The sequence below is a fragment of the Micromonospora sp. NPDC049151 genome, assembly GCF_040648395.1.
In the GTDB taxonomy this organism is placed as follows: domain Bacteria; phylum Actinomycetota; class Actinomycetes; order Mycobacteriales; family Micromonosporaceae; genus Micromonospora.
The window spans coordinates 337081-564462 of record NZ_JBEZDP010000001.1 but is presented as its reverse complement, the minus strand read 5'-3'; the positions used below and the strand labels follow the sequence as shown (position 1 = coordinate 564462).

Genomic DNA, 227382 nt, shown 5'->3' with positions numbered 1-227382 from the left:
GTCCGGGTTCGCCACCGGGCTGGGCGTGCCGACGCCGGTCAGCCCGTCGTACGAGCGGACCTGCACCTCCTCGCCGGTGCCGGAAGGCGGAGGGCCGGTCTTGACGATCTCGACGGCATCGACGAGCGGGTTCTCCTTGACATGGCGGAACTCGATGTCGACGGTGCCGTCGCTGGTGACGGTGAACTCCCGCATGGTGCCCACGTTGTGCCCGACGCTGGCGGACAGGTCCAGGTCGTCGAGGACGACGGTGCCGTCCAGCGCCACGTCGAAGACGCGGGTGTTCGGGGCGGAGGTGCCGTCGTACCGGTTGGCCAGGTAGAGCCGTACGTGCACCTCGGTGCCGGTGGGCACCGGGAACTGCCAGAGCATCTCCGCGCCGCCGGCCGGGTCGTAGCGCTCGTCGCTGTAGAGCGCGGCCGGGGTGCCGGCCGGCACGGTCGAGTCCAGGCTGCCGACCGTGTTGAAGCTGGAGGTCGAACTGCCGGTGTTGTGGTACGGGCTGGGGCTTGAGCTGGTGTCGGCCGCCCAGTCCGGTCCGCCGTCGGTGGCCGCCACCACCGGGCCACCGGCGTTCACCCGGTACAGCACGTTCGTCGGCTTCGGCAGGCCGGCCTGGTACACGTTGCCGGGCAACGTGGCCGTGGTGGTCGGGTGCGGCGCCTTGCCGCCGGCCAGCGGGAAGAACGCGATCCGCTCCCGGCGGTACTGGAAGTTGCCGATCCAGAGCGTGTCGCCGCCGACCCAGAGCCCGGACTCGGTGACGAGCATCTCGGACGCGCCGATGCCACGCGGGTGCCGGCCCGGGTTCCAGGACAGCGGCAGGCCGTTTACCGGGTCGAGCGCGGCGATGCTGGCCCGGCCGACCGCGCCGGCCCGGGCGTTGTCGGTGCCGGCGGTGTTGTTGAGCCAGCGGAGGTGCCCGCCGACGTAGACGGCCTGCTCGCTGATGCCGACGGACAGGAACGTGTCGCCGCCGCTGTAGTCGACCCAGGTCGGCTGGAGGTTGGCGCCGGTCGCGCCGGCCTCCCAGCGGGCCGCGGTGTCGCAGAGCGTCCCGCCGTACGGGGCGCCGGTGGTGACCACCACGAAGTAGCTGTTGTCCGGGGAGAACGCGACGTCGCGGACGTACGAGTCGAACGACTGCCACTTGCAGCGCGGCGTGTAACGGGCCGTGTTCCAGTCCGCGACGGTGGCGGCGGTGGCACCCAGGTCGATCTTGACGATCTGGTCGTGCAGCACCCCGTCGGCCTTCTTGAAGTTGCCGATGACGACGAGCTGTGTGCCGTCCGGGGAGACGGCGAGCTTCTCCGCGCCCACGCCGGCCTTGGCGCCGCTGACGCCGTCCCAGTTGTGGTTCTCGGTCAACGTCGTGGTGAGGTAGCCGTCGACCGCCCCGGTGGTGGCGTTGAGCGACGCGAGCCCGCCGCGCGGGTTGGGGTTGCCGGCCGTGGTGAAGATGCCGCCGACCAGCAGCCGGTTGCCGACCAGCGCGATGTCCTTGACCAGCCCGTTGAACGCCGGCGGCGCGAAGCTGGTGACGACCGCCCCGGTGGCGACGTCGAGCAGGGCCACCTTGCGCCGGGTCACGCCGTTGACGGTGTTGAACTTGCCGGCCACGAAGACCGTGCCCGCCGTGGGACCGGCGACGACCGCCGTCACCTCGTTGTCGAGCGTGGGCGCGAACGCGGTGTCCACCTGACCGGTGGCCTTGTCGAAGGCGAGCAGGTAGTCGCGGGGGATGTCGACGTCGGAGTTGCGGTTCTGCACCCGGGTGAAGGAGCCACCCGCGATGATCTTCGTACCGGCGTCGTGGATCGCGTCGACCGAGCCGTCCTGGACGTCGGGCGAGGCGGCGGAGGGGACGGTGTGGACCACTGTGTCGTGGCCGGGCGCGGCGGCGGCCGCGGGCGTGGCCGGAGAGAGACCGGCTACGGTGAGGGCGCCGGCGGTGAGGACCGCGAGGAGACGGCGGCGGCGCGAGGCCGAGTGGTGGGTCACGGGCAGCTCCGGTGGGTGAGCAGGGTGAGGCGTCGCTGCGCTTACTCTCCGTTGATCAGCGGCTCCGCGTCCAGCGCGGGCGGCGCATTCTGCCCGACCACCGCGCCGCCGGAGCCGACCACCGTCCGGTCCGGCCAGGACAGCCGAGGCCGTCCGCACGAAAAGGTGAGGTGGCCTCACCGGCCGGGCGGGCCGGATCGGCGGTCAGGTGGCCGCCGCCGGGTCGGCCGACGGAAGCGTGACTGTCACCTCCAGGCCGCCGCCGGGCTGGGCGACCGCCTTGACCGTGCCGCCGTGCGCGTCGCTGACCGCCCGGACGATCGACAGGCCGAGACCGGAGCCGCGCGCGCCGGTGCGTTCCTGGCCGCCGCGCCGGAACGGCTCGAACAGCCCGGGTACGTCGGCCGGGGCGACCTCGAAGCCGGTGTTGCCCACCACCAGCCAGGACCGTTCCCCGTCGGTGCCGGTGCGGATCCAGATCCGGCCGTGCAGGTGGTTGTAGCGGACCGCGTTCTCCACCAGGTTGCCGGCGAGCCGGTCGAGCAGGCCGGGATCGCCGACCACCGGTGCCGGGCGCAGCGAGGTGTGCACCTTCAGGCCGATGCGCTCGACCTCCCGGGAGACGGCGGACAGCGCGTTGGCGGTGCCGATGGCGAGGTCCGACTCGGTACGCCGGGCCAGCCGCCGCCCGGTCTGCGCCTCGCTGCGCGCCAGCACGAGCAGCGCGTCGACCAGGCCGTTCGCGCGTTCGGAGGCGTCGCGCACCACGCCCGCCATGCGGCGGTACTCGGCGAGGTCGGCGTCGTCGTCGCTGAGCGTCACGTCGATTTCGGTACGCATCACCGCCAGCGGCGTACGCAGCTCGTGCGAGGCGTTCGCGACGAACCGCTTCTGCGTCTCGAACGCGCCGCTGATCCGGTCGAGCATGGCGTCGAACGTCTCGGCCAGCTCGGCCACCTCGTCGTCGGCGCCGGACCAGCCGATCCGCTCGTCGAGCGTGGCCTCGCCGAGCCGGCGGGCGGTCGCGGTGACCTGGTGCAGCGGGCGCAGCGCCCGGCCGGCCACCAGGTACGCCCCGGCCACCCCGACCATGCTGATCGCGACCAGCGCGAGCAGCCCCTTGACCAGCAGTTCCTGCGACGCTGCGTCGACCAGTTGCCGCTGCCACTGCCCGGCGTCGAGGCTGCGCCCGTCGCTGAGCACCACCGTGGTGCCGGGTAGCAGCTCGTCGGTGGGGCGCAGCGCGTCGCGGACCAGCAGCCAGGCCAGCAACACCAGGATCGCCCCGGCGCCGACCAGCAGCACGCCGTTGAGCAGGGTCAGCCGCAGCCGCAGCGTGGGCCGCACCCGGCGCGCAGTCCGCGTGGTCACTGCTGAACCCCGCCGATGCGGTATCCCGCGCCCACGACTGTGTCGATCAGCGGCGGGTCGCCGAGCTTCTTGCGCAGGGTCATCACCGTCACCCGGACGATCGTGGTGAACGGGTCGGTGTTGGCGTCCCAGACCCGCTCCAGCAGCTCCTCGCTGGACACCACGGCGCCGCGCGCCTTGAGCAGCTCGGCGAGCACGCCGAACTCCTTGTTCGTGAGGTCGAGCGGCACACCGCGCCGGCTCACCGCCCGGCGGGCCGGGTCGAGCACCAGGTCGGCCACCTCCAGCACCGGCGGCGCCGCCGGGGTGGCGCGGCGGCCGAGCGCCTGCACGCGGGCCACCAGCTCGTCGAACGCGAACGGCTTGGCCAGGTAGTCGTCGGCGCCGAGCTGCAACCCCTCCACCCGGTCGGCGACGGTGCCGCTGGCGGTCAGCATCAGCACCCGGGTCAGCGCGCCGGAGGAGGCCAGGTCGGCGCAGATCCGGTCGCCGTGCACGCCGGGCAGGTCGCGGTCCAGGATCACCACGTCGTAGCGGGTGACGAATGCCGCCTCGTGCCCGGCGTCGCCGTCGTAGGCGACGTCCACGGCCATCCCACGCTTGCGCAGCCCGCGCGCGATCGCGTCGGCGAGGTTGCGCTCGTCCTCGACCACCAATACCCGCATCCCGGCCTCCCACCTCGTGACCCCTGACAACCTAGTGCGGCAGGCAAAACCGGACCGCCGGGGAGCGCGGTAGTCGCCCCGGACCGGCGCGCGCCGCGCTCCACCTGCTGCCACCGGCCCCGGGTGGTGACTGAACGTCACTCCGTCGCGCCCATCGACACGTCACGCACCGTGATGAGTGCTTGTGGGGGCCGGATGGAACGTCGGCGGAAGCAGAGCGCCGTGAGCAGCAGAAACAGCGAGTCGGCCGGCACCACCAGAGACACCCCAGCGCGCCCTTTGCTCTGCAGCCACCGGCGCAACCGTCGCCCACCGTTACCGCCGCGCATAAGGCTGCAGAGCAAAGGGCGCGCGGGTGATGGTGCCGGGGGCGAGCTCCGGCCACGTTGGGTGACGGCGCGGCGCGACGGTCGGCCGCGCCCGGCGGCACGCGCCGCCGTTGCAGAAAACCTTCGGGTACGCGATGCTCGGCGGCGATGATCGACATGCGCAGCAGCCACAGGTCACGTCCACGCCGGGCGGGTTCCCGGTGACCGGCCGCGACGTCGCGTACCACCGGTTCCGCTTCCCGGCGGACCGGGACCGTGGTCACGCGGACGGGCTGCGTGCCGGGCCGGACGGGCTGACGCTCGACGGCGCGGCGGGCCGGGTCACGCACACCGACCCGCACTCCGGGACCACGGCCGAGTACGCCGCCGGCACCTGGACCTCCCCGGTGGCACCCGCCGGTTTCGCCGTCACCGAGCTGGTGCCCTCCTGGACCGCCGACACCCCGCCCGGCTGCTGGCTGCGCGTCGAGCTGCGCGGCTGGGCCGGCGGCACGGCCGCCACCGGCTGGTACGACCTGGGCCACTGGGCCGCCGACGACAGCGCGGTGCACCGCGCCTCCGTACCCGGGCAGGAGGACGACCGGGCACGGGTCGCCGCCGACACGCTGCGGGTGACCGGCACGACGGTGACCGGCTGGCAGGCCCGCGTGACGATGCACCGCCGGCTCGACGCGCCCGCGGGCCCGGTGCTGCGCACGGTGGGCGTGGTCGCCTCGACCGACCCGCCCCGCGGCGCGGAGGCGGCCGGCGGCGGGGCGGACGGCGCGTGGGGACGGGTGCTGGACGTGCCGCGCTACGCGCAGCGGCTGCACGCCGCCGGAGAGACCCGCTGGGGTGGCGGCGGCGACTCCTGGTGCAGTCCCACCTGTGTGTCGATGGTGCTCGACTACTGGGGTGCCGGCCCCACCCCGGACCGGTACGCCTGGGTGGCGCCGCCCGGCCCCCGCCCGCAGGTGGTGCACGCCGCCCGGCACTGCTACGACCACGCCTTCGGCGGGCCGGGCAACTGGCCGTTCAACACGGCGTACGCGGCCACGCACGGGGTGGACGCCTTCGTCACCCGGCTGCGCTCGCTGGCCGAGGCGGAACGGTTCGTGGCCGCCGGCATCCCGCTGATCGTCTCGGCCGCGTTCACCGCCGGCCAGGTGCCCGGGCTGGACTACGACACCCGGGGACACCTCATGGTGCTGGCCGGCTTCACCGCCGACGGCGACCCGGTGCTCAACGACCCGTACGCGCCGGACGACGAGCGGGTCCGCCGCACCGTGCCGCGCGAACCGTTCGAGAGCGCCTGGCAGGCGGGCAGCGGCGGGGTCGCGTACGTGCTGCGGCCGGAGTCGACGCCGCTGCCGCCGCCACCGGCACAGGCCAACTGGTGATCAGCGGCCGACCGGCCAGATCACCATGCCACCGGTCGGTCGCAGGCACACCAGCGCGGTACCCGTGTCCGCGCACTCGGACCAGGCACCCGGCAGGATCCCCCGGATCCGCACCTGGCCGGCCGCCACGTCCAGCGCGCCGACGAGCGTCCGGTCCTCGGTGAGCGTGCGCAGTCCGATCAGCGGCGCGGACGGCAGGTCGTTGCCGGAGACGCGCCAGCGGCCCAGCCGGGCCAGCACCCGGCCGGTCGACGGGTCCAGCGCCGACAGTTCCAGCTCCTCCCCCACCCCGCGCTCGGCCGCGATCAGCCGGTCGCCGACCGGGCCCAGCCCGAGCCAGCGCTCGTCCGACCAGGCCGGGCGGCCGGTGGCCGGGTCGAGTGCCTGCGCACCGCCCACCTGGTTCCGCAGGCACACCATCCCGGCGCATTCGGCGAACCAGAGCCCGGCGCGGGAGCCGACCGGCACGCTCCACCGCTCGTCGAGCCGGTCCAGCCCGTACGCGGTGACCGAGCCCTGGGCGTCCTCGACCAGCAGGAGATCGGCCACCACCTGCGCGTACCGGTAGGCGGCGCGGTCGGCCACGGACGCCACCCGGCCGGTGTGCGCGACCGCGCCGGAGTCCGCGTCGTACACGGTCACCCGGCCCTGCGGGGTGACCAGGACGAGCTGCGTCACCCCGTGGTCGTCGCGGCGGTAACCCACCTCCTGGCCCGGCACGGGCAGCGTCCACCGCACCGCGCCGGAGGCCGGGTCCACGGCCCGCACGGTGCCCGCGCCCGGTGGGCGCGGATTCTCCAGCAGCAGCCCACCGGACGCGGTCCGCACCGGGTAGCCGGGATGCCGCCAGCGCAGCGTGCCGGTGGCCGGGTCGAGCATGGCCGACACCGAGTCGCCGTCCCCGGCCGGGCTGCTCGTCACCAGCAGCCCTCCGCCCACGGCGGTGAGCCCGAGCACGTGGTCCCCGGCGGTCAGCGCGAACCGCCAGACGGGTTCCCCGCTGGACAGCCGGTGCGCGACGACCACCCGTCCACCGGGGCCGATCGCGGCCGGGCCGTCGGCCACCACCACCCGGTCGGGCAGGATCACGAACGCGGCGCCCTGCGGGGCGGGCACCCGGATCGGCTCGGCCCGGCGCGGCGGCCCGGCGGCGGCGGTCACCACCAGCAGCACCAGGAAGCCGAGGAGCGCCACCCGCGCCGTGGGCCCCGGCGGCCGGCGCGGCGGCGCGACGACCGGCTCGTCGGCGGACTCCCCGTGCCGCATCTCCCCCAGTTCGATCACCGGGCTCACGTCAGCCGCCGCACCATGTAGTCGCCGCCGGGTCGGCGGCAGACAAGCAACGTGACGCCGGTGGTGCAGTCGGTGCCGGTGAACGTGCCCCGGATCGAGGGCGGATCGCCGGACAGGTCCACCTCGGCCAGGAGCTGGCGGCCGCCGCCCAGCGGCCGGGTGGCCAGCAGCGGGCCGCCGGCATCGTGCTGCGGGACCAGCGCCCAGCCGCCCAGGTCGGCGACCAGGTGCCCGTCGTCCTGGCCGAGCACGGCCAGGCCGTCGTCGATGCCGGTGTCGGGGACGCCGACGAGCAGCCGGCCGCCACGCGCAGCCACCACGCCCGCCCACCGCTCCACGCTCCAGCGCACGGCGCCGGTCGCCGGGTCGAGTGCGGTCATCCCGCCGGCCGGCCCGACGGTGCAGAGCAGGCTGCCGCAACTCTCGACGTGGCCGAAGAGCCTCCACGTGGCGGTCCAGCGCGGCCGGAGCGTGTCCAGGTCGTACGCCTCGATGGAACCGTCTCCGTCGCGGATCTCCAGCAGCAGGCCGGCGGCGATCTGCAACTGGCGCAGGGCGGGTGGTCGCACCGGGTACAGGTCCCGGGCCACGAGCCGCGCACCGGTGCGCGCGTCCACGACCACGGTCTGCCCGGACATCGGGGACAACACCATGCGTGCCGGCCCGGTCGGCTCGACGTCGAGACCCAGCATGCCCGTCATCGGCGCCATCCACAGTGCACGGCCGTCGGCCGGGTCCACCCGGGTGTACGACGGACTGGTGTCGGACTCCGCCGACTGCATCAGCAGCACCCGGCCCACCGCGAACGCGATTCCGGGCCGGCGCCAGGCGTCCGCGCCGCTCGCCGCGTCGTATGTCACCGTCTGCCAGTCCGTGTCGTCGACGCTCCGGCCGGCCACGATCACCCGGCCGTCCTGCTCCCACACCGACACGACGGCGCCCGCACCGGGCAGCGGACTGCGCCACCGCTCCCGGTCGCCCCGGTACGCGACGAGTTCCCGCCCGCCGCCGGCGCCTGCGCGGTCCGGCCGGACCACGTACACCACGTCGCCGGTGACGAACACGGCCGATCCCAGCCCGCCGGGCAGCGTCCACTCGACCGGACCTCGCGGCGGCCCCGCGGCGGTGAGCGTGAGCAGCGCCACCAGCAGCGCCACGAGAACGCGGAACGGACGCCCGACCGCTCGCGGCGGGCGCGGGGCCGGCCCGGGCGAGGCCTCGTCGCGCCACTCCCCCAGATCGATGACGGTCACGACCATCCTCTCCCGCGCGCCGGGCCGCCGCCCGGCCGTGACCGGACATGTGACGAACCGCCTGTACGATGGCGCGTCGTGGCCGTGCCCGTGGTGGACCCCTCGTTGAACCCCTCGTCCGTCGAGACGGACGCCGTCGTGGCCGATCCGCCGCGCCGCGCCCGTCGCCGGCCGGCCCGCGCCGACATACTGGCCATCGGAGCCTATGTGTTGCTCGGTGTCCTCGTCTGCCTCAACTATTGGGGCGACGTCGAGAACCGGGTCTCCTCGCACCTGCCCACCGACCACAGTTGGTTCGAGTGGCTGTTCGCGCACGGCGCGTACTCCGTGCAGCACCTTGAGAACCCGCTGTTCACCACCCGGCAGAACGCGCCGGACGGGGTGAACATGATGGCGAACACCTCGCTGCTCGGGGTGACGTTGCCGCTGGCGCCGCTGACGCTGCTGCTCGGCCCGCAGGTGATGTACGCGCTCTACCTGGGCGCGGCGCTGTCCGCGACCGCCGCCACGTCGTACTGGGTGCTGTCGCGGCACCTGGTCCGCTCCCGGGCCGGGGCGTTCGTCGGCGGCGCGTTCCTCGGTTTCGCGCCGGGCATCGTGCACCACGCCAACGGGCAGCCCAACTTCGTGTCGAACTTCCTGCTGCCGCTGATCGTGGCCCGGGTGCTGCGGCTGGGCGAGCCGGGCCGCTGGCGGCGCAACGGGCTCGCGCTCGGGCTGCTGGTCGCGTACCAGATCTTCATCAACGAGGAGATGCTGCTGCTCACCGCGCTGGCCTGCCTGGTCGTGGTGGTGGTGTACGCGGTGCAGCGGCCCCGCGCGGCCCGGGAGCGGGCCGGGTCGTTCCTGGCCGCACTCGGTCTCGGCGGCGGGCTGGCGCTGCTGCTGACGGCCTACCCGATCTGGTTCCAGTTCAACGGCCCGCAGTCCTACCGGGGGTTGCAGGGCGGTGTCTTCCACAACTGGGGCGAGGACCTGGTCGCGTTCGTCACATTCGCCCGGGACACGATCGCCGGCGACGAGGCGGTGGAGAAGACCATCGGCCTGACCGAGCAGAACACCTGGTTCGGCTGGCCGCTGGTGCTGGTGGCGCTGGCCGCGCTGGTGCTGCTGGTCCGCCGGTCGGTGCCGGCCCGGATCCTGGCCGTGCTGGTGGTGGTGTTCACGATCGCCTCGATCGGCCCGGTCGTACGGTTCAACGGCGCGGAGACCGACATCGACGGGCCGTGGGCGTACGTGCCGGACGACCTGCCGCTGGTCGAGATGATGATGCCTACCCGGTTGAGCCTGGTCGTGGTGGCCGCCGTTGGCGTGCTGCTCGCCCTGGCGTGGGACACGCTGGCCGGGGCCGGCCGCCCGCCGGTGCCCGCCCCCCGCGCCGCCGCCGACGACGCGGCCGACGGCGACGACGGGACGGCCGCGCGCGACAAGCGTCGCCGGGTGCTTCGCCTGGCCGGGCTCGTCGCCATCGCCGCCGCCGTGGTGCCGCTGATCCCGCGTCCGCTGCCGGCGGAGCGGATCGACCCGCCGCCGCACTTCATCACCGCGGGCGGATGGCGGCCGTACGTGCCGGAGGGCCGCACGCTGGTGCCGGTGCCGATCCCCAGCAACGTGCACGGGCTGCACACGCTGCGCTGGAGCGCGCTGACCGGGCACGAGTTCCCGATCCCGGGTGGCTACTTCATCGGCCCGAACGAACGTGGCGAGGGTGTCTTCGGTGCCCCGAACCGCCCCACCAGCACGCTCATCTACTCCACGATGGACGCCAACGAGGTGCCGGAGATCACCGAGGAGAACCGCCGCCAGGCCGTGGACGACCTGCGTTTCTGGCGTGCCTCGGTGGTGGTGCTCGGTGCCGGCCCGCGCGAGGCGGTGCTGCGTGACCTGATGGCCGAGCTGCTCGGCCCGCCGCAGCGGGTCGACGACGTGTGGATCTGGGACGTGCGCGACCGGTGGTGACCCCGCCGGTCAGCCGGCGAGCGGGCGGACGTCCCACAGGTGCCCGCCCGGCACGTCCCGGCCGGGGCCGACCAGCGCGTCCACAGTGGCGCGGACCGGGTCACCGGGTGTCGAGTCGGCCTGCACCAGCGCCGCCGCCCGCCAGTGCCGCAGGTCGTCGACCGCCTGCCGGCGTTCCGCCTCGCCGACCGGCGGCACCCGGCCGGTCTCGGCGGCCCGGCGCAGCAGCAGCGACGTGGGCCGGTCCGGCGCGCCCCAGCGGGCGCCCTCGTCGGTGGCCGAGCGCGGGCCGATGAAATAGCCTCCGGGCGCGTCGAACGCCAGCCCGGTGCGCGCCGACCAGAACATGGCGGGGCTGACCGCCGCACCGGTCACCGGCGGCACCGGCACCAGCGTCCGGCCCGGTGGCACGTACTCCCGCCAGCCGCCGCCGGACACCACAGCCGGGACCGGCGCGACCGGCACCGTGCGGATCGGCGTCGGCGCCAGCGGCAGCAGCGCGGCGGCGACCGCGCCGGCCCACGGCGCCCAGGTGCGCACGCCGCCACCCCGGACCCGCTCTACTGCGAGCGCCAGCAGCACCCCGAGCACCGGTACGCAGACCAGCGCGAACCGCGCCGGCACCACCAGGTCCAGCAGCGGCACCCCGGCGAGCAGGCGGTACGGGCCGGGCAGCCCGGTGTCGTGCCGGTTCACCACCACGCTCGTGCCGAGCGACAGCAGCGCGAACAGCAGGCCGCACACGGCGAGCGCGCGCACCAGCGGCCGTCGCCACAGCCGCACCACCACGAGTACGGCGAGCAGCGGCAGGAACGGCCCGAAGAACGAGTTCTGCTCGGTCGGGTTCGGCGACAGCAGCCCGGCCCGGTGGGCGTCCCCGGCGACCGTCTGCCGGGCGGTGGCGGCGAACGAGACCACGTCCAGCCGGTAGCCCTCGGTGTGGAACGGCATCCCCCGGTAGTGGCCCGGCCCGGCGAACTGGAACCACAGCGGGTACGCCAGCAGCACGCCCGCGACCAGCGCGCCGATGCCCAGCCGGCGGGCCACCACCGGCGCCAGCCGGCGCGCGGCGGCCCGGTCGGCGAGCGCGTACGCCCCGGCGAACACCCCGGCGGCCAGCGCCAGGAAGACCAGCACCTCCTCGCCGAGGAACACCTGGTACGCGACTGCGAGCCCGAGCAGCACGCCGTCGCGCCGGACCCGGCCGGTGGCGGGCCGGAACACCAGCGCGAGGATCACCGGCACCAGGAACTGTGCGGCCATGTGCAGGTGCGCCCCGGCCTGCGCCACCATGCCCGGGGCGAAGCCGCAGAACAGGCCGCCCACCGCGGCTGCGGCCCGGGAGCGGACCAGCCGGCGGGCGAGCAGCGCGTACCAGGCGGTGGCGGTGCCGGCGAGGCTGAGCGTCACGGCGACGAGGAAGGCCGCCTGGGAGCCGAAGACGACGGTGACCGGGGTGAGCGGCACGCCCAGCCCGAGCACCGAGGTGTTCGCCATCAGGTTCACGCCGTCCGGGGCGTTCAGCGCGCCGCTGGCGAGCGGGTTCTCGCCGCCGGTGACCGCGCGGGCGGCCCGGGCCAGCATCCACTCGAACAGCATCTGGTCGCCGGCCTGGTGGAACAGCCGTTCCGGCCGGCGCCACTGGCCGGTGGTGAGCAGCACGGCCAGACCGAGATAGCCGGCCACCACCAGCGCGTCGACCGGGCGGGGCCGGCGACGGCGGGGCGCGGGGGCGGGGACCGCCGGTTCGGTCAGGCGGACCGGCTGGTCAGTTTCCGCACGTCCCACAGCCACACGTCCAGCTCCTGCCGGCCGGGGCCGACCAACTGCTCCACGGTCCGGCGCAGCGGCTCGGCGTTCTGCTCGTCGCGCGGCAGCACCACCAGCGCCGCGTTCCAGTGCCGCAGCTCGTCCAGGTAGCGGCGGCGCTGCCGGTCGTCCAGCTTCGGCGTACGGCCGGTGGAGGACACCTCGCGCAGCATCTCGCCGATGCCGCTGGGCCGGCCGCCGAAGCGCCCGGGGTCGCCGGTGACGCCGTTACGCGGCGCGAGGAAGTAGCCGCCGGGGATCTTGAAGTCGAGGTTGGTGCTGGCCGCCCAGCGCATCGGGTCGGTGTTGCCCATCGCGGGCACCGGCACGGAGACGAGCGTCTGGTCGGGTCCGACGTACTTGCGCCACCTGTCGGCGGTGATGAACTCCGGCACCGGCTCCCGCGTGGTGACCCGCAACGGCATCGGCGCGATCGGCAGCAGCGCCAGGACCAGGCCGGCGACGGTGAGCTTGCGGGCGGTCCGCCGGTCCACGCCGCGCAGCGCCCACAGGCGCCGGACCGCGTACCCGAGCAGGATCGCCACCGTCACGCCGGTGATCAGGCCGAAGCGGGTCGGCACCACGGCGTCGAGCAGCGGCAGCCGCACCAGCAGCTCCCACGGGCCGGTGGCGATCTCCCGGTCCCACCAGGAGATCCGCTCGCCGAGGGAGAGCACGGCGAAGAACAGCCCGGTGGCGGCGAGCGCGCGGACGATCGCGTCCCGCCGCAGCCACACCACGATGCCCACGACGAGCAGCGACAGGCTCCAGCCGAAGAACGCGTTCTCCTCGGAGTAGTTCGGCGCGAGGTTGACGTTCGCGCGTTCGTTGCCGCCGAAGGTGGGCGAGCCGGGCGCGAAGAACGCGGCGATGTCGTTGCCGTAGTCGCGCACCGCGTCGCTGAGCCCGTGGTACGCCATCGGCCCGGCGAACTGCACCCACAGCGGGTACGCCAGCAGCGCCCCGGCCAGCGCCGCGCAGACCGCCAGCCCGGCGCCGAGCGGCCGCCACGCGGCGGCCCACCGTTCGCGCTGCTGCACCACCACGGCGATCAGGAACACGCCCAGGCCCATCGCGGTGAAGAGCAGGATCTCCTCGTTGATGAACGCCTGCACGGTGACCAGCAGCGCCAGCAGCACGCCGTCGCGGACCGGCCGGGCCGAGCGGGTCAGCACCAGCACCCGCCACACGATGAACGGCAGCAGGAACTGGCTGATGATGTTCGGGTGCCAGTTGGCGTGCGACAGCATGGCCGGGGAGAACCCGCAGAACCAGGCCGCCACGGCGGCGGCCGGGCGGTGCCGGATCAGGTGCCGGGACAGCACCCGGTACCAGGCGGCCGCGGTGCCGGCCAGGCCGAGCGTGACCAGCGTGACGAAGGAGACCGCCGGTCCGAACAGGAGGGTCACCGGCACCATCGGGATGCCCAGCGCCAGGATGGCGGTGTTCGCCATCAGGTTGACGCCGTCGGGGTAGTTGAACTGCTCGGTGAAGAACGGGAACTCGCCGTGCAGCACCACCCGCACCGAGTGGGCCAGGAAGAACTGCACCTGCGCCGGGTCGCTGCTGTAGAGCGCGGCGACCCGTCCGGCCGGGTCGACCCAGATGCCGCTGGTCACCCAGATCGCGGCGAGCAGGAATCCGCCGTACACGAGGAGGTCGATCCGGCGGCGCGTCCACCGCCACCGGCGCTCGCGCCGCGCGCCCGGCGTGGCCGGCGCCTCGGGCTCGGTCGCCGCCTCCGGCTCGGCCGGCGCGTCGGCGACGGTCACCGGGGGTGCTTCCAAAGTGACGGCACGGTGGCCCGTCGGGGCGGCGGCGTCCGGCGTCGAGGCGCCGCGGGTCTCGGCAGGCGTCACAGTCGGCGGAGTCTACCGGAGCCGGATATTGATACCCGAATCGCCCGTCACGTTCCGCAGTGGCCGATCGGCCGAAAGGGTGAGCCAGTCGCGGCCGGGTGACCGGCCGTCTCGTACCATGTGGGCTTCCGACCGACGACCGGCGAGGGGATCAGGGTGTTTTCAGCCCGCCGAGGCGCTACGACGGGCACCACGCTGGCAGCTCTGCTGCTGGTCACCGCCGGTTGCGGGCCGGTCGCCGAGCGGCGGCCGACGGACCTGCGGGTCGGCTACGACAGCCTGGACGGCACCCTCGCGGTCTGGCCGCCACGCGGCAGCCTGGCCGGCGACGCCGACGCCACCGCCGCGATCACCACAGCGGTACGTGACTGGCGCTCCCCCGTGGACGACCGGGTGCACGTGCCCACCTCCGGCATCCTCTTCTCCGGTCAGGTGGCCGGGTCGGCGCTCGCGCTGGTCGCCGCCGACGTGCCCGGCGAGGCCGCCTCCTGGCTGCTGCAACTCGACCGGGACGGGCAGCGCTGGCGGGTCGCCCACGCCACCGAGTACACCGACCGCGGCTACCTGGTCTACTCCGACGTGCTGCCGGTGCGGGAGCCGTCCGGCCGCCGTTACCTCACCTCGACCCGCGTCGAGCGCCTGGCCGGCCCGGACGGCAAGGTGCTCGGCAGCACCGACGGCGTCACCGACCCGGTCGCCGTACCGGAGTGCCGGGCCGTCGAGCTGACCGCGACGCTGCGACCCACGACGTCGCTGCCGCGCGGCCTGGCCGCGGACCGCGTCCTCGACCTGGGTACGGCCACCGAAGCGCCCCGCTACCCCCTGGTACGCGACGAGACGGGCGCCGGCAGGCGCGCGCTGACCGGGTTGGACACCTGCGTGCTCGCCGGCGAACGGGGACCGTTCGGCAGCGTGCCGCGGCGCATCGGCGACCGCGACGCGCCCCGATCCGCGCCGGAGTCCTGGCCGATGGCGAAGATCACCACGCGTTCACTCGGCTCGGTGGCTCTCGGTGAGGGCGAGCCGGGCGAGCTGGAGCAGCTCAGCTGGGAGACCTCGGGCGGGACCATGACGGCTGTGGTCTACCGCCCGGCCGACGGCGGCAGCCCGGTGGTCTCCCCCGCCGACCGGTCCACCACGCTTCAGGCGTACCACCTGCCGATGCCGGGCCGCCCGCTGGCGGTGCTGTCCTGGCGTACCCGGGACGCCTCGTTCTCCGCCCCGCCCGGCACGACGCGCCTGGTCGACCGTCCCGGCCTGGTGGTCGTCGAGCACACCGACGCCAGGCAGACGTTCAGCCTGGCCGGCACCGAGAAGACCTGGTACCGCTCCCTCCCCACCCCCTGACCCTCTCCCCCGCCCGCTCCGGTGATCAAGGAGTTCGTGTCCCCCGAAGGACTCCTTTCGTGTCCCCCGAAGGACTCCTCGAGCACCCAAACTCCTTGGTCAACAGCGCGAGGTCGACCGGTGCGGCGATCTTGCGGTTGCGGCCCTCCCTGATCGGGCGAAACCGACATCAGGAGGGCCGCAAGTGCAAGATCGACGAGGCGGGCTGGGCGGTGGGTCAGCTCTGGGCTCGGGCGCCGTTCGTGGCCGGGTCCACCGGGGCGGCGTCCAGGCCAGAGATCCAGCCGGTGACGTCGCGGGCCACGTCCTGCGCGGTCAGCCGCAGGTCGGCCAGGATCTGCGCGCGGCTGCCGTGCGGGTGCCAGTCGGCCGGTACGCCCAGGTCCTTGACCGGTACGCGGACGTCGGCGTCACGCATCGCCTGGGCCAGCGCGGAACCGACGCCGCCGATGCGCACGCCGTCCTCCACGGTGACCACGAGCCGGTGCCCGGCGGCCAGCTCGACCAGTTCGGCCGGCACCGGGCGCACCCAGCGCGGGTCGACCACGGTCACGCCGTAGCCCTGCTCGGCGACCCGGGTGGCGACCTCCACGCCGAGGCCGGCGAACGAGCCGACCGCGACCAGCAGCACGTCGGTACGCGCCGACTCGGCCAGTACGTCGACCGGGCCGACCCGGCGGACGGCCGGCAGGTCGGCGGCGACGGTGCCGGTCGGGAAGCGCAGGATGGTCGGGCCGTCGTCGACGGCGACCGCCTCGCGCAGCTCCTCGCGCAGCGTGGCCGAGTCGCGGGGCGCGGCGATGCGCAGGCCGGGCACCACGCCGAAGACCGACATGTCCCAGATGCCGTAGTGGCTGGGCCCGTCCGGGCCGGTGATGCCGGCCCGGTCCAGCACGAACGTGACGGGCAGCTTGTGCATGGCCACGTCCAGCAGGACCTGGTCGAAGGCGCGGTTGAGGAACGTGGCGTAGACCGCGACGACCGGGTGCAGCCCGCCCATCGCGAGGCCGGCGGCGGAGGTGGCCGCGTGCTGCTCGGCGATGCCCACGTCGTACACCCGCTCCGGGTACTTGCGGGCGAGCGTGGCGATGCCGGTGGGCTCGGCCATGGCGGCGGTGATGCCGACCACGTCGGGGCGCTCGTCGGCGATCGCGACCAGCTCGTCGGCGAAGACGTTCGTCCACTTCACCGACGGCACGGCGAGCAGCTTGCCGGTCTCGGCGTCGAACGCGCCGGGGCCGTGCAGGCAGTCGGCCTCGTCATCCTCGGCCGGGCGGTAGCCGTAGCCCTTGCGGGTGACCGCGTGCACGATCACCGGGCCGCCGAAGTTCTTCGCGGCGCGCAGCGCGGCCTCGACGGCCGGCACGTCGTGGCCGTCGACCGGGCCGACGTACTTGATGCCGAGGTCCTCGAACATGGCCTGCGGGGCGACCGCGTCCTTGATGCCCTTCTTGACCGCGTGCAGCACCTCGTACATCGGCTTGCCGACGAACGGGGTGTTGCCCAGCGCGTCCTTGACGGTGTCGAGCACCTTCTCGTAGCCGGGGTTGAGCCGCAGCGACGACAGGTGGTCGGCGAGGCCGCCGATGGTCGGCGAGTAGGACCGGCCGTTGTCGTTTACGACGATCACCAGCGGGTTGCCGGCGGTGGCGATGTTGTTCAGCGCCTCCCAGCACATGCCGCCGGTGAGCGCGCCGTCGCCGACCACGGCGACCACCGAGCGCTTCTCGCCGCGCAGCGCGTACGCCTTGGCGAGGCCGTCGGCGTACGACAGGGCGGTGGAGGCGTGCGAGTTCTCGATCAGGTCGTGCTCGCTCTCCGCCTGGCTGGGGTAGCCGGAGAGGCCACCGCGCTGGCGGAGCTTGTCGAAGCCCTCCTGCCGGCCGGTGAGGATCTTGTGCACGTAGGCCTGGTGGCCGGTGTCGAAGAGGAGCCGGTCGCGCGGGGAGTCGAAGACCCGGTGCATCGCCAGGGTCAGCTCGACCACACCGAGGTTGGGGCCGACGTGGCCGCCGGTGCGGGAGACCTTGGCGATCAGGAAGTCACGGATCTCGGCGGCGAGGATGTCCAGCTGCTCGGCGGTCATCCGCTTCACGTCCTGCGGGCCGTGGACGGTGCCCAGCAGCCGACCGTGGTTGGCCGTGCCCTCTTCAACACTCATGACCGGAGAGTCTATCGGCCGCTGAACAGTCCGCAGCTCGGCCGTGCATCGACCCAGGTCAGGCGTCCACCACCAGCCGCCGGGGCGCGGGTGGGCGCGGCGCGGCGGCGGACGGGCCCGCAGGGGTCCAGGAGCCCAGCACGGCGGCCCGGGACGCCCCGGTCACCGAGGGCACCGCGCCGGGTAGCCCGTGCCAGGACAGCCAGCCCAGCAGCGCGAACGCGTACGCCTCCTTGGCCTGCGCCGGCACGCCCAGCTCGTCGGTGGTGCGCAGCCGCCAGCGCCCCGCGCCCAGCGCGGCCAGCCGCGCCCGGAGTGTGGGATTACGCACTCCCCCGCCGGCAGCCACCACCTCGGTGACGCGGTGCCTGTCGCAGGCGTCGGCCACCGTCCGGGCGGTCAGTTCGGTGAGCGTGGCCAGCACGTCGTCGGCACCGACCGGCTCACCGAGCGCGGCCAGGGCGGTGTCCAGGTAGCCGCCGTGGAACAGCTCCTTGCCCGTCGACTTGGGCGGCGGCGCGGCGTAGTACGGCTCGGCGAGCAGCCGGCTCAGCAGCGCCTCGTGCACCCGACCGGCCGCGGCGCGGGCACCGTCGACGTCGCAGGGCCGGTCCAGGAAGCGCCGGGCGGCGGCGTCTAGCAGCGCGTTGGCCGGGCCCACGTCGTACCCGAGGACGGGTGCCCCGGGCGCGACCACAGTGAGGTTCGCGATGCCCCCGAGGTTCAACGCGGCCCTGGCACCGGCCTCCGGGTCGAGCAGCAGCGCGTCGAACGCCGGGACCAGCGGCGCGCCCTGGCCGCCCGCCGCGACGTCCGCCGAGCGCAGGTCGTGCAGCACCGGTACGCCCACCCGGGCGGCCACCCGGGCCGGCGCGCCGAGCTGGAGCGTGCCGCGCACCCGGCCGTCCTCGACCCAGTGGAAGACCGTCTGCCCGGGCGACACGACCGCGTCGGCCGCTCCCCCGGCCAGCTCGACGCCGAGGGCCGCCGCGTCCGCGAACACCTCGCCGAGCCGGTTGTCCAGCCGGCAGACCGCCTCGATGGTGGTGGCCGCCGGGGGCAGCAGCGCGCCGATCTCGGCCCGCAGGTCGTCCGGGTACGCCAGCTCCCGGTGCCCGAGCGGCCGCAGCCGCAGCGTGTCGCCGTCGGCGGTGAACTCGGCCGCGGCCACGTCCACGCCGTCGTAGGACGTGCCCGACATCAGCCCGACGATCTTCATCGGGTCAGGCTAGCCAGGCAGGAACAGCCCGACCAGCTCCACGTGCTGGGTCATCGGGAACAGGTCGAAGCCGCGCAGCGCGGCCAGCCGCCACCCCGCCTCGGTGAACGTGCGCACGTCCCGGGCGAACGCGGCCGGGTCGCAGGCCACGTAGGCGACCGCGCGGGGCCGGGCGGCCACCACACCGCGCACCACGGGCGCGCCCGCGCCGGAGCGCGGCGGGTCGAGCACCACCAGGTCGACCGGTCCGGTGATCCGGCGCCGGGACAGCGCGGCCTCCACCCGGGCCGCCACCACCTCGACGCCGGCCAGGTCGGCCAGGTTCTCCCGTGCCGCGGCCACCCCGTCCGGCGCCGACTCGACGAGCGTCACCCGGGCGCCGCCGACCCGCTCGGCGAGCGCGGCGGCGAACAGCCCGGCCCCGCCGTACAGGTCCCAGGCGGTCTCGCCGGGCCTCGGGTCGAGCAGGTCGAGCACCGCGCCGGTCAGCGCGTCCGCCGCCGCCGGGTGCACCTGCCAGAACCCGGAGGCGGGCAGCGTGAAGGACCGCCCGGCCGCCGTCTCCCGGACCCGCTCCGGCCCGCTCACCGCCGTCGGAACCCCGTCGGCGTACGCGACCACCGCGACGTCACCGCCGGTGCTGGCGACCGTCTCCACCGCGTCGGCGTCCGGCCAGCGGGCGCCGGTGGGCGGGAGCACCGGCAGCTCCTGGATCGCCGGGTGCGCGATCAGGCACCGCTCGATCGGCACGACCTCGTGCGAGCGGTGCTTGAGCAGCCCGGCCCGGCCGGCCGCGTCGACCGCGTAGCGGACCCGGGACCGCCAGCCCAGCTGCCCGCCGGGCAGTGCCTCGACGCGTACGCCGAGCGCGTCGATCTGCTCGGTGGTGAGTCCGCCCAGCCGGGTGAGCTGCTCGCGCACCACTGTGAGCTTCCAGTCGAGCTGGGCGACCGGGGCGACGTGCTGGAGGTCGCAGCCGCCGCACCGCCCCGGCCGGGCGTACGGACACGGCGGTGTCACCCGGTCCGGCGAGGCGTCCAGGATCTCCACCGCGTCGGCGCGGGCGAAACCCCGGTGCAGCTCGGTCACCTCGGCCACCACCCGCTCACCTGGCAGCGCGTGCCGGACGAAGACCACCTGCCCGCCGACCCGGGCCACGCAGTGCCCGCCCGGCGCGACCGCGTCGACGCTCAGCTCGACCCGCTCGGCCTCCTCCAGCCCGGGCCGCTCCGCCGCCGGCACGGAACCGGGTCGCTCCACCGCCGGCGCGGGATCGGCCGGTGCGGGACCGGAACGCTCGCCGTTGATCATGACAGCTCCTCGCGCTCGGCGGACGGCGTGGACGCCACCGGCGGTGGCAGCGTGCTCTGCGGCGCCACCCGGGGGCCGCGCGCCGGGCCCCGGCTGAGCGTCGCGTCCAACCGGTCCAGGTTCTTGCTCGCGGTGGACGCGAGCTGCCACGGCACGCTTGTCACCATCACGCCCGGCTCGAACAGCAGCCGCCCCTTGAGCCGCAGCGCGCTCTGGTTGTGCAGCAGGTTCTCCCACCAGCGGCCCACCACGTACTCGGGGATGAAGACGGTGACCACGTCGCGGGGCGACTCCCGGCGCACCGACGCGACGAAGTGGAGGATCGGGCGGGTGATCTCCCGGTACGGGGAGTCGATCACGGTGAGCGGCACCGGCAGCTCGCGGCGCTCCCAGTCGGCCTGGAGTTCGCGGGTGTCCTGCTCGTCCACGTTGACGGTGACGGCGGTGAGCGTGTCCGGCCGGGTGGCCCGGGCGTACGCGACCGCCCGCAGCGTCGGCTTGTGCAGCTTGCTGACCAGCACGATGGCGTGGTTGCGGGCGGGCAGCACGCCCCGCTGCTCGGTCGGCTCCAGTTCCTCGGCGATCCGGTCGTAGTGCCGGCGGATGCCGAGCATCACCACGTACATCATGGCCATCGCGACGATCGCGATCCACGCCCCGAGCAGGAACTTCGTGGCCAGCACGATGATCAGCACGACGCCGGTCATGACCATGCCGAACGTGTTGATCGCCCGGGAACGGACCATCCGCCGGCGCGCCTCCGGGTCCCGCTCGCGGCGCAGGTGCCGGTTCCAGTGCCGGATCATGCCGGCCTGGGAGAGCGTGAACGAGACGAACACCCCGACGATGTAGAGCTGGATGAGCTTGGTGACCTCGGCCTGGAACCCGATGATCAGCACTACCGCGAAGACGGCCAGGAACACGATGCCGTTGGAGAACGCCAGCCGGTCGCCCCGGGTGTGCAACTGGCGGGGCAGGTAGCGGTCCTGCGCCAGGATCGAGCCGAGCACCGGGAAGCCGTTGAAGGCGGTGTTGGCGGCCAGGAACAGGATCAGCGCGGTCATCCCGGCGACCACGTAGAGCAGGACCGAGCCGCCGCCGAACACCGTCTCGCCGAGCTGCACGGTCACGGTCTTCTGCACGTAGTCGACCGGGCCGGAGACGATCTGCGACCTCGGGTCCTCGACGAACTGGAGGCCGGTGAGCCGGGACAGCCAGATGATGCCGACCAGCATGGTCACCGCGATGCCGCCGAGCAACAGCAGCGTGGTCGCCGCGTTCTTCGACTTCGGGCTCTTGAACGCCGGTACGCCGTTGGAGATCGCCTCCACGCCGGTGAGCGCCGCGCAGCCGGAGGAGAACGTCCGCAGCAGCAGGAACACCAGCGCGAACCCGGTGACGCTGTGCTCGGCCTGGATCTCCAGGCCGGCGCTCGGCGCGCGCAGGTCGTCGCCGAGCACGAAGATGCGGATCAGCCCGGTCAGCAGCATGCCGCCGATGACGATCACGAAGCCGTAGGTGGGGATGGCGAAGGCGGTGCCCGACTCGCGCAGGCCGCGCAGGTTGATCGCGGTGAGCAGCACGACCGCGCTGACCGCGATGAGCACCTTGTGGGTGGCCACGAACGGCACCACCGAGCCGAGGTTGGCCACGCCGGAGGAGACCGACACGGCGACGGTCAGCACGTAGTCGACGAGCAGCGCGCTGGCCACGGCGAGGCCGGCCCGGGGACCGAGGTTGACGGTGGCGACCTCGTAGTCGCCGCCGCCGGAGGGGTAGGCGTGCACGTTCTGCCGGTAGCTCGCCACCACGGTGAGCATGACCACGACGACCGCGAGCGCGACCCACGGCGAGAAGAAGAACGCCGAGGCACCGGCGATGGACAGCGTCAGGAGGATCTCGTCCGGGGCGTACGCCACGCTGGAGAGCGCATCCGACGCGAAGACCGGCAGCGCGATGCGCTTCGGCAGCAGGGTGTGCTGGAGGCGGTCGGACCGGAACGGTCGACCGAGGAGGAGTCGCTTCAGCAGCGAGGTGGGTCGGGCCACAACCGCCAAGCGTACGACCACCGGGCGCGGGGCGCGGGGGTGGTCGATCACCGCCGGACGGGCCCGCGCGGTACGGTCGGTCCCCCTGTCCGGGGCGGGACGTGGCAGGCTCGCAGACGACGGGTCGGCGGGCGGCACCGTGGGAGGAGCGGACACCGTGCATGTGGTGATCATGGGCTGCGGCCGGGTCGGGTCGACCCTGGCCCACAGCCTGGAGTCCCGGGGGCACTCGGTGGCGGTGATCGACCAGGACGCGGACGCGTTCCGCCGTCTCGGGCCCGACTTCGCCGGCATCACGGTGACCGGCGCGGGCTTCGACGGCGAGGTGCTGCGTCAGGCCGGCATCGAGCGGGCCGACGCGTTCGCGGCGGTGTCCAGCGGCGACAACTCCAACATCATCTCGGCCCGGCTGGCCCGGGAGACGTTCGGCGTGTCCCGGGTCGCGGCCCGCATCTACGACCAGCGCCGCGCCCAGGTCTACGAGCGGCTCGGCATCCCCACCGTGGCGACCGTCCGGTGGACCGCCGACCGGATGCTGCGCCACCTGGTCCCCGAGGGCAACGTGGAGATCTTCCGCGACCCGACGAGCACGGTCTCGATCATCGAGGTGCCGGTGCACAAGGACTGGATCGGCCGGCCGCTGCGGCAGCTGGAGCAGGCGGTCGGCGCCCGGGTGGCCTACCTGAACCGCTTCGGGATCGGCACCCTGCCCACCGCCTCCACCGTGGTACAGGAGGGCGACCAGGTCTTCATGCTGGTGACCGACGACATCAACGGCCCGGTCACGTCGGTGGCGGCGGCGCCGCCGGAAGGGGGGCACTGAGCCATGCGGATCGCCATCGCCGGCGCCGGCAACGTGGGCCGCTCGATCGCTCAGGAGCTGATCGACAACGGCCACCAGGTGATGCTGATCGAGCGGCAGCCGAAGATGCTGCGGCCCGACCGGGTGCCGGCCGCCGACTGGGTGCTCGCGGACGCCTGCGAGCTGGCCAGCCTGGAGGAGGCCGACGTGGCCGGGTGCGACGTTGTGGTGGCCGCCACCGGCGACGACAAGGTCAACCTGGTGGTGTCGCTGCTGGCCAAGACCGAGTTCGCGGTGCCCCGCGTGGTGGCCCGGGTCAACCGGGCGGAGAACGAGTGGCTGTTCACCGAGCAGTGGGGCGTGGACGTCGCGGTGAGCAAGCCGAGGGTGATGGCGGCGCTCGTCGAGGAGGCGGTCACCGTCGGCGACCTGGTCCGGCTGATGACGTTCCGGCAGGGCGAGGCGAACCTGGTCGAGATCACCCTGCCGCCGACCGCGCCCTACCTGGGGCAGCCCATCCACGCGGTGCCGATCCCCCGGGACGCGGCGCTGGTGGCGATCGTGCGCGGCAAGCGGGTGCTGGTGCCCACCCCGGACGACCCGATCGAGGCCGGTGACGAGCTGGTCTTCGTCTGCACCGCGGCGGTCGAGGACGACGTGCGCGCGGTGATCCTCGGCCCGGCCCGCACGGACCGTGACCGGGAGCGGTCCTGAGGCGGGGGCCTCAGGCGCCGGGCAGCGGGGTGGGTGCGGTCTCCCGGGTGACCCGGCGCACCACCCAGACCGTGATCAGCAGCAGCAGCGCGTACGGCGGGTAGCCCAGGGCGAGCCGGGCCACGCCCAGCGCGGTGTCCTGGTGGGCCAGGTAAAGCCCGGCCTGCACGCCGACCTTGGCCAGCCACACCACGCCCCAGAGCACGGTGAGCTGGGTGAAGGTGCGTACCAGCCTGGGGTCGTCGCGCCACTCGGAGCGGCCCTTCGCGACCAGCACGGACCAGATCCAGCCGACCAGCGGCTGCCGGATCACGGCCGACAGCAGCAGCGCCAGGCCGTACCCGATGCCGTAGAGGATGCCGGGCAGGTAGAAGTCCCGCTCGTCGCCGGTGCGCAGGGCCAGCAGCGCGCCGATGCCGACGCCGAACAGCCCGTTGACCGCGTGCCGCACCGGCTTGCGCTGGGCCAGCCGCAGCCCGGCGATCAGCAGCGCCACCGCCACCGAGGCGTACACGGCGGGGCGCAGCTCGCCGATCACGTTGGCGATCACGAAGACCATCACCGGGATGCTCGACTCGACCAGGCCGCGCCATCCGCCGAGCTGGTCGGCCATCTGCTCGGCGAGGCTGGGCAGCCGCTCCTCGTCCTGCGGGCCGAGACCCGGCGGGGTGTGCTGTCCGGTCGTCACTTCGGCGACTCCAGCTCGTAGTACGGGTTGTAGATCACCTTGCGGTCGTCGCGCACCGCCACCCGGCCGCGCGCGGTCAGGTGCCGGCCCGGCTCGATCCCGGCGATGTGCCGGCGGCCCAGCCAGACCAGCGTGACGACGTCGGTGCCGTCGTAGAGGTCCGCCTCCAGGGTGGGCAGGTTCGTGCGGGGCGTGTAGACGACGGTACGCAACCGCCCGGCCACCGACACCACCTGACCCCTGTTGCACTGGTGGGCGGGCGTGCCGCCGGACTCGGCGCTCTCCCGGCGCAGCTCCTGCGCCTCGATCTCGGCCTCGCTCGCGGTGAGCCGGTGCAGGAGCCGCCGCAGCGACCCCCGGCTCTCGTCGGTCGTCATGACCTCCGCGTCACCCTCTCCACAGCGGGGCCCCGCATGCCCGGAACCGTCCCGCCAGCGTACGCGCAGTGGCGCGTCGACGGGAGCGCCGTGGCGCGTACCGCCGGCCGGGACCGGACACGCCGCGGGCCCGGCGCCGTGTCGCGCCGGGCCCGTGCACGTTCTGGATCAGACCTCCTGCGCGTCGGCGGCCTGCTGCTCGGCGACCTCGCGGGGCAGCCGCAGCGGCAGCGGCTCGCGCACCGGCTTGGCCTCCTGGCCCCGGTCGACGACCAGGCCGTCCAGGCAGGCCGCGAGCGGGCCGGCGGCGGCCGGGTCGGTGGCGGCCGCGCCCTGGAAGACACCGCGCACCATCCAGCGCGGGCCGTCGATGCCGACGAACCGCAGGTCGGTCGGACCGTCCGGGGTACGCACCCGGGCACGCAGCTCGGGCCCGTGCTCCCCCTCGACCTCCTGGGCGGTGGCGCCGTCGCCGACAAGCGACTGCCGGATCTCCTCGCGCACCTCGTCCCAGATGCCCTCGGAGCGGGGCGCGGCGAAGACGCCGAGCTGGAGGGCGTTCTGGCCGTGCACCAGCACGACCTGCTGGATCACGCCCTGCGGGTCGGCCTGGACCCGCACCTCCACGTCCGGCACCGCCGGGATCCGCAGGCTGCCGAGGTCGAGGCGAGGCGCGTCGGGTGCCTCGCTGACGTCGTACGGGCCGCGGTCCGGCGCCGACGGGGTCTCCTCGGCGTCGAGGACCCCATTGTCACGCGCCTCGTCGGCCCGCTTCCGGGAGAAGATCACTGCGCCCACCCTCCGCTGTTCACACTCACCCTGCCACCTCTTCGCTCTGCCCGCCGGACGGCGCCGGGACCAGCCCGGCGTGCCCGCCGGTGGATCCGTGCCCACCGGCGCCGCGCCGGGAGGCGGGCAGCTCGGCCACCGGCCGGAACTCGGCCCGGGCGACCCGCTGGACCACCAGTTGGGCGATCCGGTCACCCCGGCTGATCCTGGCCGGCGTGTCCCGATCGTGGTTGATCAGGTTGACCAGGATCTCACCCCGGTAGCCGGCGTCGACCGTACCGGGCGCGTTGAGCACCGTCACGCCGAGTCTGGCCGCGAGTCCGGATCGGGGGTGCACCAGCCCGACGTAGCCGTCCGGCAACGCCACCGCCACGCCGGTGGGCACCAGGGCCCGGCCGCCGGGGGGCAGCTCGACGTCCGCGGCGGCCACCAGGTCCGCCCCGGCGTCGCCGGGATGGGCGTACGCCGGCAGTGGCAGCTCCGGGTCGAGCAGCCGTACGGCCACGGGTACGACGTCTGTCACGGTCATCCTCTTCCGTCCGGTCCTGCGGGGTGCCCCTGCCATCCTGCCGGTTGCCGGGCCGCTCGCGCGCCGTACCCTCGTCTGTGTGCGTCAGTCGTCATCTCCCGCCGCCCCGCCGGCCACCGCCGCGTACGCGGAGCGCCTCGGGCTGCCCTGGTGGGCCTGGCCGGCCGGGCTGGCCGTGGCCGGCCTGCTCGCGGTCGAGCTCTGGATGGGTGCGACCGGGGTGCGCGCCTGGCTGCCGTTCGTGCTGCTGATCCCCGCCGCGGTGGCCGGCCTGTGGTGGCTGGGCCGGATCCGGGTCGAGGTGCGCGACGGCGAGCTGCGGGTGGACGACGCCCACCTGCCGGTGCGGTACGTCGCGGACGTGGTGCCGCTGGACGCGGCCGGCCGGCGCGAGGTGCTCGGCGTCGGCTCCGACCCGCTGGCCTTCGTGGTGCAGCGCCCGTGGATCGGCGGCGCGGTGCAGGTGGTGCTGGACGACCCGGCCGACCCGACCCCGTTCTGGGTGGTCAGCACCCGGCGCCCGGTCGAGCTGGCGGCCGTCCTGCTGGCCGCCCGCGACGCGGCCTGACGGTCCGCCCGCGCCGCCGGTCAGGACGGCTTGCCCGGCAGGGCACGCGCGGTACGCCGCAGGTCCTTGCGCAGTTGCTCGCCGAGCGCGCGGGTGGCCCGGCGGTTGAGGTAGCCGGCCACCGCGGCGCCGGTCAGGAACGGCCCGAGCGTGGTGAGGTTGCGCCCGAAACGGCGCATCAGGCTGTCCCGCAGCTCCCGGCGGGCGGCGGTGCCGAGCACCGCGCTCACGCCGACCCCCGGCATCATCGGGTTGACCCCCCGCTGGGTGGCCCAGGACTGCACGAGCGCCACGGCCCGGCCGGTGCCGCCGGCCGGCAGCGGCACCCGGTGGACCTCGTGCAGCTCGCCGATCAGCTTCAGCTCGATCGCCACCACCGCCACCGTCTCGGCGGCCAGCAGGACCGGAGCGGAGAGCAGGGTGGGCGTGACCGCCCACTCGACGGCGGCGACCCCGCCGCCCGCGGCGCCGACCCCGGCGGTGGCGCGGGACGCGTTGCGGACCAGCCGGTCGGCGAGCGCGTCGTCGTCCAGGCCGGGGAAGTGCCGTCGTAGCGTGGCGAGGTCGCGGATGGGCACGTGCGGGGCGACCTCGGCGACCGTGTCGGTCATCCAGCGCACCGCCGCGCGGGGCTTGAACAGGTCGGTGATGCCGCGGGAGCGGGCCTGGCCGACCAGCCGGGCCAGCAGTTGCCGCCGGCGGGCCGGCGCGATGTCGTCGGCGGTCAGTGCCGCGACGGTGGCGCCCAGCTCGGTGCTGTCCGCGCCGGACGCGCCGGACTCACCCGGCGTCGGGGCGGAACCGACAGGCTCGGGTGTCGCGGGTGTCGCGGCCGGGCCGCCCGGTGCCGGTGTCTCGGCCGGGCCGCTCGGTGCCGGTCTCGGTGCCGGTGCCGGGGTCCGGTCCGCGCCGGTCCCCTCGCTGCGCTCGCTCACCCGTCCGCCCTCCTGCTCCGCGCGGCGTGGCAGCCGCCCGTAACGAGTCAAGCAGCAACCGGCCGCCCCCGCACGGCGGCGGCGGCTCGAACAGCGGCGGCCACGTCGAGGCGGCCGCCGCTGGTGTCCCCGGTCGGGATCAGACGCACTCGCGGCAGATGAGGTCGCCGTTGCGCTCGACCGCAAGCTGGCTGCGGTGGTGGACCAGGAAGCAGCGGGCGCACCGGAACTCGTCCTGCTGCATCGGGAGGACCTTGACCGTGAGCTCCTCGTCGGCCAGATCGGCGCCGGGCAGCTCGAAGCTCTCGGCCACCTCGGCCTCGTCGACGTCCACGGCGCCCGACTGTGAGTCGACCCGCCGGGCCTTGAGCTCTTCCAGGCTGTCCTCGCCGAGGTCGACCTCGTCGCGACGCGGGGCGTCGTAGTCGGTGGCCATCGGTTTCACTCTCCAATATCGATATTGTCGCTGCCGGTTGTAACGCCGGACGACGCCGTTTCGGTTCCCCTGACCGGCCACCATCTCTGTCGGGCACCCGACCCGAGGAACGGTGGGCCGGGCTCGCCGGTGCGAAAGCCCCCGGTGAGCGCGGAACCTTACCCCCCTGTGGGCGAGGCATGTATACCGCCCTCGCGGGAGAGATGTACGCCTCCAGGCCCGAAGTTGTTCCCAATGTGACTCAGGCGACACGAAGATAGGGGTAGTCCTACCGGTTCACCGCGTGGCGCGCCGGTATGTCGGACTGTTTCCACGCCTGAGCCGGACAGGCGTTAACCTCAGCGGCGTACTGGACGGCCGACCGGTCGCGGCCCGACCGCGTCGCCCGCCACCACCCAATCACTGTCCGGGGAGCGCCCAGGATGAGTTTTGCGCGAGTGCGGGCACTCGTTGTCGTCGGACTGCTGGCGGTCGTCGCCTTGGTCTTCGTGGTCGTCGCCGTGCTGAAGGACAGTCAGGGCACAGCCGGCACGGCGGCCTCCTGCCCGGACGGCTGGCCGCTGGTCGACCTGCGGCTGCGGGAACAGAAGGACGTCAAGATCAACGTCTACAACGCCACCGACGAGGCCGGCCGGGCCGGCAGCGTCGCGGACGACTTCCGTAACCGCAAGTTCCAGGTCAAGAAGGTCGGCAACGAGAAGAAGGCGTTCGACGGCGTGGCCCAGCTCCGGTTCGGGCCCAAGGCCGTGGGCTCGGCGCACCTGCTGCGTGCGTACTTCCTGAACGAGGCCAACCAGGCCTTCGACGCGAACCGCAAGGACGACGTGGTCGACGTGGTCCTGGGCAACCAGTTCCAGCAGCTCGCCACCACCACCGAGGTCAACCAGTCGCTCGGCGACCTGGGCGCGCCACAGGCGCCGCCGGAGACCTGCCCGATGCCGGTCGAGAAGTAGGCGACAGGCGGCCCGACGACGCGGGGCGGTCTCCCTCGGGGAGGCCGCCCCGTCGCGTGCCCGGCACCCGGTCACGGCCCGCCGGAGGCGTCCAGGTCGACCAGCCGGTCGTGCAGCGGCCCGTGCAGCGCGGGCGGCGCGGCCAGCACCAGGTCCGGGCCGGCCGCCCGCCCGGACAGACCGGTCACCAGCAGCCCGGCCTCCCGGGCGACCAGCCCGCCGGCGGCCAGGTCCCAGTCGGCCAGCCCCTTCTCGAAGTACGCGTCCACCCGCCCCTCGGCGGCCAGGCAGAGGTCGAGCGCGGCGGCGCCCATCCGGCGGATGTCCCGGATGTGCGGGATCAGCTCGGTGACCACGCGCGCCTGGTGCGCCCGGCGGCGGGCGTCGTAGCCGAACCCGGTGGCCACGAGCGCCTGCCCGAGGTCGGTCGCGGTGGAGCCGCTCAGCCGCTGCCCGTCGCGCCAGGCGCCGCCGCCGAGCGTCGCGGTCCACTCCTCGCCGGTGACGACGTTGCGCACCACTCCCGCGACCACCTCACCGGCCACCTCGGCGCCCAGCGAGACGGCGTAGTAGGGCAGCCCGTAGAGGTAGTTCACGGTCCCGTCGATCGGGTCGAGGATCCAGCGCACGCCGTCGGCGCCGGCGGGGCCGGTATCGCCCGCGCCGTACTCCTCGCCCAGCACCGCGTCGCCGGGCCGTCGCGCCCGCAGCGCGGCGATCACCTGCCGCTCCACCGCCCGGTCTGCGGCGGTGACCACGTCGGTCACAGTGCTCTTGGTCGCGGCCACCGAGACGCCCTCGACCCGCATCCGGTACGCGGTGGCGGCGGCCTCCCGGGCCACATCGACAGCGATCGCGAGCAACTCCCCCGCCGTGGGCGTCGAGGTGATCATGTTTCTCCCCTTCCGGCGCGATCGGGACCGGCCGTCTCGTGCGCGGGTATCATCCTTACAAAGTCCACATCTGCGCCGAATCTGCGGTCCCGGACCGCAGGTCCGCCGTGCGGCGCGGGATGATCGCGGCAGACGGCGTTACAATTCACCCTGCCCACGCGCCACGGACCGCCAGCGACCGGACGGCCCGGGACACGGGGGTCCTCAACGACTCGCCCGGCGCGGCCGTCCCATGCTGCGCCGGACGACCCGGCCGTGCTCGCTCTTTCGCCTCCGGAAGGTCTTCGTGACAGATCCCCGCCAGACCGGCGCCGACGTTCGCTCGCTCACCGACACCCTGATCGCCCACGCGCAGAGCGCCGGCGGCCAGCTCACGTCGGCCCAGCTCGCGCGCACCGTCGAGTCCGCTGAGGTGACCCCGGCCCAGGCCAAGAAGATCCTCCGCGCGCTCTCCGAGGCGGGTGTGACGGTGGTGGTGGACGGCTCGGCGAGCACCCGCCGCCGCGTCGCCGCCGCCCGGTCCGCCACCCCGGCCTCCCGCGCGACCACCGCCAAGACCACGAAGAAGGCCGCCGCGCCCGCCCCGAAGCAGGCGCCGGCCGCCGAGGAGTCGCCCGCCCCGGCCCCCCGGAAGGCGACCGCGCGCAAGGCCACCACCGCCGACGTGGCGAAGGCCGCGGCCCCGGCGAAGGCCACCAAGGCGACCCGCGCCACCAAGGCCACCGTGGCGGCGAAGACCGCCGCGGCCAAGCCGGCCAAGGCCGGCGGCAAGGCCGAGGGCGCCGAGGGTGAGATCGACCCGGAGGAGCTGGCCGCCGAGATCGAGGACGTGGTGGTCGAGGAGCCGGCCGAGCTGACCCGGGCCGCCGAGGCCGACGCGGCCAGCTCCGCCACCGACAACGACTTCGAGTGGGACGACGAGGAGTCCGAGGCGCTCAAGCAGGCGCGCCGCGACGCCGAGCTGACCGCCTCCGCCGACTCCGTGCGGGCGTACCTGAAGCAGATCGGCAAGGTGCCGCTGCTCAACGCCGAGCAGGAGGTCGAGCTGGCCAAGCGGATCGAGGCCGGCCTCTACGCCGCCGAGCGGCTGCGCGCCGCCGACGAGGGCGAGGAGAAGCTGGTCCGCGACCTCCAGCGCGACCTGATGTGGATCTCCCGGGACGGCGAGCGCGCCAAGAACCACCTGCTGGAGGCCAACCTCCGCCTGGTGGTCTCGCTGGCCAAGCGCTACACCGGTCGCGGCATGGCCTTCCTCGACCTCATCCAGGAGGGCAACCTCGGCCTCATCCGCGCCGTCGAGAAGTTCGACTACACAAAGGGCTACAAGTTCTCCACCTACGCCACCTGGTGGATCCGCCAGGCCATCACCCGCGCCATGGCCGACCAGGCCCGCACCATCCGCATCCCCGTGCACATGGTCGAGGTGATCAACAAGCTCGGCCGGATCCAGCGCGAGCTGCTCCAGGACCTGGGCCGCGAGCCCACCCCGGAGGAGCTGGCAAAGGAGATGGACATCACACCGGAGAAAGTGCTGGAGATCCAGCAGTACGCCCGGGAGCCCATCTCGCTCGACCAGACCATCGGCGACGAGGGCGACAGCCAGCTCGGCGACTTCATCGAGGACTCCGAAGCTGTCGTCGCTGTCGACGCGGTGTCGTTCTCGCTGCTCCAGGACCAGCTCCAGCAGGTCCTCCAGACGTTGTCCGAGCGTGAGGCGGGCGTGGTGCGCCTGCGTTTCGGCCTCACCGACGGCCAGCCGCGCACCCTGGACGAGATCGGCCAGGTGTACGGCGTGACCCGGGAACGCATCCGGCAGATCGAATCCAAGACCATGTCCAAGTTGCGGCACCCCTCGCGTTCCCAGGTGCTCCGCGACTACCTGGACTGACCGCGTACGTCAACAAATCGTGCCGGTTTGATCACCAGCCGTAGAACATTGATCGATGATCGGTCGATTGCCTGTTTGTGATCGTTGACGTGGCACCCTTGGTGCACGGCACACTGTCCTCCACGCCAGGTGTGACCTCGGTCCCCCGCGGGCACACAGGGAAGGCAGGGCCCGAGATGGGTGTTGCACGATAGGTGAGCAACCGAAGAGAGTGTTCATCGGTGACGACCAGAGGAGGAAGGCGATGACCCCGACCCTCACGCCGCCGCCCGAGACGGTGAGCCCCCCGGCCGCCGATGAACGGTGCGACCGCTGCAATGCTGCCGGCAAGCTCCGGATCACCCTCTCGGGTGGGAGTGAGCTGGTGTTCTGTGGGCACCACGCGAACAAGTACGCAGAGGATCTCGTGAAGATCACCGTGCGTTTCGTGGCGGACCCGGAGTTCAGCTGGCGTGGCGCCGATCTGATGGCGAACTGAGGTCCGACAAGAAGTCCACAACCCGACATGACCGGCCGGAGGCACCCGCAAGGGGAGCCTCCGGCCGGTTTTTCGTGTCCGGTCGAGCCCGGTTGACCCGTCAGAGGGTCTGCACGGTGGCGATGCGCTCCTCGAGCTGCTCGATCGTGGCCTGCGCGCTGGGCGGGCCACCGCAGATCCGGCGCAGCTCCGCGTGGATCTTGCCGTGCGGCTGGCCGGTGTGGTGGTGCCGGGCGGCCACCAGAGCGTTCAGCTGCCGCCGTAGCGCCACCCGGCGCTGGGCGGCGCTCATCGGTGGGGGCACCGCCGCCGGGGCCGCAGCGGCCGGCTCAGCGGTCCGCTGGGCGGCCCGGCGCTTCTGCGCGGCGAGCTGCTCGGCCTGCCGCTTGGTCAACAGCAGCGAAACCTGGTCGGCGGTGAGCAGACCGGGCAGCCCGAGGTATTCCTCCTCCTCGGGCGTGCCGGCCTGGGCGGCGGTGCCGAACGAGGCCCCGTCGAAGATCACCTGGTCCAGCTCGGCGGTGGCGGAGAGCGCGGCGAAGCGCTTCTCCAGCTCCCCGCTGGCGCCGTCGTCGCGCTGGGCGCGCTCCAGCAGGTCGTCGTCGAAGCCCTCGCGGTCCTTCGGCTTGCCGAGCACGTGGTCCCGCTCGGCCTCCATCTCGCTGGCCAGCCCGAGCAGGTGCGGCACGCTGGGCAGGAACACCGACGCGGTCTCGCCGGAGCGGCGGGCCCGGACGAACCGGCCGATCGCCTGCGCGAAGTACAGCGGGGTGCTCGCGCTGGTGGCGTACACGCCGACGGCCAGGCGGGGGATGTCGACGCCCTCGGACACCATCCGCACCGCGACCAGCCACCGTTGCTGCGAGGCGGCGAACGTCGCGATCCGCGCGGACGCGCCCTGGTCGTCGGAGAGCACCACTGCGGCCTTCTCACCGGTCACCTGCTCCAGCAGCTTCGCGTACGAGCGTGCCACCTGCTGGTCGCTGGCGATGACCAGGCCGCCCGCGTCCGGCATGCCGTTGGCGCGCAGCACGCTCAGCCGGGCGTCGGCGGCGCGCAGCACCTGCGGCATCCAGTCGCCGGCCGGGTCCAGCGCGGTACGCCACGCCTGGGCGATCAGGTCCTGCGTCATCGGCTCGCCGAGGCGGGCGGCCAGCTCCTCGCCGGCGTTGGTGCGCCACCGGGTCTCCCCCGAGTACGCCAGGAACAGCACCGGCCGGACCACGCCTTCGCGCAGCGCGTCGGAGTAGCCGTAGACCGAGTCGGCGCGGGAGCGCAGCAGCCCGTCGCCGCCGCGCTCGTAGCTGACGAACGGGATCGGGTTGTCGTCGGAGCGGAACGGCGTACCGGTGAGCATCAGCCGGCGTACCGCGGGCTCGAACGCCGCCTTCACGCCGTCGCCCCAGGTACGCGAGTCGCCGGCGTGGTGGATCTCGTCGAGGATGACAAGCGTCCGGCGGGTCATGGTGCGCCGCCGGTGCACCTGCGGTGCCATGCCCACCTGGGCGTAGGTGACCACCGCGCCGTGGAAGTCGGCGGCGGAGTGCAGGTCGGCGTTGCGGAACGCGGCGTCGAGCTGGATGCCGACCCGGGCGGCGGCCTGCGCCCACTGGGTCTTGAGGTGCTCGGTCGGCGCGACCACGGTGACCGCCTCGACGGTGCCGTCGGCGAGCAGTTCGGCGGCGATGCGCAGGGCGAAGGTGGTCTTACCGGCGCCGGGGGTGGCGACAGCGGTGAAGTCCTCGGTCCGGCGGCGCAGGTATTCCACGAGCGCCTTGCGTTGCCAGGCGCGCAGGGGCGGGAACGTGTCGAGCGCCGGCATCCGCGGTGGCACGCGTAGCTCCTCTCCGCCGCGGACGGCGGCGGGCCCGACCGGGGCCACGGGAGCCGCCGCCCATGAAAACGCCCTCGCGCATCCGGTGCCGCGAAGGCCGGTTCAGCATAACCAGCGCCGGCCGTGCGCCCCACTCGACGCCACGCCTGTCACATCCGCCCACCCCGGCGCACGGCGGTCAGGGCAGTGGTCCCCGGGTGCCGGTGCGCGGGGGCCGCAGCGTCGCCACCGGTGCGGACCAGCGGCGGCGCAGCGCGATCAGGCGCAGCCCGAACACGAGCAGGGCGGCGGCGGTGAGCGGCACGGCGGTTGCCTGTCCGGACGCCGACAGCAGCGCCACCGCGACCGACCCGGCGAGTGCGGCGAGGGCGTAGATCTCGCGGCGCAGCACCACCGGGATCTCGCCGGTGAGCAGGTCCCGGCCGAGCCCGCCGCCGATCGCGGTGAGCATGCCGATCATGCAGGCGCCGACCGCCGGCACCGCGGCGTCGAGGGCCTTGAGCGTGCCGATGACGGTGAACAGGCCGAGGCCGGCGGCGTCGAGCACCAGCACCGTCGTACGCAGCCGGGCGAGCTGGGGGTGCAGCCAGAACACGGCGGCGGCGGTGACGGACGCGGTGGCCGTGTACCGCCAGTCGGCGAACGCCAGCGGCGGAACCTCGTCGATCACCAGGTCACGGGCGATTCCCCCGCCGAGCGCGGCGACCACACCGACGAAGACGACCCCGAACAGGTCGAGCCGTTTCGCCACCGCCGCGGAGGCGCCGGAGGCGGCGAAGACCGCCACGCCGGTCAGGTCGGCGAGAAGAAGGGCGGTGGAGGTGGTCACCGCCGCAGGTTACGTGCACGGGCGGCGACGCCGCCCGTGGTCACTCGCGGTACGAGTCGTAGATCTCCTTGCACTTCGGGCAGACCGGGGAGCCCGGCTTGGCCGCCTTGGTGACCGGGAACGTCTCACCGCAGAGCGCGACCACGTAGGTGCCCATGACGGCACTCTCGGCGATCTTCTCCTTGCGGACGTAGTGGAACATCTCCGGACCAGTGTCCGCGTCCTTCAGCTCGGGACGCTCGAGAACCTCTGTGCTCACGACTACACCTCCGGCGTTCCAGTTTTGCAGGTCGGTCCGCCCCGGTCCACCTGGGCCCCGGCCGGAAGCGGCCCGTACGGTAACCGACGTGACCAACTTTCACATCAGTCTCGGTAGTGAGGTGGCCGACGCCCTGCGGGACGGCCGCCCGGTCGTGGCGTTGGAGAGCACGATCGTCTCGCACGGGCTGCCCCGGCCGGACAACCTGCGCGTGGCGCGCGAGATCGAGCAGGCGGTACGGGACGCGGGGGCGGTGCCGGCCACCATCGGCATGGTCGCAGGCGAGCTGCGGGTGGGGCTGGACGACGCCCAGCTCACCCGGCTCGCCACTGTCGACGGCGTGAGCAAGCTCTCGGTCCGCGACCTGGCCCCGGCTGCGGCGACGGGCGCGGACGGCGCCACCACCGTGGCGGCCACCAGCGCGGTCGCGGCGGCGGCCGGGATCGGCGTGTTCGCCACCGGTGGGCTCGGCGGCGTGCACCGCGAGGCGGCGCAGACGTTCGACGAGTCGGCCGACCTGGTCACGCTGGCCCGCACGCCGATCGCCGTGGTCTGCGCCGGGGTGAAGTCGATCCTGGACGTGGGCGCCACGCTGGAGCGGCTGGAGACGCTCGGCGTGGGCGTGGTCGGCTACCGCACCCGCCGCTTCCCCGGCTTCTACCTCACCGACGCCGGCTTCGACCTGGACTGGTCGGTCGAGTCGCCGGAGCAGGTGGCGGACGTGCTGGCCGCCCGCGCGGCGCACGGCGTGCACCACAGCGGCCTGGTGGTGGCCAATCCGCTGCCCGCCGACGAGCAGCTCGACCCGGCGCTGCACGACCGCACGCTCGCCGAGGGACTCGCCGCGCTGGCCCGCGAGGGGATCACCGGCAAGGCGGTCACCCCGTTCCTGCTGTCGCACTTCCACTCCGCCACCGAGGGCGCCAGCCTGGCCGTGAACGTGCGGATCATCCTGCGCAACGCCGACCTCGCGGCCCGGATCGCCGTCGCCGCCGCGGCCCTCCCCGCGGCATGAGCACCAGGCCGCGCGTCGTCGTCGTCGGCGACATCATCACCGACGTGCTCGCGGTGCTGTCCGGGCCGCTGGCGACCGGTTCGGACACCGCGGCCGGGATCCGGTTCAGCGGCGGCGGGCAGGCGGCGAACACCGCCGCGTGGCTCGCCGGGCAGGGCACGGCGGTGACGCTGGTCGCCGCCGTCGGCGACGACGAGACCGGCCGGGAGCGGGTGGCCGAGCTGGCCCGGATCGGCGTCGACTGCGCGGTGGAGCGGCACGAGGGCTACCCGACCGGCACCGTCATCGTCCTCACCCACGACGGGGAGCGGACCATGGTCAGCCAGCGGGGCGCGAACCTGCGGCTGACCGCCGCGCACGTGGACGCGGCGCTGGCCGCCGCGCCCGACGCCGGGCATCTGCACCTGTCCGCGTACACCCTGTTGGACGTCGGGTCGCGCGGCGCCGGCCTGCGCGCGCTGGCCACCGCCCGCGAGCGTGGGCTGACCGTCAGCGTCGACGCGGCGTCCGCGGCGCCGTTGCGGCGCGTCGGCGGCGCGTTCCTGACCTGGGTACGCGACGTCGACCTGCTGCTCGTCAACACGGACGAGGCGACTGTGCTGGCCGGTGGGCTGGACCCGGCGGCGCAGGCGCGGGCGCTGACAGCCGTGGCGCACCGGGTGGTGGTCAAACGGGGCGCGGCCGGTGCGGTGTGGGTGGAGCGCGGCGGCGTGGTGGAGTTCGCCCCGGCACCCGGGGTGGACGTGGTGGACGTGACCGGCGCCGGGGACGCGTTCGCGGCCGGGCTGCTCACCGCGTGGCTGGACGGCGCCGATCCGCGCGCCGCGCTGGCCCGCGCGGGTGATCTGGGCGCGCTCGCCGTGACGACGGTGGGCGCCCGCCCGGCGCCCTGACGGCGGTGGCCGGTCCGGGCGGTGCTCCGCCCGGGCCGGTCAGGGCTCGGCGTCGATGATCTTGTGGGGGTTCTCCTCGGCGGTGACGGCCGTGGGCGCGGGCTCCTCGCGGTGCCGGTTGCGGAAGCGGTTCGCCAGCCGGTGCTCCTCCTTGGGCGGCCGGTCGTTGGCGAGCAGCACGGCGAGCCAGGGCACGAGCACCATGCCGAGCGCGCACAGCGGCAGCCAGAGCCAGAGCAGCGGGGCCTTGGCGCCGACCAGGATCGCGCCCGCCACCAGACACGCGACCCGGATGGCCATCATCAGCACGTATCGCTTCTGCCGGCTGTTGAGCTGGTCGTCCTGGCTGCGCGGGGCGTCGGTGATCAGGATCGGCTGGTACGCCTGACGCTTCACCACGGACCTCCTACGAGGGGATAGGGCCCATCCTGTCACTCCGGACGGATGATCGGCGAAATTCGTGACAGCCGGGTACGTGTTACGTGCGTGGTACGCTTCGCCGGTGGCCAACCGGTTCAGCTTCACCGACGAGGCGCTGGCGAACCTGCGGGTCTACGACGTCACACCCGGGGAAGTCTGGGAGGCCCTGCACAGCAGGCGCCGGGTCATCCGGCACCTCGGCGACGACGTCATGGTGGTCTACGCGACCGACCACCGGGGCCGGCGGCTCGCCGTGCTGCTGGCCGAGGCCGACGGCACCGACAACGATTGGGACATCCTCTCCGCCCGCGAGCTGAGCGACGTCGAGGCCAAGCGCTACGACGAGGCGGTGCGGAGAGCACGCCGACGAGGAGGCGGTCACGATGCACCGTGACGAGGCGACCAAGCGGTTCCACGCCGGAGGCGACGCGTTCGCCGATCTGATCGACGACACGTCACCGGCGCAGCTGCCCACCCCCGACACCGACGTGCCGATGGTCAGCCGGTCGGTGCGGCTGCCGCTGGAGACGTACGAGCGGGTCCGCGCCGCCGCCGACGCGCGCGGCATCGGGGTCACCACGCTGATGCGGCAGTGGATCGAGGCCGGCCTGGCCGACCTGGACGACTCGGCCACTGTCTCGCTGGCCGACGTGCGCCGCGCGCTGGCGTCGCTGTCCCGCCCGACCGCCGCCTGACGGCTCACGCCTCGGGGCCGGCCTCGCCGGGCGCCTCCCGTCCGATCGGTGAGGCGGAGGACTCCGGCGGGTGGTGCCAGGCCCGGCGGGCGTCGGCGAACGCGACGAGCGCCAGCACGACGGCCACCGCGCCCAGCGCCAGCATCGCCGGCAGGGTCGCCAGAGCGGGCACGAGCAGCACCAGGGCCAGCAGGCCGGCCAGCCGGGAGCGGGACACCCGGCCGAAGATCTCGTACTCGAACCGGGACCGGGCGGCCAGGAAGAGCGCCGGACCGCCCGCCACGAAGACCAGCCAGCTCGGCGGGGCCGGATCGTACGGGTGGGCGATGACCAGCTCGTAGCCGACCGCGGCGCTGAGCACGCCGAGCACCATGAACAGATGGGTCTGCGCCGCCGACTCGGCCAGCCGCCCCGGCGCGCCGGCCGTCCGCAACGCCTCCGCCAGCAGGTGACCGGCCCGGTAGAAGTAGATCCGCCACAGCAACGCGGTGATCACGAACGAGATCGCGAACGCCGCGGCCGCCTCGCCGGAGAACTCCTTCCCGCTGTAGGTCAACCCGATGACCAGGATCGACTCGCCGAGCGCGATGAGGAAGATCTGCTGGTAGCGCTCGGCCAGATGCTCCCCGATGATCAGCCACTTCCGGGTGCGCGACGCCCCGATCCGGGGCAGCGGCCAGCCCAGCAACACGCCCAGGTGGTCCACGGCCAGCGCGACCACCCACAGTGCCAGGCGCGGGCCGGGCAGCAGCGCGCCGGCGATCCAGAGCGGGGCGCTGAACCCCGCCCAGGCAGCCAGCCGCAGCGGGACCAGGCGGCGCGGGTGCCCACGCAACGCCACCCCGATCGCCAGCGGCCGGCCGACCATCACCACCACGTACGCGAGCGCGAACGGCAGCGCCCGCTCCTCCAGCGCGCGCGGCAGGGTCACGCCCAGCACCAGGCTGCCGAACATGGTGCCGACCACCACGGCCTGGATGACGGCGCGCTCCGGCTCGTAGCGGCTGGTGACCCAGGTGGTGATCGTCCAGACCTGCCAGAGCACCAGGAACAGCAGCAGCGTCTTGCCCACCTCGGCGGCGACCGCCAGGGCCGAGCCGTCGACGCCGTTGATCAGACGCTCGGAGACCCGGGTCAGCGCGAACACGAAGACCAGGTCGAAGAAGAGCTCCAGGAACGTGGCCCGCCCCGGGCTGGAGGCGCTCCGCAGCAGCGCCCCACCTCGCTGCTCGGTCATCGTCCGCCCCCGCCCCCGTCCTGGCGACCAACGACAAGGGCTGCGACCGGTTGCGGCGGCACGGGGGTCAGCCCTTCGCGGCCTTCGCCTCCGCCTTCATCCGCTGCTTGAACTCGCGTACGCGGCGCAGCGACTCCGGGTCGGTCACGTCGGCCACCGACCGGTGGGCGTCCGCGTCGCCGTAGTCGCCGGCGGCCTCGCGCCAGCCGTCCGGGGTGACGCCGAACCGCTTGCCGAGCAGCGCGACGAAGATCTGCGCCTTCTGCCGGCCGAACCCGGGCAGCTCACCCACCCGGCGCAGCAGTTCCCGGCCGTCGGTCACGTCGGACCAGAGCCGGGCCGGGTCGCCGTCGTAGCGTTCCACGAGCACGCGGCACACCTCCTGCACGCGGGCCGCCATCGCCTTCGGGAAGCGGTGCAGCGCGGGCGGCCGGGCGAAGACCTCCACCAGCGCCTCCGGGTCGTACCCGGCCAGTTCGGCGGCGTCAGGCTCGTGGCCGAGGCGCTGCGCCAGCACGTACGGGGAGGAGAACGCCTTCTCCATCGGCACCTGCTGGTCCAGCACCATGCCGAGGAGAAGGGCCAGCGGGCTGCGCCCCAGCAGCTCGTTGGCCTGCGGGTCGATGGGCAGTGACAGCGTCATGGGGCCATCCTGCCGCCGATCGGGCGGCTCCGTGCACATCCTTGCCGGACGGCGCGTGATGTCCACCGGCCGCGGCATCGAGATCCGGCTGCCAGTTCGGATCCGTGGGCACCAGGCGGATGTAGTCGTCGCTCACCCGGCTCAGTCTGCCCGGTGAACCGCGGACATCTCCGTGACGTGACGCGGCCCGGTGGATCCCTGGGAGGTCCACCGGGCCGCGGCCCACGGTGCGGTCAGGTCACCGTCGTCGTCAGTTGACGACGAAGAGCAGCCGGTTCGGCGAGCCCGTGCCCGGGCTGGTCACCTTGCCGGTGGTGGCGTTGCTGGTCAGGTAGCTGGCCACCTGAGCCGGGGTGTAGGAGGTGTTCGCGGAGAGCACGAGCGCCGCGGCGCCGGCCACGTGCGGGGACGCCATCGAGGTGCCGCTGATCGAGTTGGTGGCGGTGTCGCTGGTACGCCACGCCGAGGTGATCGACGAGCCCGGCGCGAAGATGTCCACGCAGGAGCCGTAGTTCGAGTACGAGGCACGGGCGTCGGTGCTGGTGGTGGCGCCGACGGTGATCGCCGAGGCGACCCGGGCCGGCGACGAGTTGCAGGCGTTGGCGCTGGAGTTGCCGGCCGCGAGCGCGTACGTGATGCCCGAGTTGATCGAGTTGGCCACCGCGTTGTCCAGCGTGGTGCTGGCGCCGCCGCCGAGGCTCATGTTCGCCACGGCCGGCTTCACCGCGTTCGAGGTGACCCAGTTGACGCCGCTGATCACGCCGGCGGTGGTGCCGCTGCCGGAGCAGTTGAGCACCTTGACGGCCACCAGGCGCACGCCCTTGGCCACGCCGTACTTGGTGCCGCCGACCGTGCCGGCGACGTGCGTGCCGTGGCCGTTGCAGTCGGTGTTGTTGGTGTCCACCGTGTTGGTGCCCCAGGTGGCCCGGCCGCCGAAGTCGCTGTGCGTGGTGCGGATGCCGGTGTCGATGATGTAGGCGCGCACGTTGGTGGCGGTGTTCGGGTAGGTGTAGGTGCTGTTCAGCGGCAGGTTCCGCTGGTCGATCCGGTCCAGGCCCCAGGTGGCCCCGGTCTGGGTGCCCTGGGTGGTCATGACGCGGTCCTGCTCGACGTACGCGACGGCCGGGTCGGCGGCCAGCCGGCGGGCCTGGGCGGGGGTCATCTTGGCGCTGTAGCCGGTGAGAGCGGAGCTCCACACCGTCCCGACGTTGCCGCCGTAGCGCTTGGCCAGGCCGGCGGCCCGGTCCGGCACGGCGGTACGGGCGGCGAGGGTGTTCGCGGTGCCGACCGCGTCGCCCTTGAGCACGACCACGTAGCTGCCGCTGACGGCGTCGGCGGCACCGGCGTACCGGATCTCCCCGGTGGGCGCGGCGAGAGCGGGCGTGGAGGCGGCGGCGGCGAAGGCCGCGGCGGCGGCCGTGACGGCGAGCGCACGCAGCGCGCGCCGCCGGGGAAGGGACACGTCGGGCATCGTCTGGCTCCCTACCGGGGCGGCCCGGTTTGTGTCCGGATCACCCCATCGACGGATGTTGGCAGGAATGCTAACCAGGGATCGACACACATGAAAGAGATAGTTGCCGATAGATACGGTTCACGTTATGGATCGGCGGGTGCGCGTCACGGCGGACGGCGTCCGAGGCAGGATGAGCACGTGGACCGTCACGACATGCTGCTCTCCCCCGCCGGGGTCGACGCGCTGCGCACCGCGCTGACGCTTGCCCGCTTCACCGCCAACGGGATCGCCGACCGCCTGGGCCCGCAGGGCACCGGCGCGGTGGCCCGCAACGACTACCGGGCCGCGCTGCGCGCCACCGAGGACCGGGACCGGCTGGCCACGCTGATCCGGGTCTTCATCTGCGACCAGACCGAGCCGGAGACGGTGGTGGCCGCCGCGCTGGCCCCGCTGACCGTGGACGAGGCGCTGGCCGGGGGCATCGTCGAACGGCACGGCGACGGCCTGCGCGCCGGGGTGGACCTGGAGCCGTACGGGGACGACTGGTGGGTGCTCGCCGACGTGCCCGCCAGCGCCCGGCCCGGACGGCCGCTGCACGCCGAGCACGTGCTGGGCATCGGCGGCGCCACCCAGACGCTGATCTCGGCCACCGTACGCCCGACCGTGGACACCGCGCTCGACCTCGGCACCGGCTCCGGCGTCCAGGCGCTCCACCTGGGCACCCACGCGCGCCGGGTCACCGCCACCGACGTCTCCGAGCGGGCACTGCGGTTCGCCGCGACCACCGCCGCCCTCAACGGGCAGGACTGGGAGCTGCTGCGCGGCGACATGGTCGCCCCGGTGGCCGGGCGCCGCTTCGACCTGGTGGTCAGCAACCCGCCGTTCGTGGTCGGCCCGGGCACCACCACGCACGTCTACCGCGACTCCGGCCGGGTCGGCGACGCGATCGGCGCGGAGCTGGCCGCTGCCGCGCCCGACCTGCTCACCGAGGGCGGCACCATGCAGTACCTGGCGAACTGGGTGCACGTCACCGGCGAGGACTGGGCCGAGCGGGTCACCGGCTGGTTCGCCGGCACCGGCCTGGACGCCTGGGTGATCCAGCGCGAGGTGGCCGACCCGATGGCGTACGTGAACCTCTGGCTCACCGACGTCGGCGAGAGCGCGGACCCGCAGCGGATGGCGGCGTGGCTGGACTGGTTCGACGCGCACAAGGTGGAGGCGATCGGCTTCGGCATCGTCTCGCTGCGCCGCTCCGGCCACGACCAGCCGATCGTCCGGGTGGAGGACCTGCGCCAGCGGGTCGAGCCGCCGCTCGGCGACCGGATCGGCGAGTGGTTCACCAGGCAGGACTGGCTGCGCGCCCAGGGCGCCCAGGGTCTGCTGGCCGCCCGTTACCGCGCTGCCGAAGGGCTCCAGCTGCGGCAGGAGGCCACCATGGGCGACGAGGGCTGGGCGGTCGACCGGCAGGTCCTCGCCATGCCGCGCGGGCTGCGCTGGTCGGAGGAGATCGACCCGCTGGTGCTCGCCCTGGTCGGCGGCGCCGACGGCCGGCTGCCGCTGCGCGACCAGCTCGCCCTGCTCGCCGCCGCGCACGACGTGACCCCGGACGAGCTGGCCGAGGCGGCCGGGCCCATCGTGGCGCACCTGGTCGAGCGCGGCATCGTCGAGCCGGTGACCGACTGATGCGGGCCGTGGTGCAGACCGTCGGCCGGGCCCGGGTGACTGTCGACGACGAGGTGACCGGCGAGATCGCCGACGGGCTGCTGGTGCTGCTCGGCGTCACCCACACCGACACCCCGCAGGTGGCCGCCACGATGGCCCGCAAGCTGCACGAGCTGCGCATCCTCGACGACGAGCGCAGCGCCGCCGACGTCGGGGCGCCGCTGCTCGTGGTCAGCCAGTTCACGCTCTACGGGGACGCCCGCAAGGGCCGGCGGCCGAGCTGGACCGCCGCCGCTCCCGCCGAGGTGGCCGAACCCCTGGTGGACGCCGTGGTCGAGCAGTTGCGCGCCCGGGGCGCGAAGGTGGAGACCGGCCGGTTCCGCGCCCACATGCTGGTGGAGAGCGTCAACGTCGGTCCCCGGACCCTCGTGCTCGACCTCTAGAAGAACAGGCCCCGGCGGGACAGCGACTGCCGCAGCCAGCCGTCGAGCTGGGCGGCCCAGTCCGTGTGGTCCGCGGTCGCGTGATCCACGGTGAACCGGCCGAACGCGTCGCGGCCCTCGGTGAACAGGCCGCCCCGCTTGTCCAGCTCCAGCACCACGTGGACCTGGCGCGGATCGGTCACGAAGGTGACCTCCAGCTGGTTCATCGCGCCCGCGTACTGCGGCGCCGGGTAGAACTCGATCTCCTGGTAGAACGGCAACTGCTGGTGCAGGCCGTAGATGTGTCCGCGCTCGACGTCGGCACGGGCGAAGCGGAAGCCCAGCCGCAGCAGCGCCTCCAGCAGCCGCTCGTGGGCCGGCAGCGGGTGCACCGCCACCGGGTCCAGGTCACCCTTGTCCATCGCCCGCGCCACCTCCAGCTCGGTACGCAGACCCATCGTCATGCCGTGCAGGTGCTGGCCGTACAGGTCGGTCAGCGGGGTCTCCCAGGGCACCTGGAAGCGGAACGGCACGTCGTGACGCTGCCCCGGCTCCAGCCGGAACGCGCCCGTCATCTGGGCCCGGCCGAACTCCTGGTTGACGTCGTACTCGCTGTCGGAGCTCTCCACCTCGACCCGCGTGACCAGGCCGAGTGCGATGTAGCTCACGTCCACCGGGTGGTCACCGCCGACCACCTGGATCCGGCCCTCCAGAACGCCGCCCGGGCGGCAGTTCGGGTTGGCCAGCACCGTCTCCACCGACGGTCCGCCCACACCCATCGCCTGCATGAGCCGCTTGAAGACCACCACGTTCTCCGATCGTCAGTGCCGGGCCGGCCCCGACGGCCGGTCGGTGGCACGGTAACCGCGCCGGGCAAGGGAATGCCGGATTCCCACGTGGATTCCTGTCGGGTCCCCGATCGCCTCACTCCCGTCTCACGCCCCGACCGCCAAGCTGTCTGTCATCGGCCACCACCGCGTGGGCGGCACGGGACCGGTAGGCACGTCGGACACGGGGAGAACAGAGATGACCCAGCAGATGATCGAGCACCAGGACATGGACGTCACCCTCACGGACCTCGACGCCACCGACGAGCGCGGCGTCTCCACCGACCTGGTCCGGGCGTACCTGAACGGCATCGGCCGCACCAAGCTGCTCACCGCGGCGCAGGAGGTCGAGCTGAGCAAGCGGATCGAGGCCGGCCTCTTCGCCGAGGAGAAGCTGGCCACCTGCACCCCCGTCTCCGCCGAGCTGCGCGCGGACCTGGCGCTGATCGCGGCCGAGGGCCGCGCCGCCAAGGACCACCTGCTGGAGGCCAACCTGCGGCTGGTGGTGAGCATCGCCAAGCGCTACACCGGTCGCGGCATGGCCTTCCTCGACCTCATCCAGGAAGGCAACCTCGGCCTCATCCGCGCCGTCGAGAAGTTCGACTACACAAAGGGCTACAAGTTCTCCACCTACGCCACCTGGTGGATCCGCCAGGCCATCACCCGCGCCATGGCCGACCAGGCCCGCACCATCCGCATCCCCGTGCACATGGTCGAGCAGGTCAACCGGATGGTCCGGGTACGCCGGGAGCTGTCGGTGTCGCTGGGCCGCGAGCCCACGGTCAGCGAGGTGGCCAAGGCGCTGGAGATCCCCGAGTTCCAGGTGATCGAACTGATCTCCTACGACCGGGAGCCGGTCAGCCTGGACCAGGCCGTCGGCGAGGACGGCGAGAGCGCGCTCGGTGACTTCGTCGCCGCCGTCGACCCGCGTACCGAGCCCGGTGACGCCGCCACCAACGGCGAGCTGCGCAACGAGGTCCGCATCGTGCTGGCCACGCTGTCCCAGCGGGAGCAGGCGGTGATCCGGCTGCGCTTCGGCCTGGACGACGGCCGGCAGCGCACGCTGGACGAGGTCGGCCGCGAGTTCGGCCTGTCCCGGGAGCGGATCCGGCAGATCGAGAAGGTGACGTTGCTGAAGCTGCGCGACCCGGAGCGGGCGAACCGGCTGGAGGCGTACGCCTGCTGAGCCACCCCTACCCCGACAGGCCCCGGCGGTTCGCCGGGGCCTGTCGCGCTTGATACGCCGGCCACGCCCCACCACCCTGAGACGATGAACTGGACGCTGGAAGTGGTGGTCGTACCGGTCTCCGACGTGGACCGGGCCAAGGAGTTCTACGCGCAACGGCTCGGCTTCGCCGTCGACCACGACACCGATCTCGGCGGAATGGGGCGGATCGTGCAACTCACTCCCCCGGGCTCCGGCTGCTCGATCGTCTTCGGCCGAGGCGTCGTACCGGAGATGCCGCCGGGCTCACTCAAGGGCCTGCAACTCGTCGTGGCCGACCTGGAGCAGGCGCGCGCCGAACTGGTCGAGCGGGGCGTCGAGGTGAGCGAGATCCAGGTGATGGGCCAGAACCCGCACCCGGTGCCGCACCCGTTGGACAACGTCGGCTTCGTCTTCTTCCGCGACCCCGACGGCAACGGGTGGTCGGTGCAGCAGATCTCCGCCCGCGGCTGAGCGCTGCGGCGCCCGCGGGCGGGCGCTGCGGGTCGCCCGGGCGGGCGCTGCGGGTCGCCCGGGCGGGCGCTGTTAAGAAGGGGCCCTTCCTCTACCGGAGGCGTTAATAAGGGGCCCTTCCTTACAAGCGGCGCGGGCCGGTGTCCGGGCGGGCGGCCTCCACGCCGGTGCGCACAGTGGCGTGCAGCACCGAGATGCCGTCCGGCCGGGCCAGCACCGGGTTGAGCGTGAGCGACCGTACCCGGGGCTGCTCGTCGGCGAGCCGGCCGACCCGCACCAGCAGGTCGACCAGGGCCGCCCGGTCCACCGGCGCCGCGCCCCGGTGCCCACGCAACAGCGGCGCCGCCCGGGGCTCGTCGACCAGCTCGGCGGCGTCCCGGTCGGTCAGCGGCACCGCACGCCACGCCCGGTCGCCGAGCAGCTCGGTCGCCACGCCACCCAGCCCGAACCCGACCACCGGCCCGAACGCCGGATCCTCCACCAGCTCCACCACGCACGCCACGCCCGGCGCGACCATCGGCTGCACCAGCACCTCCGCGCCGAACACCGGGGCCATCTCCGCGTACGCGCGGCGCAGCGCGGCGGCGTCGGCCAGGTCGAGGCGTACCGCGCCGAGGTCGAGGCGGTGCCGCAGCCCGGGGGCGGCGGCCTTGAGCGCCACCGGCCAGCCGAGCCGGTCCCCCACCGCCGCCGCCTCCTCGGCCGAGCGGGCCGGCACCGAGTCCACCACGTCGATCCCGTACGCGCGCAGTAACGCCGCCGAGTCGGCGCCGTCCGGGCGCAGCGCGGCGTGCCCGGCCGCCCGGTCCACGTCGGCCAGTTCCGGCAGCACACCGGGTGGCCGGCGCAGCCAGTCCGCGTACGCGGTGACCCGGCCCAGCGCGCGTACCGCCTCCTCCACGCTCGGGTACGCCGGCACGCCGGCCGGCACCAGCCCGGCCAGGAACGTCGCCACCACCGGTTTGCCGGTGACCCGCGCGTCGGGCAGCGCCGCCGCGAAGTCGGCCACCGGATCGGCGAGCTGGCCCGGCAGCGGCGGCGCGAACACGGCCACCACGGCGTCCACCCGCTCGTCGGCCACCGCGTCGCGGAGCGCGGCGGCGTACGCGGCGGCCCCGGCGCTCGGCCCCACGTCCCGCGGGTAGCCGTCGGCGACTGTCAGCCGCTGGGCGGCGCACGCGGTCGCGGCGAGCCCGGTCAGCGCCGACGAGTTGCCCACCACCGCCACCCGCCGCCCGGCCGGCAGCGGCTGGTGGGCCAGCAGCACGCCCACGTCGAGCAGCTCGGAGACGGTGTCCACCCGGATCACCCCGGACTGGGCGAACAGCGCGCTCACCGCCGCCGCGTCCAGCGCCGGCGCCTCCCCCACGCCCGGCGATCGGGCCAGCGAGGCGAGCGCCACCACCGGCTTGCGGCGGCCGATGCGCCGGGCCAGCCGGGCGAACTTGCGCGGGTTGCCGAACGTCTCCAGATAGAGCGTGATGACGTCGGTGGCCGGGTCGTCCTGCCAGTACTGGAGCAGGTCGTTGCCGGACACGTCGGCCCGGTTGCCGGCCGAGACGAAACTGGACAGCCCGAGCCCGCGCCGGGACGCCTCGGCGAGCAGCGCCACCCCGAACGCGCCGGACTGGCTGAACACGCCGACCCGGCCCGCCGCGGGCAGCACCGGCGCGAGCGTGGCGTTGAGGCGTACCGCCGGGTCGGTGTTGGCGACGCCGAGGCAGTTCGGGCCGACCACGCGCATGCCGGCCAGGTGCGCGGCGCGGACCAGCGCGCGCTGCGCCGCCGCGCCGGCCGGACCGGACTCGGCGAACCCGGCCGAGATCACCACGAGGCCGTGCGCGCCCGCGCGGGCGGCGTCGCGCACCACGTCGGTCACCGCGTCCGGCGGGACCGCCACCACGGCGAGGTCGACGTCCTGACCGGCGTCGGCCGCCGAGGGGTACGCGGGCAGCCCCGCCACCGTCGCCGCGCTCGGGTGCACCGGCACGATCGCCCCGGCGAAGCCGCCGTCGCGGAGGTGCCCGAGCAGCGCCGCGCCGACGCCCTGGCCGGTGGTGCTGGCGCCGTAGACGGCGATGCCGCGTGGCGCGAGCAGCCGGGCGATCGAGCGGGCCTCGGTGCGGTGCTCCCGGCCGCGCTGCACCTCGAGGGTCGCCTCGGTGGGCGCGATCGGGAAGCTCAGGTGCACCACGCCGTCGGCGTACTGGCGCTGTACCTGGTAGCCGAAGTCGGCGAAGACCCGCAGCATCGTCCCGTTGGCCGGGAGCACCTCGGCGACGAAGTGCACGATGCCGTGGCGCCCGGCCGCGTCGGCCAGATGTTCCAGCAGCACCGAGCCGATGCCCCGGCCCTGGTAGGCGTCCTCGACCACGAACGCCACCTCGGCCTCCGGCGAGGCGGGGCCGAGTCGCTCGTACCGGCCGACGGCGACGATCCGCTCGCCGGCGAGCACCACGAACGCCTCCCGGTCGCGGTGGTCGACGTTGACGAAACGCTTCAGGTCGCGTTCCGGGATTCGCGGGTACGGCGAGAAGTAGCGCAGGTATCGGGTGCGCTCCGAGAAGCGGCCGTGCATGGCCACGATCTCGGGTGCGTCCTCCGGTCGGATCGGTCGCAGCTGGACGGTCGTGCCGTCGCTGAGCAGCACGTCCACCGGTTGTTCGACGGTGGTCACCGGTCGGTCCTCCCCCTGCCGCCGGCTCAGTCGCGCGGGTCGTGCGGGTCGAGCCCGAGCAGCGGGAAGACGGCCTTGCGGGTGGCCGCGACGGCCCGGTCCACCGCGTTCGGCTCGCCGCTGGGCTGCCACGGCAGGTACGACGGGTCCACGTCGTCGGTCATCCGCAACGGCACCTCGTGCCCGGGACGCCGCCGCGCGGCCAGGTCCCGCCAGCCGGGCGGGGTCGGCGTGGCCGGGTCGACCGGCTCTCCGGTGGCCACCGCGAGCAGGTGCGTCCAGGCCCGGGGCACCACCTCGACCAGCGCGTACCCGCCGCCGCCGGTGGCGACCCAGCGGCCGTCGCACAGCTCGTCGGCGAGCGCCCGCAGCGTGCGGTACGTGGCCGCCTGCCCGTCCACGGAGAGGTGCAGGTCCGCGAGGGGGTCCTTGCGGTGCCCGTCGGCGCCGCACTGGGTGACGAGCACCTGCGGCCGGTACGCGCGCAGCACCGACGGCACGACCGCGTGGAACGCCCGCTGCCAGCCGGCGTCGCCGACCCCGGGCGGCAGCGGCACGTTGACGGCGGTGCCCTCGGCGCCCGGTCCGCCGGTCTCGTCCGGGAACCCGGTGCCGGGGAACAACGCGAGCGGCGTCTCGTGCAGGCTGATCGTGAGCACCCGCGGGTCGCGGTAGAAGATCTCCTGCACGCCGTCGCCGTGGTGCACGTCGACGTCCACGTACGCGATTCGCTGCGCGCCGAGGTCGAGCAGCCGGGCGATGGCCACCGCCGGGTCGTTGTAGACGCAGAACCCGGCGGCCCGGGCGGGCATCGCGTGGTGCAGGCCGCCTGCGACGCTCACCGCGCGCCGGGCCTCGCCGCGCCACACCGCCTCGACCGCGGCAGTGGTGGCGCCGGCGATCAGCGCGCTCGCCTCGTGCATCCCGTCGAAGACCGGATTGTCCGAAGTGCCGAGACCGAAGCCGGCGAACAGCGGGTCACGCGGCGCGGACCGGACCGCGTCCAGGTAGGCCGGATCGTGGACGCGGGTGAGCAGCGCGTCGTCGGCCGGCTCGGGCTTGACCAGCCGCACGCCGGGCCGGTCCAGCACACCCAGCTCGCGGGCGAGCGCCATGGTCAACTCGACCCGGACCGGGTCGAGGGGATGGTCGCCCATGTCGTAGGCGAGGAGCGCCTCGTCCCACACCACAACCGTGTCGTCGGCCATGCGGCCATCGTCGCACGTGGGCCCGGGTGCGCCCACCTGACGTGCGCTCACCGGCCGGACGTGCCACCGGTCGCGACCGGACGGTCCGGGTCGGCCACCCACTCGCTCCACGAGCCGACGTACAACGCGGCGTCCGGGCGACCGGCCAGGTGCAACGCGAGCACCGCCTGCGCGGCGGTCACCCCGGAGCCGCAGTACGCGCCGACCGGCGCGTCCGCGTCCACCCCGGCGGCGGCGAACCGTTCCCGCAGTTCCCCGGCGTCGGGGAAGCGGCCCTGCGTGACGTACTCCGGGGCGGGCACGTTGACAGCGCCCGGCACGTGCCCGGCGACCGGGTCGACCGGCTCGTGCTCGCCCCGGTAGCGCGGCGCGGCCCGTACGTCCAGCAGCACGCCGGGCTCGGCGGCGGCGAGCCGGGCGGCCTGTGCGGCGTCGAGCACCGGCAACGCGCCGGGTGCCACGGTCACGTCGCCGGGCGCCGGAGCGGGCACGCTCGTGTCGACCGGCAGCCCGGCGGCCGTCCAGGCGGGGAAGCCGCCGTGCAGCACCCGCACCTGCCGGTGCCCGGCCCAGCGCAGCGTCCACCAGGCGCGGGCGGCGGACATGCCGTCGCCGCCGTCGTACACCACCACCGGATGACCCGCGCGGACGCCCGCGGCCCGCAGCGCGGCCTGCAACGCCGCCGGGTCCGGAAGCGGGTGCCGCCCGGCGGCGCCGGGCGGCCCGCACAGCTCGGTGTCCAGGTCGATGAAGACGGCGCCGGGCAGGTGGCCGGCGGTGTAGTCGTCGCGCCCGGGCGGGCCGGCCAGCCGCCAGCGGACGTCGAGCAGGGTCGGCGGGTCGGCGTGATCGAGTTCGGCGACGAGCCGGTCGGGCTCGACCAGCAGGTCTGCGGTGGCGGACATACGGTCCAGTCAACACCATCCGGCGCATCACCTCCGGCTTCGCCTGCGTCGATGGTCGGTGGTAACGGGTACCATCGGAGCCCAGGAGGCCGCAGACGTGAAGCACGACCTTGTTGACACCACCGAGATGTACCTGCGCACCATCCTCGAACTCGAGGAGGAGGGGGTGCCGCCGCTTCGTGCCCGCATCGCCGAGCGGCTGAAGCAGAGTGGCCCGACCGTCAGCCAGACCGTCGCCCGCATGGAGCGCGACGGCCTGCTCACCGTCGAGGGCGACCGGCACCTGACCCTCACGCCGCAGGGCCGCAACACCGCCGTGTCCGTGATGCGCAAGCACCGGCTGGCCGAGCTGCTGCTGGTCAACGTGATCGGGATGCCCTACGAGGAGGCCCACGAGGAGGCCTGCCGGTGGGAGCACGTGATGAGCGACGCGGTGGAGAAGCGGGTTTTCGACCTGCTCAACCGCCCGACCCGCTCGCCGTACGGCAACCCGATCCCGGGCCTGGAGGAGCTGGGCGACCCCGGCCAGCCGCCGGTCGAGGCCGGCGAGAGCGAGCGCAACCTGGCCTTCCCCGGCCTGTCCGGCACCGTCGTGGTGCGGCGGATCTGCGAAAGCGTGCAGACCGACTCGGACGTGCTCCGGCAGTTGCACGCCGCCGGCGTCGACCCGGGCGCGACGGTGACTGTGGCGCAGGAACGCGACGCCGTCTCGATCGACCGCTCCGGTGACCGGGTCCGGCTGCCCCGCGAGGTGGCGTCCCGGGTGTTCGTCGCGGCCCACTGACCGTCCGGCGGCCCCGGCCTCGGTCAGAGCTGCCTTGACGACCCTCGGTCAGAGCTGCCTGGTGTCGATCACCTTGGCCAGCGTGACCAGCTTGCCCGCCGTCTTGTCCGCCTCGGCCTTCGCGGTGCCGGTCGGGGCGGTCCAGCGCAGGGTGGCGAGCCGGCCCTCGGTGGCCAGCCAGCCGACTTCGGCGACCGGGCCGGACTTCGCGGCCTTGGGCAGCGTGCGCCGGTAGGCGGCCTTGCCCAGCTTGCTGATCTTCGCCGCGCCGCTCGGCTGCACGTCGAGGGCGAACGTGGCCGCGTCGATCGACGTGTCGGTCACCGACAACGTCAGCTCCGGCAGCACCGCCCCGGCCGCGCGGACCACGCAGGTGTACGTGTCGCCCCGCTCGGTGGCCGCCGCCACGTCGAACGTGCCGCCGGTGTGCTCGGCGATCACCGCGAAGTCGAGCAGCCGGCACGCCCCGCCCGAGGACGCCGCCACGACGGCGACCGGCGGGGGCGGACCCGGCGGCCCGGCCACTGTCGGCGCCTCCTCGGAGCAGCCGGCGGCGAGCAGAACGGCCGGAACGGCCAGCCAGATTCGGGCACGCACGGGAGACCTCCGCGGTCGGCGGCGGGTCCGACCCGCCGGAGTTCCGTCGGACACCGTACGGCGTGCCCAGGCGGGGACGGAAGCCCCTAATCGGCCACGTACGGACAGTGCCGGCACCCTCGCCCGCAGCACGTGCCACGCCGGGCCAGGAACCCGGCGCTGAGCACGAACAGCCCGGTCTCCGGGTCCAGGTAACCGGCCTCCCCGGCGGCCAGGGCGGCCGCGTGCACGGCGAGGACGCGCTCCCGACCCGGGTGGTCCGGCGCCAGCCGCGACGGGTGGGGTTCGGTCAGGGGCCGGTCCGCCAGCTCGTCACGCACCGCTGAAGTGTAAGGAAGGGCCCCTTCTTAACGTCTACTGCATGGGAAGGGCCCCCTCTTAACACCCCGGCGCCCGTGGCGCGGAAACGCCGGTGTGCCGGCGCTCACGAGTGGTCAGACCGCCGGGCGCCGGGCCAGCAGGAACGCCTGGGGCTGGCGCTCGGCGCCAACCGGTTCGCGGACCATCGTGGCGGCGACTGTGAAACCGGCGGCGGTGAGCTGAACGGTCAGCCGCTGCGGCGACAGCCAGTGCACGTCGAGGGGGACGCGGTGCCCGTACGTCTGCTCCCGCCGGTCGAGCCGGTCGCCGGCCTTCACCGCGAGCAGCAGGTGACCGCCCGGAGCGAGCACCCGGTGGAAACCGGCGAACACCTCGGGCAGCAGCTCCGGTGGCAGGTGGATGACCGAGTACCAGGAGACCAGCCCGGCCAGCGACCCGTCGGGCGCGGTCAGCTCGGTGAGTGAGTCGAGCTCGAAGCGCAGATCCGGGTACGCGCGGCGGGCCACCGCCAGCATGCCGGGCGAGAGGTCGACGCCGCCGATGTCGAGGCCGAGCCGGTGCAGGTGGGCGGTGACGCGACCGGTGCCGCAGCCCACCTCCAGCACGGGCCGGCCCGGCCCGACCGTTTCGGCGAATACGGCCAGCAGCGCCCGGTCCAGCGGCGGCTCCACCACGTCGGGCAGCAGCCGCGCGTAGTCCTCGGCGACGGTGTCGTAGGCCGCCCGCGTCTCGACCAGCCACCGAGGTTCGCTCACACCCGCCGACCCTAGTCACCGCCCGCCCTGTCCCCGTCGATCATGAAGTTGGCGGCTGTCGCGTCGGTGTGTCGCGCCGTCAACTTCATGATCGCCGAGGATAAGGGCGGGCGGGGGTGGGTGGGGTCAGCGGAACCAGGTGAGGGACTGGCCGTGGCCTGTCGTCCAGGCCACGGGGTGGCCGTCGAGGGCCAGGACGTTGTGGAAGCCGTCGGCGGGTGGCTCGGGCAATGCCGCGTGGGGCAGCACCGACGGATCCTCGTTGGCGATCCAGTGGCCCGGCAGGCTCCGGACCAGCGCGGTGAACGCGTCCCGCCGTGGCGGCGGCACCTGGTAGAGCACCGAACTGTGGAACACCACGAGCGTCGCCCCGGCCGGGGCCTGCGCCGCCAGCGCCGGCAGGTCGTCGACCAGGTCACCGCGTACCAGCAGGGGCGGGTCGGCCGCCGCGATCGCCGCCGCGGCGCGCAGCCGCTCCCGGCGGTGCCGGTGTTCCGGCCAGATCAGCGCGTCCAGCCAGGCCACGTCGGCCGGGGCGGTGACGTCGAGCGGGTTCACGTCCAGCCCGGCCCGCCACACCACCTCCGGGCGCCGCCGCGGCGGCTCGACGCCGGTCAGGTCACAGTCGAGCACCGGCTCACCCCCGCCGAGATGCCGGTCGCCGTACCGGTAGGCGTACCGGTCCGGGTAGAGGCACAGCCCCGCGGACGCGCCGACCTCCAGCAACGCCAGCGGCTGCGGCAACGCGGCGAGCACCGGCAGCAGCACCGCGCAGCGCCCGGCCTCGTTCGTCTGCGTCGCCCGCACCCGCATCTGCGCCGCGACATCCGGCCAGTGCGCGATCACGTACGCGCGGAACGCCGCCGGGTCGTCCACCGGCCCGCCGCGCAACCGCACCACCCCGAACAGCAGGTTCGGCTGACGCTTGGCCGGCGGCAGCGTGTCGAGCAGGGCGAGCAGCTCCGGGTCACCGGCCACCGCCCGCGACAACCGCTCGTACGCCGGGGACACGCCGCGCGTCTCCCGCTCGGCGAAGACCCGATAGATGTCGGTCGTGCTCATCCCCCGAGCATTCCAGCTCGCGTACACGATGGGATGTGACAGTGGGCACCTACGGCCGTTTCGGCCGACGGGGACGAAGTCCCCGGGAGATCTCCTCCAGGTGCCGCTGTTGGTGCTCGCGCACCATGGCCTCCCAGATCTCCTGGTCGAAGTCAGGATCGAGCGGCACCCACCGGTGCGAGCCGTCGCAGTAGTGAAACCGTTCGTCGCCCGGCCGAATGACACTCATCGCACCCACCCGAGGAAGCGCTGATGCAACACCCCGGCCGGCATCCAGGTCAGATCCTCCGCCGCCCACACCAGATAAGACCCCATGTACAAGCCCAACGACACCGGCGCTCCGGCGAACTCGGCCCGCAGCTCACGACGCCGCGTCGGGCAGGGCCACGGAGCGCCACACCCACCGCAGCTCCACACCGGAAGAACCGGCCCGTGGGTGGTCACCGGAGGCCGTCCAGGAAGCGCCGGGTGGCGGTCCGCGCCTGCCGGCGGGCCGCCCATTCGACCTGCTGACAGGGGTACGGAGACAGGCGCGCCCACCATGCCCGACACCCCGTGCAGAAGCCGTCGAGGCCGGGTACGTGCACCGACAGGATCTGCCGGACCTGCGACTCCGTCACGTCTGCTCCTCTCCCGGCCAGTGGCCGCGACGGATCGGGATGCGATGGCGTGCGCGGCACGGCAGTTCCGCACCGCAGCGGCAGATCCGCCGCCACCGCCGCCAGGACCACACCGGCCGGTGCCGCCGAGCGAGGGTCAGCGCGACCGCCACCACGTACTCCTCGTACGACACACGAGTACGCATGCCGCCCTCCCAAATTTAGACTTCCATTTTGGAAGCCCAACTAGACTAAAAGTTGGACTCCTGTTTTGGAACCCTGCCGAGCGTGTCGCGTCATCTCGATGCGGAGGGCGATAATCAGCCGATGGTCAACCCGACAATCCAGCGCAGGCGGCTCGGACTCGCGCTCAAGCGGGCTCGGGAGCACGCCGGCAGGACGCAGGACGAGGCGGCAGCAGTCATCGATGCCGCAGCGAGCAAGATCAGCCGCATCGAGCTGGGCCAGTCGGGCATCAAGCTGACCGACCTGCATCTCCTGCTCGACCTGTACGGCGTTACGGGCGAGGAAGCCGAGCCGTTACGGGAACTCGCTCGTGCCGGGCGCCAGCGAGGGCGGTGGAGCACATACCGCAACGCCGTACCCGATTGGTTCCGCCAGTACCTCGACCTAGAGGGCGACGCGTCGGAGATTCGCTGGTACCAACCGGAGGTCGTTCCCGGCATCCTCCAGACCGAGCCCTACATCCGCGCGATGAACGCCACCGCCCACCCGCGCCCCAACGACGAGGATCTGGACCTGACGGTCGCCATCAGGCTTGAACGGCAGGCGATCTTGCGCCAGGAAAGCGGCCCAGAGCTGAGCTTCATCCTGAGCGAGTCCGCGCTCCGGCGGAACATCGGTGACGTCGACACCATGAGCGACCAACTCCGCCACCTCGTGGAGGTGAGCAACCAGCCGAACGTCTCGCTCCAGGTCTTCCCCTTCGACGCGCAGACCTACGAAACGGCGTCCTTCAACTTCATCATCCTGCGCTTCGGCGACGACGCCGGCTCGGATGTGATCTACGTAGAGACGTTCACGGACGCGGATTACCTCGACCGACCGGACGCGGTGCGGGCCTACACTCGGCTGTGGGACCGGCTCCGTGCCGCCGCGCTCGGGCCGGTAGAGTCGCGCAAGCTCATCCGGCAACTGGCGGATGAGCTGGCACGCTGACGGAACTGGAGGTGGCCGTGACAAGCCCGGATCGCCTCGGCCTCAAGTGGCGCAAGTCGAGTCGCAGCGACAACAACGGCGGCGCGTGCGTAGAGGTTGCCGCCGTCAGCGAGAACATCCTGATCCGCGACAGCAAGGATGCGGCCGGTCCCGTTCTACGCTTCGGGTGTCAGGCATGGCAGGCGTTCCTCCGCACTCTGCGCTAACCCGGACCTGCCGGTACATACACTTCATCGCTGGCCCTTAAGCCAGCCGCGAGGACGAATGATGGCAAGCGGGGCGCACGCCTTCGCGTACGCCCCGGCCCTCTAGTCAGCGTGAGTCACGGGGCGGATTCGGATCGTTCCCATAGCTGTCTCGCTCACGGATTTGACCGTTTCTGCCGTGAAGGTAGAACTCCGTCTGGTCCGCCCGGGCTACTGGCCGCCCAGCCCTCTCGGCTTCCGCCTGAGTCGGGTGCAGCGACGATGCCCGCTGATTTCCCTCCCGGACCACAGCCCACGCGCCGTCGCGAGGGACGACATGAACAGGTTTGGGCTTATCAGCCATGATTTTCTCCACTCCTACTCGATTAACTTGCTTGACCGAGCCGGGAGGAGCGAAGATCTGTCTCTGCAAGGAAACAGGTCGGGGCTCCGTCCCGGCTCACGAGCCCCGGGCGCGCCAACGCCCGGGGCTCGTTGCTTTCGTCAGCTGCAGCCGCTGGTGGAGCCGCAGCCCTCGCAGACGTAGCAGCTACCGGCGGGCCGCATCTTGGTGCCGCAGGTGAAGCAGAGCGGCGCGTCGGCGGCCTTGCCGATCACGGCCTCCAGCAGTTCGGTGCTGGAACCCACAGACGGCGCGGGCTTCACGGCCGCGGCGTCGGCCATCTCCTGCGCCGGCTGGGCGATCGGGCCGGTCTTCGGCTCGGGCGCCTCGACCGGGGCGGAGGCGGCCATCGCGGTGAGGTCCGCACCGCTCGCCTCCGCCTCCGCCTCGGCCGCGAGCTGGGCGGCCCGCTCCTTGGCGGTGAAGATGCCCAGCTCGGCGCGGCGGTCGTACGGCAGGAAGTCCAGCGCCAGGCGACGGAAGATGTAGTCCATCACCGAGGCGGCCATGCGCACGTCCGGGTCGTCGGTCATGCCGGCCGGCTCGAAGCGCATGTTGGTGAACTTGCTGACGTACGTCTCCAGCGGGACGCCGTACTGGAGACCGATGGAGATGGCCACCGAGAAGGCGTCCATCACGCCGGCCAGGGTCGAGCCCTGCTTCGACATCTTGAGGAAGACCTCGCCGAGGCCGTCGTCCGGGTAGGACGAGGCGGTGAGGTAGCCCTCCGCGCCGCCGACCGAGAACGAGATGGTCTCCGACGGGCGCTTCTTCGGCAGCCGCTTGCGCACCGGGCGGTACTCGACGACCTTCTCCACGACCTTCTCCGGCGCGGCGGCCGGGGCCTGGGCCTCGACGGCGCCCTTGCTCGGCTTGGCAGCCGACAGCGGCTGGCCGACCTTGCAGTTGTCCCGGTAGATCGCCAGCGCCTTCAGGCCGAGCTTCCAGCCCTCGAAGTAGATCTTCTCGACGTCCTCGACGGTGGCCTGCTCCGGCATGTTCACCGTCTTGGAGATGGCGCCGGAGATGAACGGCTGGACCGCCGCCATCATCCGCACGTGACCCATCGGCGCGATCGAGCGCTCGCCCATCGCGCAGTCGAAGACCGGGTAGTGCTCCGGCTTGAGGCCCGGGGCGTCCACCACGTGACCGTGGTCGGCGATGTGCTCGACGATCGCCTCGACCTGCTCCTCGGGGTAGCCGAGGCTGCGCAGGGCGCGCGGCACCGTCTGGTTCACGATCTGCATCGAGCCGCCGCCGACCAGCTTCTTGAACTTCACCAGGGCCAGGTCCGGCTCGACACCGGTGGTGTCGCAGTCCATCATCAGGCCGATGGTGCCGGTCGGGGCGAGCACGCTGGCCTGCGAGTTGCGCCAGCCGTGCTTGTCACCCAGCTTGTTGCCCAGCGTCCACTGCTTGGTCGCCTCGCGCTGCACGGCGGTCGCCACGGTGCCGGTCGGCTTGATCGCGTCGTTGGCGGCGGCGTGCTTGCGCATGACCCGCTTGTGCGGCTCGGCGTTGCGGGCGTAGCCGTCGTACGGGCCGACGATGCCGGCCAGCTCGGCGGACCGGCGGTAGGCGGTGCCGGTCATCAGCGAGGTGATCGCGGCGGACACCTCCCGGCCCTGCTCCGAGTCGTACGGCAGGCCGGAGGCCATCAGCAGCGCGCCCAGGTTGGCGTACCCGATGCCGAGCTGCCGGTAGGCGCGGGTGGTCTCACCGATCTTCTCGGTCGGGAAGTCGGCGAAGCAGATCGAGATGTCCATCGCGGTGATGACGAACTCGACCGACTTGACGAACTTCTCCACCTCGAAGCCGCCGTCGGCGCGGAGGAACTTCATCAGGTTCAGCGAGGCCAGGTTGCACGAGGAGTTGTCCAGGTGCAGGTACTCCGAGCACGGGTTCGACGCGGTGATCCGCCCGGTCTCCGGGCAGGTGTGCCAGTCGTTGATGGTGTCGTCGTACTGCAGGCCCGGGTCGGCGCACTCCCACGCGGCCTGGGAGATGGTGTGGAACAGCTTCTTGGCGTCGATCGTCTCGATGGTCTGCCCGTCGAGCCGGCCGCGCAGGTCGAAGCCGCCGCCGTTCTCCACAGCGGACATGAACTCGTCGGAGACGCGGACCGAGTTGTTGGCGTTCTGGTACTGCACGCTGACGATGTCGGCGCCGCCCAGGTCCATGTCGAACCCGGCGTCCCGCAGCGCGCGGATCTTGTCCTCCTCGCGCGCCTTGGTCGCCACGAACTCCTCGATGTCCGGGTGGTCCACGTCGAGGATGACCATCTTGGCCGCACGCCGGGTGGCGCCACCGGACTTGATGGTGCCGGCGGAGGCGTCCGCGCCGCGCATGAAGCTGACCGGGCCGGAGGCGGTGCCGCCGGAGGAGAGCAGTTCCTTCGAGGAACGGATGCGGGACAGGTTGACCCCGGCGCCCGAGCCGCCCTGGAAGATCCGGCCCTCCTCCTTGTACCAGTCGAGGATTGAGTCCATCGAGTCGTCGACGGAGAGGATGAAGCAGGCACTGACCTGCTGCGGCGACGGCGTACCGACGTTGAACCACACCGGCGAGTTGAAGCTGAACACCTGGTGCAGCAGCATCCAGGTCAGCTCGTGCGCGAACACCTCGGCGTCGGCCGGGGTGGCGAAGTAGCCGTACTCCTCACCGGCGGTGCGGTAGGTCTCGACCACCCGGTTGATCAGTTGCTTGAGCGACCACTCCCGCTCCGGGGTCCCCACCGCGCCCCGGAAGTACTTGGTGGTCACGATGTTCGCCGCGTTCACCGACCAGGACTCGGGGAACTCCACCCCGCGCTGCTCGAAGTTGATCGAGCCGTCCCGCCAGTTCGTCATGACGACGTCGCGGCGCTCCCAGGCGACCTCGTCGTAAGGATGCACCCCCTCGGTCGTCCAGACGCGCTCGATCTTCAGCCCCGCCCCGGCCTTGTTCCGTGACCTGCTGGTCGTCACGCCCTCGCCCCCCTCGTCGGCACGGTCACCCACCGCGCCTCGTGTACCTGTCAGAAACCCGAAAATGTCAGCTGATCGCGCCGGCGGCGTCCGCCGCACCGGCACCGGCGCCCTCCCGGGCGCGCGCGGCGGCCCGCAGCGACTCGATCTCGCGCTCGAAGTCGGCGAGCGAGTCGAAGGAGCGGTAGACGCTGGCGAACCGCATGTAGGCCACCTCGTCGAGGTCGCGCAGCGGGCCGAGGATGGCCAGGCCCACCTCGTGGCTGGGAATCTCGGCCGCCCCCTTGGCCCGCACGGTCTCCTCGACCTTCTGTGCCAGCAGCGCGATCGAGTCGTCGTCGACCGGCCGCCCCTGGCACGCCTTGCGCACCCCACCGATGATCTTCGTACGGCTGAACGGCTCGGTCACCCCGCTGCGCTTGACCACCGCGAGCACCGCCTCCTCGACGGTGGTGAACCGCTTGCCGCACTCCGGGCACGACCGTCGCCGCCGGATGAGCTGGCCGTCGTCGGCCTCCCGCGAGTCGACCACCCGGGAGTCGGCGTGCCGGCAGTACGGACACCGCATTCGCCCGACCTCCTGTCGTCGATCGCGGGCACACCTACCGGCTCGCGGGCACGCGTCGACACGGCGGAGCCATCGTCGGATGACCGTCGCCGAGTGCGCGGTGCGGGAGTGCGTTCGGTAGTGGAACCCAACCTGTGGGCAACTTACGCCCGTGTGACTACTACATCTAGGGGTCGACCGTATGCCGAACCCCAAGCGAGGTCAAGTTGGTCGGCGTGTCCGGCGCGTCATCCGCATCACGCCCGGCGCGCCGCCACCGAGGAGCCCAACGGACGGCCTCCCGTGCCGGTCACGGGCGGCCGCGATAGAACATCCGTTCGAGCGGCGTACCCTTCTATCAGAACACCAGTTCGGAAATCCAGGAATTCGGCGCGACACGCCGACAGCAGGTCGTACAGATGTTTGAAAATGGCCGATCTCACCTATACGGTCAGACCACACGCACCACGAGCCGACGAGGCACCCCAGCGCCGACCAGGGAGGGACGGACGTGACCGAGGACCGGGCCAGCCGGCAGAAGAACCCGCAGCCGAACGACGGGGCGGGTCCTCCGGCGACCCGTCGCCCCCGCACCGCCCGCAGCCGCACCGCCCCCGCGGCGGTGCGTCCGGTCACCCCGGTGGTGAGCAGCTTCCCCGACCCGGCGACCGTCGACCTGACCGCCCGGCAGCGGCGGATCCTGGAGTTCATCCGCACCTGGGTCGAGCGGCACGGCTACCCGCCGAGCGTGCGCGAGATCGGCGAGGCGGTCGGGCTGGTCTCCCCGTCCAGCGTCGCCTACCAGCTCAAGGAGCTGGAGAAGAAGGGCTACCTGCGCCGCGACCCGAACCGGCCGCGCGCCGTCGACGTCCGGGCCCCGGGCGAGGCCGACGACGAGGCCGCCCGCGCGCAGCGGCCCACCCCGGCGTACGTGCCGATGCTGGGTCGCATCGCCGCCGGTGGGCCGATCCTGGCTGAGCAGGCCGTGGAGGACATCTTCCCCCTCCCCCGCGAGCTGGTCGGCGAGGGCGAGGTCTTCATGCTCCAGGTCAAGGGCGACTCGATGCTCGACGCGGCGATCTGCGACGGCGACTGGGTGGTCGTCCGGCAGCAGCCCAACGCCGAGGTCGGCGACATCGTGGCCGCGATGCTCGACGGCGAGGCGACGGTGAAGACCTACCGGCGCCGCGACGGGCACGTCTGGCTGATGCCGCAGAACCCGGCCTTCGACCCGATCCCCGGCGACGACGCCACCATCATGGGCCGCGTGGTGGCGGTGCTGCGCCGCATCTGAGCGACAGCGACGCAGAAGGGGTGACCGGTCCGCCGGTCACCCCTTCTGCGTGTCGTCTCAGTAGCGGTCGCCGCGGTACTCCCGGCCGCCGGACACCGGGCCGTACCGGCCCCTGTCGTCGTAGCCGTCGTCGCGCCGCGCGCCACGCGGATCCGGTCCGCGACGCGGCGGTTCGGCCCGGCCGCCCTCGCCGCGCGGTCCGCCGCCGTTGGGCTGTCCGCGATGCCCGGCCCCGCCGGGACCGCCGCCGTAGGCGCCACCCGGACCGCCACGGCCCGGACTGCCCTGGCCGCCGCCACCCGGGCCGCCACGACCGGGACCGCCCTGGCCGGCACCCGGTCCGCCCTGGCCTCCTCCGCCGTAGACGCCGCCACCGCGCCCTCCACCGCCGGCCGGGGCTCCGCCGCCGCCGTACACGCCGCCGCCCGGCGGACGGGTACCGCTCGGAGGACGGCCGCCACCCTGGCCGCGACCGCCGTCCTGGGGGCCGCCGCCGTACACGCCGCCGCCGGGCCGGCCACCGCCGTAGACGCCGCCGGACGCCGGACGGTCGCCGTTGGGCGCGCCGCCGTAGACGCCGCCCTGACCACCGCCGTAGACCCCGCCGCGCGGCGCCTCCGGCCGTTCCGCCGACGGGAAGCCGTTGTTGACCGGGAACTCGCCGCTGCGCTCGGGCTCGTCGGCGGGCGCCCGGGGCGCCGGCTTGCGCCGCGCCCGCAGGATGCCGAAGACGCCCGCGCCGACCAGGAGCGCGCCGAGCACCCCGACCGCCGCGATCAGGTACGTGATCTCGTCGAGCGAGAGCCCTTCGAGCCACGACTGCTTGGCGGCCGGTTTGGTCGGGGCCTTGCCGCCGTTGGGAAGCGCCTCCGCGCCCGTGGTGGACGGGGTGTAGCTGAGGATGTCGATCGGGTCCGAGTCGTCGAGCGTGCCGCCGTCGGAGACGGTGACGAACGACTTCCCGTCCGGCGTGTAGGAGATCGCCTCGCCGAACGGGTCGGCGAGCGGCGTGACCCGGGGCTTGCCGGTGGTGATCGCCTTGACGATGTCGCCGCCGGTGACGTCGAACTCGAACGCGTCGGCGTACGTGCGCAGCACCACCTTGCCGCCGTCGGGCGAGCGGGCGGCGCCGGTGACCAGCACCCGCCCCGGCGAGCCGAGCTTGTTGTCGGTGCTGGTCTTCGGGAGCGTGACCTCGCCGACCTTCTTCATCGGGATCGGCTCGGGGTTGCCGCTCGTCTTCAGCTTCGCCGTCGGGGTGTAGATCTCCGCCTTGCCGGAGAGCTCCTTCGTGATCACCAACGGCAGGTTGTCGTCGCCGACGAGCAGTGCCTCCGCGTCGTGCGGCTCCTTGCCCGGATAGGTGAGCCGGTGCAGCACCGGCTGCTTCGAGCCGCTCAGCGGCATCGTCCACACCGCGACCCGCTCCCGGCGGGTCTTCTTGTCGATGTTGTCGCCGGTGTCGGCGATCCAGAGCGTCTTGCCGTCCGGCCCGAGCGCCAGGTCCTCGGTGTCGAGCGGGCCGTCACCGGAGTAACGGACCTCCTTGTCCACCTTGCACTTGGAGTCCAGGTAGAAGACCCGCTTGCGGGCGGGGTCGTCCGAGCTGTCGTTCACCACGACGTACCCGCCGTTGATGGCGACGAGCCCGGACAACTCGCGGAGGCGGCCGTCCTCGACAGTGCACTTCTTCTTGGGTGCCGCGGCCAGCACGGGGGCCGCGGCGGGGGCCGCCGGGGCCGGCCCGGCCGGCGCCACGACCGCGCCGACCAGGCCGAGCGCGAGCGTGACCGAGGAGACAACGTGCCGCATGACGCTCAGTGTCGCACGGAGCGGGTTTCCGGCGGGTGACGCCGGACGGCTCACCGCCCGGCGCCCACCCGCTCGTCGCTCGTCAGCCGGTCACCCGCCCGGTACGGCGCGAGCTCCGCGGCCAGCCCCTCGCTGACCCGTACGTGCAGCAGCGTGCCCTCGGGCAGGTGCGCGGTGCTGAGCACCTCACCCTGCCGGTGCGCCCGGGCGACCAGGTCACCCCGGTCGTACGGCAGCACCGCGCGCACCTCGACGGCCGGCCGCGGCAAGCGCCGCTCGACCACCTCGCGCAGCTCGTCGACGCCGCGCCCGCTGTGGGCGGAGACGAAGACCGCGTCCGGCCAGAGCCGCTTGAGCCGCAGCATCGTCTCCTCGTCGGTGGCGTCGGTCTTGTTCACCACCAGTAGTTCCGGCAGCCGGTCGGCGCCCACCTCGGTAAGCACCTCGCGGACCGCCCGGACCTGCTCCTCCGGGTCCGGGTGGGTGCCGTCGACCACGTGCACCACCAGGTCGGCGTCGGCGACCTCCTCCAGCGTCGAGCGGAACGCCTCGACGATCTGGTGCGGCAGGTGCCGGACGAACCCGACCGTGTCGGACAGCGTGTAGAGCCGCCCGTCGGACGTGGTGGCCCGGCGGGTGGTCGGGTCCAGCGTGGCGAACAACGCGTTCTCCACCAGCACGCCCGCCCCGGTCAGGCGGTTGAGCAGGCTGGACTTGCCGGCGTTCGTGTAGCCGGCGATGGCCACCGCGGGCACCGCGTTACGGGTGCGCCGGGCGCGCTTGGTCTGGCGTACCGTCGCCATGCTCTTGATCTCGCGGCGCAGCCGCGCGATGCGGTGGCGGATGCGCCGCCGGTCGGTCTCCAGCTTGGTCTCACCGGGACCGCGCAGGCCCACGCCGCCGCCGGCGCCACCGCCGCGGCCGCTACCACCGGTCTGCCGGGACAGCGTCTCGCCCCAACCGCGCAGGCGCGGCAGCAGGTATTCGAGCTGGGCCAGCTCGACCTGCGCCTTGCCCTCCTTGCTCTTGGCGTGCTGGGCGAAGATGTCCAGGATCAGGGCGGTCCGGTCGACCACCTTGACCTTGGTGCGCTGCTCCAGGTTGCGCAGCTGGGACGGCGACAGCTCACCGTCGCAGATGATCGTGTCGGCGCCGGTGGACAGCACCACCGCGCCCAGGTCGTCGACCTTGCCGCGGCCGATGTACGTGGCCGGGTCGGGCCGGTTCCGGCGCTGGATCAGCCCTTCGAGCACCTGCGAGCCGGCCGTCTCGGCCAGCGCCGCCAGCTCGGTGAGGCTGTTGTCGGCGTCGGTCTGGGTGCCCTCGGTCCAGACGCCCACCAGGACGACCCGCTCCAGCCGGAGCTGGCGGTACTCGACCTCGGTGACGTCGGTGAGTTCGGTGGAGAGGCCGGGGACCCGCCGCAGCGCCTGCCGCTCCGACAGCTCGTACTCGCCTGTGGTGGCGTCGAGCTCGTCGTCCTCGTAGGGATGGAAGGTCTCCTGCTCGCGCAAACCGCGTCTCCTGTCCGTTATGTGCCACGCCGAGAATTTTCGGCGCGTGACAGCAATCCTGACATGTGTCAACGCCGGGCGCACCTGTGTTATGCCCGTGACGCTACCGACGGGTAGCGGGGGCGGATGCCGGTCCACCAGGGCGGGCGAGTAGAAATGCGAGTCGAGCCGCTCAGCGCCGACGGAGGAGTTTCTCGTGGCAAACACACGACTGCCGAGTGCCGGATTCTCCATCACCATCCGGATCGCGGTACCCGCCGACGCCTCCTCCATCGGCCGGCTCACCACCGCCGCCGGCGAGGCCGGGGCCATCGTCACCGCGCTGGACGTGGTCGACTCCGACCCCACGAACGTGATCGTCGACCTCACCTGCGACACCGCCGACGCCGGCCACGCGGACCAGGTGGTCGACGCGCTCACCGCGCTCGACGGGGTGGACGTGCGCAAGGTCTCCGACCGGACGTTCCTGCTGCACCTCGGCGGCAAGATCGAGGTCACCCCGAAGGTCGCGCTGCGCACCCGTGACGAGCTGTCCCGCGCGTACACCCCGGGGGTGGCCCGGGTCTGCATGGCGATCGCGGAGAACCCGGCCGACGCCCGCCGGCTCACCATCAAGCGCAACACGGTCGCCGTGGTCAGCGACGGCACCGCGGTGCTCGGCCTCGGCAACCTCGGACCGGCCGCGTCGCTGCCGGTGATGGAGGGCAAGGCGGCCCTGTTCAAGCGCTTCGGCGGGGTGGACGCCTGGCCGGTGGTGCTCGACACCCAGGACACCGACGAGATCGTGGCGATCGTCAAGGCGATCGCGCCCGCGTACGGCGGGATCAACCTGGAGGACATCGCCGCGCCGCGCTGCTTCGAGATCGAGGCCCGGCTGCGCGAGGCCCTGGACATCCCGGTCTTCCACGACGACCAGCACGGCACCGCGATCTGCGTGCTGGCCGCGCTGACGAACGCGCTGCGCGTCGTGGGCAAGCAGCTCGCGGACGTCCGGGTCGTGGTCTCCGGCGCCGGCGCCGCCGGCACCGCGATCATGAAGCTGCTGCTGCGTCAGGGCGTGGGCGACATCATCGCGTACGACCGCAGGGGCGCCCTGCACCGCGACCTGCCGGACCTCAACCCGGCGTGGCAGTGGCTGGCCGAGAACACCAACAAGGAGAACTACTCCGGTGACCTGGCCGGGGCGGTACGCGGCGCGGACGTGTTCATCGGCGTGAGCGCGCCGAACCTGCTCACCGGCGACGACGTCGCCGCGATGGCGAAGGACTCGATCGTCTTCGCGCTCGCCAACCCCGACCCGGAGGTGGACCCGCGGGAGGCCCGCAAGTACGCCGCGGTGGTCGCCACCGGCCGCTCGGACCAGCCGAACCAGATCAACAACGTGCTCGCCTTCCCCGGCGTGTTCCGCGGCATGCTCGACGCGCACGCCGAGGAGTTCACCGAGGAGATGGCGATCGCCGCCGCGCGGGCCATCGCGGACGTCGTCGGCGAAGACAAGATCAACCCGACGGTGATCGTGCCGAGCGTCTTCGACTCCCGGGTCGCCCCGGCCGTGGCCGCGGCGGTACGGGCCGCCGCCCAGAACCCGGCCGCGACCCCCGCCCCGGCGGCCGACCCGGGCCCCGCCGACCTGCCCGAGATCGCCGCCAACGCCAGCGCCACCCCCTGACACCACCCGGCACCCGCTCCGACCTCCCAGCGCACGCGCACACCCTCCGGCCAAGCCCGCCACCACGCCCCGCGGATTCGCCCGAGATCTTGGAAGGAAACGGCCCTCATAGGGGCCCGAATCGTCCAAGATCTCCAGCATCAGCGGCTCGGCGACCCGGCGTGCGGCCAGCCCCACCCGTCACCGTGTTGATCAAGGAGTTTGTGTCATCCGGAGTGCCGGAATCCGCCGCAAACTCCTTGATCACCGGGGCGGGGGCGGGGAGGGGCGGGGGCGGGAGGGCGGGGGTGGGCTACGGGTGGAGGGCTGCGGGAGTCAGGGTGCCTGTGGCCACCAGGACGGCGGGGCCGGAGAGCCAGCAGGAGTCGGCCGTTACGGTGACAGTGAGGCGTCCGCCGGGTACGTCCACCGCCACCGTGCCGGTGTCCAGGCCGGCGTCGCGCAACGCCACCGCGCCGACCGCGCACGCGCCGGTGCCGCAGGAGAGCGTCTCGGCCGAGCCGCGTTCGTAGACCCGCATCAGCACGTGCCCGTCGGTGCCGGCGACCGGCTCGCCCGGCGTGGTGAACTCGACGTTCACCCCTGACGGGAACGTCGAGGCGTCCACCTCGGGCGCGCGGGTGAGGTCGAGCGCGGCCAGCTCCAGCGCGGCGGGCAGCGGGCACACCAGGTGCGGGTTGCCGACGTCCACGGCGGTGCCGGGCACCGTCAGCCCGCCGAGCGTGGCGGTGGCCGTGTCGTACAGCCGGGGGCGGCGCATCTCGACCGCGACGTCGGCGCCCTCGACGCGGGCCCGCACCAGGCCGGCGCGGGTGGCGATGGGCAGCGTCCCGCCCGGCGGGGCGACGGCCAGCGAACGGTCCAGCAGGTAGCGGACGAACACGCGGGCCCCGTTGCCGCACATCTCGGCGAACGAGCCGTCGGAGTTCCAGTAGTCCATGAACCACTCGGCCTCGCCCGCGAGCGCGACGCCCTCGGGGTGTTTGGCGGCCCGTAGGACGCGCAGCACGCCGTCGCCGCCCAGCCCGCGCCGCCTGTCGCAGAGCGCGGCGACCAGGCCGGGTGTCAGGTCGAGGGTGCCGTCCGGGTCGGGCAGGATGACGAAGTCGTTGCCGGTGCCGTGACCCTTTGTGAACTCCACGCCCCCATCATCGCCGATGCTCGGCGACCGCCCGCAGGGCAGTGTCGAGAAACCCGGGTGAGGCCGAGTCCAGCCAGTGCACGCGCGGGTCACGCCGGAACCAGGAGCGCTGCCGCCGGACGAACCGGCGGGTGGCGCGGATCGTCTCCTCGTGCGCTTCGGTCTCGGTCAGCTCGCCGGCCAGGAACCGCAGCACCTGCTGGTAGCCGAGCGCCCGGCTGGCCGTCCGCCCGTCGGGCAGCCCCTCGCCGACCAGCGCCCGCACCTCGTCGACCAGCCCGTCGGCCCACATCCGGTCCACCCGCAGCGCGATCCGCTCGTCCAGCAGCGCGGTGTCCAGGTCCACGCCGAGTTGCACCGACGGGTAGTACGGCGTGGGCGACGGCAGTGACGCGGTGAACGGGGCGCCGGTCAGCTCGATCACCTCCAGCGCCCTGACGATCCGCCGCCCGTTGGTGGGCAGGATGCTCGCCGCCGCGCCCGGGTCCGCCTCGGCCAGCCGCGCGTGCAGCGGCAGCGAGCCGACAGCCGCGAGTTCCGCCTCCAGCCGCTCCCGCAGCGCCGGGTCGGTGCCGGGGAACTCGAAGCGCTCCAGCACCGCCCGCACGTACAGCCCGGAGCCGCCCACCAGCAGCGGCACCCGGCCCCGGGCCAGGATGTCGTCGACCGCCGCGCGGGCCAGCGTCTGGTATTCGGCGACGCTGGCCGGCTCGGTCACCGGCCAGATGTCCAGCAGGTGGTGCGGCACGCCCTCGCGCTCGGCCGGTGTCAGCTTCGCGGTGCCGATGTCCATGCCCCGGTAGAGCTGCATCGAGTCGGCGTTCACCACCTCGCCGTCGAGCGCGTGCGCCAGCGCGATGCTCAGCGCCGACTTCCCGGCTGCCGTCGGCCCGACCACAGCGACGACTGTCATGCCCGCTCCCAGTTCGCCACGAAGTAGGCGACGCCGTAGGGCGCGCTGTGGTGGCTCAGCTCGCCGCGCCAGTCGCCGCCCGCCGCCCCGACCGCGCCGGCCAGCACCTGCCACGCCGCCCGCCCGGCGACCCGCAGCTCCGCCGACAGCCCCGGGTCCAGGCCGAGCAGGGCGTCGGCGTCCGCGCCGGCCAGCGCCGAGGCGACCCCCTCGTCGTACGCCTCGGCGCGCGGGTCGTCGTACCCCGGCGCCTTGACGCCCCGGCAGGCGGACCCGTCACCGAGCACGAGCAGCGCGACCCGCGGATCGTCGTCGTCGACCAGGCTCGCGCCGAACGCCGCGCACTCCGCCGGTGTGGCGTCGTGCGCCACCGACCGGGCCAGCCGGGGCAGTTCCGTGCCGGAGCGGTTCAGCAGCCAGGCGCCGACGGTCAGGCTCAGCGGAAGGCGGGTCCCACCAGCGCAGTTGACCTTCCAGAGCCGCACGTACCGGTCCAGCCCGAACGGGCGCAGCGAACCGTGCTCGGCGGTGGTGAAGCGGACGGTCTCGGGTCCGCCGCCGACCAGCAGAATCGCCTCGGGGCCGGCGGCGAGCAGCCGGGCGACCGCCGCGTCGGCAGCGGCGCGCAGGTCGTCCAGCTCGGGCGCGGCGGCGCCGGCCAGCTCGGGCACGATGAGCGGCGGGTGGGGGCAGACGGCGGCGGCGACCAGTGGCACGCCCCCAACCTATCGGGGTCCCCCGGTGCGTCCCCGCGCCGATCCGGTCATCGAGGGCGTACAACACCGTATGGTCACGGTCGGCGACAGGCGCTCGACACGGACGGGGGCGGACCTGTGACAATGCCGGGAGAAAGTTTGCTGCGCCGTGGCGGCGGCCGAGGGCTTTCCCCTCGACGCCGGGAGAACGAGGATGGGCACATGAGCGACTGGACTGCCTTCGGACGGGTCGACGAGGACGGCACCGTCTACGTCAAGACCGCCGAGGGCGAGCGGGTGGTCGGATCCTGGCAGGCAGGGGCACCGGAGGAAGGGCTCGCCCACTTCGCCCGGCGCTACGCCGACCTGGTGACCGAGGTCGATCTGACCGAGGCCCGGCTCAACTCGGGCGCGGCTGACGCCGGCCACTCCCTGACCACGATCCGCCGGATCCGTGGGTCACTGGCCGAGGCGCACGTGGTCGGTGACATCGACGCCCTCGCCGCCCGCCTGGACAAGCTGGCCGCCGTCGCCGAGGAGAAGGCCGGCGAGGCCAAGGCCGCCCGCGAGGCCGCCCGGGGTGAGGCGCTGGCGCGCAAGACCACCCTGGTCGAGGAGGCCGAGAAGCTGGCCGCCGAGTCGACCGGCTGGAAGACCGCCGGTGACCGGCTCAAGGAGATCCTCGACGAGTGGAAGACCATCCGCGGCGTCGACAAGAAGACCGACGGTGAGCTGTGGAAGCGGTTCGCCGCCGCGCGGGACGCCTTCACCCGCCGCCGGGGCGCCCACTTCGCCTCCCTCGACCAGCAGCGCAAGCAGGCGCAGACGGTCAAGGAGGAGCTGGTCGCCGAGGCGGAGAAGCTCAAGGAGTCCACCGACTGGGGTGTCACCGCCGGTCAGCTCAAGGACCTGATGGCCCAGTGGAAGGCCGCGCCGCGCGCCGCCAAGGAGGCCGAGCAGAAGCTCTGGGAACGGTTCCGCGCCGCGCAGGACGAGTTCTTCAGCCGCCGCAGCGAGGTCTTCTCGGCGCGCGACAACGAGCAGCGCGCCAACCTGGAGCGCAAGCAGGCCCTGCTGGCCGAGGCCGAGGCGCTGGACGTGGACGGCGACCCGAAGGGCGCCCAGGCGAAGCTGCGGGAGATCCAGGCGCAGTGGCACGAGGCCGGCCGGGTGCCCCGCGAGGCCGCCGCCGGGCTGGAGCGCCGGCTGCGGGCCGTGGACGACAAGGTCCGCGAGGTGATGGACTCGGCGTGGCGGCGCACCTCCAAGGAGGACAACCCGCTGCTGGCGCAGATGCGCGCCCAGGTCGCCGAGGCGGAGGACCGGCTGGCCCGGGCCCAGGCCGCCGGTGACGCCCGGCGGATCAAGGAGGCCGAGCAGGCGCTCGCCTCGAAGCGTCAGTTCCTCCAGCTCGCCGAGCAGGCCGGCTGACACGAGCGCCCCGGCCCGCGGGCCGGCGGACACACATCTCAGGGGAGCCCCCGGCCTGGTCGGCCGGGGGCTCTCCGGCTTTCCGCCGCCGGGTTGACGCATCGAGGCGCGCTGATCAGAATGAGCGGCGGAGCCAGGTTCCGGCACCGGCACGAGGGCATCGACGGCTGACAGACGCCGTCGACGATCGCCGGTGCGCATTTCCGCGAGTGGCCGTCCACGTGACCGGCCCGGCGCGCGCTGTCGCGCGTACTCGATGAGGAGCGGGCCGATCCTCCTGGTCCTGCCGCCCGCGGCGCCTGCGCGGCGCGGGCATCCGAAGTGGAGCTTCCATGCACCGACGCACCGCCCTCGGCGGCGCCCTGACGGCGCTCGCCACCGCGGCAGCAGGCGTTCTCGTCGCCGCCGCCGTCTCCACCGCACCGGCCGCCGCGGCGGCCGGTGGCACCGGCACCGGTTACCTGCACACCAGCGGCAACAAGATCGTCGACAGTACGGGCACGACAGTCCGGCTGACCGGCATCAACTGGTTCGGGATGGAGACCGACAACAAGACGTTCCACGGCCTGTGGTCGAGCAACCCGTGGCGTTCCCAGCTCGACACCATGGCCCGGCTGGGCTACAACACGCTGCGCATCCCGTACTCGAACGACGCGCTCAAGCCCGGCGCGACAGCGACCGGCATCAACGACTTCGTCAACCCGGACCTGATCGGGCTCTCCCCGCTGCAGATCCTCGACAAGGTCATCGACTACGCGGGCAGCAAGGGGATGCGGGTCATCCTGGACCGGCACCGGCCGACGTCGGCCGGGCAGTCGCCGCTCTGGTACACCTCGACGGTCTCCGAGGCGACCTGGATCAACGACTGGAAGACGCTGGCCCAGCGGTACGCCGGCAACACCACTGTGATCGGCGCGGACCTGCACAACGAGCCGCACGCCGAAGGCACCAACCCGGCCGCCACCGGCGCCTGCTGGGGCTGCGGCGACACCGCCCGGGACTGGCGGCTGGCCGCCGAGCGGGCCGGCAACGCGATCCTCGGCATGCAGCCGAACTGGCTGATCTTCGTGGAGGGGGTGAGCTGCCCGAGCGGCGGCCTGTCGAACGTCTGGGACAACGACCCCAGCAACGACGAGGACTGCGGCTGGTGGGGCGGCAACCTGTCCAAGGCCGGGCAGTTCCCGGTCCGGCTGAACGTGGCCAACCGGCTGGTCTACTCGCCGCACGAGTACGCCACCTCGGTCTACCGCCAGGCGTGGTTCGACGACCCGTCGTACCCGGCGAACATGCCGGCCATCTGGGACAAGTACTGGGGCTACCTCTACAAGCAGAACATCGCGCCGATCATGATGGGCGAGTTCGGCACCACGCTCCAGGACCCCAAGGACAAGATCTGGCTCCAGAACCTGATGGCGTACACCGGCACCGGCGTCAACGGCATGTCGTTCACGTACTGGTCGTGGAACCCGAACTCAGGTGACACCGGCGGCATCGCCAACGACGACTGGACCACTGTCAACCAGCCGAAGCAGGACATCCTCACGCCGTACCTGATCCCGCCGACCGGCGGTGGCGGCACCACCAGCCCGTCCCCCACCGGCACCCCGAACACCTCGCCGGCGCCCACCACCCCGCCGCCTCCGGTGACCGGCGGCTGCACCGCCACCTACAAGCAGATCAACTCCTGGGCGGGTGGCTTCCAGGGCGAACTGACGGTGAAGAACACCGGCACCGCCGCGGTGAACCCGTGGTCGGCCACCTGGACCTGGCCGTCCGGGGTGACGCTCGCCAGTGGCTGGAACGCCACTGTCACGCAGTCCGGCACCACTGTGACCGCCGCCGCGCCGGCCTGGGCGTCGTCGCTGGCGCCGGGCGCGTCGGTCACCGTCGGCTTCACCGCCAACGGCACCGCCGCCGCCCCCGCCACGGTCAGGCTCAACGGCACCGCTTGCTGACCGTGCAAGGAAGGGCCCCTTATTAACGCCTGTGGTAGAGGAAGGGCCCCCTTTTAACACTGAGTGTTAAGAGGGGGCCCTTCCTTACGCGGGGGCGGTCAGTGGGCGGCGCAGCCGCCGGTGGGGGCCGGTGACGGGGCCGGCGCGCCGATCGTCGGCAGTCCGAGCAGCACCCCGGGCGTACGCGGGACCTGTCCCGCCTCGGCCGCGTCCCCGGCCGGGGTACGCCGGTGCGCCAGCGGGGCTCCGTCGGCGTTGAGGTGGTGCGGGGCGGCGTACGTGACAGTGGTGTGCACGACGTCGCCGGGGCGGATCCGGCCGGCCAGCTCACCTGTGGCGAAGTGCACGAGCCGGCCGTCGCGGGCCCGGCCGGACATCCGGCCGGTGCGCTCGTCCTTGCGGCCCTCGCCGACCGCCACCAGGACCTCGACGGTCTCCCCGACCAGCTTCTTGTTCTCCGCCCAGGTGATCTCCTCGACGCAGGCGATCAGCCGCTCGTAACGCTCCTGCACGACCTGCTTGGGCAGCTGCCCGTCCATCGTGGCGGCCGGGGTGCCGGGTCGCTTGGAGTACTGGAACGTGAACGCCGAGGAGAACCGCGCCTCCCGGACCACGTCGAGGGTGCGGACGAAGTCGGCCTCGGTCTCGCCCGGGAAGCCGACGATGATGTCGGTGGTGATCGCCGCGTCCGGCATCGCCGCCCGCACCTTCTCGATGATCCCCAGGTAACGCTCCGAGCGGTACGAGCGGCGCATCGCCCGCAGCACGTCGTCCGAGCCGGACTGCAACGGCATGTGCAGCGAGTGGCAGACGTTGGGCGTCTCGGCCATCGCGGCGATCACGTCGTCGGTGAAGTCCTTCGGGTGCGGGCTGGTGAACCGCACCCGCTCCAGACCGTCGATGTCGCCGCAGGCGCGCAGCAGCTTGCCGAACGCGTACCGGTCGCCGAACTCGACGCCGTAGGAGTTGACGTTCTGCCCGAGCAGCGTCACCTCCAGCACGCCGGAGTCGACCAGCGCGCGGACCTCGGAGAGGATGTCGCCGGGGCGGCGGTCCTTCTCCTTGCCGCGCAGGGACGGCACGATGCAGAACGTGCACGTGTTGTTGCAGCCGACGGAGATGGAGACCCATCCGGCGTACGTCGACTCGCGCCGGGTCGGCAGCGTGGAGGGGAAGACCTCCAGCGCCTCCAGGATCTCCACCTCGGCGGCGGCGTTGTGCCGCGCCCGGTCCAGCAGCGCCGGCAGCGAGCCGATGTTGTGCGTGCCGAAGACGACGTCCACCCAGGGGGCCTTGCGGACGATGTCGCCGCGGTCCTTCTGTGCCAGGCAGCCGCCGACCGCGATCTGCATCCCGGGGTGCTTCGCCTTCACGGGGCGCAGATGGCCCAGGTTGCCGTAGAGCCGGTTGTCGGCGTTCTCCCGGACCGCGCAGGTGTTGAACACCACCACGTCGGGCTGATCGTCGGCCTCGGCGGCGCGCACGTACCCGGCGTCTTCGAGGAGGCCGGAGATGCGCTCGGAGTCGTGCACGTTCATCTGGCAGCCGTACGTACGCACCTGGTAGGTGCGCGGGCTGCCCGCGGCTGCGGTAGTCATGACCCGGACAGCGTATCCGGGTGGTGCCGGTCTGCTCGAACGAGGCGGAGCCGGGTACGTCCGGAAGATCTCCGGGTTCCACACCCCAGCGGCGGCACGACACCGCCGCGTTCGACGTGGACGCCGTGGCCGCCGCCACCGCGACGCCGCCTCGTGGTGCGCGACCGCAGCCGGCGGCCCGGGGCTGAGCCGGGCCGCCGCCCGCTCGCCGCCGGCCGGGCACGGCGGGCCCGGCCTTCACCCGGCGGCGTGGCCGCGCTCAGGCGGCGGCGAGCGCCGGGGCGACCGAGTCGGGGGCCCAGCGGGAGCGGTGGCACTGCGACCAGCCCCGGCAGCGCGGGTCGGCCTGTGTGCAGAGCCGGTGGTGGCTGAGCACCTCGCCGTCGTCGGTGTCGGCCACGTCGAAGTGCACCGGGCGGATCGTGCCGTCCGGCGCGACAAGCAGGTGCCGGCCGGCGTCTAGCGTGTCGTCACGCATCAGGCAGTTGCGGCCCATCAGCCGGGCCAGCGCCGCGAGCGCGGGCAGCTCGGCCAGGCTCTCGGGCACGCCGTAACAGTCGACCACGGTGCCGTACAGCCCGGGCGCCTCCCACACGTCGCAGACCACCGCGTACGCGGGGAGCCGGACCGGGTCGGCGACGGCCATGGGCATCACCACCCGGCCGAGCGCCTCGGCCAGCGCCGGGTAGACCTCCACCGGCTCGCCGCCGTCGATTCTCCAGTTCCACAGCTCGGTCATGCCGCCTCCTCGCTGCGCTCGTTCCACCGGCCTCCGGATCGGGCCTTACTGACGATGGTGGAGGGCATTTGCCCTCAGCCGGGCGCAAGTTACCGGTCTGTGACCATTCCGGGCAAAATTCCCTCGGGCGACGTTGCCCAGAGTAGCTGGAAGATGACAGTTTATCGGGTACGGTGCCGCGCCGGCGGCCCGGCCACGCCGCGAGTCGCGGCTCTAGCGGACCCGGATCCGGTGCTCCGAGGCCGGCAGCAGCTCACCGATCACCGTGCCGCCCGGCACCTCACCGGCGACCAGCAGGCCACCGGAGGTCTGCGCGTCGGCCAGCAACAGCCGCTCCCCCTCGTCGGCGCCGCCGAAGTCGGTCCACGGGGTGACCCATTCCAGGTTGCGCCGGGTGCCGCCGCTGACGAACCCGTCGCGCAGCGCCTCCCGCGCACCCGGCAGGTACGGCACCGCCGCCGCGTCGATCGCCACCGTCAGACGGCTCGCGCGGGCCAGCTTCGAGGCGTGCCCGAGCAGGCCGAAGCCGGTCACGTCGGTGCCGCAGCGGATGCCCGCGGCGATCGCCGCGCGGGCCGCGTCCCGGTTGAGGCTGGCCATCGAATCGACCGCCTCCGGGAAGCGCTGCCCGGTCTGCTTGTGCCGGGTGTTGAGCACGCCCACCCCGAGGGGCTTGGTCAGCGACAGCGGCAGGCCGGCCCGCCCGGCGTCGAGCGTGATCAGCTCGTCCGGCCGGACCACGCCGGTGACCGCCAGTCCGTACTTCGGGCCGTCGTCGTCCACGCTGTGCCCGCCGGCCAGGTGGCAGTCCGCCTCCCGGGCCACGTCCAGACCGCCGCGCAGCACCTCGCGGGCCATCTCCGGCGGCAGTACGCCGCGCGGCCAGCAGAGCAGGTTGAGCGCGACAAGCGGGGTGCCGCCCATCGCGTACACGTCGGAGAGCGCGTTCGCGGCGGCGATGCGCCCCCAGTCGTAGGCGTCGTCGACCACCGGGGTGAAGAAGTCGGCGGTGCTGACCAGGCCGGTCCGCTCGTCCAGCCGGACCACCGCGGCGTCGTCGCCGTTCTCCAGGCCGACCAGCAGGTCGGCCGAGCCGCCGGTGGCGCCGAGACCGGCGACCATCGCCTCCAGTTCGCCCGGTGGGATCTTGCAGGCGCAGCCGCCACCGCGGGCGTAGTCGGTCAGCCGGATCGCGTCGGTCATCGCCTCATGATCTCCCGCCTGCGGCGACGGCGCCAGTCGGCCCACCCGACGGTGACGAAATTCGGACGGGCCGGTACGCCGGTGATCGGTGTTACCGCTCCGTGACCATCTGAGTTGCGTTCTGCCACATCACGCCGCCTACAGTTGCCCAACCGGGGGTCGACCGACACCCGAATTCCGCCATGGACGACAGGGACGGTGGACGACGTGACGACGGGCGACCCGCTGATCGTGCTCGACGGGGTCAACAAGTGGTTCGGGCCGCTGCACGTGCTCGACGACGTGTCCCTCTCCGTCGAACGGGGCGAGGTGGTCGTGGTCATCGGCCCGTCCGGCTCGGGGAAGTCGACGCTTTGCCGCACCATCAACCGGCTGGAGCCGATCGACAACGGCACCATCACCTTCGACGGCCAGCCGCTGCCGGCCGAGGGCAAGCCCCTGGCCAAGCTGCGCAGCGAGGTCGGCATGGTGTTCCAGTCGTTCAACCTCTTCGCGCACAAGACCATCCTGGAGAACGTCACGCTGGGGCCGGTCAAGGTCCGCAAGGAGAAGCCGGCCGCGGCCCGTGAGCGCGGGCTGGCGCTGCTGGAGCGCGTCGGCATCGCGAACCAGGCCGACAAGTACCCCGCGCAGCTCTCCGGCGGCCAGCAGCAGCGGGCGGCGATCGCCCGCGCGCTGGCGATGCAGCCCAAGGCGATGCTGTTCGACGAGCCGACCAGCGCCCTGGACCCGGAGATGGTCGGCGAGGTGCTGGACGTGATGACGTCGCTGGCCCGCGAGGGCATGACCATGGTCGTGGTCACCCACGAGATGGGCTTCGCCCGGCACGCGGCCAACCGGGTCATCTTCATGGCCGACGGCAAGCTGGTCGAGGACGCGCCGCCGGCCGAGTTCTTCGCGAACCCGCGCAGCGAGCGGGCCAAGGACTTCCTCTCCAAGATCCTCACTCACTGAGCGCCCGTATGTGGAGCCGCCACGTCGGCCCCATCGAAGAAGGAGAATGAGTATGCGTTTCAAGCGCGTGGCGGCGGTGGCCATGATGGCTTCGCTCGCCCTGTCCGCGGCGGCCTGCGGCAAGGAGGGGGACCCCGCCCCCAGCGGCGGCGGCAACGCCAGCGGCGGCGCCCAGGGCGACAGCTGCAGCAGCTCGGGCGTGACCTTCACCCCCAAGGCGGACGCCAACGTCGCCGGCAGCCCGGCCTTCGAGAAGATCAAGTCGGCCGGCAAGGTCGTCATCGGCGTCAAGTTCGACCAGCCGAACCTCGGCTACAAGGACGCCCAGGGCAAGCGCTGCGGCTTCGACATCGAGATCGCCCAGTACGTCGCCAGCACGCTCGGCGTCGACCCGGCGAAGATCGAGTACAAGGAGATCGCCTCCGCCAACCGGGAGACCGCCATCAAGGGTGGCGAGATCGACTACTACGTCGGCACGTACTCGATCACCGACAAGCGCAAGAACGACGTCTCCTTCGCCGGCCCGTACTTCGTCGCCGGCCAGGACCTGCTGGTCCGCAAGGACGAGTCGTCGATCACCGGCAAGGACACCCTCAAGGGCAAGAAGGTCTGCTCGGTCACCGGCTCCACGCCGATCCAGAAGATCCGCGACGAGGGCCTGACCGAGGGCGAGAACATCGTCGAGTTCAAGACCTACTCCGAGTGCGTCTCGCAGCTGCTCGACAAGAAGGTCGACGCGGTGACCACCGACGACGCCATCCTCAAGGGCTACGCCGCGCAGAACCCGGACGAGCTCAAGGTCGTCGGCCAGCCGTTCAGCACCGAGAAGTACGGCATCGGCCTGCCCAAGGACGACAAGGCGCTGCGTGACTACGTGAACAACCAGATCGAGGCCGCGTTCACCGACGGCACCTGGAAGAAGGTCTACGACGGCACGCTCGGCAAGTCCGGCTCGCCGGCCACCCCGCCGCAGCTCGAGCGGTACTGACGGTCCGCACCGACGTCGGGCCGGGCGGGGAGGTCGTCCTCCCCGCCCGGTCCCGTCTGGAGAGAGTGAGAGCGAGGTATGGGCGAGTTCTTCCGCGTCCTGACGGACAACGCGAGCCTGTTCCGCGACGGGTTCTACAACACAGTCAAGTTGTTCCTGATCGCCGGCGTGGGCAGTCTCGTCCTCGGCACACTGCTCGGCGCGATGCGGGTGTCCCCGGTCCCCGCGCTGCGCGCGTTCGGCGCCACGTACGTCAACCTGGTCCGCAACACCCCGCTGACGCTGGTGTTCGCGTTCCTCGTCTTCGCGGTGCCGAAGCTGGACGTGAACATCGACTACTTCAACAGCGCCTGCATCGCCCTGATCGCCTACACGTCGGCGTTCATCTGCGAGGTGATCCGCTCCGGCGTGAACACTGTGGCCACCGGGCAGGCCGAGGCCGCGCGGGCGCTGGGCATGACGTTCGGCCAGGTGCTCACGCTGATCGTGCTGCCGCAGGCGCTGCGGGCCATGGTCCCGCCGATGATGAGCGTGCTCATCGCCATGCTGAAGAACACCACGATCGCCGCCGGCTTCTCGGTGCTGGAAGCGGGCGCCATCCCGGCGTACATGTCGGAACGGGGTGAGCCGCAGTTCGTCGTGCTCACCTGGATCGTGATCGGCTTCCTCATCCTGATCCTCCCGCTGGTGGTGCTCCAGCGGTTCCTCGAGCGCAAGTGGGCGGTGGCCCGATGAGCAGCAGCAGCGTCCTCTACGACATCCCCGGCCCGAAGGCCCGGCTGCGCAACCGGATCCTCGGCATCGTCGCGATCGCCGCGATCGTCGCGCTGCTCGCCTTCGTGGTCTACAAGTTCGACCAGACCGGCCAGTTCGAGGCCCGCAAGTGGGAGCAGTTCCAGTACGCGGCCGTGCAGCGGGAACTACTCAACGGCCTCTGGGCGACGCTGAAGGTCGCCGCCGTCGCCACCGTGCTGGCGCTGCTGTTCGGCGCGTTCTTCGCCAGCGCCCGGCTCAGCGACAAGGTGTTGTTCCGCGCTCCGGCCACGTTCGTGGTGGAGCTGTTCCGCGCGATCCCGCTGCTGATCCTGATCTTCTTCGGCTACTACGTGCCGTTGCAGTACGGCTGGCCGATCGACAAGTTCTGGGCGCTGGTCATCGGGCTGACCCTCTACAACGGCTCGGTGCTGGCGGAGATCTTCCGCGCCGGCATCAACGCCGTGCCGTACGGGCAGTCCGAGGGCGCGTACGCGGTGGGCATGCGCAAGAACCAGGTGCTGCGGCTGATCCTGCTGCCGCAGGCGTTCCGGTCGATGCTCCCGGCGATCGTGAGCCAGCTCGTCGTGCTGCTCAAGGACACCGCGCTCGGCTTCATCATCACGTACCCGGAGCTGCTGTTCGTGGGCAAGCAGATCGGCGGCCGGCTGGCCTTCGGCCTGCCGTACGTGCCGACGTACCTCATCGTCGCGGCCATCTACATCAGCATCTGCGGCCTGCTGTCGGTGCTGGCCTGGTGGCTGCAGAAGCGGCTGACCCGGCTGCCGCGCAGCGCCGCCAAGCCGGTGGCGTCGACGCAGACCGACGGTGGGACCGGCGCCACGCGGCTGGTCTGAGCCGGCGGACGCGAAACGGGCGGGTGGGGTTCTTCCCCACCCGCCCGTTTCCCGTCCTGCCGCTGGATCAGCGGGCGATCTCGGTGACCCGCGACTCGCGCACCACTGTCACCCGGATCTGCCCCGGGTAGGTCAGCTCCTCCTCGATCTGCTTGGCCACGTCCCGCGCCAGCACCGCCGCGCCGATGTCGTCCACGTCGTCCGGCTTGACCATCACCCGGATCTCGCGGCCCGCCTGCATGGCGAAGACCTTCTCCACGCCCAGCTTGCCGGCCGCGATCTCCTCGATCCGCTCCAGCCGCTTGACGTACGCCTCAAGGCTCTCCCGCCGCGCCCCCGGCCGCCCGCCCGAGCAGGCGTCCGACGCCTGGGTCAGCACCGCCTCGATGGTCTGCGGCGGCACCTCGTTGTGGTGCGCCTCGATGGCGTGCACCACGTCCTCGCTCTCGCCGTACTTGCGGGCCACGTCCGCGCCGATGATCGCGTGGCTGCCCTCCACCTCGTGGGTGAGCGCCTTGCCGATGTCGTGCAGGAACGCGCACCGCTTGATCGTCGGCACGTCCAGCCGCAGCTCGGCGGCCATCACCCCGGCGATGTGCGCGCTCTCCACCAGGTGCTTGAGCACGTTCTGCCCGTACGAGGTGCGGTAGCGCAACCGGCCCAGCAGGGTGACCAGCTCCGGGTGGATCTCGGTGATGCCCACCTCGACCAGCGCGTCCTGGGCGGCCCGGTGGCACAGCTCCTCCACCTCCTGCCGGGCCAGGTCGTACACCTCCTCGATCCGGTGCGGGTGGATCCGGCCGTCGAGGACCAGCTTCTCCAGCGTGACCCGGCCGACCTCCCGGCGTACCGGGTCGAAGCAGGACAGCAGCACGGCCTCGGGGGTGTCGTCGATGATCAGGTTGACGCCGGTGACCGACTCGAAGGCGCGGATGTTGCGCCCCTCCCGGCCGATGATGCGCCCCTTCATCTCGTCGCCGGGCAGGTGCAGGACGCTGACCACGCTCTCGGCGGTCTGCTCGCTGGCGACCCGCTGGATGGCGTCCACCACGATGTTGCGGGCGCGCTGCTCGGCGCTGCCCCGGGCGTCTGCCTCGATCTCCCGGACCAGCAGCGCGGCCTCCCGCTTCGCCTGCCCCTCGATCGACTCGACCAGCTCGGCGCGGGCCGCGTCGGCGGTCAGCCCGGCCACCCGCTCCAGCTCCCGGCGGCGCTGCTCCTCCACCTCGGTCAGCGCCCGCTCCCGCTCGGCCAGTGCGGCCTCCCGGACGGCCAGGGCCGCGGTGGCGGCGGTGAGCTGCCGCTCGCGCTCGGCGAGCCGTTCCACCTCCTCGGTGTGCAGCCGCTCCCGCTCGTCCATCCGGGCGGCGCGGCGTTCCACCTCGGCCGCCTGCTCCCGGGTGGTGGCGGCCAGCACCGCCACCTCCCGCTCGCCGCTACGCCGCGCTGCGGTACGCAACTGCTCGGCGTCCGCCTCGGCCTGCTTGTGCGCCCGCTCCAGCACCGTGTCGGCCTCGGCCCGGGCGTCGTCGAGCACCCGCCGCGCCTCGGCCCGGGCGGCCTTCGCCTCGGCCTTGGCGGCGGCCGCCTCGGCCCGGGCCGCGGAGGCGGCGGACTTCGCCACGTCGATCGTGCTGTTCACCTCGTCGGCGGCGGTCCGCAACGCCGCGAGGGACTGCTCCTGCCGGTCCTTCTCCGCGATGAAGGCCGGGTCCTCCGGCGCGGGTGCCAGGCTGAGCCGCTTGAGGGTACGCACGCCGAACAGCACGGCGCCGACCACCACCGCGACGAGCAGCAGCACGACCACGAGGAGGACGATGTCGAAGGCGCTCATCCGGCCGCTCCGAACCGGCACGCGGACACGCCCGCCCGCCGGGGCCCGGTGGCGGTACGGGGCGTGTCGCCCGTCGCGGAGGGGCCGTGTGGCAGTCCGCCGGTGAACCTGTGCCGCCCTGCCATGGCCGCCTCCCCCTGAACGTCGGCGCCGCAGCACGCGTGAAGGACACGCGCCTGCGGCTCTGGACGCCCGACCGGAGCGGCTGGCTATGGGCAGCTTTCCGTCGGCGGTGTCCCCGTGAGGGCACCGCTGGCGGCCGGTTGCAGTTGTCGGAGGCTCCGAAGGGTCCGGAGCGCCCGTCAAGGGCCGGTGTAGCTGGCCAAAGTGATGCTGTTCTGTTACGAGATCTATGTTGTGCGCTTAGCCTGCGCTGGTCGGGCAAAGTGAGCCTGTATGGCGAGGCTAGGTCGCGAGGTGCCGTTCGGTCAAGGAGTCATGATCAAACCACCCGGACGGAGAGAAGTTGCCGCGTCACTCAGTGGTGTCCAGATGCCGGACACCCCCGGACAAACCTCACCCTCACTCCCGCGACTTGACCTCCCGACCTGCCCATACCCTCCCACGCTCATGATCCACTCCCCTGCGCAGGCCGCCACTCCACCCTCCCACCCCCGGTGATCAAGGAGTTGACGTCCACCCACGACCCCCCGAGCGACACAAACTCCTTGATCACCGCCCTGGCCGGGTGAATCAGCGGGCGGTGGTGGTCAGGGCGGTGGTCACCAGCGCGGCGTTGTCGGGAGCAGGGGTGCCGTCGGGCAGCAGCAACGTGTCCTCCAGGCCGATCCGGGTGTGCAGGCCCCGCCGGACCGCCTCGGCGTACACCGGCCAGGTGGCGGGGCCCTCGCCGTGCAGCAGCACCGGCGGGTGCCCGCCGGGCAGCGCGGCCAGGATCGCCGCGGCGTCGGCGAGCGCCGTCTCGACCTGCTCGGCCACGCACTCCACGAGGATCCGTCCGGTGGGCGCGGACCAGCGGCGCCAGGCGTCGACAGCCGCCGGGGTCCAGAGACCGGCCTCGACCATCACGCCACGCTCACCCAGGGCGGCGGCGACCTCCGCCGCTCCCGGTTCGTGGGCGTTCACCGAGGCGAAGTCGGGCAGCACCGTCCAGGCGCGGACGGCGGCGACCCGCTCGGCCGGGTCGGGGACGATCCAGGCGCCGGTGCTCACCCCGACCGGCAGGCCGGGCCGGGCGGCCCGGATGGCGGTGACGGCTGCGGCGATCACCGCCGGGCCGAGCGACTCGGCGCCGGTGTCGTCGCGCGGGTGCACATGCACCGCCGCCACCCCGGCGGCCGCGCAGCGCACCGCGTCGGCGGCCAGTTCCGCCGGGGTGAGCGGCACGGCGGGGTGCTCGTCCCGCCGTCGTGTGCCGTTGAGACACGCCTTCAGCACTGGTGTGCCTCTCCTCGGGACGGAAGCCACGACCCGGGCGGCCAGTCGGTCAGTCGAGCCGGCGGGAGTCGAGGTCGTGTTCGGCGTCGGCCATCGCGTCGGCGTCGATGTGCTCGGCGAACTCGGCCGCCTCGGCGCTCTGCGCGGCCAGCGCGTCCTTCACCGCCCGGATCGCCACCCCGGGCGGGTAGCCCTTGCGCGCCAGCATCCCGACCAGGCGGCGGAACACCGCGTCCGGCTCGCCCCGGGCGCTGCGCAGCTTGCGCTCCACCAGGGCACGGGCGGTCTCCGCCTCGGTCTCCTCGTCCAGCCCGTCCAGGGCGGCGCCGGCGACCTCGCCGTCGACGCCGCGCTGGCGCAGCTCGTTGGCGAGCGCCCGGCGGGCCAGCCCACGGCCGGCGTGCCGGCTGCTCACCCAGGCACGGGCGAAGGCGGCGTCGTCGACGATGCCCACCTCGTCGTAGCGGTCGAGGACCTGCTCGGCGACCTCCTCGGAGATGCCGCGACGGGCCAGCGCGCCGGCCAGCTCGGCCCGGGTACGCGGACGCACCGCGAGCTGCCGCAGGCAGATCTCCCGGGCCAGTTCGGCCTCGTCGCGCGGCGGAGCCGGAGCCTCCCCAGCATCGGGCTCCGCCGCGCGATCACGGCGCCCCCGGCGGGGCCGGGGCGTGCCTGTGGCGTCGCCCGTACGGGGTGGGCCGGCATCCCAGCCCCGGCCCGTACGGGCGCGTCGTCCTGCCACGGGTCAGCGGATCAGAAGTCGACCGGCGGCAGTTCCGGGCCACCGGCGGCGTCGCCCGCACCACCGGTGCCGACGCCGAGCTTCTCCAGGATCTTCTTCTCGATCTCGGCCGCCACGTCCGGGTTCTCGCGGAGGAACTCGCGGGCCTTCTCCTTGCCCTGGCCGAGCTGGTCACCGTCGTAGGTGTACCAGGCGCCGGACTTGCGGATGATCGCCTGCTCCACGCCGACGTCGATCAGCGAGCCCTCACGGGAGATGCCCTTGCCGTACATGATGTCGAACTCGGCCTGCTTGAACGGCGCGGCGACCTTGTTCTTCACGACCTTGACCCGGGTGCGGTTACCGACCACGTCGGTGCCGTCCTTGAGGCTCTCGATGCGGCGCACGTCGAGCCGGACCGAGGCGTAGAACTTCAGCGCCCGGCCACCGGTGGTGGTCTCCGGGCTGCCGAACATCACGCCGATCTTCTCGCGGAGCTGGTTGATGAAGATCGCGGTGGTGCCGGTGTTGTTGAGCACACCGGTGATCTTCCGCAGCGCCTGGCTCATCAGCCGGGCCTGGAGACCGACGTGGCTGTCGCCCATCTCGCCCTCGATCTCGGCGCGCGGCACCAGGGCCGCCACCGAGTCGATCACGATGATGTCGATAGCGCCGGAGCGGACCAGCATGTCCGCGATCTCCAGCGCCTGCTCGCCGGTGTCCGGCTGCGAGACCAGCAGGGCGTCGGTGTCGACGCCGAGGGCCCGCGCGTACTCCGGGTCGAGCGCGTGCTCCGCGTCGATGAACGCGGCGATGCCGCCGGCCCGCTGGGCGTTTGCGACCGCGTGCAGCGCGACGGTGGTCTTACCGCTGGACTCCGGACCGTAGATCTCGACCACCCGGCCGCGGGGCAGACCGCCCACGCCGAGCGCCACGTCGAGCGCGATGGAGCCGGTCGGGATGACGGCCGTCTGCACGACGGGCCGCTCCCCCAGGCGCATCACCGAACCCTTGCCGAACTGCTTGTCGATCTGAGCGAGAGCAAGGTCGAGCGCCTTCTCCCGGTCAGGCCCTGCTGCCATCGTTGCCACCCCTGCCTTCGCCGGCGTCTTTCCTGAGCTTCGCGTCACGCGGGACACGCTAGGCGCTGGGTCCGACAGAAAACCAGCCGACGGGCCGTGAGCTGTGGACGAGCACCCCGCTGTGGACAATAGCCGAACAGGTGTACGACTGGGCAAGCGACACGCGGGATCGACGAAAAGGCTGCTCAGCGTAGCCGGGCGGGCACCCGGTCGGGATACGCGGCGACCACGGCGCGCCACACCACGTGCGTTTGCTCACCGGCGGCGAGGGCCTGCTCGATGGTCCGCCCGTCGAGCTGGGACAGCACCTGGTCCCTGGCGATGCTGGCCGCGTAGCCGGGCCCGAACGCCTCCTCCAGCCGCGTCCAGAAGTCGGTCAGCCGCACGTGTTCAGTCCTCCTCGTCGAGTGGTGCCGTGGCGGGACGGCGCAGCGCCAGCGCCACCAGCGGCACCACGGCGATCGCCGACAGCAGGGTGAGCGTCGGGTACCCCACGGCCCGCATGACGAACCCGCTCGCCGCCGCCGCGCCCGCCCCGGCCAGCCCCATGAGCAGGTCGGACAGGCCCTGCACGCCGGGCCGGTCGGCGGTCGGCACCGACTCCGACAGCAGCGTCGAGCCCGCCACCATCGTGCCCGACCAGCCCAGCCCGAGCAGCGTCAGCCCCACCGACAGCAGCGGTGTGTCGTGCCCGGCGGTGCCGGAGACCGCGCACGCGGCCAGCAGCAGCGCCACCCCGCCGAGGATCACCGGGCGCCGGCCGAACCGGTCGGTGAGCCACCCCACCACCGGCGACAGCGCGTACATGCCGGCGATGTGCAGGCTCAGCACCAGGCCGACCACCGGCAGCACGTCCTCGTCGGAGTGCCACTCGCCGAGGTGCACCGGGGTCATCGACATCACCGCGACCATCACCAGGTGACCCACCGCGACAGCGGCGATGCCGAGGCGCGCGGCCGGCCTGCGGCGTACCGTGCGCCACGCGGCGACCATGCCCCCGCGGCGGGTGGCCGCGGGCGCGGCGTCCGGCACCGGCTCGGCCACCGCCAGCCGGCGCGCGGTGAGCAGCGGGTCCGGCCGGAGCAGGACCAGGATGACGACGGCGGCCAGCGTGAACGCGACGGCGCTGAAGGCGAACGGCCCGGACAGCGCCGGCAGACCCCAGCCCCGGGTGGTGTCGTCGGCGAGCGCGGCGAAGTTCGGCGCGGCCACCGCGCCGATGGTGGTGGCCCAGACCACCATCGAGAGCTGCCGCCCCCGGCGGTGCGGCTCGGCCAGGTCCACGGCCGTGTAGCGGGCCTGGAGGTTGGCCGCCGTGCCGCCGCCGAACAGCAGCATGCCGGCGAAGAGCAACGGCACCGCGCCGGTCACGGTGGCGACCACCACCAGCACGCCGCCCACCGCGCCGGCCAGGTACGCGAGGACCAGCCCCGGCCGCCGGCCGCGCGCGGCCATGAGCCGGGTGACCGGGATGGCCAGCAGTGCGCCGCCGACCACTCCGGCGCTCTGCGCCAGCCCGGCCAGCGCGGTGCCGGCGACCCGGGCGGCGAGCAGCGCGCCGACCGAGATGCCGATGGTGACGCCGATGCCGCCGATGATCTGGGTGAGGAACAGCAGCCGGACGGTACGCCGCTGGACGCGGGCGACATCCGGCCGGGGCGGGGCCGGCGCGGTCAGGTCGACGGACATGCTGCGCTCCTGGTGGGGATGGGTGTCCCATCCTCCCGCACCGGTCCGGCCGACCGGCACCCGGTTCGGCTACAGGCCGAGACCCCGGCCGATGATCTCCTTCATGATCTCGGTGGTGCCGCCGTAGATGGTCTGCACCCGGCTGTCCAGCCACGCCTTCGCCACCGGGTACTCCGCCATGAAGCCGTAGCCGCCGTGCAACTGCACGCACCGGTCGGCGACCTTCGTCTGCAACTCGGTGGTCCACCACTTGGCCTTCGCCGCGTCGGTCACCGAGAGGCGGCCCGCGTTGAACTCGGTGACGCAGTGGTTGACGAACGTCCGCGCGATGGTGACCTCGGTGTCCAGCTCGGCCAGCAGGAACCGGTTGTGCTGGAACCGGCCGATCGGCCGCCCGAACGCCTCCCGGGAACGGGCGTACTCGATGGTGAGCGCGAGCAGCTTCTCGCACGCCGCCACCGCTGCCACGGCGATGCTCAGCCGCTCCCGGGGCAGGTTGGCCATCAGGTGGTAGAAGCCGTGGTTCTCGGTGCCGATCAGGTTTTCCGCCGGCACCCGGCAGTCGTCGAAGAACAGCTCGGCGGTGTCGTTGGCCTTCAGGCCCACCTTCGCCAGGCGGCGGCCCCGGCTGAAGCCGGGCGTGCCGCTCTCCACCACGACCAGGCTCACCCCGTGCGCGCCCTGGTCCGGCGCGGTCTTGGCCACCACGACCACCAGGTCGGCCATCTCACCGTTCGTGATGAACGTCTTCTGCCCGTTGAGGACCAGGCTGTCGCCGTCGCGGACCGCGGTGGTGCGGATGCCCGCCAGGTCGCTGCCCGCGCCCGGCTCGCTCATCGCGATGGCGGTGACCAGGTCGCCGGAGCAGAAGCCCGGCAACCACCGCTTGCGCTGGTCGCCGGTGGTCAGCTCGGTCAGGTACGGGGCGACCACGTCGTTGTGCAGCCCGAACCCCAGACCGGTGCACCCGGCGGCGACGATCTCCTCGTCCAGCACCGCGTTGAACCGGAAGTCGCGCTGCCCGCCGCCGCCGTACTCCGGGTCGACGTCCGGGCCGAGCAGCCCGGCCGCGCCGGCGGCCCGCCACACCTGCCGGTCGACGATCCCGTCGGCCTCCCACTGCTCGTGGTGCGGCACCGCCTCCCGGGCGAGGAACCGACGGCACAGGTCGCGGAACTCGTCGTGGACGGGCTCGTAGAGATGCTGCTCCATGGCGGCAAGTCTGACACCGCTCAGCCGCCCCGGACAGGGGCGAGCGCCGCTCGTAGCCGGCGCTCCCGGAGGCCGGTGCGGACGGCCTCGGCCAGGATCGCGACCAGGACGATCCCGAACCCGACGGCGGCGGATTCCCACCCGGTGCGGATCGCGAGCACGATCAGCGGGCCGAGCAGCAGGACGCCACCGGCGGCCCCGAACAGCGCTCCCCGGCGTACCACCGGAAGGTTGTCCGCCACCGCCGCGCGTCCCGCCTCGTCGACGGGCGGCTCGCCCCGGCGCAGCCCGGTCTCGGTGACCGCCCAGGCGGCGGCCCGCTCCGCCTCGGCGGCGCCTGGTTTCTGAAACCAGTTCAGCATGAAGAACATGAGCCCGTAGATCACCCCGTGCAGACCGGCGTCGAGCACCGCTACCTGTACGGACTCGTCCCGATCCCAGAGCCGGATGGCCAGCCAGGCGACTCCGGCGAACGCCATGGAGATCACGTAGGGGCCGGGAGCGCCGAACCGGAGAAACGCCACGCGAGGTCGGGGTTCCGCCATGCCGGAGCCGTACCCTCGCGCGCCGTCCGGTAATCCCCTGTGGACGGTGGCGGGCGGACGTGCGGCACGCCAGGATGGCCGGATGAGCACACTCACGGGGAAACAGGTCGCCGAGGCCGGGCTGGACGGGTGGACGTACCTGCTGGGGGCGTTGCAGACGCGCATCCGTACCCCCGATTTCGCGGCCGGGATGGCGCTGGTGGCCGCGGTCGGCGCGGAGGCCGAGCGGGTCGATCACCATCCCGATCTGGACCTGCGCTACACCCACGTGGACGTGCGGCTCTGGTCGCACGACGCGGGCGGCGTGACCCAGCGTGACCTGCGGCTGGCCCGGTTCATCTCGGGGCTGGCCGCGGACGCCGGGCTCACCCTGTCGGCGGCCGGGCTGGCCCGCCTGGAACTCGCGCTGGACACCCCGGCGCACGCGGCGGTGCTGCCGTTCTGGCGGGCGGTCCTGACCTGGCAGGCACCGGGCGGCCGAGGCCCGGACGACGACGAGGTACGCGACCCGGACGGCGTGCTGCCGACTGTCTGGTTCCAGCGCTCCGGCCGGGACGAGCCCCGGCAGCGGTGGCACCCGGACGTGTGGGTCGACCCGGCCGAGGTGGACGCGCGCATCGCCGCCGCGCTGGCGGCCGGCGGCACGCTGGTCAGCGACGCGGAGGCGCCGAGCTTCTGGGTACTCGCCGACCCGGACGGCAACCGGGTCTGCCTCTGCACCTGGCAGCAGCGCTCCTGACTCAGCGCAGCGCCTTCGCGGCCACCTTCAGGTCGGCGACCAGGCCCTCGTAGGCCACGTCCTGGTTGTCGGCGCGCAGCACCGCCGACGGGTGGATGGTGGCGAGCAGCCGGGCCGCCGGGGCGTCGGCGACAGCGCCCGTCCGGTCGACCGGCACGCGCTCGAAGTCCTCCGGATGCTGGGCGGCGGCGGGCCAGGGCAGCAGCTCACCTCGCTGCTTCGTCACCCGGAAGCTCGGGCCGAGCAGCGCCTTGGCGGCGGTGGCGCCGAGCACCACCACGATCTCCGGGCGCAGCCGGGCGAACTCGGCGACCAGCCACGGCCGGCAGGCGGTGACGTGCACGCGGTCCGGGGTCTGGTGGATGCGCCGCCGGCCGCGCAGCTCGAAGCGGAAGTGCTTGACGGCGTTGGTCAGGTAGATCTGGGCGGGGTCGAGCGCCGCGTCGTCGACGGCCTTGCGCAACAGCCGCCCGGCCGGGCCGACGAACGGCAGCCCCTTCTGGTCCTCGATGTCGCCCGGCTGCTCGCCGACGAAGACCAGGCGGGCGTGCTCGTCGCCGCGGCCGAAGACGGTCTGGGTGGCGTCCCGGTACAGCTCGCAGCCCCGGCAGTCGCCCGCCGCGGCGCGCAGCTCGTCGATGGTGTCAGCCGACGGCGGGATGAACTCCTGTGCGCCGGGTGCGCTCTCGGTCTCGGCCATGCCGATCGTTCTACCCCGTTCGGCGGCGCGCACGCGAGCGGCCCGCCGCGCTGTCCGGAGGTGTTAAAAAGGGGCCCTTCCTATACCGAATGCGTTAAGAGGGGGCCCTTCCTTCCGGCGGTGAGCGCGTCGGCCAGCGCGGGGATGTCGGCCTCGTCCAGCGCGCTCACCGAGACGCGCACGGCGGGGTCGGCGGCGATCCGGTACAGGCCGCCGGGGGCGAGCGCCCACCCGGCGTCGCGCAGGGTCGTGACCGCCACCGTCTCGTCGGGCACCGGCACCCAGACGTTGATCCCGGTGCGCCCGTACGCGGTCACCCCGCGCTCGGCCAGCGCCTCGACCAGCCCGTCGCGCCGCCTGTCGTAGCTGTCCGCCGCGCGCCGCACCAGACCGGCGGTGGCCGGGTCGCGCCAGAGCGACACGACCAGGCGTTGCAGCACTGTGGACACCCAGCCGGCGCCGACCCGCGCGCGCCCGGCCACCCGGGCCACAGTGGCCTCGTCGCCGGTCAGCACCGCGAGCCGCAGGTCGGGCCCGTAGGGCTTGCTCACCGACCGGACGAAGGCCCACGCCGGGGTCGCCCCGGCGAGCGGGTGCAGGGGTACGCGGGCCAGCTCGGCGGCGTGGTCGTCCTCGATCAGCAGCAGGTCGGCCCGGCCGGCGAGCAGCGTGCGCAGCGCGTCGGCACGGGCGGCGGAGACCGCGGCGCCGGTCGGGTTCTGCGCCCGGCTGGTCACCACGAGCGCCCGGACCCCGGCGGCGAGCGCCGCCCGGACGCCGCCCACTGTGGGGCCCTCGTCGTCCACCGGCACCCCGACGGTACGCAGGCCGAGCGCCGCGATCAGGTCGAGCAGGTTGGCCCAGCCCGGGTCCTCCACCGCCACCGCGTCGCCGGGGCGCAGGTGGGCGGCGAGCAGCCGTTCGATGCCGTCGAGCGCCCCGCCGGTGACTGTCAGCTCGCCGGCCGGCACGCGATCGGCGGCGAGCCGCTCCCGGGCCAGGGCGGCCAGGTCGGGCAGCACGGCGTCGGTCGCGTACCCGCCGGGGGGTCCGATCTCGGCGGCGAGCGCGGCGAGGTGCGGGCCGAGCGGCGGCAGCAGCCGGGGGTCGGGCTGGCCGGCGGAGAGGTCACGGCCGCCGGGCAGCGGTGGGGGCAGCAGGGCGGCGCGGCGGGCGGCGACCGGCGGGCGGGGGCGGACCCGGGTGCCGTGCCGGCCGGCGGTCGCGACCAGGCCGCGTTGCCGCAGTTCCTGGTACGCCTTCGCGACGGTGGCCGGGCTGACGTCCAGCTCGGCGGCGAGCGCGCGGACGGCGGGCAGGGGGTCGCCGGGGGCCAGGTCGCCGGTGCGGATGCCGGATTCGACGCTTGCCGAAATCGCGGCGGAGGTGGACCCGACGATCTGATAATGTGCTGCCACAGTTTAGTGATTGTACTAGAACAAAGGTGGGATGTCACGTGTACCCCCCGACCGCCCGCACCACCGCCACCCGCACCCGCGACCGGATGCACTACGACCGCGCCACCGCGCACGCGCTGCTGGACGAGGCGTACCACTGCGCGCTGTCGTTCACTGTTGACGGTGAGCCGCGCATCCTGCCGACCCTGCACGTGCGCGTCGGCGACACGCTCTACCTGCACGGGTCCACCGGCAGCCGGCCGCTGCTGGCCGCCCGGGGCGAGGCCGGTCTCCCGGTCTGCGTCGCCGTCACCCACCTCGACGGGCTGATCTACGCCCGCTCCCAGTTCCACCACAGCGCCAACTACCGGTCGGTGGTGGCGCACGGCACCGCCCGGCTGGTCGAGGACGCCGGCGAGAAGGCGCGGGTGATGACCGCGCTGGTGGAGAAGGTGGCCGCCGGCCGGTCCGCCGACAGCCGCCCGCCGAACCGGCGCGAGCTGGCCGAGACGGCGGTGCTGGCGCTGCCGCTGCGCGAGGTGTCGGTACGGATGCGCACCGGCGGCGTCAACGACGAGCCGGCCGACGAGGCGCTGCCGTACTGGGCCGGTGTGGTGCCGCTGCGGCTCACGCCGGGCCGCCCCGAACCGGCGCCGGGGGTGAGCGCGCCGGTGCCGGCGTACCTGCGGGCGGCCCGGTCGCCGTGGCACGAGCCGGCGGCGCTGCGCGGCGAGCACGTGGTGCTGGAGCCGCTCGACCTCGCCCACGCCGACGAGCTGTACGCAGCCACCGCCGACCCGCAGGTGTGGCGGCACCTGGGCGGCACGCAGCCGGCCGACGCCGCCGAGATGCGCCGGGTCATCACCGACTACCTGGACGCGCAGGAACGCGGCGAGCAGGTGTGCTGGGCGCAGCGCTGCGCCACCACCGGCGCGGTGGTCGGCACGACCTCCTACTACGAGATCGACCCGGTACGCCGCTCGCTGGCGATCGGCTACACCTGGCTGGGCCGCCCGTGGTGGCGTACCGGCGTGAACACCGAGGCGAAGCTGCTGCTGCTCGGCCGGGCCTTCGACGAGCTGGACGCGGTCCGGGTGGTCTGGCACACCGACATCCGCAACGAACGCTCCCAGCGGGCCATCGAACGGCTCGGCGCAAGCCGGGAGGGCGTGCTGCGGCAGCACAAGCAGCGCGCCGACGGCTCCTGGCGGGACACCGTGCAGTACTCGATGCTCGCGCGGGAGTGGCCGACGGCACAGGTCAGCCTGCGGGAAAGGCTTCGCCCGACGGCGGGCGCGGCGTCATGATGTCCGGCGTGCTGGGGATCACCGACATCTGGACGTACGTGCTGGGCACCGTGGCGATCGTGCTGCTGCCCGGCCCGAACTCGCTCTTCGTGCTGGCCACCGCCGCCCGTCGCGGCGTGGCCACCGGTTACCGGGCCGCCGCCGGAGTGTTCGTCGGCGACGCGGTGCTGATGATCCTCTCCGCCGCCGGGGTGGCCTCGCTGCTCCAGGCGTATCCCCCGCTCTACCTGGTGATCAAGTACGCCGGCGCGGCGTACCTCGGTTATCTGGGGCTGGCCATGCTGCGCGGCGCGTGGCGGCGCTGGCGCGACCGCAACGACCCGGCCACGCCGCGCCTGATCGACGAGGTGGAGCCGGCCGGGCAGCGGGAGCCGTTCCGGAAGGCGCTGGTGATCAGCCTGCTCAACCCGAAGGCGATCCTGTTCTTCGTGTCGTTCTTCATCCAGTTCGTCGACCCCGGGTACGCCTGGCCGGCGCTGTCGTTCCTGCTGCTCGGGCTGATCGCCCAGGTCGCCAGCGCGCTCTACCTGACCGTGCTGATCTTCACCGGCACGTACCTGGCGGCCCAGTTCCGGCAGCGCCGCCGGCTCGCCGCGAGCGGCACCACAGCTGTCGCCGTGCTGTTCCTCGGCTTCAGCCTCAAGCTCGCCGCCGGCTGAGGTGTAAGGAAGGGGCCCCTATTAACACCTCCGGTAGAGGAAGGGCCCCTTCTTAACAAGGCACGCGCACACGCTCACGTGCCGTCGCCGCCTCCGCCACCACCGCCGATGCCCGCGCCGCCGGCCGTACCCCCGAGCCCGTAACCCGGCGCGACCGGGCGGTCGGGGCGGCGGCTGACGTGCGCCGACTCGCGAATCGTGGCCGACCAGTCGGCGTGCGAGGCGGCCGCCGCGTGCCTGTCGATGGCATGCCGCAGCCAGCCGTCCACTGTGGCCACCCAGTCCCGTTTGTCGGCGCCGGCGTGCCAGACCCGGAACCGGCTGATGCTCTGGTGGGTGATCCCGGCCAGGGAGAGCCGCCGGTCCAACCAGAGCAGCACTTCCATGCCGGCCGAGTCGGTCAGCATGATCATTTCGAGTTCGGTCATCGGGCCGGCATAGAGCGGGGCGGCCCAGAACCCGTACCACTGCTGGAACGGCAGCGTCTGCTCCACCCCCGGCAGCCGCCCCTCCCGCAGGCCCGCCTGCCGGATCGCGAAGCCGAGCGTGTCCAGCGCGGCGAGCACGTGCTCCTGGGCGGGCAGCGGATGGATCAGCACCGGCACCATCGCGCCCTGATCCACCTCCGGATCCACAGACACCTCGGTGCGCAGGCCGGTACGCAGGCTCAACAGCGGCACCCCGCCGTACGTGGTCACCGGCGACTCCCACGGCAGCGGCACGGCGAAGTCGACAGCGCGCCGCCGCCCGGCCGGCACCACGAACCGCCCCGCGATCGTCCACGTCCGGAACTGCACCAGGCGGCGCGGCGCCTCCGGGTCCTCCGGTTCGACCTGGGTCACCAGCCCGAGCCGGATGTGCCGCACCGGCACGTCCGAGCCGCCCGCGCTCAGCGTCACCCGGCCGGGCAGGCGCAGGCCCGGCCGGGTGCTCGGGTTGGGCAGCGTGGTGCTCACCGACAGCCCGGTCCAGGCGGAGTCCCGCGACACGCCGGTCAACCGCATACCGGGGCTTTCCCGCTGCCCGCCCGGCCATGCCAGGCCGGAACGGACGCCGGCCCGGATCACGACGCTCAGCGCATCCGGCGGCCTCGCGGCACCGGGTCGGTCTCGTCGTCGAACTCGCCGATGACCTCCTCCAGCAGGTCCTCCAGCGCGACGAACCCGATGGGCCGGGTCGGCCCACCGCCGTTGCTCACCAGCGCGAGCTGCGCCTGCTGCGCCCGCATGGAGGTCACCGCCTCGGTCACCGACGCCTCGGCCGGCAGCGTGAAGGCGCTGGTCATCAGCTCCTCCGCGGTCGCCGGACGGCCGGTGGTGACGGCGCGCACCGCCTCGCGTACGTGCACCAGGCCGCACACCTCGCCACCGGCGTCGACAACTGCCAGCCGGGACCGGCCGCTGTCGCGCGAGACGTGTTCGATCCGCTCGGCGGTCTCGCCCCGGCCCACAGTGACGATCTGGTCGAACGGCTCCATCACCTGGGCCACTGTGGTGCCCTGGAGCTCCAGCATGCTGGTCAGCAGCTGGTGCTGCTCGGCGCCGAGCAGCCCGTGCTCCCGGGACTGCTCCAGCAGGATGCGCAGCTCGTCCGGGCCGTGCACCTGGGCCAGCTGGTCCTGCTGCTGCACGCCGACCAGCCGCAGCATCGCGTTCGCGAGCCCGTTGAGCACCGACAGCACCGGCCGGGCGATCCGGGCGAACGCCCGGAACGGCAGCGCCAGCAGCATCGCCGAACGCTCGGCGTCGGTGATCGCCCACGACTTCGGGGCCATCTCGCCGACCACCAGGTGCAGGAACGTCACCAGCGACAACGCGAACACCAGCGCGACCACGTGGCTGGCCGCGGTGGGCAGGCCGACCGCGTGCAGCAACGGGCTGAGCAGGTGCTCGATGGCCGGCTCGGCCAGCGCACCAAGACCCAGCGTGCACAGCGTGATGCCGAGCTGTGCGCCGGCCAGCATCAGGCTCAGCTCGCGGACGCCGTCCAGCGCCGCGCGGGCCGCCCGGCCGCCACCGGCGGCGGCCTGCTCCAGGCGGTACCGCTTGGACGCGATGAGCGCGAACTCGGCGGCCACGAAGAATCCGTTCAGCGCCAGCAGCACCACGGAGAAGAACAACGCGAACCCGGGGCTCATGCGGAACCCTCCCCGGACACGTCGGCGGTGGGCCGCAGCCGCACCGAGTCGGCCACGTGCCGGTCCACCGCCAGCACCTCGACCAGCACCCGGGGGCCGCCGGCCGGCTCGTCGCCGTCCGTGGCGACCGGGATCTCCAGCAGGTCACCGACCTCGGGCACCCGGCCCAGCTCCCGCATCACCAAGCCGGAGAGCGTGTCGTACTCGGGGCGCTCGGGCAGCTCGATGCCGGTGCTGTCGGCGACCTCGTCGATGCGCCAGCGCGCCGGGACCACCCAGGAGCCGTCCTCCTGCCGGGCCGCGGCCCGGTCCGGCGGGTCGTCCTCGTCGCGGATCGGCCCGACCAGCTCCTCGGCCAGGTCCTCCAGCGTGATCACGCCGGCGAAGCCGCCGTACTCGTCGACCACGCAGGCGAGCTGCCGGTGCCCGGACCGCAGGCGGTCCAGCACCGTCGGCAGCGGCAGCGTCTCGGGCACCAGCAACGGGGGTACGGCCACCGCGTCGACCCGGGTGGTCGCGCGCTGCGCCGGGGGCACCCCGAGCACGTCGGCGATGCCGACCACACCGATCAGGTCGTCGACGCCCTCGGCGCCGCTCACCGGGAACCGGGAGTGGCCGGTGTCCAGCAGCTCGACGATCCGGCTGACCGGCTCGTCGGCCCGGATGGTGTGCACGTCGACGCGCGGCACCATCGCCTCCCCGGCGGTCAGTTCCCGGAAGTCCAGACCCCGGTCCAGCAGGTCTGACATCTCGGCGTCGAGGTGCCCCTCCTCCCGGGACTCGGCGATGATCTGTTCCAGGTCCTGCGGGGTGGCGCCGCTGGGCAGCTCCTCGATCGGCTCGATGCCGAGCCGGCGGAGCAGCCGTACGGCCGCCCTGTCGAACAGCGTGATCAGCGGACCGGCGATCTTCAGGTAGATCAGGGTGGACCGCGCCAGCGCCCGGGCCAGCGGTTCGGCCCGCGCGATGGCCAGGTTCTTCGGCGCCAGCTCGCCGAGGACCATCTGCACCACTGTGGCGATGACCAGGGCGAGGGCCACCGACAGCGGCAGGGTGACCGCGCTGGACAGCCCGGCGAGGCCGAGCAGGTCGGCCAGCCCGGCACCCAGGAACGGCTCGGCGACGTAACCGACCAGCAGGGCGGTCACCGTGATGCCGAGCTGGGCGCCGGACAGCATGAAGGAGAGCCGCGCGGTCACCTCCAGGGCCCGGGCCGCGGCACGATCGCCACCGTCGGCGAGCTGCTTGAGCTTGCCCCGGTCCACGGCGACGTAACCGAACTCCTGGGCCACGAAGTAACCGGTGGCGGCGGTGAGGACGGTGATGAGAAGGAGACCGACGAGGATCAACACGGGAGGTTCAGTGCTCCCGGGGTCGTCGGGGAGGGAATTCGCCGGGTATTACCCGGCCGGCTACTGCTGCCCTCCGGGGCAGGAGAGTCGATCATGCAGCCCATTTTATCGGTACGCGCTGGACGTTCGCTGAGGGTGCCGGGAAGCCTCCCGCGCGTCCGGTTCACCGCCCGGCCAGCTCGTCGACGTCCAGCAGCGTCCGGTCGACCCGTCCGGAACGGTACGCGGCCCGGCCGATCATCTGCGCGGCCACCGGAGCGGTGGAGAGCTGGAAGAGCGCCACCAGGACCAGCATGCCCAGATCCGAGGGGGTACGCAGGCGCAGCGCCAGCCCGGCCAGGAGCAGCAGGACGCCCAGCACCTGCGGCTTGGTGGCGGTGTGCATCCGGTCCAGCACGTCCGGGAAGCGCACCAGCCCGATGCCGGCGACCAGGCCGAGCGCCGCCCCGGCCAGCAGCAGGAACCCACCCACCCAGTCCGCGACGGTGGCCGCGCTCACGCTGATCCGCCGTTCGTTCGCGACTGCGGGGCTCGCAAAACCGGCTCACTCCTCGCGCTCACGCTTCAGCCCGGACCGCGAAGCGCACCAGCGACACCGACCCGATGAAGCCGAGCAGGGAGAGCACCACCAGGACGGGCAGCGTGGTGGCGTGCCGGTTGACAGCGGCCTCCGCCCCGACCGCGGCGAGCATCGCCGTCAGCAGCAGGTCGGCGCCGACGACGCGGTCGAGCAGGGACGGTCCTCGGTAGATCCGGGTCAGGGCGAGCAGCGCGGTGGCCGAGAGCAGCACCGTGAGCGCGACGGCGAGCAGGGCAGTCACTGTTGGTTCCTCCGTTCGACGGGTTCGAGGTCGAGCCGGCGTACCTCGTCGGGAGATCCGATGGCACGCACGATGCGCCGTTCGACGGCGAGCACGCGCTCGCGGCTGCCGGTGATGTCCTCGGGTCCGCGTACGTCGAGCACGTGCACGTAGAGCACGCCCCGGGTCCGGTCGACGTCGAGGATCAGCGTGCCCGGCACCAGCGAGATCACCTCGGCGGTGAGCGTCAGGTTGAGGTCGGTGCGCACGCGCAGCGGCACCGCGATGATCGCGCCGCGCGGGCGGTAGCCGAAGCGCAGCGCCACCGCTGCCACGTGGAGGCTGGCGCTGACCAGCTCCGCGACGAACGTGGCAGCGAACACCAGCAGCGCGCGGGGGCGTACCCGGCCGCCGAACGTGACCGGCGGCAGCGGGAAGAACAGCAGCACCGCCGCGCCGACCACCAGGCCGGCGACCAGGTTGCCCCAGGACACGTCGCCCCACAGCAGCATCCACGCGACGACCAGCCAGCCGAGCGCGACCGCCTGGTCCCGCCGCCGCCCGCCCCGGCCGACGGCCGACGCGGGGGCGTCCGGGACGGGCGCCGCCCGGGGTACGCCGGCGGGCTCCCCGGTCGGGCCCCCGCCCGGGGGCAGTTCGTCGGTCACGGCACGTCCCGGGGCAGGACCGCCCGCACGTACGGGGTGCGCTCGCGCAGGTCGGTGGCCGCGTCCGAGGTGACCTGGAACAGCGGCCCGGCCACCAGCGTGAACAGCACGCCCAGCGCCACCAGTGCGGTGGTCGCGCCGACCATCAGCCCGGGCAGCCGGGCCGGCGGGGTGGCGGTGGCCAGCCGGGGCTCCCGCCAGAACGCGATGTTCCACACCCGGGAGGCGGCGTAGAGGGTGAGCAGGCTGGTGAGCGTGCCGGCCGCGACGAGCACGGCGGGCAGCACGCCACCGGCCGCCACGCCGGCCTGGAGCAGTCCGAGCTTGCCGAGGAAGCCGGAGAACGGCGGAATGCCGGCGAGGTTCATAGCGGGGACGAAGAAGAGCACGCCGAGGGTCGGGGCGACCCGTGCCAGGCCGCCGATGCGCCGCAGGTCGGTGCTGCCCGCACGTTCCTCGACCAGGCCGGCGACCAGGAACAGCGTGGTCTGGATGGTGATGTGGTGCACCACGTAGAAGATCGCCCCGGACAGGCCGGCGACGCTGCTCAGCGCCACCCCGAAGATCATGTAGCCGATGTGGCTGACCAGCGTGAACGACAGCAGCCGCTTCAGGTCCGACTGCGCCACCGCGCCCAGGATGCCGACCACCATGGTCAGCCCGGCCACCACCATCAGCAGCGTGGCGACCTGGCCGCCGGGGAACAGCAGCGTCTCGGCGCGGATGATCGCGTACACGCCGACCTTGGTGAGCAGGCCCGCGAAGACCGCTGTCACGGGGGCGGGCGCGGTCGGATAGCTGTCCGGCAGCCACGCCGACAGCGGGAACACCGCCGCCTTGATCCCGAACGCGAGCAGCAGCGTCAGTTGCAGGGTCAGGCGTACGCCCGACGGCAGCGCGTCCAGCCGGCCGGCGAGCTGCGCCATGTTCAGCGTGCCGGTGGCCGCGTACACCAGTCCCACCGCGGACAGGAACAGCAGCGACGACAGGATGCTGACCACCACGTACGTCGATCCGGTGCGCAACCGCGCCTCGGTGCCGCCCAGCGTGATCAGCACGAAGCTCGCGGCCAGCAGGATCTCGAAGCCGACGAAGAGGTTGAACAGGTCCCCGGCGAGGAAGGCGTTCGTGACACCGGCGGTCAGCACCAGGTACGTCGGGTGGTAGATGCTCACCGGCGCGGTCTCCCCGGTCTCGCCCCGGCCCTGGCCGATCGAGTAGAGCAGCACGCACAGCGTCACCGCCGAGGAGACGAGCACCATCAGCGCCGCCAGCTGGTCCGCCACCAGCACGATGCCCACCGGCGCCGGCCAGCCGCCCACGTGCACCACCACCGGCCCGGAGCCGTACGCCCGCACCAGCAGCACCGCCGCCACCACGAGGACGCTGGACAGGCACAGCACGCTTATCCACCGCTGCAACCCGGGCCGGCCGGACAGCAGGAGGGTGAGCGCCGCGCCGAGCAGCGGCACCACCACCGGCAGCGGAACGAGCGCGGTCACGAGGCGTCCCCCCGATGCAGCCGCCGCCGGGCCGGCTCCGGGTCCACCTGCTCCGGGTCGTCGTCCGGGCCCTCGCCGCCGTGGTCCGCAGTGGACACCTCGTTGCTCTCGGCGAGCCGGACGATCTGCCGGTCCTCCAGGTCGTCCTGCACCTCGTCGTCACCGCTGGTGTACCAGCTCCGGTAGGCGACGGCGAGCAGGAACGCGGTCAGCCCGAACGTGATCACCACGGCGGTGAGCACCATTGCCTGCGGCAGCGCGTCGCTCATCTCGCCCCGCGAGGTGGAACCGACGAGCGGCGCGGCGCCGGACCGCCCGCCGAGCAGGATGAGCAGGTTCACGCCGTTGCCGAGCATGATGATGCCGAGCAGGATCCGGGTCAGGCTGCGTTCCAGCAACAGCATGACGCCGGCGGCGACGAGCACCCCGACGGCCAGCACCAGCACCAGCGTCGGCCCGGCCGCACCCCTGTTCACTGAGCCACCTCTGTTCGCGACTGCGGGGCTCGCAAACCCGGCTCACTCCTCGCGCTCACGAGGGACCCTCCCGCTGGACCACCAGCCCGTGCCCCGCATCGCCCGCGGCCTCCACGTGCCGGTCGACCTCGGCGCCCAGGCTGCGCAGGATGTCCAGGATCAGCCCGACCACCACGAGATAGACGCCGACGTCGAAGAACAGCGACGTGACCAGGTAGAAGTCGCCGACCACAGGCAGCCACAGGTTGACCTTCACGCTCTGCAGCACCTGGCCGGTGAGCGCCAGGCCGAGGACGCCGCTGCCGACCGAGATGCCCAGACCCGCGCCGAGCACCGTGCCGGCACCGACCGGCGCCGCCTCGGCCAGCTCGTACCGGCCGCCGGCCAGGTAACGCAGGGCCAGCGCCAGCCCGGCCACGAGCCCGCCGGCGAAACCGCCGCCGGGCGCGTTGTGCCCGGAGAACAGCAGGAACAACGAGAAGATCAGTACGGTGTGGAAGATCAGCCGGGTGACCACCTCGAAGACGATCGAGCGCCGCCGTTCCGGCAGCGTCTGCCCGCCGCGCAGCCACACCGTGCGCCGGTCCCCGGCACGCAGCGCGGCCGGTGGCGGGCGGCGAGGGCGCGGCCCGGTGCGGGAACGCTCGTAGATCAGGCTGGCCACGCCGGTGGCGGTCACCACGAGCACCGAGATCTCCCCCATCGTGTCCCAGGCGCGGATGTCCACGAGCGTCACGTTCACGACGTTGCGGCCGTACCCCTGCGTGAGGGCCAGGTCCGGGAAGGCCGCGGAGATCGACGGCGCCCGCCGCGCCCCGGCCGCGACGAGCGCCAGACCGGCCATCACCACGCCGGCGGCGACCCCGATGCCGCGCCGCACCCAGCGGCTGCGGCGCAGCGGGCGGGCCGAGAAGCGCTCCGGCAGCCGCCGCAGCACCAGCACGAACACCGCGATCGTGGCGGTCTCCACCAGGAACTGGGTCAGCGCCACGTCCGGGGCGCCGTAGAGGACGAACATCATCGCGGTGCCGTAGCCGGTCACGCCGACGAGCAGCATCGCGGTGAGCCGGCGCCGCGCGCCCACCGCGAGCAGCGCGGCGACCGCGATCACCACGCAGACCACGAGCTGGGCCGGGTTGTCCCAGACCGCCAGGTCGACCCGCCACGGCGCGGTGGCGATCATCGCTCCCCCCGGCACGAACACCAGCGCGAGCAGCACGGTGCCGAGGTACTGCGGCAGGGAGCCGCGCTGGGTGGCGCCGGTGACCTCGATGGCGAGCCGGTCGAAGCCGTGCGTCACCCACTCGTACCCCTGGTTGCCGCTCACCGGCGAGCGCAGCCGGTCCAGCGCGGGCGCCAGCGGGCCGCGGACCAGGTGCAGCACCACACCGCCGGCCAGCACCAGGGCGGACAGGCCGAGCGCCGCCGTGGGTCCGTGCCAGAGCGCCAGGTGCTCCTCGACCGGCCCGAACAGCTCGGCGTACGGCTCGAACAGGCCGCTCAGCCACCCGGCGGCCGGACCGGCGGCGAGCCCGGCCACGGCGAGCAGCGCCGGGGGTACGAGCATCGCGGCGGGCGGCCGGGCCAGCTCGGTGTCCGGCACGCCGGGCCGGGTGACGAACGCGCCCCAGAGGAACCGGATGCTGTACGCGACGGTGAGCGCGCTGCCGGCCACCAGCACGATCAGGACCAGTGGATCGCCGGTGAACGCGGCGAGCGCCGCCTCCTTCCCGACGAACCCGAGCAGCGGCGGCACCCCGGCCATCGAGGCGGCGGCCAGCGTGGCGACTGTGGCCAGCACCGGCGCGGCCCGTCCCACCCCGGACAGCTCCCGCAGGTCACGGGTGCCGGCCTCGTGGTCGAGGATGCCGACGACCAGGAACAGCGCCGCCTTGAACAGGGCGTGTGCGGCCAGCATCGCCACGCCGGCCAGCGCCGCCTTCGGGGTGCCCGCCCCGAACACCACTGTGAGCAGGCCGAGCTGGCTGACCGTCCCGTACGCCAGCAGCAGCTTGAGGTCGGTCTGCCGCAACGCCGCCCACCCGCCGATGACGAGCGTGACCAGGCCGGCGACCACTGTGACCGGGCGCCACCCGTCGACCGGGGCGAGCACCGGGCCGAGCAGTCCGATGAGGAAGATTCCGGCCTTCACCATCGCCGCCGCGTGCAGGTACGCGCTCACCGGCGTCGGGGCGGCCATCGCCACCGGCAGCCAGGCGTTGAACGGGAACACCGCGGACTTCGCCAGCGCCCCGGCGAGGATGAGCAGGACCGCGACGGTCAGGTACCCGCCGCCGGGCAGCGGCGCGGCCGCCACCGCCGACCACCGGTAGCCGCCGGCGTGGTGGCCGAGCAGCAGGAACCCGACGAGCATGGCCAGCCCGCCCAGCGTGGTCACGGTGAGCGCCTGCGCGGCGGCCCACCGGCTGGACCGGCGTTCGGTGCTGTGCCCGATGAGCAGGTAGGAGAAGACGGTGGTCAGTTCCCAGAACACGTAGAGCAGCAGCAGGTCGTCGGAGACGACGAGGCCGAGCATCGCACCGGCGAAGGCGACCATGACAGCGGCGAACCGGGCCAGGCCGGTCGACCCGGGCGGGAAGTAGCGGGCGGAGTAGACCAGCACCAGCGCGCCGACGCCGCCGACGAGCAGCAGCATCAGCCAGGACAGCGTCGTGACCCGCAGCGCCACGTCGAGCTGGAGCTGCGAGATCCAGGGGTACGTCTCGACGACCGCGCCGCCGTCGCGTACCGCACCGGTGTGCGCCGCCGCCCAGACCGCTGTGGCGGCCGGGGCGAGCGCGAGCAGCAGGCAGGCGCGCGGACCCCACCGGCGGACCAGCAGCGGGGCGAGCAGGGCCGCCACCAGGTGCACGATCAGCAGGACGAGCACGCGTACTCCCGGTCGAGGTGACAGCGCGCGAACACGCTGGTGTCACAACCGATCACACGCCACAGAGGCACCGAACCGGGCCGTTTTCTCCAAAACCCACCCATATCCCCAGCCCTCACCGCCCGCCACAGGCTCCCCACCCACTCCTCCCCCCCGGCGGTGATCAAGGAGTTTGTGTCCGTCGGCGCGCCTGATCCGCCTGCAAACTCCTTGATCACCGGAGTGGGGCGCGGGAGGGCCGGGGGTGGGGCGCGGGAGGGCGGCGGGGTGGGGTCAGGGGGTGGGGTTGGGGGTGGCCAGCTGGTGGGCGGCGCGGTCGACGGCGCGCTGGGCGGCGGCCAGGGAGCGCAGTGGCAGCCGGGCGTCGCGGCTCTCCCGGCGCTGGACGAAGTAGTGCACAGCGGCCCGGACCCGGGCCCGGTCGGCGGCGCTGGACCGGGCGGTGGCCAGGATCATCTCGCGCAGCCGTGCGGCCAGTTCCTCGGCCAGCTCCAGATCGGGGCCGTGCAGACCGGCGCGCAGCACGGCCAGGCGACTGTCGACCTTACGGATGAGCACGTCGGTTCCCGGCCCCAGGACTCGTTCCTCGACGGTCATCCACGCCTCCACCCCACGCCGCATCGCGAGTGAAGTTACTTTATGTTGCAGCCCACAAGCAAGCAGTTAAGTAAGACTTAACGGAATAATCGCCCATTCCATTCTTCGACCGCTGTGCGCGGGACGCAACGGTCCGGCGGCGGGCCGGATGTCACACCCGCGCGGCAGGATGGGTGCGTGGCGGACGAGGTGACCCCGTCAAGCAGGTCAGGCGGGTCAGGCAAGTCAGACGGGGTGCTGGCACAGTTCGGCGCGGCGACCCGGGAGTGGTTCACCGCGGCGTTCGCCGCGCCCACCCCGGCCCAGGAGGGCGCCTGGCGCTCGGTGGCCGCCGCACGCAACGCCCTTGTCGTCGCGCCGACCGGCTCCGGCAAGACGCTCGCGGCGTTCCTCTGGTCGCTCGACCGGCTCGCCAAGGAGCCGCCGCCGGCCGACCTCCGGCGCCGGTGCCGGGTGCTCTACGTCAGCCCGCTCAAGGCGCTCGCCGTCGACGTGGAACGCAACCTGCGCGCCCCGCTCACCGGCATCCGCCAGGCCGCCTCCCGGCTCGGCCTGGCCCCGCCGGACATCACCGTCGGGATGCGTACCGGCGACACCCCGGCCGACGAGCGCCGGGCCTTCGCCCGCACCCCGCCGGACATCCTCATCACCACGCCCGAGTCGCTGTTCCTGCTGCTCACCTCCGCCGCCCGCGACTCGCTGCGCGGCGTCGACACGGTGATCGTGGACGAGGTGCACGCGGTGGCCGGCACCAAGCGCGGCGCCCACCTGGCGCTGTCCCTGGAGCGGCTCGACGCGCTGCTGGAACGGCCCGCGCAACGGATCGGCCTGTCCGCCACCGTCCGGCCGATCGACGTGTGCGCCCGCTTCCTCGGCGGCGCGCGCCCGGTCGACGTGGTGCAGCCGCCGGCCGACAAGACCATCGAGGTCAGCGTCCAGGTCCCGGTGGAGGACATGACCCGCCTCGACGAGCAGGAGCCGCCGGAGGACGACCTGGGCGGCCTCGCCCCCCGCCGTGCCTCGATCTGGCCGGCCGTCGAGGAGCGGGTGTTCGCGCTGATCCGCGCGCACCGGTCCACCATCGTGTTCACCAACTCCCGGCGCAGCGCCGAACGGCTCTGCGCCCGGCTCAACGAGCTGGCCGCCGAGGAGATCGAGGCGGCGTCCGCCCCGGAGGGCAGCCGCGTGGCCCGGGGCGGGGAGCCGGTGCGCGTATCCGATCTGCTGCCCGGCGCCGACGGCCCGCCGCCCGGTGCCGGGCCCGGGCCGGTGCGGGCGCCTCGGCAGCCGGCGGAGGTGATGGCGCAGGCCGGCGCGGCGGCCGGTGCGCCGGCGGTGATCGCCCGGGCGCACCACGGCAGCGTCTCCCGGGAGGAGCGCAAGCAGATCGAGGAGGCGCTGAAATCCGGCCGGCTGCCCGCCGTGGTCGCCACGTCCAGTCTGGAGCTGGGCATCGACATGGGTGCCGTCGACCTGGTGGTGCAGATCGAGGCGCCGCCGAGTGTGGCCGCCGGGCTGCAACGGGTCGGGCGGGCCGGGCACCAGGTCGGCGCGGTCTCGCGCGGCGTCGTCTTCCCCAAGCACCGGGGCGACCTGCTCTCCTGCACAGTGGTGGCCGAGCGGATGGGTGCCGGGGCGATCGAGGAGCTGCACTACCCGCGCAACCCGCTCGACGTGCTGGCCCAGCAGATCGTCGCGATGGTGGCGCTGGAGCCGTGGCGGCTCGGCGACCTGGCGGTGCTGGTCCGGCGGGCGGCGCCGTTCGCGGAGCTGCCCGACTCGGCGCTGCACGCGGTGCTCGACATGCTCTCCGGGCGCTACCCGTCCACCGCGTTCGCCGAGTTGCGCCCGCGGCTGGTCTGGGACCGCGCCACCGACGTGCTGACCGGCCGGCCCGGCGCGCAGCGGCTCGCCGTGACCAGCGGCGGCACCATCCCCGACCGGGGCCTGTTCGGCGTCTTCCTGGCCGGCGCGGAGCGGGCGGCGCGGGTCGGTGAGCTGGACGAGGAAATGGTCTACGAGTCCCGGGTGGGTGACGTGTTCCTGCTCGGCTCGTCGTCCTGGCGGATCGAGGAGATCACCCCCGACCGGGTGCTCGTCTCCCCCGCACCCGGGCAGGCGGCCCGGATGCCGTTCTGGAAGGGCGACCAACTCGGCCGCCCGGTCGAGCTGGGGCGGGCGATCGGCGCCCGGGTCCGGGCGCTGCTGCGGCAGTCCGACGCCGACGCGGTGGCGGCGCTGCGGGCCGGCGGGCTCGACGACTGGGCCGCCGGCAACCTGATGAACTACCTGCGCGAGCAGAAGGCGGCCACCCGGTCGCTGCCGGACGACCGGACGGTGGTGGTCGAGCGGTTCCGCGACGAGCTGGGCGACTGGCGGCTCGCCGTGCACTCGGTCCTCGGCGCGCGCGTCAACGGGCCGTGGGCGCTGGCGATCGGCCGCCGGCTGGCCGAGCGGTACGGCGTGGACGCCCAGGTCATGCCCTCCGACGACGGCATCGTGGTGCGCCTGCCGGACACCGCGGACACACCACCCGGCGCCGACGTGGTCGTCTTCGAGCCGGACGAGATCACCCAGCTGGTCGAGGAGTCGGTGGGCACGTCGGCGCTGTTCGCGTCCCGGTTCCGCGAGTGCGCGGCCCGGTCGCTGCTGCTGCCCCGGCGCGACCCCCGGCGGCGGCAGCCGCTGTGGCAGCAACGCCAGCGCGCCGCGCAGCTGCTCGACGTGGCCCGCGAGTACGCCGACTTCCCGGTCACGCTGGAGGCCGCCCGCGAGTGTCTTCAGGACGTCTTCGACCAGCCCGCCCTGGCCGGGCTGATGCGCGACCTGGCCGCCCGCAAGGTACGCCTGGTCGAGGTGGAGTCCGAGCGCCCGTCGCCGTTCGCGCGGTCGCTGCTGTTCGGGTACGTCGGCGCGTTCCTCTACGAGGGCGACGCCCCGCTGGCCGAGCGGCGGGCCGCCGCGCTGGCGCTCGACTCCGGCCTGCTCGGCGAGCTGCTCGGCCGGGTCGACCTGCGGGAACTGCTCGACCCGGAGGTGCTCGCCGAGACCGCGCGCCAACTGCGCTGGCGCACCGAGCAGCGGCGGCCCCGCGACCCGGAGGACGTGGTCGAGCTGCTGCGCGTGGTCGGCGACCTGAGCGGCGCCGAGCTAGCCGAGCGCGGCGTGCCGGAGTCGTGGACCGACGAGCTGGCGGCGGCCCGGCGGGTGCTGCGCGTCCGTATCGCCGGGGAGGATCGGTGGGTGGTGGTCGAGGACGCCGCCCGGCTGCGCGACGCGCTCGGGGTGGCGCTGCCCGTCGGCGTCGCCGAGGCATACCTCGCACCGGTGGCCGATCCGCTCGCCGACCTGGTCGCCCGGTACGCCCGCACGCACGGCCCGTTCGCGGCCGCCACCTGCGCGGCCCGGTTCGGGCTCGGCGTGTTCGTGGTGGAGCAGGCACTGCGGCGGCTCGCCGCGACCGGCCGGGTGGTCTCCGGCGAGTTCGCCCCGGACACGGTGGGCACCCAGTGGTGCGACGCCGAGGTGCTGCGCCTGCTGCGCCGCCGCTCGCTCGCCGCCCTGCGCCGGGAGATCGAACCGGTGCCGCCGCGCGCGCTCGCCGCGTTCCTGCCCCGCTGGCAGCAGGTCGGCTCGTCGGCCCGGGGCGTCGAGGCGGTCGCCGCCACCGTCGAGCAGTTGCAGGGCGTGAGCGTGCCGGCGTCCGCCCTGGAACGCCTGGTGCTGCCCGCCCGGGTGGCCGACTACTCCCCCGCCCAGCTCGACGAGCTGTGCGCCGGCGGGGAGGTGGTGTGGGCCGGCGCGGGCGCGATCTCCGGCGGCGACGGGTGGGTGACGCTCGCGTACGCCGACGTCGCGCCGCTGCTGCTCCCGCCGCCGGACGAGGCACTGACGCTCACCCCGCTGCACGAGTCGGTGCTCGACGCGCTCGCCGACGGGCAGGCGCTGTTCTTCCGCTCGCTGTCCGACCGCATCGGCGCCACCGACGACGCCGCCCTGTCCGGCGCGGTGTGGGATCTGGTGTGGGCCGGTCACCTCACGAACGACACGCTCGCACCGCTGCGGGCCGCGCTGGGCGCGGGCGGGGCGCACCGCTCCCGGCCCTCGGCGCCGCGCACCCGCTACCGCCGTCCCGGCCGGGTGGCGCTGCCCAGCCGGAGCGGTCCGCCCACGATGGCCGGGCGCTGGTCCCGGCTGCCCGAACGCGACAGCGACCCCACCCGCCGCGCCGCCGCCCTGGCCGACCTGCTGCTGGAACGGCACGGCGTGGTGACCCGGGGCGCGGTCGTGGCCGAGCAGGTCACCGGCGGTTTCGCCGGGGTCTACCCGGTGCTGTCCGCGATGGAGGAACGCGGGGCGGCCCGGCGCGGCTACTTCGTCGAAGGGCTCGGCGCGGCGCAGTTCGCGGTGCCGGGCGCGGTGGACCGCATCCGGGCGCTCGCCGACGACACCCAGGGCCGGGGCGGGCCGACGGTAGTGCTCGCGGCCACCGACCCGGCGAACCCGTACGGCGCGGCGCTGCCCTGGCCGGAACGAGTCGTCGACTCCGGCGACGGCGCGGCACCGGCCACCGGCCACCGGGCCGGGCGCAAGGCGGGCGCGCTCGTCGTGCTCGTCGGCGGCGACCTGGTGCTCTACGTCGAGCGGGGCGGCCGGACGATCCTGTCCTTCACCGACGACACCGACACGCTCGGCGCGGCCGGCAAGGCACTCGCCGACGCGGTGCACTCCGGTGCGCTCGGCGCGATCTCGGTGGAACGCGCCGACGGCGAGGCCGTGCACGCGTCCCCGCTGCGCGACGCGCTGACCGCCGCCGGTTTCCGCGCCACCCCGCGCGGCCTGCGCCTGCGCGGCTGACCGCCGGTGGTTCCGGGGAGCGGGAACGTAGGGTGTGCCGGTGGCCTCGATCTCGCTGACCACCGACTACGGGCTCTCCGACGGGTTCGTGGCGGCGTGCCATGGCGTGCTGGCCCGGCTCGCCCCGGCCGTCCGGGTGATCGACGTGACGCACCTGATCCCACCGGCCGACGTACGCCGGGGCGCGGCGGTGCTCGCGCAGACAGTGCCGTACCTGCCGTGGGGCGTGCACGTGGCGGTGGTCGATCCGGGTGTCGGCACGACGCGGCGCGGGATCGCGCTCGCCGCGCCCGGCGGGCTGCTGGTCGGGCCGGACAACGGGCTGCTGATCCCGGCCGCGGAGGCGCTCGGCGGGGTGACCGACGCGGTGGAGCTGACCAATCCGGACTGGCTCGGCCCGGTCGTGTCCCGCACGTTCCACGGGCGGGACGTGTTCGCGCCGGTGGCCGCTCGGCTGGCGCTCGGCGCGTCGCCGGCCGAGGCGGGACCGGCAGTCCACCCGGGCACGCTGGTCCGGCTGCCGGACCCAGTGGTACGCGCGGAGCCCGGCGGCTTCAGCGCCGAGGTGCTGACCGTCGACCACTTCGGCAACGTCCAGCTCGCCGCGCCGGGCACGCTGCTCGACGGCCTGCCGTCCCGGGTGCTGGTGAACGGCCACGAGGCGGTCCACGGCCGCACGTTCGGCGACGCTGACCCCGGCGCCCTGGTGGTCTACGTCGACTCGGCCGGCCAGGTCGCGGTAGCGGTGAACACCGGCCGAGCCGCCGACACCCTCCACGCCACCCCAGGCGCCCTGGTCACCATCACCCGTCTCCCCCGCGATCTTGCAGTTGGTGCCCCGGCATAACGGGCGAATGCCCCCGGGGCAGGGCCGAAACTGCAAGATCGCGGAGGAAAGCCCTCGGGAGGGCGCCGCTCAGCAGCGGGGGACTGTGCCGCCGTAGATCGAGGACAGGTACGCGTGGCTGACGTAGTTGCCGCCGACCAGGCGGTACCACCTCGTCGTCGTGCGGTACGTGCCGGCGATGCGCTGCCCGGTCACGTAGCACTGCACCGGCACGTGGGCGTACGTGGCGGCCAGCCCCCGGCTCGCGTACGAGGTGCTCGCCCCGGCGCGCAGGTTCAGCGGCCCGGAGCCGACCACCGCCCGCGCCCCGCCGCCGGTCCACAGCAGCGTCACGTCCACCCACGCGTTGTCGGTGAGCCGCAGCCCGTCCCAGAACGTGCCGTCGGCCAGGTCCAGCCCGGCCGGGTTGCGGACGGTACGGCCGAACTGGTCGCGCCCGCCGTTGTAGCCGTTCTGGTACGCCGCCTGCGCCTCCGGCAACCCGCGTGGCAGGTCCTTCCAGTTCTCCCGGATCGACGCCGGGTTCCACCAGTCGTCCCGGGTGTTCCAGGGCCCGACGTCCCAGACCGGGGCGTACTCGCAGCGGCTGCCGCTCGTCGTGCAGACCTTTACCGTGTAGTCACCGGTGTTTCGCGGGGACAGGCCGCGCCGGGTTGGCAGCGCCGCGAAGTGGTCCCGGGTGGCCACTGTGTGCCCGTTGGCGGTGGTGCCGCCGACCAGGCCGATCCGGGTGGCGTACACCCGGTAGGTGAGCGCGGCGGCCGGCTGGACCGCTGTGGTGGTGACCCGGTCGGCGGCCAGGGTCAGACCGGTCACTGTGGCGTCCGACGCGGCGTCGCGGGTGGTCAGCACGACGCGCGCCTGGACCCGGCTGACCGGTGCGTCGAAGACCGCCTCGGTGGCGTCGCGCCACTCGGTCCAGCCGCGGGCCCGCCAGCCGCGCACCTGGGCCACCGCCGTACCCCCGTCGCCGGTGCGGGCGGCGAACTGTGCGCGTACCCGGGTCGCGGGCCGGTCCAGGGCGCGCGGCGCGGACAGCAGGATGCCCTCGGCGAGCGGTCCGCCCACGGCGGCCGGGCGGGTGCGGGCGGCGGGCCGCGGGTCGGCCAGCCGCAGGCGGCCGGACCGCCAGGCGACGTTGACGTCGTCGCCGCCGGCCACGGCGAGGTCGACGGACCAGCGTTCGGGACCGGCGGCGCGGGACGGCGCGGCGGTGGGTGGGGGCGCGGCCGGCGCGGGCGTGCCGGGCAGTCCGGCGGCCACGGTGAGCAGTGCGGTCAGGGCGACGACGGTACGACGTCGTGAATGTGCCATGGGCATCTCCTCAGAACCCCCTGATCCTGGCGTTTCCGCAGATCAAGTGGAACCTCAGTACAAATAGCGACACATGCGAATTCCGCTCGGTAGGGGACAATGGCGGGGTGCCCGAAGGCGACACCGTCTGGAACACCGCGCGCGTCCTGCAACGCGCGCTGGCCGGGGCCCGGCTCACCGGGTCCGACTTCCGTGTGCCACAGCTCGCCACCACCGACCTGACCGGCTGGACCGTGCGCGAGTCGGCGAGCCGGGGCAAGCACCTGCTGCTGCGCCTGACCGGCACCGACGCCGAGCCCTGGACGCTGCACTCGCATCTGCGGATGGACGGCGCCTGGCGGGCGTACGCCCCGGGTGAGCGCTGGACCGCGCGGCCGGCGCACCTGATCCGGGTGGTGCTCCGCTCCCCCGCCGCGGTCGCCGTCGGCTACCACCTGCACGAGCTGGCGCTGGTGCCGACCGCCGACGAGGAGTCGCTCGTCGGCCACCTCGGCCCGGACCTGCTCGGCCCGGACTGGGACGCCGACGAGGCGGTCCGCCGGCTCGCGGCCGACCCCGACCGCACCATCGGCGAGGCGCTGCTCGACCAGCGCAACCTGGCTGGGGTGGGCAACCTCTACAAGTGCGAGGTGCTGTTCCTGCGCGGCGTGTCGCCGTGGACGCCGGTCGGCGCGGTGCCGGACCTGCCCGGCACCGTCGCGCTGGCCCAGCGGCTGCTCGCGGCCAACCGGGGCCGGTGGACGCAGAGCACCACAGGCGTGTTGCACCGGGGCGGCACCAGCTACGTCTACGGCCGCCGGACCCAGCCGTGCCGCCGCTGCGGGACCGCCATCCGCAAGGAGGAACTGGGCGAACGGGTCACCTACTGGTGTCCGTCCTGCCAGCCCGGCGTGGAACTTCCACGAAACGCCGAAGATCAGTCGAGATAGGGACGATTGGGTACTTCCCCCTCACCCCTCTGACATCGCATGCTGCGGTGGACCGCTCACGGATCGTCAGCAGCGCGTACGCCCGCCACGCCGGGGTGTCGGCCGGCGCGCCCCGACCCCGGGGAGAGCCATGGTGCTGTTCCGCCGCAGCCGGCCCGGACGCCCGGACCACGCCGCCGCCGTCGTCGTCGCCGAGGAGACCGCGCCGGCCGGTCCCGTCGCGCCCACCGTTCCCCCCGCTCGCGGGCACGACGAAGCCGCTCGCGGGCACGACGAGGAACCGACCGGCGGGCCGGCGCCGGCGCGCCTGGACCCGGCCGACGTCCCGCGCCTGTTCGGCCCGGTGCCGAACACCGCCGCCAGCCCGCTGCCCACGCTCGACCCGGACGGCCGCCCGGTACCAGGCACCGGCATCCGCAAGTTCGTCGACCCGCTGCCGCTACCAGGGCAGCCGGCCACCGCCGGGCTCGGCGCCCGCCTGCCGGTCGCCGTCCCGGACACCATCACCTGGCCGGGCTGCGACTACTACGAGATCGGCCTCCAGGAGTACGCGCAGCGTCTGCACCGCGACCTGCCCGCCACCCGGCTGCGCGGCTACCGCCAGCTCAACCTGGGCACCGACACCTCCGGGCACAACACGGTCAGCCCGCCCGGCCGCCCCTGGCACCTCGGCCCGATGATCGTGGCCCGGCGGGGCCGCCCGGTCCGGATCAAGTTCATCAACCAGCTTCCCACCGGCCGGGCCGGGGAGCTGTTCCTGCCTGTCGACGAGACGGTCGACGGCGCCGGCGCCGGGCCGCTCGACGGTCCCGCGCCGTACCCGCAGAACCGGGCCGTACCGCACCTGTCCGGCGCGCAGACCGGGTGGATCAGCGCCGGCAACCCGTGGCAGTGGGTCACCCCGGCCGGCGAGATCACCCCGTACCCGGTGGGTGTGGGTGTGACGCCGGTGCCGGACATGCCGCCGCCCGGTGCGGGCGCCACCACGCTGTACTTCCCGAACGAGCAGAGCGGCCGGCTGATGTGGCTGCACGACAACACGCTCGGCCTGTCCCGGCTCACCGTCTACTCCGGGCAGATCGCGCTCTACCTGCTCACCGACCCGGCCGAGGAACGGCTCGTCGAGGACGGCGTGCTGCCCGCCGAGCAGTTCCCGCTGGTGATCGAGGACAAGACGTTCGTACCGGACGACGCGCAGCTCGCCGCCCAGGACCCCACCTGGGACCGGGACCGCTGGGGCGCCAAGGGCAGCCTCTGGCACCCGCACGTCTACCAGCCCCGGCAGAACCCGTACCGGCTCACCGGCACCAACCCGACCGGGCGCTGGGACTACGGGCCGTGGACCCACGACCCGGACGGTGGCGCCAGCCCGTGGGTCGCCCCGGTGCCGAACCCGCACCACGACCCGGACACCGACACCGACGAGCCGCCGCTGGCACCCGGTGTGCCGCACCCGTCGGCGGTCCCCGAGGCGTACGGGGACACCCCGCTCGTCAACGGCGTGGCCTACCCGTACCTGGAGGTCGCGCCGCGGGCGTACCGGTTCCGGATCCTCAACGCCTGCGCGGACCGGGCGCTCAACCTCCAGCTCTACCGGGCCGCCTCCGACGCGCCGATGTGGGGCGAGGACGGCAGCCCCGGCGACCCGGGCGCCGGTGAGGTGCCGATGGTCGAGGCGGTACACGCACCGGGACGGCCGGCGTACTGGCCGGCCGACGGGCGCGACGGCGGCGTACCCGACCCGGCCGCCGCCGGACCCGAGATGATCCAGATCGGCAACGAGGGCGGCCTGCTCCCCGCCCCCGTCGTGCTGACCAACCGGCCGGTGGACTACCGGTACGACAGGCAGGACCCGACGGTGCTCAACGTGGACGGGCACGCGCTGCTGCTCGCCCCCGGCGAGCGGGCCGACGTGGTGGTGGACTTCTCCACGGTGCCGCCGGGCAGCACGCTGATCCTCTACAACGACTGCCCCGCGCCGCTGCCCCGGTTCGATCCGCGCCACGACCACCACACCGGCGCGCCGGACCGGACCGCCGCCGGTGGCCTGCCCCCGACCCGGCCCGGGTACGGCCCGAACACCCGTACACTGCTCCAGATCCGGGTCACCGGCACCCCGGCGCAGCCGTACGACACGCGCCGCCTGGCCGACCGGCTCCCGGGGGCGTACGCGCGCAGCCAGCCGCCGCCGATCGTGCCGCAACCGGCGTACGACACCGCGATCGGCACCTCCACCCCGCGCCCGACGCTCGTCCCGGCGCGGGCCGCCTCGGTCACGTTCACCCCGGCCGGCGCGACCGCCCCGGTCACGTTGCCGCTGGCGGTGAAGTCGGTCGGACAGGTGTTCGAGCCCCGGCACGGTCGCGCGGTGGGACGGCTCGGCGTCGGCCACCCGGTCAGCGGACCGCTCGCGCCGGCCACCCTGCCGCTGGGACCTGCCGACCCGGCCACCGAGGTGCTGCACGCCACCGACCCGGCAGTGGCGGTCGGTGCGCCCGGTGACGGCACGCAGCTCTGGCGGATCGTCGGTGACGCCCCGCGCACCCATCCCGTGCACATCGAGGGCTGCGACGTGCAGGTGGTCAACCGGGTCGGCTGGGACGGCACGGTCCGTCCGCCGGACCCGGGCGAGCTGGGCTGGAAGGACACCGTCCGGGTCAACCCCCGGGAGGACGTCGTGGTGGCGCTGCGTCCCGTACCGCCCGCCCTGCCGTTCAAGATCGGCGACAGCGTACGGCTGCTCGACCCGGCCCGCCCGGCCGGCGTACGGCTCGACGCCGGTCCGGTCAGCCCGGTCGACGGCCGCCCCGCGGTGGTGGTCAACCAGATGGTCAACCTCGGCTGGGAGTACCGCTGGCAGACCCGCTCGGCCGGACTACGCGACCAGGGCATGAGCCGCCCGCTGGTCCTGCGCGTCGCGCCCAAGGCACCGACCGGGCTCGGCGCCACCCCGGCGCCCGGCGGCGCCACCGCGCTGCCCGCCATCGCGCTGACCTGGACCGGCAACGGCAGCCGGCCCGTGCCCACCAGCCACCGGCTGCAACGCGCCACCGACAGCGCCTTCACCACCGGGCTGACCGAGATCACCGTGGCCGCCACCGCCACCCGCTACACCGACGCCACAGTCACCCCCGGCGTCACCTACCACTACCGGATCCGGGCCGAGAACGCGGTGAGCTGCTCGTCCTGGTCGAACGCCGTACCGGCGGCGGTGCACCTGGCCGCGCCGACCCGGCTGACCGCGGTGCTGCCGCCGAACGCGCCACTGCGGGTGGCGCTGCGCTGGGCCAACCACTCCTTCGCGACGGGGGTGGACGTGCAGCGGGCCACCAACCCCACGTTCACCAGCGGCCCGGGCACCACTGCCATCGCCGTGGGCGAGGCCCACGTGGACCCGGCGGTCGCACCGGACACCACGTACTACTACCGGGTACGCACGACGTACCTGGGTGCCGCCTCCCCCTGGTCGACGGTGGCCGCGGTGACCACCCCGGCCCGGCCGGCCGCACCGACCGGGGTGAGCGTCACCACGAGCGCGTCCGGGCCGGACACGGCCACCGTGACGGTGAGCTGGTCGGCGCAGACGCCGGCCGGACCGGGTGCCGGGTTCATCGTGCAGCGCGCCACCGACGCCGCCTTCACGCGCGAACCGGCGACCTTCCACGTCACCGGCCGAGGCTTCACGAACACCGGCCTCGCGCGCGGGGTCACCTACCACTACCGGGTACGCGCGACGAACGTCGTGGGCACGTCCCCGTGGACTCCCCCCACCACCAAAACCACCCCCACCTGACCCCGCGCCTTCAGGGTCGATCATGAAGTTGGGGAGGTTCCAGAGGGGCGGGGCGGGACTCGCCGTCAGGGGGCTCGGAGGGGGGTGCGGAGTTCGGCCAGGGCGGAGGCTACGCCGTGCAGTAGGTCGGTGGCCTCGGTCAGGCGCGCGGCGGACGGGTGCTCGGTGTTCGGACGGGCGTCCTCGGCCACGTAACCGGCCGCTGCCACCACCAGCCGCTCGTACGCGGCCACCCCGTCCTCCAACTGCGCCACCAGCGAGGCGTGCACCTCGTTCAGCGGGCTCTGCGGCGTCAGCTTCGCCGCGCGTTCCACGCCCGCCACCCGGTTCGCCAGCTCGCGCAGGGACCGGTCCGCCTCGGCCGCCTCCCGTACCGCCGGCTCGGCCAGCCCGGTCAGCCGCCCGGCCAGCCCGGCCAGGGTGAGCGCGGCCCGGTCCAGCCGGGCCCACGGCTCGGCCGCGGCGGTGCCGCGCAACGCGAGGCGGGAGCGGACCCGGCGTGCCTCGGCCAGGACGCCCGGCCCGACGGGCAGCCGCTCGACGGCGGCGACCAGCCGGGCGCGGGAGCGGGCCGCGGCCTCGGCCGGGTCGAGTGCGGGCGGGGCTGGCACGGCGGCCAGCGCGCGGTGGTCGGCCCAACGCCAGACGGCCACCGCAATCGCGCTGCCCGCGGCGCCGGCCCAGGCCGCGTCCGGCAGGCCCAGTCCGGCGTACGGGGTCAGCACCGCGGCGGCACCGCCGAGCCCTCCGGCCAGCACGCTCCACCGTCGCGCCGAGTTGCGCAGTCTGCGCAGCCTGCGGAAGTGCCGGGCCCGTTCGTCCGCCATGGTGTCCGCCCCTTCCGTCAGCTGGTCGTGGTCTCCCCGGTGCCACGATCCCGGCTCATGCTGGCCCGGATCTCGTCGAGCCGGGCGGTGGCGGCCGGGTCGGTCGGCTGTCCCACCGCCGGGGTCTCGTGCCGGGCACCGAGCTGCTCGCCGGCCATGCTCGACCGGATCTGCTCCAGTCTCGCCGATCCGGACGAGTCGAGGGTCGCCTTCTGGATCTCCAGCATCCGGCCCTCGACCGAGTTGCCGGCCAGCTCGGCCCGGCCCATGGCGGTGGCGTAGCGGCGCTCGATCCGATCGCGGACCTCGTCCAGCGACGGGGTGCTGGCGGGCGCGGTGAGCGACGACATCGACTCCAGCGAGCGGGCCACGCTCTCCTGCATCTTGGCCTGCTCCAGCTGGCTGAGCAGCTTGGTGCGCTCGGCCAGCTTCTGCTGGAGGATCATCGAGTTGTTCTCGACCGCCTTGCGGGCCTGCGCGGCCGCGCCCAGCGCCTGGTCGTGCAGCGTCTTGAGGTCTTCCAGCGCCTGCTCGGCGGAGACCAGCTGGGTGGCGAGCATCTGGGCGGACTGCTCGTAGCGCCCCGCCTCGGTCTCGTCTCCCTTGCCGCGGGCCTGGTCGGCCAGCACCAGCGCCTGCCGCGCGTTGCCCTGGAGCTGTTCCACCTCGGTCATCTGCCGGGACAGCTTCATCTCCAGCTGGCGCTGGTTGCCGATCACCGCCGCCGCCTGCTGGACCAGCGCCTGGTGCTGGCGCTGCGCCTCCTCGACGGCCTGCTGGATCTGCACCTTCGGATCCGCGTGCTCGTCGATCTTCGCGCCGAAGAGCGCCATCAGGTACTTCCAACCCTTGACGAACGGGTTAGCCATCTCCGCCTCGTCCCCTCAGTAGCGTCGCGTCTACATCGTTCCAGCCGGACGCCACTCCGGCACCCGTACGCTCCTGATCAACAGTACGACGCGGACGCCAGCACTGCCCACGGCGCGGCAGCCGGGTCAGGCGGCGCAGACCACGTCCCGCTCGGCGGGGCGTACCCGGGTGCTGCGCAGCGTGGCCTTGAGTGGCGAGTCCTGCCGGACCTGGACGGCCACGGCGCCGTCGGAGGTGACCTGCCGGACCCCACGGTTGGTGGTCTTGCGCACGGCGGGCCCGGCCACCGCTGCCGGCTCGACCCGCTCGTCGGCCACCGGCACCAGCACGCCGGGCATCTGCTCGGCCAGGGCGACCGTGTCGCTCACCTCGCGCAGCAGCTCGGACAGGCGGGCGCCGAGCGCGTCGCAGATCGCCGCCAGCAGCTCGCTGGAGGGTTCCTTCTGGCCGCGTTCGATCTCGGAGAGGTAGCCGAGGCTGACGTTGGCGGCGGAGGAGACCTCGCGGAGGGTGCGGTGCTGCCCTTGCCTGCGCGCCCGCAGCGCGTCACCGATCACCCGGCGTAGCAGGACCATCGCACCTCCCCCTGAACGGGACCACCATGCCCGGCGACCGTGCCGGGCCGGACGCGGCGGACCGCTCCGGCGCCGACGGCGACCGCCGAAGCCTTCCCGCAACCGTACCCGTTGGTCGCCACGACGACATCCCACCCCGCCTCTGAAATCCGGGCGGACCGGCCCGCCCGGCGGTCCCGCCGCCGGGTGTGTCGGCACCTCGCCGGCTCACCGGCGGCCGGCCCCCGCCGCCTGCGCGGCGTCGGTGCCCTCGGGGAGGTCGATACGGTCGGCGAGCAGGCGCAGCGCCTCGATCACCGCGGCCGAGCGGATGTGGTCGCGGCCGCCGTCGATGTCGAGCCGGCGCACCTCGGTGCCGTCCGGCCCGGCGACCGCCACGTAGACCAGGCCGACCGGCTTGCCGTCCTGCGGCTCAGGCCCGGCCACACCGGTGGTGGCCAGGCCCCAGTCCGCACCGCACCGCCGCCGTCCGCCCTCGGCGAGGGCCACCGCCACGTCCGGGTCGACCGGGCCGCGGTCGGCCAGCAGGTCCTCCGGTACGCCGGCGAGCGTCGCCTTGAGTTCGGTGGCGTAGACCACCATGCCGCCCCGGTAGATCGAGCTGACGCCGGCGATCTCCACGATCGCGGCGGCCAGCAGCCCGCCGGTCAGCGACTCGACGGTGGCCAGGGTCTGGCCGCACTCGTGCAGGCGGTGCACCACGGCGGCCGCCGGGCTGCCGGCGGGCCGCTGGTCTCTCGCGTCGGTGTCCATGCCCGCCCCCATTTCCCGCCCCACGCCGGCTTACTCGCCCGCCGCCCGGATCGACGGATCGGTCACCCGGATCGACGGATCCGCCGACCGGTTCGAACGGATCAACGGGCCGGGCGACGCAGCCGCAACGCCTGGGCGATGTAGTCGAACCCGGTGACCACGGTGACCACCACCGCCGCTCCCATGATCCACGGCCCGATCGCGGCCGCCGCCTCCGGCATCGGCCAGAGGTACCAGGTGATGGCCAGGATCTGCAGCGCGGTCTTGACCTTGCCGCCCCGGCTGGCCGCGATCACCCCGTGCCGGATCACCCAGAACCGCAGGCCGGTGATGCCCAGCTCGCGGGCCAGGATCACCACAGTCACCCACCACGGCAGCCGGTCGTAGAAGGAGAGCAGCACCAGCGCGGCGCCGGTGAGCGCCTTGTCGGCGATCGGGTCGGCGACCTTGCCCAGCGAGGTGACCAGGTCGTACCGGCGGGCGATCCAGCCGTCGACCAGGTCGGTCGCGGAGGCCACCACGAAGATCAGGCAGGCCGTCATCCGCCAGCCCGCGTGACTCATGCCGGAGGCGATCACGGTGGCCGTGAAGACCGGCACCAGCATCAGTCGCGCGCCGGTGAGCACGTTCGCCGCGTTGAGCAGCGGTACGGGGGCAGCCGCCGTCGACTCCGCCCCCGTCATGTCCCGCATCGCCCCACGTGGCTTCCCCGCTCCATCAGGGCCCGCCGTCACCGTACCGCGCCGGGCGCCGCCGAGATCATCTCATCCGGCACGGCGACCAGGTCGACGCCCTCGGTCGCCGTCACCGTGGCACGGACCAGGTCACCGGGGCGCAGCGCGGCCAGATCGACGCCGCCGCCGACCGGCGCGACGAGCGTGGTCGAGCCGTCGACCTCGGGCGCCTGGTGGGCGGCCCGGCCCTCCACCACGCCGTCGGCGGTGGAGTCGACGAGCACCTCCACCGTCGCGCCGAGGCGCTCCTCGGCGCGCTGCGAGCAGAGTTCGTCGGCCAGGGCGCTGAGCTTGTCGTACCGCCGTTTGATCGTGGCGGCGGAGACCTTGCCGGTCAGCCCGGCGGCCTCGGTGCCGTCCTCGTCGCTGTAGTCGAACATGCCGATCGCGTCCAGCCGCGCCTCGGTCAGGAACCGGACCAGCTCGGCCACGTCCGGCTTGGTCTCGCCGGGGAACCCGACGATGAAGTTGCTGCGCGCGCCCGCGTCCGGCGCCAGCGCGCGGGCCGAGGCCAGCAGCTCCAGGAACCGGTCGGTGGAGCCGAAACGCCGCATCCGGCGCAACACCGGCTCGCTGGAGTGCTGGAACGACAGGTCGAAGTACGCGGCCACGCCGGGCGTGGTGGCGATCACCTCGACCAGGCCGGGCCGGGTCTCGGCGGGCTGGAGGTAGCTGGCCCGCACCCGCACGATCCCGTCGATCGCGGCGAGCTGCGGCAGCAGCTTCTCCAGCGCGCGGGGGTCACCCAGGTCCTTGCCGTACGAGGTGGAGTTCTCGCTGACCAGCACCAGCTCCCGTACGCCGGTCTTGGCCAGCCACTCGGCCTCGGCGAGCAGCTCGTCCGGGGTACGCGAGACGAACGCCCCACGGAACGCCGGGATGGCGCAGAACGCGCACCGCCTGTCGCAGCCGCTGGCGAGCTTCAGCGAGGCCACCGGGCCGGTGTCGAGCCGGTGCCGCAGCACCTGCCGCAGGTGCGCCGGGGTGTGCGCGTCGGTCTCCGGTGCGACCCGGGCCGGGGTGCCGTGCCCGGGTAGCGACACCGCCGCGTCGCGGCGCTTCACCGGGGTCAGCGGCAGCAGTTCCCGCCGGTCGCGCGGGGTGTGCGCGCCGATCGCCTCACCGGCGAGCACCGAGTCGAGCCGGGACGCGATGTCCGGGTAGTCGTCGAAGCTGAGCACGGCCTGCGCCTCGGGGAGACTGTCGGCCAGCTCACGGCCGTACCGCTCGGCCATGCACCCGGCGGCGACCACCTTGGCGCCGGTGTCGGCGGCGGCCAGCAGCGTCTGGATCGAGTCCTGCTTGGCCTTCTCGACGAACCCGCAGGTGTTCACCACCACCACGTCGGCACCCTCGCCGTCGGTGGTGACCTGCCAGCCGTCGGCGTGCAGCCGGGCGGCCAGCTCCTCCGAGTCGACCTCGTTGCGGGCGCAGCCGAGGGTCAGCAGGGCGACGCGGCGCCCGTCGGATCGCGGGGTGGAGGAGGAGGCAGACACCATCCGAGGGTACCGGGCCGGTTCCGGTCCGCCGCGCACCCGTCCGGCCGGGTCAGCGAGCGGGAACCGCCACCCGGGCCAGCCGGTCCAGGAGGAACACCTCGGTGCCGGCCAGGCCGGTGGAGCAGAAGACCGAGATCTGGTCCGCGGTGGTCCGGCCGGGGACCGCGCCGGCCAGCACCGCGCCCAGGTCGCGCAACCGCCCGGCGTAGGGCTCGACGGCGGCGAGCATCGGCGGCACGTACGCGGTGGCCTGGCCGGGTGAGTCGGTGACCAGCAGGTCGGCGGCGTCGAGCAGGTCGGGCCCGAACTCGTGCCGGTCGACCTGCTTGAAGCCGACTGTGTTGACGTGGGTGCCGGGGGCCAGGTCGGCGGCGTCGACCACCGGGACGGTGCTGGTGGTGGCGAGCACCACGACGTCCCGGTCGCGTACCGCGGCGGCGGCCGAGCCGACCGCGCGGGCGGGCACGCCCAGCTCGGCGCGGACCCGTGTGGCGAACGCCTCCCGCCGGGCCGCCGAGCGGCTGTACACGGTCACCTCGCGCAGCGGCCGGACCGCCGCCGCGGCCCAGACCTGGGTCCACGCCTGCCGCCCGGACCCCACCACGCCGACGGTGGCGGCGTCCGCGCGGGCCAGGGCGTCCACCGCCACGCCGCCCAGTCCTCCGGTACGCCGGGAGCCCAGCTCCTCGCCGACGGCGATGGCGCGTACCGCACCGGTGGTGGCGTCGTGCAGCACGACGAGCTGACCGCTCTCCGGGTGGCCGAACGTGTCGTACGAGCGGAAGCCGTACCACTGCCCGGTGAGGTGCCCGGCGGTCAGCACCATCCGGCCTCCGCCCAGCGGCGCGGACGCCCGGGGCGGGGCGATGAGCCGCCCGGCGTGCGCGGCCAGCAGCGCGTCCCGCATGGCCGCCACGGTGAGCGGGGCGTCCACGGCGGCCGCGACGTCGTCGTCGGAGAAGAGCAGGGTCATGCCCTCAATCGTGCAACCTGAAGTTGACGTCAACTCCACTCATGGTGGGCTTTCTCACCCCGCCGCCGGTCCGGCCCGCCCGGTGCTACCGTCGGCCACGACGGCCCGCGGGCCGTCCCGGACGAGTGGTGGGCGTACCCGGTCAGGCCAAGACGCCCCGCGTGACCCGACCGTCGCCCGGCCCGCTGCGCGCCGGGCCCGCCCGTCAGAGGTGATTCACCATGGCCTGGATCGTGCTGGTGCTCTCCGGACTGCTGGAGACCGCGTGGGCGATCGCGCTCGATCGCAGCGCCGGCTTCACCCGTCCCCTCCCCTCCGCCGTCTTCGCCGTCACGCTCGTCGGGAGCATGGCCGGCCTGGCGTACGCGCTGCGCGACATCCCGGTCGGCACCGGCTACGCGGTGTGGGTCGGCATCGGCGCGGTCGGCACCGCGCTGGTCGGGATGCTGGCGCTCGGCGAACCGGTCAACCTCCCGCGCGTGGCCTGCCTGCTGCTGGTGGTGGCCGGCGTGATCGGCCTGAAGTTGTTCGCCTGATCGATACCGCATCCGGTTTGGACGGTGTGGCGGCGGGGGTACCGAATCCTCCGTAGCCACACAGCGAGACCACTCACGGAGGAACCCCATGGCCAACATGCACGCCACCGCCCGCCCGCGCACCAACGCCGCCCGCATCTGCACCATCGTCGCGTTCGTGTTCGCGGCCCTCGCGATCTTCGTGTCCCCGCTGATCTTCGGGGTCCTCGGCCTGGTCCTCGGCATCGTCGGCGCCGTCCTCGGTGACAAGCCGCTGGGCTGGTACGCCGCCGCCGCCAGCGTGGTCGGCGCGATCATCGGCGCCGTGCTCGTCGCCGCGCTGCTCAACTGACCCGGAACCGCCGACGGCGGCCGCCACCCGAGGGTGGTGGCCGCCGTCGTCGTCGTGGGCCCCCGTCGTCCGTGGCGCGGGCCGTCAGTCCTCGCCGCCGCGCAGGCCGGCCAGGACCTCCTCCAGCTCGTCCGGCTTGACCAGCACGTCGCGGGCCTTGGAGCCCTCGGACGGGCCGACCACGCCCCGGGTCTCCATCAGGTCCATCAGCCGGCCCGCCTTGGCGAAGCCGACCCGCAGCTTGCGCTGAAGCATCGAGGTCGACCCGAACTGCGAGGTGACCACCAGCTCGACCGCCTGCACGAGCAGGTCCAGGTCGTCGCCGATGTCCTCGTCGATCTTCTTCTTGCTGTCCTGCGCCGGGGCGAGCACGTCCGGCCGGAACTCCGGCTCCCGCTGGTCCTTGCAGAACTTCACCACGTCGGCGATCTCGCGCTCGGTCACCCAGGCGCCCTGGATGCGCTGCGGCTTCGACGCGCCCATCGGCAGGAACAGGCCGTCGCCGCGGCCGAGCAGCTTCTCCGCGCCGGGCTGGTCCAGGATGACCCGCGAGTCGGCGAGCGACGAGGTGGCGAACGCGAGCCGGGACGGCACGTTCGCCTTGATCAGGCCGGTGACCACGTCCACCGAGGGCCGCTGCGTCGCGAGCACCAGGTGGATGCCGGCGGCCCGGGCGAGCTGGGTGATCCGGACGATGGAGTCCTCCACGTCGCGCGGCGCGACCATCATCAGGTCGGCCAGCTCGTCCACGATCACCAGCAGGTACGGGTACGGCCGCATCTCCCGCTCGCTGCCCGGCGGCGCCTTGATCTCGCCGTTGCGCACCTTGCGGTTGAAGTCGTCGATGTGCCGGACCCCGTTGGCCGCGAGGTCGTCGTACCGCATGTCCATCTCACGGACGACCCACTCCAGCGAGTCGGCCGCCTTCTTGGGGTTGGTCACGATCGGCGTGACCAGGTGCGGGATGCCCTCGTAGCCGGTCATCTCGACGCGCTTCGGGTCGATCAGCAGCAGCCGCACCTCGTCCGGCGTGGCCCTGGTCAGGATGGACACCAGCAGCGAATTGAGGCAGGAGGACTTGCCCGCACCGGTGGCCCCCGCAATGAGAATGTGAGGCATCTTCGCGAGGTTGGCCACCACGTAGCCGCCCTCGATGTCCTTGCCGAGCGCCACCACCATCGGGTGGTGGTCGCTCGTCGCCTCGCGGGAGCGCAGCACGTCGCCGAGCGACACGTTCTCCGGGTCGGTGTTCGGGATCTCCACGCCCACAGCGCTCTTGCCCGGGATCGGGCTGAGGATGCGGACGTCCGGCGACTTCACCGCGTACGCGATGTTGCGGGACAGCTGGGTGATCCGCTCGACCTTGACGCCCGGGCCCAGCTCCACCTCGTACCGGGTGACTGTCGGGCCGCGGGTGAAGCCGGTGACCGCGGCGTCCACGTCGAACTGCTCGAAGACGCCGGTCAGCGCCGCGATCACCTCGTCGTTGGCCTTGCTGCGGCTCTTCGGCTTGGCGCCGGTGCCGAGCAGGTTCGCGGGTGGCAGCGTGTAGTCGCCGGCCAGCCCGGTGAGCGCGAGCTGCTCGGCGCGGGTGGGCAGCGGCGAGTGCTCCGGCGGCTCCACCGACTTGCGGTTGGCCGGCACCTTCGGCGGCTTGCGCGGCAGCACCAGGGTCTCCTGGAGGTCCACGCCGGCGAGCTCGTCGTCCGGGTCCAGCGGCTCCAGCGGCGGCGGCATCCGCTTCGCCGGCCGCTTGCGGGCCGGTTTCACCGGCGCCTCGTCCTCGGCGAACTCCTCGTCGTCGTCCACCCCGGCCGGATCCGCGCGCAGGCCGAGCCGCTCCGGGATCTTGTTGATCGGCGTCGCGGTGACCACGAGCAGGCCGAACACCAGCAGCAGGAGCAGCAGCGGCATGGCCACCCAGGCGGTCACCGCCGACTTCAGCAGGTCGCCGACGCCCGCGCCGATGAGGCCACCGGCGAAGTCGCGCTGGACCTCGTCGACCGGGTTCTGCCCGATGTGCAGCATCGAGGCGGTGGCCAGCATCATCGAACCCCAGCCGACCAGGCCGCGACCGCGATGCTCGGGGTCGGCCGGAGTCCGCATCAGCCGCCACGCGCCGACCATGAACAGCACCGGCAGGATTATCGAGATGGCGCCGACGAAGAGGCGTACGGTGTCGGCCAGGTGCCGGCCCACCGGCCCGGCGCCGCCGCCCCAGATGCCCACCGCGCTGAGGATGGCCAGGCCGAACAGCAGCAGCCCCGCACCGTCGCGGCGGTGCTCCGGATCCAGCTCCCGGGTGGACGCGGCCTGCCGCCCGGCGGCCCGGAACGTCCAGCCGACAGTGTGGGCCAGCCCCATCCAGACAGCACCCACCGCCCGGCCGACGAACGCAGCCGGGCTCGGCCCGGGGGCCGGTCGCCGCCGTGCCGGTTTCCGCGCCGCCGCCTTCTTCGCCGGCTGACGGGCGCGGTTGTTCGTGTTGCCACGCGGCGACGCGCCGCGCCGCCGGCTCGCCTGAGAGGTACGGCCCGCCATAGAGTCACGGTAACGGCGGTACCCGGTGGATCGCCGCTTTTCCGGGTCGTGTCCGCGCGTCGCAGCACGGGTCGGACCGTCGTTTGTGTTATTCGCCTCAGAAGGGATGCCCGATGGCGTCGCCGGAGATCGAGGACGGTCCGGACGGTCCGCTGACCGGACACCCGCAGGAACTGCGCCCGTTGACCGGTGAGCTGATCGCCGCCGTGCTCGGCCACCGGGGGTACGCGGTGGCCGAGGAGCCGGACGGCGCGCTCGTGGGCCGCTGGGAGCGGAACCTGATCTGGTTCCACCGCCGGGGCGAGGCCGGGGAGCTGCTTCAGGTACGCACCGTCGTGGCGCACCACTTCGGCATCGAGCGGGTGCCCGAGCTGCACGCCTTCTGCAACGCCTGGAACCACGACCGGCTCTGGCCGAAGGCGTACGTGCACGTCGCCGACGACGGCTCGGCTCAGGTGTGCGGCGAGGTCACCGCCGACCTGGAGCGCGGGGTGACACCGCACCAGCTCGATCGGCTCGTCGACTGTGGCGTGACCACCGGGTGCCAGCTCGCCGCCGCCGTCGACGAGCTGGCCGGCGGGGCGCTGCGGTGACCACGGCACGCGACAGGGGGCTCGCCGCCGCGCTCGACGACGCCCGGGACCGGCCCGACGGCGCGGAGCGCCGCGCCGAGCTGGAGCGGATCGCGTCGCGGGCGGACGCCACAGGTGATCCGCGTACCGCCCTGTCGGCGCGCTTCGCGCTGGTCGAGGCGTACCTGCACCGGGGCGAGCGGTGGCGCGCGGTGGAGCCGGTCCGGCGGATGCGGGCCACGCTGGCCCGGCACCCCGGGCTGCTGGACGCCCGCCCGGACGAGCTGACCCGGTTGCGCCGGCACCAGCGGCACGCGGTGGAGGCGTCGTTCGGCACGCCCCGGGTGGGCCTGGACCAGTCCCGGTCCCTGTTGGACGCGCTCGCCGACGAGCTGGGCGAGGACGCCGCGCCGGTGGCGGAGCTGCGCTGCCGGCTCGCCGACCACCTCGGCGACGAGCCGGCGGCCCGCCGCGCGTACGAGCGCTGGTCGGCGGCGGACGCCACGGACCCGGTGGGCGGCTGTCCGGGATGCGCACCGGCCCGGCGGGCCGACCTGCTGGCCGGCTGGGGCGAGCCGGAGGCGGCGCTGGCCGCGCTGGCGCCGGCGCTGGCCGGCTGGGTCGAGCCACAGACGCCACCGACCCGGCGGGGCGAGCGGCAGGCGGCCACGGCGGGCGCGGCGGCCTGCACCGACCAGCCCGAACGGGCGCTCGCCGTGGGGCTGCTGCCGTGGCTGCGTACCGGGGCGGTGACGCGGGCGGCCCGGGCACACGTACGCGCGTACCGCCGGCACCGGGGCGAGCGGAGCGCGTTCCCGCTGCTCGCCGCGCATCTGCGCTTCTGCGCGCTGGGCGGCTACCCGCATCGCGGGCTGGAGATCCTGACCGAGCAACTGCCCGAGCTGGACCGGCCGGCCGACGACCTGTCCGCGATGGAGTTCGCCGCGGCGGGCGCGCTGCTGTGCGGCCTGGCCGCCGAAGCCGGGCTGGGCGGGCGGCGGATCCACCGCCCCGGGCACGGCTCCCGGCCCGCCGCCGAGGTGGACGTGGCGACGCTGGGTACGCAGTTGCAGGCGCTGGCGACGGCGCTGGCCGGCAGCTTCGACGCCCGCAACGGCACCGGGCACCAGTCCGGCCGGATCGCCTCCTGGCTCGCCGAGCGGCCACTCGCCGCGCCGGTGTCGCTGGCCGCCGAGAGCGAGTTCGACGAGGAGCCCGACGCCGATCCGGCCGAGCCCGGCCCGCCCGGCCCGGAGGAACCGGCCCCGCTGGACGCGACGCTGCTCGCCGCCGCGCTCGACGCCCGGGGCGAGCCGTACACGCCTGAGCCGGACGGCACGCTCGCCGGGCGGTGGGGCGAGGCCACGATCCAGTTCCGCCGGCTGGGGCGGCGGGGCGACGTGCTGCACGCCCGGGTGGTGGCGGAGCGGCGGCTGCCGGCCGAGCGGCGCGCGGAGGCGTACGCGTTCTGCAACGCCTGGAACCACGACCGGCTGCTGCCCGCCGCGTACGTGCACGAGCCCGGCGACGGAACGCTGGTGCTGGCCGCCGGTGTCTCCACCGACCTGTCCTGCGGGGTGGCCCCGGCTCAGCTCGCCGTGCTGGTGGCAGCCGCGATCCGCACCGGCACCGCGTACGCCGAAGCGGTCGCCGCGCTGCCCTGAGCCTGCCGCAGACGCGGCGCGGCCCCCGACCACAGGGCGGTGGTGGGCGGGGGCCGCGGTCTGGGTGCGGCGGTCAGCGGGCGGAGAACGCCAGCGTGTACTCGCCGGAGCCGGACAACCCGACGACGCGGTACCGGTAGGCGCCGGCAGGGGTCTCGGCGGTCAGCCGGGCCGCGCCGTCGGCGGTGGCCGCGCGGGCCACGGTGCGGAACGCGCCGCCGGTGAAGCGTTGCAGTTCCAGCGCCACCCGGGCGCCGTCCGGCGCGGCCAGGCACGCCTCCTGGGTGCCGCCTGACACCCGGAAGAAGCGCCCGTCCGGCTGGATCTGGGTCCGTCCGGCGGCGATCCGGCCGGTCCGGCTGACCTGGCCGGAGCAGTCGGTGTCGCCGGCCGGCGGGGTGGGCTCGGCGGTCACCGGCGGGGTGGTCTCGCCGCCGCCCGCCGGCGGCTGTGTGGGCGCGGGCTGGTCACCGGCGGTGACCAGGGTCAGGTTGTTGCGCTGGAGGATCTCGTTGACCGGCTGGAAGAACGTGGTGCCGCCCCGGGTGCAGTCGCCGGAGCCGCCGGAGGTGACGCCCTGCGCCTGGTCACCGGAGAGCCACGCACCGCCCGAGTCACCCGGCTCGGCGCAGACGTTCGTACGGGTCAGCCCGGTGACAGTCCCCTGGGGGTAGTTGACTGTGGCGTTCTTCGCCTGGATCAGGCCGCAACGGGTGCCGGTGGTGGAGCCGGACCGGCAGATCGACGCGCCGACCGGCGCCTCGGTGGAGCCGTTCACCGCCACCGTGCCGCCGTCGTTGAAGTCGGTCACCACGCCCTGCGGCGTCCAGTCGGCGTTGACGCGGACGAACGCCCAGTCGTCACCGGGGAACGAGGAGGCGGCGAACGTGCCCTGGGCGACCCGGTTGGACCCGGTGGTGCGGTCCCCCGGCTGCCCGCAGTGCCCGGCGGTGACGAACCCGCCGACCACGGAGAAGCCGACCGAGCAGCGGCCCGCGTTGTTGATCAGGTAGGCGTCGCCGCCGCGCACGTCGAACAGCGGACGCGGGGCCTCGTCAGCGGTACGCACCCGGACCATGGCGGCCTTCGATCCGGCGGCGGCGGCGAACCGGCGACCGTCGGCCTCCGCGCCCGGCCGGGCGATCACCACCACCGCGTTGTCGGTGACGTCGACGTACCAGCCGGCCACGTCGGGGCTGGCGTCGTCGCCCGCCGCGTCCAGCCGGGTCTTCACCGCGTCCAGCTCGGCGACCCCCCGGGCGACCCGCTTCGGGACCGCGCCCGCGGCCCGTACCCGCGCCTCGCCGGCCGCGTCGGCCACCGCCACGGTGAGCGTGGCGCCGTCCGCGCTGAGCCAGCTCCCGCCGTACCCGGCGCCGAGTTCCCCGCGCAGCCGGGTGACGGTGCCGGCCGCCCACCGCTCGGTCCGCAGCCGCTTCACCGCCTGGTCGCGGGTCAGCGCGAGGTCGCGGCCCATCGCGTCCAGGACCTCCGGCGCGACGCCGTCGGCCGCCGGGGTGGCCCGCCGGGGTTCCTCACCGGCGAACGAGGGCAGGGTCACCGCCGCCGTCAACCCGGCCGCCGCCACCACTACGCCGATGGCTGTCATCCGTCTGCGGTCCATCCGCCACGCTCCTCCCGACCGGCGCAGGGGCACGCCGGCCGTCGGGAGGTACGGAGACGGACGCCGATCGGATGAGGGTTACCGGAGGGTTTCGACGCGCCGTGTCGGGGCGTACCCGGAAAGCGACGGCGCCGGCCCACCGCGAAGGGTGGACCGGCGCGCGGCGCGGTCGGGTCAGACCTCGACGACGGTCGGGACGATCATGGGCCGACGGCGGTACGCGTCGTTGACCCAGCGTCCCACGGTGCGGCGGACGATCTGCTGGAGCTGGTGCGGGTCGGTGATGCCGTCCGCGGCGGCCCGGTTCAGCGCCTCTGTGACAAGCGGGACCACCGGGTTGAACGCGGCCGGGTCCTCGGAGAAGCCCTTCGCCGAGACGGTCGGCCCGGCGACCACCTTGCCGGTGACCGAGTCGACCACGACAGTCGCGGCGATGAACCCGCCGTCGCCGAGAATCCGGCGCTCGGTGAGCAGCGACTCGCTGACGTCGCCGACGGCGAGACCGTCGACGTAGACGTACCGGCTCTTCACCCGCCCGACCAGGCTGGCGCGGCCCTCGACCAGGTCGACCACGTCGCCGTCCTCGCAGAGCACGACCCGGTCCGGCGCGACGCCGGACTCGATGCCGAGCCGGGCGTGCGCCCGCAGGTGCCGCCACTCGCCGTGCACCGGCATCAGGTTGCTCGGGCGTACGACGTTCAGCAGGTAGAGCAGCTCACCGGCCGGGGCGTGCCCGGAGACGTGCACCTTCGCCACGTCCTTGTGCACCACCACGGCGCCGGCCCGGGCCAGCCGGTTGATCACCCGGTAGACCGAGGTCTCGTTGCCGGGGACCAGCGAGGACGCCAGCACCACGGTGTCGCCGGGCGCGATGGTGATGTGCCGGTGGTCGCCGCTGGCCATCCGGCCCAGCGCGCTCATCGGCTCGCCCTGCGAACCGGTGGACATCAGCACGATCTGCTCGGGCGGCAGGTTCGTGGCCTCCTCGATCCCGACCACCAGGCCGGGCGGGATGTTCAGCAGGCCCAGGTCGCGGGCGATGCCCATGTTGCGGACCATGGACCGGCCGATCAGCGCCACCTTACGGCCGTGCTCGACGGCCGAGTCGAAGACCTGCTGCACCCGGTGCACGTGCGAGGCGAACGAGGCGACGATGATCCGCCCCTTGGCCTTCGCGAAGATCGAGTCGAGGACCGGGCCGATCTCCCGCTCCGGCGTGACGAACCCGGGGATCTCCGCGTTCGTCGAGTCGGACAGCAGCAGGTCGACGCCCTCGGCGCCGAGCCGGGCGAACCCGGCCAGGTCGGTGATCCGCCCGTCCAGCGGAAGCTGGTCCATCTTGAAGTCGCCGGTGTGCAGCACCAGGCCGGCCGGGGTACGGATGGCCACCGCGAGCGCGTCCGGGATCGAGTGGTTCACCGCGAAGAACTCGCACTCGAACGGGCCCAGCCGTTCCCGGCCGCCCTCCCGCACGGTCAGCGTGTACGGCTGGATCCGCCGCTCGGCCAGCTTCGCCTCGACCAGCGCGAGCGTGAACTGGGAACCGACCAGCGGGATGTCCGGCTTGTGGGCGAGCAGGTACGGCACCGCGCCGATGTGGTCCTCGTGGCCGTGCGTGAGCACGATCGCCTGCACGTCGGCCAGCCGGTCCAGGATCGGGCCGAAGTCGGGCAGGATCAGGTCCACGCCCGGCTGCTCGACGTCGGGGAACAGCACCCCGCAGTCGACGATGAGCAGCTTGCCATCGTACTCGAAGACGGTCATGTTCCGGCCGATGGCGCCGAGTCCGCCGAGCGGGATGATCCGCAGGCCGCCCTCGGGCAGCGGCGGGGGCAGCTCACCCTCGATGTGCGCCTCGGTCACGCGTCACCTCATTCTGCGACGCCGTCGCGCGGCGTCCGTCGTGTCGTTTGTTCATTCGGGCAGGGGCAGGCCCGCGGCGGCGCAGTCGGCGCGCAGCTGGGCCAGTTCGTCACCGGTGGCGTCGACGAGCGGCGACCGCACCGGACCGGCCGGGCGGCCCTGCGCCGCCAGGCCCGCCTTGACCAGGATCGTGCCCTGGGTGCGGAAGATGCCGGTGTAGAGCGGCAGCAACTGCCGGTGCAGGGTGAGCGCCCGGGCGTTGTCGCCCGCCTCGAACGCCTCGATCATCTGCTTGGTCAGCGCGCCGGTGAAGTGGGTGGAGGTGCCGACCACGCCGACCGCGCCGACCGACAGCATCGGCAGGGTCAGCGCGTCCTCGCCGCTGTAGTAGGCCAGGTCCGTGCGGCTGAGCACCTCCGAGGTGGCGAACAGGTCGCCCTTGGCGTCCTTCACCGCGACGATCCGGCCGTGCTCGGCCAGCTTCACCAGCGTCTCGGTGGCGATCGCCACACCCGCGCGGTGCGGGATGTCGTAGAGCATGACCGGCAGGCCGGTGGCGTCCGCGACGGTGGTGAAGTGACTCAGCAGCCCGGCCTGCGGCGGCTTGTTGTAGTACGGCGTGACCACCAGCAGGCCGTGCGCGCCGGCCTTCTCGGCCTGCGCGGCCAGCTCGACCGTGTGCCTGGTGTCGTTGGTGCCCACCCCGGCGACGATCCGGGCCCGGTCACCGACCGCCTCGACCACCGCGCGGATCAGCGACTCCTTCTCCGCCTCCGTGGTGGTCGGCGACTCGCCGGTGGTGCCGTTCAGGACCAGCGCGTCGTTGCCCTGCTCGTCGACGAGGTATTCGGCCAGCCGGGCGGCGCCGTCGAGATCCAGGCCGCCGTCCGGCGTGAACGGGGTCACCATGGCCGTCATCACTCGCCCGAACGGGCGCGACGCGCCCCGGCTCGGGGCGGCGGAGTGGTCGTGCGTCATGCTCACAACCTAGCGGACGGCCGCCGGTGGCCCGGCGGCGAAGGGCGACGAGTCACTCGGCGTGCGGCGACGCTGCCACCTCGGTGCCGTCGGGCAGGGTGGAGATCTCGAAGTCGGCGAAGACGTTCGGCGCGACACCCTTGAGCTGGCGCAGGCACTCCACGGCCAGCTCGCGGATCTCCACGTCGGCGTGCTCGGTGGCGCGCATCTTCACGAAGTGCCGCCAGGCCCGGTAGTTGCCGGTCACCACGATCCGCGTCTCGGTGGCGTTCGGCAGCACCGCCCGGGCCGCCTGGCGGGCCTGCTTGCGGCGCAGCGTCGGGTTGGGCTCGTCGGTGAAGCGGGCCTCCAGCCCCTCCAGCAACTCGGTGTACGCCCGCACCGCCGCGTCGGTGGCCTCGACGAACCTCTTGTGCAGCTCCGGGTCGTCGGCGATCACCGACGGCTCGACCATCGCCGCGTCCCGCTCGGGCACGTAGCGCTGGGACAGCTGCGAGTAGGAGAAGTGCCGGTGCCGGATCAGCTCGTGCGTGAACGACCGGGAGACGCCGCTGAAGTAGAAGCTCACCGAGCCGTGCTCCAGCACGCTCAGGTGGCCGACCTCGAGGATGTGCGCCAGGTAACCGGCGTTGGTGGCGGTGGCCGGGTTCGGCTTCTTCCAGCTCTGGTAGCAGGCCCGGCCGGCGAACTCGGCGAGCGCCTGCCCGCCGTCGGCGTCGGTGGACCAGGGCACCTCTTCCGGCGCCTGGAACTGGGTCCACGCGATCAACTTGACCTGGGGCTGAACCATCTCCGGCATTCCTGCGACTGTAGTTGGCCCGCGCCCGGCGCGGAAATCGGGCACGCGGCCGGCCAGCGGGCGCTCCGCCCAGGTGTCCAAGATCCCGGACAGCGGAGCGCTCCGGCGGAGAAGGCTAGACGTAGAGCGAGGTGAAGGGAGCCCACGGCAGGTTACGGGCGACCGAGAAGACCGCCCAGGCGGCCAGGAACACGCCGACGACCTTGGGGCTGAACTGCGCCTCGGGCAGCTTCCAGCCGAACGCCCGGTTGCCGGCCCAGGCCACGAAGAGCCAGGTCAGGAACGGCAGCGCGAAGACGAACAGGAAGTGGTGCCGGGCCGCGGCGGGCAGGTCGCCGTGCAGCACGTACCAGAGGGCGCGGGTGCCGCCGCAGCCCGGGCAGTCCAGCCCGGTGGTGAGCTTGAGCAGGCAGGACGGCGGGGCGTCCGGGTCGCTGCGGGTCGGGTCGCTGATCATCGCGTACGCGATGCCGACGCCGACACAGCCGAGCGCGGCGAGCGGCACCGCCCAGCGCGGGGCGCGGGCGTGCAGGCGCAGCACCATCCGGGTGAACCGGTCGGTCTCGACCGGCTGGTACGCCACCGGGTAGGGCCACGACCCGTCGGGAGCCTGCGGCCCGTGCGGGTACGACAGGTGCGGGTGCGGCTCGGTGTCCGGGCGCGTGTGCGGGTCGGTCGCGGTGGCAGGCCGGTCAACGCTCGTCACGCGCTCACCGTACACCCGCCACGCCCACCAGCGCGGCGGCCAGCGGCCCCGCCAGGTCGCCCGCGACGGGCGGGGCGACCGCGTCCAGGCCGAGCCAGCCGGCCAGCCGGTACAGCTCGGCGGCGAGCGCCACGGCGGTCTCCCCCGGATCGGCGCCCGGCTCGACCCAGGCTGCGGGCACCAGCAGCACCCCGGCCTTCCGGTCGGCCTTGAGGTCGACCCGGGCGGTGAAGCGCTCGCCCTGGCGGAACGGCAGCACGTAGTAGCCGTAGACCCGCTGGGGCGCCGGCACGTAGATCTCGATCCGGTAGGTGAAGCCGAACAGCCGCTCGGTGCGCGCCCGCTCCCAGACCAGCGGGTCGAACGGGCTCACCAGCGTGTTGCCGCGGACCCAGCGGGGCAGCCGCGCGTCGGCGTGCAGGTAGGCCTGATGCCGCCAGCCCTGCACCGTGACCGGGGTCAGCTCGCCCGCCTCGACCAGCTCGGCCACCGCCCGCCGCGCCCCGGCGACCGGCAGCCGGAAGTAGTCGCGCAGCTCCGGCTCGGCGGCCACGCCGAGCGAGCGGGCGGCCATCAACACGAGCGTGCGGTGTGCCTCGGCGTCGGCCGGGGTGGGCGCGTCCAGCACGGCGGCCGGCAGCACCCGCTCGGGCAGGTCGTAGCGGCGGGCGAACGAGTTGGTGCGGTCGGCGGCGGTGACCTCGCCGGCCCAGAACAGGAACTCCAGCGCCCGCTTCACCGCCGACCAGTTCCAGCCCCAGTTGCCGGTCTCCCGGGGCGCGTCGTGCTCGATCTCGGCGGCGGTCAGCGGACCCCGGGCGGCCACCTCGTCGCGGACCCAGGCGACCAGCTCGGGCTGCTCCTGCGCGATCCGGCGCATCCCGCCCCACGCGTCGTCGCGAGCCTTCGCCATTCGCCAGCGCAGCACCGGGTGCAGCCCGACCGGCACCAGCGAGGCCTCGTGCGCCCAGTATTCGAACAGCTCGCGGGGGCTGCGGTAGGCGGCGGAGTCGAGCAGGGCCGTCGGGTAGGGCCCGAGACGGCTGTAGAGCGGCAGGTAGTGCGCCCGCTGGAGCACGTTCACCGAGTCCATCTGGATCAGCCCGACCCGGTCGAGGACCCGGCGCAGGTGCCGCCGGGTGGGCACGCCGGTGGGCGCCGGGTCGGCGAAGCCCTGGGCGGCCAGGGCGATCCGGCGGGCCTGGGCAAGGGAGAGCGATTCCGGTGCGGCCATCGTCGGCGACCCTAATCCAGACCTCCGACACGACGGGTCCAGGTCGCCGGGAGCGGCGGCTGGACCGATCGCCCGTCGGGGCATAGAACGGACAGGTGCTCACCATCCGCCGGGAGGAACCGGACGACGCCGAGGCGGTCGCCCGGGTGCACGTCCACGGCTGGCAGGCCGGTTACGCCGGGATCATGCCCGCGGAGGTGCTGAACCGGCTGAACCCCCGCGCCTGGGCGCAGCGCCGGCGCGACCTCGGCACCGCCGACCCGGAGCACCCGTTCACCACGCTGGTCGCCGAGGACGACGGGGTGGTCGTCGGGTTCACCACGTTCGGGCCGTACCGGAACAACCAGGACCGCGGCGACCTCGACCCGGCGCACGGCGAACTGGTGGCCATCTACCTGGAGCCGGCGCACTGGGGCTCGGGGGCCGCCCGGACGCTGCTCGCGGCGGCCCGCGACGGCCTGGCCGAGCGCGGCTGGACCGGGTACCGGCTGTGGGTGCTGGCCGACAACGCCCGGGCCCGCCGCTTCTACGAGCGGGCCGGGCACTCACCTGACGGGGAGGAGTCCACCTACGCGGTGCCGTTGCACGGTGGACGCGCCCCGGTCCTGCTCCGCGAGCTGCGGTACACCGCCGGAGGCTGACCCGGCCGGGACGTCCACGCCGTGCCGCTCACCGCCGGCCGGTGTGAGCCAGCGGCGAATCGGCAGCCCCAGCAGCAGCGCCAGGCTGATCCACACGTACGTGTTGCTGCCGAGGAACCCGTCCACGCCGGAGAAGTCCTTCTCCCAGGACCAGACGATCCGGCTGCACAGGAGCGCGTACCCGATAAGCGCGGCGGCCAGCAGCAGACGGCGCGGGCGGCTGCGCGCGGGCGCCGCCATGCCGTTGTCGACCAGCAGGATCAGACCCGGCAGCAGCCAGACCAGGTGATGCACCCAGGTCACCGGGCTGACCAGGCACATCACCGCGCCGGTGAGGGCCAGGCCGGTGGCCTCGTCGCCGGCGGCCACCGCCGCCCGCGACCGCCACGCCCACACCACGAGCGTCAGGAGTACGAGCACCAGCCACGCGATCGTGCTGGGGTGCTGCGGGTCGAGCCGGGCCACCACCCCGCGCAGCGACTGGTTGGAGACGAACGCCAGCTCACCGACCCGGTCGGTGTTCCACAGCGCCTCGGTCCAGAACTCGCGGGAGGCGTCGGGGAACAGCCCGGCCGCCACCAGCGTGGCCACGGCGGCCGTGCCGACTGTCGTCAACGCGGCCCGCCAGCGGCCGGTGACCAGCAGGTAGACGATGAAGATGCCGGGCGTCAGCTTGATCGCGGTGGCCAGGCCGATGCCCACACCCGCCCAGCGGCTGCGCGCCGGCAGCAGCCACAGCAGGTCCACCGCCACCAGGAACAGCAGCAGCATGTTGACCTGACCGAAGTTGACCGTCTCGCGCATCGGCTCGTACGCGGCGGCCAGGCAGAGCGCGACCGCGAGCGCGAACCAGCGGGTCCAGCCGGACCGGCGGGCCACCGGGTCCAGCAGCCGCCAGATCACCACGGCGCTGGCCAGCACCGTCGCGGTCACGCTGACCGTGATCGCCGCGATCCACGGCAGGTACGCCATGGGCAGCATCACCAGCGCGGCGAACGGCGGATAGGTGAAGCCGTACTGGGTGCCGGGGCGCAGGAAGTCGTAGATCTCCCCACCGTCACGAGCCCAGAAAGTCAATGCGCCGTAGTAGACCTGGAGGTCGAAGAAGCCGTGCCGGACCGCCGCCACGGAGAGGAACACGGTGACCGCCGCGGCGAGCGCCGCCACGGCGACGACCTGCGTGATCGTCCGCCCGGCACCCTGCGCCACAGTCACCCTCCTCGCCCTGCGTAGGCTCACGTGCCATGGCTGCAGGCTACGTCCGGCCCGCGCGTCCCGAGGACGCCGGCGAGATCGCACGCATCCAGCTCGCGACCTGGCGGGTCGCGTACCGCCGGATCCTGCCACGGCACGTGCTCGACAACCTCGACGAGGCGTACCTCGCGCGGCGGTGGAGCGCGGCGGTGCAGGAGCCGCCCTCGGGCGCGCACCGGGTGCTGGTCGCCGTCGAACAGGCGGCGCAATCCTATCTGGTGGGGTTCGTCGCCTCCGGTCCGGCCGATGCCGACGCGCTCGCCCCGGACGAGCCGGCCGAGGCGCTCGGCTCGGGCGTCGCGGCGGTGACCGACCTGCTGGTCGAGCCCCGGTGGGGGCGGCGCGGGCACGGCAGCCGGCTGCTCGCCTCGGCCGTGGAGCACTGGCGGGAGGACGGGCTGACCCGGGCGGTGGCGTGGGCGTTCGACGCCGACGCGGCGACCCGCGACTTCCTCGGCTCGACCGGCTGGGAGCCGGACGGCGCGACCCGCGCGCTGGACGTGGACGACATGCTGGTCCCCCAGCTCCGCTTCCACGTGGCGACCGCGGAGGAAGACCCGACCGCGTAGCGATGAGTTCCGCTCGTCTCGCCGGTCCACCCTCACGTGGTGGGCCGGCGGTCCCGGCACGGGGCAGGACCGCCGTCACCCCCGCCCGCACGCGGGCGAGCCCGGGTGACGGGTCAGGCCGGGCGGAGTTCGGCCACCAGCTCGTCGTCCTCGAACGCGCCCGTGGGGCGGAACCCCAGGGCCGTGTAGAGGGCGGCGGCGGGCCTGTTGTCGGGGTGGTAGCTCAGGCGGATCGGCTCGCCCGCCTCGGCGAGCCAGCCGGTGAGCGTCCGCACCGTGGCACCGCCCAGCCCCCGGCCCTGCTCGGCGGCGTCGATCACCATGCCGCCGATCCAGCGCGACCCGTCGTCGTCCACGCCCCACATGACGTGGCCGACGACCGTCTCGTCGGCGTAGACCGCGAGCGAGTTCCAGACGTCCGAGCGCTCGGTCAGCAGCAGGTAGCGGGCGGCGAGCGCGGCCACGAAGGCACGCTGGTCGTCGCGCGGCGCGACGTCCGCCACGGCCCGCCAGTTGTCGTCGTCCACCGGCCGCAGCGTCACCCGGCGGCCGGTGCGGTCGGAGTGTCCGGAATCGATCATGGACGCAGCCTAGGCTGGTGGCCCCGACCAGGCAAAACGGTTTACCGCAGCGGGCCGGGGCACGCGCGGCGGGTCAGTCGAGCAGGGCGTCCAGGCCGACCGTCAGGCCGGGCCGGCGACCCACCTCCCGGACCGCGAGCAGCACGCCGGGCATGAACGACACCCGGTCGTACGAGTCGTGCCGGATGGTCAGCGTCTCGCCCGTGGTGCCGAACAGCACCTCCTGGTGGGCGACCAGGCCGGTGGCGCGTACCGCGTGCACGCGTACCCCGTCGATGTCGGCGCCCCGCGCACCCGCCACCTCGTCGCGGGTGGCGTCCGGCGCGGGCCCCAGGCCGGCGTCGGCGCGGGCGGCGGCGATCAGCCGGGCCGTGTGGGTGGCGGTGCCGCTCGGCGCGTCCAGCTTGCGCGGATGGTGCTGCTCGACGATCTCGACCGACTCGAAGTAGCGGGCGGCGCGCGCGGCGAACTGCATCATCAGCACCGCGCCGATGCCGAAGTTGGGGGCGATCACCACGCCCACGCCGGGACGGCCGGCGAGCCACTCGCGTACCTGGTCGAGCCGCTGCTCGGTGAAGCCGGTGGTGCCGACCACCGCGTGCACGCCGTGCTCGACACACCAGCGCAGGTTGTCCATGACCGCGTCGGGGGTGGTGAAGTCGACGACCACCCCGGCACCCGCCTGCGCCACCGCGTCCAGGTCGTCGCCCTGGTCGACCGCGGCCACCAGTTCCAGGTCCGCCGCGGAGTCGACCGCCTTGCAGACCTCCATGCCCATCCGGCCCCGGGCGCCCAGCACACCGACCCGGGCCACCGTGTTCTGCTGCTCAGTCACGGGCCACAACCTATCCCAGCGCGCGGCGCGCGGGCCGGCGGACCGGTACGGCGCTCAGCCCGTGACCGTGAAGCTGCCGGAGTCGAACGGGCCGACCACGGCGAGGGACATCGGCCGGCCGAGCAGCTCGGCGGCGAGCGTGTTCACGTCCGCGAGCGTCACCGCGTCCACCCGGGCCAGCAGGTCGTCCACCGGCATCAGGTTGCCGTAGAGCAGTTCGCCCTTGGCGAGCCGGCTCATCCGCGAACCGGTGTCCTCCAGCCCGAGCACGAACGAGCCCTTGCTCATCCCCTTGCCCCGGGCCAGTTCCGCCTCGGTGATCCCCTCGGCGGCCACCCGTGCCAGCTCGGCGCGGATCAGGTCCAGCACCTCGTCCACCTTGCCCGGCGCACAGCCGGCGTAGACGGCGAACACGCCGCTGTCGGCGTACTGGCTGGCGTAGGAGTAGACCGAGTACGCCAGCCCTCGCTGCTCCCGGATCTCCTGGAACAGCCGGCTGGACATGCCGCCGCCGAGCACGTTGTTCAGCACGCCGAGGGCGAACCGCCGGTCGTCGGTGCGGTCGATCCCCGGGCAGCCGAGGATGACGTGCGCCTGCTCGGTCTCCTTCGGCTCGACGAGCGTGGCGGCCGGCTTGGTGCGTACCGCCGGGGTGGCCGCCCGGTGCGGCGCCGGCGCGGCCGGGTCGGTGTCCAGCGGGGTGCCCCGCAGCGCCTGCCGGACCAGCTTGACCACTGCGGCGTGGTCGAGGTTGCCGGCGGCGGCGATCACGATCTGCGGGGCGGTGTAGCGGCGGCGGTAGAAGCCCTGGATCTGCCGCCGCGTCATCGGCGTGACCGTCTCCTCGGTGCCGGAGATGAGCCGCCCCAGCGGGTGGTCGCCGTAGACCGCGCGGGCGAACAGGTCGTGCACCTCGTCGCCCGGCTCGTCGTCGTGCATGGCGATCTCTTCGAGGATGACGCCGCGCTCGGTCTCCACGTCGGCGGCGGCCAGCACCGAGTCGGCGACCGCGTCACACATCACGTCGATGGCCAGCGGCAGGTCCTCGTCCAGCACCCGCGCGTAGTAGCAGGTGTATTCCTTCGTGGTGAAGGCGTTCGTCTCGCCGCCCACCGCCTCGATCTCGGCGGAGATATCCAGCGCGCTGCGCTTGTTTGTGCCCTTGAACAGCAGGTGCTCCAGGAAGTGCGCGGCGCCGGCCTGCGAGCCGGTCTCGTCACGCGAGCCGACCGCAACCCAGATGCCGAACGACACGCTGCGCATCGCCGGGATCGCCTCGGTGAGCACCCGCAGCCCGCTGGGCAGCACGGTACGGCGGACGGTGCCGCCGAGCGGGTCGTCGCTGAGCGTGCGGGTGACCGCGCGGGACGCCGAACCCGGCCCGGTCGACGTCACCCCCCGTCCCGTCGAGGCGGCTGACGAACTCACGAGCACCTGCTCTCCGGATGACGAGGAACGGCGGGACGTACGACGGCTCCAGCTCGCGCGGGCGACCTGGAGCCGTGGGCCGGCCCGGGTGACGCGGAGGTCACCCGGGCCGGTCGGTGGATCAGCTGTGCCGGGTCCGGCGACGCGGACGGGACTCGCCGCCGCCCTCGCCACCCTCGGAGCGACCCTCGCCGCCCTCGGAACGGCGCTCCCGGTCACCCCGGTCACGCGGGCCACGGTCGCCGCCGCGGTCCCGGCCGGACGGACGGTCGCCGCCGGCGGCCCCACCCGCGGCCGGCGCCTCGGCGCCCTCCGGGCGGATCTTGTCCAGGTAGATCTTGCCGCGGGCGTCGATGTCCGCGATCTCCACCTCGACCTTGTCGCCGACGTTGAGGAAGTCCTCGACCTTCTCGACCCGCTTGCCGTCGCCGACCTTGGAGATGTGCAGCAGGCCGTCGCGGCCCGGCAGCAGCGAGATGAAGGCGCCGAAGGCGGCGGTCTTCACCACGGTGCCGAGGAACCGCTCGCCGACCTTGGGCAGCGTCGGGTTGGCGATCCCGTTGATCCGCTCGACCGCCGCCTGGGCGGCCGGGCCGTTCGTCGCGCCGACGTAGATCGTGCCGTCGTCCTCGATCGAGATCTCGGCGCCGGTCTCGTCCTGGATCGCGTTGATGGTCTGGCCCTTCGGGCCGATCACCATGCCGATCTTGTCGACCGGGATCTTGACGGTGGTCACCCGCGGCGCGTAGTCCGACATCTCGGCCGGCGCCTCGATGGCCCGCTGCATCACGTCGAGGATGGTCTGCCGGGCCTCGTGCGCCTGCTGCAGCGCGGCGGCCAGCACGTCCGACGGGATGCCGTCCAGCTTGGTGTCGAGCTGGAGCGCGGTGACGAAGTCCCGGGTGCCGGCGACCTTGAAGTCCATGTCGCCGAACGCGTCCTCGGCGCCGAGGATGTCGGTGAGCGTCACGTACTGGGTCTTGCCGTCGACCTCGTCGGAGATGAGGCCCATGGCGATGCCGGCGACCGGCGCCTTCAGCGGCACACCGGCCGAGAGCAGGCCCAGCGTCGAGGCGCAGACCGAACCCATCGAGGTGGAGCCGTTGGAGCCCAGCGCCTCGGAGACCTGCCGGATGGCGTAGGGGAACTCCTCGCGCGAGGGCAGCACCGGGATCAGCGCCCGCTCGGCGAGCGCGCCGTGGCCGATCTCGCGCCGCTTCGGCGAGCCGACCCGGCCGGTCTCACCGGTCGAGTACGGCGGGAAGTTGTAGTTGTGCATGTAGCGCTTGCGGTTCTCCGGGGACAGCGTGTCCACCATCTGCTCCATGCGCAGCATGTTCAGCGTGGTGACGCCCAGGATCTGGGTCTCGCCGCGCTCGAACAGCGCCGAGCCGTGCACCCGCGGCAGCACGCCGACCTCGGCGGTCAGCGGACGGATGTCACGCGGGCCGCGGCCGTCGATGCGGACCTGCTCGCGCAGCACCCGGTTGCGGACCTCGGACTTGGTCAGCGAGCGGAACGCGGCGGAGAGCTCCTTCTCGCGGCCCTCGAACCGGCCGGTCAGCTCCTCGGCGACCTTGGCCTTGATGCGGTCCAGGGCCTCCTCGCGGTCGGCCTTGCCGGCGATCTTCAGCGCCTCGGCGACGTCGGCGCGCGCCACACCGGCCACCGCGTCGTACACGTCGTCCTGGTAGTCCAAGAAGATCGGGAACTCGGCGACCGGCTTGGCGGCCACCTCGGCCAGCTCGCTCTGCGCCCGGCACAGCTCACGGATGGCCGGCTTGGCGGCCTCCAGGCCACTGGCCACGATCTCCTCGGTCGGCGCGGTGGCGCCGCCCGAGATCAGGGCCACGGCGTTCGGGGTGGCCTCGGCCTCGACCATCATGATCGCGACCTCGCCGTCGGCCAGGGTGCGGCCGGCCACGACCATGTCGAAGGTGGCCCGCTCCAGCTCCTCCAGGGTCGGGAAGGCGACCCACTGGCCGTCGACGTTCGCGACCCGGGTCGCGCCGATCGGGCCGGAGAACGGCAGGCCGGAGAGCTTGGTCGACATCGACGCGGCGTTGATCGCCACGACGTCGTACGGGTGCTGCGGGTCGAGCGCGAGGATGGTCTCGACGACCTGGACCTCGTTGCGCAGGCCCTTGACGAACGACGGGCGCAGCGGCCGGTCGATCAGCCGGCAGGTGAGGATGGCGTCCTCGCTGGGCCGGCCCTCGCGGCGGAAGAACGAGCCGGGGATGCGGCCCGCGGCGTACATCCGCTCCTCGACGTCCACGGTCAGCGGGAAGAAGTCGAACGACTCGCGCGGCTGCTTGCCGGCCGTGGTGGCGGAGAGGACGACCGTCTCGCCGAGCTGGGCGACGACGGAGCCGGCGGCCTGGCGGGCCAGACGGCCGGTGGAGAAGGTGATCTCGCGGGTGCCGAAGGCCCCGTTGTCGATCACCGCGGTGCGGGATTCGGTGCCGAGGTTGGTCTCGGTCATGTGCTGTGGTGCTCCTTCGCGTCGTCGGCCGACGACACGGGAACTGCTCAGGCGGCCGGTCTTCGATCGAAGCGCCCGGGATGGCCGGCGTCGTGCCGGGATTCCCGGGGGCCACTACCGGAGACCGGTGCTGACCGGCTCCCTCTTCGGGTGTCGCGCGGCCGGGTTCTTCGGTGGTACCGCAACGGGGGAGCGGCCAGGCGGCCACTCCCCCGTCAGGTCATCGGCGCAGGCCGAGCCGCTCGATGAGCGACCGGTAGCGGTTGATGTCCTTCTTCTGGACGTAGTTCAGCAGCCGGCGGCGCCGGCCGACCAGCAGCAGCAGCCCACGGCGGCTGTGGTGGTCGTGCTTGTGCACCTTCAGGTGCTCGGTGAGCTCCGCGATCCGCTTGGTCAGGACCGCGACCTGCACCTCGGGCGAGCCGGTGTCGCCCTCGGCGGTCGCGTACTCCTGGCGGATCTTGGCCTTGGCTTCCTGGTCGAGCGCCATGTTCTCCCTGTTTCGTGGGTCATTCGATGAGGTCCGGAGCGGTCGTGGTGACCGGTGCAACGGACCGGTTCCTCGCACCCGCGGCGTCGTGCAGGCACGCGAGGCCCCCGTCGGTCAGCCGACGTCTCCGCCAGCCTACCAGCCCTCGCGGCGGACGGCCGGTCAAGGTGGCCCAGGCGGGTCAGAGCACCGCCCGGCGGGTGCGCTCCACGTCCTCGGCGATCTGGGCCACCAGCGGCTCGATCGCGTCGTACGTCCGCTGTTCACGCAGGTGCGCCACGAAGTCCAGGGCCAGCCGCTCGCCGTACAGGTCGCCGGCGAAGTCCAGCGCGTACGCCTCCACCCGCCGCTCCCGCCCGGAGAACGTCGGGTTGGTGCCGATCGACACCGCCGCGGCCAGCGGCTCGCCGTCGCGGCGCACCAGCCGGGCCGCGTACACGCCGTCGGCCGGCACCGCCGCGTACCTGTGGGTCAGCAGGTTGGCCGTCGGGTAACCCAGCTCACGTCCGCGCTGGTCACCACGGACCACCACGCCCTCGACCCGGTGCGGGCGGCCCAGCGCCGCCGCCGCCGCGCCCACGTCGCCCGCGTCGACGCAGGACCTGATGTACGTGGAGGAGAAGACCGTCCCCCGCTCGGCGACCAGCGGCGCCCCCTCGACGGCGAACCCGAAGGTGCTGCCCAGCCGCTCCAGCAGCGGAACGTCGCCCGCGGCCCGGTGCCCGAACCGGAAGTTGTCGCCGACCACCACCAGCGCGGCGTGCAGGTGCTCGACCAGGACGTCGTGCACGAACGCCTCGGGTGGCAGCCGGGAGAACTCGACTGTGAACGGCACCACGCAGAGCACGTCCACGCCGAGCGCCTCGATCAGCTCGGCCTTGCGGGCCGGCTCGGTCAGCACCGCCGGATGCGAGCCGGGGCGCACCACCTCGGCCGGGTGCGGGTCGAACGTCACCACCACCGACTTGACGCCCAGCTCCCGGGCCCGCGCCACGGTGTGCCCGATGGTGGCCTGGTGCCCCCGGTGCACGCCGTCGAAGACGCCGATGGTGACCACCGAGCGGCCCCAGCCGCCGGGTGCCGCCTCGTACCCCCGCCACCGCTGCATGCCGTTCCTCCCCTGTCCGCCCGCGTGCCGTTCAGGCCGGGGCCAGCACGATCTCCGCGCGGGCCCGACCGTCCCGCTCGCTGACGATAGCGATCAACCCGCCCGCCGGGTCGAAGACGGCGTACGGCCCGGTGATCCCGGCCGGCGTCAGCGGCCCGCCGTGGGACAGCACCCGGGCCTCGTCGGCGGTGGCGTCCCGGCGCGGGAAGAACCGCTCGGCGGCGGCGTCAAGCGGCAGGTTCACCACGTCCGGCGCGCGTGCTTCGAGCTGGTCGAGCGTGGCCGCCTCGGCGAGCGTGAACCCGCCCACGGCGGTCCGGCGCAGCGCGGTGAGGTGGCCGCCGACGCCGAGCGCGGCCCCCGCGTCGCGGGCCAGCGCCCGGATGTACGTCCCGGACGAGCAGGTCACGTCCACGTCCACGTCCACCACGTCCGGGGTGTCCCGGCGGATCGCGCGCACCTCCAGCCGGGACACGGTGACGCGCCGGGCGGGCAGGTCGACCGCCTCGCCGTCGCGGACCCGCTTGTACGCCCGCTGTCCGTTGATCTTGATGGCGCTCACCGCGCTCGGCACCTGGTCGATCTCGCCGGTGAGGGCGGCCAGCGCGGCGCGTACCCCGTCGTCGGTGACCGCGCCGGCCGGGGTGGTCGCGACCACCTCGCCCTCGGCGTCGTCGGTGACTGTGGACTGCCCCAGCCGGATCGTCGCGGCGTAGCTCTTGCCGGCGCCGATCACATAGGTGAGCAGCCGGGTCGCCCGCCCCACGCCGATCACCAGGACGCCGGTGGCCATCGGGTCGAGCGTGCCGCCGTGACCGACGCGGCGGGTACGGGCCAGCCGCCGGATGCGGGCCACCACGTCGTGCGACGTCATGCCGCCGGGCTTGTCGACCACGATCAGACCGTCTGTGCTCACGACCGCCAAGCCTGCCAGACGCCGGTGATCGGCCCTGCGGGGGATACCGCCGGCCGCCGGGGCCACCGACGCGGACCGACGCCCTGTACGACCTGGACCGCCCGATCAAGGGCCCCAACCCGTGCTGAGGCCGGGTGGTCAGCGCACCGCGCCGACCACCGCCCACGCGCCCGAGCGCATCCGCAGCAGCAGGCCGGCCAGCCGCAGCACCACGAACAGCGTCAGCCCGGCCCAGATCCCGCCCAGCCCGAGTTCGAACCCGTAGGCCAGCCAGATCGCCGGCAGGAACCCGCCGAACGCGCAGACGATGGTGAGGTTGCGCAGGTAGCGCACGTCGCCCGCGCCGATCAGCACCCCGTCGAGCGCGAACACCACGCCGCCGATCGGCTGGAGCGCGACGAACCAGGGCCAGGCCGTCATGGCCTGCTCGCGTACCTGCGGATCCGAGCTGAACCACGCCGGCACCACGCCGGCGCCGGCGGCGATCAGCACCGCGAAGGCCACGCCGCACAGCCCGCCGAGCAGCGCGACGCGGCGGGCCAGGAACCGCGCGCCGGCCGCGTCGCCGCCGCCGAGCGCGGCGCCGACGAGCGACTGCGCGGCGATGGCCAGGGCGTCGAGCACCAGCACGGTGAAGAACCACAGTTGGACGGCGATCTGGTGCGCGCCCACCGCGGCGGCGCCGAAGCGGGCCGCGACGGCGGTGGCGGACAGGAAGCTGGCCTGGAACGCGACGCCCCGCACGAGCAGGTCCCGGCTGAGCACGAGTTGCTGCCCGATCACCCGGGGCCGGGGACGCAGCGAGACCCGCTCGCGCACCAGCGCCGCCGCGAACAGGACACCGGAGAGCGTCTGCGCGATCGCGTTCGCCACCGCCGAGCCGACCAGGCCGAGCCCGGCCGGATAGACCAGCAGCGGGCAGAGCAGCGCGGAGAGCAGGTTCGGGCCGAGCACGAACAGCAGCGGGCGGCGGGTGTCCTGGATGCCGCGCAGCCAGCCGTTGCCGGCGGCGGCGAGCAGCAGGCCGGGCGCGCCGAGCGCCGCGACCCGCAGCCATCCGGCGGCGGCGTCGGCCACCTCGCCGGGGCCGCCGACGAGGGTACGCGCCAGCGCGCCACCACCGATCCCGATGGCGATCGCCACCAGCACTCCGGTGGCCAGCGCGAGCCACGACGCCTGCACGCCCTCGGCCACCGCGGCGGCCCGGTCCCCCGCACCGAAGCGGCGGGCCGATCGCCCGGTGGTGCCGTACGCGACGACGGTGCCGACCCAGGCGGTGAGCGTCATGACGGTGCCGCCGACGGCGAGCGCGGCCAGCGGCACCCGGCCGAGGTGACCGACCACCGCGGTGTCGACCAGGACGTAGAGCGGCTCGGCGGCCAGCACCACGAGGGCGGGCAGCGCGAGCGCGGCGATCCGCCGGGGTGTGGCGGCGGTGGCGGGGGCGGCGGTCGTGCTCATCGCCGCCGATCCTGGCACGCGCTCAGTAAGGTCCGCAAGCAGGGTGGCTACTTACTGATCGCGGCCAGGAGTCGAGCGGTGTCTCGCTGTCCCGTCCGCGTTGAGTTGGCACCGTCCGGTATGACCTGGCACGGGGTTGGCACTGTCCGGGTTGAGGTGGCACGTCCGGTACGGTGCTGTCCGGTCCCGACGAGTGTGCGTGTGTTTGGTCTCGACCGGCAGTCAGCTGTGTGCCGATCGGGCACTACGGCGCGCCGACTGTCGCGGCAATGGCCGCGTACTTGCGGTCCGGGCGGTCCGGGGACTGCTGCTGCAAGCGCTGAAGTTCGGTGAAACCAGCCTTTGCCAGGCGGGCAGAGAATGTGTCTACGGGCCAGCGGTATGCCGTGTGGACCTTGTGATCGAACGCGGCCACATCGTCGTCGCTGTCGAAGAAGCCGATCACCAGGTTCCCGGAAGGAGGCAGCATCCGGCGGAACTCGGCGAGTACCGCATCCAGTTCCGATGGCGGTAGGTGGATGGTCGAGTACCAGGAGAGGATGCCGGCCACCGAGTGGTCGGGAAGGTCCAGGTCCGTCATTGATCCGAGCTGGAACGCCGGCCCGGGAAAGTGGGTCCGGGCGTAGCCGATGAACTCAGGTACCAAGTCGACGCCGGTCACGTTGGCGCCGAGCGAATGCAGGTAGGCGCTCCAATGCCCGGGGCCGCAACCGAGATCGAGCACGGCGCCGTCCAAGCCGACGAGGTGGTCTCGGACAAGGGCCGTGTCATCCACGTGGGCCTGCCAGTCACCATCGAACAGGGCGATGTACTGCTCGGACATGTGCGAGTAGGCGTCGCGGACCGGCTGGTTGCTCACGGCGCCACTCTAAAGTCTGCCCGCGTTCCGCCCCGAATCCAGTACGCGTCCGGATTGAGGTGGCACGTCCGGTACGGTGCCGGGGTGCTGCGCGCGGTGCCGGGCCTGTGTGGGCCGCTGACGGCTGAGTTCGAGGTCGGCTACGTCGGCGCCGAGGATCGGAGGTCCGCACCTCCTTGATCGACTCGGCGGGGGTGCTGTTCGAGCTGGTCAAGCCGGTACGCGGCTTCCCGTCGTACAAACGGCAGCGCAACTTCCCGGGCTTGTGGTGGTCGTCGACGACCGGCGCTCACGTCGGGTACGAGTCGTGGCTGGAGCGCGATCACCTGATGCTGCTCGACTTCGACCCGGCGGTGGCCGGGATCGCGTCGCAGCCGTTCTGGCTGTTCTGGGACGACGAGGCTTCCGGCCGGCGCCGTTCGCACGCGCCGGACTACTTCGCCCGGCTGGCCGACGGGCGGGGCCTGGTGGTGGACTGCCGACCAGTCGACCGGATCAAGCCGCGTGACGCCGCGGCGCGCGGAAGTCGTCGGCGCTAGAGGCGGTCCATCCGGGGCGACGGTAGCGCGGGCGGGTTCCCGCGCGGCGGTGACGTCGGCGGCGGGCTGCGGGCGCGGCCCGGCCGGCGTCACCGCCGGACGGCGTACGTCACTGACGGGTGTCCATCGAGGTCTGCAGCGCGCGGCGCATCTGCTCGCGCGCCTCGTCGGTGGTGGTCTCGGTCCGCGGCTTGCGCTTGCTGGGCATCTGAAGGTCCTTCCAGGGTGCGGACCGCCGGGACATGGCGGTCCTACGGGCGCCCGGCGCTCCGGGTCGGCGCGACGACACATCGCGCCACGACCGGGAGTCGTCGGCGGCTGAACGCCCGGCAGCGGTCCGGGATCACCGGAGCGGCTCGCCTGGCAGCGGGAGCCCGGGTCGGTCTGACCCTGGAGGGAGGCGAGGCCGGGTGCGGCACCACCGCCCGTGACCAGCGCCGCGAAGCGCCGGTCCCGCACCCAAATTAACGTTCACTTTCCAGATGCTGCCCACTGTTCCCGAAATGCGGAAAGATCAATGTCGTCGTCCCGCCCCGCGAGGGCGGTCAGCGGGCCAGGAAGTGCCAGCCCAGCCACCACCAGAACCCGAACAGGCCGATCCGGCCGACCGGCACCGGGCCCACCTCGTAGCGCATCACGAACGCGCAGACGTCTGCCATCGACGGGATCCGCGAACCCTCCCGGCGCGCGGCCCACTCGACGACCGCGAACAGCACGATCGAGACTCCGAACCCGCCGATCGCCAGTGCCCGCATCATCGGCGCACCAGTCCCCAGAACGTGGACAGCCACGCGAACCAGGCCGCCGAACGGACCAGGCTGTCCTCCAGCAGCGGATCGGCCAGCCGGGAGAAGGTGGGGAAGTCGTCGCCCGCCGCCATCACGAACGTCGCCCCCTCGAAGACTCCGAAGACGGTCACCGGCACCAGCCACCAGAGCGCGACCGACGGCAACCGGCGCGGCGCCGGACGCCGGGGCACCCGGTTGCTCAGGCCGACCCAGATCAGCCCTCCGCCGGTGGTGACGATGTAGAGGTTCGCGGCGGTCGAGAAGGACGGCATCTGGCCGCCGACGAGGGACAGGCAGATCAGCACCGGCACGGAGACGACCGGCCGGTCCCAGGCCCGGGGCGCCTCGACGGTGAGCTCACGGGGATGATCCATCAACCGATTGTCCCCAGCGTCACGCACGGCGGAAAGCCCGGCACGCGTCGTGCTCCCCCGAAAACGCGCCGATCAGCTCACACTTGCGGTGGCCAGCTCCGCGCGGATCAGCCCGACCACCTCGTCGAGCGCCCCCCGCCCGGTGAAACCGGCGGCGAACCGGTGCCCGCCGCCGCCGAGCGCCACCGCCACCGCGCTCACGTCCACCGCGCCCTTGCTGCGCAGCGACACCGCCCACTCGGCCTCGCCCGCCTGCTTGACCACGCAGCTCACGTCCGCCTCGGCGGTGCAGCGCACCGAGTCGATCAGCGCCTCCAGCACGTACGCGGGCTGGTCGTGGCGGACCAGGTCGTCGCGGGTGGCGTACGTCCAGACGAGGCCGTGCCCGGCGGCCGCAGCCGGTTCCAGCGTGGCCCGGCCGAGCACCTCGCCGAAGAGGCGGACCGCGCCGAACGGGCGGGTGTCGAAGACCCGCCGGGAGATGTCACCCGGGCGGATGCCGGTGGCCACCAGGCGCGCGGCCGTCTCGTGCACGGCCGGGGTGGTCGCCTCGAAGCGGAACGAGCCGGTGTCGGTGGCGAGCGCGACGTACATCCCGGTGGCGATCTCCGCGTCCAGCGGCACGCCGAGCCGGTCCAGCAGCTCCAGCGCGACCACCGAGGTGGCGGCGGCGTGCGGGTCGACCAGGCTGATCCGGCCGAAGCCGCTGTTCGAGGCGTGGTGGTCGAGCACCAGCGACGTGCCGGCCGTGTCCAGCCGGTCGGCCAGGTCGCCCAGCCGGGACTCGCTCGCCGCGTCGAAGCAGATCACCAGGTCCGGCGCCGGGTACGCGTCGTCCTGCGGCACCAGCAGATCCACGCCGGGCATCCAGCGGAACGGCTCGGGCACCTCCGGCGGGCCGGGGAAGGTGGCCTGGAGATCACGTACGCCGAGCCGGCGCAGGCCCAGCCCGAAGCCGAGCATGCTGCCCAGCGCGTCCCCGTCCGGGTTCACGTGGCAGATCAGCAGCACCCGCGCGGCGGCGGGGAGGTCGCGTACCGCCGCGACGGCGGCGGCCCACGCGGTCTCGGTGGGCCCGGCGGCCTCGGTCACCGGCTCTCGCCGGCGCGCGGCTCGTCGTCGTCGGCGTCCCCGGCCGGGGCGTCGTCGGCGTCCTCGTCGTCCTCGACCCGGTACGGCTGGGCCTCACCGGCGTACGAGGCCTTGGCGGCCAGCCGCTGCACCTCGGCGTCGGCGGTACGCGCGGCCGCGAGCAGATCGTCGATGTGCTTGACCTGGTCCTGCACGTCGTCGAGGACGAAGGTGAGCGTCGGCGAGTGCCGCAGCCCGAGCGCCTTGCCGACGGTGCTGCGCAGCATGCCGTTGGCGCTCTCCAGCGCGGCGGCGGTGCTCGCCTGGGCCGCCGCGTCGCCGAGCACCGTGTAGAAGACTGTGGCGTCGCGCAGGTCGGCGGTGATCCGGGCGTCGGTGATCGTGATCATCCCGAGCCGGGGGTCCTTGATCTGGCTGCGCACCACCGACGCGACGAGTTCCCGGATGCGCTCCGCGTGCCGGCGAACCTTTGCCTGATCCGTCATGTCCCCCACCTCCGGGATCACCTTTACCCACGACGACGCCGGATCTCCGTGCGATCCGGGCCGTCGGCCGGAGACGGGGCGCGTGGGCGCCGCCGGGTCCGACCGCCCAACGCTGAAGAACACTACCCGCGCCCGGCCGGCGCCCGCGCGGCACGGCCGCAGTGCCGCGCGGTCAGTCGTCCGTGCCGTGCAGGCGACGGCGTACCGACAGCAGCTCGGTCTCCGGGCGGGCGGCGACCAGCCGCTCGCAGGAGTCGAGCACCTCGCGGACATGAGCCGGCTCGGCGGCCACCACGGCCACCCCGATCTCGGCCCGGCCGTGCAGGTCCAGCGCCCCCACCTCGGCGGCGGAGACCTCGAACTTGCGCAGCGCGGCGACGATCGGCCGGACGTACGACCGCTTGGCCTTCAGGGACCGGGAGTCACCCGGGAGCAACAGGTCGAACAGCGCGGTTCCGGTATACACGGCGAGCAACGGTACGCCGGGCGGCGCACCCCGGCACCCGATTAAGGCGCGACCGCCACCAGCACGTCCCGCTCGATCGCCTGGTCGACCCGGTGTGCGAAGTCACCGAAACCGGGGCCGTCCAGCACCCGCAGCCCGGCGTCGGCCAGCACCGCCTCCGCCCGCGCCCGCGGCGCCACGTGCGTGTTCCAGGACAGCCCGAGCGCGCCACCCGGGCGCAGCAGCTCCCGCCACACCGGCACGGCGGCGGTGAGCAGCTCCAGCGGGCTGCGGGACAGCCCCTGACCGGTACGGCTGCCGTGCGCCACCCCGTACGGCGCGTCGGTGACGATCACGTCGGCGCAGCGGGCGCGCAACGCCTCGCGGGCCCGGGTGGTGTCGGTGTTCAGCACTGTGATCCGCTGCGTGGCGCCGGCCCGGTGCTCGTCCCGCGACGGTGCGACGACGGCCTCGAACCGGCGGGCGACCAGCTTGCGGTCCCGGCGCACCGACGTCGACTCGGTGGTGTGCTTGAGCCGCTTGCGGCGCAGCCAGGTACGCAGGAACGCCGCGTACGCCTCCACGTCCTGACTGTCACGCTCGATGCCGATGCCGTCGTAGCCGTACATGAGCGCCTGGTTGAGCGTGGTGCCCCGGCCGCAGAGCGGGTCCAGCACCACCACCGGCCCGTCCAGCATCCGCGGCGCGGCGGCGGAGGCGAGCACAGTGACGTTGAGCAACAGGCGGGTGAACTGCTCGTTCGTCTTTCCGGCGTACTTGGGGATGGTGATCAGGTCGGAGTCGTACCGGGCCAGCGGGCGCAGCGGCACCGGCCGCAGCAGGTCGTCGCCGACCCGCTCGAACAGCGCGTACGCCGCCGACAGGTTCGCCAGGTAGGCCAGGTCCCGCTCGCCGAGCCCGGGTTCGGCGGTGCCGAACGTCAGGTACTCCACCCCGCCGATCTCCGTCACCTCCGCGTCGGCCGGTACGGCGCCGAGGACGCCGGAGCCGGCGAACACGGCCAGTTCGGCGCGGGCCAGCCGGGCCGCCGCGTCGGCGTAGACGCGGTTGGCGGAGGGGGCGAGGAGCAGTGCGTACCGGATCACGCCGCAGATTGTCGCAGCCTGCGGAGACGGCGACGGCCGGGGCCCGAAGGCCCCGGCCGCCAGCCGGTCGTACGCGTGGTCGTCAGGCGCGCGGCTTCTCGCGCATCTCGAACGTCTCGATGATGTCGCCGACCTGGACGTTGTTGTAGCCGCCCAGCGTCAGACCACACTCGAAGCCCTCGCGGACCTCGGTCGCGTCGTCCTTGAACCGCTTCAAGGAGCTGATCGTGAGGTTGTCCGCCACGACCGCACCGTCCCGCAGCAGCCGCGCCTTGGCGTTGCGGCGGATGAGGCCGGACCGGACGATACAGCCGGAGATGTTGCCGATCTTGGACGAGCGGAAGACGTCGCGGATCTCCGCGGTGCCCAGCTCGACCTCCTCGTACTCCGGCTTGAGCAGACCCTTGAGCGCGGCGTCGATCTCCTCGATGGCCTGGTAGATGACGGTGTAGTACCGGATCTCCACGCCCTCGCGGTCGGCCATCTCGCGGACCTTGTTCGAGGCCCGCACGTTGAAGCCGATGATCGTGACCGCCTCGGACGAGGCGCTCGCGAGCATGACGTCGCTCTCGGTGATCGCACCCACGCCCCGGTGGATGATCCGAAGCTGGACCTCCTCGGGGATGTCGAGGTTGAACAGCGCGTCCTCGAGCGCCTCCACCGAACCGGAGACGTCGCCCTTGAGCACCAGGTTGAGCGAGGTCTTCTCGCCCTCCTTGAGCTGCTCCATGAGCGTCTCGAGAGTGGCCCGGCCACGGGAGTTGGCGAACGAAGCCGCCCGCCTCCGCGCCTGCCGCTGCTCGGCGATCTGCCGCACGGTCCGGTCGTCCTCGGCGGCCAGGAAGGTGTCACCCGCACCCGGCACCGTGGTCAGACCCAGCACCATGACCGGACGCGCCGGACCGGCCGAGTCGACCGGCTTGCCGTTCTCGTCCAGCATGGCCCGCACGCGGCCGTGCGCCCCACCGGCGACGATCGAGTCACCGGCACGCAGGGTGCCCTTCTGCACCAGCACGGTCGCCACCGCGCCACGGCCCTTGTCCAGGTGCGCCTCGATGGCGACACCCTGCGCCGGCCCGTCGATCGGAGCGGTCAGCTCCAGCGACGCGTCGGCGGTCAGCAGCACGGCCTCGAGCAGTTCCTCGATGCCGATGCCGGGCTTGGCCGCCACGTTGACGAACATGGTCTCGCCGCCGTACTCCTCGGCGACCAGGCCGTACTCGGTCAGCTGCTGGCGGACCTTGTCCGGGTTCGCCTCGGGCTTGTCGACCTTGTTGACCGCGACCACGATCGGCACGTCCGCCGCCTTGGCGTGGTTGAGCGCCTCGATGGTCTGCGGCATCACGCCGTCGTCCGCCGCCACCACCAGGATCACGATGTCCGTGACCTGGGCGCCACGGGCACGCATGGCGGTGAACGCCTCGTGACCCGGGGTGTCGATGAACGTCACCGCGCGGTCCTCGCCCTCGTGCGGGACGTGGACCTGGTAGGCGCCGATGTGCTGGGTGATGCCACCCGCCTCGCCGGCCACCACGTTCGCCTTGCGGATCGCGTCGAGCAGCTTGGTCTTACCGTGGTCGACGTGACCCATGACGGTCACCACCGGCGCACGGCTGACCAGGCGGTCCTCCGCGACCTCGGCGTCGAGGTCGATGTTGAACTGCGCGAGCAGCTCGCGGTCCTCGTCCTCCGGGCTGACGATCTGCACGTCGAAGCCGAGGTGCTCACCCAGCAGCTGCAGGGTCTCGTCGGAGCACGACTGGGTCGCCGTCACCATCTCGCCCAGGTTGAACATCTCCTGGACCAGCGAACCCGGGTTGGCGTTGATCTTGTCGGCGAAGTCCGACAGCGAGGCGCCACGGGACAACCGGACGACCTGACCCTGACCGCGGGGCGCGCCCGAGGACATGGTCGGCGCCGACAGGTTGTCGAACTCCTGTCTGCGCTGCTTCTTGGACTTGCGACCACGGGTCGGCCGGCCGCCGGGACGCCCGAAGGCACCCGCCGCGCCACCGCCACGGCCACGGCCGCCGCCGCCGGGACGGCCACCGCCGCCGACCGGACCACCCGGACGGAAACCACCGCCGGGAGCACCGCCACCGCCGCCGGGACCGCCGCGGTAGCCACCGCCACCGCCGCCACCACCGGGACCGCCGCGGTAACCACCGCCACCGCCACCGCCGCCGGGACCGCCGCGGTAACCACCGCCGCCGCCACCGGGACGACCGGCGCCACCGCCGGGTCCGCCACGACCGCCACCGGGGCCGCCGGGACGGCCGGTGGTCGGGCGCTGGCTCGGCATGGAGGCCGGGCTGGGCCGAGGCGGCATCGAGGCCGGGCTCGGCCGCGGCGGCATACCGGCCGGGCTGGGACGGGGACCGCCCGCGCCCGCGGCCGGGGGCCGCTGCTGCTGCCCGCCCTGGATACCGAACGGGTTGTTACCGGCGCCACGCGCCGGCGGACGCCCACCGGGCCGGGCACCGGGGCCCTGACCCTGTCCCGGACCACCGGGACGGCCGGCGGCCGGGGAACCCGGACGCGGCGGCATGGCGTTCGGGCCGGGACGCGGGCCGGGACGGGGACCGCCCTCGGCCGGAGGCTCCCGGCGTACGGTCTCGCGCTGCTGCTGGCGGGCGGCCTGGGCGGCCTTGACCGCGGCCTCCTGCTCAGCCTTGAGCGCGGCGGCACGCGCCTCGGCGGCCGCCACTTCGATGTCGTGCGCGCTCGCCGGCTTGGCGACCGGAGTCGCCGGCTGCGGCGGGCCGGGGACCGGGCCCTTGGGCTTCGGTCCAGGGGTCGGCGCGGCCGGACGCCGGGGCGGCATCGGCCTGGCCGAGACCCGGGGGGCACCCGGGGTCGGGGTGGGCGTCGGGGTCGGTGCCGGGCCACTGGGCGCGGCAGCCGGCGGACCGGCGGGCGCCGACGAACCGGCTACGAACGCGCTACGCAGCCGTCGGGCGACAGGCGCCTCGACGGTGCTGGACGCGGACTTCACGAACTCGCCCATCTCCTTGAGCTTGGCGAGAACGGTCTTGCTTTCGACCCCGAGCTCCTTGGCAAGCTCGTGTACGCGGGCCTTTCCTGCCACTGCACTCCTCACTCCGAGGTCGTGCGGGCAGCACCCGCAGCGACCTCACTCCTGCACTTGAAGCCTGGTCATTTCAGGGACTTCATCGTGTGCTCATGTCGGTCGTCCTACCTTGCTAGCGACCCTCGACCGGTCGGGTTGACCGGTCGTCGGGGGTTGCGCGTCGACGTGCTCCGCAAGCGCACCGTGGTCGGGGACCCCGGTGAGGCGCAGTGCCCGCCCGAAGGCGCGGCGACGCACCGCCTGCGCGAAGCAGGCCGGATCAGGGTGCATGTTCGCTCCCCGACCCGGCAGTCTGCGGGCCGGATCGGGCCGGAGGCTGGAATGACCAGCCTCGTCACCGATCGCGACGACCCGCAACAACTCGCTGGCCGGCGCTCGTTTCCGGCAGCCCACACAGGTGCGCTCCGGCAGCGCGCGTCGTGCCACTGAGAAAGTCTACCCCTAGCTGCCCGAGATCGCGCCGCCCGGCTCCCGTACGTGATCAGCTCCGCCCCGGCCACCGCCCGGCGCGGCGGTCTCCGCGTCGGACCGGATGTCGATGCGCCAACCGGTCAGGCGTGCCGCGAGGCGGGCGTTCTGCCCTTCCCGGCCGATCGCGAGCGAGAGCTGGAAGTCCGGGACGGTCACCCGGGCGGTACGGGTGGCCAGGTCGACCACCTCGACCCGCAGCGCCTTGGCCGGCGACAACGCGTTGCCGACGAACGTCGCCGGGTCGTCCGACCAGTCGATGATGTCGATCTTCTCGCCGTGCAGCTCGCTCATCACGGCGCGCACCCGCTGGCCCATCGGCCCGATGCAGGCGCCCTTGGCGTTCACGCCGGGCGTGGTCGACCGTACGGCGATCTTCGTACGGTGACCTGCCTCACGCGCGATCGCGGCGATCTCCACGGTGCCGTCGGCGATCTCCGGAACCTCCAGCGCGAACAGCTTCTTCACCAGCGCCGGGTGCGTGCGGGACAGCGTGATCTGCGGCCCGCGCATGCCCTTGGCGACGTGCACGACCACGCAGCGGATCCGCTCGCCGTGCTGCGGATCCTCGCCCGGGACCTGCTCGGACTGGGGCAGGACGCCTTCCAGCTTGCCCAGGTCGACGCTGATGATGCCCTTCTCCCGGCGCGTCTCGTGCGCCTGCACCACGCCGGTGACCAGGTCACCGTCGCGGCCGACGTACTCGCCGAAGTGCACCTCGTCGGTGGCCTCGCGCAGCCGCTGGAGGATCACCTGCTTGGCGGTCATGGCGGCGATCCGCCCGAAGTCGTGCGGTGTGTCGTCCCACTCCCGGGTCACCGTGCCGTCGGCGTCCAGTTCCTGCGCGAAGACCGAGGCGGCCCCGCTCTTGCGGTCGATCTCCACCCGGGCGTGCGGCTCGGCGCCGTCGGTGTGCCGGTAGGCGGTCAGCAGCGCGGTCTCGATCGCCGCGAGGATCGTGTCGAACGGGATCTCCCGCTCGCGCTCCAGGGCGCGCAGCGCCGCGAGGTCGATGTTCACCTCTCCTCGTCCTCCAGATCTTCGTCGTCGTCGGTGTCGTCACCGAAGTCCTCGTCGGCCAGGTCGTCCAGGCGGTTGAACTCCACCTGGACCCGGCCGGGCCCGAGTTCGGCGTACGGGTGTTCGGCGGGGCCGGCGTCGGTCTCCAGCACCACGCGTTCGTCGTCGGCGGCCGTGATGCGGCCGGTGAGCTGGCGGTCCCCCGCGTCGCCGCGGACGGTGACCTTTACCAGCCGCCCGGCGTTGCGCCGCCAGTGCCGGGGCAGGGTGAGCGGGCGGTCCACGCCGGGCGAGCTGACCTCGAGCTGGTACTCGCCGGCGACGATGTCGCCACCGGCCTCCTCGGCCGCGTCCAGCGCCGCCGAGACCGCGCGGGAGACGTCCGCCACGGCGTCCAGGTTGATCCCGCCGTCGGCGTCCACGATCACCCGGACCACGTGCCGCCGGCCGGCGCGGGAGACGGAGAGGTCCTCCAGGTCGTAACCGGCCGCCGTGACGACCGGTTCGATCACCTCGCGCAGCCGGTTGCGGCGGGCGGCGAGGTCGCCGCGGGGTGCGCCGCTCCGGTCCGTGCCGCGGGGCCCGTCGGACCGGCGGGGCCGCCCGGCGGGCCCCGTCGGCCGGGTGGCACGGCCACGCTGCGTCATTGCGCGCACCTCTCCTGCTGTTGCCACGACCCGCGGGCCGTGTTGTCCGGGCCGGTGCGGGCGTTCGGCCCGCCATACCGGCGCGCCACCGGGGCGTCCGCGCCCGGTGGTTGCGCAGAGCGTAACGCTTGTGGCCGTCGACGGACCCGGCGGCGCACCGAGACCCTGACCCACAAGGCAGCGCGGATGGTGTTGACTCTGTCAGGTGGGGATCGGCAGAACACCAACCAACCAGGTCGGAGCGGGGCATTCCCGGCGCTGGCTGCTACGCGCCGGCGGGCTCGTGGCGCTCGGCGGCGCGACGGCGCCGCTGACCGGTTGTGATCTTTTCGACCGCGACAAGGAGCCACCGGCGCCGGACGCGCTGGAGCCGCTGGCCGCCGAGGCGCTCGCGCTGGAGGCCCGCTACCGGGCCGCCGCCACCGCCGCGCCGGCGCTGGCCGGGCGGCTCACCCCGATCGCCGACGCGCACCGGGCGCACGCCGAGGAGCTACGCCGGGTGATCGGCCGGCCGGCACCCTCCGGCGCCCCGGCGGCCGGGGCCTCGGCGAGCGCGCCCGCCCCCGACGCCGTGCTTCCCGAGCTGCGCCGGGCCGAGCAGGAGGGCCGCGTGAACGCGGCCCGGGCGTGCGCCGAGGCGCCGGCCGAGCGGGCCGCGCTGCTCGGTTCGATCGCCGCCGCGCGCGCCACCCACGTGGAGGCACTCAAGTGAACGAACGCACCGAGCGGAGCGAGGGCCGTGCGGGCACGCCCGGCCGGAACAGCGTGAACCCGACGAACGGCCCGGCCACGGCCCTCGCCGACGCGCTCGCCGCCGAGTACGCGGCGATCTGGGCGTACGGGGTGATCGGCGTGCACCTGACCGAGGCGGCGCGTACGGCGGCCCGCGCCGCCGAGGCGGCCCACCGGTCCCGCCGCGACGCGCTGCTGCTCCAGCTCGCCGAGGGTTCCGGGCAGGTGCCCGCCGACCGGGCCGGATACGCGCTGCCCTATCCGGTGACGGACCGGGCCAGCGCGCTGCGCCTGGCGGTGGAGATCGAGGAACGGACGGCCGGGCACTGGCGGGCCGCGCTGCCGCACACCACCGGCGCGGACCGCAACACCGCGCTTGCAGCGCTCACCGACTGCGCGTTGCGCGCCACCCGCTGGCGCCGCACGGCGGGCGTGACACCGGTCACCGTCGCGTTCCCGGGCCGCCCCGCGTGAGCGTGCGGCCGGTCACCCGGCGGAACCCTCCGGTTGCGTAGCGCATACCAGGTATGCATACTCACGACCATGTCCATCCGTCACGGCCTGCTCGCCCTGCTCGAACGCGGTCAGATGTACGGCTACCAGCTCCGTGCCGCGTTCGAGGAGTCCACCGGGTCGACCTGGCCGCTGAACATCGGACAGGTCTACACCACGCTGGCCCGGCTGGAACGTGACGGCCTGGTGCGCCCGCTCCCGGAGAACGAGAGCGGGCAGCGGCCGTACGAGATCACCGACGCCGGACGCGCGGACCTGGCGCTCTGGTTCGCCACGCCGATCAGCCGCGCCGACCGCCCCCGCGACGAACTGTCGATCAAACTGGCGCTGGCGCTCACCACCCCGGGCGTCGACGTGCGGGCGGTGGTGCAGACCCAGCGCACCGCCACCATGCGCGCGCTCCAGGAGTTCACCCGGTTGAAGTACACGAGCGACAAGCCGGAGGATCTACCCTGGCGGCTGGTGCTGGACGCGATGATCTTCCAGACCGAGGCCGAGGTGCGGTGGCTCGACCACTGCGAGACGAGCCTGGTCCGGCACCGCCCGGCGCCGATCCGGGCGGTCGACCACTCCGAGGCGGTGGACCGGGCCGGCGACGAAGCCCGCCGGTGACCCGGCACGGGAGGCACTGATGGACCCGATCGACGGGGTGCTGGAACTGCGGGACGTACGCCGGACCCACGGCGCCGGCGAGGCCGCCGTGCACGCGCTGCGCGGCGTGAGCCTGACCGTGCGGGCCGGTGAACTGGTGGCGGTGATGGGCCCCTCCGGGTCCGGCAAGTCCACGCTGCTGGCGCTGGCCGGCGGCCTGGACCGGCCCACCGGCGGCGAGGTGGTGGTCGAGGGCGAGGCACTGGTCGGGCTCTCCGCCCGCGAGCTGGCCCGGCTGCGCCGCCGCCGGATCGGATACGTCTTCCAGGACCTGAACCTCCTCGGCAGCCTGACCGCCGTGGAGAACGTGGCGCTGCCCCTGGAACTGGACGGCACCGGCGTACGGGCGGCCCGCCAACTGGCCCTGGCCGCGTTGCGCGAGGTCGACCTGGAGGACCTGGCCGACCGCTTCCCGGACCAGATGTCCGGCGGCCAGCAGCAGCGGGTGGCGATCGCCCGGGCCCTCGTCGGCGAGCGCCGCCTGGTCCTCGCCGACGAGCCGACCGGCGCGCTGGACTCCCAGACCGGCGAGGCGGTGCTGCACCTGCTGCGCCGCCGGGTGGACGCCGGAGCGGCGGGGGTGCTTGTCACCCACGAGGCCCGGCACGCCGGCTGGGCGGACCGGGTGGTCTTCCTGCGCGACGGCGTGATGGTCGACTCGACCGCCCCGCTGATCGGCGTCGACCACCTGCTCAGCGGCAGCATCCGGTGACCGGCGGCCGCCTCGCCGCCGTACACGGGTCGTGGCGGACCGCGCTGCGGATCGCCCGCCGGGAGGCCCGGCGGGCCCGGCGGCGCACGCTGCTGGTGCTGGTGATGATCGCGCTGCCGGTGTTCGGCCTCAGCTTCGCCGCGGTCAGCTACGACATGGGCGATCTGACCCGGGCCGAGCGCATCGAGCGCCAGCTCGGCGGCGGCGACGTCGCGCTGCGCTGGGAAAGCCTGGTGCCTGTGACGCAGGACGCCTGGGGCGAGTCGGCCTGGCCGGTCCAGGGCGAATGGGTCGGCCGGACCCGCCCGGCGACCGCCGAGGAGGTGCGCGCGCTGCTGCCCGAGGGCAGCCGGGTCGCCCGCACGCGCTGGTGGATGACGTTCTCGACGCGGGTCGGCCGGCACGTCGAATCGATCGAGGCGCGCGCCCTGGACCTGACCGACCCGCTCACCCGGCCGCTGGCCGAGGTACGCGACGGCCGGCCGCCGGTACGCCCCGACGAGATCGCGGTCAGCCCGGCGGCGCTGCGCCGGCTCGAGACCCGCATCGGCGACCCGGTACGCAGCATCGACGGCGCCACGTACCGGGTGGTCGGGGTGGTGGAGTACCCGGACAACCTCCGGGACGTGGTCACGATGGCCGGGGTGATCCCGGAGGCCGCGGTCGGCAGCGACACCTGGCTGGTGGACCTGCCCGGCCCGCTGGACCCGGGGCTCGTCGACCGGCTGAACGCGCAGGGCATCCAGGTCGTCGTCCGTGACCCGCTGCCGGGACGGCAGGAGTTCACCCGCGGCATGCGCGTACCGGACGCTGACGAGGCCGGCGTCGTCGGAGTGGTCGGCGGGCTGGGCCTGCTGGAGGTGGTGCTGCTGGTCGGCCCGGCCTTCGCGGTGAGCGTCCGGCGTCGGCGGCGGGACCTCGCGCTCGTCGCGGTGGCCGGTGGCGACGCCTCCCACCTGCGCCGGATCGTGCTCGCCGACGGGGTGGTGCTCGGCGCCGGCGGGGCCGCCCTCGGCCTGCTGCTCGGCATCGGCGCCGCGTTCGCCGGCCGGCCGCTCGTCGAGCAGTACGTGCTCGGGGAGCGCCTCGGGGCGTACCGGATCTTCCCGAGCGCGCTGGTGGCGATCGCCGCGACGGCGGTGCTGGCCGGGGTGCTGGCGGCGATGGCGCCGGCCTGGACGGCGGCCCGGCAGGACGTGGCGACCGGCCTGGCCGGCCGGCGCGACGCGAGCCGGCCCCGCCGCCGCTGGCTGCTGATCGGGGTGGCGCTCACCGTCGCCGGAACCGCTCTCGCCGCGTTCGCCGCCGGCCGCACCTCGCAGACCGGTGTGCTGGCCGGCGTCGCCCTGGGTGAGCTGGGGCTGGTGTTCTGCACCCCGACGCTGGTCGGGGTCCTGGGCCGGGCCGGCCGGCTGCTGCCGCTGACGCCCCGGCTCGCGTTGCGCGACGCCAGCCGCAACCGGTCGTCGGCCGCGCCCGCCATCTCGGCGGTGATGGCCGCGGTCGCCGGAAGCGTCGCGATCGGCGTCTACGTGGCGAGCGACGAGACCCGCTCCCGGGAACTCTGGCAGCCGGGCCTGCCGCCGGGGAACGTGCTGCTCACCCACTCCGGCGACATCCCGGCGGATCCTCCGTCGGCCGACGTCGTCGCCACCCGGGCCCGCACCGTCCTGCCCGACGCCACTGTGACGCCCGTCGCGATCCCCGGCTGCGCCGGCAGCGTCCGGGAGAAGGACGACTGCGCCGCGTACGCGGTCGTTCCGCCCGAGCAGCGCTGCCCGTACACCTCCTCCGACCCGGTCCCCGACTCGGCCCGGCGCGATCCGCGCTGCGTGATCCCCTTCCAGGAGCCGGTCGACGTGTACCTGCCGGTGCTCGTGGACGACGGCGCCGCGCTGGCCCCACTCACCGACGCGCCCGCCGACGAACTGGCCGCCGCGCGCCGGACGCTCGCCGCCGGGGGCGTGGTGGTCACCGACGCCCGGCGGGTGACGGACGGGCAGGTCCGGGTGGAGGTCAACTACAACTCCGGCGGCCCGCCCACCGGGCGTCTCCTGCCCGGGTACGCGCTGCGCGGCGGTCTCAGCGTCGACCGGCTGGTGCTCTCCCCCGCCGCCGCGGACGCGCTCGGCCTGTCCGCCGTGCCGTTGGGCTACCTGCTGGACACCGCCGGCTCGCCCACCGAGCAGCAGACCGAGATGCTGACCGACGAGCTGTTCGAGATCGGGCCCATGTCGGCGCAGGTGGCGACCGCCGACCCGCCGTCGGACCAGCGGCCGATGCTGCTCCTGCTGGCGGTGGCCTCCGGGGTGATCACGCTCGGCGCCGCCGCCGTGGCCACCGGCCTCGCCGCGGCCGAGGGCCGCCGGGACCTGTCCACGCTCGCGGCGGTCGGCGCCGATCCCCGGGTACGACGCCTGCTGTCGCTCTGCCAGGCCGGGGTCATCGCGGTCCTCGGCTCCGCACTGGGCATCGTCGCCGGGCTCGGCTCCGCCGTGGTCGTCCTCGCCGCGCTCAACCAGCGGTACGCGGACTCCTGGCCGGTGCAGCCGCCGTACCCGGTGACGGTGCCCGGCGTGACGCTCGCCGCGCTGGTCGTGGTACCGCTGGTGGCGATGGGCGGCGCCGCGCTGTTCACCCGGTCCCGCCTGCCGATCGAACGCCGCCTCGACTGACTGACCGTCCGAGGGATGACGGACCACGGTGCGGGCGGCACACTTGTCGGATGTCAGCCCTGGGATCCCTCACCCGCCGTCTCGGTCACCAGCGTTGGTTCGGCGCCACCATGCGCCTGCTCGTCCCGGCCGACCGGCTGGTCGGCCGGATGACGAAAGGGCGCGTGGTCGCCTTCGGGCTGGTGCCCACGCTGGTGCTCACCTCCACCGGCCGCCGCTCCGGCAAGCCCCGCAGCAACCCCCTGGTGTACGTCCCCGACGGCGACGCCTACGTGGTGATCGGCTCGAACTGGGGGCAGCAGCACCAGCCGTCCTGGACGTTCAACCTGATGGCCAACCCGGGCGCCGAGGTGGACGTCAAGGGGCGCCGGATCCCGGTCACCGCCGAGCAGGTCACCGGCGAGGAACGGGAACGGCTGTTTCAGCGGCTGGTGCAGGAGTGGCCCGCGTACCGCACGTACGTCGAGCGGGCCGGTGGCCGCGAGATCCGCGTGTTCCGGCTGGTCCCGAACGCCTGAGCGAGGGCTCACCGTGGCCGGAGTCGCGACGAGCAGTCGCCGTCGTGATCCGGTCGGAGCAGGCAGCGGCGTCCCTCGGCCAGGTTGCGGTCGCAGAAGACCCAGTGCCGCACGTTCTGATCGTCCTCGGGAGAGACGCTGGTGCCGCCTGGTTCGGTCTGCGGGAGGACGTGGCTCCAATGTGCGACCACACGGGCGAGTCGCTGCGCAGACACGAGGTCGTTGACGACCATCGGCAGATGGATGATCCACCGCTCGGTCATCGCTCCTGCTCCTGCTCCCGCCCGGCCCGCGCACGGGCCTGCTCGGACTGCCAGCGCCGCAGGGCGTCCTTCACCCGGCCGGTCTCCCGGCGGCTCTCGGCCAACGCGTCATAGACCGTCGCGAGATCGCCCGTCACCAGGTCCAGGAACTCCCGGACCTGTTCGGGATCGAGCCCGCGTCGGCCCAGCGGTGCGGAGCTGAACGTTCGTTCCCGTACCTGCCAGGGGCGCAGCGTCTGGTACGCCGCAGAGCGATAGCACATCGCACGGCGCTCGGGCCGACGGTCGCGTCGGCGTCGGAACGGGATGATCCTCATCGAACCTGTCCTTCGTCGGTGCCATCCGGCCGTGGAGAGCGGGCCGATTACAACCCGCTCCCGGCACCTGTCGTCGCAGCGTGATCGCGGTACGCCGACAGGGCTCACACGGGCCGCTCCGAATAGGTCGGCGTGGGTAGCATCCCGATTACGCAGAGCAGGGGCAGCGGTGAGCAGTGGGCCCACACGCAAGCCCACAGCCGGAGAGGGCGGCATGGACCGTTTCGGGGACATACTCAGGCAGCATCGGGTAGCCGCGGGTTGGTCACTGCGGAAGTTCGCCGACCTCATCAGGTACGACTTCGGCTACCTCGGGCAGATCGAGCGTGGCGACCGCCCCGCCAACCCTGCCGTCGTGGCCGCCTACGACCGGGCGCTGTCGAAGAACGGCTCGCTCAAGAAGGCGTACGACAGCAGCTGTGCCGACGACATCGACATGCCGAGAAGGTCGGTCCTCCAAGCCATGACTTCGCTCGCCGCTCTTCCCACAGTCGACCGGCTGGTCGGCTGGGAGGCGCTGCGGCACGGCCTCGACACAGCGGTCGACGTCGGCTCCGACGCGTGGGGAGAAATCGTCGCCTCCTACGGCACGGCCTACTATCGCCAGCCACACGACCAGCTGATGACCCAACTCGGCCGGGATCTGACAGTCCTCCAGCATCAACTCGCCGCAGCTGACGATCGGCGCCGCCCACAGCTGCTACGTGCCGCCGCGGCGCTGTCGGTGATCGTCGCGCTCAGCCTCGTCGCGTCGGGACACGCCCTGCTGTCGAGGAGATGGTGGGCCAGCGCCCAGAGAGCCGCCGACGAATCCCGCGATCCCGACACACGAGTCCTGACGCGTGCCTGGGACATCGTCAACGGCTGCTACGACGGTCGACGGCCTGACGCCGTCGTCACGATCTCCGAAGAGGTCCTGCCGCTCGTCGCCAGGCCGTCCGCAGCCACTTGCGGTCTGCTGGCGGGCCGGGCGCAGGCGCTCTCCCTCGCCGGCCGGCACGACGAGGCGGTCGCGACCGTGCGTCATCTGAGCGAGCAGATCGAGAAGCTCCCGGCAACCGTCGTCGGGGACGTCGAGTCGCTGTGGGGCTGGCCGGAACACCGCCTGCGGCCCTGCGGCGGTTCCCGGCGGACGTGCTGGCGGTCGCCGTACACGGTCCGCTCGCGCACGGCGACGACGACGGCGGCGGGGACCGCGAGGTCGGCCTGCTGGTCGTCACCTACCGGCCCGGCGCCGGGCCGCCGCCCGCCACGCGGCGGGTGGACGGGGTGCTCGTCGACCTGACAGTGGCCGGGGCGGACGACTACCTGCGCCGGGCGACGACGATCACGTCCCGCTGGCCGCTGGCAGCGGACCGGTACGTGACCACCCGCGCCCTGCACGATCCGACCGGCTGGCTGCGGAAGCTGCGCGACGAGCACCTGGCGCGGCTGGCGCGGGCCCGGCCGGCCGAGTTCACCGGTGTCGCGCGGCAGGCGTGGTACCGGGGCAGCGCGGCGCACGCCCGCGCGTTGCGGCTGGCCGAGTGGTACGAGACGGACCAGGCGCTGCTGATGCTCGGCGAGGCGCGGCTGGCCGCCGCGACGGTGCAGGGACTGTTCAGCCGCACCTACTTCCGCGACCCGGGGGACGCGGTGCGGCGTACCGGGCTGGCCGGGGCGGACATGACGGAGGTCGGCGCGGTGCTGACCCGGCAGGCCGAGGAGCTGGCCGCCCGGGGACGGCCGGTCGACGGCACCATCGACGACCTGCTGTCCGGTTGACGGCCGGGGTGGCTCAGACTCAGCCGATACCGCCGCTGACGCCGATCAGCGCGCCGATCAGGTAGGTCGCGCCGGCCGCCAGCGCGCCGAGCAGCAACTGCCGCAGACCGGCACGCCACCAGGCGCGGTTGGTGAACCGGGCCACGATCGCACCGGCGACGAAGAGGCCGACGCCGCCGACGCCGAGCGCCAGCCAGAGGCTGGTGAAGCCGAGCAGGTACGGCAGCAGCGGCACCAGCGCGCCGATCGAAAAGCAGACGAACGACGAGATCGCTGCGGCCCACGGGCTGGGCTGGTCGTCGGGGTCGACGCCCAGCTCCTCCCGTACGTGCACCCGCAGCGCCTCCTCCGGGTTGGCGCGTACCGCCTCGGCGACCTGTGTCGCCAGTTCGCGGGACAGTCCACGGGCGACCCAAGCGTCTGCGAGTTCCCGGGCCTCGGCCTCCGGGTGGCGTTCCAGCTCGCGCCGCTCCTTGGCCACCTCGGCGGCGACCTGCTCGTTCGCCGACCGGACGCTCGTGTACTCGCCGAGGCCCATCGAGATGGCGCCGGCCACCAGGCCGGCCGCGCCGGTGAGCACCACGCTGCGCGGCGACACCCCGCCGCCGCCCACACCGGCGATCAGCGCGATGTTGGTGACCAGCCCGTCCATCGCGCCGAAGACGGCCGGACGCAGCCAGCCGCCGGAGACGTCCGCGTGGTGCGCCTCGCGCAGTGCCGCAGGGGTGTCGGTCACGGCAGCGTCAGGATCTCGTAGCCGTCGTCGGTCACGACGATGGTGTGCTCGAACTGGGCCGTCCACTTGCGATCCTTGGTGACGACCGTCCAGCCGTCGTCCCACATGTCGTACTGGTAGGTGCCGAGCGTGATCATCGGCTCGACGGTGAACGTCATGCCGGGCTCCATCACGTCGGTGGGGCGCGGGCTGTCGTAGTGCGGCACGTAGAGGCCACTGTGGAACGCCTCGCCGATGCCGTGCCCGGTGAAGTCGCGGACCACGCCGTAGCCGAAGCGCTTCGCGTACGACTCGATCACCCGGCCGATGACGTTGATCTGCCGCCCCGGCGCGATGGCCTTGATGCCGCGCATCATCGCCGTGTGGGTCCGCTCGACCAGCAGGCGGGCCTCCTCGCTCACCTCACCCACGCAGAACGTCGCGTCGGTGTCGCCGTGCACACCGTCCAGGAACGCGGTGACGTCGACGTTGATGATGTCGCCGTCCTGGAGCACCGTGGTGTCCGGGATGCCGTGGCAGATCACCTCGTTGAGGCTGGTGCAGCACGACTTGGGGAAGCCCCGGTAGCCGAGCGTCGACGGGTAGGCGCCGTGGTCGCAGAGGAACTCGTGCACCACCCTGTCGATCTCGTCGGTGGTCACCCCGGGCTTGCAGTGCTCTCCGGCGAGCTGGGTGGCCTGCGCGGCGAGACGCCCGGCCACGCGCATCTTCTCGATGGTCTCCGGCGTCTGCACGTGCGAGCCGCGCCACTCCTGCGGGCGCTTCTTACCCACGTACTCCGGGCGCGGGATGTGGGCGGGAACCGCTCGCCACGGGGAGAGCGTGCCGGGGGTCAGCGGCGCACGGACGGTCATGCTCCAAGCCTATCGCCGGGGCGGATGTGCCCCTCGCCACAGGCCCGCCGGGCAGATTATTGCCGTGCCGCAAACGCTGTGCCATTGTTGCTCCGTGGATCAAGGGGGCGCGGCGCCCGTCTTCTCCGTGACGGCGCAGGTCGACGGCGACCAGGTGCGCGTCCAGGTGACCGGCGAGGTCGACATGGCGACCGCCGACACCATGTTCCAGACCGCGCTCCGCGAGCCTGCCAAGCAGCTCACGCTCGACCTGCGGGCGGTCACCTTCTTCGACTCGGCCGCCATCCACGCGGTGGTCCGGCTCGCGCAGCGGTTCCCGGCCGCGCTCACCGTGCTGCCGTCCCCGCAGGTCCGGCGCGTGCTCGACATCTCCGGCCTGGGCGACCAGGACTGGCTCGCCCGCACCTGACCGCGCGGAACCTGTCCGGATTCCGGAGGCGTGCTCGCCCGTTCCGGCCATTCCCCTACGACTGCGGTGGAATTCTCGCGGCCGTCGAGGTCACGGTGCGCGAACTGTTCGGGTGAACGCGGTCGGGCACCGGACAATGAACGATCTATGCGGGCCAAGGGCTATGTGGCAGCGTCGGTGATCGCCTCCGCGGGGCGCGGGGGCACATCTCCTGGGAGCGCATCACCATGACCGCACCGCATAACCCTGGCTCGTACCCGCCACCGCCCGGTCCCCCGGGCTCCTATCCCCCGCCGCCGCCCGGTCCCCCTGGCGCGTATCCGCCTCCGCCCGGTCAGCCTGGCTTCGGACCGCCGCCGAAGAAGAAGTGGCTCATGCCGGTGCTCATCGGTGTCGCCGTCGTCGTGGTGTTCTGCTGCGGTGGACCGGCCCTGCTCGCCCTGACCGGCGACGACAAGAGCCCCGGCGCGGCCGGCAGCGGCGCTTCCGTCGCCCCTGCTGCTGACGGCGCCGGGCTGGCCTCGACCTCCGCTCCCACCTCGGCCGCCGCACCACCGCCGGTCAAGAGCGAGAAGCCCGCCGACGCGCCGAAGGTCTACCGGATCGGCGACACGGTACGCGGTGGTGACTTCGAATTCACCGCACACAGCATCAAGTGCGGCATCGCCAAGGTCGGCAGTGACTTCCTCAACAAGAAGGCGCAGGGCAGCTTCTGCCGGGTCGTCCTGACCGCGAAGAACGTCACCAAGAAGGCGAAGCTGTTCCACGCCGACGGCACCGTCAGCGCACACGACGGACGCGGCCGGGAGTACGAGGCCGACGGTGAGGCGGCGATCTACGGCAACGAGGACGGCGAGGGCTTCCTCGACGAGATCAACCCGGGGAACGCCGTGAAGGCGAACGTCTACTTCGACGTACCGAAGGGAACGAAGCTGGTGAAGCTGGTGTTCGACGCCGGGCTTTTCACCCTCGCCGAGGACGCGGAGGTCATGCTCTGACCGGCACGCCAGCCTGATCTGGACGACGTCTCCTGTGCCGGAGCAGGTCCAAGGCCCAGTTCCCGGTTGAGAGCTGGGCCTTGGACCGCGACTCGGTTGCCCTCCGGCTAAGAGGCCTCTCCCATCCCGGGCGACAGGCCCTGCCCCGGTTCCGGCCGCCCCGGACCCGACGCGGGGTGCCGCTCTCCCGTCTCCCCCGCGGTGTCCGGGGCGAGATCACGACGCAACGACTCGGCGTCGCGCTTGCGCACCCCGCTCGCCCGGATCGTGTTCACCGCGATGATGGTGAGTTCGTTCGCCACGTTGATGCCGCCGACGCGCAGACCGCTGCGCAACGCCTCCTGGGCCAGACGGAGGGCCGACATCGCGGCCCGCTGGGATCGGGAGGGCCGGTCGGTGGACGGGGACCAGCCCGCAGCGACGGTGCGCGCGGCCTCGGCCAGGCACCGCACGGCCTCGGCGAGCGACGGCGGAACGGGCTCGTCGTCACGGATCGCGCGTTCGAGGTTGAGCGCGACGTCGCGGCTGTGCAGCAGGGACCGGATCATGAGGATGGCGCCGTGCCGCCACCCCTGCAGCGCGCTCTGGTTGTGCCACCGTAGCGGCGAGATGCGGACGACCTCGTCGGCTGCCGACAGCACGGTCTCCACGTCCGAGGTGTCGAGCCGGCGCAGGGTGTCGAGGACCTGACGGGCCAGCTCGGCGTCCCGGGCCAGGGCCGCGTCGGCCAGGCGGTCCAGCCCGGCGGCCATCTGGTTGAGCAGGGGCCGGCCGGCCCGCCGGATCCGGTAGATCGGGTTCAGGGGCAGCACCACGACCGCGACCAGGATGCCGACCGCCCCACCGACGACGCCGTCGAGGAAGCGGGGCAGCGCGATGTCGGTCCGGGCCGGGAACAGCACGGCGATCACCATCGCGCTGCCGCCGACCTGGGTGACGAACGCGCCCTCGTCGCTGAGCAGGACGGCGACGAGGATCGCGGCGGCGACGATGACGCCGATCTGTACGTATCCCTGCCCGACCCAGGAGACCAGCAGGTCGCCCAGCATGATGCCCACCGCCACGCCGGCGACCAGCAGCAGCGTACGGCGGAAGCGCTGGCTCACCGAACTGGCGATGGTGCCGACCGCGACGGCGGGCGCGAACAGCGGTTGCGGGTTGTGGATCAGGTCCTTCGCGACCCACCACGCGACTGCGGCGGCCACCCCGCACTGCACCGCCACGAGCAGGCTCAACCGCACCCGCCGCAGCCGATCCCGCACAGTGTCCCGGCCGGTACGGCGAATCGCCGTCCACGCCGCACCTACCGGGTCGTTCCCGCTGCCGTGGGAAGGACGGAACGGCTCACGCCCCATGAGGCGATCCTAGTAATTTCGCCGCATTTGATCCGCTTTACGCGGCAAACAGCCTCAGTCCCGGTCGGTCAGCCGGCGGCGCAGCGTCAACTCGGTGCCCTCCTCGGTACGGGTCACGTTCATCTCCCCCAGCGCCTGGATCAGCGCCAGCCCGCGTCCCCGGAAGCTCGACCCGCTCGACTCCCGCCAGCGCCCGCTGTCCCGGATGGTCGCGGTGACCGTGCGGTCGGCGATCGTCACCTCGACCTCGATCGTCGGTTCCGCCGGGTCGACCGGGTGTTCGATCGCGTTCGCCGCCGCCTCGGACACCGCCACCGTCAGGTCGAACAGGTCGGTCTCGCCGACCTGGTGGGCGACGAGGAAGTCCTCCAGCCGCTTGCGCAGCACGCTGAGCCGGGTCGGGTCGGCGGGCAGGCGCAGCGCGAACCGGTTCAGTTCGGCCGCCTCCAGCGCGAGCACCGCCACGTCGTCGTGCCGGGACCGCCCGGCCACCCGGGCCATGACGGCGTCGACCAAATCCGCCACGTGCCCGGCGCGCGTCGACGCGTCCGCCCGCAACTGGCCCAGCCCGGCGTCGATGCCGGCGGAGCGGTCCTCGATCAGGCCGTCGGTGTAGAGCAGGAGCCGGTGGCCCGGGGCGATCTCCCCCTCGGCGGCCGGGTAGACGGCGCCGGGGATCGCGCCGATCGGCGGTCCGAGGGCCCGATCGTGCAGGAACGCCACGTCGTCTCCTCGGATCAGCAGGGGTGAGGGGTGGCCCGCGCTGGCGTACCGGATCCGCCCGGTGCGCGGGGAGAAGCCGAGGCAGACCACTGTGGCGAAGGAGCCGCTGCCGGCGGAGTGGACCAGCCGGTTGAGCCGGGTCAGCGCCTCCCCCGGGTCGTAGCCCTCCAGGACGTACGCCCGCAGCGCGTTGCGGAGCTGGCCCATCGCCGCGGCGGCCCGCACGCCCTTGCCCACCACGTCGCCGATGACGAGCACCAGGTCGTCGTCGGGGGTGGCCATCACGTCGTACCAGTCGCCGCCGACCTCCACGTCGGCGCTGCCTGGCAGATAGCGGCTGGCCACCACCGCGCCGGGCAGCTGCGGCAGCGTACGTGGCAGCAGGCTGTGCTGGAGCGTGGTGGCGATGTGGTGCTCGGCCTCGTAGAGCTGGGCGTTCTCCAGCCGTACGCCGACCAGCCGGGCCAGCTCGGTCAGCGCCGCCTCCTCGGTGCCGCCGCCCTCCCGGCGCCACACCAGCAGCTCGCCGAGCTGCTCGCCGGAGGTGCCGGTGAGCGGCAGCACGACGCTCGGCTCGGCGGGCAGGTCGCCGCCGGCGTCCTCCTCGTGGCGGGCCCCGGTGGCGGTGACCCGGACCCGTCCGGCCTCGGCCAGGCGCAGCGCGTGCCGGGCGGCCACCCGTACCACCTCGGCGGTGGACCGGGCGGTGTTGATCTCCACGGCGGCGTCGGCGAGTGCCCGCAGCCGGCGGATGATCTGCCCGCGCAACTGGCCCAGCTCGACGTTGGCCCGCACCCGGGCCACCAGCTCCTGACTGGAGAACGGCTTGGTCAGGTAGTCGTCCGCGCCGGTGGACAGGCCGGCGACCTCCTCGGCGGCGCCGGCCCGCGCGGAGAGCAGCACGATCGGCACGTGCCGGGTGGCCGGCTCGGCCCGCAACGCGGCGACCAGCCCGAAGCCGTCCAGCCGGGGCATCATCACGTCGGTCAGCACCAGGTCGAACGGGGTCTCGACGGCCAGCCGCAGCGCCTCCACGCCGTCCGGCACGGCCACCACCTCGTACGCCGGGGAGAGGAGCCGGCAGACGTGCTCGCGCAGGTCGGGGTTGTCGTCGGCGAACAGGATGCGGCCGGACCCACCCGGCGAGCCGGACGGCTCCGGCAGGCCGGTGGGACGGGCCACCTCGTCGGTCCAGAGTGCCGTCTCGGCGACGTACAGGCGGGCCTGCTCCGGTTCGCTGAGCGGCACCGGCGACAGCGCGGCCACCCGGTCGGCGGGCAGGTGCGCGTACCCGAACGGCAGTGTCACGGTGAACGTGGTGCCGCGGTCGACGACGCTGCGCGCGGTCACCGTGCCGCCGTGCATCTCGACCAGCTCGCGGACCAGCGCGAGCCCGATGCCGGTGCCCTCGTGGGTACGGGAGCGGGCGCCGGCCACCCGGTGGAACCGCTCGAAGACCTGCGGCAGTTCCTCCGGCGCGATGCCGACGCCGGTGTCGGACACCTCCAGGACGGCGGCGCCGTCGGTCGCGCGGACCCGGACCCGGATCTCGCCGTCGAAGGTGAACTTGACCGCGTTCGACACCAGGTTGAGGACGATCTTCTCCCACATGTCCCGGTCGACGTAGACCGGCGCGGGCAGCGGCGGGCAGTCCACCACCAGGCGCAGCCCGGCCCGCTCGGTGGCCGAGCGGAACGTGCTGGCCAGCCGGGACGTGTGGTCGGACAGGTCGGTGGGCTGGTAGCGGGCGGCCAGGCGGCCGGACTCCAGCCGGGAGAAGTCGAGCACCGTGTTGACCAGCTTGAGCAGGCGCAGCCCGTTGCGGTGCATGACGGTGAGCCGGTCGAGGTAGCGGTCCGGCAGCTCCCGGTCGGCGAGCATCTCCTCCATCGGTCCGAGCACCAGCGTGAGCGGGGTACGGAACTCGTGGCTCACGTTGGCGAAGAAGTTGGTCTTGGCGCGGTCCAGCGCGGCCAGCTCGGCGGCGCGGGCGCGTTCCTGCTCGTACGCCCGCTGCTTGCCCACGGCCCGGGACACCTGCGCGGCGACCAGGTCGACGAAGTCGCGGTAGTCGTCGGTGAACGGCAGCCGGCGCGACACCCCGAGCAGCAGTACGCCGGCCGGCTCGTTCGTGGCCGTCAGCGGCAGCAGGAGCGCCTGGTCGGCGGCGTCCGGCGGCACCGCGCCCGGCAGCTCGGCGGTGGCGATCCAGCGCGGCTCGGTGAACGGCTCGCCGTCGGGCAGGCCGGGCGGCGGACCGGCGACGGTGGCCGGATCCACGCCCGAGCAGCCGCCCGGCACGAGTGTGCCGCGCTCGTCGGCGAACCACAGCGCGCTGAACGGCACGTCGGCGCGGTGGGCGTCGAGCACCCGGGTGACGGCTTGGCCCAATTCGAGCAGGCCCGGCACGTCGCCCAGCTCGTTGCCCAGCTCGGCGAGGGCGCGCAGCCGGCGCTCGCCGAGCACCCGGCCGGTGGTCTCGTTGACGAAGCAGAACAGACCGCCGACGGTGCCGTCGGCGCTGCGGATCGGGTCGTACGAGACGTCGAAGTAGACGTCCTCCAGGAAACCGTGGCGGTCGAGCACGAAGGGGTGGTTCTCGCCCCGGTACGGCACGCCGGTGCGGCGCACGCCGTCCAGCAGCGGGCCGAGCACGTCCCAGGTCTCCGCCCAGTGCCGCCGGGCGGGCTGCCCGATCACGGCCGGGTGCTTGTCGCCGATGGTCGGCCGGTAGGCGTCGTTGTAGAAGGCCAGGTGCTCCTCGCCCCAGAAGACGACCATCTGGGCGCGGGACGACAGCATGGTGCTCACGGCGTGGCACAGCGCCGCGGGCCAGCGGTCCGGGCTGCCGAGGGCGGTGGTGGACCAGTCGAAGCCGCGCAGCCGGCCGCCCATCTCACCGCCGGCGGCGAACGCCGCGGCGAGCAGCGGCGGTAGTGACGCCTCGCCGGCCGCGGGGGACGAACGACCGTCCTCCCCGCCCCCGTGGGCCGAGCTCATGTAGCCTCCCGCTCCGGCCATGATCGTGACGGCCGGCGATGCTCCGCCGACCGTCCCCGCCTACTACCCCGACGGAGGAGCAACGTAACGCACCCGCACCGTTCGACGCTGGTTACCTCGGCCTCATCCTGGCGTAACCGACGGCCCGGTGCGACTCGGGCGGTCACCGCCCCGGCGACGGGACCGCCGATCCGCCCGTCCCCACCTACGAAACGCGGGTGTGTGATCTGGCCGACACGGCGGCCCGGACCAGCGCGACCACCGGCCGCGGATCCGGTTCGTTCTCCGGATGCCACTGCACCCCGAGCACGAAGCGCCGCGCCGGATCCTCCACCGCCTCGATCACCCCGTCGCCGGCCCAGCCGGTGACCGCCAGGCCGCCGGGGTCGGCCACCGCCTGATGGTGGTACGAGTTGACCCGGTCCACGCCGGCCATCACCCGCCCGGCCAGGCTGTCCTCGGCGAAGCGCACCGGATGCGACCCGTAGACGCCCGGCGCGGGACGGTGCCCGTCGTGCCCGACCACGTCCGGCAGGTGCTGGTGCAGCAGACCGCCGTACGCCACGGCGAGCAACTGCATGCCCCGGCACACGCCCAGCACGGGCAGGTCGGCGGCGAGCGCGGCGGTCAGCAACGTCGTCTCCCCGGCGTCGCGCTCCGGCCGGCTCTCGGTGCGCGGGTCCGGCGGCTCGCCGTACCGCTCCGGGCCGACGTCCGCGCCGCCGGCCAGCAGCAGCCCGTCCAGCAGCCCCAGCACGTCCGCGTCGAGATCGTCAGGGGGCAGCACCACGGCCCGGCCGCCGGCAGCGGTGACCGCCCGGACGTACGCGTGCGGCACGAGCGTCGCCGGTACGTCCCGCCACACCGCCCAGCCGGCCGGCTCGACGTACGCGGTGATGCCGATGACCGGCCTTCTCGCGCTCACAGTGCGCGCTCTCACAGGGGTGTGACGTAGGCGCCGGTGATGCCGCCGTCGACGACGAACTGCGCGGCGGTCATGAACGACGCGTCGTCGCTGGCGAGGAACGCCACGGCTGCGGCGATCTCGGTCGGATCGCCGAACCGGCCCATCGGCACGTGCACCAGCCGCCGGGCGGCCCGCTCCGGGTCCTTGGCGAACAGCTCCAGCAGCAGCGGCGTGGCCACCGGCCCGGGGCACAGCGCGTTGACCCGGATGCCCTCGCGGGCGAACTGCACGCCCAGCTCCCGGGTCATCGCCAGCACCCCGCCCTTGCTCGCCGTGTACGCGATCTGCGACGTGGCCGCGCCCATCAGCGCCACGAACGAGGCGGTGTTGATGATCGAGCCCTTGCCCTGCCGGCGCATGTGCGGGATGACGTACTTGCAGCACAGGTAGACGCTCGTGGTGTTGACCCGCAGCACCCGCTCCCATGCGTCCAGGCCGGTCTCCAGGATCGAGTCGTCGTCCGGCGGCGAGATGCCGGCGTTGTGGAACGACACGTCCACCCGGCCGTGCCGCTCCACCACCCCGTCGAACAGGTCGCGGACCGCCGTCTCGTCGGCCACGTCGGCGGCCACGAACTCGCCGCCCACCTCCTGCGCGGCCCGGGTGCCGGCGTCGGCGTCGATGTCCACGCACACCACCCGGGCGCCCTCGGCGGCGAAACGCCGTACGGTGGCCAGCCCGATGCCGCTGCCCGCGCCGGTCACCACCGCCACCCGGTCGGAAAGCCGTCCCTGCACTGTGATCACTCCTCGGTGCCGATGAACACGTTCTTGACGTCGGTGAAGGCGTGCAGCGCGTCCGGACCCAGCTCCCGGCCGAGGCCGGAGCGCTTCATCCCGCCGAACGGGGTCCAGTAGCGCACCGAGGAGTGCGAGTTGACGCTGAGGTTGCCCGACTCGACCGCGCGGGCCACCCGCACCGCCCGCCCGACGTCCCGGGTCCAGATCGAGCCGGAGAGCCCGTACTCGGTGTCGTTGGCGAGCCGGATCGCGTCCGCCTCGTCGTCGAACGGCAGCACCGAGACGACCGGGCCGAATATCTCCTCCCGCCAGTGCCGGTCGGCCGGGGAGCCGGCGAGCAGCACCGTCGGGGCGTGCCAGAAGCCGGGGCCGTCGGGGCACGAGCCGGTGAAGGCCACGTCCGCCCCGTCGACGTACCCGGCGACCCGGTCCCGGTGCGCGGCGGAGATCAGCGGGCCCATCTCGGCCGTGTCCCGGGACGGGTCCTCCACCCGCACCGCCCGTACGGCTGGTTCGAGCAGTTCCAGGAACCTGTCGTACGCCTGGCGCTGGACCAGGATCCGGGAGCGGGCGCAGCAGTCCTGGCCGGCGTTGTCGAAGACCGCGTACGGCGCGGTGGCCGCCGCCTTCTCCAGGTCCGCGTCGGCGAAGACGATGTTCGCCGACTTGCCGCCCAGCTCCAGCGTCACCCGCTTCACCTGGGCGGCGCAGCCGGCCATGATCCGGGTACCGACCTCGGTCGAGCCGGTGAAGCAGATCTTGCGGACCGCCGGGTGGGTGACGAACCGTTCGCCGACCACGCTGCCCCGGCCGGGCAGCACTGTGAACACGCCCTCGGGCAGGCCGGCGTCGCGGGCCAGCTCGGCCAGGCGCAGCGCGGTGAGCGGGGTCAGCTCGGCCGGTTTCAGCACCACCGTGTTGCCGGCGGCGAGCGCCGGGGCGAATCCCCAGCCGGCGATCGGCATCGGGAAGTTCCACGGCACGATCACGCCGACCACGCCCAACGGCTCGTGGAACGTGACGTCGAGCCCACCGGGCACCGGGATCTGGTGCCCGGTCAGCCGCTCCGGCGCGCCCGCGTAGTAGTCGAGCACGTCGCGGACGTTGCCCGCCTCCCAGCGCGCGTTGCCGATGGTGTGCCCGGCGTTGCGCACCTCAAGGAGCGCCAGTTCCTCCAGGTGCGCGTCGACCTGTGCGGCGAACCGCCGCAGCAGCCGCCCCCGATCCCCGGGCGCCACCCGACGCCACCCCTCGAACGCGGCGGAAGCCCGCGCGACGGCCGCGTCCACGTCGTCAACGGAGCACCCCGGAACGACCCCGATACCGGCCCCGTCGACGGGCGAAATCACCTCACCCACGCGCGTCCCCCTCCCCCTCGCCCCCGCGATCTTGCACTTGCCGCCCCGGCAAAAGTCGCATGACACCCGCACCCGGGGCCGCAAGTGCAAGATCGGCGCGGAGACTGGGGGCGGACACCTCAGAGGCGTTCGAAGCCACGGGTCAGTTCCCAGTCCGTCACGGCGGCGTCGAAGGCGGTCAGCTCGACCTTCGCCTGGTTGGCGTAGTGGTCGGCCACCTCGTCGCCGAACGCCTCCCGGGCCACTGTCGAACGCTGCCACAGGTCCAGCGCGTCGCGCAGCGTGGTCGGCACCCGCTCGGCGTCCGGGTCGTCGTACGCGTTGCCGGTGCACTCGTCGGCCAGCTCCAGCTCGTTCTCGATGCCGTGCACCGCGCCGGCCACCAGCGCGGCGATCGCCAGGTACGGGTTCACGTCGGCCCCCGGCACCCGGTTCTCCACCCGCATCCCCTGCCCGTGCCCGACCAGCCGCAGCGCACAGGTGCGGTTGTCGGTGCCCCAGCGCAACGCGGTCGGCGCGAACGAGCCGGGCTGGTAACGCTTGTAGGAGTTGATGTTCGGCGCGAAGAACAGGCTGAACTCGCGCATGGTGGCCAGCAGCCCGGCCAGCACCCGCTGCCCGGTGACGCTCAGGTGCGCCGGCCCGTCGCCCAGCATGGCCGAGGAGCCGGACGCGTCGCGCAGCGAGAAGTGGATGTGGCAGGAGTTGCCCTCCCGCTCGTTCGGCTTGGCCATGAACGTGATCGACATGCCCTCCTGGGCGGCGATCTCCTTCGCGCCGTTCTTGTAGATGACGTGGTGGTCGGCGCAGCGCACCGCCTCGTCGTACCGGAACGCGATCTCGTGCTGGCCGAGGTTGCACTCGCCCTTCGCGCTCTCCGGGGTCAGCCCGGCGCCGGCCATCTCGGTGCGGATGCGGCGCAGCAGCGGCTCGACCCGGGCGGTGCCCAGCAGCGAGTAGTCCACGTTGTACTGGTTGGCCGGGGTCAGGTCGCGGTAGCCACGCTGCCACGCCTCCTCGTACGAGTCGCGGTAGAGCACGAACTCCAGCTCGGTGCCCGCGTACGCGGTGAGCCCGTGCGCGGCCAGCCGGTCGAGCTGCCTGCGCAGGATCTGCCGGGGCGAGGCGACCACCGGGCCGGAGCCGTCCAGCCACTCCAGGTCGGCGAGCAGCAGCACGGACCCGGGCTGCCAGGGCGTCCGGCGCAGCGTCTCCAGGTCGGGGCGCATGGCGAAGTCGCCGTAGCCGCGTTCCCAGCTCGACATCGCGTACCCGTCGACGGTGTTCATGTCGACGTCCACGGCGAGCAGGTAGTTGCAGCCCTCGCTGCCGTTCGCGACCACCTGGTCGAGGAAGTAGGGCGCGTGGAACCGCTTGCCCTGCAGGCGCCCCTGCATGTCGGTGAGGCCGAGCACCACCGTGTCGATCTCACCCTCGGCGACGGCGACCCGCAACTGTTCCAGCGAGAGCGGCGTTGGTTTCATCAGGGGCCTCCATCACCAAGGTCTACTGGCAAACCGGATCACCGTCAATGCCCCGGCGGGGCCGGGTGCGAAACCGAGGAGAGCGCATGCGCCGTCGTACCGTCGCGGTCGTGGCCGGCGACGACCGCATCCTCCGCTTCCCGCCCGCCCACCGCCGCGCCACGAGCTGACCCTGGGGTACGCGGACAGCCCACCCGGCGTCAGCCACGAACCCGCGCCCAGTCCAGGAAACGGCGGTGCAGGTCCGGCGCGTGGTCGGGATTCAACTGGGCGAGTTGTTCCCGCGCCTCGGCCATCAGCCCGCCGAGATGGAGCAGCAGCGCGGTGCGGTCCTCCCGGTACTCGACGAGTAGCGACAGCCGGGCCGGCTGGCAGGGCCACTCCGCGCCGCAGTTGCGGCACCGCCAGAGCGGACGCATAGGCAGGTGCGGAACCACGCGACGGCCCATCACCGCAGCCTTCGAGCGATTGCACGCGCCTCGTCGTCGCTGAGCGGAAGGAACCAGAAGAACCGCCTGACGATCTCGGGCGGTTCGGGCCCCTCGACTCGGCCACGCAGATCCCGGATCGCGCCGCGCACGAGGAACGCCATCATCCGGATGAGCGCTGCCGGATCGAGCTGATCGCGCGGAATGCGACGCAGAGTGGGACACGGCCACGGCTCCTGACAGCGCTCGCATTTCCAGTCCGGCTGGTACCCGATGTGCCCGATGGCGCTGAGGACACCGACCAGAGCCGTCACCAACGGCCCCCGTTCGCCCGCCACTCCTGCGCCCGTGTCAGACGACCGGGGCTGCCCGGGCGAACCGTGGGAAACACCCGGGTCGGCTCGCGCATCCACGCCGGCAGGTTGCTGCCGGGGTCGCGCTTCGGCAGGGTGGGCAGCTCCCGGGTACGGCACCGGAACCATCGGACACGCACATCGGCCTCCTCGTTGTATGGAGGGGGCCGCCCGGCATCGTCGGGACCGGGCGGCCCCGGGCTGGAATCCGCCCGTGCTCGCCTGCGACGAGCGGATCCGCATGCGTGACAGTCTGGTGAGGACACCGCTACGGTCGGAAGGCATCGAGCCTGGTCACGGCGCACGAGTGAAGCACCGGGCCGGCCGGCAGATGTCGAATGAAGTTCACGCACGGACTGTGGAGGAACTGTGGAGGAACCGACAGCCGATCTCATCCGATCGCAGCTCCGCCGCCTACGGAACGTTGCCGGTCTCAATCAGGAGGAATTCGGCCGGTTGGTCCACTACTCGCCGTCAATGGTGTCCGCCGTCGAAACCGGCAGCCGTCCGTACGACCGGCTCTTCTTGGCTCGTGCCGACGAGGTGCTGAACTCCGGCGGCCTGCTGGTGTCCCTGCTCAAGATGGCCGAACGCGAGGGCTTGCCGTCCTGGCTCCGACCATGGCTCGATGCCGAACGCAACGCTCGACAGCTCCGGTGCTTCCACCCGACTCTCGTTCCAGCCCTGCTTCAGACGGAGAACTACGCCCGAGCGGTGATTCGCTGTGACGACCTACTCAGCGATGCCGACGTGGAGAGCCGCGTGGCAGCCCGCATGGATCGCCAGGAAGTCCTGCGGCAGCCGTCTCCGCCCCAGCTCGTCGCTGTACTCGACGAGGGAATGCTGCACCGCCGCGAAGAGAGCTTCCGTGGGCTGATGGCTCAGCAGATCGAGCACCTGGTCGTCTGTGCCGAGCGCCCGCACATCAGTATTCACGTGCTTCCACTACAGGTCGGGTTGCACATCGGCTTGTCCGGTCCGTTCACTCTGGCGAGAGGCGCGGAGGGCGGTTGGGTCGCCAGCATGGAATGCCAGCTCACCACGAGCGTGATCGACGGTGACGCCGACGTGGCTACGCTTCTGTCGAGATGGGAGATGATCCGGAGTGAAGCTTTGCCCCGCCGGCAGTCTCTCGAGCTTCTGAAAGAGGTGGAGACGTCATGGATGTGAGCGGCGCGACCTGGCGAAAGGCGACCCGGAGTGGCAACACCGACTGCGTCGAGGTGGCTGACAACCTGACGGAAGTGGTGCTGGTACGCGACTCCAAGGACCGGGACGGCGGGACGCTCCACGTCACCCCGACATCGTGGCGGTCGTTCGTCACACTGGCCAAGCAGATGGGGCCTGCGACCTGACCGACAAAGCCATCGCCAAGATCTCCGGACAGCCCAGCGCTCACATCGGCTGGACCCAGGCGGCTCGCCACTGCGGGGACGGGTCCTGGCCGAGGCTGGTCCAGTACTCCCGGCCCTCGACGATCCGCCCGTCGCGCACGGTCCAGAACGACGCGACCCGGTGCACGCCCATCCCCTCGTGCGGCACCTCCACCTCGGACACCACCGTCTCCCCGGACGCCACCACCCGCAGTACCCGGATCGACCAGCCCTCCGGGTACTCGGCGTTGATCTTCACGTAATTGTCGCGGCCCACGATCCGCTCGGCGCTGGCCGGCCACTCCACCACCACGTCGTCGGCCAGCAGCTCGCCGACACCGGTCCAGTCGCGGGCCTGCATGCGATCCCACAGCGCGCGTACCACCGCTTCCGCATTCATAGGCCGGATCATGGCAGGCCCCACCGACAGCTACGACGGCTCGGCGGGCTCCGGCTCCGGATCCGCCTGGTCGACGGTACGGCGCGGGCCGGTGAACCACTTGCGGGCCGAGGCGTACCACCAGATGGCGACGCCGAGCAGCACGCCACCGATCGCGATCGGCGCGTAGTTCACCGCCGTCCAGCTGAAGTCGGGATTGCCGGGCACACCGGCCGGGACGATGGGCAGCACGAAGTAGACCGAGATGACGGCGATCTCGACCACCGCGATCCAGCCGAGCAGCTTGTAGCGCCGGCCCAGGGTCCACGGGCCCGGAGTGAACCGGTCGCCCATCCGCAGCCGCAGGAAGATCGGGATGATGAAGGACAGGTACAGCCCGATCACCGCGACCGAGACCACCGCGTAGAACGCGACCGGGATGCCGCCGCGCTGGTAGAGCGCGGGCAGCGTGAGCACCAGCCCGGCCAGCGTCGCGCCGATGATGGCGTTCACCGGCGTGCCGTTGCGGTTGACTGTCGACCAGAGCCGCCAGCCGGGCACCGCCCGGTCGCGGCTGAACGCGTACGCCATCCGCGACATCGACGTCACGCAGCTCATGCCGCAGAAGAACTGCCCGATGGTGGAGATGATGATGACGGCCTTGAAGAAGAACGGCGTCAGCGCGGTCTCGAAGATCGCCCCGGAGAAGCCGCCCGCCTCGTTTATCGCGTCCACGTCGGTGGCGGCGAACAGGAACGCCAGCAGCAGGATCCAGCCGCCCACCGCCGAGTAGAAGATCGACCGCCACAGCCCCTGCGCGGCGGCCTTCGACGCGCCCCGGGTCTCCTCCGAGACGTGCGCGCAGGCGTCGAAGCCGGTGATCGTGTACTGCGTGAGCAGGAAGCCCAGCGGCAGCACGTAGAACCAGAACGCCAGCCCGCCGGTGTCACCGTCGCCGAAGCCGGAGTTGTTGAACCGCTCGGTGAAGACGAACTGGAAGCTCTGGTGCTTGTCCGGGACCAGGACCAGGATCAGCACCACGGCGGCCGCGCCGGCCACGTGCCACCAGACCGAGACGTTCTGGAGTACGTCGATGATGTGGTGCCCGTAGATGTTGATCAGCCCGTGCAGCGCGAGGATCACCACGAACAGCCCGAACGTCTGGTGCCCGGTCCCGGCCCAGCCGTCGAACAGCGCCGACAGCGTCAGGTTGAGGAACGTGGCGCAGCCGTAGTCGACCGACGCGGTCACCGCTACCAGCCCGATCAGGTTGAGCCAGCCGGTGAACCAGCCGTGCACCGGCCGGCCCATGGTCGCCGCCCACCAGTAGATCCCGCCCGCTGTCGGGTACGCGGACACCAGCTCGGCCAGGCAGAAGCCGATGATCAGGATGAACAGGGAGATCAGCGGCCAGCCCCAGGAGATCGCCACCGGGCCGCCGTTGTTCCACGCCTGGCCGAACGTGGTGAAGCAGCCGGCCAGGATCGAGATGATGGAGAACGAGATCGCGAAGTTGGAGAAGCCGCTCCACTTGCGGCGCAGCTCCTGCTTGTAGCCGAGTTCGGCGAGTCGTCGGGCGTCGTCGTCCATCGGCTGCTCGGCGGTCGGCGCGGGCGTCGTGGCCACTGCACACCTCCTCGAGGCGATCCTCGTGCGAGTGCTCGCAGTGTGCTCCCAGCCGATCAAGCCGGTCAATACGTACCCCGGTAATTGCGTTGTGGCCGGATCCCGCCGCGGGCATCATTGTGGGCGTGACCAGGCCCGACCCGACGGGCCGGCACCGGGCGCTCGGCAACGCCCGGTCCGCGGCGGCGCGCGGCGTCCACCTCTCTCTCACTGATGTACGGCGATCGGCCGTACCCTCCGGACGCCCCGCGCCGCCGCACCTCTAGACGAACAGCAGCCCCGCGACCCACAGCGCGGCGATCATCAGGCCGGCGGTGAACTCCAGGACCATCGACAGGCCGGCCGCCTTGAGCGCCTGCACGGTGGCCGGCCAGGCGAGGCGGGTGTCGCCGAGCCGCAGCCGCTCGGCGCCGAAGATCCCGCCGACGAAGCCGATCGGCAACCCGACCACCGGGATGACGAAGAACCCGACCACGCCGAGCAGCCCGCCGGCCAGCAGCGACATGGTGGGCACCCCGGTCCGCTTCAGATTCCGCCCCGGCCAGAGGTACTTCAGCACGGTGCCGCCGGCGGCGATCACTGTGGCGGCGGCGAGCACCGCCCAGCGGCCCGGCCCGGCGTCGCCGAACAGCGTCCACACCAGCACGCCGCCCCAGCACAGCGGCAGCGCCGGCAGCCCCGGCACGATCACCCCGGCCAGCCCGGCGACGATCGCCAGCGCGGCGACCACTGACACCACGGCCTGCGAATCGGTGAGGCTCACCGAATCTCCCTTCCTCGCCTGCCGCGTGCGCGGAAGGTGTTAAGCGGGGCCCCCTGCTATACCGGAGGCGTTAATAGGGGGCCCTTCCTTACCCGCCCAGGCGGGCGCGGATGCCGTCGGCGGGCATGGGGGCGCCGAACAGCCGGCCCTGCCCGGTGTCGCAGCGCAGCGCGCGCAGCCGTTCGGCCTGCACCTCGGTCTCCACCGCCTCGGCCGTCACCGACAGCTCCAGCGCGTGCGCCAGCCGGACCAGCGCGTCCACGATCCGCTCGTCCCGGTGGTCGGCGACCTCGTCCCCGCCGTCACCCCTTATCCCCTCGACGAACGGGCCGGCCAGCTTCACGCAGTGGATCGGCAGCCGCCGCAGGTACGCCAGGTTCGAGTAGCCGGTGCCGAAGTCGTCGATGGCCAGCCGCAACCCGATGTCGGCGAGCTGGTGCAGCGTCCGCAGCGGCTCCCCGGCGCTGCCCATGACGGCACTCTCGGTCAGCTCCAGCTGCAACAGCTCGGCCGGCAGGCCGGTGTGCTGCAACGCCTCGGCCACCGTCTCCACGATCGCCGCGTCGTCGGCCTGCCGGGCGGCCAGGTTGACGCTGACCACAGGCGTCGTGTCCGGGTACGCGCGCCGCCACGACTCGGCGTCGCGGCACGCCTGACGCAGCACCCAGGCGCCGAGCCGGACGATCAGGCCGGTCTCCTCGGCCAGCCCGATGAACCGGTCCGGCCCGATCAGGCCCAGCTCGGGGTGCTGCCAGCGCACCAGCGCCTCGACCGCCACCATCGTGCCGTCCAGCAGCGACACGATCGGCTGGTAGTGCAGCACGAACTCGCCCCGGTCGAGCGCGGCGGGCAGGTTGGCGGCCAGCGCGGAACGGGCGATGTCGGCGGCGCTGCGCTCCGGGTCGTACACCGCCCAGCGCCCCCGGCCCTCCGCCTTGGCCCAGTACAGCGTGGTGTCGGCGGCCTTCATCAGGTCACCGACGCTCGTCTCCGCCGCCGGGCACTCCACGATGCCGATGCTCGCGGACACGGCGAGCTGCTGGTCGGCGACGTGCACCGGCGCGGAGACGGCGGCCAGGGCCAGCTCGGCGACCTCCACCGCGTCGTCGATGCCGCCGTCGGAGTCGACAAGGATGACGAACTCGTCGCCGCCCATGCGGGCCACCAGGTGACCGCGCCCGGCCACGCAGTCGCTGAGCCGGCGGGCGATCACCTTGAGCAGCCGGTCGCCCAGGTCGTGGCCGAGGCTGTCGTTTATCGCCTTGAAGCCGTCCAGGTCGATGAAGCAGAGCCCGACGCGCTGGTCCGGGCCCGCGCCGTCGAAGACCCGGCCCAGTTCCTCGAAGAACAGCGTCCGGTTGGGCAGGCCGGTCAGCGGGTCGTGCAGCGCCTGGAAGCGCAGCCGCTGCTGCAACTCGTACCGCTCGGTGATGTCCTCCACCATCGCCACCGTGAACCGGGGCCGGCCGTCGTCGTGCCGGATGAGCGAGACCGCGAGGTCGGTCCAGACCACGCTGCCGTCCTTGCGGTAGTAGCGCTTCTCCACCCGGGCGCTGTCCCGCTTGCCCTCGATCAGCTCCTGGTAGAGGTCCCACATCCCGGCCGCGTCGTCGGGGTGGAACAACGTCGACACGTTCATCCGCCGCATCTCCGCGACGGCGTAGCCGAGCATGTCCGCGAACGACTGGTTGACCTCGATGATCTGCCCGTCCACCCCGGCGATGCCGATGCCGATGGCGGCGCCGGTGAAGACCGCCCGGAAGCGCGCCTCGCTGTCCCGCAGCGCCTGCTCGACAGTGTCCCGGGCCTGCCACGCGGACCGGGCGATCCGCTCCTGCTGACTGAAGACCCGGTCGCGCAGCGCGCGGGCGAACCCGGCGGCGAACGCGCCCTGGAGCAGCGCCACCCGCTCGCGCAGCTCCGGCGACTCCGTGCGGGACGGCAGCACCCAGGGCAGGAACCGGTCACCGAGCGCCTGCACCGACCAGTCGAGCACACCCGGCTCGGTGAGATGCGCCTCGACCAGGGCACGCCCCACCTCCTCCGCCGGGAAGGCGGAGAAGGTGGGGGCGAGCAGGGCCTCGCCGAGCCGCTCGGTGAGCGGCACCAGCAGGCGCTCGGTCTCGGCCGCGCTCAGCGGCACGAACCCGATGCGGCGCACCGCGCGAGCCCACTCGGCGGCGTACGCGGCGGCGCCGGGCCGGCTGACGTCTCCCCCGTCGCTGTCCGGGGCGCGCATGGGGTTCAGCCGGCGGCGCGGTCGTGCCGGGCGACGCCGCCGAAGGCCCCGAACCGCTCCGGGTGCTCGTCCACGTCGGACGGGGAGTCGGGCCGCCACAGCGGCATGTGCACCACGCCCGGTTCGAGGATCGTCCAGTCGCCGAAGAAGCCGGTGATCTCGGCCCGCGAACGCAGCGTGATCTCCGTGGCGGTACGCGCCGACAGCCGCTGCGCGTCCAGCATCTCCTGCGGCTGGTCCTCGAACGTGGAGTGGGAGATGACCAGGTAGCTGCCGGGCGCGGCGGCGGCGCGCAGCGTGGCCAGGATGTCGGCCGGGCGGTCGGCGTCCGGCACGAAGTGCACCACGCCGGCGAGCAGGATGCCCAGCGGCCGGTCGAAGTCGATCAGGCCGCTGGCCCCGGCGTGCTCCAGGATCAGCTTCGGCTCGCGCAGATCGGCAAGGATCGCGGTGGCCCGGTCGTTCCCGGCGAGCAGTTCGTGGCTGTGCGCCACCGCGACCGGGTCGATGTCCACGTACACGATGCGGGCGTCCGGGTCGGCGGCCTGGGCGACCTCGTGCACGTTGCCGACGGTGGGGATGCCGGAGCCGATGTCGAGGAACTGGTCGATGCCGGCGTCGAGCAGCACCCGTACGGCCCGGCGCAGGAACTCCCGCCCGGAGCGCATGGTCGCGGCCAGGTTCGGCGTCATGGCCGCGATCTGCTCGGCGAGCTGCCGGTCGATCTCGAAGTTGTGCGCCCCACCGAGGAAGTAGTCGTAGACCCGGGCGGCGCTCGGCCGGGTCAGGTCGATCTCGGTGGGCAGGCTCTCCGGCGTCTGCATCGCTCGGTCCCCCAGGTCGTCGTCCGCCGTCGATGGCGGATCATGTGGTCCAGACCACTCTAGGCCGGTACGGCCAGGTATGGGAGATCCACAAGAGGCGATGCTGCCGCCGGTGTCAGGCGTCCGACTCCAGCAGCAGCGAGATGCCCTGGCCGACGCCGACGCACATGGTGGCGAGCGCCCGCCGGCCGCCCCGGCGGCGCAGTTCCAGCGCGGCGGTCAGCGCCAGCCGGGCGCCGCTGGCGCCGAGCGGGTGGCCCAGCGCGATCGCCCCGCCGCCCGGGTTGACGTGCTCGGCGTCCTCCGGCAGGCCCAGCTCGCGCAGCACCGCCACGGACTGCGCGGCGAACGCCTCGTTCAGCTCGATCACGTCCACGTCGGCGAGCGACAGGCCGACGCGGTCGAGCAGCTTGCGGGTGGCCGGGACCGGGCCGATGCCCATGATCCGCGGCGGTACGCCGGCCGCCGCCGCGCCGCGTACCCGGGCCAGCGGGGTGAGGCCGTAGCGTTCGACGGCGGCCGCGGAGGCGACGAGCAGCGCGACGGCGCCGTCGTTGACGCCGGAGGAGTTGCCGGCGGTCACGGTGCCGCCCTCGCGGAACGGGGTGGGCAACGCGGCCAGCTTTTCCAGCGTCGTCTCGCGGGGGTGCTCGTCGGCCTCGACCAGCTTCGTCTCGCGCCTGCCGGCCGGCACCGTCACCGGGACGATCTCCTCGGCCAGCCGGCCGTCCGCCTGCGCCTTGGCGGCCCGCTGCTGCGACCGGTACGCGAAGGCGTCCTGCGCGGCCCGGTCCACGCCGAACTCGGCCGCCACGTTCTCCGCCGTCTCCGGCATCGAGTCGATGCCCCAGCCCTCGCGCATCAGCGGGTTGACCAGCCGCCAGCCGATCGTGGTGTCGTACACCTCGGCGGTGCGGGCGAACGGCGTGGCCGCCTTCGGCATGACGAACGGCGCACGGCTCATGCTCTCCACGCCGCCGGCCACCACCAGGTCGGCGTCCCCGGCGACGATCGCGCGGGCGGCGGAGGCGAGCGCGTCCAGGCCGGAGCCGCAGAGCCGGTTGACGGTGCTGCCCGGCACCTCCTCCGGCAGGCCGCCGAGCAGCGCGGCCATCCGGGCCACGTTGCGGTTGTCCTCGCCGGCCTGGTTGGCGCAGCCCAGGATCACGTCGTCGGTACGCGCCCAGTCGACCGAGGGGTGGCGGGCCACCAGCTCGCGGATGACGTGCGCGGCCAGGTCGTCGGGGCGGACCCCGGCCAGCGCGCCGGCGTACCGGCCGATCGGGGTACGGACTCCGGCAACGAGATAGGCCACTGTCATCGCGCGTACGTCCTTCGGGGGTGGGGAAGGGGTCGGTCGGCGGGTCGCGGGGGTACCCGGCGCCAGGATATCCGTGACCGGAGCGGATAGGTTTGCCGCATGTCCGGGGCCCAGTTCAGCGCAGAGACAAGCGGCGGCGGCGCGTTCGTCCGCCAGCCCAACCGGTTCACCGGCCGGGTCACCCCGCACTCCACGTCACCCGAGGGCGGCGGGCCGGACGAGGCGGGACGCTGGCCGCTGGAGGCGGGCCGCTACCGGCTGATCTGGTGCCGGGCCTGCCCGTGGGCGCACCGGGCCCGGATCGTGCGCGGCCTGCTCGGCCTGGACGAGGTGATCTCGCTGGGCACCGTCGACCCGATCCGGGACGAGCGGGGCTGGCGGTTCGCGCTCGACCCGGACGGCTTCGACCCGGTGCTCGGCGTCGGCTTCCTGTCCGAGGCGTACCTGTCCACCGACCCGGACTACACCGGCCGGGTGACGGTGCCGGCACTGGTGGACACGCTCACCGGACGGGTCGTGACGAACGACTATCCGCAGCTCACGCTGGACTTCTCGACCGAGTGGCGGCGGTTCCACGCGCCGGACGCCCCGGATCTCTACCCGGTCGAGCTGCGCCCGGAGATGGACGCGCTGATGGCGGAGATCCACCGGGACGTCAACAACGGTGTCTACCGGTGCGGCTTCGCCACCTCACAGGAGGCGTACGACGAGGCGTTCACCGCGCTGTTCGCCCGCCTCGACGCGCTGAGCGAGCGGCTGGCCGGGCGGCGCTACCTGATGGGCGACACGATCACCGAGGCGGACGTGCGCCTGTTCACCACGCTGGTGCGCTTCGACGTGGCGTACCACGGGCACTTCAAGTGCAACCAGCGCAAGCTCACCGAGATGCCGGTGCTGTGGGCGTACGCGCGGGACCTGTTCCAGACACCCGGCTTCGGCGAGACGGTGGACTTCGACCACATCAAACGGCACTACTACGCCACCCACGACATGATCAACCCGACCCGGATCGTGCCGCTCGGCCCGGATCTCTCCGGCTGGACCACCCCGCACGGACGTGGCTGAGGGCACACCGCGCCGGATCGCCGCCGCGTTCGCCGCCGTCTGCCTGGTGGCCGGTGTGACAGCGGTGACGATCGCGGTGGTCGCCGGTCCCGTTCCCGGCCCGTCCGCGTACGTCAGCGAGGCCGGCATCACCGACAGCGGGTACGCCGGGGCGTACCGGATGGGGATCTTCTCGGTGGCCGCGTCGCTGCTGCTGCTCGCCGGGGCGCTGCCGCCGGGGTTGCGCGCGGCGGCCGGCCTGCTCGGCGCCGGCGCGGTGGCCACTGTCGTCTCCGGCGCGGTGACGTGCAGCGAGGGCTGCCCGCTGCCGCCGTTCGAGGCGCCCACGGTGGCCGACCTGGTGCACGGCGGGGCCAGCATCGTGGCGACCGCCGCGGTGGTGCTCGCCATGCTGGTGCTGCTGTTCTCCCCGGCGGCGGACCGGGGGCTGCGGCGGATCGCCACGGTCGGCGCGGCGCTGGCGCTGCCGGTGGCCGCGGTGGTCGCGGCGGCCCTGCTGCTGGTCGGGCGCAGCGCGCTCCTCGGGGTGTCGGAGCGGGTGCTGCTCGCCGTGGTCGCCGCCTGGGGACTGGCCACCTCCGGCTACCTGGCTGTAAGGAGCCTCACCGGCAACGGTCCTTCCCTTCCGGCCCGGGACGGGAGTAACGTGTCGCGACGATGACCAATGTCTGGTGCCTCACCGAGCGCCTGTACGTCGATCTCCGACGGCAGGCCAGCGGCGTCTGTCCGGCGTAGCTCCACGCCCCGACGCCCGCTTTTTCCTCTCCAGACCCTGGATCAGTCCTCATGACCTCCGCCCTGCGCAGAATTCCCTTCTCCGTCCAGATCCTGCTGGGCCTCGTGCTCGGCGTGGCGCTCGGTTTCCTCGCCCGCGCCGCCGACCTCGCCTGGCTGACCAGCACGCTCGACACCGTCGGCGGCCTCTTCGTCCAGCTGCTCAAGCTCGCCGTGCCGCCACTGGTCTTCACCGCCATCGTGGTCAGCGTGGTCAGCCTGCGCGGCGTCGCCAACGCCGCCCGGCTCGCCGTCAAGACACTGCTCTGGTTCGCCGTCACCGCGCTCATCGCGGTGAGCATCGGCATCGGCCTCGGCCTGCTCACCAATCCCGGCCGGGGCGTCAACCTGGACCCGGCCGGCGCCACCGCGCCGAAGACCACCGGCTCCTGGATCGACTTCCTCACCGGCATCGTCCCGACCAACCCGGTCGGCGCGTTCGTCGAGGGCAACGTCCTCCAGATCGTCTTCCTCGCCCTGGTGGTGGGCGCCGCCGCGCTGCTGGTCGGTGACGCCGCCGAGCCGTTCGTGGCGCTCAACCGCTCGCTGCTGTCGATCGTGCAGAAGGCGCTCTGGTGGGTCATCCGGCTCGCCCCGATCGGCACGCTCGGCCTGATCGGAAACGCCGTCGCCTCGTACGGCTGGGACCTGCTCGCCCCGCTCGCCAAGTTCACCACAGCCGTCTACGTCGGCTGCGCGATCGTGCTGTTCGTGGTCTACCCGGTGCTGCTGGCGGTGGCCGGCAAGCTCAACCCGCTGCGCTTCTTCGCCGGCGCCTGGCCCGCCATCGAGCTGGCGTTCGTCTCCCGCTCCTCGGTGGGCACCATGCCGGTGACCCAGCGCTCGGTCGAGCGCCTCGGCGTCCCCCGCGAGTACGCCTCGTTCGCGGTGCCGTTCGGCGCCACCACGAAGATGGACGGCTGCGCCGCCATCTACCCGGCGCTCGCCGCGATCTTCGTGGCGCAGGTGTTCGGCGTGAACCTCGGCGTCACCGACTACCTGCTGATCGCGTTCGTCTCGGTGGTCGGCTCGGCCGCCACCGCCGGCCTGACCGGCGCGATCGTCATGCTGACGCTGACCCTGAGCACGCTGGGCCTGCCGCTGGCCGGGGCCGGCCTGCTGCTGGCCATCGACCCGATCCTGGACATGATCCGCACCGCCACGAACGTGGCCGGGCAGGCGGTGGTGCCGACCATCGTGGCCGCCCGGGAGGGCACGCTCGACCGGGCCGCGTACGACTCGGCCGGCAAGCGCGACCTCATCGAGCCCGCCGAGACCGAGCGGCTCGACCCCGTACCCGCCTGATCCACACCCAACGGGTGCGTCTCCCACCGGAGGCGCACCCGTTGCCCATGACCGGAGGATCCGAGAATGAGCGCCCTGTTCACCCCGCTCGCCCTGCGCGGCGTCACCCTGCCCAACCGGATCGCGCTGGCGCCCATGTGCCAGTACAGCGCCGACCCCGACGGGCTGCCCACCGACTGGCACCGCGTCCACCTGGGTTCCCGGGCGGTCGGCGGGACCGGCCTGGTCATCACCGAGGCGACAGCTGTGGTGCCCGAGGGCCGGATCAGCCCTCAGGACACCGGCCTCTGGTCCGGCGCGCACGTCGACGCGTGGCGGCCGATCACCGCGTTCGTCGCCGAACACGGCGCGGTTCCGGCCGTGCAGCTCGCGCACGCCGGGTTCAAGGCGTCCACGTACCGGCCGTGGGCGCCGGCGCGTGGCGGCGTGCCGGACGCCGAGGGCGGCTGGACCCCGGTCGGACCTGGTGACCAGCCGTTCGTGCCGGACTACCGCACGCCCACCGCGCTGGACGAGGCGGGCATCGCGGCAGTGGTGGACGCCTTCGCCACCGCCGCCGGGCGGGCGCTCGACGCCGGGTTCGCCGCCGTGGAGATCCACGCCGCGCACGGCTACCTGCTGCACGAGTTCCTGTCCCCGCTGACGAACCGGCGCACCGACGGCTACGGCGGTGACCGGGCCGCCCGGATGCGGCTCACGCTGGAGGTGGCCCGCGCGGTACGCGCCACGGTCGGCGAGTCCGTGCCGGTGCTGACCCGGATCTCCGCCACCGACTGGACCGACGACGGCTGGACCGTCGAGGACAGCGTGGTGCTCGCCGGGGAACTCGCCGCCGCCGGGGTCGACCTGGTCGACACCTCCTCCGGGGGCGCGGCGGTCCAGGCGTCCATCCCGGTCGGACCCGGCTACCAGGTGCCGCTGGCGGCCCGGATCCGCCGCGATGCCGGGGTGCCGACCGGCGCGGTGGGCCTGATCGTCGAGCCCGAGCAGGCCGAGCAGATCGTCGCCGGCGGCGAGGCGGACCTGGTGCTGCTGGGCCGCGAACTGCTGCGCGACCCGTACTGGCCGCTCCGCGCCGCCGCCAAGCTGGGCGCCACCCCGACCTGGCCCAACCAGTACGCCCGAGCCTTCTAGCCTTGAGCGTCGATCATGAAGTTGGCGGCGTTCTGCGTCCGATTTGTCGCCGCCAACTTCATGATCGACAGGGCGGAACCCCGGGCGGTCAGCCGGCCAGGTGGTTCCAGCGGGGTTCCAGGTCGGTCCAGGTGCCCTGGTCGGCCACGGTGCCGTCGATCAGCACCACCACGTGGTCGGCCCGGACCAGCGCGGCCCGCTTCGCGGTCGAGCCGACCACAGTCACGCCGTGCTCGCGCAACGCCGCCCACAGCGCCAGCTCCGTGCTGACGTCCAGCGCCGACGACACGTCGTCGGCCACCAGCAGCTCGGTACGCGGGGCGAGCGCGCGGGCCAGCGCCAGCCGCTGGAGCTGACCGCCGGAGAGCCGGGTGCCCTTGTGCCCGATCAGCAGCCCGAGCCCGCCCCCGGCGGCGGCCAGGTCGTGTTCGAGCTGGGCGGTCGTGACCGCCCCGGCGGCGTCCACCTGGTGGCCGAGCGCGATGTTGTCGGCCACCGTGCCGGAGAGCACCCGGGGCAGCTGGCCCACGTACCCGACCTGGTTGGGGCGCAGGAACATCTCCGGCTCGGTGACCGGGTCGCCGTTCCAGCGCAGCTCGCCGACGTGGTGCACGATCCCGGCCAGCGCCCGCAGCAGCGACGACTTGCCGGACCCGACCGGGCCGACGACGAGCACCAACTGCCCGCGCTCGACCACCAGGTCGACGTCGCGGACGGCGAGCATGCCGTCGGAGTGCAGCGCGCCGAAGCCGGACAGCTCCAGGCGGCGCAGCGGGTGCCGGGGCGGCGGCTCGGGCGCGGGCGCGGTGCCGGCGACCAGGTCCAGGCCGGGCACCGGCGCCGCGTAGACGGCCTCGCCGGTCATCGCCACCGTCCGCCTGGTCCACACCCGCGCCGACGGGTACTGCGACACCAGTGACGCGGTGGTCCACGCGAACCAGCGGGCCGCGCCCAGTGTGGACACCGCCACCAGCGTGGCGCCGGCGGACAGCCCACCGGCCAGGTAGAGCGCCCACGCGCCGATCGGCAGCAGGCCGCTGGCGACCGACGGGGTGGACCGGGCCCACACCTGCATCGCGATCTCGCGCCGCTGCCGCTCGCTGCGTACCTCGTCCAGCCGGGCGAGGTGGCGCAGCACCGGGCGGGTCGCGCCGGCCAGCTTCACCGTACGGGCGGCGGACAGCGCGGAGACCAGCGCGGTGGCGAACGCGGCGCGCGCCTTCACCGTGCCGGCCGCGGTGCGTTCCAGCCGGGGACCGAACAGCGTCGCCGCCAGCCCGGAGACCACCATCGTGCCGACGAAGAACAACGCCGGTACGAGGCTGCCGGTCACCAGCGTCATGGTGACCACGATGACCAGCGAGATGAACTGGTCCATCAGGTTGTCGGCCAGGTGCACCACCCGGTCGGTGTCGCCACCCTGGGCCACCACCTCGGCCGGGGTGTGCCCGCTGACCCGGCGCGCGCCGGTCTGCCCGTGCACCAGCCGGGCGCTGATCCGCAGCATCTGCCGGATCCACCACTGCGGGAACCACAGGTTCGTCAGGTACGGCAGCGGCAGCACCACCAGCAGCGCGGCCACGATGCCCAGCGCCGGCAACCACGGGTCACCGCCGCCGACCAGGTCGGCCCAGAGCCAGGGCAGGACCGCGCCGTCCATCCCGAGGACAGTCATCACGATGAACAGGCCGACCGAGATCAGGCCGTACCGGGGATCGTTGGTGCCCAGCCGGAGGATCTCCCGCATGGTCCGCGCGGGCGGCGCGGGCGGCGCGGGCGGCGGGTCGGCTCGCGGCACGGCGACCGGCCGCGTCGCGGGCGCGGCAGGCGTGGCGGGCGCGTCGTCCCAGGCGGGCGCGTCGAGCAGTTCCACCCCGCCGCGCCGGGTGCCCACCCCGGCGTACGCACCGGCGTGGCTGGTGGCGAGCAGCTCGGCGAAGCGGGCGGACTCGCGCAGCGGACCGGCCTCCAGCACGGCGCCGTCGGCCATCACCACCACCTCGTCGCAGCGGCGCACCGAGGAGAGCCGGTGCGCGATGACGATGCCGATCCGGTCGGTGAGCAGCCGTTCGGTGGCCTCGCGGACCCGGTTCTCGGTGACCGGGTCGAGCCGCGCGGTGGCCTCGTCGAGGATCACCACGTGCGGGTCGCGGACCAGGATGCGGGCGAACGCGACGAGCTGCTCCTGCCCGGCGGAGAGCACATGGCCGCCGTCGCCGAGCCGGGTGTGCACCCCGTCGGGCAGTTCGGCGATCCAGCCGGTCAGGCCCAGCTCGGCCAGCGCCCGTTCGGCGGCGTCCAGCAGTTCCGGGTCGAACAGCGCCACGTTCTCGGCAAGCGTGCCGGCCAGGATCTCGGTGCGCTGCGGCACCACGGCGATCCACCGGCGCAGCTCCTCGACGTCCAGGTCGACCAGGTCGGTGCCGCCGAGGAACACCGTGCCACGCGGCACCTCCACCGCCCGGGTGAGCACCTTGGCCAGCGTCGACTTGCCCGAGCCGGTACGCCCGACGAGCGCGTACGAGCGGCCGCGGACGAAGTCGAGGTGCACGTCGCGCAGCGCCGGCCCACGGTCGTCCCCGCCAGCCGGGTAGCGGTAGGTGAGCCCGCGCACGGTCAGGTCGCCGTCGACCGGGGTGGCCCCGCCGTCCGGCTCCTGCGGCGACCCGGCCAGCAGTTGCACCCGGCCCCACGCGCCGAACGCCTGCTGCAGGTGCGGCACCCAGCGGGCGATGTGCTCGACGGTCGCGCCGAACGCGATGGCCAGCAGCCAGATCGCGGTGAGCCGGGCGGCGTCCACCCGGCCGGTGGCGAGCGCCCACGCGCCGCCCAGCACCACGCCGGCGATGCCGACCCGGACCGCGCCGGCGGCGGCCGCGGTGACCCGGGCGGAGAGCCGGAACACCCGGACGCACCTGGTGATCACCTCGGCCGCGCGACGGGCGTAGAGGCGCAGCACGTACGGCCGGGCGAGGCTGGTGCGAACGTCGTCCTGCCCGTGCACCGCCTCCTCCATCACGGCGGCGAGGTCGGACCACGCCTCCTCCTCGGCCATCCGGGCCGGGGCGATCCGGCTGGTCGGGCGGCGCAGCGTCACCGCGAGCAGGGTGGTGAGCGCGATCATGCCGACGCCTGCGGGCCACCAGACGATCAGCGCGCTGACCGCCGAGAGGGCGCAGACCGCGAGGCCCTGGGCCAGCCGTACGCCGGTGTTCCGCATCTCGGCGGCGACCTGGTAGACGTCGTTGTCGATCCGGTCGAGCAGTTCGCCGACCGGTGTGGTCTCCAGGGTGGGCAGGTCCTGGCCGAGCGCGACCCGGCAGAGCCGCCGCCGCACGTCGGCCGACCAGTCGGCGGTGAGCCGGGCCATGATCAGGCCGATGAGCAGGTCGGTGACGACAGCGGCGACGAGCGCGACGGCGAGCGCGACGAACCAGCCGGACGAGCGGTGCACCAGCACCGGCCCGGCCAGCGCGGAGGCGGCCGCCTGACCACCCGCGCCGAGCACGATCAGCAGCAGGACCGCCGCCATCCGCCGGGGTGCCGTGGCCCAGAGATCTCGGAGCAGGCGCATGGGAGGTCCTCCGGACTCGGATCGGTGGGGGCGGTGCCCTCACCCTCACCCTTCCGGCGGCCCGGTATCAACCGAATTACCGACCGCTGGTCAGGTCCGGGCGACCCGCCGGACGATGCCGAGCAGCGACTCCTGCACCTCGTCGATCGGCCGCTCCGGCGAGAAGACCAGCCAGTCCACAGCCACCACCAGCCCGACACCGAACAGCGCCGAACTCGCGGTACGCACGTCCAGGTCGGCGGGGAGGTCGCCGCTGTCCACCCCGGCCTGCACCGTGTCGGCGATCACCGCGATGGCCTCGCCGCGCAGCAGCCGCAGCGTCTGCTGCCACTCCCTGTTGGTCCGCCACATCTCCGAGAGCAGGAGCTGGGCGAAGGCGCGGTAGCGGCGGATGTACTCCAGCTGGGCCCGGACCAGCGCGCCGAGCGCCTCCAGCGGCGGCAGCCCGTCGACGGCGGCCCGGAAGTCGGCGGTGAGCAGGCCGATGCCGTGCCGCAGCAGCTCCTCGAACAGGACGGTCTTGGACTCGAAGTTGTAGTAGACGGTCCCCTTCGCCACGCCGGCCCGGGCCGCGATGTCGTCCACTGTGGTGGCCGAGAAGCCCTGTTCGGCGATGAGGTCCACCGCCGCCACGAAGAGGCGCTGGCGGGTGTCCTCGCGTCGGCGCGTCCGTCCGTCCGTCACCGGCTCATCCTCACATGGTCAGTTCGGGGTGCAGCTTGGCCGGGGTCAGCCGGCGGGACCGGCGGGCCGCGCCGACGGTGAGCGCCATCGCGCCCAGCCCGAACGCGAGCAGCACCAGCGCGGCCTCCACCACCGGGGCGGTCGTGCCGCCGTTGATGGTGTGCCGCAGGCCGTCCACCACGTACGTCATCGGCAGCCAGGGGTGGATGGCCTGGAAGAAGCCGGGCGAGGTCTGCACCGGGTAGGTGCCGCCGGAGGAGGTGAGCTGGAGCATCAGCAGCGCCAGCGCCGCCAGCCGCCCGGCCGGGCCGAGCGCCACGCCGAGCAGTTGCATGATCGCGGTGAACGCCAGCGAGGTGAGGGCGAGCAGCCCGAACGTCGCCGGCCCGTGCCTCGGGTCGAGCCCGAGCGCCAGCGTGACCACCGTGTAGAGCACCGCGACCTGGGCCAGGCCGATGCCGGCGGCCGGGAGCCACCCGGCGAGCACGACCCGCCAGCCGGGCGCGCCGGACATCACGGGCCGCCGGTTGACCGGCCGCAACAGCATGTACGTGATCATCGCGCCGACCCAGAGCGCCAGCGACAGGAAGTACGGGGCGAAGCCCACGCCGTACGAGCCGGCCGGGTTCTGCGAGTCGCGGATCAGACCGACCGGGTCGCCGAGCACCTCGGCGCGACTGGCCGCGTCGTCGTACCCGGGAAGTTTCCGTTCGCCGGCGGCGAGCCCGTCGGCGAGCTCGCCCGCGCCGCCCTCCAGCCGGGTCAGCCCGTCGACCAGCCGGTTGCTGCCGCTGCCGAGCTGGGCCAGGCCGCCGTCGAGCTGGCGGGCCCCGCTGGAGAGCCGGTAGAGGCCGCCGCGCAACTGGTTCGCGCCGGTCGACGCGTCGCCGAGCCCGTCGCGGAGCTTGGCGCTGCCCTGCGCCAGCGTGGTCAGCCCACCGGCCAGCTCGTTCACCTTGGCCCGGGCGGAGGCGACGTCGTCGGCCAGGTGCGGTGCGGCGGCGGCCACCTCGCGGGCGGTCCTGGCGACGTCTGTCATCTGCTGGCGCAGCGTGGCCATGTCGGTCTTGTTCAGCGCTGCCACCACTGAGCGCGCCTGGGTGACGGCCCGGTCGGCGGCCGTGCGGGCGGCGGCGAAGTTCGGGTCGTCGGCCAGCTCGGGATGTTCCTTCGCGACCGCGTCGAGCCGGTCGCGGACCTCCTCGGCGGTGGCGACCACCTCGGCGGCCTTGCCGGGTAGCGCGTCCAGCCCGGCGGCGAGCTGCTGCGCGCCGTCGGCGACGAGCGTGGCCGCCTTCTGGATCCGGTCGGCGTTGCGGCGCAGCACCGGCTCGTACCTGTCGGCGGCGGCGTTGACGGTGGCCGCCGCGGCCTTGGTCTCGGTGGCCGCGCGGCCGGCGCCGTCGGCGAGCTGGGCGGCGCCGGTACGCAACTGGTCGAGGCCCTTGGCGAGCTTGTCCGCACCCTGGACCGACTGGTTGAGTCCGCCGGCGAGCTGCCCGGCGCCGTCCTCGGCGTCACCGAGGCCGTCGGCGAGCTGGCCCGCACCCCGCTGGGAGCTGCCGAGCCCGTCGGCGATCTTCCCGGCGCCGTCGGCGGCGCGGCCGGTCTCGGCCTTGGCGTCGGTGAAGCCGATCAGCATCTTGTCGAAGTACGTGGCGGCGGTGCTCTGCGCGGCGGCGGCCCGGATCTCGCTGAACGCCGACCTGGCGAGCAGCCCGGAGAGGTAGTTGGTGGCGTCGTCGTTCACCACCTTCAGCTCGCCCTGCCGGGCCGGGCGGTCCGGTTCCGGGCCGGCGGCGAGGGTGGCGGAGAAGTCCTCCGGAATGGAGAAGACCAGGTGGTAGCGCCCGTCGCGCAGCCCCTTCGTGGCGTCGGCCTGGTCGGTGACGGTCCAGCCGAACACCTTGCGGTCGAGCAGCTTCTCGGTCAGGTCGCGGCCGGCGTGCACCTCGCTGCCGTCACCGGCGGTGGCCGGGCGGTCGGCGTTGACCAGGGCGACCGGGATCCGGTCCATCTTCCCGTAGGGATCCCAGAACGCGTACAGGTAGAGCGCGCCGTAGAGCAGCGGGACGATGGTGAGCACGGCCAGGGCGGCGCGCGGCAGCCGGCCCCGGGTCATCCGGCGCAGCTCGAACAGGGCGAGTCGCAGGACGCTCATGCGGGCACCTCGGCGGGTTCGGTGGGCACGGTCAGGACGGGGATCGGCGGCGCCGGATCGCCGATGCGGTGCACTGTGGCGGCCACTCCGGGTTCGACGGCGCGGGCGCTGGCGACCACGGCGTACCCCTGGCCGGCGAGGCGTTCCAGCGCGCCCCACATCCACTCCCGCTCGGGACGGTCGGCGCCGGCGTCCACGTCGTCGGCGACGATCAGGCTGGGGCCGCCGAGGCTGGCCAGCACCAGGCCGAGCACCTGCCGCTCGACCGGGGTGAGGTCGCGGCCGTACCGGTCGGGGTCCAGGGGCGCGTCGGTGAGTCCGGCACCGGCGATGGCGGCGGCGTAGGCGTCTCGGCGGTAGGCCCGGCGGGCCCGCAGCGCCGCCACCGGGACCAGCCGGCGCCGGCGGCGCGGCACCGGGCCGAGCAGCAGCAGGCGTTCGGTGATGTGCTCGGCGACGGTGAGCGTCGGGTCGGGTTCGTGCACGCCCGCCACCTGGCCGAGCGCGGCCGGGCCCCGGCGGCGCAGCTCGCCGTGGTTGTGCGGGAAGCGCCCGGCCAGTGCGAGCAGCAGCGAGGTGCGCCCGCTGCCGGGCGGGCCGGTGACGGCGTGCAGCTCACCGCTCGCGGCGGTGAGGTCGACGTCCCGGTAGACCCAGCCCCGGCGGGTGCGCAACCCCAGGCCGCTGGCCTCGACGATGTTCATCCCGCTCCCGAATTCCGAACTGACTAGTCAGTATAAAAACATGCCCAGCATAACGCCGGGTGTCCGGTTCGGGACCTCTGGCGGGAGTGATCCTCAGAACAGCACTGTGGCGAGCGTGCCCACCGGGCGGAAGCCGCAGCGCTCGTAGACCCGCCGGGCGGGGAGGTTGAAGTCGTTGACGTAGAGACTCACTGTGGGCGCGACCCGGTCCAGCGCGTCGCGGACCACCGCGGCCATCGCGGCGGTGGCGATGCCCCGGCCGCGCCACTCCGGCGCCACCCAGACGCCCTGCACCTGCGCGGTCCGGCGGGTCACCACGGCAAGCTCCGCCTTGAAGACCACCCGCCCGTCGACGAAGCGGGCGTAGGCGCGGCCGGCGCGCACCAGCTCGGTCACCCGCCGCCGGTAGCCGCGCCCGCCGTCCTCGGCCAGCGGCGACACCCCGACCTCCTCGGTGTACATCGCCACCGCCGCCGGGAACAACCGGTCGACCTCGTTGCCGCGCACCCGGCGCACGTGCGGGTCGGGCGCCACGGCGGGCAGCGCGTCAGTCGCCAGCAGCGGCTGGTTCGGGCGTACGTCCCGAGCCGGCCCCCAGTGCGCGGAGAGGCGGTCCCAGAGGCCGAGCACCGCGTCGGCGCGGCCCACTATCGAGGAACAGAGCCGCTCCTCGGCGCTCAACTGGTCGGCGAACGCGGTCACCGCCGACTCGGACGCGAGCACCGGGGTCAGGTTGCCGCCCAGCCAGCAGATCGACTCCAGGTTGCGGCGGGCGCCGTAGCCGAGGATCCGCGCCTCGGCCCGCCACCACGCCAGCCCTCGTGCCGCCACCCGCTCGGCGACCTGCGCGCCGGCGTACGGGTCGAGATCGAGCAGCCGCTCGACCGCGCGGCGCTCCGACTCCCCCAGTTGGCGTACCGGCATCGTGAGCACGGTTACCAGCCTGCCAGATCCACCCCGGCACACGCGGCCCGACCGGGCACCCCGCTCAGGCGGCCGGCACCGGCAGCGGCTCGGGTACGGCCGGCCGGGTCCGGGCGGCCCACCGCACCACCGGCGGCACCAGCGCGCCGAGCAGCAGGAAGACCACGCCGAGCACCAGCCAGCCGGGCACGCCCCACCCGATCGCCAGCGTGGTCACCACCACCGGGGCGACCATCGAACCGAGTTGCATGCCCATGCCGTACGCGCCCTGGTACTGGCCGTGCGCGTGCGCCGGGGCCAGGCCGAAGGAGATGCCCCAGCCGGCCGCCGCGTGCCACAGCTCCCCCACGACGTGCACCAGCGCACCGGCCAGCAGCAGCGGCACCGCCACCGTCACCGGCACGCCGCCCCCGGCCGCGAACAGCACGCAGGCACCGGCGAGCAGGATGCCCGCCCGGCGGGCGGCCCGGCCCGCGCCGGTCAGGTCCTCGGTGCCCCGCGAGGCGCGGACCTGGAACAGGATCACCACCACCGTGTTGACGAGCAGGCAGACGGAGATCAGCCAGTTCGGCGCCGTGGTGTGCCCGGCGATCCACAGCGGCAGGGCGATGTTGATCAGCGAGAAGTGCATGGACATGAGCCCGTCCAGCACGGTGAAGGCGAGGAACGGGCGGTCCCGCAGCGCGATCAGCCGTGGCCCGTGCGCCGGGGCGGGCATCGGGGGCACGGGCGGGAGCCGCAGCAGCACCGCCGCCGCCAGCACATAGGTGGCGGCGTCGAGCAGGATCAGCGTGACGTACGCGCCGCGGGTGTCGGCTGCGAGCGCGAACCCGGCCAGCACCGTGCCCACCGAGATCCCGACGTTGGTGACCGCGCGGAGGTAGGCGCGGGTGCGTACCCGCTGGTCGGGCGGGACAGCACCGGCGATCAGCGCGCCCCGGGCGCCCCGCGTGCCCGCGTCGGCGACCGCCATCAGCACACCGACGACCAGGAAGCCGGCGAACGAGCGCACCGCGACCAGCGCGACGGTGCACCCGGCCGAGGCGAGCAGCGCGGCCAGCTGGAGCCCACGCGGGCCGAGGCGGTCGGCGAGGTAGCCCATCGGCGTGCTCGCCACCAGGCTGACCAGCGCGGTGAGCGTGAGCGCCACACCCACCTGGGCGACAGTGAGCCCGACCGACCGGGTGAGGAACAGCGCGCTGGCGGTGAGCCACGTGCCCCGCCCCACGGTGTTGACGAGCGTGGAGAGGGCGAGGGTCCGGGACGGGCCCGGCTCAGGAAGCAGGCGCACGCCAGAAGCTTAACAGTACGTACGTACGGTTTGCAGCCGAGTTCTGCGGGCGTCTTGTCCCTCTCCGCCATCCGCGCCGAGTCCGGGTGAGCACCGCTGCCGCGACGGCACACCGGCCGGACGGCGGCCGGCGTGCCGTCAGGCGCGGCGCGCGGTGACGAGCAGGTACTCCCAGCGCATCACGCCGCCGTCCAGGTGCCGGGCGGCCAGGTCCGTCAGCGCGCGGTCGAGCCCGGCCGTGCGCTCCGGGTCGCCCGCGTTCGCCCGGTAGACCGCCACCGTGGGGCCGTAGTGGGTGGCGAAGAAGTCCCGGAACTGTCCCGGAGTCGCGAACCGGTTCACCACCACGGCGTCGCGCCCCAGCGTGAGCGCGTCCACCCGGTCGCCGAACAGCTCCCGGACGTGGTCCTCGTCGCCCCAGAGCGGGGGCGGCTGCGCGCCCGGCGGCGGTGGCGGCGCGTACGGCCGCATGGCCGCGAACAACTGGCCCACGAAGCCCTCCGGAGTCCAGTTGACCAGGCCGATCGTGCCGCCCGGCCGGCACACCCGCAGCACCTCGTCGGCGGCGACCCGGTGCCGGGGCGCGAACATCACGCCCACACAGGACAGGACCGCGTCGAACGCGGCGTCGGCGTACGGCAGCGCCTCCGCGTCCGCCTCCTCCCAGGCCAGCGTCAGGCCCTCCCGCTCGGCCGACGCCCGCCCGACCGCGAGCAGCTCCGGGGTGAGGTCACTGGCCACCACCTCCGCACCGGCCCGGGCCGCCGGCACCGCCGCGTTGCCGGTCCCGGCCGCCACGTCCAGCACCCGCATGCCCGGCGCCACCCGTGCCGCCCGGACCAGCGTCGCCCCCAACTGCGGGATCACCTGCGCGGCCACGGCGGAGTAGTCGCCCATCGCCCACATCGCGCGGTGCCGGGCCTTCACCCCCGCGTCCCGCTCCCGTTCCTCGATCATCAGTCGCTCCTCACCTGTCGTCTCTGCCAGGTACGCTAGGCAGCGGACGACCCGGCCCCCAGTACGAGATCTGTACCGCTTCCGACAGGCAGCTGGCCGGACCTTCGGGCCGGGCGTAGCGTGCCCGCCATGGGGGCCTCCTACCACCAGTTCTGCCCCGTGGCGAAGGCCATGGAACTGCTCGACGAACGGTGGACGCTGCTCGTGATCCGGGAGCTGGTAAGCGGCTCGGAACGCTTCAACGAGCTGCGCCGGGGACTGCCCCGGATGTCGCCCACACTGCTGTCCCGCCGGCTGCACCAGCTCGTCCGCGCCGGGGTGGTGGAGCGGCGGGTCGACGGCGCCGGCGTGCGCTACGTCCCGACCGCCGCCGGGCGCGAGCTGCGGCCCGTGCTGGAGGCGCTCGGCGCCTGGGGCGTGCGCTGGATCGGCGAGCTGGGCGACGCCGACCTGGACCCGAAGCTGCTGCTGTGGGACATGCACCGGCACGTCGACCACGACGCGGTCCCGCCGGGGCGTACCGTCGTGCGGTTCCGCTTCCGGGACGTGCCGGCGGCGCAGAGCGACTGGTGGATGGTGATCGCCGGAGGTGAGGCCGACGTCTGCGACGTCGACCCCGGGCACGACGTGACGGTGACCGTCACGGCGGACCTGCGCGCCCTGGTCCAGGTCTGGCTGGGCGACCTGGAGTGGGCCGCGGCGCTGCGCGGCGGCGCGGTGGAGGTCACCGGGCCGGAGGCGCTGCGGCGCGCCGCGCCCGGCTGGTTCACCCTCTCCCCCTTCGCCGCCGTGCCCCGGCCCTGAGACGGCGCGTGCGGCCGTCCCCGAGGGGGAACGGCCGCACGGCGACGCGGAAGTGGATCAGTGCACGGTGACTGTGGCGCCGCCGGGCACCAGGTCGCGCAGTTCCTCGGGGATCTCGGCGCCCATCTCGTCGGCGATCCGCAGCGCCTCCTCGATCAGCGTCTCCACGATCTGCGCCTCGGGCACGGTCTTGACGACCTTGCCCTTGACGAAGATCTGGCCCTTGCCGTTGCCCGAGGCCACACCGAGATCGGCCTCCCGGGCCTCACCCGGGCCGTTCACCACGCAGCCCATGACCGCGACGCGCAGCGGCACCGGCAGGCCCTCCAGACCGGCGGTGACCTCCTCGGCCAGCTTGTAGACGTCGACCTGTGCCCGGCCGCAGGACGGGCAGGAGACGATCTCCAGGCCGCGCTCACGCAGGCCCAGCGACTCCAGGATCGCGGCGCCGACCTTGATCTCCTCGACCGGCGGGGCGGACAGCGACACGCGGATGGTGTCCCCGATCCCCTCGGCCAGCAGCGCGCCGAACGCCACCGCCGACTTGATCGTGCCCTGGAACGCCGGGCCCGCCTCGGTGACGCCGAGGTGCAGCGGGTAGTCGCACTTCTCGGCCAGGAGCCGGTACGCGCGGATCATCACCACCGGGTCGTTGTGCTTGACCGAGATCTTGATGTCCCGGAAGCCGTGCTCCTCGAACAGCGAGCACTCCCACAGCGCCGACTCCACAAGCGCCTCGGCGGTGGCCTTGCCGTACTTGGCCAGGAGGCGCTTGTCCAGCGAGCCGGCGTTGACGCCGATCCGGATCGGCACGCCCGCGTCGCCCGCGGCCCGCGCGATCTCCTTGACCTTGTCGTCGAACTGCCGGATGTTGCCCGGGTTCACCCGCACCGCGGCGCAGCCGGCGTCGATCGCCGCGAAGACGTACTTCGGCTGGAAGTGGATGTCGGCGATCACCGGGATCTGCGACTTGCGCGCGATCGCGGGCAGCGCCTCGACGTCGTCCTGCGACGGCACCGCGACCCGGACGATCTGGCAGCCGGACGCGGTCAACTCGGCGATCTGCTGGAGCGTGGCGTTGACGTCGGCGGTGAGGGTGGTGGTCATGGACTGCACCGAGACCGGCGCGCCACCACCGACCGGCACCGAACCGACCATGATCTGGCGGCTGGCCCGGCGCGGGGCCAGCGGCGGCGGCGGTACGGGGGGCATACCGAGACTGACAGCGGTCACTTCAGGCACTCACCTTGAGAAGAGCGTGATGGGGTTGATGACATCAGCGGTGATGGTCAGCAGCGTGAACGCGCCACCGATCAGGATCACCGCGTACGTGAAGGGCATGAGTTTGAGGTAGTCGACGCGGCCGGGGTCGGTGCGGCCGATGCGCGCGTAGAGCCAGGACCGCGCCCGTTCGAACCAGGCGATGGCGATGTGGCCGCCGTCCAGCGGCAGCAGCGGCAGCAGGTTGAACACGCCGATGAAGAAGTTCAGCGACACGAAGAGCATGAAGAACACCATCCAGGCGTTGTTCTCCACGGCCTCGCCGCCGAGCCGGCTCGCGCCGACCACGCTGATCGGGGTGTCCATGTCGCGCTCGCCGCCGGTGATCGCGTTCCACAACGCGGGCACCTTCTGCGGGATGCGCTGCATGGCGTGGGCCGTCTGCACCGCCATGTTGCCGGTGAAGTCGGCGGTGGCGCCGAACGCGGCGATCGGGCCGTACTCCACCCGGGTCGGGGTGCTGGGCGAGAGCGCCACGCCGAGCGCGGAGACCGACGAGGTGGCCCCCTTCGGGTCGTTCAGCGGCGGGCGCTGCACCGCGGCCAGGTCGACCTTGGCGTCCTGCGACCGGCCGTCGCGCACGAAGGTGACGGTGGCCGTGCCGGGCGGGGTGGCGCGGACCACGTCCTGCATGTCGCCCCAGGTGGAGACCGGCTTGCCGTTCACCGCGGTGATCCGGTCGCCGTCCTTCAGCTGGGCCCGCGCGGCCGGGCTGGCCGGGTCGCCGGACTCGCAGGCGCGCACCTTGTCCACCGTGACGCACGGCGTGAGGGCGACCACCGCCGGCTCGGCCCGGTAGCCGGCCTCGGTGCTGGGGAACTTCGGGTTCGGCAGCCCGACCGACACCGCGATGATCCAGAGCGCGATCAGGGCCAGGGCGAAGTGGGTGATCGAGCCGGCGGACATCACGATCGTCCGCTTCCACACCGGGTAGCGCCACATGGCGCGCTTCTCGTCACCCGGCTCGACGTCGTCGTCCTGCGGCGTCATCCCGACGATCTTGCAGAAGCCGCCGAGCGGGATGCCCTTGACGCCGTACTCGGTCTCGCCCCGCCGGAACGACCACAGCGTCGGGCCGAAGCCGACGAAGTAGCGCGTGACCTTCATCCCGAACGCCTTGGCGGTCAGCATGTGACCCGCCTCGTGCAGGCTCACCGAGATGAGAATCGCCAGGGCGAACAGCACCACCCCGAGCAGATAGCTCATCGAGCTCCTTCCCCCGACCCGACGATGATCTCCTGGGCGTGCGCCCGTGCCCACGACTCGGCGGCGAGCACGTCCTCGACGGTACCCGGTTCGTCGAAATCGGGAGCGTCCTCCAGCACTCGCTGGAGGGTGTCGACGATGCCGAGGAACGGCAGCCGACCCGCGACGAACGCGGCCACGCACTCCTCGTTCGCCGCGTTGTAGATCGCCGGACGGCAGCGCCCGGCCTCACCCGCCGCCTTGGCCAGCGCCACCGCCGGGAACGCCGCGTCGTCGAGCGGGAAGAACTCCCAGGTGTGGGCGGTGGTCCAGTCGACCGCCGCGGCGGCGGCGGGTACGCGGTCCGGCCAGCCGATGCCCAGCGCGATGGGTAGCCGCATGTCCGGCGGGCTGGCCTGGGCGAGCGTGGAGCCGTCGGTGAACTCGACCATCGAGTGGATCACCGACTGCGGGTGGACCATCACCTCGATGTCGGCGTACGGCACGTCGAACAACTCGTGCGCCTCGATCACCTCCAGCGCCTTGTTGACCATCGTGGCGGAGTTGATCGTGACGACCGGGCCCATGTTCCAGGTCGGGTGCGCCAGCGCCTGCTCCGGCGTGACCGCTGTCAGCTCGTCGCGCCGCCGCCCCCGGAACGGGCCGCCGCTGGCGGTGACCACCAGCCGCCGCACCTCGCCCCGGGCGCCGCCACGCAGACACTGCGCCAGCGCCGAGTGCTCACTGTCAACAGGAACGATCTGGCTGTGACCCGGATGTCGCGAGAGCGCGGCCTTGACCAGCGGGCCGCCGGCCACCAGGGACTCCTTGTTGGCCAGGGCGAGGGTACGCCCGGCGTGCAGCGCGGCCAGCGTCGGCGGCAGGCCCAGCGAGCCGACCACGCCGTTGAGGACCACGTCGCACGGCCACTGCGCCAACTCGGTCATCGCGTCCGGACCGGCCACGATCTTGGGCAGCTTGAAGTCGCCGGTGGCCCAGCCACGCCGGCTCGCCTCCGCGTAGAACGCGAGCTGGAGATCCTGCGCGGCGGACGCGCGGGCCACGCCGACCGCCTCCACGCCCAGCTCCAGGGCCTGCGTGGCGAGCAGTGCCACGTTGCCGCCACCCGCGCCCAGCGCCACCACCCGGAAGCGGTCCGGGTTGCGCTTGACGATGTCGATGGCCTGGGTGCCGATCGAGCCGGTCGAACCGAGCAGCACGAGATCTCGGGGAGTGGTCACCGGCCCATTGTTCCCCAGCGCCTCACCCCGGTTCGTCCCGGAGTGCCCGGCGGCATGATCGACTCCACTTCACCGAGGTGGCGGCATCAGCGGCGCCGCGATGCCACCACTTCGGCGAATCGGTGTTGATCACGCCTGGGGTGCCTCCTCGTCGAGCAGGTCGGCCGGATCGACGCTGAACTCGAACGGCTCCCGCATCACGAACGTCGTACCGGCCGCCGCGGCCGCCAGCGGCCGGTACTCACCCTCAGCCAGTTCGTAGAGGGCGAGCGCCGGCACCCGGTTGCGCAGGTCGACCCGGAGGAAGTACGGCACACCGGCGGCCGCGTACTCCCGTGGCCGGTCGATCACGTCCTTGCGCCGGCTGCCGGGCGACACGATCTCACCGAGGAGCACGGCCTGGCCGATGTCGACGGCGGATCGACCACCGCCCGAGGACCGCAGCACGGCGATGTCGGGGATGAACAGATCCTTGCCGGAAACCAGGTTGATCTCGGGGTAGACCCAGAGCCCGCTGCGCCGGGCGGCCCGGTGCAGCCGATACGGCAACTCGCGTTCGACCGACTGATGGTCGATGCCGGCATGTGGTGTCACGATCACGCTTCCGCTCAGGACCTCGACCTTCGGGCCGTTGGTCTCCGGCAGGAGATCGAGAGCGAGCTGCGCGGTCCAGGGCTCGTCGCGCCAGCGGAGCACGTCGAACGACGGCTCGGCCGGCTGCGGCGCCGGCTCGGGCGCGAATGCGGCCTGGGCCATCAGGCTCACCCCCTCAGCGGATAATCGTGCTACCACTCACCCTAGCGGCGCTGTCCCGTTCCGCCCTGCTCGCACACGTTGTCCGTCCCCTCCCGGCCATCACCACCGCGTACACCCTCGGGGTGCCGGTGGCGAACTCGCGCGCCCACAGGCCCCATCGACCGGCGTACGGCGCTCAGCGCTCCCGCCACAGCCGACCCGATCGCACGCCTCGGCCGGGGTCGGTCATCCGCCCGTGGCGCACGTGCGGCTGGCGCTGCAGGACGAGGCTACGGAGACACGATCGTCCTGTCGGGCGCGGTGAGGTGCTCCAGGTGCCCCAACGGCAGGTGCGGGGGCTGCCACTCCAGGAACATCGCGGTGGCGTCGTCGTCGAGCTGGTCCTGCTGGTAGGCGAGGACGGCGCGCACCAGCCGGCGCATCGTCTCGGGGCTGGGCAGCCGGTCGTTGAGGGCACGCTCGACGAAGTCGACAAGTCGGTCCAGCCCGAACCGTTCACCGTCGTCGCCCCGGGCGTCGGTGATGCCGTCGGTGTAGGCGAGGACGCGGTCGCCCGGGTGTAGCGCCTCCTCGTGCGCCCGCGGACGCCGCGTCGACAGGTTGCCCAGCCCGAGCGGCAGCGCGGTCGGCCCGGGCAGTGCCCGGACGGCCTTGCCGTCCCGCAGCAGCATGGCGCCGGGGTGGCCGGCGTTGATGATCCGCAGCAGGCCGGTCCGCCGGTTGAGTTCGGCGAGCAGCGCGGTCGCGAACATGCCGGGGTGTTCGGAGCGGACCCACCTGTCGATGCTGATCGCCGTGTCGATCAGGTCGAGACCGGTGCGCCGGGCGTTGCGGTACGCGCTGACCACGAGCGAGGCCATCGCGCTCGCCTTGATCCCGTGCCCGCAGGTGTCGAAGAGCCCGACGCTGAGCACGTCGCCGTTGAGCGCGTAGTCGAAGATGTCCCCGCCGACGTCGTAACACGGTTCGAGAACGGCGGTGACCACCAGGTCGTCCGTCGCGAAGGTCAACGGCGGCAGCAGCCCCCACACGATCTCGGCGGCGACCTGCATCGGCAGGCGGCGGCGGATCCGTTCCACGACGTCGCCGTAGAGCCGGCGGTTCACCAGGACCTGGGCGACGGCGACCGCCACCTCCCAGGCCGGCCGGTCCAGCGCGGGGTCGCTGGCGCGCGACGACACGATCTCCAGCGCGCCCAGCCGTTCGCAGCCGAGCAGCAGTGGCACCCAGAGCCGGTCCGGGTGGTCGGGAGCGCGCTGCACCTGGAGGCCGGTGAACGCCCGACCGGCCAGCGTCGTCTCGATCGTGAGCTCGTCCCGAGGCGCGCCCGCGCCGACCAGGGGTACGAGCGAGGACTGTGTGTAGTCGGCCAGGTAGATCACCATGTCGGTGGCCCCGATGGCGGGAGCGACCCGGTTCACCAGGAGCGACAGGTCGTCCGGACCACCCCGGGCGGCGTTGAGGTGCAGCCAACGCGCCGCGTCGCCACCGTCGACCATCCGCGCCTCCCCCGTGTCTCCACCACCGTAGGAGGCCGAGGGCGAACTGCCAACGGCGCGGCTCAGGTCGGGCGTTCCAGGACGAACGTCTCCAGTTCGGCGCCGCCGTACCAGTCGGTGCGCACACCCACGTGCGTCATGCCGAGCCGCCGGGCCACCGCCATCGACGGGTCGTTCCCGGCCATCACCACCGCGTACACCCTCGGGGATCCGGCGGCGAACTCGCGCTCCAGCACCGCACGGGCCGCCTCGGTCGCGTAGCCGTTGCCCTGGGCGTCCGGGTGCAGATGCCAGCCGACCTCGATGTCGTCGGTCAGGGTGACGCCGTCACGTCCCGGCAGCGGCTTGAGCAGGACGCTCCCCGCCACCGGCCCACCGTCGCGCGGCTCGACCGCCCACAGACCCCAGCGACCGGCGTACGGCGCCCAGCGCTCCCGCCACGACCGGACCCGCTCGCACGCCTCGGCCGGGTTGGTCATCCGGCCCTTGCCGCCGCCCAGCCAGCGCATCACCTCGTCCCGGGAGTAGATGTCGTAGACCCGGGCCAGGTCGTCCGGCGACTCGGTCCAGTCGCGCAGCACCAGCCGGTCGGTCGTGGCGATCGTCATGCCGCCGGATCGTAATGCGTGGCGCGGTGCCGTACGGGGAACGACAGGGCGATGGGCGACGGGTGGGAGCGGACGAAGCGGATCACGGCTGCGGCGTTCCGGCCGGTCCGCGGCCGGGACCTGTCCCTGCACGCCGCCGCGATCACCTTCTACGGCGCGATCGCCGTGGTGCCGGTGGCACTGCTGGCGATCTGGCTGACCGGGCTGCTCGCCGGAGCGGACCGGGTGCGGCGGCTGACCGGGTACGCGATCGACACGCTGCCCACCGAGATCGGCGCGAACCGGGCGGTGGCCGCGCTCGTCGAGGCCGGGCTGGGGCTGACCCCGCTGCTGGCGCTGGCCTCGCTGCTGCCCGCCTCGCTGTACGGGGAAGGGCTGCGCCGCGCGTTCGTCTCGGTGGCCGAACCGCGCGCCGAGTCCGGTGCGCTGGTCGGCTGGCGGGGCCGGCTGCTGCTGCTCCCGCTGCTGGCACCGGCCCCGGCGCTGCTGCTGTCGATCCTGCTGGCGCTGCCGCTGACCACCCGGCTGGTGCGCCAGGGCGGCTGGCTCGGCGCGCTCGGCGTGGTGTTGTCGTTCCTGGCGGTGTGGCTGGTGCTCACACCGGTGCTGATCTGGGTGTTCCGGGTGGTCGGCCCGGCCTCGCCGGACTGGCTCTCCACAGTCGGCCTGGGCTCGTTCACGGCCGCGAACCTGTCCGGCTTCCTGCACGGGTTCGTGCTGTTCTGCTCGCTGCCGCTGGACCTTGGCGTGCCGTTCGGCGGCTTCGACGAGATCGGCGGCGGCGTGGCGGTGCTGCTCTGGCTCTACCTGTTCCACGTGATCGTGCTGTCCGGCTACTCGGCCACGCTGGCGGCGAGCCGGTGGCGGGCCGCCCGGGTGGCGGCCCGCGCCTGACGGCTGCGGTCAGCGCCGGAACGGGCCGCGCACCTCGTACGTGATGCCGCCGGTGCCGGCCCGGGCGCCGCTGGCGCCGCGTTGCGAGGAGAAGTAGAGCCGGCTGCCGTCCGGGGAGAACGCCGGACCGGTGATCTCCGACTCGGACTGCCCGAGCAGCCGCAGGAACGGAGCCACCACACCGGCCGGCGTGATCACGTTGATCTCCATGTTGCCGCCGTCCTCGGCCACGTAGAGGTCACCGCCCGGGGTGCCGGTGATGTTGTCCACCCCGGTCAGGGGCGCGGCACCGGCCGGCACCAGCGAGTCGTCGTACGCGAGGTCGAGCCGCTGGTTCGCCGCGTCGTACGCCCACACCCGGTTGTCGCCCTTCGTGGTGAACCAGCAGGTGCCGTCGGCGTACCAGCAGCCCTCGCCGCCGTCGAACTCCTGCGCCGCGCCCACCTGGAAGCGGGTGGGCACCGGGAACCCGTCGCGGTCCGGCAGGTCCCGCCAGGTCACCGGGCCGGTCACCTGGCCGTCCGGGGCGCAGAGCACCTGGACCTTGCCGGTACGCAGGTCACCCCAGGTGTCCGGGACGAAGCGGTAGAAGCAGCCGTCCGGCTCGTCCTCGGTCAGGTAGACCACCCGCCGCACCGGGTCACAGGCCGCCGCCTCGTGCTTGAAGCGGCCCATCCGGGTCCGCTCCTCGCCAGAGCGGCCGCCCTCCGGCCACGTCTCGAACACCCGGCCCAGCGGCACCTCCTCGCAGGACAGCCACGTCCCCCACGGGGTCGGCCCGCCGGCGCAGTTGACGTTGGTGCCGCCGAGGATCCGGTACGCGGCGGCGATCGTGCCGTCGGCGGCGAACCGCACCGCCGAGGCACCGCCGACGAGCGGGACCTCGGAGTTGGAGACGTAGATCCAGCCGTCGCCGGACGGGAAGCAGGCGCCGCCGTCGGGCGCCGGGTGCCAGGTGTACGAGGTGCCGGCGACCCGCTGCCCGGAACGCGCGATCACCCGGCTGGTGAAGCCCGCCGGCAACTGGAGGCCGTTGGCGTCGGCGGCGAGCAGGTCGCCGTACGGGCCGGCGCCGGGCTGGGCGGGCTGGGCCGGGGCGGCCGCGGCGGCCCAGAGACCACCGGCGAGAGCGGCGGCGCCACCGGCGGCGGTGGCACGCAGGACGGTACGACGATCCATCGGGGGGTGACCTTCCCGGAGGCGGTGGGTGTCTCCTCGACGGTAGAACGGAAACGCATCGACCGCCGCCACTACAGGGTGAACGACTGGTGACGGCGCTCCGGGGTCAGAGGCTCTCGACGTACCGCTTGGCGTCGGCCAGCGACATGTGCGTGTGCTCCCGTACCACCTTGATCGCCTGGATCTTCTTCCCCCGGTGCAGCAGCCGCGCGGCCTCGGCCCGCACCGCCTCGTCAACGCCCTTTCCGGGCGCCGGGGCGCCGGGCGGCCAGGTGCCGCCGGCCGCCAGCGCGTCCACCGCCCGCTTCGCGTCCAGCAGCGACAGCCCGGTCTGCTCGCGCATCACCTTGACCGCCTCGACCTGACGACCCGCGTGGATCAGGCGGAGCACCTCGGCCTGCCCGCCGGCGGGACGATCAGCGGCGACCAGATCCCGGGGACGGTCGCGCCGCAGCACGAGCAGGAGGAGGAGCACCACCACGACGAGCGCCACCGCGAGCGCGACCTGGACAGCCGGGGACATGCCGGGAACGGTAGCGCCCCGCCGCGAGCCCTCCCGCCGGGGTCCCGCCGCAGTTACGCTCCGATCCTATGAGCGACGCGAGTGAGCTGCCGTCCCGCGCCGACGTCGTGGTGGTCGGCGCCGGGCACAACGGCCTGGTCTCGGCGATCCTGCTGGCCCGCGCCGGCCTGGACGTGCTGGTGCTGGAGGCGTCAGGCGTGATCGGCGGGGCGACCCGCACCGAGAACCCGTTCCCGAAGGTGCCGGGGCTGCGTCACTCCACCGGGTCGTACCTGCTCGGGCTGATGCCGCCGGAACTGCTGGCCACGCTGGACGTGAGCATCCCGGTGCTGCGCCGCGACCCGCACTACTTCCTGCCCACGCCGGGTGGGCTCGGCTCGCCGTACCTGCTGGCCGGCAGCGACGTGGCGGCGAGCCGGCGGCAGCTCGCGGAGATGTTCTCCCCCGCCGACGTCGCCGCCGACGACGCGCTGCACGCCGAGCTGGCCCAGCTACGGGAGGACCTCGCCCCGGCGTGGCTGGCCGAGCCGCTGCCGGTCGAGGAGACCGCCGAACGCTACGTGCGGCCCGCGCTGCGGCGGGTCTTCGTCGACCTGGTGCGCGGCTCGGTCGCCGACCACCTGGCCCGCTTCGACTTCCGCTCCGAGCTGCTGGTCAGCATGTACGCGGTCACCGACGGCCTGTCCGGGCTCAACGCCGGGCCGGACGACCCCGGCACCGGCCACAACTTCCTGGTGCACAACATGTGCCGGCTGCCGGGCGCGGACGGCACCTGGATGATCACCCGGGGCGGCATGGGCACGGTGTCCCGCACGTTCGCCGAGGCCGCCGTGCGCGCCGGGGCGCGGATCGTGGCCGACGCGCCAGTCACCGCGATCCGGCTGGCCGGAGGCGCCGCCGCCGGGGTGACGCTCGCCGACGGGCGGGAGGTGGACGCCCCGGTGGTGCTCGGCGCGTGTGACCCGTACCGGCTGATGGAGCTGCTGCCCGACGGCGCGCTCCCGGCGGAGCTGGGCGCGCGGATGGCGGCGGTCCGCCGCCCCGGCACCACACTCAAGCTCAACCTGGCGCTGACCGGGCTGCCGCGCTTCTCCTGCCTGCCGGAGGACGCGCCGAGCCCGTTCGGCTCGACCATCCACCTGCTGCCCGGCTCGGCGTCGCTGGTCGGCGAGGGCGGCGAGTCACCGATGGCCGCGCTGCGCGGCATGTGGGCGGACGTGCGGGCCGGACGGCTGCCGGACGAGCCGACGATCGAGTGGTACCTGCACACCACTGTCGACCCGTCGCTGTCCGACGACGCCGGGCACCACTCGTCGGCGCTGTTCGTGCAGTCGGTCCCCTACGAGCTGGCCGGCACCACCTGGGAGGCCGCGCTGCCCGGCTACGTCGAGCGGCTGATCGCGATCTGCGAACGGTACGCCCCGGGCGCCGGTGACCTGGTCGCGGACGCGGTGCCACTGCCGCCGCCGGGCATCGAGGCGCACTTCGGCATCACCGGCGGGCACATCCACCACGTCGACAACACGGTGTCGTTCACCGACCGGATGCCGTACGCGACCGGTGTGGACGGCGTGTACGCGGGCAGCGCCGGCTGCCATCCGGCGGGCAGCGTGATCGGCGCGGCCGGGCACAACGCGGCCCGCCGCATCCTCGCCGACCTGGGTTGAGTCCTCCCGGCCGTCGGGCGCCTCCTGGCCGGCGGACGGCGGCGGCGGAACCGTCAGACGGCCGCTTCCCCGGCCGGCGCCGGGGTCTCCGCGTCGGCGCGGTGCGCGCGGATCTTGTGCCCGACGCTGGTCAGGCAGCGCCCGCTGGCCAGGTCGAACTTCCAGCCGTGCAGCTGGCAGGTGAGCTGGTCACCCTCGACGATGCCGAACCGGCTCAGGTCCGCCTTCAGGTGCGGGCAGCGCCGCTGCACCACCCAGCCGTCGAGCGTGATGTCCTCGGCGTCGACCGCCCGCTCGTGCTCGTCGTACCAGCCCTCTGCGTACTGGAGGCGCTCCTCGGACAGGCACTTGAAGAAGGCGTAGACGAACTCGTTGTACTGGCCGATGCGGGCCGCGGAGAAACGGCAGGAGAGGAAGAGCGAGTTGACCCAGTCCACCTCGCCGATGTGCAGCAGGTGCTCGATCAGCGCCCGCTCGGTACGGAAGCGGTAGCGGACCTTCTCGTCCGCGTACGGCCGGACCTCCTTGCCCGGGAAGTCCACCACGATGGATTCAATGGTCTCTCCGCCTGTGCCGTCAGTGCCGACCAGGTCGAAGCGGACCGGCCCGCCGACGCCCTTGGCCAGGTAGATCGACTCGTCGAGCAGCGGCTCGATCCGGCGCTTCATCTCGCCCAGCACGTCCACCTCGGGGTGCCGCCAGGACGCCTTCTCGGCCTCGATGATCGGGCGCTTGCGCTCCCGCATCTCCTCCAGGTGGGCGACCTTGTTCGCGAAGAACTCCTCCACCGGCACCGGGTGCGTCGTGGTCGCGCCCTCGGTGGTGATCTCCGAGACGCTGCCGGGCAGCAGCACGACGCCGTTGGTGCCGCCGACCTTGGCGTACTCCGACAGGAACACCGACTGGTCGGGGAAGATGTTGCCCTCGTCGCCGAAGATGTCGTTGAACTGCCACAGCTCGTCGTCGAGGAAGCACGGCGGGCCGGCGATCGGGAAGACGTGGTCGGCCTTCAGGTCGTCGATGTAGCGCCAGGTGCGGTCGAACTGCCGGTCCCGCTTCTGCTTCCCGAACGCCGTCTTCGCCGCCTGCGGCAGCTCGTAGACCATCGGGTACCAGATCGCGCCGGAGAACTGGAGCATGTGCGCGTGCACGTGGCCCAGCTCGGCGAACACGGTCAGGTCGGTCGGGCGGGCGTCGTTCTGGTTGAGCAGCCGGACGCCGTCGTACTCGACCCAGAGCGAGGAGTCGCCGATCGGGCCGTCGGTCGGGCTGGTCAGCGCCTGAATCATGATCTTCAGGCCGCCGGGCAGCTCCACCACCTGCTCGTTCGGGGCCTTGAGGAACTTCGTGAAGCCCAGCTCCCGGAACTCGTCCTCCATCTCCGAGGTGGGGAACTCGGGCAGCAGGACGGTGGCGTCCTTCGACACGAAGTCGCGCAGGTGCTTCGCGTCGAAGTGGTCCCGGTGCAGGTGCGACACGTACAGGTAGTCGACCTGGCCGAGGGTGGCCCAGTCGAGCTGGGAGTTGTCCGGGAAGGGGAACCACGAGGCGAAGTAGGCGGGGTTGACCCACGGGTCGCACAGGATGCTGCCCGCGGCCGTGTCGATCCGCATGCTGGCATGCCCCGTACCGGTCACTCGCACCGCAGTCCTCCTCAAAAAGGCATCAGGTGTACGTCAAGACGCTACCGGAGGCAGTGTGCTCGCCGTTCCGCGACGCCGGTAGTGGCCTTCCGCCCCGACCGGGACGGGACCAACGACCCGGGCCGGCCGGACGGTCCGCTGTCGCCCGCCCGGGTCATCCCCGGCACAGGAGGTCGGACCCTGCGCCGGGCCCGGTTACCGGCGTGCCAGACTGATCGGAGATCCGATCGCGAGGGAAGGACCGACAGTGGCAGGAGACGAGCCGGTAACCGCGCCAGATCAGCACAAGCCCGGACACCGCAAGTCCGGACGGATCGGTGCGGTGCTGTCGGCGTTGGCCTTGGTTCTGATGGCGTTCTGCGGGATCGAGGAAGGCCGGGTGGAGCACATCTGGCTGTTCGGGATCGCCGGGCTGCTGATCGCCATCGTCATCGGCGACGCCGTGCTGCGCCGCAACGGCCTGCGGTCCTGACGCGCGGCGCCCACGGTAGTGCGCGAAGGGCCCGCCCCCTGTCCGGGGGGCGGGCCCTTCGTCGTCTCGTGACCGCCGTCAGCGGCCGAGCAGGATGTCCTGCACGTCCTTGAGCGCGGCGTCGACCTCGGCCTCGAAGTAGCCACCGGGCACCAGCCCGAAGCGCAGCGTGTCGAGTTCCTTCGGGCTCACCGGCATCGGGTTGCGCCCCTGCATGCCCCCGAGCAGCGTCTCGAAGAACCGGTCGACCTGGTCCGGGTCGTACCCGCTGCCGAACCGGCGGACCTGGAAGCTGCGCCGGATCTGGTCGACCCGGTGCAGGTCGCTGCCGGGCGGGCCGGCCATCGGCGGCCCCACCATCGGCGGACCGGCGACCGGCGGACCCACGAGCGGCGGGCCGGTCATCGACGGGCCCGGGCCGTAGCCGTGGTCCGGCGGACCGTAACCCGGGTCCGGCGGGCCGTAGCCGGGCTCGGGAGCGCCGTAGCCCTGCTGCGGCAGCGCGGGCGGACCACCAGGGCCACGACCACGCAGCTCGCGCTCGGGCATGCGGATCTCGGCGGTCATGTCGGCCCGTCCCCGCCGGCCGGCCTCGAACCCGTCGAAGCGGTCCTCCGGGCCGCCGTATCCACCGGGGCCGCTGTCCGGACCGTAGCCGCCCGGGCCGCTGTCCGGCGGACCGTATCCACCAGGGCCGTTGTCCGGGCCGTACCCACCGGGGCCCTTGTCCGGGCCGTACCCACCGGGACCGTTGTCCGGGCCGTAGCCGCCCGGGCCGGGCGGCAGACCGCGCGGCGGCGGGCCGCCGTGCCCCATCGGCGCACCCGGGCCCATCGGGCCGGGGCCACCCGGGCCACGCGGGCCGTCGTAGCCACCGCGCGGGCCGTCGTAGCCACCGGCGAACGCGCCGGTCGGCTCGTCGTAGCGGCTGCCGTAGCGGTCGGCGGGCGGGCCGGGCTGGGCCGGCATCTGCCGGGGCGGCATCGGCGGCTGCGGCACCGGCGACATGCCCCGGTCGTCGCGCATCGGTGGGCCCAGCCGGTCGGCCATCCGGGGGTCGCCACCGCGCCCGGCCGGTGCGCCACCGCGCTCCTCCAGCTCGGCGAGCTGCCGCTCGACCCGGTCGAGGTGCAGGTCGACCTGCCACTCGTCGTAGCCGTTGAACCGGACCCGGAAGACGACGTCGTGGACCTCCTGGGAAGCCACGGGCGCGCCGACCGGCTGGCCTTCGAGTGTCGCCTCGACCCGGTCCAGGAAGGCGTCGACCTCGTCGACCTTGTAGCCCCGGCGGAGTGCCTTACGCCGGAAACGCTGACCCTGACTCGCCACTATGTCTCCTGGTCTCGTACCGCTACGCCGTTGCCGCGCGTGAGTCGCCGTCCGTGTCCTCGGCGGCGGCGAGCTGCCCACAGGCCCCGTCGATCTCGCGTCCCCGGGTGTCGCGCACCGTGGTCGACACACCGGCGTCGCGCAACCGCCGGACGAACTCCCGCTCGACCGGCTTCGGGCTGGCGTCCCAGCGGCTGCCCGGGGTCGGGTTGAGCGGGATCAGGTTCACGTGGGCCAGCTTGCCGGCCAGTAGCCGCCCGAGCAGATCGGCTCTCCACGGCTGGTCGTTCACGTCCTTGATCATCGCGTATTCGATGGACACGCGACGTCCCGTCGTGGCCGCGTAGTCCCACGCCGCGTCCAGCACCTCGGACACCTTCCAGCGCTGGTTGACCGGGACGAGTTCGTCGCGCAGCTCATCATCGGGGGCGTGCAGCGACAACGCAAGGGTCACCGAGAGGTCTTCGCTGGCCAGTCGGCGGATCGCCGGCACCAGGCCGACTGTCGAGACCGTGATGTGCCGCTGCGACAGGCCCAGCCCCTCCGGCGCCGGGGCGACCAGCCGGCGGATCGCCGCCACCACCCGCGAGTAGTTGGCGAGCGGCTCGCCCATGCCCATGAACACCACGTGCGACAGCCGCGGCGGGGACCCGGCCACCACGCCGGAGGCGGCCACACCGGCCAGGTAGACCGCCTGGTCGACGATCTCGGCGGTGGACAGGTTGCGGGTCAGCCCGGCCTGGCCGGTGGCACAGAACGGGCAGGCCATGCCGCAGCCGGCCTGGCTGGAGATGCAGACCGTCACCCGGTCCGGGTAGCCCATCAGCACGCTCTCCACCAGCGAGCCGTCGTGCAGCCGCCAGAGCGCCTTGCGGGTCGCGCCGTCGTCGCAGGCCAGCTCGCGCACCGGGGTCAGCAGCGTGGGCAGCAGCGTGCCGGCCAGCCGCTCCCGGGTCGCCGCCGGCAGGTCGGTCATCCGCTCCGGGTCGCGCACGAGGCGGCCGAAGTAGTGGTTGGAGACCTGCTTGGCACGGAACGCGGGCTCACCCAGCTCGGCGACGAGCGCCTGCCGGCCGGGCAGGTCCAGGTCGGCGAGGTGGCGGGGAGGCATCGAGGGCCGGCGGCCGCGGGCGTCGGGGTCTACGGAGATCAGCGGGAGACTCGTCATGGCGCGTCCAGTCTGACACGCTCCCGCCCGGACGCACCCGTCCGTACGTGTCGAATCGCCCCCGGCCGGCCGGGCCGCCCCGGCTCGACGCCGTGATTCATGCCTCAGCCCGTCACCGGGACGAAGACCGCGAGCAGCAGGTACGCCACCGGCACGGCGAACAGGATCGAGTCGAGCCGATCCATCAGGCCGCCGTGCCCGGGCAGCAGGTTGCTCATGTCCTTGACGCCGAGATCCCGCTTGATCATCGACTCGGCGAGGTCACCGAGCACCGCCGCGACCGAGATCGCCATCCCGAACAGCGCACCCCACCAGGGGGCCACGTCGAACAACGCCCACAGCAGCGCCGCGCTGCCCGCCGCCGCGGCGGTCACCGAGCCGGCGAAGCCCTCCCAGGACTTCTTCGGGCTGATCGTGGGAGCCATCGGGTGCTTGCCGAACGACACGCCCGCGGCGTACCCGCCGGTGTCGGAGAGCACCACCGCCGCCAGCGTCACCAGCACGCGCAGGGCCCCGTCGCCCGGCGCCGCCGCGAGCATGGCCGCGAACCCCGCGAGGAACGGCACGTACACCGCGATCAGGGTGGCCGCGGTGAGGTCACGCTGGTAGTCACCGGGCCCGTCGCCCAGCCGCCAGATCATCGTGCCCAGCACCGTGACCAGCAGCCCGAGGCAGAGCGCGTCGGGCCCCGCGTACCAGGCCAGACCCACTGTGATCACGCCACCGGCGACGAGCGGCGCCAGCGGGGGGTGGGCGCCGCTGCGGCGCACCGCGCGGGCCATCTCCCAGATGCCGATGCCCACCGCGGTCGCGAGCACGGCGAGGAACGCCGGCATGAAGAAGAACAGCGGCACCACGACCGCCGCGCCGAGGGCCACCCCGACACCGATCGCCGCCGGCAGGTTGCGCCCCGCCCGGGACGTCTTCGGCGCGACGGTCGGCGGACGCTCCGGGCTCGCCCGCCGCCGCCCCCGGCCCCGGCGACCGGCCGGCGGCTCGGGCTCGGGCACCGGCGCGGGCTCGTCGCGTACCGCCGGGATCTGGTCGGTGGGCTCGTCCCGCACCGGCGCGATCTGCGCGGTCGGGTACTCGTCGTCGCGTGCGGGCTCGCCCCACGGGCCGTCGTGCTCCGGCCCGGTGGGCCGCCCACGGTCGCCGGCCGGCGGTCCGTCGTACCGGCCCGGGCCGTCGTGGTGCCGCGAGGTCGTCGGGTACGCCCCGGCGTACGTCTCCGTACCCGGGTAGGTGTCCGGGCGGGCGTAGGTGTCCGGCTCGGCGGGTGAGGTGTGCGCGGCCGGGCCGGGTCGCCAGGGACCGGGCTCCAGGTCGGTGTCCGGCCAGGGCAGGGCCGGGGCGGCCGGGCGGTCCCAGCCGCGCGGCTCGGTGCTGCCGTAGGGGTCGGGGTGGGACATCACGCACCGGCAGCCGGTACGAGAGCCACCACATGACGCAAGACCAAGACCATCCCCTACCGGCGTGAGACTTCCTGTTTACCGACCGACGGCCGGGCGACTCCCGCCGTTCACCCCGTGGTGGTCGGGAATCGTGCCGAGCCTACTGCACCCGCCGGAGCGCCGAGGGTGTGCGCCGCCGGGCACGACGACGGCACCGGGCCGCCGCCCCGACGGGCGACGGCGGCGCGGTGCCGTGCGAGGTACGCGGGTGCTCAGACCTCGAGCAGCTCGCTCTCCTTGTGCTTGACCAGCTCGTCGACTCCTGCGACGAAACGGTGGGTCAGGTCGTCCAGTTCCTTCTCCGCGCGCCGGCCCTCGTCCTCGCCGACCTCGCCATCCTTGACCAGGCGGTCCAGCTCCTCCTTGGCCTTGCGGCGGATGTTGCGGACGGCGACCTTGGCCTCTTCGCCCTTCTGCCGGGCGACCTTGATCATCTCCCGGCGCCGCTCCTCGGTCATCTGCGGCAGGACGATGCGGAGCTGGTTGCCCTCGTTGTTCGGGTTGGCCCCGAGGTCCGAGTCGCGGATCGCCTTCTCCATGGCGCCCAGCTGCGAGTTGTCGTACGGCTTGATGATCACCATGCGGGGCTCGGGCACCGCGATGGAGGCCATCTGCGGCAGCGGGGTCGGGCTGCCGTAATAGTCGATGACGATCCGGGAGAACATGGCGGCGTTGGCGCGTCCGGTACGGATCCCGCCGAACTCCTCCTTGGCGTGCTCGATGGCACGCTCCATCTTCTCCTCCGCCTCGAGGAGGGTGTCGTCGATCACCGGTCTCCTCGCCTCCTTCTGTCGCTCGTCGGGTGTGGTGCGGGTGCTGCCGTGGCAGAGAGGGACCGTTGCCGGTCCGGCGGGCCGGTCAGGCCGTGATCAGGGTGCCGATCTTCTCACCGCCGACGGCGCGGACGATGGTGTCGTCGCCCTGCGCGCCGAAGACCAGCATCGGCAGGCCGTTCTCCATGCAGAGGCTGAACGCGGCGGCGTCGGCCACCCGCAGGTTACGGCGCAGCACCTCGGAGAAGGTGATCGAGTCGAGCTTGCTCGCGGTCGGGTCGATCCGGGGGTCGGCGGTGTAGACCGCGTCCACGCCGTTCTTGCTCATCAGCACCACGTCCGCGCGGATCTCCAGCGCCCGCTGGGCGGCCACCGTGTCGGTGGAGAAGTACGGCATGCCGGCGCCCGCGCCGAAGATGACCACGCGGCCCTTCTCCAGGTGCCGGATCGCGCGCAGCGGGATGTACGGCTCGGCGACCTGGGCCATGGTGATCGCGGTCTGCACCCGGGTCTCGATGCCCTCCTTCTCCAGGAAGTCCTGGAGGGCCAGGCAGTTCATGACCGTGCCGAGCATGCCCATGTAGTCGGCGCGGGCCCGGTCCATGCCGCGCTTCTGCAGCTCGGCGCCGCGGAAGAAGTTACCGCCGCCGACCACCACGGAGACCTGCACGCCGCGGCGCACCACGGTGGCGATCTGCCGGGCGATGCCCTGCACGACGTCGGGGTCGACGCCGATCGCGCCGCCGCCGAAGACCTCGCCGGAAAGCTTCAGCACCACCCGGCGGGACCGACCGGGCGGAGGTGCGGTCGGATCCTCCACCGCCAGGTTCCGGTCACTCACAACCTGCGTCATCCGCCCCGCCCCTTCTCCCCGCGCATCGCGCGGTGTCGCGTACGTGCCCCTGCCGACCCTATGTGACGAGGAGGCCGCGGTGCCTGTCGCGTACACCGGCGGCCTCCTCGTCGACGTCTCCCCTGTGCCCGGGCCGGACGGCCCGGCGCGGCGGCTCAGGCCTGGCCGACCTCGAACCGCAGGAAGCGCGTCACCTCGATGCCGGCGTCGGCCAGCACCTGCTTGACGGTCTTCTTGTTGTCGGCGACCGACGCCTGCTCCAGCAGGACGAAGTCCTTGAAGAAGGCGTTGACCCGGCCCTCGACGATCTTCGGCAGCGCCGCCTCGGGCTTGTTCTCCTCGCGGGCGGTCTGCTCGGCGATGCGCCGCTCGGACTCGACGGTCTCGGCCGGCACCTCGTCGCGGGTGAGGTACTTCGGCCGCATCGCGGCGATCTGCATGGCCACGGCGCGGGCATCGGCGTCGGCCGCCTCGTCGCTCTTGCCGGTGAACTCCACGAGCACGCCGACCGCCGGGGGCAGGTCCTGGCTCTTGCGGTGCAGGTAGACGGCGGTGGTGCCGTCCAGCTTGGCGAAGCGGTTGAGCACCAGCTTCTCGCCGATCTTGGCGGACTGCTCCTGGATCAGGTCGGCCACGCTCTTGCCGTCGATGCTGCTGGCGAGCAGCTCCTCGGCGTTGGTGGCGCCGCTGGCCACGCCGTGCTCGACCAGCTGCTGGGCCAGCGCGATGAAGGCGTCGTTCTTGGCGACGAAGTCGGTCTCGCAGTTGAGCTCGAGCAGCGCCTGGCCGGAGTGGGCGATGAGGCCGTTGGCGGCGGTGCGCCCGGCCCGCTTGCCGACGTCCTTGGCGCCCTTGACGCGCAGGATCTCGACGGCCTTGTCGAAGTCGCCCTCGGCCTCGGTCAGCGCCTTCTTGGAGTCCATCATGCCGGCGCCGGTGAGGTCGCGGAGCTTCTTGACGTCCGCGGCGGTGAAGTTGGACATGACTCTCTCTTCGGTGTCAGTGAGGTGGTCTGGGGTGCTGGTTACCCGTTTCCGGGCCGGTGCTGCCCGGCGTACCCGTCACGTCCCCACCGCCGGCGATTCCCGGCGGTGGGGACGCGACGGCGAGATCACTCCGCGGCGGCGGTCGCCGGCTGCTCGGCGGCAGGCGCGGCGGGCTCGGCCGGCTCGGCGGCGGCGGGCTGCTCGTCGGCCTTCTTCGGCTCCTCGAGCAGCTCGCGCTCCCACTCGGCCAGCGGCTCGCCGGCGGCGACCTGGCCGGCCTCGGGCTTCTCGTCCGCGCCCCGGTTACGGCCGGAACGGGCGATCAGGCCGTCGGCGACGGCGGCGGCGACGACCTTGGTCAGCAGCTCGGCCGAGCGGATGGCGTCGTCGTTGCCCGGGATCGGGAAGTCGACCTCGTCCGGGTCGCAGTTGGTGTCGAGCACGGCGATCACCGGGATGCCCAGCTTGCGGGCCTCGTCGACGGCGATGTGCTCCTTCTTGGTGTCGACGATCCACACCGCGGCCGGGAGCTTCTGCATGTCCCGCAGACCACCGAGGGTCTTGGTCAGCTTGATCTTCTCGCGGGAGAGCTGGAGCGTCTCCTTCTTGGTGTAACCGGCGGCGGTGCCGCTCAGGTCACCCAGGGCCTCCAGCTCCTTCATCCGCTGCAGCCGCTTGTACACGGTCTGGAAGTTGGTCAGCATGCCACCGAGCCAGCGGTGGTTGACGTACGGCTGGCCGACCCGGGTCGCCTGCTCGGCGATGGCCTCCTGGGCCTGCTTCTTGGTGCCGACGAACAGGATGCTGCCGCCACCCGCGACGGTGGTGCGGACGAACTCGTACGCCTTCTCGATGTAGTCGAGCGTCTGGCGCAGGTCGATGATGTAGATACCGTTGCGCTCGGTGAAGATGAAGCGCTTCATCTTCGGGTTCCAGCGCCGGGTCTGGTGCCCGAAGTGCACACCGCTTTCCAGCAGCTGACGCATGGTCACGACGGCCATGGTGGGTTACTCCTACGTTGTCCCTGGTTGTCCGTCCGGCCGGCGGCCGGACGCCTGGCGCCCGGTCGCCGGCCAGGGTGGGCCCGGTACGTCATACCGGGACCAGGGAGGCCGTCGCCCCACGGAGAGACCGTGGAGAGGGCACGCGAGGTCGACCGCGCGAGGCGGTCGCCAGTCGACCAGTGTACGCGCCCTCTCCGCTGCCCGGCCCCCGGGTGCGGAGCACGCCCGCCCGGTCAGCCGGCGGCGAGCGCGGCGGCCAGGAACAACACCAGCCCGACGGTCAGGTACGCCGTCGGCGGGCGCAGCCAGCCCCGGCTGCCGTCGGCGAGCGCCAGCCCTCCGGTGCGCAGCCCGTACAGGCCGGTGCCGAAGATCGGCAGGCCCACCACCAGGAACATGCCCACCACGACGTGCGACGTCGACACCGGGTCACCGAAGATGCCGTGCAGCAACACCCGCACCGCCGGCACCTCCAGCACCAGCACGAGCACCGCCAGCAGGACCGCCAGCGCCGGGCGCCGGGTCCGGTAGACGCCGTCACCGGGCGGCGGCCCGTCCGGGCGCGGCAGCACAGCGGGCATCGGACCGGTCGGCATCTCCAGCGGGTGCGGGGTCGCCGCCGGCTGGGCGGGACCACCCGGGCGCTCGCCGATCCGCAGCGGAGTGGGCTCGCCGGGGTTCAGCCGACCGGCGGCGGAGGGCTCGGCCCCGTCCGGGCCCACGGCGCCGGGCGCGGCCGGCTCGACCACCGGGTAGCCGCCGACCGGGCTGAGCCGGGGCTGGTCGACGCCGCCGACCGCGCTCCGGGCGTCGGCGCCGCCGGCCGGGTCGCTGCCGTGGGCGATGAGGCCGTACGGGTCGGCGCCGGCCGGGGAGACGCCGGCCGGGGCGGCCGTCGGCGTACCGAGCGGGCTCGCCAGCGGGTTCCCGTGCGCGGCGGTGCCGAGCGCGTCGACGCCGCTGCGGGACACCGAGCCGAGCGGGTCGGCCGACTCGCGCGCCGCGCGGCGGGCGGCTCGCGACCCGGGCAGCTCCCCGGAGACCTCCGGGTCGTCCGGCCGCTGCGACCGCCAGCTGCTCGTGTCGTCCACCAGCGGATCGGCGGCGGAGTACCGGCCCGGCTCGGCGTACCGGTTCTCACCGGCCCGCTGCTCAGGCGTGCGGTAGTCGTCGTCGCGGTAGCGGGGCTCACCCGCGGCGCGCCAGTCCGACTCGTATCCGCGGTCGCCCCAACGCGACCCCTGCTCATCCTCGGAATAGCTCCGTCGTCCGTCCACGACCGGCACGGTATGCGACACGCACCAGCCGCGCCATTCGGACACCCGGCGATATCGGCCCAGGTCAGCACCGATATCGAGGGGTCGCCGCCGCACTACTTTGGGTAGTCGTGCGATGTGAAGGTCGGTGCGGCACCCGGGTACGGGAAATCGTCGGGGAAGGCGGTCACCACGGCTTCGCGGTTGAGCACGTCGACCAGGAAGTGCGCCAGGCAACCGTCGAACAGGTGCCACTCGTCGAAGTCCCGAGCGCCGTTCACCGCGATGCGCCACCGATCCGGCGCGTCGCCCGGGTCGCGCACCCAGTAGACGGTGTCTCCGTTGTCGGTCAGGGCCACCGCCGTCAGACCGTCGACCGGTGCGGGTAGCGCCTCCCCGCTGGAGGCGTACGCGCGCAGCACTTCGGCGGCCTCCGCGACACCGCGCGCGAGGTCCAGCCGCGCAACCGGATGGCCGGGCGCGAGCAGCGCCAGGAAGTCGTCGAACTTCCCCGGCCCGTACCGGTCGACGAGATCCTTGTAGTCCCCGGGGAGTGCGGAATCGAGCGAGCGCTCCACCGCCGGCCAGTCCGGCGGCGCGCTCAGGCGGGCCGGGGGCGGCACCATCCGCACGAGCCGCTCGACGTACCGGTTCACGCGAGCCTGAAGTCACTCCTGATGACCCCGTACTCGCCGGGCACCACCAGGTAGTTGAAGCGCAGGCCGGGGAGGCCGGACTCCTCGACACCCAGGTTCAGGGCGAGCACCGCCGCATCCGTCCTCCGAACCCTGGATTCGGCGTCCGCCTCGCGGAACTCCGCGATCCCGCCGCAGGCCGAAGCGTCGAACGACGTGTTCCGAGCTGCCACGGCACTCCACTCTCGCTGTCGGACCGGCTCATCATGCCTGTCCCTAGCAGATCGACGACATGATCGTCGTTCCGTCCACAGGCCCACCCCTGTCCACAGGCCACCGGACCGGACCACCCGCGATCAGGGACGCCGGTCGCATCCTGACCGGCATGACGAACCGGAACCGAGCCGTCGGGGCGTACGGCGAGCGGTGCGCGCTGCGGCACCTGATCGAGACGGGCCTGCGCCCGGTCGCCCGCAACTGGCGCTGTCCCGAGGGCGAGATCGACATCATCGCCTGGGACGGCCCGGTCCTCGCCATCTGCGAGGTCAAGACCCGCCGTACCGAGCGGTTCGGCTCCCCCGCCGAGGCCGTCGTGCAGGCCAAGGCCCGTCGGCTGCGCGGCCTGGCCGCCCGCTGGCTCGCCGAGACCGGCACCACCGCCGACGAGGTCCGCTTCGACGTCCTCTCCGTCCGGCTCCCGCTCACCGGCCCCGCCCGCGTCGAACACCTCCGCGGCGCGTTCTGACATGGGGTACGCGAAAGTGCTGAGCGTCGGCCTGGCCGGAGTCGCCGGGCACCTCGTCGAGGTCGAGGCCGACCTGGCTCCCGGACTGCCCGCCGTGATCATCTCCGGCCTGCCCGACACCGCCCTGCACGAGGCGCGCGACCGGGTCCGCGCCGCGATCGTCAACTCCGGCCAGAAGTGGCCCAACCGTCGCATCACCCTCAACCTGCTCCCCGCCACCCTGCCGAAATACGGCTCGGCGTTCGACCTCGCCATCGCGCTCGCCGTCCTGGCGGGCTCGGGTGAGCTGCCGCCGGTGGCCCTGGACGCCACCGTCGTGCTCGGCGAACTCGGCCTCGACGGCGCGGTACGCCCCGTCCGCGGCACGCTGCCCATGGTCGCCGCCGCCGCCCGCGCCGGGCACACCCGCGTCGTCGTACCCGCCGGCAACGCCGCCGAGGCGGCGGTCATCCCGGGCGTACGGGTGCACGCCGTCGACACCCTGCACCGGCTCGTCGCCCACGTCCGCGACGGCAGCCCGCTGCTCACCCCACCCGCCCACGTCCCGGGCGGCGGCACCGTCGGGCCCGACCTGGTCGACGTGGCCGGGCAGCCGCTCGGACGGCGCGCACTGGAGATCGCCGCCGCCGGCGGCCACCACCTCGCGCTGCTCGGTCCGCCCGGCGCCGGCAAGACCATGCTCGCCGAGCGGCTGCCCTCGATCCTGCCCGAACTGGACGACGAGGCAGCTCTGGAGGTGACCGCGCTGCACTCGATCGCCGGCCTGCTGCCACCCGGCGGCGGCCTGCTGCGCCGTCCCCCGTTCCAGGCGCCACACCACACCGCCACGGTGCCCGCGCTCGTCGGAGGCGGCTCCGGGCTGGCCCGGCCCGGCGCGGTGTCGCTCGCCCACCGCGGGGTCCTGTTCCTCGACGAAGCGCCCGAGTTCAGCAAGGGCGCGCTGGAGGCGTTGCGGCAGCCGCTGGAGAGCGGCCGGGTGCGGGTGGCGCGTACCCGGGGCGCCACCGAGTACCCGGCCCGCACCCAACTGGTGCTGGCGGCCAACCCCTGCCCCTGCGCGAAGCCCTCCGGTGACGTCGACTGCGAGTGCCCGCCGCTGACCCGGCGGCGCTACCTGGGACGCCTGTCGGGTCCGCTGCTCGACCGGGTGGACGTGCAGGTCCGGTTGACCGCGGTACGCGCGGCGGAGCTGCTGCGCACCGACGCCGCGCACGAGTCCTCGGCCACCGTCGCCGCCCGGGTCGTCGCCGCGCGGCACGCCGCCGCCGACCGTTGGGCGGCCACCGGGCACCGGGTCAACGCCGACGTTCCCGGCCCGTACCTGCGCCGGCCGCCGTGGCACCTGCCCGCCCGGGTCACCACGGATCTGCGCCGCCGGCTCGACACCGGTTCGCTGTCCGCGCGCGGCTACGACCGCGTACTCCGTCTCGCCTGGACCATCGCCGACCTGGACGGGCGGGATCGGCCCGGCCGCGACGACGTGGCGGAGGCCATCCAGCTCAGGACGGGAGAGGTCGCGTGAGCGCCGACGACCACCGGCTGGCGCGGGTCGCGCTCACCTGGCTCGCCGAGCCCGGCACCCGGTCGGTGTACGCCCTGGTCAAGCGGATCGGCCCGGTCGCCGCGCTCGACCTGCTGCTGTCCGGCGAAGCGCCGGACCGGGCGCTGCGGTCGGCCGTCGCGGCGCGCGGCGCCGCCGGTGACGCCCGGACGGTCGCCGCCGACGCGCTGGCGCGCGGCGAACGACTCGGCGCCCGGCTGGTCACCCCGGACGACGACGAATGGCCCACCCAGGTCGGGGACCTGCGCCGGCTGGCGATGTCCGGGGCCACCCGGCGGGTCGACGTGGAGACCGATCCGCCGCTCTGCTTCTGGGTACGCGGCGCGTGGCCGCTCGACGAGGCGCTGGCACGCTCGGTGGCGGTGGTCGGCGCCCGGGCGGCCACCC

211 protein-coding genes and 1 riboswitch (2 of these 212 cut by a window edge) are annotated in these 227382 nt (G+C 73.4%); of the genes, 65 read left to right on the top strand and 146 right to left on the bottom strand.

The genetic code is table 11. The features are described 5' to 3' along the window. The 3 genes from AB0B20_RS02730 to AB0B20_RS02720 form a co-directional block, all read right to left on the bottom strand. Positions 1-2001: the 5' portion of a malectin domain-containing carbohydrate-binding protein gene (locus AB0B20_RS02730; protein ID WP_357467469.1), read on the bottom strand. It extends 546 nt beyond the left edge of the window; only the first 2001 of its 2547 coding nucleotides appear in the window; it begins with the start codon at positions 1999-2001; its stop codon lies beyond the left edge, outside the window. Between the two features lie 204 nt (positions 2002-2205). Then, positions 2206-3348: a HAMP domain-containing sensor histidine kinase gene (locus AB0B20_RS02725; protein ID WP_357382791.1), complete on the bottom strand. Its 1143-nt coding sequence runs from the start codon at positions 3346-3348 to the stop codon at positions 2206-2208. A gap of 20 nt (positions 3349-3368) precedes the next feature. Continuing rightward, positions 3369-4037: a response regulator transcription factor gene (locus AB0B20_RS02720; RefSeq protein ID WP_357382684.1), complete on the bottom strand. Its 669-nt coding sequence runs from the start codon at positions 4035-4037 to the stop codon at positions 3369-3371. A gap of 439 nt (positions 4038-4476) precedes the next feature. Between AB0B20_RS02720 and AB0B20_RS02715 the strand changes: the two genes are divergently transcribed. Beyond that, positions 4477-5745 (top strand): peptidase C39 family protein, encoded by a 1269-nt coding sequence (locus AB0B20_RS02715; protein WP_357467466.1) that lies wholly within the window; start codon positions 4477-4479, stop codon positions 5743-5745. On the opposite strand, the gene AB0B20_RS02710 is transcribed toward AB0B20_RS02715, so the two are convergent. Together AB0B20_RS02710 and AB0B20_RS02705 are read right to left on the bottom strand one after the other, a co-directional pair. Continuing rightward, positions 5746-7038 carry a PQQ-binding-like beta-propeller repeat protein gene (locus tag AB0B20_RS02710; protein WP_357467463.1) on the bottom strand — a complete coding sequence of 431 codons (1293 nt, stop codon included), beginning with the start codon at positions 7036-7038 and terminating at the stop codon, positions 5746-5748. Then, positions 7035-8297, bottom strand: coding sequence for a PQQ-binding-like beta-propeller repeat protein (locus AB0B20_RS02705; RefSeq protein ID WP_357467459.1), 1263 nt, complete (start codon positions 8295-8297; stop codon positions 7035-7037). The genes AB0B20_RS02710 and AB0B20_RS02705 overlap by 4 nt, the downstream gene beginning before the upstream one ends. A 99-nt stretch (positions 8298-8396) precedes the next feature. Here AB0B20_RS02705 and AB0B20_RS02700 point away from each other — a divergent pair, with 99 nt between their 5' ends. Continuing rightward, on the top strand, positions 8397-10250 hold the full coding sequence (locus AB0B20_RS02700) for a hypothetical protein (protein WP_357467577.1): 1854 nt from the start codon (positions 8397-8399) through the stop codon (positions 10248-10250). Positions 10251-10259: 9 nt separating this feature from the next. Here the strand turns inward: AB0B20_RS02700 and AB0B20_RS02695 are convergent, their stop codons facing one another. Further along, on the bottom strand, positions 10260-12044 hold the full coding sequence (locus AB0B20_RS02695) for a hypothetical protein (RefSeq protein ID WP_357467456.1): 1785 nt from the start codon (positions 12042-12044) through the stop codon (positions 10260-10262). Continuing rightward, positions 12002-13918 (bottom strand): hypothetical protein, encoded by a 1917-nt coding sequence (locus tag AB0B20_RS02690; protein ID WP_357467453.1) that lies wholly within the window; start codon positions 13916-13918, stop codon positions 12002-12004. The genes AB0B20_RS02695 and AB0B20_RS02690 overlap by 43 nt, the downstream gene beginning before the upstream one ends. Before the next feature lie 156 nt (positions 13919-14074). Here AB0B20_RS02690 and AB0B20_RS02685 point away from each other — a divergent pair, with 156 nt between their 5' ends. Then, positions 14075-15265, top strand: coding sequence for a hypothetical protein (locus AB0B20_RS02685; protein ID WP_357467450.1), 1191 nt, complete (start codon positions 14075-14077; stop codon positions 15263-15265). A gap of 217 nt (positions 15266-15482) precedes the next feature. On the opposite strand, the gene dxs is transcribed toward AB0B20_RS02685, so the two are convergent. The 4 genes from dxs to AB0B20_RS02665 are packed head-to-tail and all read right to left on the bottom strand — an operon-like array spanning position 15483 to position 22004. Continuing rightward, a complete protein-coding gene (gene dxs, locus AB0B20_RS02680) occupies positions 15483-17426 on the bottom strand; it encodes a 1-deoxy-D-xylulose-5-phosphate synthase (RefSeq protein WP_357467447.1) in 1944 nt (647 codons plus the stop codon). 58 nt (positions 17427-17484) lie between these two features. Next, positions 17485-18645, bottom strand: coding sequence for an anhydro-N-acetylmuramic acid kinase (locus AB0B20_RS02675; RefSeq protein ID WP_357382670.1), 1161 nt, complete (start codon positions 18643-18645; stop codon positions 17485-17487). Between the two features lie 9 nt (positions 18646-18654). Next, positions 18655-19956: a TRAM domain-containing protein gene (locus tag AB0B20_RS02670; RefSeq protein ID WP_357382668.1), complete on the bottom strand. Its 1302-nt coding sequence runs from the start codon at positions 19954-19956 to the stop codon at positions 18655-18657. Next, positions 19953-22004, bottom strand: a complete 2052-nt coding sequence (locus AB0B20_RS02665) for an APC family permease (RefSeq protein WP_357467443.1) — start codon at positions 22002-22004, stop codon at positions 19953-19955. The genes AB0B20_RS02670 and AB0B20_RS02665 overlap by 4 nt, the downstream gene beginning before the upstream one ends. Positions 22005-22161: 157 nt before the next feature. Between AB0B20_RS02665 and AB0B20_RS02660 the strand changes: the two genes are divergently transcribed. Next, a complete protein-coding gene (locus AB0B20_RS02660; RefSeq protein ID WP_357382663.1) occupies positions 22162-22827 on the top strand; it encodes a TrkA family potassium uptake protein in 666 nt (221 codons plus the stop codon). Positions 22828-22830: 3 nt separating this feature from the next. Next, positions 22831-23520: a TrkA family potassium uptake protein gene (locus AB0B20_RS02655; RefSeq protein WP_357382661.1), complete on the top strand. Its 690-nt coding sequence runs from the start codon at positions 22831-22833 to the stop codon at positions 23518-23520. Between the two features lie 10 nt (positions 23521-23530). On the opposite strand, the gene AB0B20_RS02650 is transcribed toward AB0B20_RS02655, so the two are convergent. From AB0B20_RS02650 to dut, 4 genes are all read right to left on the bottom strand, one after another. Beyond that, the gene (locus AB0B20_RS02650) at positions 23531-24208 is read right to left on the bottom strand and encodes a DUF3159 domain-containing protein (RefSeq protein WP_357382659.1); all 678 of its coding nucleotides are present in this window, start codon (positions 24206-24208) and stop codon (positions 23531-23533) included. Continuing rightward, positions 24205-24585: an OB-fold nucleic acid binding domain-containing protein gene (locus AB0B20_RS02645; RefSeq protein ID WP_030502986.1), complete on the bottom strand. Its 381-nt coding sequence runs from the start codon at positions 24583-24585 to the stop codon at positions 24205-24207. Before AB0B20_RS02645 ends, AB0B20_RS02650 begins: the two co-directional genes overlap by 4 nt. Before the next feature lie 168 nt (positions 24586-24753). Then, positions 24754-25374 carry a DUF3710 domain-containing protein gene (locus tag AB0B20_RS02640; protein WP_357382656.1) on the bottom strand — a complete coding sequence of 207 codons (621 nt, stop codon included), beginning with the start codon at positions 25372-25374 and terminating at the stop codon, positions 24754-24756. A 25-nt stretch (positions 25375-25399) separates the two neighbouring features. Then, a complete protein-coding gene (gene dut / locus AB0B20_RS02635; RefSeq protein WP_357382788.1) occupies positions 25400-25897 on the bottom strand; it encodes a dUTP diphosphatase in 498 nt (165 codons plus the stop codon). Between the two features lie 85 nt (positions 25898-25982). Here dut and AB0B20_RS02630 point away from each other — a divergent pair, with 85 nt between their 5' ends. Next, complete coding sequence (locus AB0B20_RS02630) at positions 25983-26471, top strand: DUF3093 domain-containing protein (protein ID WP_357382654.1); 489 nt, start codon at positions 25983-25985, stop codon at positions 26469-26471. A gap of 20 nt (positions 26472-26491) precedes the next feature. On the opposite strand, the gene AB0B20_RS02625 is transcribed toward AB0B20_RS02630, so the two are convergent. Together AB0B20_RS02625 and AB0B20_RS02620 are read right to left on the bottom strand one after the other, a co-directional pair. Next, positions 26492-27220 carry a hypothetical protein gene (locus AB0B20_RS02625; protein WP_357467574.1) on the bottom strand — a complete coding sequence of 243 codons (729 nt, stop codon included), beginning with the start codon at positions 27218-27220 and terminating at the stop codon, positions 26492-26494. 325 nt (positions 27221-27545) lie between these two features. Continuing rightward, the gene (locus AB0B20_RS02620; RefSeq protein WP_013284790.1) at positions 27546-27842 is read right to left on the bottom strand and encodes a DUF4193 domain-containing protein; all 297 of its coding nucleotides are present in this window, start codon (positions 27840-27842) and stop codon (positions 27546-27548) included. Between the two features lie 437 nt (positions 27843-28279). On the opposite strand from AB0B20_RS02620, the gene AB0B20_RS02615 reads away from it, so the two are divergent. Further along, positions 28280-28795 carry a LytR C-terminal domain-containing protein gene (locus AB0B20_RS02615; RefSeq protein WP_357382784.1) on the top strand — a complete coding sequence of 172 codons (516 nt, stop codon included), beginning with the start codon at positions 28280-28282 and terminating at the stop codon, positions 28793-28795. A 71-nt stretch (positions 28796-28866) separates the two neighbouring features. On the opposite strand, the gene AB0B20_RS02610 is transcribed toward AB0B20_RS02615, so the two are convergent. Further along, positions 28867-29688, bottom strand: coding sequence for an inositol monophosphatase family protein (locus AB0B20_RS02610; protein WP_357382652.1), 822 nt, complete (start codon positions 29686-29688; stop codon positions 28867-28869). Positions 29689-29974: 286 nt separating this feature from the next. On the opposite strand from AB0B20_RS02610, the gene AB0B20_RS02605 reads away from it, so the two are divergent. Continuing rightward, positions 29975-31576, top strand: a complete 1602-nt coding sequence (locus tag AB0B20_RS02605; RefSeq protein ID WP_357382650.1) for an RNA polymerase sigma factor — start codon at positions 29975-29977, stop codon at positions 31574-31576. Positions 31577-31820: 244 nt separating this feature from the next. Next, on the top strand, positions 31821-32054 hold the full coding sequence (locus tag AB0B20_RS02600; protein ID WP_354865457.1) for a hypothetical protein: 234 nt from the start codon (positions 31821-31823) through the stop codon (positions 32052-32054). Positions 32055-32154: 100 nt separating this feature from the next. Here the strand turns inward: AB0B20_RS02600 and AB0B20_RS02595 are convergent, their stop codons facing one another. From AB0B20_RS02595 to AB0B20_RS02585, 3 genes are all read right to left on the bottom strand, one after another. Continuing rightward, a complete protein-coding gene (locus AB0B20_RS02595) occupies positions 32155-33876 on the bottom strand; it encodes a DEAD/DEAH box helicase (RefSeq protein WP_357382782.1) in 1722 nt (573 codons plus the stop codon). A 190-nt stretch (positions 33877-34066) separates the two neighbouring features. After that, entirely contained in the window at positions 34067-34717 is a 651-nt protein-coding gene (locus tag AB0B20_RS02590) for a TRIC cation channel family protein (protein ID WP_357382648.1), read from the bottom strand. Between the two features lie 40 nt (positions 34718-34757). Further along, positions 34758-34976, bottom strand: a complete 219-nt coding sequence (locus tag AB0B20_RS02585) for a DUF3039 domain-containing protein (RefSeq protein WP_088946800.1) — start codon at positions 34974-34976, stop codon at positions 34758-34760. An 88-nt stretch (positions 34977-35064) separates the two neighbouring features. Here AB0B20_RS02585 and AB0B20_RS02580 point away from each other — a divergent pair, with 88 nt between their 5' ends. Beyond that, entirely contained in the window at positions 35065-35991 is a 927-nt protein-coding gene (locus tag AB0B20_RS02580; RefSeq protein ID WP_357467438.1) for a pseudouridine-5'-phosphate glycosidase, read from the top strand. After that, the gene (locus AB0B20_RS02575; protein WP_357382644.1) at positions 35988-36884 is read left to right on the top strand and encodes a sugar kinase; all 897 of its coding nucleotides are present in this window, start codon (positions 35988-35990) and stop codon (positions 36882-36884) included. Before AB0B20_RS02580 ends, AB0B20_RS02575 begins: the two co-directional genes overlap by 4 nt. Positions 36885-36923: 39 nt before the next feature. On the opposite strand, the gene AB0B20_RS02570 is transcribed toward AB0B20_RS02575, so the two are convergent. Then, entirely contained in the window at positions 36924-37280 is a 357-nt protein-coding gene (locus AB0B20_RS02570; RefSeq protein WP_357467570.1) for a DUF3099 domain-containing protein, read from the bottom strand. Between the two features lie 106 nt (positions 37281-37386). Between AB0B20_RS02570 and AB0B20_RS02565 the strand changes: the two genes are divergently transcribed. Both AB0B20_RS02565 and AB0B20_RS02560 read left to right on the top strand, forming a co-directional pair. Next, positions 37387-37698, top strand: coding sequence for a hypothetical protein (locus AB0B20_RS02565; protein WP_357382642.1), 312 nt, complete (start codon positions 37387-37389; stop codon positions 37696-37698). Continuing rightward, complete coding sequence (locus AB0B20_RS02560; protein ID WP_013284778.1) at positions 37688-37999, top strand: hypothetical protein; 312 nt, start codon at positions 37688-37690, stop codon at positions 37997-37999. The genes AB0B20_RS02565 and AB0B20_RS02560 overlap by 11 nt, the downstream gene beginning before the upstream one ends. A 4-nt stretch (positions 38000-38003) precedes the next feature. Here AB0B20_RS02560 and AB0B20_RS02555 read toward each other — a convergent pair whose 3' ends face one another. From AB0B20_RS02555 to AB0B20_RS02545, 3 genes are all read right to left on the bottom strand, one after another. Then, positions 38004-39236, bottom strand: a complete 1233-nt coding sequence (locus tag AB0B20_RS02555; protein WP_357382640.1) for a low temperature requirement protein A — start codon at positions 39234-39236, stop codon at positions 38004-38006. Between the two features lie 67 nt (positions 39237-39303). Beyond that, positions 39304-39879 (bottom strand): HhH-GPD-type base excision DNA repair protein, encoded by a 576-nt coding sequence (locus AB0B20_RS02550; RefSeq protein WP_357382638.1) that lies wholly within the window; start codon positions 39877-39879, stop codon positions 39304-39306. A 250-nt stretch (positions 39880-40129) separates the two neighbouring features. Then, positions 40130-41350, bottom strand: a complete 1221-nt coding sequence (locus AB0B20_RS02545; protein WP_357382636.1) for a S8 family peptidase — start codon at positions 41348-41350, stop codon at positions 40130-40132. Between the two features lie 180 nt (positions 41351-41530). Here AB0B20_RS02545 and AB0B20_RS02540 point away from each other — a divergent pair, with 180 nt between their 5' ends. Both AB0B20_RS02540 and dtd read left to right on the top strand, forming a co-directional pair. Further along, entirely contained in the window at positions 41531-43015 is a 1485-nt protein-coding gene (locus AB0B20_RS02540) for a methyltransferase (protein ID WP_357382634.1), read from the top strand. Further along, on the top strand, positions 43015-43437 hold the full coding sequence (gene dtd / locus AB0B20_RS02535; RefSeq protein ID WP_013474500.1) for a D-aminoacyl-tRNA deacylase: 423 nt from the start codon (positions 43015-43017) through the stop codon (positions 43435-43437). The genes AB0B20_RS02540 and dtd overlap by 1 nt, the downstream gene beginning before the upstream one ends. Here the strand turns inward: dtd and AB0B20_RS02530 are convergent. After that, positions 43434-44222, bottom strand: coding sequence for a sporulation protein (locus AB0B20_RS02530; protein WP_357382778.1), 789 nt, complete (start codon positions 44220-44222; stop codon positions 43434-43436). The genes dtd and AB0B20_RS02530 overlap by 4 nt on opposite strands. Positions 44223-44442: 220 nt before the next feature. Here AB0B20_RS02530 and sigB point away from each other — a divergent pair, with 220 nt between their 5' ends. Beyond that, positions 44443-45429 (top strand): RNA polymerase sigma factor SigB, encoded by a 987-nt coding sequence (gene sigB, locus AB0B20_RS02525; protein ID WP_184683375.1) that lies wholly within the window; start codon positions 44443-44445, stop codon positions 45427-45429. Between the two features lie 84 nt (positions 45430-45513). After that, positions 45514-45921 carry a VOC family protein gene (locus AB0B20_RS02520; protein ID WP_357382630.1) on the top strand — a complete coding sequence of 136 codons (408 nt, stop codon included), beginning with the start codon at positions 45514-45516 and terminating at the stop codon, positions 45919-45921. Between the two features lie 121 nt (positions 45922-46042). On the opposite strand, the gene AB0B20_RS02515 is transcribed toward AB0B20_RS02520, so the two are convergent. Genes AB0B20_RS02515 through AB0B20_RS02505 form a run of 3 tightly spaced genes read right to left on the bottom strand, consistent with a single transcriptional unit; the run spans position 46043 to position 50711 of the window. After that, positions 46043-48598 carry a GNAT family N-acetyltransferase gene (locus AB0B20_RS02515; protein ID WP_357467432.1) on the bottom strand — a complete coding sequence of 852 codons (2556 nt, stop codon included), beginning with the start codon at positions 48596-48598 and terminating at the stop codon, positions 46043-46045. 26 nt (positions 48599-48624) lie between these two features. After that, the gene (locus tag AB0B20_RS02510) at positions 48625-49806 is read right to left on the bottom strand and encodes an acetoin utilization protein AcuC (RefSeq protein WP_357382626.1); all 1182 of its coding nucleotides are present in this window, start codon (positions 49804-49806) and stop codon (positions 48625-48627) included. A gap of 47 nt (positions 49807-49853) precedes the next feature. Beyond that, positions 49854-50711: a sulfurtransferase gene (locus AB0B20_RS02505; protein WP_357382624.1), complete on the bottom strand. Its 858-nt coding sequence runs from the start codon at positions 50709-50711 to the stop codon at positions 49854-49856. Between the two features lie 97 nt (positions 50712-50808). Between AB0B20_RS02505 and AB0B20_RS02500 the strand changes: the two genes are divergently transcribed. Continuing rightward, a complete protein-coding gene (locus AB0B20_RS02500) occupies positions 50809-51495 on the top strand; it encodes a metal-dependent transcriptional regulator (protein ID WP_357467428.1) in 687 nt (228 codons plus the stop codon). A gap of 48 nt (positions 51496-51543) precedes the next feature. Here the strand turns inward: AB0B20_RS02500 and AB0B20_RS02495 are convergent, their stop codons facing one another. The 7 genes from AB0B20_RS02495 to AB0B20_RS02465 form a co-directional block, all read right to left on the bottom strand. Beyond that, on the bottom strand, positions 51544-52092 hold the full coding sequence (locus AB0B20_RS02495; protein WP_357467425.1) for a hypothetical protein: 549 nt from the start codon (positions 52090-52092) through the stop codon (positions 51544-51546). An 86-nt stretch (positions 52093-52178) separates the two neighbouring features. Continuing rightward, on the bottom strand, positions 52179-52412 hold the full coding sequence (locus AB0B20_RS02490) for a DUF5522 domain-containing protein (protein ID WP_357467422.1): 234 nt from the start codon (positions 52410-52412) through the stop codon (positions 52179-52181). 114 nt (positions 52413-52526) lie between these two features. Further along, positions 52527-53168 carry a class I SAM-dependent methyltransferase gene (locus AB0B20_RS02485; protein ID WP_357467418.1) on the bottom strand — a complete coding sequence of 214 codons (642 nt, stop codon included), beginning with the start codon at positions 53166-53168 and terminating at the stop codon, positions 52527-52529. Between the two features lie 126 nt (positions 53169-53294). Further along, on the bottom strand, positions 53295-54230 hold the full coding sequence (locus tag AB0B20_RS02480; protein ID WP_357382614.1) for a DUF2332 domain-containing protein: 936 nt from the start codon (positions 54228-54230) through the stop codon (positions 53295-53297). Positions 54231-54279: 49 nt separating this feature from the next. Continuing rightward, on the bottom strand, positions 54280-54459 hold the full coding sequence (locus tag AB0B20_RS02475; RefSeq protein WP_357382612.1) for a hypothetical protein: 180 nt from the start codon (positions 54457-54459) through the stop codon (positions 54280-54282). Positions 54460-54670: 211 nt separating this feature from the next. Continuing rightward, on the bottom strand, positions 54671-54850 hold the full coding sequence (locus AB0B20_RS02470; RefSeq protein ID WP_013284757.1) for a hypothetical protein: 180 nt from the start codon (positions 54848-54850) through the stop codon (positions 54671-54673). Next, positions 54847-55035, bottom strand: a complete 189-nt coding sequence (locus AB0B20_RS02465; RefSeq protein WP_357382610.1) for a hypothetical protein — start codon at positions 55033-55035, stop codon at positions 54847-54849. Before AB0B20_RS02465 ends, AB0B20_RS02470 begins: the two co-directional genes overlap by 4 nt. Before the next feature lie 82 nt (positions 55036-55117). On the opposite strand from AB0B20_RS02465, the gene AB0B20_RS02460 reads away from it, so the two are divergent. Continuing rightward, entirely contained in the window at positions 55118-56008 is an 891-nt protein-coding gene (locus AB0B20_RS02460; protein ID WP_357382608.1) for a DUF5753 domain-containing protein, read from the top strand. A 17-nt stretch (positions 56009-56025) separates the two neighbouring features. Beyond that, positions 56026-56214 (top strand): DUF397 domain-containing protein, encoded by a 189-nt coding sequence (locus tag AB0B20_RS02455; RefSeq protein WP_357382606.1) that lies wholly within the window; start codon positions 56026-56028, stop codon positions 56212-56214. A gap of 106 nt (positions 56215-56320) precedes the next feature. Here the strand turns inward: AB0B20_RS02455 and AB0B20_RS02450 are convergent, their stop codons facing one another. The 3 genes from AB0B20_RS02450 to nrdR form a co-directional block, all read right to left on the bottom strand. Next, positions 56321-56557, bottom strand: a complete 237-nt coding sequence (locus AB0B20_RS02450) for a DUF2188 domain-containing protein (protein WP_357382604.1) — start codon at positions 56555-56557, stop codon at positions 56321-56323. Positions 56558-56697: 140 nt separating this feature from the next. Then, complete coding sequence (locus AB0B20_RS02445) at positions 56698-59595, bottom strand: vitamin B12-dependent ribonucleotide reductase (RefSeq protein ID WP_269701242.1); 2898 nt, start codon at positions 59593-59595, stop codon at positions 56698-56700. A gap of 34 nt (positions 59596-59629) precedes the next feature. Next, positions 59630-60130 (bottom strand): transcriptional regulator NrdR, encoded by a 501-nt coding sequence (nrdR, locus tag AB0B20_RS02440; protein WP_269701244.1) that lies wholly within the window; start codon positions 60128-60130, stop codon positions 59630-59632. A gap of 490 nt (positions 60131-60620) precedes the next feature. Here nrdR and lexA point away from each other — a divergent pair, with 490 nt between their 5' ends. Beyond that, complete coding sequence (gene lexA / locus AB0B20_RS02435) at positions 60621-61403, top strand: transcriptional repressor LexA (RefSeq protein ID WP_357382601.1); 783 nt, start codon at positions 60621-60623, stop codon at positions 61401-61403. 57 nt (positions 61404-61460) lie between these two features. On the opposite strand, the gene AB0B20_RS02430 is transcribed toward lexA, so the two are convergent. After that, positions 61461-63215, bottom strand: a complete 1755-nt coding sequence (locus tag AB0B20_RS02430; protein ID WP_357467414.1) for a hypothetical protein — start codon at positions 63213-63215, stop codon at positions 61461-61463. 50 nt (positions 63216-63265) lie between these two features. Next, complete coding sequence (hflX, locus tag AB0B20_RS02425) at positions 63266-64729, bottom strand: GTPase HflX (protein WP_357382597.1); 1464 nt, start codon at positions 64727-64729, stop codon at positions 63266-63268. 196 nt (positions 64730-64925) lie between these two features. Between hflX and AB0B20_RS02420 the strand changes: the two genes are divergently transcribed. Then, positions 64926-66398, top strand: coding sequence for an NAD-dependent malic enzyme (locus AB0B20_RS02420; protein WP_357382595.1), 1473 nt, complete (start codon positions 64926-64928; stop codon positions 66396-66398). 292 nt (positions 66399-66690) lie between these two features. Here AB0B20_RS02420 and dapF read toward each other — a convergent pair whose 3' ends face one another. Genes dapF through AB0B20_RS02405 form a run of 3 tightly spaced genes read right to left on the bottom strand, consistent with a single transcriptional unit; the run spans position 66691 to position 69168 of the window. Next, on the bottom strand, positions 66691-67539 hold the full coding sequence (dapF, locus tag AB0B20_RS02415) for a diaminopimelate epimerase (protein WP_357382593.1): 849 nt from the start codon (positions 67537-67539) through the stop codon (positions 66691-66693). A 7-nt stretch (positions 67540-67546) separates the two neighbouring features. Next, entirely contained in the window at positions 67547-68452 is a 906-nt protein-coding gene (gene miaA / locus AB0B20_RS02410) for a tRNA (adenosine(37)-N6)-dimethylallyltransferase MiaA (protein WP_357382591.1), read from the bottom strand. After that, positions 68449-69168: a hypothetical protein gene (locus tag AB0B20_RS02405; protein WP_357382589.1), complete on the bottom strand. Its 720-nt coding sequence runs from the start codon at positions 69166-69168 to the stop codon at positions 68449-68451. The genes miaA and AB0B20_RS02405 overlap by 4 nt, the downstream gene beginning before the upstream one ends. 201 nt (positions 69169-69369) lie before the next feature. Between AB0B20_RS02405 and AB0B20_RS02400 the strand changes: the two genes are divergently transcribed. Beyond that, positions 69370-70578, top strand: a complete 1209-nt coding sequence (locus AB0B20_RS02400) for a DUF349 domain-containing protein (protein WP_357382587.1) — start codon at positions 69370-69372, stop codon at positions 70576-70578. A gap of 332 nt (positions 70579-70910) precedes the next feature. Continuing rightward, positions 70911-72533, top strand: a complete 1623-nt coding sequence (locus AB0B20_RS02395) for a cellulase family glycosylhydrolase (RefSeq protein WP_357382585.1) — start codon at positions 70911-70913, stop codon at positions 72531-72533. A gap of 98 nt (positions 72534-72631) precedes the next feature. Here AB0B20_RS02395 and miaB read toward each other — a convergent pair whose 3' ends face one another. The 3 genes from miaB to selD all read right to left on the bottom strand — a co-directional run bounded on the left by miaB (position 72632) and on the right by selD (position 76073). Further along, positions 72632-74131 (bottom strand): tRNA (N6-isopentenyl adenosine(37)-C2)-methylthiotransferase MiaB, encoded by a 1500-nt coding sequence (gene miaB, locus AB0B20_RS02390; RefSeq protein WP_357382583.1) that lies wholly within the window; start codon positions 74129-74131, stop codon positions 72632-72634. Positions 74132-74390: 259 nt separating this feature from the next. Further along, positions 74391-74870: a hypothetical protein gene (locus tag AB0B20_RS02385; RefSeq protein WP_357382581.1), complete on the bottom strand. Its 480-nt coding sequence runs from the start codon at positions 74868-74870 to the stop codon at positions 74391-74393. 213 nt (positions 74871-75083) lie between these two features. Further along, positions 75084-76073 carry a selenide, water dikinase SelD gene (gene selD, locus AB0B20_RS02380; protein WP_357467411.1) on the bottom strand — a complete coding sequence of 330 codons (990 nt, stop codon included), beginning with the start codon at positions 76071-76073 and terminating at the stop codon, positions 75084-75086. A gap of 198 nt (positions 76074-76271) precedes the next feature. Between selD and AB0B20_RS02375 the strand changes: the two genes are divergently transcribed. The 4 genes from AB0B20_RS02375 (at position 76272) to AB0B20_RS02360 (ending at position 79625) form a co-directional block, all read left to right on the top strand. After that, positions 76272-77027: an amino acid ABC transporter ATP-binding protein gene (locus AB0B20_RS02375; protein WP_357382577.1), complete on the top strand. Its 756-nt coding sequence runs from the start codon at positions 76272-76274 to the stop codon at positions 77025-77027. 52 nt (positions 77028-77079) lie between these two features. Beyond that, positions 77080-78015 (top strand): glutamate ABC transporter substrate-binding protein, encoded by a 936-nt coding sequence (locus tag AB0B20_RS02370; RefSeq protein WP_357382575.1) that lies wholly within the window; start codon positions 77080-77082, stop codon positions 78013-78015. Positions 78016-78093: 78 nt separating this feature from the next. After that, entirely contained in the window at positions 78094-78750 is a 657-nt protein-coding gene (locus AB0B20_RS02365) for an amino acid ABC transporter permease (RefSeq protein WP_357382574.1), read from the top strand. Then, complete coding sequence (locus AB0B20_RS02360) at positions 78747-79625, top strand: amino acid ABC transporter permease (RefSeq protein WP_357382572.1); 879 nt, start codon at positions 78747-78749, stop codon at positions 79623-79625. The genes AB0B20_RS02365 and AB0B20_RS02360 overlap by 4 nt, the downstream gene beginning before the upstream one ends. A 67-nt stretch (positions 79626-79692) precedes the next feature. Here the strand turns inward: AB0B20_RS02360 and rny are convergent, their stop codons facing one another. From rny to AB0B20_RS02320, 8 genes are all read right to left on the bottom strand, one after another. After that, entirely contained in the window at positions 79693-81459 is a 1767-nt protein-coding gene (rny, locus tag AB0B20_RS02355; RefSeq protein ID WP_357382570.1) for a ribonuclease Y, read from the bottom strand. Between the two features lie 693 nt (positions 81460-82152). Beyond that, complete coding sequence (locus AB0B20_RS02350; protein WP_357382568.1) at positions 82153-82857, bottom strand: 3-keto-5-aminohexanoate cleavage protein; 705 nt, start codon at positions 82855-82857, stop codon at positions 82153-82155. 49 nt (positions 82858-82906) lie between these two features. Then, positions 82907-83599: a regulatory protein RecX gene (locus tag AB0B20_RS02345; RefSeq protein WP_357382566.1), complete on the bottom strand. Its 693-nt coding sequence runs from the start codon at positions 83597-83599 to the stop codon at positions 82907-82909. A gap of 11 nt (positions 83600-83610) precedes the next feature. Continuing rightward, complete coding sequence (gene recA, locus AB0B20_RS02340; RefSeq protein WP_013284729.1) at positions 83611-84660, bottom strand: recombinase RecA; 1050 nt, start codon at positions 84658-84660, stop codon at positions 83611-83613. A gap of 185 nt (positions 84661-84845) precedes the next feature. Next, complete coding sequence (locus AB0B20_RS02335; protein WP_073830228.1) at positions 84846-85046, bottom strand: DUF3046 domain-containing protein; 201 nt, start codon at positions 85044-85046, stop codon at positions 84846-84848. Between the two features lie 4 nt (positions 85047-85050). Continuing rightward, positions 85051-86349 carry an MFS transporter gene (locus AB0B20_RS02330; RefSeq protein ID WP_357382563.1) on the bottom strand — a complete coding sequence of 433 codons (1299 nt, stop codon included), beginning with the start codon at positions 86347-86349 and terminating at the stop codon, positions 85051-85053. A gap of 69 nt (positions 86350-86418) precedes the next feature. Continuing rightward, positions 86419-87561: an acyl-CoA dehydrogenase family protein gene (locus tag AB0B20_RS02325; protein WP_357382561.1), complete on the bottom strand. Its 1143-nt coding sequence runs from the start codon at positions 87559-87561 to the stop codon at positions 86419-86421. A gap of 20 nt (positions 87562-87581) precedes the next feature. Beyond that, positions 87582-88106, bottom strand: coding sequence for a hypothetical protein (locus AB0B20_RS02320; RefSeq protein WP_357382559.1), 525 nt, complete (start codon positions 88104-88106; stop codon positions 87582-87584). A gap of 82 nt (positions 88107-88188) precedes the next feature. Here AB0B20_RS02320 and AB0B20_RS02315 point away from each other — a divergent pair, with 82 nt between their 5' ends. Further along, positions 88189-88845 (top strand): 4a-hydroxytetrahydrobiopterin dehydratase, encoded by a 657-nt coding sequence (locus AB0B20_RS02315; protein ID WP_357382557.1) that lies wholly within the window; start codon positions 88189-88191, stop codon positions 88843-88845. Position 88846: 1 nt separating this feature from the next. Here AB0B20_RS02315 and AB0B20_RS02310 read toward each other — a convergent pair whose 3' ends face one another. Together AB0B20_RS02310 and AB0B20_RS02305 are read right to left on the bottom strand one after the other, a co-directional pair. Further along, a complete protein-coding gene (locus AB0B20_RS02310; protein ID WP_357382555.1) occupies positions 88847-89545 on the bottom strand; it encodes a UdgX family uracil-DNA binding protein in 699 nt (232 codons plus the stop codon). Between the two features lie 80 nt (positions 89546-89625). Further along, entirely contained in the window at positions 89626-90963 is a 1338-nt protein-coding gene (locus AB0B20_RS02305) for an aminotransferase class I/II-fold pyridoxal phosphate-dependent enzyme (protein ID WP_357382553.1), read from the bottom strand. Positions 90964-91001: 38 nt separating this feature from the next. Between AB0B20_RS02305 and AB0B20_RS02300 the strand changes: the two genes are divergently transcribed. Then, complete coding sequence (locus AB0B20_RS02300) at positions 91002-92249, top strand: bifunctional pyridoxamine 5'-phosphate oxidase family protein/GNAT family N-acetyltransferase (protein WP_357382551.1); 1248 nt, start codon at positions 91002-91004, stop codon at positions 92247-92249. Next, positions 92246-92908 carry a leucine efflux protein LeuE gene (leuE, locus tag AB0B20_RS02295; protein WP_357382549.1) on the top strand — a complete coding sequence of 221 codons (663 nt, stop codon included), beginning with the start codon at positions 92246-92248 and terminating at the stop codon, positions 92906-92908. Before AB0B20_RS02300 ends, leuE begins: the two co-directional genes overlap by 4 nt. Positions 92909-92982: 74 nt before the next feature. Here leuE and AB0B20_RS02290 read toward each other — a convergent pair whose 3' ends face one another. From AB0B20_RS02290 to AB0B20_RS02245, 10 genes are all read right to left on the bottom strand, one after another. Further along, positions 92983-93912 (bottom strand): sporulation protein, encoded by a 930-nt coding sequence (locus AB0B20_RS02290; RefSeq protein ID WP_357467407.1) that lies wholly within the window; start codon positions 93910-93912, stop codon positions 92983-92985. 68 nt (positions 93913-93980) lie between these two features. Then, positions 93981-95045, bottom strand: coding sequence for a hemolysin family protein (locus AB0B20_RS02285; RefSeq protein WP_357467404.1), 1065 nt, complete (start codon positions 95043-95045; stop codon positions 93981-93983). Beyond that, complete coding sequence (locus tag AB0B20_RS02280; RefSeq protein ID WP_357467400.1) at positions 95042-96397, bottom strand: hemolysin family protein; 1356 nt, start codon at positions 96395-96397, stop codon at positions 95042-95044. Before AB0B20_RS02280 ends, AB0B20_RS02285 begins: the two co-directional genes overlap by 4 nt. A gap of 163 nt (positions 96398-96560) precedes the next feature. Next, positions 96561-96896 carry a monovalent cation/H(+) antiporter subunit G gene (mnhG, locus tag AB0B20_RS02275; RefSeq protein ID WP_357467397.1) on the bottom strand — a complete coding sequence of 112 codons (336 nt, stop codon included), beginning with the start codon at positions 96894-96896 and terminating at the stop codon, positions 96561-96563. Positions 96897-96954: 58 nt separating this feature from the next. Continuing rightward, positions 96955-97218, bottom strand: a complete 264-nt coding sequence (locus AB0B20_RS02270) for a monovalent cation/H+ antiporter complex subunit F (protein ID WP_357382539.1) — start codon at positions 97216-97218, stop codon at positions 96955-96957. Further along, positions 97215-97865, bottom strand: coding sequence for a Na+/H+ antiporter subunit E (locus tag AB0B20_RS02265; RefSeq protein ID WP_357382537.1), 651 nt, complete (start codon positions 97863-97865; stop codon positions 97215-97217). The genes AB0B20_RS02270 and AB0B20_RS02265 overlap by 4 nt, the downstream gene beginning before the upstream one ends. Next, positions 97862-99367, bottom strand: coding sequence for a Na+/H+ antiporter subunit D (locus AB0B20_RS02260; protein ID WP_357382535.1), 1506 nt, complete (start codon positions 99365-99367; stop codon positions 97862-97864). The genes AB0B20_RS02265 and AB0B20_RS02260 overlap by 4 nt, the downstream gene beginning before the upstream one ends. Further along, a complete protein-coding gene (locus AB0B20_RS02255) occupies positions 99364-99843 on the bottom strand; it encodes a Na(+)/H(+) antiporter subunit C (protein ID WP_357382533.1) in 480 nt (159 codons plus the stop codon). Before AB0B20_RS02255 ends, AB0B20_RS02260 begins: the two co-directional genes overlap by 4 nt. A gap of 55 nt (positions 99844-99898) precedes the next feature. Further along, positions 99899-102733 (bottom strand): Na+/H+ antiporter subunit A, encoded by a 2835-nt coding sequence (locus tag AB0B20_RS02250; protein ID WP_357382531.1) that lies wholly within the window; start codon positions 102731-102733, stop codon positions 99899-99901. A gap of 273 nt (positions 102734-103006) precedes the next feature. Next, on the bottom strand, positions 103007-103330 hold the full coding sequence (locus tag AB0B20_RS02245; protein WP_357382774.1) for a hypothetical protein: 324 nt from the start codon (positions 103328-103330) through the stop codon (positions 103007-103009). Between the two features lie 189 nt (positions 103331-103519). Between AB0B20_RS02245 and AB0B20_RS02240 the strand changes: the two genes are divergently transcribed. Both AB0B20_RS02240 and AB0B20_RS02235 read left to right on the top strand, forming a co-directional pair. Continuing rightward, positions 103520-108187 carry a DEAD/DEAH box helicase gene (locus tag AB0B20_RS02240; RefSeq protein ID WP_357467567.1) on the top strand — a complete coding sequence of 1556 codons (4668 nt, stop codon included), beginning with the start codon at positions 103520-103522 and terminating at the stop codon, positions 108185-108187. Positions 108188-108227: 40 nt separating this feature from the next. Then, positions 108228-109034, top strand: coding sequence for an SAM-dependent chlorinase/fluorinase (locus tag AB0B20_RS02235; RefSeq protein WP_357382529.1), 807 nt, complete (start codon positions 108228-108230; stop codon positions 109032-109034). 69 nt (positions 109035-109103) lie between these two features. Here AB0B20_RS02235 and AB0B20_RS02230 read toward each other — a convergent pair whose 3' ends face one another. Then, positions 109104-110348 carry a hypothetical protein gene (locus AB0B20_RS02230; RefSeq protein WP_357467394.1) on the bottom strand — a complete coding sequence of 415 codons (1245 nt, stop codon included), beginning with the start codon at positions 110346-110348 and terminating at the stop codon, positions 109104-109106. 107 nt (positions 110349-110455) lie between these two features. On the opposite strand from AB0B20_RS02230, the gene AB0B20_RS02225 reads away from it, so the two are divergent. Both AB0B20_RS02225 and AB0B20_RS02220 read left to right on the top strand, forming a co-directional pair. Continuing rightward, positions 110456-111277: a DNA-formamidopyrimidine glycosylase family protein gene (locus AB0B20_RS02225; protein ID WP_357382525.1), complete on the top strand. Its 822-nt coding sequence runs from the start codon at positions 110456-110458 to the stop codon at positions 111275-111277. A 130-nt stretch (positions 111278-111407) separates the two neighbouring features. Continuing rightward, the gene (locus AB0B20_RS02220) at positions 111408-115070 is read left to right on the top strand and encodes a fibronectin type III domain-containing protein (protein WP_357382523.1); all 3663 of its coding nucleotides are present in this window, start codon (positions 111408-111410) and stop codon (positions 115068-115070) included. A gap of 65 nt (positions 115071-115135) precedes the next feature. On the opposite strand, the gene AB0B20_RS02215 is transcribed toward AB0B20_RS02220, so the two are convergent. The 7 genes from AB0B20_RS02215 to AB0B20_RS02185 form a co-directional block, all read right to left on the bottom strand. Beyond that, positions 115136-115897, bottom strand: coding sequence for a hypothetical protein (locus AB0B20_RS02215; RefSeq protein WP_357382521.1), 762 nt, complete (start codon positions 115895-115897; stop codon positions 115136-115138). A 17-nt stretch (positions 115898-115914) separates the two neighbouring features. Next, on the bottom strand, positions 115915-116766 hold the full coding sequence (locus tag AB0B20_RS02210) for a PspA/IM30 family protein (protein ID WP_357382519.1): 852 nt from the start codon (positions 116764-116766) through the stop codon (positions 115915-115917). 126 nt (positions 116767-116892) lie between these two features. Beyond that, positions 116893-117342 carry a helix-turn-helix transcriptional regulator gene (locus tag AB0B20_RS02205; protein ID WP_357382517.1) on the bottom strand — a complete coding sequence of 150 codons (450 nt, stop codon included), beginning with the start codon at positions 117340-117342 and terminating at the stop codon, positions 116893-116895. A gap of 207 nt (positions 117343-117549) precedes the next feature. Then, positions 117550-118095 carry a CinA family protein gene (locus tag AB0B20_RS02200; protein ID WP_357382515.1) on the bottom strand — a complete coding sequence of 182 codons (546 nt, stop codon included), beginning with the start codon at positions 118093-118095 and terminating at the stop codon, positions 117550-117552. Between the two features lie 101 nt (positions 118096-118196). Then, a complete protein-coding gene (gene pgsA, locus AB0B20_RS02195; protein WP_357382770.1) occupies positions 118197-118778 on the bottom strand; it encodes a CDP-diacylglycerol--glycerol-3-phosphate 3-phosphatidyltransferase in 582 nt (193 codons plus the stop codon). A 47-nt stretch (positions 118779-118825) separates the two neighbouring features. After that, complete coding sequence (gene rimO, locus AB0B20_RS02190; RefSeq protein WP_357467392.1) at positions 118826-120328, bottom strand: 30S ribosomal protein S12 methylthiotransferase RimO; 1503 nt, start codon at positions 120326-120328, stop codon at positions 118826-118828. Between the two features lie 49 nt (positions 120329-120377). Next, on the bottom strand, positions 120378-121301 hold the full coding sequence (locus AB0B20_RS02185; protein ID WP_357382511.1) for an ornithine cyclodeaminase family protein: 924 nt from the start codon (positions 121299-121301) through the stop codon (positions 120378-120380). A gap of 96 nt (positions 121302-121397) precedes the next feature. Then, positions 121398-121463, top strand: a riboswitch (guanidine-III (ykkC-III) riboswitch). A 59-nt stretch (positions 121464-121522) separates the two neighbouring features. Between AB0B20_RS02185 and AB0B20_RS02180 the strand changes: the two genes are divergently transcribed. Further along, entirely contained in the window at positions 121523-121837 is a 315-nt protein-coding gene (locus AB0B20_RS02180) for a multidrug efflux SMR transporter (RefSeq protein ID WP_357382509.1), read from the top strand. Positions 121838-121925: 88 nt separating this feature from the next. Continuing rightward, positions 121926-122168: a hypothetical protein gene (locus tag AB0B20_RS02175; RefSeq protein WP_357382507.1), complete on the top strand. Its 243-nt coding sequence runs from the start codon at positions 121926-121928 to the stop codon at positions 122166-122168. Positions 122169-122252: 84 nt separating this feature from the next. Here the strand turns inward: AB0B20_RS02175 and AB0B20_RS02170 are convergent, their stop codons facing one another. Then, positions 122253-124709, bottom strand: coding sequence for a DNA translocase FtsK 4TM domain-containing protein (locus AB0B20_RS02170; RefSeq protein ID WP_357467389.1), 2457 nt, complete (start codon positions 124707-124709; stop codon positions 122253-122255). Between the two features lie 113 nt (positions 124710-124822). Here AB0B20_RS02170 and AB0B20_RS02165 point away from each other — a divergent pair, with 113 nt between their 5' ends. Both AB0B20_RS02165 and AB0B20_RS02160 read left to right on the top strand, forming a co-directional pair. Next, positions 124823-125302 (top strand): YbjN domain-containing protein, encoded by a 480-nt coding sequence (locus AB0B20_RS02165; protein ID WP_357467386.1) that lies wholly within the window; start codon positions 124823-124825, stop codon positions 125300-125302. Further along, positions 125299-126945 carry a YbjN domain-containing protein gene (locus AB0B20_RS02160; protein WP_357382502.1) on the top strand — a complete coding sequence of 549 codons (1647 nt, stop codon included), beginning with the start codon at positions 125299-125301 and terminating at the stop codon, positions 126943-126945. The genes AB0B20_RS02165 and AB0B20_RS02160 overlap by 4 nt, the downstream gene beginning before the upstream one ends. A gap of 73 nt (positions 126946-127018) precedes the next feature. Here the strand turns inward: AB0B20_RS02160 and AB0B20_RS02155 are convergent, their stop codons facing one another. The 6 genes from AB0B20_RS02155 to AB0B20_RS02130 form a co-directional block, all read right to left on the bottom strand. Next, positions 127019-128569: a S1 family peptidase gene (locus AB0B20_RS02155; protein ID WP_357382500.1), complete on the bottom strand. Its 1551-nt coding sequence runs from the start codon at positions 128567-128569 to the stop codon at positions 127019-127021. A gap of 174 nt (positions 128570-128743) precedes the next feature. Continuing rightward, the gene (locus tag AB0B20_RS02150; RefSeq protein WP_120571099.1) at positions 128744-130432 is read right to left on the bottom strand and encodes a ribonuclease J; all 1689 of its coding nucleotides are present in this window, start codon (positions 130430-130432) and stop codon (positions 128744-128746) included. A 51-nt stretch (positions 130433-130483) separates the two neighbouring features. Next, positions 130484-131410, bottom strand: coding sequence for a 4-hydroxy-tetrahydrodipicolinate synthase (dapA, locus tag AB0B20_RS02145; protein ID WP_357382496.1), 927 nt, complete (start codon positions 131408-131410; stop codon positions 130484-130486). 52 nt (positions 131411-131462) lie between these two features. Then, positions 131463-132200, bottom strand: a complete 738-nt coding sequence (thyX, locus tag AB0B20_RS02140; protein WP_357382768.1) for an FAD-dependent thymidylate synthase — start codon at positions 132198-132200, stop codon at positions 131463-131465. Between the two features lie 124 nt (positions 132201-132324). After that, positions 132325-132930: a DUF2752 domain-containing protein gene (locus AB0B20_RS02135; RefSeq protein ID WP_357382494.1), complete on the bottom strand. Its 606-nt coding sequence runs from the start codon at positions 132928-132930 to the stop codon at positions 132325-132327. Then, on the bottom strand, positions 132920-134149 hold the full coding sequence (locus tag AB0B20_RS02130; RefSeq protein WP_357382492.1) for a crosslink repair DNA glycosylase YcaQ family protein: 1230 nt from the start codon (positions 134147-134149) through the stop codon (positions 132920-132922). Before AB0B20_RS02130 ends, AB0B20_RS02135 begins: the two co-directional genes overlap by 11 nt. Positions 134150-134244: 95 nt before the next feature. On the opposite strand from AB0B20_RS02130, the gene AB0B20_RS02125 reads away from it, so the two are divergent. Continuing rightward, positions 134245-134790 carry a GNAT family N-acetyltransferase gene (locus AB0B20_RS02125; RefSeq protein WP_357467382.1) on the top strand — a complete coding sequence of 182 codons (546 nt, stop codon included), beginning with the start codon at positions 134245-134247 and terminating at the stop codon, positions 134788-134790. Here the strand turns inward: AB0B20_RS02125 and AB0B20_RS02120 are convergent. After that, positions 134695-135999: a glycosyltransferase family 87 protein gene (locus AB0B20_RS02120; RefSeq protein WP_357467378.1), complete on the bottom strand. Its 1305-nt coding sequence runs from the start codon at positions 135997-135999 to the stop codon at positions 134695-134697. The genes AB0B20_RS02125 and AB0B20_RS02120 overlap by 96 nt on opposite strands. A 35-nt stretch (positions 136000-136034) precedes the next feature. Between AB0B20_RS02120 and AB0B20_RS02115 the strand changes: the two genes are divergently transcribed. Further along, the gene (locus tag AB0B20_RS02115) at positions 136035-136613 is read left to right on the top strand and encodes a GNAT family N-acetyltransferase (protein ID WP_357382486.1); all 579 of its coding nucleotides are present in this window, start codon (positions 136035-136037) and stop codon (positions 136611-136613) included. Positions 136614-136726: 113 nt separating this feature from the next. On the opposite strand, the gene AB0B20_RS02110 is transcribed toward AB0B20_RS02115, so the two are convergent. The 9 genes from AB0B20_RS02110 to AB0B20_RS02070 all read right to left on the bottom strand — a co-directional run bounded on the left by AB0B20_RS02110 (position 136727) and on the right by AB0B20_RS02070 (position 146776). Then, positions 136727-137194 (bottom strand): GNAT family N-acetyltransferase, encoded by a 468-nt coding sequence (locus AB0B20_RS02110; protein WP_357382484.1) that lies wholly within the window; start codon positions 137192-137194, stop codon positions 136727-136729. Positions 137195-137267: 73 nt separating this feature from the next. After that, entirely contained in the window at positions 137268-138029 is a 762-nt protein-coding gene (dapB, locus tag AB0B20_RS02105) for a 4-hydroxy-tetrahydrodipicolinate reductase (protein WP_357382482.1), read from the bottom strand. A gap of 54 nt (positions 138030-138083) precedes the next feature. Then, on the bottom strand, positions 138084-139424 hold the full coding sequence (locus tag AB0B20_RS02100) for a pitrilysin family protein (protein WP_357382479.1): 1341 nt from the start codon (positions 139422-139424) through the stop codon (positions 138084-138086). A gap of 154 nt (positions 139425-139578) precedes the next feature. Continuing rightward, entirely contained in the window at positions 139579-141942 is a 2364-nt protein-coding gene (locus AB0B20_RS02095) for a polyribonucleotide nucleotidyltransferase (RefSeq protein ID WP_357382477.1), read from the bottom strand. A 220-nt stretch (positions 141943-142162) separates the two neighbouring features. Further along, positions 142163-142432 (bottom strand): 30S ribosomal protein S15, encoded by a 270-nt coding sequence (gene rpsO / locus AB0B20_RS02090; RefSeq protein ID WP_013284678.1) that lies wholly within the window; start codon positions 142430-142432, stop codon positions 142163-142165. A gap of 181 nt (positions 142433-142613) precedes the next feature. After that, positions 142614-143540, bottom strand: a complete 927-nt coding sequence (locus tag AB0B20_RS02085; protein WP_357382475.1) for a bifunctional riboflavin kinase/FAD synthetase — start codon at positions 143538-143540, stop codon at positions 142614-142616. Between the two features lie 31 nt (positions 143541-143571). Next, positions 143572-144456: a tRNA pseudouridine(55) synthase TruB gene (gene truB, locus AB0B20_RS02080; protein ID WP_357382473.1), complete on the bottom strand. Its 885-nt coding sequence runs from the start codon at positions 144454-144456 to the stop codon at positions 143572-143574. A gap of 138 nt (positions 144457-144594) precedes the next feature. After that, a complete protein-coding gene (locus AB0B20_RS02075; protein ID WP_357467374.1) occupies positions 144595-145917 on the bottom strand; it encodes an MATE family efflux transporter in 1323 nt (440 codons plus the stop codon). Between the two features lie 244 nt (positions 145918-146161). Next, positions 146162-146776, bottom strand: a complete 615-nt coding sequence (locus tag AB0B20_RS02070; RefSeq protein ID WP_357382469.1) for a class I SAM-dependent methyltransferase — start codon at positions 146774-146776, stop codon at positions 146162-146164. A 176-nt stretch (positions 146777-146952) separates the two neighbouring features. On the opposite strand from AB0B20_RS02070, the gene AB0B20_RS02065 reads away from it, so the two are divergent. Next, complete coding sequence (locus AB0B20_RS02065; RefSeq protein WP_357467370.1) at positions 146953-147315, top strand: TnsA-like heteromeric transposase endonuclease subunit; 363 nt, start codon at positions 146953-146955, stop codon at positions 147313-147315. Positions 147316-147860: 545 nt separating this feature from the next. On the opposite strand, the gene AB0B20_RS02060 is transcribed toward AB0B20_RS02065, so the two are convergent. The 10 genes from AB0B20_RS02060 to rimP all read right to left on the bottom strand — a co-directional run bounded on the left by AB0B20_RS02060 (position 147861) and on the right by rimP (position 156831). After that, the gene (locus AB0B20_RS02060; RefSeq protein ID WP_357382766.1) at positions 147861-148070 is read right to left on the bottom strand and encodes a DUF6186 family protein; all 210 of its coding nucleotides are present in this window, start codon (positions 148068-148070) and stop codon (positions 147861-147863) included. Next, positions 148070-148477, bottom strand: coding sequence for a hypothetical protein (locus AB0B20_RS02055; RefSeq protein ID WP_357382467.1), 408 nt, complete (start codon positions 148475-148477; stop codon positions 148070-148072). The genes AB0B20_RS02060 and AB0B20_RS02055 overlap by 1 nt, the downstream gene beginning before the upstream one ends. A gap of 72 nt (positions 148478-148549) precedes the next feature. Further along, complete coding sequence (locus AB0B20_RS02050; protein WP_357382465.1) at positions 148550-149569, bottom strand: bifunctional oligoribonuclease/PAP phosphatase NrnA; 1020 nt, start codon at positions 149567-149569, stop codon at positions 148550-148552. Continuing rightward, entirely contained in the window at positions 149566-150054 is a 489-nt protein-coding gene (rbfA, locus tag AB0B20_RS02045; protein WP_357382463.1) for a 30S ribosome-binding factor RbfA, read from the bottom strand. The genes AB0B20_RS02050 and rbfA overlap by 4 nt, the downstream gene beginning before the upstream one ends. A 172-nt stretch (positions 150055-150226) precedes the next feature. Continuing rightward, on the bottom strand, positions 150227-150520 hold the full coding sequence (locus AB0B20_RS02040; protein ID WP_099164721.1) for a DUF503 domain-containing protein: 294 nt from the start codon (positions 150518-150520) through the stop codon (positions 150227-150229). A gap of 41 nt (positions 150521-150561) precedes the next feature. Further along, positions 150562-151605, bottom strand: coding sequence for an SAM-dependent methyltransferase (locus tag AB0B20_RS02035; RefSeq protein ID WP_357467365.1), 1044 nt, complete (start codon positions 151603-151605; stop codon positions 150562-150564). 82 nt (positions 151606-151687) lie between these two features. Then, positions 151688-154693 carry a translation initiation factor IF-2 gene (gene infB, locus AB0B20_RS02030; protein WP_357467362.1) on the bottom strand — a complete coding sequence of 1002 codons (3006 nt, stop codon included), beginning with the start codon at positions 154691-154693 and terminating at the stop codon, positions 151688-151690. A gap of 93 nt (positions 154694-154786) precedes the next feature. Then, positions 154787-155122: a YlxR family protein gene (locus AB0B20_RS02025; protein ID WP_357382457.1), complete on the bottom strand. Its 336-nt coding sequence runs from the start codon at positions 155120-155122 to the stop codon at positions 154787-154789. A 15-nt stretch (positions 155123-155137) separates the two neighbouring features. Then, positions 155138-156184 (bottom strand): transcription termination factor NusA, encoded by a 1047-nt coding sequence (nusA, locus tag AB0B20_RS02020; RefSeq protein WP_357382455.1) that lies wholly within the window; start codon positions 156182-156184, stop codon positions 155138-155140. Next, complete coding sequence (gene rimP, locus AB0B20_RS02015; RefSeq protein ID WP_357382453.1) at positions 156181-156831, bottom strand: ribosome maturation factor RimP; 651 nt, start codon at positions 156829-156831, stop codon at positions 156181-156183. The genes nusA and rimP overlap by 4 nt, the downstream gene beginning before the upstream one ends. A 262-nt stretch (positions 156832-157093) precedes the next feature. Between rimP and AB0B20_RS02010 the strand changes: the two genes are divergently transcribed. The 6 genes from AB0B20_RS02010 to AB0B20_RS01985 all read left to right on the top strand — a co-directional run bounded on the left by AB0B20_RS02010 (position 157094) and on the right by AB0B20_RS01985 (position 162632). Continuing rightward, a complete protein-coding gene (locus AB0B20_RS02010; protein ID WP_357382764.1) occupies positions 157094-157543 on the top strand; it encodes a hypothetical protein in 450 nt (149 codons plus the stop codon). Between the two features lie 53 nt (positions 157544-157596). Further along, a complete protein-coding gene (locus AB0B20_RS02005) occupies positions 157597-158037 on the top strand; it encodes a ferritin-like domain-containing protein (RefSeq protein ID WP_357382762.1) in 441 nt (146 codons plus the stop codon). Positions 158038-158106: 69 nt separating this feature from the next. Continuing rightward, entirely contained in the window at positions 158107-158688 is a 582-nt protein-coding gene (locus AB0B20_RS02000) for a PadR family transcriptional regulator (RefSeq protein WP_357382451.1), read from the top strand. A 19-nt stretch (positions 158689-158707) separates the two neighbouring features. Next, positions 158708-159439, top strand: a complete 732-nt coding sequence (locus AB0B20_RS01995; RefSeq protein ID WP_357467355.1) for an ABC transporter ATP-binding protein — start codon at positions 158708-158710, stop codon at positions 159437-159439. Next, complete coding sequence (locus tag AB0B20_RS01990; protein ID WP_357467351.1) at positions 159436-162114, top strand: ABC transporter permease; 2679 nt, start codon at positions 159436-159438, stop codon at positions 162112-162114. Before AB0B20_RS01995 ends, AB0B20_RS01990 begins: the two co-directional genes overlap by 4 nt. A gap of 50 nt (positions 162115-162164) precedes the next feature. Beyond that, positions 162165-162632, top strand: a complete 468-nt coding sequence (locus AB0B20_RS01985) for a nitroreductase family deazaflavin-dependent oxidoreductase (RefSeq protein ID WP_357382445.1) — start codon at positions 162165-162167, stop codon at positions 162630-162632. A gap of 8 nt (positions 162633-162640) precedes the next feature. Here AB0B20_RS01985 and AB0B20_RS01980 read toward each other — a convergent pair whose 3' ends face one another. Then, entirely contained in the window at positions 162641-162895 is a 255-nt protein-coding gene (locus tag AB0B20_RS01980) for a hypothetical protein (protein ID WP_357382443.1), read from the bottom strand. Then, positions 162892-163212 carry a DivIVA domain-containing protein gene (locus tag AB0B20_RS01975; RefSeq protein ID WP_357467347.1) on the bottom strand — a complete coding sequence of 107 codons (321 nt, stop codon included), beginning with the start codon at positions 163210-163212 and terminating at the stop codon, positions 162892-162894. Before AB0B20_RS01975 ends, AB0B20_RS01980 begins: the two co-directional genes overlap by 4 nt. 214 nt (positions 163213-163426) lie before the next feature. Here AB0B20_RS01975 and AB0B20_RS01970 point away from each other — a divergent pair, with 214 nt between their 5' ends. Continuing rightward, positions 163427-164497, top strand: coding sequence for a helix-turn-helix transcriptional regulator (locus tag AB0B20_RS01970; RefSeq protein WP_357382439.1), 1071 nt, complete (start codon positions 163427-163429; stop codon positions 164495-164497). After that, positions 164482-164976, top strand: coding sequence for a hypothetical protein (locus AB0B20_RS01965; protein WP_357382437.1), 495 nt, complete (start codon positions 164482-164484; stop codon positions 164974-164976). The genes AB0B20_RS01970 and AB0B20_RS01965 overlap by 16 nt, the downstream gene beginning before the upstream one ends. A 19-nt stretch (positions 164977-164995) precedes the next feature. On the opposite strand, the gene AB0B20_RS01960 is transcribed toward AB0B20_RS01965, so the two are convergent. Then, complete coding sequence (locus tag AB0B20_RS01960; RefSeq protein WP_357467345.1) at positions 164996-165712, bottom strand: VIT1/CCC1 transporter family protein; 717 nt, start codon at positions 165710-165712, stop codon at positions 164996-164998. Next, positions 165709-166566, bottom strand: coding sequence for a type I methionyl aminopeptidase (map, locus tag AB0B20_RS01955; protein ID WP_357382433.1), 858 nt, complete (start codon positions 166564-166566; stop codon positions 165709-165711). The genes AB0B20_RS01960 and map overlap by 4 nt, the downstream gene beginning before the upstream one ends. Before the next feature lie 94 nt (positions 166567-166660). On the opposite strand from map, the gene AB0B20_RS01950 reads away from it, so the two are divergent. Both AB0B20_RS01950 and AB0B20_RS01945 read left to right on the top strand, forming a co-directional pair. Further along, positions 166661-166975: an STAS domain-containing protein gene (locus AB0B20_RS01950; RefSeq protein ID WP_357382431.1), complete on the top strand. Its 315-nt coding sequence runs from the start codon at positions 166661-166663 to the stop codon at positions 166973-166975. 374 nt (positions 166976-167349) lie between these two features. Then, a complete protein-coding gene (locus AB0B20_RS01945) occupies positions 167350-167973 on the top strand; it encodes a DUF4352 domain-containing protein (protein ID WP_357382429.1) in 624 nt (207 codons plus the stop codon). Positions 167974-168080: 107 nt separating this feature from the next. Here AB0B20_RS01945 and AB0B20_RS01940 read toward each other — a convergent pair whose 3' ends face one another. The 8 genes from AB0B20_RS01940 to AB0B20_RS01905 form a co-directional block, all read right to left on the bottom strand. Next, positions 168081-169328 carry an FUSC family protein gene (locus AB0B20_RS01940; protein WP_357382427.1) on the bottom strand — a complete coding sequence of 416 codons (1248 nt, stop codon included), beginning with the start codon at positions 169326-169328 and terminating at the stop codon, positions 168081-168083. 54 nt (positions 169329-169382) lie between these two features. Beyond that, positions 169383-173051, bottom strand: coding sequence for a SpoIIE family protein phosphatase (locus tag AB0B20_RS01935; RefSeq protein ID WP_357467341.1), 3669 nt, complete (start codon positions 173049-173051; stop codon positions 169383-169385). A 205-nt stretch (positions 173052-173256) separates the two neighbouring features. Further along, entirely contained in the window at positions 173257-173976 is a 720-nt protein-coding gene (locus tag AB0B20_RS01930) for a gamma-glutamyl-gamma-aminobutyrate hydrolase family protein (protein WP_357382423.1), read from the bottom strand. An 11-nt stretch (positions 173977-173987) separates the two neighbouring features. Next, positions 173988-174755: a 3-oxoacyl-ACP reductase gene (locus tag AB0B20_RS01925; RefSeq protein WP_357382421.1), complete on the bottom strand. Its 768-nt coding sequence runs from the start codon at positions 174753-174755 to the stop codon at positions 173988-173990. Positions 174756-174760: 5 nt separating this feature from the next. Beyond that, complete coding sequence (locus tag AB0B20_RS01920) at positions 174761-176116, bottom strand: aldehyde dehydrogenase family protein (RefSeq protein WP_357382419.1); 1356 nt, start codon at positions 176114-176116, stop codon at positions 174761-174763. A 119-nt stretch (positions 176117-176235) separates the two neighbouring features. Continuing rightward, a complete protein-coding gene (locus AB0B20_RS01915) occupies positions 176236-177600 on the bottom strand; it encodes a glutamine synthetase family protein (protein ID WP_357382416.1) in 1365 nt (454 codons plus the stop codon). A gap of 200 nt (positions 177601-177800) precedes the next feature. Then, a complete protein-coding gene (locus AB0B20_RS01910) occupies positions 177801-178049 on the bottom strand; it encodes a flavin reductase (RefSeq protein ID WP_357382414.1) in 249 nt (82 codons plus the stop codon). After that, positions 178049-178342, bottom strand: a complete 294-nt coding sequence (locus AB0B20_RS01905) for a hypothetical protein (protein WP_225980672.1) — start codon at positions 178340-178342, stop codon at positions 178049-178051. The genes AB0B20_RS01910 and AB0B20_RS01905 overlap by 1 nt, the downstream gene beginning before the upstream one ends. Before the next feature lie 408 nt (positions 178343-178750). Between AB0B20_RS01905 and AB0B20_RS01900 the strand changes: the two genes are divergently transcribed. Further along, positions 178751-179551 carry a helix-turn-helix transcriptional regulator gene (locus tag AB0B20_RS01900; RefSeq protein WP_357382412.1) on the top strand — a complete coding sequence of 267 codons (801 nt, stop codon included), beginning with the start codon at positions 178751-178753 and terminating at the stop codon, positions 179549-179551. Next, positions 179542-179736 (top strand): DUF397 domain-containing protein, encoded by a 195-nt coding sequence (locus AB0B20_RS01895; protein ID WP_357382410.1) that lies wholly within the window; start codon positions 179542-179544, stop codon positions 179734-179736. The genes AB0B20_RS01900 and AB0B20_RS01895 overlap by 10 nt, the downstream gene beginning before the upstream one ends. Positions 179737-179776: 40 nt before the next feature. Here AB0B20_RS01895 and AB0B20_RS01890 read toward each other — a convergent pair whose 3' ends face one another. The 6 genes from AB0B20_RS01890 to pcaF all read right to left on the bottom strand — a co-directional run bounded on the left by AB0B20_RS01890 (position 179777) and on the right by pcaF (position 186906). Continuing rightward, the gene (locus tag AB0B20_RS01890; protein ID WP_357382407.1) at positions 179777-180154 is read right to left on the bottom strand and encodes a nuclear transport factor 2 family protein; all 378 of its coding nucleotides are present in this window, start codon (positions 180152-180154) and stop codon (positions 179777-179779) included. A gap of 30 nt (positions 180155-180184) precedes the next feature. Beyond that, a complete protein-coding gene (locus tag AB0B20_RS01885) occupies positions 180185-181759 on the bottom strand; it encodes an amino acid permease (RefSeq protein WP_357467337.1) in 1575 nt (524 codons plus the stop codon). Positions 181760-182021: 262 nt separating this feature from the next. Next, entirely contained in the window at positions 182022-182522 is a 501-nt protein-coding gene (locus tag AB0B20_RS01880) for a DUF456 domain-containing protein (protein ID WP_357382403.1), read from the bottom strand. Between the two features lie 88 nt (positions 182523-182610). Beyond that, positions 182611-184761, bottom strand: coding sequence for an EAL domain-containing protein (locus AB0B20_RS01875; protein ID WP_357467333.1), 2151 nt, complete (start codon positions 184759-184761; stop codon positions 182611-182613). A 5-nt stretch (positions 184762-184766) separates the two neighbouring features. After that, positions 184767-185585 carry an SAM-dependent methyltransferase gene (locus AB0B20_RS01870; protein WP_357467329.1) on the bottom strand — a complete coding sequence of 273 codons (819 nt, stop codon included), beginning with the start codon at positions 185583-185585 and terminating at the stop codon, positions 184767-184769. Between the two features lie 115 nt (positions 185586-185700). After that, on the bottom strand, positions 185701-186906 hold the full coding sequence (gene pcaF / locus AB0B20_RS01865) for a 3-oxoadipyl-CoA thiolase (protein ID WP_357467326.1): 1206 nt from the start codon (positions 186904-186906) through the stop codon (positions 185701-185703). Between the two features lie 99 nt (positions 186907-187005). Here pcaF and AB0B20_RS01860 point away from each other — a divergent pair, with 99 nt between their 5' ends. The 4 genes from AB0B20_RS01860 (at position 187006) to AB0B20_RS01845 (ending at position 191184) form a co-directional block, all read left to right on the top strand. After that, a complete protein-coding gene (locus tag AB0B20_RS01860) occupies positions 187006-187971 on the top strand; it encodes a glutathione S-transferase C-terminal domain-containing protein (RefSeq protein WP_357382395.1) in 966 nt (321 codons plus the stop codon). Next, complete coding sequence (locus AB0B20_RS01855) at positions 187964-188632, top strand: DUF998 domain-containing protein (RefSeq protein ID WP_357382393.1); 669 nt, start codon at positions 187964-187966, stop codon at positions 188630-188632. Before AB0B20_RS01860 ends, AB0B20_RS01855 begins: the two co-directional genes overlap by 8 nt. A 137-nt stretch (positions 188633-188769) precedes the next feature. Next, positions 188770-190050: a dicarboxylate/amino acid:cation symporter gene (locus AB0B20_RS01850; RefSeq protein ID WP_357382760.1), complete on the top strand. Its 1281-nt coding sequence runs from the start codon at positions 188770-188772 to the stop codon at positions 190048-190050. Positions 190051-190116: 66 nt separating this feature from the next. Next, complete coding sequence (locus AB0B20_RS01845) at positions 190117-191184, top strand: NADH:flavin oxidoreductase/NADH oxidase (protein ID WP_357467323.1); 1068 nt, start codon at positions 190117-190119, stop codon at positions 191182-191184. Between the two features lie 88 nt (positions 191185-191272). Here AB0B20_RS01845 and AB0B20_RS01840 read toward each other — a convergent pair whose 3' ends face one another. The 7 genes from AB0B20_RS01840 to AB0B20_RS01810 form a co-directional block, all read right to left on the bottom strand. Next, complete coding sequence (locus AB0B20_RS01840; protein WP_357467320.1) at positions 191273-194758, bottom strand: ABC transporter ATP-binding protein; 3486 nt, start codon at positions 194756-194758, stop codon at positions 191273-191275. A gap of 90 nt (positions 194759-194848) precedes the next feature. After that, positions 194849-195442, bottom strand: a complete 594-nt coding sequence (locus AB0B20_RS01835; protein ID WP_357382387.1) for a TetR/AcrR family transcriptional regulator — start codon at positions 195440-195442, stop codon at positions 194849-194851. Positions 195443-195452: 10 nt separating this feature from the next. Then, positions 195453-197603, bottom strand: coding sequence for a YhgE/Pip domain-containing protein (locus AB0B20_RS01830; protein ID WP_357467315.1), 2151 nt, complete (start codon positions 197601-197603; stop codon positions 195453-195455). Beyond that, entirely contained in the window at positions 197600-198307 is a 708-nt protein-coding gene (locus AB0B20_RS01825; RefSeq protein ID WP_357467312.1) for an ATP-binding cassette domain-containing protein, read from the bottom strand. The genes AB0B20_RS01830 and AB0B20_RS01825 overlap by 4 nt, the downstream gene beginning before the upstream one ends. Before the next feature lie 93 nt (positions 198308-198400). Further along, a complete protein-coding gene (locus tag AB0B20_RS01820; protein WP_357382381.1) occupies positions 198401-199240 on the bottom strand; it encodes a GNAT family N-acetyltransferase in 840 nt (279 codons plus the stop codon). Between the two features lie 55 nt (positions 199241-199295). Next, positions 199296-200522: an MFS transporter gene (locus AB0B20_RS01815; protein ID WP_357382379.1), complete on the bottom strand. Its 1227-nt coding sequence runs from the start codon at positions 200520-200522 to the stop codon at positions 199296-199298. A 138-nt stretch (positions 200523-200660) separates the two neighbouring features. Beyond that, positions 200661-201479, bottom strand: a complete 819-nt coding sequence (locus AB0B20_RS01810; RefSeq protein WP_357382377.1) for a methyltransferase domain-containing protein — start codon at positions 201477-201479, stop codon at positions 200661-200663. A gap of 129 nt (positions 201480-201608) precedes the next feature. Here AB0B20_RS01810 and AB0B20_RS01805 point away from each other — a divergent pair, with 129 nt between their 5' ends. After that, entirely contained in the window at positions 201609-202283 is a 675-nt protein-coding gene (locus tag AB0B20_RS01805; RefSeq protein ID WP_357467309.1) for a helix-turn-helix domain-containing protein, read from the top strand. A 57-nt stretch (positions 202284-202340) separates the two neighbouring features. Here AB0B20_RS01805 and ispG read toward each other — a convergent pair whose 3' ends face one another. The 6 genes from ispG to AB0B20_RS01775 form a co-directional block, all read right to left on the bottom strand. Beyond that, positions 202341-203516, bottom strand: coding sequence for a flavodoxin-dependent (E)-4-hydroxy-3-methylbut-2-enyl-diphosphate synthase (ispG, locus tag AB0B20_RS01800; protein ID WP_216932527.1), 1176 nt, complete (start codon positions 203514-203516; stop codon positions 202341-202343). 9 nt (positions 203517-203525) lie between these two features. Continuing rightward, on the bottom strand, positions 203526-204770 hold the full coding sequence (locus AB0B20_RS01795) for a site-2 protease family protein (protein ID WP_357382372.1): 1245 nt from the start codon (positions 204768-204770) through the stop codon (positions 203526-203528). After that, positions 204767-205990 (bottom strand): 1-deoxy-D-xylulose-5-phosphate reductoisomerase, encoded by a 1224-nt coding sequence (dxr, locus tag AB0B20_RS01790; RefSeq protein WP_357382370.1) that lies wholly within the window; start codon positions 205988-205990, stop codon positions 204767-204769. The genes AB0B20_RS01795 and dxr overlap by 4 nt, the downstream gene beginning before the upstream one ends. 129 nt (positions 205991-206119) lie before the next feature. Next, positions 206120-206746: a Uma2 family endonuclease gene (locus AB0B20_RS01785; protein WP_357382368.1), complete on the bottom strand. Its 627-nt coding sequence runs from the start codon at positions 206744-206746 to the stop codon at positions 206120-206122. Positions 206747-207015: 269 nt separating this feature from the next. Further along, a complete protein-coding gene (locus AB0B20_RS01780) occupies positions 207016-208245 on the bottom strand; it encodes a PP2C family protein-serine/threonine phosphatase (RefSeq protein WP_357382366.1) in 1230 nt (409 codons plus the stop codon). A 62-nt stretch (positions 208246-208307) separates the two neighbouring features. Further along, complete coding sequence (locus AB0B20_RS01775) at positions 208308-208853, bottom strand: GNAT family N-acetyltransferase (protein WP_357382364.1); 546 nt, start codon at positions 208851-208853, stop codon at positions 208308-208310. 51 nt (positions 208854-208904) lie between these two features. Here AB0B20_RS01775 and AB0B20_RS01770 point away from each other — a divergent pair, with 51 nt between their 5' ends. Continuing rightward, a complete protein-coding gene (locus AB0B20_RS01770; RefSeq protein WP_357382362.1) occupies positions 208905-209747 on the top strand; it encodes a YhjD/YihY/BrkB family envelope integrity protein in 843 nt (280 codons plus the stop codon). A gap of 9 nt (positions 209748-209756) precedes the next feature. On the opposite strand, the gene AB0B20_RS01765 is transcribed toward AB0B20_RS01770, so the two are convergent. Together AB0B20_RS01765 and AB0B20_RS01760 are read right to left on the bottom strand one after the other, a co-directional pair. Further along, complete coding sequence (locus AB0B20_RS01765; RefSeq protein ID WP_357382360.1) at positions 209757-210926, bottom strand: alkaline phosphatase PhoX; 1170 nt, start codon at positions 210924-210926, stop codon at positions 209757-209759. Positions 210927-211032: 106 nt separating this feature from the next. Next, positions 211033-211449, bottom strand: coding sequence for a 50S ribosomal protein L7/L12 (locus AB0B20_RS01760; protein ID WP_357382358.1), 417 nt, complete (start codon positions 211447-211449; stop codon positions 211033-211035). A gap of 68 nt (positions 211450-211517) precedes the next feature. On the opposite strand from AB0B20_RS01760, the gene AB0B20_RS01755 reads away from it, so the two are divergent. Beyond that, positions 211518-213116, top strand: coding sequence for an NAD(P)/FAD-dependent oxidoreductase (locus AB0B20_RS01755; protein ID WP_357382356.1), 1599 nt, complete (start codon positions 211518-211520; stop codon positions 213114-213116). Positions 213117-213169: 53 nt separating this feature from the next. On the opposite strand, the gene AB0B20_RS01750 is transcribed toward AB0B20_RS01755, so the two are convergent. Beyond that, positions 213170-214759 (bottom strand): Rieske 2Fe-2S domain-containing protein, encoded by a 1590-nt coding sequence (locus AB0B20_RS01750; RefSeq protein WP_357467303.1) that lies wholly within the window; start codon positions 214757-214759, stop codon positions 213170-213172. Positions 214760-215006: 247 nt separating this feature from the next. On the opposite strand from AB0B20_RS01750, the gene AB0B20_RS01745 reads away from it, so the two are divergent. Next, complete coding sequence (locus AB0B20_RS01745) at positions 215007-215231, top strand: hypothetical protein (RefSeq protein ID WP_081635946.1); 225 nt, start codon at positions 215007-215009, stop codon at positions 215229-215231. A gap of 78 nt (positions 215232-215309) precedes the next feature. Here the strand turns inward: AB0B20_RS01745 and AB0B20_RS01740 are convergent, their stop codons facing one another. The 10 genes from AB0B20_RS01740 to AB0B20_RS01695 all read right to left on the bottom strand — a co-directional run bounded on the left by AB0B20_RS01740 (position 215310) and on the right by AB0B20_RS01695 (position 224922). Continuing rightward, positions 215310-216560, bottom strand: a complete 1251-nt coding sequence (locus AB0B20_RS01740) for a DivIVA domain-containing protein (RefSeq protein ID WP_357382351.1) — start codon at positions 216558-216560, stop codon at positions 215310-215312. Positions 216561-216582: 22 nt separating this feature from the next. Then, on the bottom strand, positions 216583-217728 hold the full coding sequence (gene rlmN, locus AB0B20_RS01735; protein ID WP_357467299.1) for a 23S rRNA (adenine(2503)-C(2))-methyltransferase RlmN: 1146 nt from the start codon (positions 217726-217728) through the stop codon (positions 216583-216585). Positions 217729-217832: 104 nt separating this feature from the next. Then, positions 217833-219140: a phosphatidate cytidylyltransferase gene (locus AB0B20_RS01730; RefSeq protein WP_357382347.1), complete on the bottom strand. Its 1308-nt coding sequence runs from the start codon at positions 219138-219140 to the stop codon at positions 217833-217835. A gap of 254 nt (positions 219141-219394) precedes the next feature. After that, positions 219395-219952: a ribosome recycling factor gene (frr, locus tag AB0B20_RS01725; protein ID WP_030504243.1), complete on the bottom strand. Its 558-nt coding sequence runs from the start codon at positions 219950-219952 to the stop codon at positions 219395-219397. Between the two features lie 88 nt (positions 219953-220040). Continuing rightward, positions 220041-220808, bottom strand: coding sequence for a UMP kinase (gene pyrH / locus AB0B20_RS01720; protein ID WP_357382344.1), 768 nt, complete (start codon positions 220806-220808; stop codon positions 220041-220043). 155 nt (positions 220809-220963) lie between these two features. Then, complete coding sequence (gene tsf, locus AB0B20_RS01715; protein ID WP_357382342.1) at positions 220964-221791, bottom strand: translation elongation factor Ts; 828 nt, start codon at positions 221789-221791, stop codon at positions 220964-220966. Positions 221792-221919: 128 nt separating this feature from the next. Beyond that, complete coding sequence (gene rpsB / locus AB0B20_RS01710; RefSeq protein ID WP_357382340.1) at positions 221920-222795, bottom strand: 30S ribosomal protein S2; 876 nt, start codon at positions 222793-222795, stop codon at positions 221920-221922. A gap of 236 nt (positions 222796-223031) precedes the next feature. Continuing rightward, positions 223032-224075, bottom strand: coding sequence for a hypothetical protein (locus AB0B20_RS01705; RefSeq protein ID WP_357382338.1), 1044 nt, complete (start codon positions 224073-224075; stop codon positions 223032-223034). 95 nt (positions 224076-224170) lie between these two features. Continuing rightward, complete coding sequence (locus AB0B20_RS01700) at positions 224171-224686, bottom strand: hypothetical protein (RefSeq protein ID WP_357467296.1); 516 nt, start codon at positions 224684-224686, stop codon at positions 224171-224173. A gap of 20 nt (positions 224687-224706) precedes the next feature. After that, positions 224707-224922, bottom strand: coding sequence for a hypothetical protein (locus tag AB0B20_RS01695; protein WP_357467293.1), 216 nt, complete (start codon positions 224920-224922; stop codon positions 224707-224709). Positions 224923-225074: 152 nt separating this feature from the next. On the opposite strand from AB0B20_RS01695, the gene AB0B20_RS01690 reads away from it, so the two are divergent. The 3 genes in view from AB0B20_RS01690 to AB0B20_RS01680 are tightly spaced (at most 1 nt apart) and all read left to right on the top strand, a layout consistent with a single transcriptional unit that may run on beyond the window. Beyond that, positions 225075-225434: a YraN family protein gene (locus AB0B20_RS01690; RefSeq protein ID WP_357382332.1), complete on the top strand. Its 360-nt coding sequence runs from the start codon at positions 225075-225077 to the stop codon at positions 225432-225434. Position 225435: 1 nt separating this feature from the next. After that, complete coding sequence (locus AB0B20_RS01685; RefSeq protein ID WP_357382330.1) at positions 225436-226956, top strand: YifB family Mg chelatase-like AAA ATPase; 1521 nt, start codon at positions 225436-225438, stop codon at positions 226954-226956. Beyond that, on the top strand, positions 226953-227382 hold the 5' portion of the coding sequence (locus AB0B20_RS01680; protein WP_357382328.1) for a DNA-processing protein DprA. The gene runs 749 nt beyond the window's last position; 430 of the gene's 1179 nt are visible here — the first part of the coding sequence; its start codon is at positions 226953-226955; its stop codon lies beyond the right edge, outside the window. Before AB0B20_RS01685 ends, AB0B20_RS01680 begins: the two co-directional genes overlap by 4 nt.

Bases quoted from the DNA above. Each gene is read 5' to 3' on its own strand.
- AB0B20_RS01995 (WP_357467355.1), top strand. From the start codon at position 158,708: ATGGACCCGATCGACGGGGTGCTGGAACTGCGGGACGTACGCCGGACC.
- rimO (WP_357467392.1), bottom strand. From the start codon at position 120,328: ATGGTGTCTGCCTCCTCCTCCACCCCGCGATCCGACGGGCGCCGCGTC.
- AB0B20_RS01780 (WP_357382366.1), bottom strand. From the start codon at position 208,245: ATGGTCGACGGTGGCGACGCGGCGCGTTGGCTGCACCTCAACGCCGCC.
- rlmN (WP_357467299.1), bottom strand. From the start codon at position 217,728: ATGACGAGTCTCCCGCTGATCTCCGTAGACCCCGACGCCCGCGGCCGC.
- AB0B20_RS02330 (WP_357382563.1), bottom strand. From the start codon at position 86,349: ATGTCCGTCGACCTGACCGCGCCGGCCCCGCCCCGGCCGGATGTCGCC.
- AB0B20_RS02230 (WP_357467394.1), bottom strand. From the start codon at position 110,348: ATGGCACATTCACGACGTCGTACCGTCGTCGCCCTGACCGCACTGCTC.
- selD (WP_357467411.1), bottom strand. From the start codon at position 76,073: ATGACCGACGCGATCCGGCTGACCGACTACGCCCGCGGTGGCGGCTGC.
- rimP (WP_357382453.1), bottom strand. From the start codon at position 156,831: ATGACGCAGCGTGGCCGTGCCACCCGGCCGACGGGGCCCGCCGGGCGG.
- AB0B20_RS02310 (WP_357382555.1), bottom strand. From the start codon at position 89,545: ATGGCCGAGACCGAGAGCGCACCCGGCGCACAGGAGTTCATCCCGCCG.
- AB0B20_RS02480 (WP_357382614.1), bottom strand. From the start codon at position 54,230: ATGAGCACGACCGACATCTATCGGGTCTTCGCCGAGCGGGAGACGCGC.
- AB0B20_RS02165 (WP_357467386.1), top strand. From the start codon at position 124,823: ATGGCGTCGCCGGAGATCGAGGACGGTCCGGACGGTCCGCTGACCGGA.
- AB0B20_RS02505 (WP_357382624.1), bottom strand. From the start codon at position 50,711: ATGTCCGCCACCGCAGACCTGCTGGTCGAGCCCGACCGGCTCGTCGCC.
- AB0B20_RS01870 (WP_357467329.1), bottom strand. From the start codon at position 185,585: ATGCAGACGCCGGAGAGCCTGCCCACCGAGATCGACCTGACCCGGCCG.
- AB0B20_RS02110 (WP_357382484.1), bottom strand. From the start codon at position 137,194: ATGATCGATTCCGGACACTCCGACCGCACCGGCCGCCGGGTGACGCTG.
- AB0B20_RS02130 (WP_357382492.1), bottom strand. From the start codon at position 134,149: ATGGCCGCACCGGAATCGCTCTCCCTTGCCCAGGCCCGCCGGATCGCC.
- AB0B20_RS02320 (WP_357382559.1), bottom strand. From the start codon at position 88,106: ATGGCGGAACCCCGACCTCGCGTGGCGTTTCTCCGGTTCGGCGCTCCC.
- recA (WP_013284729.1), bottom strand. From the start codon at position 84,660: ATGGCAGCAGGGCCTGACCGGGAGAAGGCGCTCGACCTTGCTCTCGCT.
- dtd (WP_013474500.1), top strand. From the start codon at position 43,015: ATGCGGGCCGTGGTGCAGACCGTCGGCCGGGCCCGGGTGACTGTCGAC.
- AB0B20_RS01945 (WP_357382429.1), top strand. From the start codon at position 167,350: ATGCCGGTGCTCATCGGTGTCGCCGTCGTCGTGGTGTTCTGCTGCGGT.
- AB0B20_RS01940 (WP_357382427.1), bottom strand. From the start codon at position 169,328: ATGGGGCGTGAGCCGTTCCGTCCTTCCCACGGCAGCGGGAACGACCCG.
- dapA (WP_357382496.1), bottom strand. From the start codon at position 131,410: ATGACGCACGACCACTCCGCCGCCCCGAGCCGGGGCGCGTCGCGCCCG.
- AB0B20_RS01795 (WP_357382372.1), bottom strand. From the start codon at position 204,770: ATGAGCTATCTGCTCGGGGTGGTGCTGTTCGCCCTGGCGATTCTCATC.
- AB0B20_RS02560 (WP_013284778.1), top strand. From the start codon at position 37,688: ATGCACCGTGACGAGGCGACCAAGCGGTTCCACGCCGGAGGCGACGCG.
- pcaF (WP_357467326.1), bottom strand. From the start codon at position 186,906: ATGACAGTGGCCTATCTCGTTGCCGGAGTCCGTACCCCGATCGGCCGG.
- pgsA (WP_357382770.1), bottom strand. From the start codon at position 118,778: ATGACGGGGGCGGAGTCGACGGCGGCTGCCCCCGTACCGCTGCTCAAC.
- AB0B20_RS02595 (WP_357382782.1), bottom strand. From the start codon at position 33,876: ATGCCGGCGCTCGACACGTTCCCGCCCCTGCGCGCCTGGCAACGCAAG.
- AB0B20_RS02620 (WP_013284790.1), bottom strand. From the start codon at position 27,842: ATGGCCACCGACTACGACGCCCCGCGTCGCGACGAGGTCGACCTCGGC.
- AB0B20_RS02400 (WP_357382587.1), top strand. From the start codon at position 69,370: ATGAGCGACTGGACTGCCTTCGGACGGGTCGACGAGGACGGCACCGTC.
- AB0B20_RS01760 (WP_357382358.1), bottom strand. From the start codon at position 211,449: ATGTCCCCGGCTGTCCAGGTCGCGCTCGCGGTGGCGCTCGTCGTGGTG.
- AB0B20_RS01895 (WP_357382410.1), top strand. From the start codon at position 179,542: ATGGATGTGAGCGGCGCGACCTGGCGAAAGGCGACCCGGAGTGGCAAC.
- AB0B20_RS02550 (WP_357382638.1), bottom strand. From the start codon at position 39,879: ATGACGCTGTCACTGCCCATCGACCCGCAGGCCAACGAGCTGCTGGGG.
- AB0B20_RS02060 (WP_357382766.1), bottom strand. From the start codon at position 148,070: ATGCGGGCACTGGCGATCGGCGGGTTCGGAGTCTCGATCGTGCTGTTC.
- AB0B20_RS02600 (WP_354865457.1), top strand. From the start codon at position 31,821: ATGACCCCGACCCTCACGCCGCCGCCCGAGACGGTGAGCCCCCCGGCC.
- AB0B20_RS02675 (WP_357382670.1), bottom strand. From the start codon at position 18,645: ATGAAGATCGTCGGGCTGATGTCGGGCACGTCCTACGACGGCGTGGAC.
- AB0B20_RS01970 (WP_357382439.1), top strand. From the start codon at position 163,427: ATGGACCGTTTCGGGGACATACTCAGGCAGCATCGGGTAGCCGCGGGT.
- dxs (WP_357467447.1), bottom strand. From the start codon at position 17,426: ATGAGTGTTGAAGAGGGCACGGCCAACCACGGTCGGCTGCTGGGCACC.
- AB0B20_RS01935 (WP_357467341.1), bottom strand. From the start codon at position 173,051: ATGAGCTCGGCCCACGGGGGCGGGGAGGACGGTCGTTCGTCCCCCGCG.
- AB0B20_RS01730 (WP_357382347.1), bottom strand. From the start codon at position 219,140: ATGTCCCACCCCGACCCCTACGGCAGCACCGAGCCGCGCGGCTGGGAC.
- AB0B20_RS01770 (WP_357382362.1), top strand. From the start codon at position 208,905: ATGGGCGACGGGTGGGAGCGGACGAAGCGGATCACGGCTGCGGCGTTC.
- leuE (WP_357382549.1), top strand. From the start codon at position 92,246: ATGATGTCCGGCGTGCTGGGGATCACCGACATCTGGACGTACGTGCTG.
- AB0B20_RS02655 (WP_357382661.1), top strand. From the start codon at position 22,831: ATGCGGATCGCCATCGCCGGCGCCGGCAACGTGGGCCGCTCGATCGCT.
- AB0B20_RS01875 (WP_357467333.1), bottom strand. From the start codon at position 184,761: ATGCGCGCCCCGGACAGCGACGGGGGAGACGTCAGCCGGCCCGGCGCC.
- map (WP_357382433.1), bottom strand. From the start codon at position 166,566: ATGACCGTCCGTGCGCCGCTGACCCCCGGCACGCTCTCCCCGTGGCGA.
- AB0B20_RS01910 (WP_357382414.1), bottom strand. From the start codon at position 178,049: ATGGGCCGTCGCGTGGTTCCGCACCTGCCTATGCGTCCGCTCTGGCGG.
- AB0B20_RS02545 (WP_357382636.1), bottom strand. From the start codon at position 41,350: ATGCCCGACGTGTCCCTTCCCCGGCGGCGCGCGCTGCGTGCGCTCGCC.
- rpsB (WP_357382340.1), bottom strand. From the start codon at position 222,795: ATGGCCGTCGTGACCATGCGTCAGCTGCTGGAAAGCGGTGTGCACTTC.
- AB0B20_RS01775 (WP_357382364.1), bottom strand. From the start codon at position 208,853: ATGACGATCGCCACGACCGACCGGCTGGTGCTGCGCGACTGGACCGAG.
- AB0B20_RS02055 (WP_357382467.1), bottom strand. From the start codon at position 148,477: ATGGATCATCCCCGTGAGCTCACCGTCGAGGCGCCCCGGGCCTGGGAC.
- AB0B20_RS02720 (WP_357382684.1), bottom strand. From the start codon at position 4,037: ATGCGGGTATTGGTGGTCGAGGACGAGCGCAACCTCGCCGACGCGATC.
- AB0B20_RS01805 (WP_357467309.1), top strand. From the start codon at position 201,609: ATGGGGGCCTCCTACCACCAGTTCTGCCCCGTGGCGAAGGCCATGGAA.
- AB0B20_RS02290 (WP_357467407.1), bottom strand. From the start codon at position 93,912: ATGCGGTTGACCGGCGTGTCGCGGGACTCCGCCTGGACCGGGCTGTCG.
- AB0B20_RS02285 (WP_357467404.1), bottom strand. From the start codon at position 95,045: ATGAGCCCCGGGTTCGCGTTGTTCTTCTCCGTGGTGCTGCTGGCGCTG.
- AB0B20_RS02210 (WP_357382519.1), bottom strand. From the start codon at position 116,766: ATGGCTAACCCGTTCGTCAAGGGTTGGAAGTACCTGATGGCGCTCTTC.
- AB0B20_RS01975 (WP_357467347.1), bottom strand. From the start codon at position 163,212: ATGAGGATCATCCCGTTCCGACGCCGACGCGACCGTCGGCCCGAGCGC.
- AB0B20_RS02370 (WP_357382575.1), top strand. From the start codon at position 77,080: ATGCGTTTCAAGCGCGTGGCGGCGGTGGCCATGATGGCTTCGCTCGCC.
- AB0B20_RS02450 (WP_357382604.1), bottom strand. From the start codon at position 56,557: ATGGCTGATAAGCCCAAACCTGTTCATGTCGTCCCTCGCGACGGCGCG.
- AB0B20_RS01845 (WP_357467323.1), top strand. From the start codon at position 190,117: ATGAGCGCCCTGTTCACCCCGCTCGCCCTGCGCGGCGTCACCCTGCCC.
- AB0B20_RS01830 (WP_357467315.1), bottom strand. From the start codon at position 197,603: ATGAGCGTCCTGCGACTCGCCCTGTTCGAGCTGCGCCGGATGACCCGG.
- AB0B20_RS02205 (WP_357382517.1), bottom strand. From the start codon at position 117,342: ATGGTCCTGCTACGCCGGGTGATCGGTGACGCGCTGCGGGCGCGCAGG.
- AB0B20_RS02475 (WP_357382612.1), bottom strand. From the start codon at position 54,459: ATGAGTGTCATTCGGCCGGGCGACGAACGGTTTCACTACTGCGACGGC.
- AB0B20_RS02670 (WP_357382668.1), bottom strand. From the start codon at position 19,956: ATGATCAACGGCGAGCGTTCCGGTCCCGCACCGGCCGATCCCGCGCCG.
- AB0B20_RS02575 (WP_357382644.1), top strand. From the start codon at position 35,988: ATGAGCACCAGGCCGCGCGTCGTCGTCGTCGGCGACATCATCACCGAC.
- rpsO (WP_013284678.1), bottom strand. From the start codon at position 142,432: ATGGCGCTCGACCAGGAAGCCAAGGCCAAGATCCGCCAGGAGTACGCG.
- sigB (WP_184683375.1), top strand. From the start codon at position 44,443: ATGACCCAGCAGATGATCGAGCACCAGGACATGGACGTCACCCTCACG.
- AB0B20_RS01980 (WP_357382443.1), bottom strand. From the start codon at position 162,895: ATGACCGAGCGGTGGATCATCCATCTGCCGATGGTCGTCAACGACCTC.
- AB0B20_RS01785 (WP_357382368.1), bottom strand. From the start codon at position 206,746: ATGGCCCAGGCCGCATTCGCGCCCGAGCCGGCGCCGCAGCCGGCCGAG.
- AB0B20_RS02520 (WP_357382630.1), top strand. From the start codon at position 45,514: ATGAACTGGACGCTGGAAGTGGTGGTCGTACCGGTCTCCGACGTGGAC.
- AB0B20_RS02000 (WP_357382451.1), top strand. From the start codon at position 158,107: ATGTCCATCCGTCACGGCCTGCTCGCCCTGCTCGAACGCGGTCAGATG.
- AB0B20_RS01825 (WP_357467312.1), bottom strand. From the start codon at position 198,307: ATGAACATCGTCGAGGCCAGCGGCCTGGGGTTGCGCACCCGCCGGGGC.
- AB0B20_RS02395 (WP_357382585.1), top strand. From the start codon at position 70,911: ATGCACCGACGCACCGCCCTCGGCGGCGCCCTGACGGCGCTCGCCACC.
- AB0B20_RS01890 (WP_357382407.1), bottom strand. From the start codon at position 180,154: ATGAATGCGGAAGCGGTGGTACGCGCGCTGTGGGATCGCATGCAGGCC.
- rbfA (WP_357382463.1), bottom strand. From the start codon at position 150,054: ATGACGGATCAGGCAAAGGTTCGCCGGCACGCGGAGCGCATCCGGGAA.
- AB0B20_RS02245 (WP_357382774.1), bottom strand. From the start codon at position 103,330: ATGACCGTCGAGGAACGAGTCCTGGGGCCGGGAACCGACGTGCTCATC.
- AB0B20_RS01765 (WP_357382360.1), bottom strand. From the start codon at position 210,926: ATGGATCGTCGTACCGTCCTGCGTGCCACCGCCGCCGGTGGCGCCGCC.
- AB0B20_RS02180 (WP_357382509.1), top strand. From the start codon at position 121,523: ATGGCCTGGATCGTGCTGGTGCTCTCCGGACTGCTGGAGACCGCGTGG.
- AB0B20_RS02705 (WP_357467459.1), bottom strand. From the start codon at position 8,297: ATGGTCGTGACCGTCATCGATCTGGGGGAGTGGCGCGACGAGGCCTCG.
- miaB (WP_357382583.1), bottom strand. From the start codon at position 74,131: ATGACTACCGCAGCCGCGGGCAGCCCGCGCACCTACCAGGTGCGTACG.
- AB0B20_RS02085 (WP_357382475.1), bottom strand. From the start codon at position 143,540: ATGCAGCGGTGGCGGGGGTACGAGGCGGCACCCGGCGGCTGGGGCCGC.
- AB0B20_RS02075 (WP_357467374.1), bottom strand. From the start codon at position 145,917: ATGAGCACGACCGCCGCCCCCGCCACCGCCGCCACACCCCGGCGGATC.
- AB0B20_RS02175 (WP_357382507.1), top strand. From the start codon at position 121,926: ATGGCCAACATGCACGCCACCGCCCGCCCGCGCACCAACGCCGCCCGC.
- AB0B20_RS01690 (WP_357382332.1), top strand. From the start codon at position 225,075: ATGACGAACCGGAACCGAGCCGTCGGGGCGTACGGCGAGCGGTGCGCG.
- tsf (WP_357382342.1), bottom strand. From the start codon at position 221,791: ATGTCCAACTTCACCGCCGCGGACGTCAAGAAGCTCCGCGACCTCACC.
- AB0B20_RS02115 (WP_357382486.1), top strand. From the start codon at position 136,035: ATGGCTGCAGGCTACGTCCGGCCCGCGCGTCCCGAGGACGCCGGCGAG.
- pyrH (WP_357382344.1), bottom strand. From the start codon at position 220,808: ATGACGCAGGTTGTGAGTGACCGGAACCTGGCGGTGGAGGATCCGACC.
- miaA (WP_357382591.1), bottom strand. From the start codon at position 68,452: ATGACAGTCGTCGCTGTGGTCGGGCCGACGGCAGCCGGGAAGTCGGCG.
- AB0B20_RS02365 (WP_357382574.1), top strand. From the start codon at position 78,094: ATGGGCGAGTTCTTCCGCGTCCTGACGGACAACGCGAGCCTGTTCCGC.
- rny (WP_357382570.1), bottom strand. From the start codon at position 81,459: ATGAGCGCCTTCGACATCGTCCTCCTCGTGGTCGTGCTGCTGCTCGTC.
- AB0B20_RS02170 (WP_357467389.1), bottom strand. From the start codon at position 124,709: ATGGCGGGCCGTACCTCTCAGGCGAGCCGGCGGCGCGGCGCGTCGCCG.
- AB0B20_RS02430 (WP_357467414.1), bottom strand. From the start codon at position 63,215: ATGCGGCACGTTGTCTCCTCGGTCACGCTCGCGCTCGGCCTGGTCGGC.
- AB0B20_RS02095 (WP_357382477.1), bottom strand. From the start codon at position 141,942: ATGACCGAGACCAACCTCGGCACCGAATCCCGCACCGCGGTGATCGAC.
- AB0B20_RS01915 (WP_357382416.1), bottom strand. From the start codon at position 177,600: ATGAAACCAACGCCGCTCTCGCTGGAACAGTTGCGGGTCGCCGTCGCC.
- AB0B20_RS02555 (WP_357382640.1), bottom strand. From the start codon at position 39,236: ATGACCGAGCAGCGAGGTGGGGCGCTGCTGCGGAGCGCCTCCAGCCCG.
- AB0B20_RS01860 (WP_357382395.1), top strand. From the start codon at position 187,006: ATGTCCGGGGCCCAGTTCAGCGCAGAGACAAGCGGCGGCGGCGCGTTC.
- thyX (WP_357382768.1), bottom strand. From the start codon at position 132,200: ATGGTTCAGCCCCAGGTCAAGTTGATCGCGTGGACCCAGTTCCAGGCG.
- AB0B20_RS01810 (WP_357382377.1), bottom strand. From the start codon at position 201,479: ATGATCGAGGAACGGGAGCGGGACGCGGGGGTGAAGGCCCGGCACCGC.
- AB0B20_RS02185 (WP_357382511.1), bottom strand. From the start codon at position 121,301: ATGACCCTGCTCTTCTCCGACGACGACGTCGCGGCCGCCGTGGACGCC.
- AB0B20_RS02155 (WP_357382500.1), bottom strand. From the start codon at position 128,569: ATGGACCGCAGACGGATGACAGCCATCGGCGTAGTGGTGGCGGCGGCC.
- AB0B20_RS01985 (WP_357382445.1), top strand. From the start codon at position 162,165: ATGTCAGCCCTGGGATCCCTCACCCGCCGTCTCGGTCACCAGCGTTGG.
- AB0B20_RS01840 (WP_357467320.1), bottom strand. From the start codon at position 194,758: ATGCGCCTGCTCCGAGATCTCTGGGCCACGGCACCCCGGCGGATGGCG.
- nrdR (WP_269701244.1), bottom strand. From the start codon at position 60,130: ATGCGGTGTCCGTACTGCCGGCACGCCGACTCCCGGGTGGTCGACTCG.
- AB0B20_RS02200 (WP_357382515.1), bottom strand. From the start codon at position 118,095: ATGGACACCGACGCGAGAGACCAGCGGCCCGCCGGCAGCCCGGCGGCC.
- AB0B20_RS02325 (WP_357382561.1), bottom strand. From the start codon at position 87,561: ATGGAGCAGCATCTCTACGAGCCCGTCCACGACGAGTTCCGCGACCTG.
- AB0B20_RS02645 (WP_030502986.1), bottom strand. From the start codon at position 24,585: ATGACGACCGACGAGAGCCGGGGGTCGCTGCGGCGGCTCCTGCACCGG.
- AB0B20_RS02465 (WP_357382610.1), bottom strand. From the start codon at position 55,035: ATGCGTACTCGTGTGTCGTACGAGGAGTACGTGGTGGCGGTCGCGCTG.
- AB0B20_RS02315 (WP_357382557.1), top strand. From the start codon at position 88,189: ATGAGCACACTCACGGGGAAACAGGTCGCCGAGGCCGGGCTGGACGGG.
- AB0B20_RS02610 (WP_357382652.1), bottom strand. From the start codon at position 29,688: ATGATCACCTCGACGCCCACGGCGGGGGAGTTGCTCGCGATCGCTGTC.
- AB0B20_RS02360 (WP_357382572.1), top strand. From the start codon at position 78,747: ATGAGCAGCAGCAGCGTCCTCTACGACATCCCCGGCCCGAAGGCCCGG.
- AB0B20_RS02215 (WP_357382521.1), bottom strand. From the start codon at position 115,897: ATGGCGGACGAACGGGCCCGGCACTTCCGCAGGCTGCGCAGACTGCGC.
- AB0B20_RS01755 (WP_357382356.1), top strand. From the start codon at position 211,518: ATGAGCGACGCGAGTGAGCTGCCGTCCCGCGCCGACGTCGTGGTGGTC.
- AB0B20_RS02510 (WP_357382626.1), bottom strand. From the start codon at position 49,806: ATGGCCGACGACACGGTTGTGGTGTGGGACGAGGCGCTCCTCGCCTAC.
- AB0B20_RS01685 (WP_357382330.1), top strand. From the start codon at position 225,436: ATGGGGTACGCGAAAGTGCTGAGCGTCGGCCTGGCCGGAGTCGCCGGG.
- AB0B20_RS02385 (WP_357382581.1), bottom strand. From the start codon at position 74,870: ATGACCGAGCTGTGGAACTGGAGAATCGACGGCGGCGAGCCGGTGGAG.
- AB0B20_RS02220 (WP_357382523.1), top strand. From the start codon at position 111,408: ATGGTGCTGTTCCGCCGCAGCCGGCCCGGACGCCCGGACCACGCCGCC.